This window comes from Paenibacillus sp. FSL F4-0097, assembly GCF_038593125.1.
GTDB classification, from domain to species: Bacteria; Bacillota; Bacilli; order Paenibacillales; family Paenibacillaceae; genus Paenibacillus_AQ; species Paenibacillus_AQ odorifer.
In genome coordinates, this window is the sequence record NZ_CP151965.1 from 2,768,230 (window position 1) to 2,998,915 (window position 230,686).

The 230,686-nt window shown below is 43.7% G+C and carries 217 protein-coding genes, 1 tRNA gene, 3 pseudogenes, 1 riboswitch and 1 other annotated feature (2 of these 223 running past the window's edge); of the genes and pseudogenes, 161 read left to right on the forward strand and 60 right to left on the reverse strand.

Annotated features, from left to right (window positions below):
* The 3 genes in view from MHH86_RS12315 to MHH86_RS12325 are tightly spaced (at most 12 nt apart) and all read left to right on the forward strand, a layout consistent with a single transcriptional unit that may run on beyond the window.
* Nucleotides 1–152: the 3' portion of a hypothetical protein gene (locus MHH86_RS12315; protein WP_036686009.1), read on the forward strand. Its footprint begins 49 nt before the window's first position; only the last 152 of its 201 coding nucleotides appear in the window; its start codon lies off the left edge, out of view; its stop codon occupies nt 150–152.
* On the forward strand, nt 145–453 hold the full coding sequence (locus MHH86_RS12320) for a hypothetical protein (protein ID WP_051491434.1): 309 nt from the start codon (nt 145–147) through the stop codon (nt 451–453). The genes MHH86_RS12315 and MHH86_RS12320 overlap by 8 nt, the downstream gene beginning before the upstream one ends.
* Before the next feature lie 12 nt (nt 454–465).
* Nucleotides 466–792 carry a YolD-like family protein gene (locus MHH86_RS12325; protein WP_036686011.1) on the forward strand — a complete coding sequence of 109 codons (327 nt, stop codon included), beginning with the start codon at nt 466–468 and terminating at the stop codon, nt 790–792.
* A gap of 162 nt (nt 793–954) precedes the next feature.
* Here MHH86_RS12325 and MHH86_RS12330 read toward each other — a convergent pair whose 3' ends face one another.
* The 5 genes from MHH86_RS12330 to MHH86_RS12350 form a co-directional block, all read right to left on the reverse strand.
* Nucleotides 955–1,782 carry a hypothetical protein gene (locus tag MHH86_RS12330; protein ID WP_036686014.1) on the reverse strand — a complete coding sequence of 276 codons (828 nt, stop codon included), beginning with the start codon at nt 1,780–1,782 and terminating at the stop codon, nt 955–957.
* A 373-nt stretch (nt 1,783–2,155) separates the two neighbouring features.
* Complete coding sequence (locus tag MHH86_RS12335) at nt 2,156–2,377, reverse strand: hypothetical protein (RefSeq protein WP_141240305.1); 222 nt, start codon at nt 2,375–2,377, stop codon at nt 2,156–2,158.
* A 329-nt stretch (nt 2,378–2,706) separates the two neighbouring features.
* The gene (locus MHH86_RS12340; protein WP_076147212.1) at nt 2,707–3,237 is read right to left on the reverse strand and encodes a GNAT family protein; all 531 of its coding nucleotides are present in this window, start codon (nt 3,235–3,237) and stop codon (nt 2,707–2,709) included.
* 192 nt (nt 3,238–3,429) lie between these two features.
* Nucleotides 3,430–3,681, reverse strand: a complete 252-nt coding sequence (locus MHH86_RS12345) for a DUF3951 domain-containing protein (RefSeq protein WP_036686019.1) — start codon at nt 3,679–3,681, stop codon at nt 3,430–3,432.
* Between the two features lie 586 nt (nt 3,682–4,267).
* A complete protein-coding gene (locus tag MHH86_RS12350) occupies nt 4,268–5,353 on the reverse strand; it encodes a hypothetical protein (protein WP_081384458.1) in 1,086 nt (361 codons plus the stop codon).
* Nucleotides 5,354–5,837: 484 nt separating this feature from the next.
* Here MHH86_RS12350 and MHH86_RS12355 point away from each other — a divergent pair, with 484 nt between their 5' ends.
* Nucleotides 5,838–6,068, forward strand: coding sequence for a hypothetical protein (locus tag MHH86_RS12355; protein ID WP_143766173.1), 231 nt, complete (start codon nt 5,838–5,840; stop codon nt 6,066–6,068).
* Between the two features lie 356 nt (nt 6,069–6,424).
* On the opposite strand, the pseudogene MHH86_RS12360 reads toward MHH86_RS12355, so the two are convergent.
* Both MHH86_RS12360 and MHH86_RS12365 read right to left on the reverse strand, forming a co-directional pair.
* A pseudogene (locus MHH86_RS12360) lies at nt 6,425–7,225 on the reverse strand (dihydrodipicolinate synthase family protein); the annotation flags it as partial.
* A gap of 470 nt (nt 7,226–7,695) precedes the next feature.
* The gene (locus MHH86_RS12365) at nt 7,696–7,839 is read right to left on the reverse strand and encodes a hypothetical protein (RefSeq protein ID WP_339205124.1); all 144 of its coding nucleotides are present in this window, start codon (nt 7,837–7,839) and stop codon (nt 7,696–7,698) included.
* A 293-nt stretch (nt 7,840–8,132) separates the two neighbouring features.
* Here MHH86_RS12365 and MHH86_RS12370 point away from each other — a divergent pair, with 293 nt between their 5' ends.
* The 3 genes from MHH86_RS12370 (at nt 8,133) to MHH86_RS12380 (ending at nt 9,089) form a co-directional block, all read left to right on the forward strand.
* On the forward strand, nt 8,133–8,309 hold the full coding sequence (locus tag MHH86_RS12370; RefSeq protein ID WP_155288125.1) for a hypothetical protein: 177 nt from the start codon (nt 8,133–8,135) through the stop codon (nt 8,307–8,309).
* A gap of 187 nt (nt 8,310–8,496) precedes the next feature.
* Nucleotides 8,497–8,694, forward strand: a complete 198-nt coding sequence (locus MHH86_RS12375; protein WP_143766174.1) for a hypothetical protein — start codon at nt 8,497–8,499, stop codon at nt 8,692–8,694.
* A gap of 56 nt (nt 8,695–8,750) precedes the next feature.
* The gene (locus tag MHH86_RS12380) at nt 8,751–9,089 is read left to right on the forward strand and encodes an ArpU family phage packaging/lysis transcriptional regulator (RefSeq protein ID WP_051491435.1); all 339 of its coding nucleotides are present in this window, start codon (nt 8,751–8,753) and stop codon (nt 9,087–9,089) included.
* Nucleotides 9,090–9,400: 311 nt separating this feature from the next.
* Here the strand turns inward: MHH86_RS12380 and MHH86_RS12385 are convergent.
* From MHH86_RS12385 to MHH86_RS12395, 3 genes are all read right to left on the reverse strand, one after another.
* A tRNA-Val gene (locus MHH86_RS12385) sits at nt 9,401–9,472 on the reverse strand.
* A gap of 149 nt (nt 9,473–9,621) precedes the next feature.
* Nucleotides 9,622–9,924, reverse strand: a complete 303-nt coding sequence (locus MHH86_RS12390; protein WP_036686108.1) for a hypothetical protein — start codon at nt 9,922–9,924, stop codon at nt 9,622–9,624.
* A gap of 162 nt (nt 9,925–10,086) precedes the next feature.
* Nucleotides 10,087–11,301, reverse strand: coding sequence for a copper amine oxidase N-terminal domain-containing protein (locus MHH86_RS12395; protein ID WP_052096984.1), 1,215 nt, complete (start codon nt 11,299–11,301; stop codon nt 10,087–10,089).
* Nucleotides 11,302–11,468: 167 nt separating this feature from the next.
* On the opposite strand from MHH86_RS12395, the gene MHH86_RS12400 reads away from it, so the two are divergent.
* The 4 genes from MHH86_RS12400 (at nt 11,469) to MHH86_RS12415 (ending at nt 13,732) form a co-directional block, all read left to right on the forward strand.
* Nucleotides 11,469–12,542 (forward strand): site-2 protease family protein, encoded by a 1,074-nt coding sequence (locus tag MHH86_RS12400; RefSeq protein ID WP_036686564.1) that lies wholly within the window; start codon nt 11,469–11,471, stop codon nt 12,540–12,542.
* Nucleotides 12,543–12,642: 100 nt separating this feature from the next.
* The gene (locus MHH86_RS12405; RefSeq protein WP_036686109.1) at nt 12,643–12,855 is read left to right on the forward strand and encodes a hypothetical protein; all 213 of its coding nucleotides are present in this window, start codon (nt 12,643–12,645) and stop codon (nt 12,853–12,855) included.
* A 107-nt stretch (nt 12,856–12,962) separates the two neighbouring features.
* Entirely contained in the window at nt 12,963–13,406 is a 444-nt protein-coding gene (locus MHH86_RS12410; protein ID WP_036686111.1) for a GNAT family N-acetyltransferase, read from the forward strand.
* Between the two features lie 86 nt (nt 13,407–13,492).
* On the forward strand, nt 13,493–13,732 hold the full coding sequence (locus tag MHH86_RS12415) for a DUF3892 domain-containing protein (RefSeq protein ID WP_036686113.1): 240 nt from the start codon (nt 13,493–13,495) through the stop codon (nt 13,730–13,732).
* Nucleotides 13,733–13,797: 65 nt separating this feature from the next.
* Here the strand turns inward: MHH86_RS12415 and MHH86_RS12420 are convergent, their stop codons facing one another.
* Complete coding sequence (locus MHH86_RS12420) at nt 13,798–14,535, reverse strand: MBL fold metallo-hydrolase (protein WP_038570244.1); 738 nt, start codon at nt 14,533–14,535, stop codon at nt 13,798–13,800.
* Between the two features lie 164 nt (nt 14,536–14,699).
* Here MHH86_RS12420 and MHH86_RS12425 point away from each other — a divergent pair, with 164 nt between their 5' ends.
* Together MHH86_RS12425 and MHH86_RS12430 are read left to right on the forward strand one after the other, a co-directional pair.
* The gene (locus tag MHH86_RS12425) at nt 14,700–15,254 is read left to right on the forward strand and encodes a copper amine oxidase (protein ID WP_036686116.1); all 555 of its coding nucleotides are present in this window, start codon (nt 14,700–14,702) and stop codon (nt 15,252–15,254) included.
* A gap of 80 nt (nt 15,255–15,334) precedes the next feature.
* On the forward strand, nt 15,335–15,646 hold the full coding sequence (locus tag MHH86_RS12430; RefSeq protein WP_036686118.1) for a DUF1292 domain-containing protein: 312 nt from the start codon (nt 15,335–15,337) through the stop codon (nt 15,644–15,646).
* 129 nt (nt 15,647–15,775) lie between these two features.
* Here MHH86_RS12430 and MHH86_RS12435 read toward each other — a convergent pair whose 3' ends face one another.
* Entirely contained in the window at nt 15,776–17,251 is a 1,476-nt protein-coding gene (locus MHH86_RS12435; protein ID WP_036686120.1) for an aminotransferase class I/II-fold pyridoxal phosphate-dependent enzyme, read from the reverse strand.
* A 97-nt stretch (nt 17,252–17,348) separates the two neighbouring features.
* Between MHH86_RS12435 and MHH86_RS12440 the strand changes: the two genes are divergently transcribed.
* The 4 genes from MHH86_RS12440 to MHH86_RS12455 all read left to right on the forward strand — a co-directional run bounded on the left by MHH86_RS12440 (nt 17,349) and on the right by MHH86_RS12455 (nt 21,986).
* A complete protein-coding gene (locus MHH86_RS12440) occupies nt 17,349–18,638 on the forward strand; it encodes an MFS transporter (RefSeq protein ID WP_036686122.1) in 1,290 nt (429 codons plus the stop codon).
* A 381-nt stretch (nt 18,639–19,019) separates the two neighbouring features.
* Nucleotides 19,020–19,616, forward strand: a complete 597-nt coding sequence (locus MHH86_RS12445) for a hypothetical protein (RefSeq protein ID WP_036686566.1) — start codon at nt 19,020–19,022, stop codon at nt 19,614–19,616.
* A 261-nt stretch (nt 19,617–19,877) separates the two neighbouring features.
* Complete coding sequence (gndA, locus tag MHH86_RS12450) at nt 19,878–21,293, forward strand: NADP-dependent phosphogluconate dehydrogenase (RefSeq protein ID WP_076317169.1); 1,416 nt, start codon at nt 19,878–19,880, stop codon at nt 21,291–21,293.
* Nucleotides 21,294–21,437: 144 nt separating this feature from the next.
* Complete coding sequence (locus tag MHH86_RS12455) at nt 21,438–21,986, forward strand: shikimate kinase (protein ID WP_244886472.1); 549 nt, start codon at nt 21,438–21,440, stop codon at nt 21,984–21,986.
* Nucleotides 21,987–21,990: 4 nt separating this feature from the next.
* Here MHH86_RS12455 and MHH86_RS12460 read toward each other — a convergent pair whose 3' ends face one another.
* Nucleotides 21,991–22,296 carry a rhodanese-like domain-containing protein gene (locus MHH86_RS12460; RefSeq protein ID WP_038570249.1) on the reverse strand — a complete coding sequence of 102 codons (306 nt, stop codon included), beginning with the start codon at nt 22,294–22,296 and terminating at the stop codon, nt 21,991–21,993.
* Nucleotides 22,297–22,406: 110 nt separating this feature from the next.
* On the opposite strand from MHH86_RS12460, the gene aroA reads away from it, so the two are divergent.
* The 7 genes from aroA (at nt 22,407) to MHH86_RS12495 (ending at nt 32,276) form a co-directional block, all read left to right on the forward strand.
* Entirely contained in the window at nt 22,407–23,699 is a 1,293-nt protein-coding gene (gene aroA / locus MHH86_RS12465; protein WP_036686127.1) for a 3-phosphoshikimate 1-carboxyvinyltransferase, read from the forward strand.
* Nucleotides 23,700–23,774: 75 nt separating this feature from the next.
* Nucleotides 23,775–24,209: a CoA-binding protein gene (locus MHH86_RS12470; RefSeq protein ID WP_036686129.1), complete on the forward strand. Its 435-nt coding sequence runs from the start codon at nt 23,775–23,777 to the stop codon at nt 24,207–24,209.
* Nucleotides 24,210–24,702: 493 nt separating this feature from the next.
* Entirely contained in the window at nt 24,703–25,371 is a 669-nt protein-coding gene (locus MHH86_RS12475) for a hypothetical protein (RefSeq protein ID WP_036686130.1), read from the forward strand.
* A 1,155-nt stretch (nt 25,372–26,526) separates the two neighbouring features.
* The gene (locus tag MHH86_RS12480; RefSeq protein WP_036686132.1) at nt 26,527–28,413 is read left to right on the forward strand and encodes a glucose PTS transporter subunit IIA; all 1,887 of its coding nucleotides are present in this window, start codon (nt 26,527–26,529) and stop codon (nt 28,411–28,413) included.
* Entirely contained in the window at nt 28,410–30,179 is a 1,770-nt protein-coding gene (gene ptsP / locus MHH86_RS12485; RefSeq protein WP_036686134.1) for a phosphoenolpyruvate--protein phosphotransferase, read from the forward strand. Before MHH86_RS12480 ends, ptsP begins: the two co-directional genes overlap by 4 nt.
* A gap of 179 nt (nt 30,180–30,358) precedes the next feature.
* Entirely contained in the window at nt 30,359–30,889 is a 531-nt protein-coding gene (locus MHH86_RS12490) for a sigma-70 family RNA polymerase sigma factor (protein WP_094902125.1), read from the forward strand.
* Nucleotides 30,882–32,276 carry a DUF4179 domain-containing protein gene (locus MHH86_RS12495; RefSeq protein WP_036686135.1) on the forward strand — a complete coding sequence of 465 codons (1,395 nt, stop codon included), beginning with the start codon at nt 30,882–30,884 and terminating at the stop codon, nt 32,274–32,276. The genes MHH86_RS12490 and MHH86_RS12495 overlap by 8 nt, the downstream gene beginning before the upstream one ends.
* Before the next feature lie 91 nt (nt 32,277–32,367).
* Here MHH86_RS12495 and MHH86_RS12500 read toward each other — a convergent pair whose 3' ends face one another.
* Nucleotides 32,368–32,892 carry a type 1 glutamine amidotransferase domain-containing protein gene (locus tag MHH86_RS12500; protein ID WP_036686137.1) on the reverse strand — a complete coding sequence of 175 codons (525 nt, stop codon included), beginning with the start codon at nt 32,890–32,892 and terminating at the stop codon, nt 32,368–32,370.
* A gap of 208 nt (nt 32,893–33,100) precedes the next feature.
* Here MHH86_RS12500 and MHH86_RS12505 point away from each other — a divergent pair, with 208 nt between their 5' ends.
* From MHH86_RS12505 to MHH86_RS12515, 3 genes are all read left to right on the forward strand, one after another.
* Entirely contained in the window at nt 33,101–33,565 is a 465-nt protein-coding gene (locus tag MHH86_RS12505; RefSeq protein WP_036686138.1) for a hypothetical protein, read from the forward strand.
* Nucleotides 33,566–33,817: 252 nt separating this feature from the next.
* Nucleotides 33,818–34,828 (forward strand): catabolite control protein A, encoded by a 1,011-nt coding sequence (ccpA, locus tag MHH86_RS12510; protein ID WP_036686140.1) that lies wholly within the window; start codon nt 33,818–33,820, stop codon nt 34,826–34,828.
* A 92-nt stretch (nt 34,829–34,920) separates the two neighbouring features.
* On the forward strand, nt 34,921–35,616 hold the full coding sequence (locus tag MHH86_RS12515; RefSeq protein WP_036686141.1) for a 5'-methylthioadenosine/adenosylhomocysteine nucleosidase: 696 nt from the start codon (nt 34,921–34,923) through the stop codon (nt 35,614–35,616).
* A gap of 3 nt (nt 35,617–35,619) precedes the next feature.
* Here MHH86_RS12515 and MHH86_RS12520 read toward each other — a convergent pair whose 3' ends face one another.
* Nucleotides 35,620–36,252 carry a GNAT family N-acetyltransferase gene (locus MHH86_RS12520; RefSeq protein ID WP_036686143.1) on the reverse strand — a complete coding sequence of 211 codons (633 nt, stop codon included), beginning with the start codon at nt 36,250–36,252 and terminating at the stop codon, nt 35,620–35,622.
* A 159-nt stretch (nt 36,253–36,411) separates the two neighbouring features.
* On the opposite strand from MHH86_RS12520, the gene acsA reads away from it, so the two are divergent.
* On the forward strand, nt 36,412–38,136 hold the full coding sequence (gene acsA / locus MHH86_RS12525) for an acetate--CoA ligase (protein WP_036686145.1): 1,725 nt from the start codon (nt 36,412–36,414) through the stop codon (nt 38,134–38,136).
* Between the two features lie 82 nt (nt 38,137–38,218).
* Here the strand turns inward: acsA and MHH86_RS12530 are convergent, their stop codons facing one another.
* A complete protein-coding gene (locus MHH86_RS12530) occupies nt 38,219–41,131 on the reverse strand; it encodes a transglycosylase domain-containing protein (protein WP_051491442.1) in 2,913 nt (970 codons plus the stop codon).
* A 244-nt stretch (nt 41,132–41,375) separates the two neighbouring features.
* A complete protein-coding gene (rpsD, locus tag MHH86_RS12535) occupies nt 41,376–41,975 on the reverse strand; it encodes a 30S ribosomal protein S4 (protein ID WP_036686147.1) in 600 nt (199 codons plus the stop codon).
* A 400-nt stretch (nt 41,976–42,375) separates the two neighbouring features.
* On the opposite strand from rpsD, the gene MHH86_RS12540 reads away from it, so the two are divergent.
* The 5 genes from MHH86_RS12540 (at nt 42,376) to MHH86_RS12560 (ending at nt 47,803) form a co-directional block, all read left to right on the forward strand.
* Nucleotides 42,376–44,379 (forward strand): sensor domain-containing diguanylate cyclase, encoded by a 2,004-nt coding sequence (locus MHH86_RS12540; RefSeq protein WP_076317090.1) that lies wholly within the window; start codon nt 42,376–42,378, stop codon nt 44,377–44,379.
* Between the two features lie 534 nt (nt 44,380–44,913).
* On the forward strand, nt 44,914–45,741 hold the full coding sequence (locus MHH86_RS12545) for a hypothetical protein (RefSeq protein WP_036686151.1): 828 nt from the start codon (nt 44,914–44,916) through the stop codon (nt 45,739–45,741).
* 95 nt (nt 45,742–45,836) lie between these two features.
* A complete protein-coding gene (locus MHH86_RS12550; protein WP_036686152.1) occupies nt 45,837–46,952 on the forward strand; it encodes an aminopeptidase in 1,116 nt (371 codons plus the stop codon).
* Between the two features lie 106 nt (nt 46,953–47,058).
* Nucleotides 47,059–47,304: an HPr family phosphocarrier protein gene (locus tag MHH86_RS12555; protein WP_036686154.1), complete on the forward strand. Its 246-nt coding sequence runs from the start codon at nt 47,059–47,061 to the stop codon at nt 47,302–47,304.
* Nucleotides 47,305–47,506: 202 nt separating this feature from the next.
* The gene (locus tag MHH86_RS12560; RefSeq protein WP_036686156.1) at nt 47,507–47,803 is read left to right on the forward strand and encodes a YlaN family protein; all 297 of its coding nucleotides are present in this window, start codon (nt 47,507–47,509) and stop codon (nt 47,801–47,803) included.
* Nucleotides 47,804–47,890: 87 nt separating this feature from the next.
* On the opposite strand, the gene cax is transcribed toward MHH86_RS12560, so the two are convergent.
* On the reverse strand, nt 47,891–48,961 hold the full coding sequence (gene cax / locus MHH86_RS12565) for a calcium/proton exchanger (RefSeq protein ID WP_036686157.1): 1,071 nt from the start codon (nt 48,959–48,961) through the stop codon (nt 47,891–47,893).
* Nucleotides 48,962–49,114: 153 nt separating this feature from the next.
* Here cax and MHH86_RS12570 point away from each other — a divergent pair, with 153 nt between their 5' ends.
* Nucleotides 49,115–49,480, forward strand: a complete 366-nt coding sequence (locus MHH86_RS12570; RefSeq protein WP_019911482.1) for an Asp23/Gls24 family envelope stress response protein — start codon at nt 49,115–49,117, stop codon at nt 49,478–49,480.
* An 88-nt stretch (nt 49,481–49,568) separates the two neighbouring features.
* Here the strand turns inward: MHH86_RS12570 and ftsW are convergent, their stop codons facing one another.
* Nucleotides 49,569–50,810, reverse strand: a complete 1,242-nt coding sequence (gene ftsW, locus MHH86_RS12575; RefSeq protein WP_081383704.1) for a putative lipid II flippase FtsW — start codon at nt 50,808–50,810, stop codon at nt 49,569–49,571.
* Complete coding sequence (locus MHH86_RS12580; RefSeq protein ID WP_036686159.1) at nt 50,807–51,154, reverse strand: YugN family protein; 348 nt, start codon at nt 51,152–51,154, stop codon at nt 50,807–50,809. Before MHH86_RS12580 ends, ftsW begins: the two co-directional genes overlap by 4 nt.
* Nucleotides 51,155–51,393: 239 nt before the next feature.
* Between MHH86_RS12580 and MHH86_RS12585 the strand changes: the two genes are divergently transcribed.
* The 10 genes and pseudogenes from MHH86_RS12585 to MHH86_RS12630 all read left to right on the forward strand — a co-directional run bounded on the left by MHH86_RS12585 (nt 51,394) and on the right by MHH86_RS12630 (nt 60,693).
* Nucleotides 51,394–52,575 carry a M20 family metallopeptidase gene (locus MHH86_RS12585; RefSeq protein WP_076099565.1) on the forward strand — a complete coding sequence of 394 codons (1,182 nt, stop codon included), beginning with the start codon at nt 51,394–51,396 and terminating at the stop codon, nt 52,573–52,575.
* Between the two features lie 63 nt (nt 52,576–52,638).
* The gene (locus tag MHH86_RS12590; protein ID WP_036686162.1) at nt 52,639–53,070 is read left to right on the forward strand and encodes a CBS domain-containing protein; all 432 of its coding nucleotides are present in this window, start codon (nt 52,639–52,641) and stop codon (nt 53,068–53,070) included.
* A 119-nt stretch (nt 53,071–53,189) separates the two neighbouring features.
* Nucleotides 53,190–54,902, forward strand: coding sequence for a DNA repair helicase XPB (locus MHH86_RS12595; protein ID WP_076317089.1), 1,713 nt, complete (start codon nt 53,190–53,192; stop codon nt 54,900–54,902).
* Nucleotides 54,899–56,824 (forward strand): helicase-associated domain-containing protein, encoded by a 1,926-nt coding sequence (locus MHH86_RS12600; RefSeq protein ID WP_076317088.1) that lies wholly within the window; start codon nt 54,899–54,901, stop codon nt 56,822–56,824. The genes MHH86_RS12595 and MHH86_RS12600 overlap by 4 nt, the downstream gene beginning before the upstream one ends.
* 20 nt (nt 56,825–56,844) lie before the next feature.
* The gene (locus tag MHH86_RS12605) at nt 56,845–57,282 is read left to right on the forward strand and encodes a YlbF family regulator (protein WP_036686168.1); all 438 of its coding nucleotides are present in this window, start codon (nt 56,845–56,847) and stop codon (nt 57,280–57,282) included.
* A 40-nt stretch (nt 57,283–57,322) separates the two neighbouring features.
* The gene (locus MHH86_RS12610) at nt 57,323–57,586 is read left to right on the forward strand and encodes a YlbG family protein (protein ID WP_036686170.1); all 264 of its coding nucleotides are present in this window, start codon (nt 57,323–57,325) and stop codon (nt 57,584–57,586) included.
* A gap of 163 nt (nt 57,587–57,749) precedes the next feature.
* On the forward strand, nt 57,750–58,187 hold the full coding sequence (locus tag MHH86_RS12615) for a hypothetical protein (RefSeq protein WP_036686574.1): 438 nt from the start codon (nt 57,750–57,752) through the stop codon (nt 58,185–58,187).
* A 170-nt stretch (nt 58,188–58,357) separates the two neighbouring features.
* Nucleotides 58,358–59,257 (forward strand): selenium metabolism-associated LysR family transcriptional regulator, encoded by a 900-nt coding sequence (locus tag MHH86_RS12620; protein WP_038570298.1) that lies wholly within the window; start codon nt 58,358–58,360, stop codon nt 59,255–59,257.
* A 23-nt stretch (nt 59,258–59,280) separates the two neighbouring features.
* Nucleotides 59,281–59,733: pseudogene (locus tag MHH86_RS12625) on the forward strand (GNAT family N-acetyltransferase); the annotation flags it as partial.
* 72 nt (nt 59,734–59,805) lie between these two features.
* Nucleotides 59,806–60,693 (forward strand): PHP domain-containing protein, encoded by an 888-nt coding sequence (locus MHH86_RS12630; protein WP_076317091.1) that lies wholly within the window; start codon nt 59,806–59,808, stop codon nt 60,691–60,693.
* A gap of 82 nt (nt 60,694–60,775) precedes the next feature.
* Here the strand turns inward: MHH86_RS12630 and MHH86_RS12635 are convergent, their stop codons facing one another.
* Complete coding sequence (locus tag MHH86_RS12635) at nt 60,776–62,659, reverse strand: NFACT RNA binding domain-containing protein (protein ID WP_076099568.1); 1,884 nt, start codon at nt 62,657–62,659, stop codon at nt 60,776–60,778.
* Nucleotides 62,660–62,949: 290 nt separating this feature from the next.
* Here MHH86_RS12635 and MHH86_RS12640 point away from each other — a divergent pair, with 290 nt between their 5' ends.
* From MHH86_RS12640 to MHH86_RS12660, 5 genes are all read left to right on the forward strand, one after another.
* Entirely contained in the window at nt 62,950–65,769 is a 2,820-nt protein-coding gene (locus tag MHH86_RS12640; protein ID WP_036686174.1) for a calcium-translocating P-type ATPase, SERCA-type, read from the forward strand.
* A gap of 137 nt (nt 65,770–65,906) precedes the next feature.
* Entirely contained in the window at nt 65,907–66,743 is an 837-nt protein-coding gene (gene dapF, locus MHH86_RS12645; RefSeq protein WP_036686176.1) for a diaminopimelate epimerase, read from the forward strand.
* 146 nt (nt 66,744–66,889) lie between these two features.
* Nucleotides 66,890–68,551 carry a spore germination protein gene (locus MHH86_RS12650; RefSeq protein ID WP_063829831.1) on the forward strand — a complete coding sequence of 554 codons (1,662 nt, stop codon included), beginning with the start codon at nt 66,890–66,892 and terminating at the stop codon, nt 68,549–68,551.
* The gene (locus tag MHH86_RS12655) at nt 68,469–69,755 is read left to right on the forward strand and encodes a Ger(x)C family spore germination protein (RefSeq protein ID WP_081383702.1); all 1,287 of its coding nucleotides are present in this window, start codon (nt 68,469–68,471) and stop codon (nt 69,753–69,755) included. The genes MHH86_RS12650 and MHH86_RS12655 overlap by 83 nt, the downstream gene beginning before the upstream one ends.
* A gap of 22 nt (nt 69,756–69,777) precedes the next feature.
* The gene (locus tag MHH86_RS12660; protein WP_036686178.1) at nt 69,778–70,878 is read left to right on the forward strand and encodes a GerAB/ArcD/ProY family transporter; all 1,101 of its coding nucleotides are present in this window, start codon (nt 69,778–69,780) and stop codon (nt 70,876–70,878) included.
* Here MHH86_RS12660 and MHH86_RS12665 read toward each other — a convergent pair.
* Nucleotides 70,851–71,108: a hypothetical protein gene (locus MHH86_RS12665; RefSeq protein WP_036686181.1), complete on the reverse strand. Its 258-nt coding sequence runs from the start codon at nt 71,106–71,108 to the stop codon at nt 70,851–70,853. The genes MHH86_RS12660 and MHH86_RS12665 overlap by 28 nt on opposite strands.
* A gap of 184 nt (nt 71,109–71,292) precedes the next feature.
* On the opposite strand from MHH86_RS12665, the gene MHH86_RS12670 reads away from it, so the two are divergent.
* The 16 genes from MHH86_RS12670 (at nt 71,293) to spoVM (ending at nt 88,350) form a co-directional block, all read left to right on the forward strand.
* On the forward strand, nt 71,293–73,161 hold the full coding sequence (locus MHH86_RS12670) for a bifunctional homocysteine S-methyltransferase/methylenetetrahydrofolate reductase (protein ID WP_076317087.1): 1,869 nt from the start codon (nt 71,293–71,295) through the stop codon (nt 73,159–73,161).
* A 38-nt stretch (nt 73,162–73,199) separates the two neighbouring features.
* Nucleotides 73,200–74,093 (forward strand): YicC/YloC family endoribonuclease, encoded by an 894-nt coding sequence (locus MHH86_RS12675; RefSeq protein ID WP_036686185.1) that lies wholly within the window; start codon nt 73,200–73,202, stop codon nt 74,091–74,093.
* A gap of 48 nt (nt 74,094–74,141) precedes the next feature.
* On the forward strand, nt 74,142–74,402 hold the full coding sequence (locus MHH86_RS12680; RefSeq protein WP_006209218.1) for a DUF370 domain-containing protein: 261 nt from the start codon (nt 74,142–74,144) through the stop codon (nt 74,400–74,402).
* Nucleotides 74,403–74,421: 19 nt separating this feature from the next.
* On the forward strand, nt 74,422–74,991 hold the full coding sequence (gene gmk, locus MHH86_RS12685; protein ID WP_036686186.1) for a guanylate kinase: 570 nt from the start codon (nt 74,422–74,424) through the stop codon (nt 74,989–74,991).
* Between the two features lie 52 nt (nt 74,992–75,043).
* Nucleotides 75,044–75,244 (forward strand): DNA-directed RNA polymerase subunit omega, encoded by a 201-nt coding sequence (gene rpoZ, locus MHH86_RS12690; RefSeq protein WP_036686188.1) that lies wholly within the window; start codon nt 75,044–75,046, stop codon nt 75,242–75,244.
* 216 nt (nt 75,245–75,460) lie between these two features.
* The gene (gene coaBC, locus MHH86_RS12695) at nt 75,461–76,696 is read left to right on the forward strand and encodes a bifunctional phosphopantothenoylcysteine decarboxylase/phosphopantothenate--cysteine ligase CoaBC (protein WP_076099572.1); all 1,236 of its coding nucleotides are present in this window, start codon (nt 75,461–75,463) and stop codon (nt 76,694–76,696) included.
* Nucleotides 76,696–79,227 carry a primosomal protein N' gene (gene priA, locus MHH86_RS12700; protein WP_036686191.1) on the forward strand — a complete coding sequence of 844 codons (2,532 nt, stop codon included), beginning with the start codon at nt 76,696–76,698 and terminating at the stop codon, nt 79,225–79,227. Before coaBC ends, priA begins: the two co-directional genes overlap by 1 nt.
* Nucleotides 79,228–79,312: 85 nt before the next feature.
* Entirely contained in the window at nt 79,313–79,792 is a 480-nt protein-coding gene (def, locus tag MHH86_RS12705) for a peptide deformylase (protein ID WP_036686193.1), read from the forward strand.
* A 5-nt stretch (nt 79,793–79,797) separates the two neighbouring features.
* Nucleotides 79,798–80,733: a methionyl-tRNA formyltransferase gene (gene fmt, locus MHH86_RS12710; RefSeq protein WP_036686194.1), complete on the forward strand. Its 936-nt coding sequence runs from the start codon at nt 79,798–79,800 to the stop codon at nt 80,731–80,733.
* Nucleotides 80,734–80,870: 137 nt separating this feature from the next.
* A complete protein-coding gene (gene rsmB / locus MHH86_RS12715) occupies nt 80,871–82,202 on the forward strand; it encodes a 16S rRNA (cytosine(967)-C(5))-methyltransferase RsmB (protein WP_256717057.1) in 1,332 nt (443 codons plus the stop codon).
* A gap of 151 nt (nt 82,203–82,353) precedes the next feature.
* Nucleotides 82,354–83,394: a 23S rRNA (adenine(2503)-C(2))-methyltransferase RlmN gene (gene rlmN, locus MHH86_RS12720; protein WP_036686196.1), complete on the forward strand. Its 1,041-nt coding sequence runs from the start codon at nt 82,354–82,356 to the stop codon at nt 83,392–83,394.
* Nucleotides 83,395–83,400: 6 nt separating this feature from the next.
* Complete coding sequence (locus tag MHH86_RS12725) at nt 83,401–84,174, forward strand: Stp1/IreP family PP2C-type Ser/Thr phosphatase (protein ID WP_036686197.1); 774 nt, start codon at nt 83,401–83,403, stop codon at nt 84,172–84,174.
* Nucleotides 84,174–86,420, forward strand: a complete 2,247-nt coding sequence (gene pknB, locus MHH86_RS12730) for a Stk1 family PASTA domain-containing Ser/Thr kinase (protein ID WP_036686199.1) — start codon at nt 84,174–84,176, stop codon at nt 86,418–86,420. The genes MHH86_RS12725 and pknB overlap by 1 nt, the downstream gene beginning before the upstream one ends.
* 96 nt (nt 86,421–86,516) lie before the next feature.
* Nucleotides 86,517–87,422, forward strand: a complete 906-nt coding sequence (gene rsgA / locus MHH86_RS12735) for a ribosome small subunit-dependent GTPase A (protein WP_036686201.1) — start codon at nt 86,517–86,519, stop codon at nt 87,420–87,422.
* A 4-nt stretch (nt 87,423–87,426) separates the two neighbouring features.
* Nucleotides 87,427–88,092: a ribulose-phosphate 3-epimerase gene (gene rpe / locus MHH86_RS12740; protein WP_036686202.1), complete on the forward strand. Its 666-nt coding sequence runs from the start codon at nt 87,427–87,429 to the stop codon at nt 88,090–88,092.
* Nucleotides 88,093–88,269: 177 nt separating this feature from the next.
* A complete protein-coding gene (gene spoVM, locus MHH86_RS12745) occupies nt 88,270–88,350 on the forward strand; it encodes a stage V sporulation protein SpoVM (protein ID WP_020431362.1) in 81 nt (26 codons plus the stop codon).
* A gap of 101 nt (nt 88,351–88,451) precedes the next feature.
* Here the strand turns inward: spoVM and rpmB are convergent, their stop codons facing one another.
* Nucleotides 88,452–88,640: a 50S ribosomal protein L28 gene (gene rpmB, locus MHH86_RS12750; RefSeq protein ID WP_036686205.1), complete on the reverse strand. Its 189-nt coding sequence runs from the start codon at nt 88,638–88,640 to the stop codon at nt 88,452–88,454.
* Between the two features lie 190 nt (nt 88,641–88,830).
* On the opposite strand from rpmB, the gene MHH86_RS12755 reads away from it, so the two are divergent.
* The 4 genes from MHH86_RS12755 to MHH86_RS12770 all read left to right on the forward strand — a co-directional run bounded on the left by MHH86_RS12755 (nt 88,831) and on the right by MHH86_RS12770 (nt 93,980).
* Complete coding sequence (locus MHH86_RS12755; protein WP_038570325.1) at nt 88,831–90,618, forward strand: DAK2 domain-containing protein; 1,788 nt, start codon at nt 88,831–88,833, stop codon at nt 90,616–90,618.
* 83 nt (nt 90,619–90,701) lie between these two features.
* Entirely contained in the window at nt 90,702–91,565 is an 864-nt protein-coding gene (locus MHH86_RS12760; RefSeq protein WP_036686209.1) for a DegV family protein, read from the forward strand.
* Between the two features lie 9 nt (nt 91,566–91,574).
* Nucleotides 91,575–93,626, forward strand: coding sequence for an ATP-dependent DNA helicase RecG (gene recG, locus MHH86_RS12765; protein WP_036686210.1), 2,052 nt, complete (start codon nt 91,575–91,577; stop codon nt 93,624–93,626).
* A 66-nt stretch (nt 93,627–93,692) separates the two neighbouring features.
* A complete protein-coding gene (locus tag MHH86_RS12770; RefSeq protein ID WP_036686212.1) occupies nt 93,693–93,980 on the forward strand; it encodes a stage VI sporulation protein F in 288 nt (95 codons plus the stop codon).
* 1,165 nt (nt 93,981–95,145) lie between these two features.
* On the opposite strand, the gene MHH86_RS12775 is transcribed toward MHH86_RS12770, so the two are convergent.
* The 3 genes and pseudogenes from MHH86_RS12775 to MHH86_RS12785 all read right to left on the reverse strand — a co-directional run bounded on the left by MHH86_RS12775 (nt 95,146) and on the right by MHH86_RS12785 (nt 97,291).
* Nucleotides 95,146–96,006: a YitT family protein gene (locus MHH86_RS12775; protein WP_051491444.1), complete on the reverse strand. Its 861-nt coding sequence runs from the start codon at nt 96,004–96,006 to the stop codon at nt 95,146–95,148.
* A 123-nt stretch (nt 96,007–96,129) separates the two neighbouring features.
* Nucleotides 96,130–96,734: pseudogene (locus tag MHH86_RS12780) on the reverse strand (cation:proton antiporter); the annotation flags it as partial.
* Nucleotides 96,735–96,928: 194 nt separating this feature from the next.
* Nucleotides 96,929–97,291, reverse strand: a complete 363-nt coding sequence (locus tag MHH86_RS12785; RefSeq protein ID WP_036686214.1) for a hypothetical protein — start codon at nt 97,289–97,291, stop codon at nt 96,929–96,931.
* Between the two features lie 184 nt (nt 97,292–97,475).
* On the opposite strand from MHH86_RS12785, the gene MHH86_RS12790 reads away from it, so the two are divergent.
* Both MHH86_RS12790 and MHH86_RS12795 read left to right on the forward strand, forming a co-directional pair.
* Nucleotides 97,476–97,889, forward strand: coding sequence for a DUF2500 domain-containing protein (locus MHH86_RS12790; RefSeq protein ID WP_235219531.1), 414 nt, complete (start codon nt 97,476–97,478; stop codon nt 97,887–97,889).
* Between the two features lie 125 nt (nt 97,890–98,014).
* Nucleotides 98,015–100,711, forward strand: a complete 2,697-nt coding sequence (locus MHH86_RS12795; protein ID WP_036686585.1) for a calcium-translocating P-type ATPase, SERCA-type — start codon at nt 98,015–98,017, stop codon at nt 100,709–100,711.
* Nucleotides 100,712–100,801: 90 nt separating this feature from the next.
* Here the strand turns inward: MHH86_RS12795 and MHH86_RS12800 are convergent, their stop codons facing one another.
* Nucleotides 100,802–101,737 carry an NlpC/P60 family protein gene (locus MHH86_RS12800; RefSeq protein ID WP_036686216.1) on the reverse strand — a complete coding sequence of 312 codons (936 nt, stop codon included), beginning with the start codon at nt 101,735–101,737 and terminating at the stop codon, nt 100,802–100,804.
* Nucleotides 101,738–102,061: 324 nt separating this feature from the next.
* On the opposite strand from MHH86_RS12800, the gene MHH86_RS12805 reads away from it, so the two are divergent.
* The 12 genes from MHH86_RS12805 to MHH86_RS12860 all read left to right on the forward strand — a co-directional run bounded on the left by MHH86_RS12805 (nt 102,062) and on the right by MHH86_RS12860 (nt 115,867).
* Nucleotides 102,062–103,132 carry an ABC transporter substrate-binding protein gene (locus MHH86_RS12805; protein ID WP_036686217.1) on the forward strand — a complete coding sequence of 357 codons (1,071 nt, stop codon included), beginning with the start codon at nt 102,062–102,064 and terminating at the stop codon, nt 103,130–103,132.
* Nucleotides 103,133–103,193: 61 nt separating this feature from the next.
* Nucleotides 103,194–104,117 carry an ABC transporter permease gene (locus MHH86_RS12810; protein WP_036686219.1) on the forward strand — a complete coding sequence of 308 codons (924 nt, stop codon included), beginning with the start codon at nt 103,194–103,196 and terminating at the stop codon, nt 104,115–104,117.
* On the forward strand, nt 104,110–104,904 hold the full coding sequence (locus MHH86_RS12815; RefSeq protein ID WP_036686220.1) for an ABC transporter ATP-binding protein: 795 nt from the start codon (nt 104,110–104,112) through the stop codon (nt 104,902–104,904). Before MHH86_RS12810 ends, MHH86_RS12815 begins: the two co-directional genes overlap by 8 nt.
* 223 nt (nt 104,905–105,127) lie before the next feature.
* Nucleotides 105,128–106,894 (forward strand): sensor histidine kinase, encoded by a 1,767-nt coding sequence (locus MHH86_RS12820; protein ID WP_036686222.1) that lies wholly within the window; start codon nt 105,128–105,130, stop codon nt 106,892–106,894.
* Nucleotides 106,887–108,455: a response regulator gene (locus MHH86_RS12825; protein ID WP_036686223.1), complete on the forward strand. Its 1,569-nt coding sequence runs from the start codon at nt 106,887–106,889 to the stop codon at nt 108,453–108,455. Before MHH86_RS12820 ends, MHH86_RS12825 begins: the two co-directional genes overlap by 8 nt.
* A gap of 121 nt (nt 108,456–108,576) precedes the next feature.
* The gene (locus MHH86_RS12830; protein ID WP_036686225.1) at nt 108,577–109,914 is read left to right on the forward strand and encodes an extracellular solute-binding protein; all 1,338 of its coding nucleotides are present in this window, start codon (nt 108,577–108,579) and stop codon (nt 109,912–109,914) included.
* Nucleotides 109,915–110,078: 164 nt separating this feature from the next.
* Complete coding sequence (locus MHH86_RS12835; RefSeq protein ID WP_036686586.1) at nt 110,079–110,978, forward strand: sugar ABC transporter permease; 900 nt, start codon at nt 110,079–110,081, stop codon at nt 110,976–110,978.
* A gap of 3 nt (nt 110,979–110,981) precedes the next feature.
* Nucleotides 110,982–111,821, forward strand: coding sequence for a carbohydrate ABC transporter permease (locus MHH86_RS12840; RefSeq protein WP_038570347.1), 840 nt, complete (start codon nt 110,982–110,984; stop codon nt 111,819–111,821).
* A 57-nt stretch (nt 111,822–111,878) separates the two neighbouring features.
* Nucleotides 111,879–112,991, forward strand: a complete 1,113-nt coding sequence (locus tag MHH86_RS12845) for a rhamnogalacturonan acetylesterase (RefSeq protein ID WP_038570350.1) — start codon at nt 111,879–111,881, stop codon at nt 112,989–112,991.
* Between the two features lie 112 nt (nt 112,992–113,103).
* Nucleotides 113,104–113,895: an SDR family NAD(P)-dependent oxidoreductase gene (locus tag MHH86_RS12850; protein WP_036686230.1), complete on the forward strand. Its 792-nt coding sequence runs from the start codon at nt 113,104–113,106 to the stop codon at nt 113,893–113,895.
* 181 nt (nt 113,896–114,076) lie between these two features.
* Nucleotides 114,077–114,793: an MgtC/SapB family protein gene (locus MHH86_RS12855; RefSeq protein WP_036686231.1), complete on the forward strand. Its 717-nt coding sequence runs from the start codon at nt 114,077–114,079 to the stop codon at nt 114,791–114,793.
* 84 nt (nt 114,794–114,877) lie between these two features.
* Nucleotides 114,878–115,867, forward strand: a complete 990-nt coding sequence (locus tag MHH86_RS12860) for an aldose 1-epimerase (RefSeq protein ID WP_036686233.1) — start codon at nt 114,878–114,880, stop codon at nt 115,865–115,867.
* An 80-nt stretch (nt 115,868–115,947) separates the two neighbouring features.
* Here MHH86_RS12860 and thrS read toward each other — a convergent pair whose 3' ends face one another.
* On the reverse strand, nt 115,948–117,861 hold the full coding sequence (thrS, locus tag MHH86_RS12865) for a threonine--tRNA ligase (RefSeq protein WP_076144059.1): 1,914 nt from the start codon (nt 117,859–117,861) through the stop codon (nt 115,948–115,950).
* A gap of 472 nt (nt 117,862–118,333) precedes the next feature.
* Between thrS and MHH86_RS12870 the strand changes: the two genes are divergently transcribed.
* Both MHH86_RS12870 and MHH86_RS12875 read left to right on the forward strand, forming a co-directional pair.
* A complete protein-coding gene (locus tag MHH86_RS12870) occupies nt 118,334–119,002 on the forward strand; it encodes a TraX family protein (RefSeq protein ID WP_076101665.1) in 669 nt (222 codons plus the stop codon).
* A gap of 92 nt (nt 119,003–119,094) precedes the next feature.
* A complete protein-coding gene (locus MHH86_RS12875; RefSeq protein WP_051491446.1) occupies nt 119,095–120,612 on the forward strand; it encodes a copper amine oxidase N-terminal domain-containing protein in 1,518 nt (505 codons plus the stop codon).
* 97 nt (nt 120,613–120,709) lie between these two features.
* Here MHH86_RS12875 and MHH86_RS12880 read toward each other — a convergent pair whose 3' ends face one another.
* On the reverse strand, nt 120,710–122,107 hold the full coding sequence (locus MHH86_RS12880) for a metallophosphoesterase (protein ID WP_076316186.1): 1,398 nt from the start codon (nt 122,105–122,107) through the stop codon (nt 120,710–120,712).
* Nucleotides 122,108–122,379: 272 nt separating this feature from the next.
* Here MHH86_RS12880 and MHH86_RS12885 point away from each other — a divergent pair, with 272 nt between their 5' ends.
* Nucleotides 122,380–122,979 carry a nitroreductase family protein gene (locus MHH86_RS12885; protein ID WP_038570356.1) on the forward strand — a complete coding sequence of 200 codons (600 nt, stop codon included), beginning with the start codon at nt 122,380–122,382 and terminating at the stop codon, nt 122,977–122,979.
* A gap of 71 nt (nt 122,980–123,050) precedes the next feature.
* Entirely contained in the window at nt 123,051–123,245 is a 195-nt protein-coding gene (locus MHH86_RS12890; RefSeq protein WP_036686240.1) for a hypothetical protein, read from the forward strand.
* A gap of 83 nt (nt 123,246–123,328) precedes the next feature.
* Here MHH86_RS12890 and MHH86_RS12895 read toward each other — a convergent pair whose 3' ends face one another.
* Together MHH86_RS12895 and MHH86_RS12900 are read right to left on the reverse strand one after the other, a co-directional pair.
* Complete coding sequence (locus MHH86_RS12895; RefSeq protein WP_038570359.1) at nt 123,329–124,486, reverse strand: peptidylprolyl isomerase; 1,158 nt, start codon at nt 124,484–124,486, stop codon at nt 123,329–123,331.
* Nucleotides 124,487–124,671: 185 nt separating this feature from the next.
* The gene (locus tag MHH86_RS12900) at nt 124,672–125,007 is read right to left on the reverse strand and encodes a hypothetical protein (protein WP_036686243.1); all 336 of its coding nucleotides are present in this window, start codon (nt 125,005–125,007) and stop codon (nt 124,672–124,674) included.
* A gap of 206 nt (nt 125,008–125,213) precedes the next feature.
* On the opposite strand from MHH86_RS12900, the gene MHH86_RS12905 reads away from it, so the two are divergent.
* Entirely contained in the window at nt 125,214–126,320 is a 1,107-nt protein-coding gene (locus MHH86_RS12905) for a lactonase family protein (RefSeq protein ID WP_038570362.1), read from the forward strand.
* A gap of 136 nt (nt 126,321–126,456) precedes the next feature.
* On the opposite strand, the gene hfq is transcribed toward MHH86_RS12905, so the two are convergent.
* Complete coding sequence (gene hfq / locus MHH86_RS12910) at nt 126,457–126,678, reverse strand: RNA chaperone Hfq (protein ID WP_036686247.1); 222 nt, start codon at nt 126,676–126,678, stop codon at nt 126,457–126,459.
* Nucleotides 126,679–126,876: 198 nt separating this feature from the next.
* Here hfq and MHH86_RS12915 point away from each other — a divergent pair, with 198 nt between their 5' ends.
* Entirely contained in the window at nt 126,877–127,431 is a 555-nt protein-coding gene (locus MHH86_RS12915) for a phosphatase PAP2 family protein (protein WP_256717292.1), read from the forward strand.
* Between the two features lie 68 nt (nt 127,432–127,499).
* Here MHH86_RS12915 and MHH86_RS12920 read toward each other — a convergent pair whose 3' ends face one another.
* Nucleotides 127,500–128,003, reverse strand: a complete 504-nt coding sequence (locus MHH86_RS12920) for a hypothetical protein (RefSeq protein WP_076316187.1) — start codon at nt 128,001–128,003, stop codon at nt 127,500–127,502.
* 184 nt (nt 128,004–128,187) lie between these two features.
* Here MHH86_RS12920 and MHH86_RS12925 point away from each other — a divergent pair, with 184 nt between their 5' ends.
* The 3 genes from MHH86_RS12925 (at nt 128,188) to MHH86_RS12935 (ending at nt 133,249) form a co-directional block, all read left to right on the forward strand.
* Nucleotides 128,188–129,231: an aromatic acid exporter family protein gene (locus MHH86_RS12925; RefSeq protein WP_038570371.1), complete on the forward strand. Its 1,044-nt coding sequence runs from the start codon at nt 128,188–128,190 to the stop codon at nt 129,229–129,231.
* Nucleotides 129,232–129,451: 220 nt separating this feature from the next.
* On the forward strand, nt 129,452–131,803 hold the full coding sequence (gene helD, locus MHH86_RS12930) for an RNA polymerase recycling motor HelD (protein WP_038570373.1): 2,352 nt from the start codon (nt 129,452–129,454) through the stop codon (nt 131,801–131,803).
* Nucleotides 131,804–131,935: 132 nt separating this feature from the next.
* Nucleotides 131,936–133,249, forward strand: coding sequence for an MFS transporter (locus MHH86_RS12935; protein WP_080742475.1), 1,314 nt, complete (start codon nt 131,936–131,938; stop codon nt 133,247–133,249).
* 56 nt (nt 133,250–133,305) lie between these two features.
* Here MHH86_RS12935 and fsa read toward each other — a convergent pair whose 3' ends face one another.
* Nucleotides 133,306–133,953, reverse strand: a complete 648-nt coding sequence (fsa, locus tag MHH86_RS12940; RefSeq protein ID WP_036686257.1) for a fructose-6-phosphate aldolase — start codon at nt 133,951–133,953, stop codon at nt 133,306–133,308.
* Nucleotides 133,954–134,184: 231 nt separating this feature from the next.
* On the opposite strand from fsa, the gene MHH86_RS12945 reads away from it, so the two are divergent.
* Nucleotides 134,185–134,640, forward strand: a complete 456-nt coding sequence (locus tag MHH86_RS12945) for a hypothetical protein (RefSeq protein WP_076101672.1) — start codon at nt 134,185–134,187, stop codon at nt 134,638–134,640.
* A gap of 154 nt (nt 134,641–134,794) precedes the next feature.
* On the opposite strand, the gene MHH86_RS12950 is transcribed toward MHH86_RS12945, so the two are convergent.
* On the reverse strand, nt 134,795–134,992 hold the full coding sequence (locus tag MHH86_RS12950; protein WP_036686261.1) for a hypothetical protein: 198 nt from the start codon (nt 134,990–134,992) through the stop codon (nt 134,795–134,797).
* A gap of 81 nt (nt 134,993–135,073) precedes the next feature.
* On the opposite strand from MHH86_RS12950, the gene rpiA reads away from it, so the two are divergent.
* The 5 genes from rpiA to MHH86_RS12975 all read left to right on the forward strand — a co-directional run bounded on the left by rpiA (nt 135,074) and on the right by MHH86_RS12975 (nt 140,457).
* Entirely contained in the window at nt 135,074–135,754 is a 681-nt protein-coding gene (gene rpiA / locus MHH86_RS12955) for a ribose-5-phosphate isomerase RpiA (protein WP_143766088.1), read from the forward strand.
* A gap of 47 nt (nt 135,755–135,801) precedes the next feature.
* Entirely contained in the window at nt 135,802–136,227 is a 426-nt protein-coding gene (locus MHH86_RS12960; protein ID WP_051491448.1) for a VanZ family protein, read from the forward strand.
* Between the two features lie 3 nt (nt 136,228–136,230).
* Nucleotides 136,231–136,671 carry a GNAT family N-acetyltransferase gene (locus MHH86_RS12965; protein WP_038570379.1) on the forward strand — a complete coding sequence of 147 codons (441 nt, stop codon included), beginning with the start codon at nt 136,231–136,233 and terminating at the stop codon, nt 136,669–136,671.
* A 172-nt stretch (nt 136,672–136,843) separates the two neighbouring features.
* Entirely contained in the window at nt 136,844–137,299 is a 456-nt protein-coding gene (locus MHH86_RS12970) for a MarR family transcriptional regulator (RefSeq protein ID WP_036686266.1), read from the forward strand.
* The gene (locus tag MHH86_RS12975; protein ID WP_342479748.1) at nt 137,296–140,457 is read left to right on the forward strand and encodes an MMPL family transporter; all 3,162 of its coding nucleotides are present in this window, start codon (nt 137,296–137,298) and stop codon (nt 140,455–140,457) included. Before MHH86_RS12970 ends, MHH86_RS12975 begins: the two co-directional genes overlap by 4 nt.
* Before the next feature lie 85 nt (nt 140,458–140,542).
* Here MHH86_RS12975 and MHH86_RS12980 read toward each other — a convergent pair whose 3' ends face one another.
* A complete protein-coding gene (locus tag MHH86_RS12980) occupies nt 140,543–141,214 on the reverse strand; it encodes a tetratricopeptide repeat protein (RefSeq protein ID WP_038570388.1) in 672 nt (223 codons plus the stop codon).
* Nucleotides 141,215–141,408: 194 nt separating this feature from the next.
* Here MHH86_RS12980 and MHH86_RS12985 point away from each other — a divergent pair, with 194 nt between their 5' ends.
* From MHH86_RS12985 to MHH86_RS13000, 4 genes are all read left to right on the forward strand, one after another.
* Nucleotides 141,409–142,968, forward strand: coding sequence for a hypothetical protein (locus tag MHH86_RS12985; RefSeq protein WP_076144050.1), 1,560 nt, complete (start codon nt 141,409–141,411; stop codon nt 142,966–142,968).
* An 89-nt stretch (nt 142,969–143,057) separates the two neighbouring features.
* Nucleotides 143,058–143,684 carry a TIGR00730 family Rossman fold protein gene (locus MHH86_RS12990; RefSeq protein ID WP_076179014.1) on the forward strand — a complete coding sequence of 209 codons (627 nt, stop codon included), beginning with the start codon at nt 143,058–143,060 and terminating at the stop codon, nt 143,682–143,684.
* Between the two features lie 107 nt (nt 143,685–143,791).
* Nucleotides 143,792–144,685 carry a polysaccharide deacetylase family protein gene (locus MHH86_RS12995; RefSeq protein WP_076179015.1) on the forward strand — a complete coding sequence of 298 codons (894 nt, stop codon included), beginning with the start codon at nt 143,792–143,794 and terminating at the stop codon, nt 144,683–144,685.
* Nucleotides 144,686–144,829: 144 nt separating this feature from the next.
* Complete coding sequence (locus tag MHH86_RS13000) at nt 144,830–144,991, forward strand: hypothetical protein (RefSeq protein WP_169744764.1); 162 nt, start codon at nt 144,830–144,832, stop codon at nt 144,989–144,991.
* 78 nt (nt 144,992–145,069) lie between these two features.
* Here the strand turns inward: MHH86_RS13000 and MHH86_RS13005 are convergent, their stop codons facing one another.
* On the reverse strand, nt 145,070–145,282 hold the full coding sequence (locus MHH86_RS13005; RefSeq protein WP_036686275.1) for a hypothetical protein: 213 nt from the start codon (nt 145,280–145,282) through the stop codon (nt 145,070–145,072).
* Nucleotides 145,283–145,574: 292 nt separating this feature from the next.
* Here MHH86_RS13005 and MHH86_RS13010 point away from each other — a divergent pair, with 292 nt between their 5' ends.
* From MHH86_RS13010 to MHH86_RS13075, 14 genes are all read left to right on the forward strand, one after another.
* Entirely contained in the window at nt 145,575–146,933 is a 1,359-nt protein-coding gene (locus MHH86_RS13010) for an extracellular solute-binding protein (protein ID WP_036686277.1), read from the forward strand.
* A gap of 103 nt (nt 146,934–147,036) precedes the next feature.
* Entirely contained in the window at nt 147,037–147,990 is a 954-nt protein-coding gene (locus MHH86_RS13015) for a sugar ABC transporter permease (protein WP_036686279.1), read from the forward strand.
* Nucleotides 147,987–148,850, forward strand: coding sequence for a carbohydrate ABC transporter permease (locus tag MHH86_RS13020; protein ID WP_076316189.1), 864 nt, complete (start codon nt 147,987–147,989; stop codon nt 148,848–148,850). Before MHH86_RS13015 ends, MHH86_RS13020 begins: the two co-directional genes overlap by 4 nt.
* Before the next feature lie 83 nt (nt 148,851–148,933).
* Nucleotides 148,934–150,658 (forward strand): sensor histidine kinase, encoded by a 1,725-nt coding sequence (locus tag MHH86_RS13025; RefSeq protein ID WP_036686283.1) that lies wholly within the window; start codon nt 148,934–148,936, stop codon nt 150,656–150,658.
* A gap of 61 nt (nt 150,659–150,719) precedes the next feature.
* Nucleotides 150,720–152,039 (forward strand): extracellular solute-binding protein, encoded by a 1,320-nt coding sequence (locus MHH86_RS13030; RefSeq protein WP_036686593.1) that lies wholly within the window; start codon nt 150,720–150,722, stop codon nt 152,037–152,039.
* Between the two features lie 17 nt (nt 152,040–152,056).
* Entirely contained in the window at nt 152,057–153,655 is a 1,599-nt protein-coding gene (locus MHH86_RS13035) for a response regulator (RefSeq protein ID WP_076316190.1), read from the forward strand.
* 14 nt (nt 153,656–153,669) lie between these two features.
* The gene (locus tag MHH86_RS13040) at nt 153,670–154,866 is read left to right on the forward strand and encodes a hypothetical protein (RefSeq protein WP_076316191.1); all 1,197 of its coding nucleotides are present in this window, start codon (nt 153,670–153,672) and stop codon (nt 154,864–154,866) included.
* A gap of 142 nt (nt 154,867–155,008) precedes the next feature.
* Complete coding sequence (locus MHH86_RS13045; RefSeq protein WP_036686288.1) at nt 155,009–156,073, forward strand: fatty acid desaturase; 1,065 nt, start codon at nt 155,009–155,011, stop codon at nt 156,071–156,073.
* 159 nt (nt 156,074–156,232) lie between these two features.
* A complete protein-coding gene (locus MHH86_RS13050) occupies nt 156,233–157,369 on the forward strand; it encodes a sensor histidine kinase (RefSeq protein WP_036686290.1) in 1,137 nt (378 codons plus the stop codon).
* On the forward strand, nt 157,369–157,971 hold the full coding sequence (locus tag MHH86_RS13055; RefSeq protein WP_036686291.1) for a response regulator transcription factor: 603 nt from the start codon (nt 157,369–157,371) through the stop codon (nt 157,969–157,971). Before MHH86_RS13050 ends, MHH86_RS13055 begins: the two co-directional genes overlap by 1 nt.
* Before the next feature lie 451 nt (nt 157,972–158,422).
* Nucleotides 158,423–159,508: an aspartate-semialdehyde dehydrogenase gene (gene asd / locus MHH86_RS13060; RefSeq protein WP_038570412.1), complete on the forward strand. Its 1,086-nt coding sequence runs from the start codon at nt 158,423–158,425 to the stop codon at nt 159,506–159,508.
* A gap of 121 nt (nt 159,509–159,629) precedes the next feature.
* A complete protein-coding gene (locus tag MHH86_RS13065) occupies nt 159,630–160,028 on the forward strand; it encodes a hypothetical protein (protein ID WP_038570415.1) in 399 nt (132 codons plus the stop codon).
* 116 nt (nt 160,029–160,144) lie between these two features.
* On the forward strand, nt 160,145–160,327 hold the full coding sequence (locus tag MHH86_RS13070; protein WP_038570418.1) for a DUF3934 family protein: 183 nt from the start codon (nt 160,145–160,147) through the stop codon (nt 160,325–160,327).
* 109 nt (nt 160,328–160,436) lie between these two features.
* On the forward strand, nt 160,437–161,129 hold the full coding sequence (locus MHH86_RS13075) for a pseudouridine synthase (RefSeq protein WP_076101683.1): 693 nt from the start codon (nt 160,437–160,439) through the stop codon (nt 161,127–161,129).
* On the opposite strand, the gene thiE is transcribed toward MHH86_RS13075, so the two are convergent.
* The 6 genes from thiE to MHH86_RS13105 are packed head-to-tail and all read right to left on the reverse strand — an operon-like array spanning nt 161,110 to nt 166,019.
* Nucleotides 161,110–161,766 carry a thiamine phosphate synthase gene (gene thiE / locus MHH86_RS13080; RefSeq protein ID WP_038570424.1) on the reverse strand — a complete coding sequence of 219 codons (657 nt, stop codon included), beginning with the start codon at nt 161,764–161,766 and terminating at the stop codon, nt 161,110–161,112. The genes MHH86_RS13075 and thiE overlap by 20 nt on opposite strands.
* The gene (gene thiD, locus MHH86_RS13085) at nt 161,756–162,586 is read right to left on the reverse strand and encodes a bifunctional hydroxymethylpyrimidine kinase/phosphomethylpyrimidine kinase (protein ID WP_170914225.1); all 831 of its coding nucleotides are present in this window, start codon (nt 162,584–162,586) and stop codon (nt 161,756–161,758) included. Before thiD ends, thiE begins: the two co-directional genes overlap by 11 nt.
* A gap of 23 nt (nt 162,587–162,609) precedes the next feature.
* Entirely contained in the window at nt 162,610–163,404 is a 795-nt protein-coding gene (thiM, locus tag MHH86_RS13090) for a hydroxyethylthiazole kinase (protein ID WP_038570426.1), read from the reverse strand.
* Nucleotides 163,405–163,445: 41 nt separating this feature from the next.
* A complete protein-coding gene (locus MHH86_RS13095; protein ID WP_038570429.1) occupies nt 163,446–164,483 on the reverse strand; it encodes an ABC transporter substrate-binding protein in 1,038 nt (345 codons plus the stop codon).
* Nucleotides 164,480–165,256 carry an ABC transporter permease gene (locus tag MHH86_RS13100; RefSeq protein WP_081383570.1) on the reverse strand — a complete coding sequence of 259 codons (777 nt, stop codon included), beginning with the start codon at nt 165,254–165,256 and terminating at the stop codon, nt 164,480–164,482. The genes MHH86_RS13095 and MHH86_RS13100 overlap by 4 nt, the downstream gene beginning before the upstream one ends.
* Nucleotides 165,237–166,019, reverse strand: a complete 783-nt coding sequence (locus MHH86_RS13105; RefSeq protein ID WP_249267717.1) for an ABC transporter ATP-binding protein — start codon at nt 166,017–166,019, stop codon at nt 165,237–165,239. The genes MHH86_RS13100 and MHH86_RS13105 overlap by 20 nt, the downstream gene beginning before the upstream one ends.
* 111 nt (nt 166,020–166,130) lie before the next feature.
* Nucleotides 166,131–166,234: riboswitch (TPP riboswitch) on the reverse strand.
* 222 nt (nt 166,235–166,456) lie between these two features.
* Here MHH86_RS13105 and MHH86_RS13110 point away from each other — a divergent pair.
* Genes MHH86_RS13110 through MHH86_RS13120 form a run of 3 tightly spaced genes read left to right on the forward strand, consistent with a single transcriptional unit; the run spans nt 166,457 to nt 168,781 of the window.
* The gene (locus MHH86_RS13110; protein WP_036686308.1) at nt 166,457–167,293 is read left to right on the forward strand and encodes an amino acid ABC transporter substrate-binding protein; all 837 of its coding nucleotides are present in this window, start codon (nt 166,457–166,459) and stop codon (nt 167,291–167,293) included.
* A gap of 53 nt (nt 167,294–167,346) precedes the next feature.
* Entirely contained in the window at nt 167,347–168,015 is a 669-nt protein-coding gene (locus MHH86_RS13115) for an amino acid ABC transporter permease (RefSeq protein ID WP_036686309.1), read from the forward strand.
* Nucleotides 168,016–168,028: 13 nt separating this feature from the next.
* Nucleotides 168,029–168,781 carry an amino acid ABC transporter ATP-binding protein gene (locus MHH86_RS13120; RefSeq protein ID WP_036686311.1) on the forward strand — a complete coding sequence of 251 codons (753 nt, stop codon included), beginning with the start codon at nt 168,029–168,031 and terminating at the stop codon, nt 168,779–168,781.
* Nucleotides 168,782–168,876: 95 nt separating this feature from the next.
* Here the strand turns inward: MHH86_RS13120 and MHH86_RS13125 are convergent, their stop codons facing one another.
* Nucleotides 168,877–169,533 carry an S-layer homology domain-containing protein gene (locus MHH86_RS13125; RefSeq protein ID WP_038570438.1) on the reverse strand — a complete coding sequence of 219 codons (657 nt, stop codon included), beginning with the start codon at nt 169,531–169,533 and terminating at the stop codon, nt 168,877–168,879.
* A 318-nt stretch (nt 169,534–169,851) separates the two neighbouring features.
* On the opposite strand from MHH86_RS13125, the gene MHH86_RS13130 reads away from it, so the two are divergent.
* Nucleotides 169,852–170,331 carry a transcriptional repressor gene (locus MHH86_RS13130; protein WP_036686314.1) on the forward strand — a complete coding sequence of 160 codons (480 nt, stop codon included), beginning with the start codon at nt 169,852–169,854 and terminating at the stop codon, nt 170,329–170,331.
* 73 nt (nt 170,332–170,404) lie between these two features.
* Here the strand turns inward: MHH86_RS13130 and MHH86_RS13135 are convergent, their stop codons facing one another.
* Entirely contained in the window at nt 170,405–171,085 is a 681-nt protein-coding gene (locus tag MHH86_RS13135) for a TIGR00266 family protein (protein WP_036686316.1), read from the reverse strand.
* A 162-nt stretch (nt 171,086–171,247) separates the two neighbouring features.
* Here MHH86_RS13135 and MHH86_RS13140 point away from each other — a divergent pair, with 162 nt between their 5' ends.
* Both MHH86_RS13140 and MHH86_RS13145 read left to right on the forward strand, forming a co-directional pair.
* A complete protein-coding gene (locus tag MHH86_RS13140; RefSeq protein ID WP_036686317.1) occupies nt 171,248–171,454 on the forward strand; it encodes a hypothetical protein in 207 nt (68 codons plus the stop codon).
* Between the two features lie 61 nt (nt 171,455–171,515).
* Complete coding sequence (locus MHH86_RS13145; RefSeq protein ID WP_076179021.1) at nt 171,516–172,247, forward strand: class I SAM-dependent methyltransferase; 732 nt, start codon at nt 171,516–171,518, stop codon at nt 172,245–172,247.
* 22 nt (nt 172,248–172,269) lie between these two features.
* Here the strand turns inward: MHH86_RS13145 and MHH86_RS13150 are convergent, their stop codons facing one another.
* Nucleotides 172,270–173,088: an AraC family transcriptional regulator gene (locus MHH86_RS13150; protein WP_036686319.1), complete on the reverse strand. Its 819-nt coding sequence runs from the start codon at nt 173,086–173,088 to the stop codon at nt 172,270–172,272.
* A gap of 277 nt (nt 173,089–173,365) precedes the next feature.
* On the opposite strand from MHH86_RS13150, the gene MHH86_RS13155 reads away from it, so the two are divergent.
* The 6 genes from MHH86_RS13155 (at nt 173,366) to MHH86_RS13180 (ending at nt 178,626) form a co-directional block, all read left to right on the forward strand.
* Nucleotides 173,366–174,133 carry a sugar phosphate isomerase/epimerase gene (locus tag MHH86_RS13155; protein ID WP_076179022.1) on the forward strand — a complete coding sequence of 256 codons (768 nt, stop codon included), beginning with the start codon at nt 173,366–173,368 and terminating at the stop codon, nt 174,131–174,133.
* Entirely contained in the window at nt 174,126–175,223 is a 1,098-nt protein-coding gene (locus MHH86_RS13160; RefSeq protein ID WP_036686323.1) for a Gfo/Idh/MocA family oxidoreductase, read from the forward strand. The genes MHH86_RS13155 and MHH86_RS13160 overlap by 8 nt, the downstream gene beginning before the upstream one ends.
* A gap of 22 nt (nt 175,224–175,245) precedes the next feature.
* A complete protein-coding gene (locus MHH86_RS13165; RefSeq protein WP_038570443.1) occupies nt 175,246–176,316 on the forward strand; it encodes a Gfo/Idh/MocA family oxidoreductase in 1,071 nt (356 codons plus the stop codon).
* Between the two features lie 34 nt (nt 176,317–176,350).
* Entirely contained in the window at nt 176,351–177,319 is a 969-nt protein-coding gene (locus tag MHH86_RS13170) for a sugar phosphate isomerase/epimerase (RefSeq protein WP_076101695.1), read from the forward strand.
* Nucleotides 177,307–178,296 carry an aminoglycoside phosphotransferase family protein gene (locus MHH86_RS13175; RefSeq protein ID WP_256715907.1) on the forward strand — a complete coding sequence of 330 codons (990 nt, stop codon included), beginning with the start codon at nt 177,307–177,309 and terminating at the stop codon, nt 178,294–178,296. The genes MHH86_RS13170 and MHH86_RS13175 overlap by 13 nt, the downstream gene beginning before the upstream one ends.
* Nucleotides 178,297–178,368: 72 nt before the next feature.
* Nucleotides 178,369–178,626: a DUF2164 domain-containing protein gene (locus MHH86_RS13180; protein WP_036686326.1), complete on the forward strand. Its 258-nt coding sequence runs from the start codon at nt 178,369–178,371 to the stop codon at nt 178,624–178,626.
* 19 nt (nt 178,627–178,645) lie between these two features.
* On the opposite strand, the gene fabV is transcribed toward MHH86_RS13180, so the two are convergent.
* A complete protein-coding gene (gene fabV / locus MHH86_RS13185) occupies nt 178,646–179,836 on the reverse strand; it encodes an enoyl-ACP reductase FabV (RefSeq protein WP_342479749.1) in 1,191 nt (396 codons plus the stop codon).
* 180 nt (nt 179,837–180,016) lie between these two features.
* Between fabV and MHH86_RS13190 the strand changes: the two genes are divergently transcribed.
* The 4 genes from MHH86_RS13190 (at nt 180,017) to MHH86_RS13205 (ending at nt 184,449) form a co-directional block, all read left to right on the forward strand.
* Nucleotides 180,017–180,979: an aminoglycoside phosphotransferase family protein gene (locus MHH86_RS13190; RefSeq protein ID WP_052096993.1), complete on the forward strand. Its 963-nt coding sequence runs from the start codon at nt 180,017–180,019 to the stop codon at nt 180,977–180,979.
* 67 nt (nt 180,980–181,046) lie between these two features.
* The gene (locus MHH86_RS13195) at nt 181,047–181,586 is read left to right on the forward strand and encodes an HXXEE domain-containing protein (RefSeq protein ID WP_076179024.1); all 540 of its coding nucleotides are present in this window, start codon (nt 181,047–181,049) and stop codon (nt 181,584–181,586) included.
* 139 nt (nt 181,587–181,725) lie between these two features.
* Nucleotides 181,726–182,793: an ABC transporter ATP-binding protein gene (locus MHH86_RS13200; RefSeq protein WP_036686331.1), complete on the forward strand. Its 1,068-nt coding sequence runs from the start codon at nt 181,726–181,728 to the stop codon at nt 182,791–182,793.
* 189 nt (nt 182,794–182,982) lie between these two features.
* On the forward strand, nt 182,983–184,449 hold the full coding sequence (locus tag MHH86_RS13205) for a family 43 glycosylhydrolase (protein ID WP_076179025.1): 1,467 nt from the start codon (nt 182,983–182,985) through the stop codon (nt 184,447–184,449).
* 84 nt (nt 184,450–184,533) lie between these two features.
* On the opposite strand, the gene fabF is transcribed toward MHH86_RS13205, so the two are convergent.
* Entirely contained in the window at nt 184,534–185,772 is a 1,239-nt protein-coding gene (gene fabF / locus MHH86_RS13210) for a beta-ketoacyl-ACP synthase II (protein ID WP_076179026.1), read from the reverse strand.
* Between the two features lie 127 nt (nt 185,773–185,899).
* On the opposite strand from fabF, the gene MHH86_RS13215 reads away from it, so the two are divergent.
* Nucleotides 185,900–186,760, forward strand: coding sequence for a helix-turn-helix transcriptional regulator (locus tag MHH86_RS13215; RefSeq protein ID WP_076141497.1), 861 nt, complete (start codon nt 185,900–185,902; stop codon nt 186,758–186,760).
* Nucleotides 186,761–186,820: 60 nt separating this feature from the next.
* On the opposite strand, the gene MHH86_RS13220 is transcribed toward MHH86_RS13215, so the two are convergent.
* Together MHH86_RS13220 and MHH86_RS13225 are read right to left on the reverse strand one after the other, a co-directional pair.
* The gene (locus tag MHH86_RS13220; RefSeq protein WP_076179027.1) at nt 186,821–187,108 is read right to left on the reverse strand and encodes a hypothetical protein; all 288 of its coding nucleotides are present in this window, start codon (nt 187,106–187,108) and stop codon (nt 186,821–186,823) included.
* Between the two features lie 162 nt (nt 187,109–187,270).
* Complete coding sequence (locus MHH86_RS13225) at nt 187,271–188,416, reverse strand: MFS transporter (RefSeq protein ID WP_076179028.1); 1,146 nt, start codon at nt 188,414–188,416, stop codon at nt 187,271–187,273.
* A 191-nt stretch (nt 188,417–188,607) separates the two neighbouring features.
* Between MHH86_RS13225 and MHH86_RS13230 the strand changes: the two genes are divergently transcribed.
* Complete coding sequence (locus MHH86_RS13230) at nt 188,608–189,372, forward strand: exodeoxyribonuclease III (protein ID WP_038574405.1); 765 nt, start codon at nt 188,608–188,610, stop codon at nt 189,370–189,372.
* A gap of 67 nt (nt 189,373–189,439) precedes the next feature.
* On the opposite strand, the gene MHH86_RS13235 is transcribed toward MHH86_RS13230, so the two are convergent.
* Complete coding sequence (locus tag MHH86_RS13235; protein ID WP_052096995.1) at nt 189,440–190,879, reverse strand: serine hydrolase; 1,440 nt, start codon at nt 190,877–190,879, stop codon at nt 189,440–189,442.
* A gap of 87 nt (nt 190,880–190,966) precedes the next feature.
* Complete coding sequence (locus tag MHH86_RS13240; RefSeq protein ID WP_256717293.1) at nt 190,967–192,064, reverse strand: VanZ family protein; 1,098 nt, start codon at nt 192,062–192,064, stop codon at nt 190,967–190,969.
* 191 nt (nt 192,065–192,255) lie between these two features.
* Here MHH86_RS13240 and MHH86_RS13245 point away from each other — a divergent pair, with 191 nt between their 5' ends.
* From MHH86_RS13245 to MHH86_RS13255, 3 genes are all read left to right on the forward strand, one after another.
* Nucleotides 192,256–192,603, forward strand: a complete 348-nt coding sequence (locus MHH86_RS13245; protein WP_038570468.1) for a hypothetical protein — start codon at nt 192,256–192,258, stop codon at nt 192,601–192,603.
* Nucleotides 192,604–192,706: 103 nt separating this feature from the next.
* The gene (locus tag MHH86_RS13250) at nt 192,707–193,165 is read left to right on the forward strand and encodes a hypothetical protein (RefSeq protein WP_076179030.1); all 459 of its coding nucleotides are present in this window, start codon (nt 192,707–192,709) and stop codon (nt 193,163–193,165) included.
* 104 nt (nt 193,166–193,269) lie between these two features.
* Nucleotides 193,270–194,502: an aminopeptidase gene (locus tag MHH86_RS13255; protein WP_038570474.1), complete on the forward strand. Its 1,233-nt coding sequence runs from the start codon at nt 193,270–193,272 to the stop codon at nt 194,500–194,502.
* A 68-nt stretch (nt 194,503–194,570) separates the two neighbouring features.
* Here MHH86_RS13255 and trpS read toward each other — a convergent pair whose 3' ends face one another.
* A complete protein-coding gene (trpS, locus tag MHH86_RS13260; RefSeq protein ID WP_076179031.1) occupies nt 194,571–195,566 on the reverse strand; it encodes a tryptophan--tRNA ligase in 996 nt (331 codons plus the stop codon).
* Between the two features lie 104 nt (nt 195,567–195,670).
* Nucleotides 195,671–195,953 (reverse strand) — a binding site (T-box leader).
* A 197-nt stretch (nt 195,954–196,150) separates the two neighbouring features.
* Here trpS and MHH86_RS13265 point away from each other — a divergent pair.
* Nucleotides 196,151–196,576 carry a hypothetical protein gene (locus tag MHH86_RS13265; RefSeq protein ID WP_036686349.1) on the forward strand — a complete coding sequence of 142 codons (426 nt, stop codon included), beginning with the start codon at nt 196,151–196,153 and terminating at the stop codon, nt 196,574–196,576.
* 150 nt (nt 196,577–196,726) lie between these two features.
* Here MHH86_RS13265 and MHH86_RS13270 read toward each other — a convergent pair whose 3' ends face one another.
* Entirely contained in the window at nt 196,727–197,110 is a 384-nt protein-coding gene (locus MHH86_RS13270) for a winged helix-turn-helix transcriptional regulator (protein WP_076179032.1), read from the reverse strand.
* 224 nt (nt 197,111–197,334) lie between these two features.
* Between MHH86_RS13270 and MHH86_RS13275 the strand changes: the two genes are divergently transcribed.
* A complete protein-coding gene (locus MHH86_RS13275) occupies nt 197,335–197,871 on the forward strand; it encodes a sigma-70 family RNA polymerase sigma factor (RefSeq protein ID WP_076179033.1) in 537 nt (178 codons plus the stop codon).
* Nucleotides 197,864–198,985: a DUF4179 domain-containing protein gene (locus MHH86_RS13280; RefSeq protein WP_076179034.1), complete on the forward strand. Its 1,122-nt coding sequence runs from the start codon at nt 197,864–197,866 to the stop codon at nt 198,983–198,985. The genes MHH86_RS13275 and MHH86_RS13280 overlap by 8 nt, the downstream gene beginning before the upstream one ends.
* 871 nt (nt 198,986–199,856) lie before the next feature.
* Here MHH86_RS13280 and MHH86_RS13285 read toward each other — a convergent pair.
* Entirely contained in the window at nt 199,857–202,106 is a 2,250-nt protein-coding gene (locus MHH86_RS13285; RefSeq protein ID WP_235219532.1) for a pectate lyase, read from the reverse strand.
* 167 nt (nt 202,107–202,273) lie between these two features.
* Here MHH86_RS13285 and MHH86_RS13290 point away from each other — a divergent pair, with 167 nt between their 5' ends.
* Nucleotides 202,274–203,845 carry an ABC-F family ATP-binding cassette domain-containing protein gene (locus tag MHH86_RS13290; RefSeq protein WP_036686356.1) on the forward strand — a complete coding sequence of 524 codons (1,572 nt, stop codon included), beginning with the start codon at nt 202,274–202,276 and terminating at the stop codon, nt 203,843–203,845.
* Between the two features lie 2 nt (nt 203,846–203,847).
* Here the strand turns inward: MHH86_RS13290 and MHH86_RS13295 are convergent, their stop codons facing one another.
* Nucleotides 203,848–205,653, reverse strand: coding sequence for a sensor histidine kinase (locus MHH86_RS13295; protein ID WP_036686357.1), 1,806 nt, complete (start codon nt 205,651–205,653; stop codon nt 203,848–203,850).
* Nucleotides 205,654–205,658: 5 nt separating this feature from the next.
* Nucleotides 205,659–207,287 (reverse strand): response regulator, encoded by a 1,629-nt coding sequence (locus tag MHH86_RS13300; RefSeq protein WP_036686359.1) that lies wholly within the window; start codon nt 207,285–207,287, stop codon nt 205,659–205,661.
* A gap of 261 nt (nt 207,288–207,548) precedes the next feature.
* On the opposite strand from MHH86_RS13300, the gene MHH86_RS13305 reads away from it, so the two are divergent.
* The 11 genes from MHH86_RS13305 (at nt 207,549) to MHH86_RS13355 (ending at nt 217,951) form a co-directional block, all read left to right on the forward strand.
* Complete coding sequence (locus tag MHH86_RS13305; protein ID WP_036686361.1) at nt 207,549–208,940, forward strand: extracellular solute-binding protein; 1,392 nt, start codon at nt 207,549–207,551, stop codon at nt 208,938–208,940.
* A 129-nt stretch (nt 208,941–209,069) separates the two neighbouring features.
* Nucleotides 209,070–209,918 carry a sugar ABC transporter permease gene (locus MHH86_RS13310; RefSeq protein WP_076179042.1) on the forward strand — a complete coding sequence of 283 codons (849 nt, stop codon included), beginning with the start codon at nt 209,070–209,072 and terminating at the stop codon, nt 209,916–209,918.
* A gap of 12 nt (nt 209,919–209,930) precedes the next feature.
* Nucleotides 209,931–210,818, forward strand: coding sequence for a carbohydrate ABC transporter permease (locus tag MHH86_RS13315; RefSeq protein WP_051491452.1), 888 nt, complete (start codon nt 209,931–209,933; stop codon nt 210,816–210,818).
* Between the two features lie 57 nt (nt 210,819–210,875).
* Nucleotides 210,876–211,793, forward strand: a complete 918-nt coding sequence (locus MHH86_RS13320) for a dihydrodipicolinate synthase family protein (RefSeq protein ID WP_076179035.1) — start codon at nt 210,876–210,878, stop codon at nt 211,791–211,793.
* Nucleotides 211,794–211,801: 8 nt separating this feature from the next.
* On the forward strand, nt 211,802–212,488 hold the full coding sequence (locus MHH86_RS13325; protein ID WP_036686363.1) for an N-acetylmannosamine-6-phosphate 2-epimerase: 687 nt from the start codon (nt 211,802–211,804) through the stop codon (nt 212,486–212,488).
* Nucleotides 212,481–213,488: an ROK family protein gene (locus tag MHH86_RS13330; protein ID WP_051491453.1), complete on the forward strand. Its 1,008-nt coding sequence runs from the start codon at nt 212,481–212,483 to the stop codon at nt 213,486–213,488. Before MHH86_RS13325 ends, MHH86_RS13330 begins: the two co-directional genes overlap by 8 nt.
* A gap of 697 nt (nt 213,489–214,185) precedes the next feature.
* The gene (locus MHH86_RS13335; protein ID WP_036686365.1) at nt 214,186–214,473 is read left to right on the forward strand and encodes a hypothetical protein; all 288 of its coding nucleotides are present in this window, start codon (nt 214,186–214,188) and stop codon (nt 214,471–214,473) included.
* The gene (locus MHH86_RS13340; RefSeq protein ID WP_076179036.1) at nt 214,418–214,876 is read left to right on the forward strand and encodes a PQQ-binding-like beta-propeller repeat protein; all 459 of its coding nucleotides are present in this window, start codon (nt 214,418–214,420) and stop codon (nt 214,874–214,876) included. Before MHH86_RS13335 ends, MHH86_RS13340 begins: the two co-directional genes overlap by 56 nt.
* Before the next feature lie 185 nt (nt 214,877–215,061).
* Nucleotides 215,062–215,469: a hypothetical protein gene (locus MHH86_RS13345; protein WP_036686369.1), complete on the forward strand. Its 408-nt coding sequence runs from the start codon at nt 215,062–215,064 to the stop codon at nt 215,467–215,469.
* 243 nt (nt 215,470–215,712) lie between these two features.
* Complete coding sequence (locus MHH86_RS13350; RefSeq protein WP_076101726.1) at nt 215,713–216,441, forward strand: DUF4163 domain-containing protein; 729 nt, start codon at nt 215,713–215,715, stop codon at nt 216,439–216,441.
* Between the two features lie 103 nt (nt 216,442–216,544).
* On the forward strand, nt 216,545–217,951 hold the full coding sequence (locus MHH86_RS13355; RefSeq protein ID WP_081384309.1) for a GNAT family N-acetyltransferase: 1,407 nt from the start codon (nt 216,545–216,547) through the stop codon (nt 217,949–217,951).
* Nucleotides 217,952–218,006: 55 nt separating this feature from the next.
* Here MHH86_RS13355 and thyX read toward each other — a convergent pair whose 3' ends face one another.
* Nucleotides 218,007–218,723 (reverse strand): FAD-dependent thymidylate synthase, encoded by a 717-nt coding sequence (thyX, locus tag MHH86_RS13360; RefSeq protein WP_036686372.1) that lies wholly within the window; start codon nt 218,721–218,723, stop codon nt 218,007–218,009.
* On the reverse strand, nt 218,720–219,256 hold the full coding sequence (locus MHH86_RS13365) for a GNAT family protein (RefSeq protein WP_076101728.1): 537 nt from the start codon (nt 219,254–219,256) through the stop codon (nt 218,720–218,722). The genes thyX and MHH86_RS13365 overlap by 4 nt, the downstream gene beginning before the upstream one ends.
* A gap of 167 nt (nt 219,257–219,423) precedes the next feature.
* Between MHH86_RS13365 and MHH86_RS13370 the strand changes: the two genes are divergently transcribed.
* Both MHH86_RS13370 and MHH86_RS13375 read left to right on the forward strand, forming a co-directional pair.
* Nucleotides 219,424–220,665: a stalk domain-containing protein gene (locus MHH86_RS13370; RefSeq protein WP_076316193.1), complete on the forward strand. Its 1,242-nt coding sequence runs from the start codon at nt 219,424–219,426 to the stop codon at nt 220,663–220,665.
* A 119-nt stretch (nt 220,666–220,784) separates the two neighbouring features.
* Nucleotides 220,785–220,973 carry a hypothetical protein gene (locus MHH86_RS13375; protein ID WP_036686376.1) on the forward strand — a complete coding sequence of 63 codons (189 nt, stop codon included), beginning with the start codon at nt 220,785–220,787 and terminating at the stop codon, nt 220,971–220,973.
* Between the two features lie 143 nt (nt 220,974–221,116).
* Here MHH86_RS13375 and MHH86_RS13380 read toward each other — a convergent pair whose 3' ends face one another.
* Nucleotides 221,117–222,406, reverse strand: a complete 1,290-nt coding sequence (locus tag MHH86_RS13380; protein WP_076141482.1) for an adenylosuccinate synthase — start codon at nt 222,404–222,406, stop codon at nt 221,117–221,119.
* 115 nt (nt 222,407–222,521) lie between these two features.
* On the opposite strand from MHH86_RS13380, the gene MHH86_RS13385 reads away from it, so the two are divergent.
* The 7 genes from MHH86_RS13385 to MHH86_RS13415 form a co-directional block, all read left to right on the forward strand.
* Complete coding sequence (locus MHH86_RS13385) at nt 222,522–223,400, forward strand: LysR family transcriptional regulator (RefSeq protein WP_036686616.1); 879 nt, start codon at nt 222,522–222,524, stop codon at nt 223,398–223,400.
* A 51-nt stretch (nt 223,401–223,451) separates the two neighbouring features.
* Nucleotides 223,452–224,693 carry a molybdopterin-dependent oxidoreductase gene (locus MHH86_RS13390; RefSeq protein WP_342479750.1) on the forward strand — a complete coding sequence of 414 codons (1,242 nt, stop codon included), beginning with the start codon at nt 223,452–223,454 and terminating at the stop codon, nt 224,691–224,693.
* Nucleotides 224,694–224,844: 151 nt separating this feature from the next.
* Nucleotides 224,845–225,588 (forward strand): hypothetical protein, encoded by a 744-nt coding sequence (locus tag MHH86_RS13395; protein ID WP_076213045.1) that lies wholly within the window; start codon nt 224,845–224,847, stop codon nt 225,586–225,588.
* A gap of 13 nt (nt 225,589–225,601) precedes the next feature.
* Nucleotides 225,602–227,290, forward strand: a complete 1,689-nt coding sequence (locus MHH86_RS13400) for a VWA domain-containing protein (RefSeq protein ID WP_076213050.1) — start codon at nt 225,602–225,604, stop codon at nt 227,288–227,290.
* Between the two features lie 24 nt (nt 227,291–227,314).
* Nucleotides 227,315–228,454, forward strand: a complete 1,140-nt coding sequence (locus MHH86_RS13405; protein WP_036686385.1) for a toxic anion resistance protein — start codon at nt 227,315–227,317, stop codon at nt 228,452–228,454.
* A gap of 155 nt (nt 228,455–228,609) precedes the next feature.
* Nucleotides 228,610–229,332 carry a sensor domain-containing protein gene (locus MHH86_RS13410; RefSeq protein ID WP_076316194.1) on the forward strand — a complete coding sequence of 241 codons (723 nt, stop codon included), beginning with the start codon at nt 228,610–228,612 and terminating at the stop codon, nt 229,330–229,332.
* Between the two features lie 854 nt (nt 229,333–230,186).
* On the forward strand, nt 230,187–230,686 hold the 5' end (the start) of the coding sequence (locus MHH86_RS13415; protein WP_076144026.1) for an alpha/beta hydrolase-fold protein. It continues 892 nt past the right edge of the window; 500 of the gene's 1,392 nt are visible here — the first part of the coding sequence; the start codon lies at nt 230,187–230,189; its stop codon lies beyond the right edge, outside the window.

A 230,686-nucleotide genomic window follows, 5' to 3' on the forward strand; every position in this document is an offset into this window, starting at 1 on the left:
AATCAGGTAAGATATCTCAACGTAAAATTGAAGTGAAAGGGATTCGTGGAGAATATATTCGCGCAACTTGCTTATCAACCGGAGCTCCGCGCGTATTTCTGGAGGCTAATATTCTTGCTTGGCAGCCTGTGCAAATGAAGCGACATGCTTAGTGACACCGCCCGAAAGCTACTAATGATCATGCGCCACTCTGCCGTGCATCATGCTCATATGCCAACTTTACAGGAGTTAGAAATCAAGAGTGGACGGACACCAAGTAAGATCATTAGTGGGCTTAGGGAATTAGTTAACGAAAAATATATAGAATGGACCCCGCACACTCCACCAGAGAGCGCCCGAATTATTGAAGGCTGGGAAAGGATTGACCCTAGGTTTAAAAAGAAAAAGTCAGAGCCACAAGAGCTCCAGTGGGGGATAGATGGTAGCAAAACGAATTACTGGACGGATTATTAGGAGGGCAACTTCATGATGAAAAAATTAGAGAACGTATGGGAGTGTAGCAGAATGATATTGCCCGAACATAAAAACCGGATTATAGATGACAATAATGAGCAGGAACGTCGTGAAAAACCCACTCTAGATCTACAGGAGATAGAGCGCTTTGAAAAATTGTTATATCGTTCGATGGAAGAGCACAGCCCGATTACACTCACTCTGTTTGATCCCATGGAGAATATATTAAAACGAGGTATCGTGATGAAACTGGATAAACAACAGGGAATTAAACTCCGCTGGTCGGAGGATGAGTGGGATTGGTTCAAGATGGAGGATGTTATTGCAATAACTACATAATTCACTTAATAAAAAACAGGTTAGGAGCAATCTCCTAACCCGCGCTGTACTTCTGATATTAATGTTCTGCTCCGTGGAATAAGACCACTGGTGAGGTACTTGGCAGTGCTGGCGCAATGCTGACGATAGTGAGGACCAACAATAAAGATACAGCAAATTTCTTCACAGAGACTCAACCCTTTCTTTGAAATTTATTATTTTCTCTTCAAAATCTTTAATTTGAGTAGTATCAGCACATGAACGTAATGATTCGAAGTATACTACTGCTTGTTTAAAGATTTTATCAGAGTTTGTGACCTCTGCAGAATCTAATAATTTCATGCTATATTTGATAGCTGTATTATAATCTTGAATTTTTGTTTTATATCTGATCATATTAATAAAAAAAGTTTCTTGGTAGGAATTTATTATAATTTCATCAGCAGCGGTATCCTCAAATTTTGAAATTCTATTAGAGAAAAGAGCTAAATGAGATTCAATGTTTAAATCAAAATTAGTAGCTGCCTTTAACAAAGTTATTAGTCCTGGTAGAACTTCTTTAGAGTTGGATAAAAGGAACGAAACATAGCGATCTATGAATTGAATATTTCCAGAAAGCACTTCTACTTCTAAAAGATTTGGTTCTGATATGTACTTATAATAGGCTACCTCATTTAATCCTTCAGCATCTAATCCCTTGAACCAACTCAAATCGCTATAAGCTTTAATGTAAGTTCGAGCTTTATCATAATTTTCAATTTCTTTGTGGGCTAGTCCCAACATAAGCAAGCTGTATCCATAATAATAAATTAAAGGTCGTTGGTGTTTTAGTTCCAGTTCATTATTGTGTGTGTAATTATTATAAATTTGAGTTATTCGGTTGAAAAAGGTATCTGCTAGTTTTAGAAGATTGGGCCAGCTTTCAAAAGAATATATCATTTTAAGAACTTTTACGGCTGGATCAAGATCTAGAAGATTTATATCTAAATCTAAATCGATATTTCCATCCAACAGCCTCACCTGCCTTTATTTTACATAATATACCTGTATTATACAATGTAATCAATAGATGGTCAATTAAGTGCTCCATATAAAAAATAGATGATTAATAGGGACCAATAAAGTAAATCTATCCATTGTTGCGCCATGATGTGTGCCTGGGTAAGCTTTGGCCCGATGGCACTGACACGTACTGCGTATGGCCAAAGTTTATTAAAAGAAAGTGAGGCGATCGGTGGAAATCAACTGTCTAGCGAACATATCGTCAGTTTGGGAGAGCCCGCGACTCATGCGGTCGCGCTCCCGTATTTCCGAGTTATTTTCGTCGAGGTATTGAAGTAACGGAAACGGAACGCTGGGCTGGTGAGGTTTGGTAGTAGTAGAATTACCGCTCTAGATGACCACATAAAAAGTCATATAGATTATGTAATGCTTCAAGAATAGCAGCAGCTACGACATAAACTAAAAGGTTGCTATTGATTAAATCATTTACCGTATTATGTTTTGTGAGTACAAACTGGAAGAATGTGTACATCGCAATTGTTGCATATGCAGCAACCTTGGAAATATTAAATAACTTATCAAAGATCATTAACAGTGCGTCCACCTCCTTAAGGAATAAATATTATCAATAAATACCTAATTTGAATATCTGTAAACAGAAGCTCAGAGCTGCTGGCAGAAGGCGGTTAAGCTCGATCCGGAATCGGCTGAGGCTAGGAGAGACTGTCTAGCCCTCTACGTTTGGAAGATGTGACAACAGTTGCTCTACTTAATACACAGTACGAAGATACAGATCATTAAACGAGTAGGAGTATCCCTCCTCTCCCAAAGGCTATGACGAAGTAGACGCAAACTATTCATTTAGTTGAGCAACGTGAAAATATAGTAAATAAAAAGCCTACACCATAAAAATGTAGGCCCACCCATTAAAAGTTACTCTGTTACTAATTTTGAGAAAATGCTTAAATCAATAAACTTTCCTTTGGACTTTTCGCACTTTCTCATTGTTCCTTCGAATGTATAGTTTAACTTTTGCAAAACTCTTATGGAATTATTGTTTTCGGGTTCGACTTTTGCTTCTATCCTGTTGAAATTTAAAGTGTTGAACGCATAATCCATCAGAGATTGAATGGCCTCAGGAGCATATCCCTTGCCCCAATAATCTTTACTAATATCGTATCCAATCTCTGCTTTAGCGTTTGAAGAATCTATAGAATTATAACCGCAGGAACCAATTATGCGATTTGATTCTAACTCGATTATGGAATAACGAATAGCTTTGCTTTTCAAAGACAGGTTATTAAGAATTTTAATCATTTCTACTGCTTGGCTTTCCTCAGTGAAACTATTGATATTCATAAACTTTGTAACCTCAGGATCAGACCAAATGTTAAACAAACTAGCAGAGTCAGATAATTTCATTTTTCTTAATTTTAGTCTTTTGGTTTGTATTTCTGTAATCAATATATTACCTCCATTATCTATTTATTTTGGGGTTAAGATATCGATATCTGCGCATAGTTCAGTCCCTTCAATATTTAATTCAACACTATTATAACGTAAGAGTTTTTTTATGTCACAGTACGAAGATACAGATCATTAAAGGAGTAGGAGTATCCCTCCAAAGGTTATGACGAAGTAGAAGCCTATTGCGCATCAGGGAAGAGAAGGTCGTCGTTTTGATAACGAAATGATGTTTTTATCCTTATCATCACCATGGTCCGCATTTTCTTCTATCTCTTTTTTCTCATCGTGAAACTCAACAGGAGATTGGGCCGTGATGTAGTCAAATGGAGTGTAATTATTATTTGGTAATTTTCTTGTAAGGATTACCTTTACAATAATGATTCCTAATGAGAGATAGAAAATCGCGCCTACTCCAGCCAACATGAATAGTACTAATCTCATTGTTAACACCGCCTTTGTTTGATTTTATAATCAAATGTTAATATTTACAAGAATCAGGCTGCTGAGTACTATTCATTCGACTGAGATTTGATGCACAGTAGGAAATGCTTGGGCCACTAGATTTTACAAATGGTGGAACCTTCGAACATACGGATGAAGTGTAGCACAATAGTCATACCTACATTACTTTAAAGCATCACAGAAAGGTTGTTTTACAGACACCATACTCATATGGATATCCGATCTCATCTTTAAATGTAACCTCTGCACCATATCGACAGATACTGCTCTTAGAGACAGAACCTTTAATGTTGTATATTTCATCTACTGTGCTTCTTGGTAATAAGATAGGTTTTTAGATATATCTGTTTCTAACGGTAAGACCAATTTTTATGTAGTTACTACATTGAATGATAATGGAAAGTTAAGTTTCAAACGAAGCATCAGCTACCCCTCAGAAGGCAGATCAACCTGAACCAGAACCATCTGGTGTTCGCGCAATACTCACAATTACATTAATAACTGGTCTTGAAAAAGTTAGTGTGGCGGCGGTGCCCCGACTGCTGTATTTCTGTAACGTTTCCGCTTAATTGGCTTTGTCAGAAGCTTCATAGATTAGGCAACGAAGGGTCTGATCGGGATAGCGGAACTCCGCGATATAGCTACTTCCATCTTCCAACAACAGTTTAACATCCACCATTCCGCGTTTGTTGTTAAACTCGGTGTCGGTTAGATAAGCTTTGACAATGGTTCTTGTTTCTCCCTGCTTGTCCGTGATGACCTGCACGGCTTTATGAATCCAACTGGCATCCTTCTGGATGGTGCCGGCTGCGTCGTCGTCGATGGGAGTTCTCTTCAGTGCCAAATTAATGGCTGTCGTATCCTCTACGGCACCGGTTGTTGCATTAATCAACACATCATATTCCCAGAATACCTCGCCTGATCCGAGCAGGGTAAGATTCTTGTAAGGAGCAAAATGAACTGTCCAGGTTGGACGTTTGTTTAGTCCCAGCTCAATCAGCATTCTCGATGTTTTTAGCTTGGACACGTCGGCATCGAACAGCTTGCGCACACTGTCAGAGGCCAGTGCCTCAGCTTCAACCTGGCTGATTTTCTGAGGCTGAAGCTGAGGCACAGTCGGATTTCGTTTGGACACGAAGTAATTCAGCCGGTAGTACCAGTCAATCAGCTGTAACAGTTCCTCATCAGTCATACTCCTCTCCGGGTAGGTGTACGTATTGGTTTCTAAATCTAGATACATATCTGCTTGTCCAGCCTTTAACGGCAGCTGCTGCTTGGGGCGGAGGCCGTCATACACATACTTATCGTCCAACACTTGTCTGCGGTTGATTTCGGATTCGGTTTGTTCCCGACCTGAAATATGGGGATCTTCTGCCTTGTCTATAAAGTCATAGATTTGCTGGATTTGCGCCGCTGTCATCTGTTGATACAGGTCTTGTTGTATGGTGGATACCGGCGCCGGCGCCTCCACCTTTAGCACGGGTATCGTGCTTTCGCTCAAAGCCAGTCGGTTACTGCCCTGAATTGACGAACTGTTCTTGGCGAAAACTACGGAATTCATCAGGCTGGGGACGATCAGAGCACTGGCTGCAAGCACACCAGCTGAAAACAGGATAACAACTAATGTAGCGAACCGCTTTTTCTTGTTCAATCGGATTACCTCCATTGGGATCTAAGATGATGAATCTTTATACATCTTAACACCAAGTTATTATAGAATTAGGAGGATAGTTGTTATGGAGTTGTAAAAAGATCGGATACTTCCCCTTCACCAAGGACAGTCAGGAGTTAATCTCAATTTTGTCCACGTTCTCCTTCAAGAGCCATAGCTACAATGCAAGAAGTGTCTTTACAATAAAAATGTGCCAGAAGCGGGAAGTGTTTACTTAGTGTCGTATTTACATCGATGTGATTAGTCATAACTTTTCACCTAATTGTAAGTATGATTCGTGGGATAATTACATGAACAACAATAAAGTTATTAAGAAGGACTTTAAAGCAGAAAAACGATTGGTTGCGAAGAAATAGATAGTTCGGAGAACAAGGAGTTTTTGTACTGATGAACAATAAAGATTTTCAATACAGAGAGACATACTTTATTGTGGGGAATCCAGCAACTCTATGGATACTCATACTTGGATTGGTTTCGTTTGGAACCAGATCCAATAGGTCATCTTATGGATTATGGTGGGATTGTAGAGGGGGATACACCGGATCTATTAAACTTGCTGGATCCCATTTGGTTTGGGAGTGATTTGAATTTAGAGCATGCATTAAATAACCTACGATATCACACTTCTTTAATTCGTTTGATCGCCCAAGAAGGAAAAGAAAATAAACCACTCTTAGTTCTTATTGTGAAGTAACCTGAAGAGTCGCTCTCCTGACAAAAACCAACATATGTCTCTCCACTGACTAAATGTATTTGTAGTTGTAATTCTGTTTCAATTGCGTGAAAAATCAGTGTGAGATTCATATTAAAGCCCCCTTGCATAAGATGATTATATTCATAAAATACCCACTTCATTGTTAATGAACGCAAAATAGTTGACAATTGACAATGTTGTAATATTTTAAGCGTGATTTTGGCATAAGCATGTCTATAACAAATACCCCGTCAATCACTTAAGGTTGATGGGGTATTTGTTATATTGATGAAAACTAACGATCCTTACCAGTGTTATAGAGCAGCATATATACTTCCCAATGAATTATATTAAGTTTATACAGTAAATTTTAATTCCTTTAGAATGATATTCAGGTGATTCCTAACGGATTTGTTTAATGGTTGTAAAGGCAAGGGAAGACTAGGACTTTTATTAAGCCAATTATTTCAGCAGCTGCTGAAATCACTCGAAGGCTACCGTAGCGATCGGTTCTAGTAATGTTGAAAGGTGTGGTGCTTCTTCTAAATGGCCACTTTGAGTCATTCTTGTGATATCTAGACATAACCTCGGAAATAAACCACCTAGCACTGAGTACCATAAGTCACAACCTGCACTCAAGCCTGGATATGCGGATGGATTCCCGCTTATTCCAAACGTAACATGGAGTGGAATAACAGCTCTGAGTTTTTCTACACGTAACTTGGCTTTATCAGATTCTGATGGTATGCCGGGAATCTTAATGGAACAAACATTAGGTAACCTAGCAATTCTGCTGTGCAGCTCATCACTGAAATGGAAATGTGAAGTGCCGGGATTATCATAAACACAAAGTGGAATGGAGAGTGAACTTGTCACCTGCTCGTATAGAAAAAACACCTCTTCATCTGTTAGTGCCTGATAGGAGATAGGAGCCAAGAGTACTGCACTTGCCCCAGCTTGTTGTGCATCTTCCGCTAATCGAAGTACTTCTGAAGTTCGAATCGCACTTATGCTTGTCATCACGGGAATCCCTTCAGCAGAACTAACAGCAAGCTCAAGGACACGCAAACGCTCCCCTCTACTAAGAGATACGCATAGTTACCAGTTGATTCCAGTACACCAATTGAGTCTACTCCTGCCTTTACCAATTCTTTAATAAAAAAAGGGACCAATTTTAGAGGCTAGGTGTTGTTAGAAATTATGAGTTGCCACGTTTGTCCCGTAGCGATTTAGATTCAGAACAAACATAAAATAACCTGTCAAGCTTATGCCTGAAGGGTCTATTAGTGCTTATACGATAAACTCTGTAAATACTGGGCTTCGAAGCATGCCAGATTTGGTCCAGTTCCTCATTCTTACCTTTGCTTGTAGCCGGGACTCCAGATGTACAAACTCCGTATCCTTACCTTTGTATATCAAGATATCAAAGATGGCGTAATACGCTGGGAGTGTCCCAGTGAGTTGAGTTATTTTATCAGTTCGTCTCGCTTGAAATCGGCTCATAACAGATTCAAAATCGGATACTCACAGTACGAAGATACATGGACAGAGAGGGTTAATAGCCCTCCTCTCACAAAGGTTATGACGTAGTAGATACATATTGCGACATGAAAAAAGATAAAAATGCTTATGCATCCTTATCTTTTTCAAGTAATTCTATTATTCTGTCTAATTTTTTCTCTATGCTACTAGTTTTATCTGAAACCTTGTTTTTGGTTCCATAATCACCTTTTAACAGTAAAACCAAGGGAATTGCCAAAACAAATGCCAACGGTATTAAAAAAAATATTGCAAGATAACACCTCATTAAAAGTTTTTATTTAATTATAACAAATTTCAAAAAAAAAGACTCTCTCCCACAAGGAGGATATAAGAGATAGTTTGGCTGTACTGAACTTATAAAGGGGATGGATAATCTTCATTTCTTACCCATTAAAGATATACCATAGTAATCCATAAGCTATTCCGAAGTAAGCAATCACACCCAGTAAAGAGATGGATAAAAGAATAGTGATAACTTTCTTACCGTTCATAAAATTCACCTCTTATTTAATACATCACGGAATGAGGGAGGAACTGACGTCAACGTGGATTGAAATTATTTTTGCTTTTATCGCTATCCTATCTTTTATTTCAGCAGCTGACAAAGAATCTATTCTTTACAAGCAACGTGGCATGCACATGGCAGCAATATGTGTTGCTTCAATTATCGCACTAGCTGCAGACGTTATTTTTTCATAAAACCCAAATTTGAGAGGAGTAATTATAAATGAAAGTTCTGATAGCAGCACATTTCAATAAGCAAACGAAGGATTCCAAAAAGGAACTTTTATAGTTCCACGTAAAGGGTGATAAATCCTCTGAAAACTCTTATGAATTCTACCGGAAGGCTGGATCTGATGTAGTCTTGGAAATCGCTGAATCTCAAATGAGCATCGAGGAGTTCCGAGGTGATGACGATGAAGAGGATCGTGAGGAGTCAAGAGAAGGCGTACGAGGAAAGGTTAATCCAGACGGTACGATTGAATTGGAAGACAAGGATCAACTCACTCTGGAGGAGGTAGCTGCTGCAGGAGATAAGAATGATCCGGTAATCCTTGAAAATGATGATAATCTGCCGTTTTAAGATGCTACACGCTCCGGCTTCGGTCGGGGGATTCTTTTACAGTGAGGTGATAGCAGGTGCAACAAAGCTTCCTGCCAGAGATAGATAGAGAACGGACGCAAGCTGCGGTTGAAGCGGCTTTTGATAAGTATCGAGAGAATAAATTCCTAACTTTTGAGGAACGCGAAGCAGCCACGACAGCAGCATGGTCAACTACTCCGAGAAGCGACACGGGAACAACTTCGGACCAAACCGCGAATATTGCCATACACAATGTTGATAGTTTAGCAGCACGTAAGGAGTACTGTGAGAGAATTGAAAGGATTGTAAATAGGCTTCCACGAATGGAATCATTTTTGATTAAAGAAAGATATATAATAACCGAATTTGATTACATCACGGATCAGAAGATATAGGCAAAGCTTCCCGATGACACTCCGCCCAAAGCATGTAAAGGAAATAATGAAATTGAGTCAAGCTAAGTTATATGAGTTTTTAGGGGACGCACCATTTCATGTTGCAAAAGCAGGAAGGGAATTATATATCAATAAAGCGGTATTTAGGAATTGGCTAGAGGGTAGAAGTGATGATATTTTCCCGGAGGACCTAGCGAACTGATATGAAAAGCAAATAACGATTCGTATCAAATTCGTATCATGAAGGATTTCAATAGAATGATAAGTGAATAGAAAACAAAAAAAGCCTTGAATATCAAGGCTTTCACGTATAGGACGGATGGGGTTCGAACCCATGACCCCTACCCTGTCAAGATAGTGCTCTCCCGCTGAGCTACCGTCCTGCGACGAAATTTATAATACCATATGAGAGAGTAGGATGGCAATTCTTTTTTATAATCAATATAGATGTAGAGTGGTGTTTTCTCTTATCTCCTCCGACTAAGTAGTTAATAGCTAGAAAGGGGATGACCCATCATCCCCCTGCACCGAGTCAGATAAAAAACGGGAGTAGAAATAGACTGCTTATTCCGAAAAAAGGGATACGGCGTGGATAGAAGCGGCGTCTTGGGTAAAAGCCGGGCTGGAACCCGAATTGTCTATAGTTCGACTGCTCGGCAGGCATTCCGTTCATACGATCGACCATTTCATTGCTGGGAACCGCAAGGGTGATATAGTTCTGGTCCACGTGAGCGATGAAGCCGTCAAAGGATTGACCATCAGTCGTTACTATACCTACATATTTATTCATGCAATTCCAAGCGACCTGTTGATGAAAATTTGTATTTGATTCCATGGATATCCTCCTCGAATGTTTCAATCCTGATAACAGTCTATGGTCCTTAGCCTACAACGTTCACGGCGTTTGCCTATATGTAGGAAGGTTAATTTTCAGGGATAATCCCTGAGGAGGATTCGATTAGTTCTTTAATCAATACACATGCTTGTACTGTACTTTCTAATCAGTATTATTCTTGGAGTTATTGGAATGAGCTTCAATGGAGTAGATAACTTCTTTTTTGCCAGTAAGAGGGGAGTCATTTATAAAATACAGTTTGTCACCGCTCCGCTTTATGAATTTCAAAGTATCTCCTTTAAAAGGAACATCGTTATTTTCCGCGTATTCCTGATCCTTTGCTGTGAGTAGCTCCTTATACAAAAGGGTTCGCTCGCCTGTTTGGCGGTCGATTAAGGTAAGCAATCCATTCTGATTTCCACGAAGCAGTATGATTTCTTTATCAATGCCTTCTACATAGTAAGCATCTTCCTCGCCACCCAGCTTTACAAGATCAAGAGTATCTATTACATTGCCCGTGCCGTCTTGGATGAAACGTAAGGTATTACCATCATGCAAGATTAGGTTGCCATCATAAGGTTTGAAATCCGCATCTCCTCTGAACTGGTAGGCGAATGTGGCCTTGCGTAGTAATGCACCATTTTTGAATATGAGTGTGATTTCGCGTGTATTAATATGAGGCTCTCCATAGGAATCAATAATCTTAATGACTAGCAGCCCCCCCGCCGTTTTCTCGATCTTCATTCCTGCCCAGTCAAAGTTTGTTTGGAGTGAAGTGAGTTTTATCACCGTATCCTTGCCTTGTGAGACATATAAATCACCATTAGCTTTGACCAACGTATAGGTGCGCCCTCCAGAGGATTCTGTGAAAACATTGAAGGTTTTCAGATCATCTGCTAAAAGTGTGTTCGTTGTGGAGTCCAGACGGAGATGGCTGCCTTCGAAAGCCTTAACGATAAAACGCGCCGGCACATATATCCCATCTTCTTTGGATTTAAAAGGTATTCCTCCTAGATCTACCGCTTTCCCGTCAAGGACTCCAGTTTGACTCCCGATTCGAACAGCAAAACTTTTAGTCCAGCCTTTGAACAGAGCACGTTTGCCGGATTTATCCCAGTCCATTTTTAAGCCAGCTTGCTCAGCGATCCCCCGAACATCTACGTAGATTACACCATTTTTGAGCAGCGCAGGTCCGCCAATGTTTCCGCCTGGAACGCCAAATTGGTAGTATACTTGCGAAGTATTAGCAAAGGAAGCTTGGGCGAGCGCAGGCGACTCCGATACAGTTAATGAAGAGCTTGCTGACACGGTGGCAGGGAGTAGAAGTGTTGAGAGCATTAAGACGGATAACCAAGCTTTGGAGTGAAAAGAGAGCATATGAACCAACCCTTTCTTTATCTGGCAGTAAAATTTATCCAAGATAGTTGGTTTGACGCTGAAACGTTTCTAAAAGTTGCATCGTATACATTCGGAAGGACTCTTTGTTGAAATACTAGTAGTTTTTTTAAAATTGAAAGATAAAGGAGCTTGTGATCTTGCCGCAAATGCAAAATGAGCAGAAAAAGAATACTTCTACTCCGCTGAAATGGTTGGGGGGCGGAGCCGCTATGCTCCTGTTAAAAGGAAAGGCGATTTTGTCTCTGCTGAAAATAGGTAAAATTGCCGGGCCGTTAATTTCCATGATGGTTTCGATAGGGGCATATGCTTTAATTTATCCGTGGGGGTTTGCCATAGGTATCGTCCTGCTTTTGCTTGTTCATGAATTGGGACATGTTATAGCCGCTAAGCGCATCGGGCTACCCGTCAGCGCTCCGCTATTTATTCCTTTTTTAGGCGCGTTAATTACTATGAAAAAACATCCGCTGGATGCGAAGACAGAAGCGTATGTAGCTTTTGGCGGACCGATTCTGGGTACTATTGGGTCTACTGCTGTTTTTGGAGCGGCATATTATATGGATAGTCCGCTTCTTTATTCCCTGGCTTATATAGGCTTTTTGCTTAATTTGATTAACCTGCTGCCAATCCATCCGCTAGACGGTGGACGTATCGCTACCGCGGTTACGCGCTGGCTGTGGCTTGTGGGTCTGGTCGGTGGCTTAGCTATAATCGTTTACTTGCGTTCGATTTTGTTCTTTATCATCTGGGCAATGTTTGCTTACGATCTGTATAACAAATTTGTGAAAAGACGTAACAACAACCGGCCGCAGTCTGTGACTAAGGGTTTCTTAATTCCAGTGGAGCCCTTGAGAGAGGCGGGTTACATGATTCCAGGAGCTGAGCATCGCCGGGATTTACCTTTTACCACCTACAGTGATCTAGAGAGACAGCAGTATGTTGTGGTGAGATGGGATCAGCTGAATTATTATGGCAAAGCTACACTGCCACAGCAATGTATTATTGAAAAGGTAAGAATTTCGCAGCTGGAGCAAGTAACGTTAGAGAATGGTCTTCATTTAAAAATGCATTGTGACATCAGCTATACAGTCCATGATAATGATAAGTATTACGATGTACCAGCCAGTACACGTTGGAAATATGGGACAGCTTATTTTGTTTTAGCAGGCTTTCTGGTTGGGATGATGTATTTAGTCCATTTGGTTGGAAACGTCAATCTCTAAGAGGGCAACTGGAATGAATAGCTCCTATTGTTTATAAAGCTCCTGAATCGTCAAAGCTGTAGTGAGTATAACTGCAGCTGCGGTGAAAGGAGCTTTTTTAATGTCTAAAATTGTGAAATGGGAAGTCGGCGTTTGCCTAGTGTTACTACTGGGTGTAGTGGGTTGTTCTACGGCGAAACCCACAAAAGTTATGGAAATCAATGAGATGACCAATCTGGATGGCAAATCTAAAAGTCAGTATCCTCCGTTATCACCTGTGATGAAAGACGTATATAACCGTTCGATCCCTGAAGAAGTATATTCTGTGGATTAGTCTACTGAGAGGTTACGGATTCCATATGTAGGCTTTTCTTTCTAGTCATTATTTTATATAATAGACAACTATCGTTGGCTACATAGAGAGAGGAGTTTGCAACTAACATGGCGGCAGAAATCTTACGGGTAACTACAGAGGAACAGCTTCAGATGGGGCTGGATATCCGCACTAAAGTATTTGTTGAGGAACAAAAGGTACCGGCCGAGGAAGAAATTGACGAATACGATGCCATCAGTCCGAATGCGCACCATATTCTGATTATAGATGAAGGGGTACCTGTAGCAACGGGGAGATTGATCTATTACAAAGCAGGTACTGCTAAAATGCAGCGCATCGCCGTATTGAAAGACTATCGGGTCAAAGGATACGGACGTGTCTTGTTGCTGGCTATGGAAGAGCTTGCTCGGGAGCTTGGACTGGAAGCTTCAATTTTAGATGCTCAGTGTCAGGCAGAGAATTTCTATAAGAAACTCGGCTATGAAGTTATTTCTACGGAGCCATTCTATGATGCAGGTATATTACATGTACGGATGCAAAAAATGCTTTAAAGATTGGCGCACATAATTATTGGACTCTTTACGCAAGCTAGGATGTGCCGAATGATGGCAAATCCAAGTGCAAGGGGCGAGCTAAAGTGCCAAATAACGAACGAGAATCTTTCGTAGCTGTTCAAAAAAATGGGGATGGCGATTTGACAAGCTTCCAGACCTCTACAGGACGTGTGCTGGCGTATGACCAAGCCCTGCAAGAAGTACAGGCCGGAAATATTGCCGGAGTGAACGCTTTTAAAGGTAAGGATGGAGAAACTTATATCCGCGGAGATGCGGATGGAGATCCGACTAACAATCTGGATAATTTGCCGACATTTTCATAGTTCAACACGAAAAGCCGTACATACGTCAACAGACGTTTATGTACGGCTTTTTTTATATGCAAAGATCAGAACTTATAATTCACATGCTGCTCTAAAAATTCCATCTCCCCTGTAAGTCCGACGAAATCTGGTTGTTCATCGCTATAATGCATGAGCTTGATCCGTTCGCGAACATCTTTAGGCAGAGACATCAGCTCTTCCAGCGTAGTGTGAACAACGCCTGTTCCGCCTAATTGGCAGTCATGCAGGATGATCCGGATCCCGCGCTCCCGCACAAGGCTAATCAGTAGATCCGGCTGAAAGGTCATGTCCGCACTATAAAAAATCTCGTTATTTATTAGAAGGGAATAACTATTTTTGCCGGGAATATGCGGTGTTTGTACGATCTCTATTGAAAGAGTAGGAGAGAGGTTGTAGGTAATTTCAGGCTGCAAGGGCTTAACTTCGAAGATATCAGATAAGGAAGATACAGCATCTTCTTGGTACAAGCCTCCCTTTAATGTATTGTTCCACAAGGGCTCTATAAGTGTCTCAGGAAGCAGCAAGGTCATTTTTTTACCGTGCACATGCTTTAAGGTTAGCGCAAGCTCTTCCAGCCCTCCAACGTGATCCGCATGAATATGTGTAATGAGCGTAGCATTTACGTCATTGAAGGATTTTCCAAGTCTATGCATGGCAAGCGGGGCTGTTATCCCGCAATCAATCAGCAGGGTGTAATTTTCATCTAGCAGCAAGCCATTGTTGTTAAAATATTTTTTCGCAAAAGCATTGCCTGTTCCTAGCATTTGTAGGCTTAGACTCATAAGAAAGAACCCTCCTGAAATCGGTTATAGCTAATGTTTCTGCTTCGAATAAGACCATAATATCATTTTTCGCAAGATCAATGAAATATTTACCTAAAATTAGCGCAACTTGCTGAAACAAAGTAAGTATATATTAACAGCATGAATTATCTGGAGGGTCTCAAATGAATAGATGGAAAAAAATCACTTTGTGCGTGTTTGCTTTTTCCTTAATGGGTGGCTCATTATTATTCGCCGATTCCGTTAATCAGAAAATTAGAGTATGGAGCAACGGAAAAGAAATTGTAGACGGCGGTTATCTAATTGATGGAAAAACGTACATTCCTGCTAGAGAAACAGGCGGGGTTGTTACTTGGGACGGTTCTGGGAAAGTTACGATTCTTAAACCTAATGTCCATATTGTACTTTTTAAAGGGGATACGGTTTTTGGCAATGTCAACGTAGGCAAGCTGAAAATTAAGATATTAACACAGGTAGATAGCCTGACTGAAGAGATTTCAGCTGTGAAAGTAGCCATGACAGATCCGTCTGGTAACGTTAAGGATATTCAGTCGCAGGTGCTTGAAGGCTCACAGAAGGATAATTTCTGGTTTCCAACCTCTGAGTTTACTTATGACTTTAAAGAAGCGGGCAAATATCGGGTAGGCTTCTATATTAAGCCATCCAAAAATGCAGATTACGTACTTGTGTCGGAGAAGGTAATTACAGCGTTAAATTAGGTGTTCTAAATTGACCTGAACTAATCTAACGTGGTACGATACCAGATGTAGGATAATACAATTCAAAGTGAGGTATTACAATGAGCGATCACAAACATGAGCATGGTGAAGCATGCGGTTGCGGGCATGATCACGACCATGAGCACGAGGAGTTTGTGCTGACCTTGACGAACGAGCAGGGCGAAGATGTGGAAATGGTGCTTGTAGAAACGTTCGACATAGGCGAGAAATTATATGCTCTGTTGTTAGAGCGCGAGAATCCAGAAGCAGACGGCATTATTCTGCGTATGGAAGAAGAAGACGAAGAAATGGTATTGTATAATATCGAAGATGAAGAAGAATGGAAAGCTGTTGAAGAAGCTTACAACAATCTGCTTGCTCAGCAAGAATAGATTCTAGCGACTAAACTTAAGCTGTTCTATGTGAATGGGACAGTTGATGCTTATATACAGAAACCCGATACTCATTATGGTATCGGGTTTTTGTATAAATGATTGAAGTTTTTTAGGAAAAGATGGATCTTAGGATATAGGATCGGCTTCAACAATCACCTTAACATTAGTGATGCTGCGGTCCTCAGGACCTTTAACCGGCAGACCGATTTCGACGTGGTCGATAATGTAGTCGATATTATCCTGAGTAATGACTTCGCCAGGGAGGAGAATCGGTATCCCCGGTGGATATACATAGATAAACTCTGCAATGATGTACCCGGCAGATTCGCGGAACGGAACTAACTGAGTGTCAGCATAAAAAGCATCTCTTGGAATCAAAGCAAGCTGCGGGATTTCTGGAACCTGAACCTTCAGTTCATAGATTTCACCCTTGCTATAATGGATGGCGGACAACACCCGCAAAGCAGCTAATAATTTATCTACTGATTCTTGAGTATCACCTGGGGTAATAAGGCAAAGAATATTATACATGTCACTCAGTTCAACTTCGATGTTGTATTTCTCACGCAGCCAGTTTTCGGTTTCGTAACCTGTGATCCCTAAATGGCGAACATGAATGTTAAGTTTGGTTGGATCTAGATCGAAAGTTGCTTCAGTTCCAAGTATTTCTTTACCAAAGCTGTACAAGCCTTCGATAGTGTTAATGGTCTCGCGTGCGTAGTTGGACAATTGGATCGTTCTTTCCGCCATTTCATGTCCGTTCAGCGCGAGATTACGTCTAGATGTATCGAGAGACGCCAATAAAATATATGAGGTTGATGTTGTTGTCAGCATGCTCATAATGGTCTGCACCCGTTGTGGGTTAATCAGCCCAGTCTTCGCATTTAGATTCAGTACCGAGCTTTGCGTCATGGAACCACCAAGCTTATGCACACTAGTGGCAGCTATGTCCGCACCGGCCTGCATGGCCGATACCGGCAGATCCTCATGAAAATGAATCAGTACTCCATGTGCCTCGTCCACCAGTACGGGTACCCCGTAACGGTGAGCCAGGTCGACAATCGAACGCAGGTCGGCACATACGCCGAAGTACGTTGGATTGATAACTAGAACTCCTTTAGCGTCTGGATGACGCTTTAACGCTCGTTCCAGCGCACTGGTGGTTATGCCGTGATCTATCCCGAGATTCTCATCCTGTACAGGCGAGACGAACACAGGCTTGGCTCCGGAGAAGATAATGGCCGACATTACGGATTTATGAATGTTACGCGGCACAATTATTTTTTCACCCGGTGAGCAGACAGAGAGGATCATCGTCATGATGGCATTGCTCGTGCCCTGTACGCTAAAATACGTATAGTCGGCGCCGAAAGCCTTCGCAGCCAGCTTTTGAGCCTCCTGGATTACGCCAGTTGGCTGATGTAGATCATCAAGCGGTGCGATGTTGATTAGATCTATGGATAGAGCGTTATCGCCGATAAACTCACGGAATTCGGCATCGGTTCCTAGCCCCTTCTTATGCCCGGGAATATGAAATTGAACTGGATTGCCGGCGGCATGCTTTTTTAGAGCTGTGAAGAGGGGAGTACGGTGTTGATTCATTTAATGCTGTCACAACCTTTCGCGAATAGTTAATTTTTAAGGCAAGCATCAGTATAACAAAACAATCTTCAGAATACTAGGATTTGGATGTGATAGAATGTCCACGAAAGCTGAACAACGGATGAATATTAGTTTAGCATCACCATTTATTGTGGAGATGTGGGTAATTATTTTTTTAGTTGAATTTGTTAAAGGTTCGCTGCTTGTTGCCTTGTTGCCAGTGTATATGGAGAATATACTGGGCCTGTCGGTGACAGTAGTGGGATTCGCTTTTGCCCTACAGTATTTGGGGGACAACGTCTTCCGCAGCCCTTCAGGCTGGGTTATGGAGCGCATAGGGTTCCGCTGGACGATGACAGGTGCATTGTTGCTGATTCTAGTAGCCATTGGCTTGATAATCTATGCCAAAACGGCCGTTGCGTTATCCATCGCCTGTCTCATTCTTGGGATCGGGACATCTCCGCTTTGGCCATGTGTGATGACCGGAATTACCGAACTCGCCGGATCAACCAAAAGCGGCAGCAGTGGTGCGGCCATGGGCGCTGTTGAGATGGCCTCTCTCGCAGGAACAGGAATCGGTCCAATTGTTGTGAATTTTTTAATGGATCAGGGTGGACAGAGTTATCATGTGGCTTTTCTGGTCTTGTTAGGTTGTGCTGCCGCTGTAGTTGTAGTAGCCCTTTTCTTACCTAAACGAATCTCTTCCAGCGGGTCTCATGCTGTCGTGAGGGACATGCATGGACTTGGCGGAGCAATGGATCGTAAAAAGCTTAGTCCGATAGAAAGTATAAAAAGAACGCTGCATCAGGTGAGAACTACCCTGAAAGTCAGCAGATGGCTGTACCCGGCGTTGTTCCTACAAGCCTTCGCCATTGGCTTGATGACGCCTGTAGTTACCTTGTTTGCACGTACAGAGCTGCATGTTAGTCCCAATCAATTCAGTTTGCTCCTCATCGCAGGGGGAGGGATTACAGTTCTTGCACTTATTCCCGCAGGCAAGCTGGTGGACCGCATAGGGACAACGGTGTTTCTGAATATAGGTTTTTTGTTAGCTGCCTTTTCACTGGCCTTTTTCTCTCAGGTTCGCTGGCTGCCACTTGCCTTTATCGCGGTGGCACTGGTCGGTATAAGCTACGCGCTTATCCTCCCGGCATGGAATGCCTTTCTGGCTAAGCAAGTACCTAAGGGAGAACGAGGGACGGTCTGGGGGTTGTTCCTGACACTCCAAGGATCAGGAATGGTAGCGGGGCCAGTTTTGTCAGGAAGATTATGGGATCATGTAGGACATGGTGTCCCATTCCTGGCAAGTGCCATTGTAATGCTGCTGCTCTTCGGGCTGCATCTGCTTATTGTGCATAGAACGAAACAGAAATTTAAGACTAGCTGAGGAAAATAAAGAGCCGCTGATAACCGAAGAATGATCCGGTATATCAGCGGTTTTTTTAGAAAATTAGAAGGATATAAGATATAACGGAAGTAAGTTTCGAAGGTCTTCTGTATGACACTGTGCAGCTGAAGGACTAGAACGTCTATGCTCCAAAAGGACTAAAAGGCATTAAAATTCTCGCTCAGCGTTTGGAGAAAGGCTGTTGCGGGTAAAAATAGTCAATAAACCAAGTTACCGCTACATAAACTGAAGTATAAAATAAGATTAAGACGAACGCAAAAAGGAAGTTAACTCAAGAAGAGGTCCGGCAGCCATGATTACTCTGGAATTGAACTAATGAAGGCTGGCTTTACAGATGTGAAGCTGTTAGGGGGGAGTGCCGTGAACAAAAACGACGAGGTGGAATATTGTAACCTGGAACTGCGGTTCGACAGACAGCATATCCAGGACCTGATCAAGGATTTGATTCAAGAAGGTTATTCCCTATATTGGAGCGAGAATGAACAGGTCTTTGTGATTTCGGTCCGTACGGGTCGTAAGTTAGTGAAATTGCGGTTTCAAAGGATTAAGGACGGCTATAAGCTTGTGGGCGATTATATGATCCGTGATGCTCGCTTGTCAGAGTGGATGGAGAAATTAATTGGGGATATGCGCGGGCATGCTATCGTTAAGCGTTTCCGGGATCGGCAGATTATTATTGAAAATATTCTGTTTGGCGAAGTGATTCGCCTGGTTGAAATTTCTGGTTATCAGCAGCGTGTGTTATATCAGAAGGGACCTATGCTCACAGATGAGGAGCTGACAAGACTCTTTTATTCTATTGAAGGGGAAGAACGGGTTCGCCAGCGGAGAATTGAAGTTGATGAACAGTTGGATCGGTTAAATGATGCATTAAAGGCTGGAGATACGGTTCGCGCGGACAAATGTCGAGCTGAGCTTGCCTTTTTGACCAAGGAATTGTTTATGTTAGAATGGTAAGCAAGTGCCGGGCAAATGTTCTTTCAAGGCACCCTGTTCATCGGGGTGTCTTATATTTGTATTGGAACTTGCAGACAGGGGTTCACTTCTTGCGTTAAAAACGTTAAAATAGTCATTGTGATCATTTCTTGGTCTGAATTTGTCAATGAAATTGATCTCTATTCGCAGGGCAGGCTTTGCTGTCTCTGATAAAGGGTGGTATTCTTATACTGCGAGAAATGGATTTCACAAAAATATAGGGTGCAAAGGGTGGAGGACCAGATGGCAAAACAACAAATCGGCGTTATTGGCTTGGCGGTAATGGGCAAGAATTTGGCTCAAAATATCGAAAGCAAAGGTTTTTCCGTATCCGTATTCAACCGCTCCCCGGAGAAGACACATGATCTTCTTGCTGAAGCGGAAGGTAAAAACCTCGTAGGCACATTTTCTGTTGAAGAATTTGTAGCTTCGCTGGAAACACCGCGCAAAATTCTGATCATGGTTCAAGCTGGTAAAGCTACTGATGCTACCATCGAGCAACTGCTGCCGCATCTTGATCAAGGCGACATCATTATCGACGGAGGGAATGCTTACTTCCCTGATACAGTTCGTCGTAGTAAAGAGCTGGAAGAAAAAGGTTTCCGCTTTATCGGTACTGGAGTTTCCGGTGGTGAAGAAGGTGCTCTTAAAGGTCCTTCGATTATGCCAGGTGGTCAAGAAAGTGCGTATAAACTTGTAGAGCCTATCCTAACGGCAATCTCAGCCAAAGTGGACGGAGAGCCTTGCTGTACATATATCGGACCTGACGGTGCAGGACACTATGTTAAAATGGTGCACAACGGTATCGAATATGGTGATATGCAATTGATCTGTGAAGCTTATCAGTTGTTGAAAGATGTTCTAGGTCTGGATGCAAAAGAACTTCACAATATTTTCAAAGAGTGGAACAGCGGCGAGCTCGACAGCTACCTGATCGAGATCACTACTGATATCTTTGCTCAATATGACGAAGAAACCGGCAAACCTATGGTTGACGTTATCCTTGATTCCGCTGGCCAAAAGGGTACTGGTAAATGGACAAGCCAAAGCTCACTAGATCTTGGTGTACCTCTGTCCATGATTACCGAATCCGTATTCTCCCGCTTCCTGTCTGCTATGAAGGATGAGCGCGTAGAAGCAAGCAAAGTGCTTAACGGACCAGAAGCAATAACATTTGAAGGCGACAAAGCCGAATTCATCGAGAACGTGCGTAAAGCATTGTTCGCGAGCAAAATCGTATCCTACGCGCAAGGTTTCGCTCAACTTCGCGTAGCTTCCGACGAATATGGTTGGGATCTGAAATATGGCGAGCTGGCTAAAATCTGGCGCGGCGGCTGCATTATCCGTTCCCGTTTCCTACAAAACATCACAGATGCTTATGAGAACAATGCAGAGCTTAAGAATCTGCTTCTTGATCCTTTCTTCAAGAATGTTATGGATAATTACCAATCTGCATGGCGTAAAGTCATTGCTTCTGCGGTAACTTTGGGTGTTCCAGTCCCTGGATTCTCCAGCGCATTGGCTTACTATGACAGCTACCGTACAGAACGTTTGCCTGCTAACTTGCTTCAGGCTCAACGTGATTACTTTGGCGCTCACACCTTCAAACGTGTGGACAAAGAAGGCGTCTTCCACCACAACTGGATGGCAGCAGAATAATCTAATTGACTGAATGACAAGCGGCCCGGACGGCTTCACCAGAAATGGGGAGCCTTTCGGGTCTTTTTTTACTGGAAGAAGCGGATTGTCTAATGTTTTGACCCTGTGTTATGATATGACAAATATCGCGGTTGGAGGATAGTCATGGCTGGGGATACAGAAGAACTAAAAACGATGAGTCAGGAAGATAAGAACAAAAACATTATTTTAGTAGGGATGATGGCGACTGGTAAGTCAACTGTTGGTGCTATTTTGGCCGAGGAGCTGGGCTATGAGCTGGTTGATTTGGATCATGTCATTATTGAGACTGAAGGCAGAAGCATTGCAGAAATCTTCGCAGAAGATGGTGAGGAATACTTTCGAAGCGTGGAAACTGCGGTTCTTAAGCAAATGCTAGAGTCTGAGAATAAATTAATATCCACTGGTGGTGGCGCGGTATTGGCGCCGGGGAATACAGCCTTAATGCTGAGTAAAGGGCATGTGGTTGCGCTAACGGCAACTGAGGAAGAGATTATTGCACGTGTTAGCGGGGATCAGAATCGTCCGCTGCTCGCCGGCAATGCAGAAGAACGGGTCAGACGAATCATGGAAGATCGCCAGGATGCATACCTATTCGCGCATTACACGGTCGATACAACGGGACTGACTGCGGCAGAAGTGTCGCAACATATTTTAATGCATTACCGCGGTTGAGCTTTTAAGAGAGTGTCTCATTCCATTCAATCATACCACCGCTAAGGTTCGCAGCGTTATAACCAAACTGCTGTAGATATTCGCAGACACGTTGGCTGCGGGCACCGGAACGGCAAATGAAGATCACTTTGGCGTCGCTTGGAATATCCTCAGTACGGTGTGGAATTTCTCCCATAGGGATATGTTGTGCACCTGGAATCATCCCAGAGGCCACCTCTTCGTCTTCGCGAACATCGATGAGTACAAGGTCTTCACCTGTCTCTATACACTGCCGTAATTCTTGCGGTGTGATTTGTGGTACATTATGCATGGGTTTGGCCTCTTTTCATCAGAAGAATGGTTTAATGATAACACAAGAACAGAATACCCTGTCAAACGAGCATTACATACCCACTACATCTACTAAGGAGAGTTTATATTATGGACGTTATTGTTAGGCCAACGCCATCTCTGCAAGGAGAATTTGGAGCCCTCTCTTCCAAAAACTATACGACACGTTATCTGCTGGTTGCGGCATTGTCTGAAGGAGTAAGTACGATTTATCATCCTGCACATAGTGAGGATAGCGACGCGATCCGTCGCTGCATAGCAGATTTGGGTGCTGTGCTTACAGAGGATGAGGAAAAGATTGTGATTCAAGGCTTCGGACGTCATCCAAAAGACGTTAAAGAACTTAATGTAGGAAATGCCGGAGCGGTGCTGCGTTTTCTTATGGCTGTGGCCGCGTTAAGTCCTGAGGTTACTTTTGTAAATACGTATCCAGACTCATTGGGCAAACGTCCGCATGACGACTTGATTGTGGCGCTGGAACAGCTAGGTGTTCAGGTGGAGCATAATGAAGGGAAATTGCCAATCACGATCCGTGGGGGTAAACCGGTTGGAGGCAGAATTACTGTCTCTGGTGCAGTAAGCTCCCAGTTCTTAAGTGCTCTATTATTCCTGACACCATTGCTTGAAGAAGATAGTGAAATTATTGTCCTCGATGATTTGAAATCGAAGGTTGTCGTGGGCCAGACCTTGGAAGTGTTGGAGCAGGCAGGTATTGTGGTGCACGCTGCGGATGATTACATGTCCTTTAAAGTTCCAGGTCGTCAAGCTTATGCAGCTAAGTCATATACTGTTCAAGGTGACTACCCAGGCTCTGCGGCAATCCTTGCGGCGGCTGCCGTTACAAAGTCGGATGTGAAAATCCACCGTCTTGCAGAACAAAGTAAACAAGGTGAAAGAGCCATTGTTGATGTGCTGCGGATGATGGAAGTTCCTCTTACTCATGAAGAGGGCACAGTACATGTCCAAGGGAACGGTATCCTAAAAGCTGTTGAATTTGATGGAGATGCTGCAACCGATGCGGTATTGGCCATGGTGGCTGCCGCAGTATTTGCAGAAGGCACCTCCCGATTCTATAATGTTGAGAATTTGCGTTATAAGGAATGCGATCGCATTACCGATTACTTAGCAGAATTAACCCGTGCCGGAGCTAAGGTAGAAGAACGCCGCGATGAGATAATTGTTCACGGTATGCCTGAAGGTGTCGAAGGCGGAGTCACCATTAATGCGCATTATGATCACCGCGTAATTATGGCACTATCCGTAGTGGGCTTGCGTGCGCGTAAACCTCTTTTGATTAAGGATGCACATCATGTGGCAAAATCTTATCCGCAATATTTTGATCACTTGCGTGCGCTTGGTGCGAATGTGGAGTGGGTACAATAGGAATGAGGGAGCTAGCGTATCTAGCTTCAGTTAAACAAGGATCATTAAGTGTAACTATGGAAAGGGGCACTACTTATGAGCTTTGAGAATCCAAGTCGGGAGCAGATCGGAGATATCCTTGCTTCCGCAGGTAACATTGCTGTTGTCGGCTTGTCAGACAAAACAGACCGTACCTCTTATATGGTCGCGGGCGCCATGCAAAGCCGGGGATATCGGATCATTCCCGTTAACCCAACGGTGGATGGTGAGATCCTGGGAGAAAAGTGTTATCACACTTTAGCAGAAATTCCGGAGCCAGTGGACATCGTCAATGTATTCCGTCGAAGCGAACACTGCGCAAAGGTCGCGCAGGAGGCTGCTGACATTGGCGCACGTGTGCTGTGGCTCCAGCAGGGTATAGTTAGCGCGGAAGCCGGTGAAATCGCCGCTGAGCACGGTATGATCGCCATTATGGACCGCTGCATCAAGGTCGAAGAAGCGATCACTATGCATGGGCGTAGCCGGCAGTAGGGTTGGTCATATACTGTTGAACTGAACACTGAGTTAAGTGTGTGGTGATTACAGTTATCGTTGACCAACGGACGTAACAAGGAACTGACGAATAACGAACTAGCTGGTGAAGAATGAACTAGCTGATGAAGAACGAGCTAGCTGGTGAAGAATGAACTAATTGGCGAAGAACGAACTAGCTGGTGAAGAATGAACTAGCTGGTGAAGAACGAACTAACTGGCGAAGAATGAACTAGCTGGCGAAGAATGAGCAAACTGGCGAGAACGAGCAAAAGTGGAATAAACTAACTAGGTTTAAATTTATGACGCTGAGGTTATAGCAAACTTAGATGATGGAGATCAGCCAAAGTAAGAGGTATTGTGTAACACAAGGTGCGATTTTTAATGTAACTCGCCTGTTGAGCTAGTTATAATGAGATTAGACGAAGAACGTCCTTTAACCGCTTTTTGCGGTGAAGGGCGTTTTTTTATTTTGTAGGGGAGGCTATAGGTTATGGAGTTTGAAGAAGCGCATGGTTTGTTTATCGACCAACATATGAAATCAAGAACAGGTGAAAAAAGAGGGAGGCTGGTTAGAGGCAATAATTTTGCGGAAAAGCTATTTTTGCAGAATGTATGGTGGCCTATGTTTGAGTCCCTAGACGATTTGCATCCAGAATACGAAGTATATGACTGGAATCGCAAATCACAATTTTTGGACTTTGCTTTTCTTCCGCAGACGGGCAGCAGCTTTGGGATCGAGTGTGATGGATATCAAAGCCATGTGAAAGATATGGACCGCGAAAAATTCAACTATTCAGTAAATCGGGACACTTTTTTGACTGGGATGGGCTGGAGGATGATTCATTTTTCTTTTGATGATATCCAGCAACGTCCCGAGGTCTGCCGGATGCTGTTGCAACTGGTGCTGGCGCCTTACTTGGCTCGTAATTCTGCTAGCGTAGCTATTTTGTCTGAGGAAAAAGAGGTTCTGCGTTTCGCTTGGCGTCTCGGTAGACCGGTTCGTCCAAAGGATGTGGCCACGCATTTCTGCATTAATTTCCGTACGGCGCGTCGATTGCTGCAATCATTAAGTGAGAAGGGGTTGCTGAAGCCGGTTAATCAGGGAGAAAGAATTCGGTATTATGAGGTGAAGGCTCTCAGACCAGATCAATTGTGGTAAGAGGATCTTTAGAGTCTGCGCAAGGGAATAATTGCACTTTATACAGCTAAATCGCCGAAATAGTTATCTAAATGCGAAATAGTTGTACTTTGTACACTTAAAGTACATCAAAGATTAGATTAGGTGGGAAATCATTAAAAATAGTTGTATGAAGTGCAGTTAAAAAAGTGCTCAGAGTAACGTCGATATGAATAGTTGTACAAAGTACACTTAAACTCAGGTGGAATTCCTAACTGTGAGTTTAGGGTGTTGGAGCTAGTTAGTGGGGGAGAAAAGTTCGATGTTATGAATCGAATGCTCTGGGATCAGATCAGTTCAGACCAGACCAGATCAAATCCAATCCAATCCAATCCAATCAATCAAATCAGGTATGCGAGGGATATCTATACGATAGCTGCGCAAGGGAATAAGTGCACTTTGTACAACTAAATCGCCGAAATAGTTATCTAAATGCGAAATAGTTGTACTTTGTACACTTAGAACGCATCAAAGATTAGGTTAAGTGGGAAATCACTAAAAATAGTTGTATGAAGTGCAGTTAAAAAGGTGCTTAGAGTAACGACGATATGGATAGTTGCACAAAGTACACTTAAACTCAGGTGGAATTCCTAACTGTGAGTTTAGGGTGTTGGAGCTAGTTAGTGGGGGAGAAAAGTTCGATGTTATGAAGCGAATGCTCTGGGATCAGATCAGTTCAGACCAGACCAGATCAAATCCAATCCAATCAATCAAATCAGGTATGCGAGGGATATCTATACGATAGCTGCGCAAGGGAATAATTGCACTTTATACAACTAAAACGCTAAAATAGCTATCTAAATGCGAAATAGTTGCACTTTGTACACTTAGAACGCATCAAAGATTAGATGAAGTGGAAAATCACTAAAAATAGTTGTATAAAGTGCAGTTAAAAAGGTGCTCAGAGTAACGCCGATATGAATAGTTGCACAAAGTACACTTAAACTCGATTCTGACTCTGTAGTATTAATAGCTCCACGTAAATACCAGCCGTTCTATGGATACTAATGAATAAATGTTTAGTGGAATGTGAGAATATTTGTTTTAAAAATGTAACGTGAAGATCTCATGAGTTTCTTTTGACAAAAATCCCCGCAGCGCTTACCATTCAATATAGAAAGAAAGGAGAGGGTAGCCTTGAATTGGCTCGGATCATTGCAGCAATTGGGCAGAGCCATAATGCTTCCTACCATGGTACTGCCGGCGGCAGCCATTTTGCTGAGTTTGGGCAGCTTACCTTGGTCTGCATGGGGACTTTCTTCGGTGTCTGAAGTGGCTACTTACGCGGGGCAGGCAATATTTTATTATATGCCTTATTTGTTCGCTGTAGGTGTAGCATGGGGGTTATCCAATCAAGCCGGAACAGCGGGTCTTGCAGCGCTGGCTGGGATGTTCACTTACGACCGAATTGTCACCCAAATGGGAGACGGGCTTGTACAACCTGCAACACTAATCGGAATTTTGCTGGGGATCGTTGCCGGTGTCGCGCAAAACCGGTTTAAAAATATTAAGCTTCCAGAGGCGATCCAGTTTTTTGGAGGGTCGCGTTTTGTTTTGCTGTTCATGGGCTTATTTTCTGCCGGGTTCGCGTGGGTAATGTTAGGAATATCTCCGCTGCTGCAGATTGGGCTGGATAATCTTTTTCAGGGAATATTGCAGACGGGCGGGTTTGGCGTTTTTATCTATGGGGTCCTATATAGGGTTCTGACCGCTTTTGGACTACATCATATTCTTAATAATGTGTTTTGGTTTCAATTTGGGAATTTTACGACTCCTGATGGCAGTGCTGTGGTTCAGGGGGATTTGCCGCGTTTTTTTGCAGGCGATCCTACGGCGGGGATTTTTATGGCGGGGTTGTTTCCGATTATGATGTTTGCGCTGCCTGCCATTGCTTTTGCAATTATTCAGGAAGCGCGCGAGGATTTGAAGCCCAAGATTAAAAAGACTTTTGTGCGTGCGGCGTTGGTTTGTTTTCTGACCGGGGTTTCGGAGCAGATCGAATTTGCATTTTTATTTGCTTCTCCGTATTTGTTCGCGGTACATACTGTAATGTCCGGTCTCGCAATGGTACTGACCTACATGCTGGGAATCCATCACGGGTTCTCCTATTCGGCTGGAGCCATTGATTTCTTCTTGAACATGCATTTGTCACAGAGGGCTTGGCTGCTGATTCCGATTGGTATCGGCTATGGGATTGTATACTATAATTTATTTCGCTGGGCGATTCGCCGTTTTCAGATCCCGACACCGGGGCGTGAAGAAGGTTCAGAGCTTGGGGATTGGGCCGGCAATATCCCTTATCAGGCACCGCTAATCTTAGAGGCGCTTGGGGGCAAGGAGAATATTGTACAAGTGCAGTCCTGTATCACCCGTCTGCGGCTTACGGTTCATAATGACCGATATATAGATACTGGAGCGCTTAAAGGTTTGGGTTCCGCAGGGATTATCAAGCTGGGCGGCGGAAATGTCCAGGTAGTATTTGGCACGTATTCTGAACTGATCCGCGAGGAGATTAACAAGCTTATGCTTCGTGATTTGCCGCAGGTGCTGTTCAGTTCGCCAATGCAGGGCAGAATGATGCCTATCGAGGAAGTGCCTGATCACATTTTTGCAGCTAAGCTAGTGGGCGATGGGGTTGCATTTTTGCCGGAAAAAGGGGAACTTACTTCACCCGTATTCGGGAAAGTTATGCACGTCTATCCTACAATGCATGCCGTGGGTATTTCGACGCCGGAAGGGCTGGAAGTACTCATGCATATAGGGATCGACACTTCACAGCTCAAGGGACCCTTTGAGGCGGTTGTAAAAGAAGGCGACAGCGTGGAGCCAGGTCAATTGCTTGTTAAATTCGACCTCGCTTATTTGCGTGAACATGCGGCCTCATTGGCTACACCGATGGTGATCACGAATCCTGATCGGGTCAAATCATGGAGCTATGCTCCATTTAAAAATGTTAAAAAGGGGCAATCATCAGTAATGTCCGTAGTCTTACACGAAAGTAACGTTGGAGGGATTGAAGGATGATACAAGGCATAGGCGCAGCAGCAGGTGTAGCTATCGGGAAGGCCTTTGTCTTGCCGAACTGGGAATGGAGCTTACCGGATACACAAGTGAACCCAGTGGATCTAGCTAAGGAGTTTGAGCGTTTATACGAAGGTATCCGTACCTCTAAGGACGAGATTGAATTCATCAAAAAAGAGTTCAGAGAAGTGGTAGGTCCGGAGGAATCGAGTATTTTTGATGCTCATCTGGCGATCTTAGATGATCCTGTGTTCATGAGTGAAATCCGCGGGATCATTGAACGCCAGTACAAAGCGGCAGAAGTAGCTGTGAAAGAAGCGATTGATCATTTTGTAGCGATGTTTGATCTGCTAGACGATGAGTACATGAAGGAGCGGGCGGTTGATATCAAGGATGTCGGAAACCGTCTTTTAAAACATCTTTTAGGCGCTCCAGAGGTTACGTTACCATCGGATACACAGCCATATATTCTTGTTGCGAAGGAGTTGTCTCCTTCCCAGCTAGCTCACTTGAATCCAACTTATGTTCTAGGTATTGTCACCATGATGGGCGGTAAAACCTCACATTCCTCCATTATGGCTCGTGCGCTAGGCATTCCGCTTGTAGCGGGCTTGGAGAATAATCTGTCTAATCCTATTCAGACCGGGGACATGCTTGTGATCGACGGCGATACCGGATCTGTACAAATCCATCCAGATGAACTTACGATAAATGAATATGTAGCGATTCGGGATAAACAGCATAAAAAGAAAGAGCAGCTGGAACTGCTCGCCACCGTGGAGGCTGTCACCAAGGATGGTGTGAACCTGCGACTTGCCGGCAATATCAGTTCAGTTAAAGAACTCAACATAGCACTTAAGTATGGTGCTGAAGGTGTAGGCCTGTTCCGTACAGAGTTTCTTTATATGGACCGCAGATCTTTCCCAACTGAGGATGAACAATTTGAAGTGTATAAACAGGTTGTCGAGAAGGTGGGCAATAACACTGTAGTGATTCGTACGCTGGATATTGGCGGGGACAAGCAGTTGGATTATATCCAGCTGCCTGAAGAACAGAATCCTTTCCTTGGTTATCGGGCGATTCGCATCAGCTTGGATCGATTGGATATGTTCAAAACCCAGCTAAGTGCCATTTTGCGGGCAAGTGCATACGGGAATGTAAAGTTAATGTTTCCGATGATTTCTTCCGTAGAGGAAGTGCAGGCGGCAAAAGCTGTTTTAGAAGAAGTGAAAGCTGAGCTGGAGCAACGAGATATCCCTTTTAACCGGAATCTTCCCGTGGGTATTATGATTGAAGTTCCGGCGGCGGTTATGATTGCGGATTTATTGGCTGAGGAAGTTGACTTTTTCAGTATCGGCACTAATGATTTGGTTCAATATGTGTTAGCGGTAGACCGTATGAATGAACAAATTGCTCATATGTATCATCCGTACCATCCAGCGGTTCTGCGAATGATCCGTATGACGGTAGAAGCGGCACGTAATGCCAAGATTGATATCAGTGTATGTGGTGAAATGGCGGCGGATGAGCGTTCTTTGCCTCTTTGGCTGGAGCTGGGAATTAGAGATCTCAGCATGTCGCCGCAGGCGCTGCTGAAGGTTAAACACCGCACACTGAACACATTGGCCAAGGATGCCAAAAGAATTGCCAAAGCGTGTTTCCATCATCGTACAAGCTCAGAGACGGAAGAAATGTTAACTGCGTTTGCGCAAAAAAGTGGCCTTACGCTTGGATCAAGCGGAGAACTACAGGAGAAAGCCTCATCCTAAAGTTACTGTAACTTTTATTCAATTCATATCAAGGTTCGGCATTCTTGCCGAGCCTTTTTCTATATTTATGACATACTTTTAAAAAAACAAAACCGTTTACCCTGCAGCGCAGTCAATACATAGAGAGAGTTACACAGAACCGATTTAGGAATAAAGGCAAGGGGGGAGGCAGGCCGAAAATGGATCACATTATAAATGATGAAATGGAAATGGCCGCTACGGACGAAGAGCTGTTTTATGAGCAAGTGGCTGGACAGAAAAGAAAACTTTATAGCATTGCCTACAGCTATTTGCGAAATGAAGCGGATTCGCTGGAGGTTTTGCAGGAGGCAACCTGCCGCGCATGGATTAAACGAAAGAGCTTAAAAGACGCGGAGCGGTTCGCTCCTTGGTTAACACGTATTTTGATTAATTGCTGTAATGATGAGCTGAAGCGCCGAAAGAGGAATACAGTCGCAGAAGCTGCTCGAAGTGATGAGGGAATCATGGAGATGAAAAGTGACCGCAGACTGGACATGGAACAAGCGCTGGATGGAGTGAAACCCAAATATCGCCAAGTGCTGGTGCTCAAATATTACAAGGATATGACCCTTGCCGAAATTGCAGAGGTGCTGGATAAACCAGAGGGCACAGTGAAGACATGGCTGAATAAAGGATTAAAACAATTGCGTGACAAAATGAAGCGGAAGGGGGAGCTATTTTATGGCTGAGTCTGAAGAAAAGCTGCTTAAGGATTATTTTCAGAAAATCGATGCGGAGGCAGAAGAAATTTTGGATGTAAAACTGGACACTGCGATCCGCAGGGGGATGCAGCAAGGGAACCGTACACGTTTGTCTTTTAGTAAAAGGTACGCTGTTGTTGTATTGGTGGTCTTGGCATTCGCCTTACTTATAATTGTGCCTTGGGCAAATCAGATGATAAATCCCGTACGTGCGCAATTACCTCCAAAAAGCTGGGGCCAGCTTGAAGTGTTTAGACCCGTTATTGCTAATAATCTGACGATTAAATCAGCACTTGATGCGGGAATGATGAAGGAGGTAAGTATCTCTTCTTCTGAGGTGGATGGGATAACATGGACTGTTAACGGAATCATTGCAGATCGAAGAGGCATTGCAGTGCTTTATACAATCCAGAACAATACGGATCAGAAGATGCGTCTTTTTGGCTTGTCTTTGAAAAAGACTCCAGAGGATAAATACCACCTTAGTGGATACAGCGGGTTTAGCACTTCTAATGCACAAGAGGTTGGGTCCCCTGGGACGACTCGTATGTATGAGCAAATCGTCTGGGATAAATATCAGGATGAGATACCAGAGGAGTTGAATATCACATTATCGCTTTTTCCAGATGCTCTTAGTCAAGTTTTTAATAACAAGGATATAAAAGAAATGGGTGTCAAAATTCCACTGGAAGCCGATAACAATTATTTTCAAGGAGAACTTGTTGATTTGAAGGATAGTCTGTCTATCGGTGGACAGAAAATTATAATGGACCAGGTTTATATTGGACCTACGGGTATTTATATGCGGGAAACCTTTGGCAGAGAGAATACAATGAGGATTTTTAGTTTGCTATCACCTAAGCTTGTCCTCGGAAAAGGGGATCATCAAGAGGAACTAATGCGGGCAAGTGGATCGAATATTTACCACAATGACAATATGAGACCTAATGATCCAATCAAACTTGAAGTTGAAGGAATCTCTGCTCTAGATCAATCAGAGGTCGAGCTTGTGATTAACACGGAAACGCAGCAGATTTTAAAGGCACCGGATAACTCTCTCTCGATTTCCAAACGGACCGCGGACGAAGAGCAGGGGATTATAGTATTGGATTTATTGATTCCCAAAAAAGTTGAGGAGTTGCATGAAGCAACCGGTTTTGGGATAGACGATAATTTTGTGGATAGCACTGGAAGCGGACATTGGCTTGTACATGATAATTACTCCGGATATAGAGAGTATAGAGAGGATGCAAAAGGAACTACAATAACTTATTTTCTTAACGTGGGTCAAGAAAAGCTGCCTCAACCTTTGACCTTTAGGTTTACAAATTATCCAAATATGATCATGGAGACGGATTCTATGCGGATCAGGTAATAATTGGAATTTTAAACGCCTCAAATCAAAAGCCCTGCTCCTCAAATTGTGAGAAACAGGGCTTGTTTGATTTTAAACTATATACCTATGTTTATTCCCCAGCAAGTGCATCGCAAAAGGCTTTGCCGTATGGCGGAAGATCTGGCGGGCGGCGAGCGGAAATGATATGTCCATCCGTAACTACAGCCTCATCCTTCCAGATGGCTCCGGCATTCTCCATGTCATCACGGATGCCCGGCGTGGAGGTGACGGTTACACCTTCCAGAATTTTAGCAGAAATTAATACCCAGCCTGCATGGCAGATCTGCCCAATTGGTTTTTTAGCCGCATTAAAATCCTGTACTAGCTTTAGAACGGCACTGTATCTACGGATTTTATCAGGAGCCCAGCCGCCTGGAACCAAAATCCCATCATAATCTGCGGCATTAAGCTCGTCCCAGGAGTATTCTGCTTTAGCAGGTACGCCATATTTACCGACGTACGTCTTATTTTTTTCCAGACCTGCCAAGTGAACCTCGGCACCTTCTTCTCTCACCCGATACACGGGATACCAGAGCTCCAAATCTTCAAATTCATCGTCTACGAGTGCTATGACCTTTTTACCGGCTAGTCTCATTTAGTTAAGCTCCTTTCTATTCCCATGATTCTTTCATTATTCTATCAAATTTAAAATATGAAGTCATCTTTAGGGATGTAAAATATAGACAAATTGCCAATTTAATCATTATATGCAATAAAGGAGGGTTTTAATCGAGTGGAGTCGAATATAGAAGTTGAAAAGTCAAACTTTGTGCTTTATTAATTTTGTGCAAGAGGTGTAGAAGATGTATAAAGATAATTTGATGGAGAAGTTGTGCAGTTGTGGTGGCCTCATGAACTTACATATGCATTCTTTGATTTTTAATACGAAGATGAAGATTACGCATGTTCCTGTCTATACCTGCCCAAAATGCGCTAGTTATGAACCTTTGCAGTTTATTAAAGCAGATCTAGGCAAATTAGTAAAAGAACTCAGTGGAGATGATCCGGGAAAAGATTTTTTGTTTACGGAGAGAAATGAATTGGCCAGTGTATTAAAAGAATCCTTGTCAGAAACTATAATAGGGGGAATATTAGAACTAGAGGCGATAATCCGAGAGAGGATTCAGACCCGAGTCGATATGCTTCTCGATATCTATCGTTTAGCTGAGAAGCTGTCAGACCAGCATTGGATGGAAGAAACTAGTCGAAGATTGTCTCAATTAACCTTCCAAATGACTGAAAATGAAGATTATAAAAAAATTGTGTGAAAATAATGAAAATTTTTCACGGAATGTTGGATTTTTCACTCACTTTTTGTTACGATAGATAGAAGTTACATTATTGATGCTCTTGGACAGGTTAACCAGCACTGGTCACAATTTTAATCCAGGGTGACGTTTTCAGCCTTGAAAGAAATTTTGAAAGGAAAATGAAGCGTTATCATTGCACAAATGTACAAAGTGTCGTATCATATTTTTAATTAGTCGAACGATAAAATTTATCGCAATGGAGAGAGTAATTTGACGGTAACCATTTACGATGTAGCTCGAGAAGCAGGCGTATCTATGGCTACGGTATCACGGGTTGTGAATAATAACCCTAACGTGAAACCGCAGACCCGGAAGAAAGTTTTTGAAGCGATTGAACGTTTGGGATATCGTCCCAATGCCGTGGCAAGAGGTCTTGCCAGTAAGAAAACGACAACCGTTGGGGTTGTCATCCCTGATATTTCAAACTCGATTTTTGCAGAAATTGCACGCGGGATTGAAGATATCGCGAACATGTATCATTACAATATCATATTGTGTAACGCGGATAAGCGTAAAGAGAAAGAAATTCGTGTCATTAATACCCTTTTGGAGAAACAGGTCGATGGTCTGCTCTTCATGGGGGGTACAGTAACTGACGAACATATTCAAGCTTTCCAGACTTCTGCAGTTCCGATTGTTCTATGTGCTACACGGGATGAGAAGGGAACTTATCCTTCCGTTGACATCGATCATGAAACCGCTGCTTTTGATGCTGTGAACACATTGATTCGTCACGGTCATCGTGAGATTGCTATGATCAGTGGCACACTGCAGGATCCTGCAAATGGATATGCACGTTTCCATGGTTACAAGAAAGCACTGGAACAGGCAGGAATCGAGTACCAAGAGGATTTGGTACGCATCGGTAACTACCGCTATGAATCTGGTGTAGAAGCAATGAAGTATTTCCTTGGACTCAAGAAGAAACCAACCGCTATTTTTGCGGCAACGGATGAAATGGCTATTGGCGCCATTCACAGTATTCAAGATGAAGGTCTGAAGGTACCGGATGATTTCTCCATTATTAGTGTGGATAACATTCGTATGGCTTCGATGGTTCGTCCTTTGCTGACAACCGTAGCTCAGCCTATGTACGATTTGGGCGCGGTTGCGATGAGACTTTTGACCAAGCTTATGAAGAAAGAAACCGTTGAGAATCCGCGGGTTATCCTGCCTCATGAAACGATTCTCCGCTTGTCGGTTAATCATCTGAATAAGTAATTTAAGAACTGAACAGTTATTCCGTAAAAAGCTCCTTATGGAGCTTTTTATGTTTTTATTTATTAAACAAATCATCAAAGGAGGCATTTGCTGTGAGTGAAATCATCGGATTAATCGGAGCGATGGATGAAGAAATTAAGCTGCTTCTAGAAGGCATGGAGGACAAGCGGACAAAAGTTAAAGCAGGTATACAATATTACATAGGAAATATATTAGGCAAATCCGTAGTGCTCTGTAAATCTGGGGTGGGTAAAGTAAATGCAGCAGTTACGACTCAGCTTCTAATTGATAATTTTGGCGTATCCCGTGTGCTGTTTACGGGGGTTGCTGGTGCTGTACATCCTGAATTGAATATTGGAGATATTGTTATATCGTCTACATGTGTACAACATGACATGGATGCTACGGGGCTTGGGTTCGCAAGAGGCGAAATTCCTTATCAGGAGACTTCCGTCTTCCAGGCAGACCCTGCGTTAGTACAGCTTGCTGAGAAGGCATGCAATGAGTTAGGTCAAAAGTACTTGATAGGCAAAGTGTTATCTGGTGATCAATTCATTTCTAATGCGGAGATGGTAGCTGAATTAAGAGAGCAAATGGATGGAGCTTGTGTGGAAATGGAAGGGGCGGCGGTTGCCCAAGTCTGTCATATGAACGCCACGCCCTTTGTCATCATTCGCTCGATGTCAGATAAGTCTGATGGATCAGCTGAGGTGAATTTCAGAGAATTTACAGTACAATCTTCACAACGCTCGCATTCCATATTAGAATTTATGCTGCAGCATATTTAATGCTCAATACATGAAACGTTGTCTAAAACGTACTCTGTCAAAGGTCTCCTGGGAGGACATGGGCACCTCTTGTCCAATGCGAACCATTAGGCAGTTAGCGGGATGTGAACAAATTTCTGGATCATCCGTAGCATACCAAACCATATTAACCGTCTTCATCAGCCGTTCCATCATTTGGCGATAGGCCCATACGTCCAGCCCACTGCCTTTTAAATCCCAGTGCCAGTAATACTCTGTTGTAAAAACAATACAATTCTCCAATTGCTCCCGCTCAAAAGCAGTAGAAATCAGCAGCCGGCCTAGTCCGGCCCCTCTATAATCATTACTAACCTCTATCGCTCCAAGCTCAATAAGATCCTCCATCCCACCCTGTGACCATAACTCCATTTCATCTGGATAATGGAAGGTCACATAGCCTACTATAACGTCATTCTCTACTGCGGTAATTACACGGCCCTCTGGCAAGCTGGCGATCTCTACGAGCGCCTCTTGCTGCTCTAATGGCCTGCGGAAAGCATCAAGGTCCTGATGCATATGCAGGGCTTCAAGGTCCTCAGGAGATCGGGGTCCGCTCACAGTTATCGTTCTACCCATATAGGAGAGAGTATGGGAAATAGGGATTTTGCGATGCTCCATGACAGTGCTCCTTTCAGATCAAAAAAATGGTATGTAAACGCTTGCTATGGTATACTAATTCAGACATAAAAAATTCACATTCACTGCATTGACATCATTATTTAAAACATGAGTCTTACCCTTAAAGCTTAAATCAAACGAGTGAGGGAGGCAAGAGTGATGGGTCAAGTCCATAGCGAAATTTTGCCGGGTCGTGTGCAGAGCTCCAATATGTCTGATTATGCGGAGGCAGTAGCCAATTTTGAGTGGGAGGATGTTGAACGTAATTTCTCATGGTATGAAACCGGCAAGGTTAATATGGCCTATGAAGCCGTTGATCGCCATGTTGATGAAGGGCGGGGAGCGGCAACGGCCCTACTCTACAGTGACACTGTACGGGAAGAATCCTATACATTTACCGATCTGCAGGAACGGTCGAATCGGTTCGGAAATGTATTGCGTAAATATGGCATCGGTAAAGGAGATAGGGTATTTATTTTTATGCCTCGCCAACCGGAACTGTATTTCAGTCTGCTAGGTATTCTCAAAATCGGAGCCATAGCAGGACCCTTGTTCGAAGCCTTCATGGAAACAGCAGTTAAGGATCGTTTGGAGGATAGTGGAGCCGTTGCGCTGGTAACTACGCCTGAATTGCTGCATCGGGTCAAGCGAGAAGAGCTTCCGGAGCTTCGTCATATTTTTCTAGTAGGTGGAGCAACAGATATTGAGCAAGGAAACTTAGGATTCGCAGAAGAGATGGCTAACGTTTCAGCTGATCTTAATTTAGAATGGCTTGATTTGGACGATGGCCTTATTATGCATTATACATCTGGTTCTACAGGAAAGCCCAAAGGCGTTTATCATGTGCATAGAGCAATGATTCAACATTATTATACAGGCAGAGTAGTGCTAGATCTACGTCAAGACGATATATACTGGTGTACGGCAGATCCTGGCTGGGTGACAGGAACTTCATATGGGATATTTGCCCCTTGGTTAAACGGGGTAACGAATGTAGTCAGAGGCGGCCGCTTTAGTCCTCAGGATTGGTATAAGACAATCGAACGGAATAAGGTATCTGTATGGTACAGCGCACCTACAGCTTTTCGTATGTTGATGGGTGCAGGGGAGCACTCTTTACAGGGGATTGATTTAAGCAGTTTGCGCCATGTTCTATCGGTTGGTGAACCGTTAAATCCGGAAGTGGTGCGTTGGGGAGATAAATTTTACAATCAGCGTATACATGATACTTGGTGGATGACTGAAACAGGGGCACAATTGATTTGTAATTATCCGGCAATGGATATCAAACCAGGCTCAATGGGCCGTCCGTTACCGGGGATTGAAGCAGCGATTCTGGATGATCGGGGAAATGTTCTTCCACCGTTCTCTATGGGGAATCTTGCGATAAAAACTCCGTGGCCGTCCATGATGAAAACGATCTGGAACAATCAGACGAAGTATGAGGAATATTTCCGGATTCCTGGCTGGTACATTTCTGGCGATTCCGCTTATATGGATGACGAAGGATATTTCTGGTTTCAGGGACGAATTGATGATGTTATCAACTCTTCTGGTGAGCGTATTGGGCCATTTGAAGTGGAGAGCAAATTAGTGGAACATCCGGCAGTGGCAGAAGCGGGTGTAATCGGCAAACCGGATCTTGTGCGGGGTGAGATTATTAAGGCTTTTATCTCGCTTAGAGAAGGTTATACTCCAACTGCTGCTCTGAAAGAGGAGATCGCCGCTTTTGTCAAAGCGGGCCTGTCTGCACATGCTGCGCCGCGAGAAATCGAGTTTAAGGATAAACTACCGAAGACACGATCAGGTAAAATCATGCGGCGTGTACTGAAGGCATGGGAGCTGCATCTTCCGACAGGAGATCTATCCACGATTGAGGATTAGAATGAATTGTAAAAAACACCGTTCCCGGATGAATCCATGGGAACGGTGTTTTGCTGTGTAAAGTTATTTATTAATCTTTGGGCTAACGTGTCCCTGCATTATTACCTGCTGTGGGATTATTACTGCCCCCAGTACTGTTACCTCCACCGGCTGGTGTTTCCGTCGGTAGCGGGAGAATGTTACCTGGATCCTCAATAATGTCTCCTGGTGTCGTCTCAGGCTCTGTAGGCGGCTCTGTGCCAGGTTGTTGATCAGGTGTAGGAGTTGCTTCTGGTGTTGGTGTAATCCCTCCAGCAACGCTGCCAGAAGCCGTCTCATTACCTGCAACATCCACGGCGGTTACATAGAAGGTTGCATTAGCACTTGCCGGTGTACCCGGCGTGAATACCTTGTTCTCATCTGCCATGAGTATAGATTGCTTTTGGAAAGAACCTCCATTTAATGAACGATATAAGCGGTATCCCACAACATCTGCCGAGCTGCTAGCGGAGAAGCTGATGACCGCTTTACCAGTGCTATAAGAGACGTTAACATTTCCAGGAGCAGCAGGGGAAGCCCCGTCGTCCACTCGTGGATCAACTTCTGTTGGGAAATCCGTCTTGGCATCGGCTGGCATATAATACTCCAGTGATTTATGATCCTTCATCTTAGGGAAGGCAGCCAGGAGTTCTTTGACGAGTTCCTGTATCGGCTTCTCACGTTTAACGACGATTTTTTCCTTTAGGAACTCCTCTGGAGTACCTTCCAACGGGATATAATTGACGCCTTTGTAAGTAATATACTTGGCTTTGGAAATCCCGTCGTCGCTCTCTTTTGGCACATATTTTGTATTAAATATATCCGTTGTGAATTTATCAGTCAGAGATGTTGGCAGTTTGCCGCTATATGCTGAAACTGTCTTTTTGATAATTCCTTCAGGCTGTGCAAATTTGTCTGTGACGAATAGTTCCGGCTGCTTATCAATGACAGCATTCAATACTTTTGCCCATAATGTTTGGGCTTGACGTTTTTGTGTATCTCCCGTAAGGGTGTTGATTTGCTCTTTGTAACCGACCCACATTCCCAATGTGACATCAGGAGTGTAGCCCATAAACCATACGTCCCCATAATTCTGGGTAGATCCAGTCTTACCGACAATCGGAATTTCTTTAGAGTGTTTGTATGCTCTTTTTACGGTGCTGGCTGTACCCTCTGTAATTACAGTTCGCAGCATATCTGTCATTAGGTAAGCTGTTTGCTTAGAGAATACTTGCTCAGGATTAACCTTGTGCTGATAGATAATTTTGCCCTCTGAATTGACGATTTTCTCAATCATGTAGGCATCATTAAAGGCTCCCTGGTTGCCGATAGCGGAATAGGCATTGGTTAACTCTTCTACGGATACACCGTATTTGAGACCGCCTATAACCCCAGTCTGCGCGCTGTAATCATCATCTGTGAGGGTGGTGATCCCCAGCTTTTTAGTAAAGGCCCAAGATTTCTCTATTCCGACCTTTTCATTAAACAGCTTAAGCGCAGGCAAGTTGAGCGATTTGTTAAGTGCGTAACGGGCAGTGACCAGACCTTGATAGCGGTTATTGGCATTCTTGGGAATATGGAATCCTTTTCCGCCGTCTTTTAGAATAATTGGCGCGTCATCCACAATCCCGGCAGGCTGAATCAGCCCTGCATCTAAGGCTGGTAAATAAGCTGAAATTGGCTTCATAGTCGATCCGGGCTGACGGATCATTTGGGTAGCATAATTCATCTGCTCAATATTGAAGTCGCGGCCCTCAATCATGCCGAGAATGGCTCCCGTTTTGTTATCAATTAACATGCCAGCCGTCTGTTCCATACCTTTGGTTTTGCTGTCTTTAGTAAAATTATTGCTGTCTTCTGAGACACTATGCATTGCATTGTAAACTTTTTTATCAATAGTTGTGTAGACTCGATAACCGCCGGTCATGAGCTGCTGTCTTGCTTCTTCAAGTAACACGGCATTGTCAGTAGTGCTATTGGCATCCGTTGTGCCATTTTTCTCTTCATTCAATGATAGAAGGATCTCGGATGCTTTACGCTCAGTCTCCATCATCAGGTATGGATATGTAGCATAGGCTTTTTTGGTATGTGGCGCCAGAGAACTCTTGATATCAAATTTAAGGGCTTCATCATATTGAGAGGTAGTGATCTTATTCTCCTCAAGCATACGACGAAGTACAAGATGTTGACGGTCCATAGCTCTGTTGAAAGCTTTTTCGTTGAATTCACCTATGCCATTAAATGCAGAATAAGCAGAAGGGAGCTGCGGAAGACCAGCCAAATACGCTGCTTGAGCGACATTCAATTTGTCCAGATCGTCTAGACCGAATATCCCCTTGGCTGCTGCTTTAATCCCGAAAACATTGTAGCCATTCGAACCATTGCCGAAAGGAACCTTATTTAGATAAGCCGTTAATATTTCTTGCTTGGTCAAGAAGCGTTCCAATCTAAGAGAAAGTAGAATTTCTTTTACTTTACGATCTTCTGTCCGATCCAGATTCAGGAATACACGTCTTGCGAGCTGCTGGGTGAGTGTACTGCCTCCGGTCTGAACGGATTCGTTGAGAAGCTTTTGTTTGACGGCACGCAGGGTGCCTTTGAAATCCACGCCATTATGCTCATTAAAATTATTGTCCTCTATTGCGAGAACTGCATCGATAATAAGCTGGGGGATATCGTTGAATTCAATGAGCCTTCGGTCTTCTTCTGTCCGAAGCTGGCCGATCGGTGCGCCGTCTCGGAAATAAGCGAATCCGGTGATCGCATTTTGACTGACCTGCTGCTGAATCATTTCTTCGGAGCGAACAGGTTCATCCTTCACAATGGAAGCGACATAGCCTGCTACAGCACCACCGGCAAATAGAACGCCTATTATTCCAAGAATAAACATCCACTTAACTACAGAACCGAACCTGCTTAGGGCGGATCTGCGGGGTGAAGGCTTCTTAGCGTTTTTTTTCTTGTTCTCTTGAGCCATCGACGATAATTCCTCCTTTTAACGGAATTATTATAGCATAAATTGGCGTTTTTGAATGCGCTTCTACCTGATTCTCATGGTCTTAAGATTCGACTTTTGTGCAAAAATTATAAATAAAGTAATTTAGGGTATGATTTGCGAAAGCGTAATAGGCAACAAACGGCTTGGAATTTAGAATATAGACATAACAAAAAGCCCCCGGATTAATCCGGAGGCTTCGGTCATACCCGCTAAAAGCGAGATATTAACGGTTGTAGAACTCGACGATTTGTTTCTCATCGATATCCTGGGAAAGCTCGGAACGTTCTGGCAAACGGATATATTTACCTTCGAAAGATCCTTCAGCATATTCCAGGTAAGCTGGAAGGTGGTTACGGTTAGCAAGAGCTTCTTTGATGGAAGCCATGCCTTGGCTCTTCTCGCGAAGACCGATAACGTCGCCCAAGCTTACACGGTAAGAAGCGATGTCGACTTTTTTGCCGTTTACAGTTACGTGTCCGTGGGATACCAACTGACGTGCTCCAGCACGGGAGTTAGCAAATCCAAGACGGTAAACTAGGTTGTCCAAGCGGCTTTCAAGCAAGAACATGAAGTTTTCGCCCGCAAGACCTGGAAGTTTTTGTGCTTTAGCGAAGAGAGTACGGAATTGTTTCTCTCCCAAGCCGTACATGTGACGCAGTTTTTGTTTTTCCAAAAGCTGCATTCCGTAGTTACTTACTTTTCTGCGTTGGTTAGCGCCGTGTTGTCCTGGTGGGAAAGGGCGTTTCAGGTCTTTGCCTGTACCGCTAAGGGAAATGCCCAGACGGCGGCTGAGTTTGAATTTAGGTCCGGTGTAACGTGCCATGTTATAGTAGACTCCTTTATATTTGAAATTTCAGGTTAGGGCTCTATTTGCGCCGCATTTCGTATCCGTGATTAGCATTAATGGCTTCCACACTACCAGGGAAGTTCAGCCGCTGCCCTGGCAGTAACGAAATGCGTGAGGGTGACACAACGTTACGCCCAAGTAAGACTTGTTACAGTCTTGTTCAACAATAAATATTATATGAAAGTAGTATATAAAGTCAAGCGCATATTAAAAGAGTTTTTGTCATTCTTTGTCGTTAGTTCTTTGGTCCTAAAAAAAATCCCGGAAATAAGGAAAATATAATGCAATACACAAAGAAAGAGAGTAAAATATAGTTAATTAGATGTTAATTGGGAAGGTTTTTTTTCTTAAATGAGAAGCAAAGGGGATCTTCGTTATGTCAGAACAGAAAGCATACGCTTCTCAAGACAGTCGTATGCTGATACAGGACAAATTGCACACTAGTAGAGATTCCGAAGATCCCACCGCCTGGCTTAGGGAAACGGAAATAGTGTCCCATGACTTCCCATATTTGGCCAATCTGATTGCAGACAGCTTCGAGGAATGGATCGATGGGCTAGAGGCTCTACCATTCGCTAAATCATGGGATTGGTGTGTGCTGAATTTTGAAGGCAGATATTTTGCTAATATTGCCGATCAGCAAGAACGATGGAGGCACCAATGGGAGCAAGCGGCTGCAGCTAGTTTACTTTCTGGCGCAACCTCATCTGTTCAACTTACGGTGCAGGGTCAGGCTATGAGCTTTTTTACTATACCGCTCATCACTCGCGTTGACAAAGAAATTTTTGCCTTCCTGGGCTGTGCTATGCCGACACAACAATATTTAATGGGTGGACGAGATACTGCTGAGGCTATATCTTTGCAGTACCGGACCATATTCTATCATAAGTTTGAACATATTTTTGTAACTGATCTTGCGAGTGTTCATCAACATGCTGAACGTGAGAGCAATCGCCGCTCCTTGTTATTTCAGATCGTTCAGCGGATGCATGACAATATTGATGTGAACGCTGTGCTTACGGAGGTTATAGATAGCATTTCTGCAATGTACCCTGGTGCCAGGCTTGAGCTGTTTATGTCGCAAGATCACCGCAGCACTCATCCGCAGGTCAAACCTTTACCGTTTCAGATGTCCAGTGATGATGTCTGCGCTAGAGCATTTAAAGACGGCCGTGTTGCTCTGAACACCAACACTGAAGATCAACACATTGTAGAGATTGGTCTTCCGCTAGGCGGGAAGCAAGGGGTTTATGGCGTATTCCACATGGTGATGGATAACTCGATCTTTATGGATGTAGATTTACGGTTTCTCTCGATGGTGGCGGATACCGCAGGTACTGCTTTTGAGAATGCCAAGCTGTATGAACGCTCCAATCAGCTCATTCGTGAGCTGCGTATGAGTAACGAACTTACACAACGGCTGAATCAGAGCTTGCGTTTAGGGGATATTTTTCAATTTGCGTTTGAAGAGCTGCTTGAGATGTTTGGCGCTGACTACTGCTGTATTTTACATATGAACGAAGAAAAGGGCGGGCTAGAGGTTATTGCTTGCAATCATTCCTCCTTGCAAAATGAAATTTTAGAAGTAGGACAAGGTTTAGGCGGGAAGGTCTATACTACTGGGGAATCATTAATCATGTCTAACTACATAGATAATCCTAATACTACTTCTCGTTTAATGAATGCTACCGGGTCGCAGTCGCTGATTGCCACACCTTTAAGTGTAGGTGGTGAAGTGCGTGGTGCCATCATGTTGGCGCATCGCGATGCCCATTATTTTTCTTATGACAATTACAGATTGCTTCAAGCGATGGCGGGGCATATTGGACTAGCTGTAGGGAACGCAAGGCTGCATGCCGAAGTTAGACGTCTAGCGAACAGAGATAGCCTAACTGGACTTTATGCTCGTCATTATCTGGACGAAGAAATAAAGGAACGGCAGTCTACAGATTTTTGCGGTTGCTTAATCGTTGTGGATATCGATCAGTTCAAGATGGTGAATGATACCTATGGTCATCAAAAGGGCGACAAGATCTTAAAAGAGGTCAGTGAAATTGTGAAGTCCTCCATCCGTCAAGGGGATATTGCTGCGAGGTGGGGTGGAGAAGAACTGTCGGTCTATTTACCATTAATGGGAGTAGAACAGGCAGTAAATGTGGCTGAACGTATTCGTAAGCGAGTGATGAATGAAACCGAACCTAATGTAACAGTGTCCTGCGGTATAGCAGAATGGAGCTGGATGGACGAACGTGTAAGCGTCGAATCCCTGTTCTATCAAGCGGATATGGCACTGTATAAAGCTAAGAACAATGGGCGTAACCAGGTGATCGTTGACACTAAAGAGAATGGCAGCGGTGTGAAGGAATTGCCTCATAAGTAAAAGAGATAGCAGAGCAGCGGTTCTCCCGTATTTGGAGAGTCGCTGCTTTTTGTTTTGGCAGATGGCTGGCTGCTTCGACTGTGTATCTATCATCCTGCTGCGATGCATCGGACTCAGATGACGTTATTTGCGTGATTTTAGCTTTTTAAGCATGTTTTCGGACTCCGGAGACGCTATTCCTTAATAAGAGGGGCATATCGGGCGCATTTCGGATCAATAGCTGCAATGGAGTCCGTTGGCATACGAAATATCGCAAAATACTGTAATTAAGGTCAGCTGTGTCCGAAAGCGACAACGGTGCGGCGACTGGCAGCGGTAACTTCGTGAGTCTGAAGGTGGTATGTACTGACATTCGAAAGCAAGCGACGAACGCGCATAAGTTAGAGCAATGTATGGAAAACGATAGCAGCAACGTATTTGCATCTGTATAAGGCGCGCAGGAAGGGAGAACCCTATAGTGGGCTGTAAAGTAAATACTCCAAGAAAGGCCTGATGACCGTGAGAAAGTCATTGTTACTAAAGGGGTTAGTTCTTATGATTTTTACCTTGTCCTGCGTGTTCAACAGCGGTTGCAGCGTTATTAGAGACAAACCAGCCAAGAAAGATCTAAGTTTGGTGTTAGCGGGTATAACGGGCAGCGATGGGGTTACTTTTAAAGGGTCAACCATGCTTACAAAAGGTGGAAAGACCGTTCCGGAATCCATGATATTTTACGAAGGCACAGTACAGGACCATAAGAAGGTCAATCTGTATACACTGCTTCCTGATAAATCCTCATCCACAAAGAAAGCAGCTAATAGCGCTAAAGATTTAAAAAGCGGCATCACTTCTATGAAAGCTTTCCATAGTCAGCTAGAGAAAAAAGAGGGGGAATGGGTAGCGTTGACCACTGAAGGTTCATCTGAGGACGGAAATCCGCTTGCTTTGCTTAATCCGTTAAAACAGCTGGAGGAGCTGCAATCCATGGAGGCTAATGTGACTGAAGATGCGGGTGCAGGCAGAGGGACAAATGTGCTGCGGATCGAGCTGACGCCTGCTGAGGCCAGAAAGCAGCTGACTGCTGAATTAGAAAAAGAGATGCAAGACCTTCGACCTGAAACACCTGATTCGGCTGGAAAAATAACAAAGAACGATCAGGCGGTTACGCAAGCTTTAGTGGAGCTGTGGGAGAAGAAAAATAATGAATTACAGCAAAAGCTGAAACAAGCTAATGTTGAGACTGTCTACCATTTAACCGTTGATACAAAACATAATCTGCCGAGAAAGCTCACCTTAAATCGTAAGGTTACCTACTCGGAAGCGGGGAATAAATCTGATAATGAAACTTATGTATCACAGGTGAATTTTTCAGGCTTTCGTTGATTTTCACATTATCCTACAGGTCTTGCGCTCCATACAGGGCGTGCTACAATAGAAAAGCTTGCTTATTTTTTAGACAGAGGAAGGAAGAATACACAATGAAAGATCCCAGAATTCAAAAGCTGGCGGCTAACCTAGTCGGTTATTCCGTAAATGTCCAGCCAGGCGAGAACGTGCTCGTCGAAATGATTGGCAATGAAAGAGATTTAATTAAAGCAGTTGTAGAGGAAATCGGCAAAGCCGGCGGTCATGCTTTTGTACAATTAACAGATCGTACAGTCCTGCGCAGCATGCTTAAATACGCAACTCGTGAGAGTCTTCAGACATGGGCTGAAATTGACTTGAACCGGATGAAGCAAATGGATTGTTATATCGGGATTCGTGCAGGTGAGAATGTGAATGACCTGTCTGATGTTCCTGAAGAAAATATGAAATTGTATAACTCGTTGTACTCCCATCCAGTGCACAGTGAACAACGTGTGAAGCACACGAAGTGGGTAGTGCTGCGTTATCCGAATGCGAGCATGGCTCAGCTTGCGAATATTAGCACTGAAGCGTTTGAAGACTTTTATTTCGAAGTGTGTAATTTGGATTACGCCAAGATGGACAAGGCTCAGGATGCTTTAGCTGATCTCATGCGCAGAACGGATAAGGTACATATTTTGAGTGCTGGAACAGATCTTAAGTTCTCGATTAAAGGAATCGGTGCAGAGAAATGCTCCGGGCAAAAAAATATTCCGGATGGCGAGGTTTACAGCGCCCCAGTTCGCGATTCTGTAAATGGAACGATCAGCTATAATGCACCGTCAGTATATAATGGAGTGACCTTTGAAAATATCAAATTCAAATTCGAGAACGGAAAAATTGTTGAAGCCACCAGCAATGACTCCGCCCGTTTGAACGAGATTTTGAATTCAGATGACGGCGCACGTCATATTGGCGAATTCGCTATCGGGTTTAACCCTTACATTCTTCACCCGATGAATGATATTCTTTTTGACGAAAAAATCGCAGGCAGCCTGCACTTTACGCCAGGACAAGCATATGATGTTACAGATAACGGTAACCGCTCCTCCATTCACTGGGATCTTGTGTTGATCCAACGTCCCGATTATGGCGGCGGTGAAATTTATTTTGACGATGTATTGATCCGTAAGGATGGAATTTTTGTGTTGCCGGAACTCGAAGGTCTGAATCCTGAAAACTTGAAATAAAATGTAATAACAAGAAAACTCCTTGCACAAGTAAGCGGATTCAATGTATCATAAGAAATGATAACAAAAGACTAAAGTTTTATAATCAAGTTGCGGAGGGATTTCTATGTCCAGTAACAATGCGGCAATTGTCGATATTGCCCAAACGGCAGGCCAGTTCAACTCTTCAATCGTTCTTCAAGCGGACAACAAGTACATTGATGTTAAAAGTATCCTTGGTTTGTTCACTACTTTGGTATCCAGCCAAAGCTATGAGCTTCATGTTCATGGGGCAGATGCTGAAGAAGCTAAGAAGGCAATGACTGAAGTGTTTGCAAAACACGGTTTGAAATTCACAGTTGTTGCTGAGTAATAGTCGTGCTAAAAACGTCCTACCGGTTTTCGGTGGGGCGTTTTTTCTAGAAGTAGATACGAAACTTGATAGGATAACGCAGCAGGTTCTTTTAAATATATGGTTAGTATAAACTGAATTGTTGTATTGATACCGGATTTCGTCTAATATTAAGTAAAATAGTAAAAGCAGCTTAACTTTTGGACATGGGGGGGATAGAGGCATGACTTCATCGGAATTACAGGAACAGTATAATCTTAAAGCAATCAATCTTCTACAAGAAGATGCCGATAAAATTCAGCAACTTATAGAAGTGCAGATGGAGAATCTGGCAACACGCTACTGCCCTCTCTATGAGGAAGTGCTGGATACCCAGATGTACGGTTTCTCCAGAGAAGTGGATTTTGCGGTTAGAGCAGGTTTGGTCCCAGAGATTACTGGTAAGATGGTACTAAGTAAGCTGGAGCGTAACTTAGCAGTACTCTACGAGGCTTTGAACAACAAAGCGAAGGAAGAATAAATATCGGTTTCTTAAGTATTTATAGAAGCGCACATGAGGACGAATCGCTCATGTGCGCTTTTTGTTGTGTACAATGGTTAATAATGATTATACGAGATAGAAGGAGACTCCTAAAATCAGGTAGACCGTTAATAACAAGAGACCCTCATACCAGTTAGTTGAGCCGTCCTGAGTAATTGATTTGGCAATAAAGACGGCTACACCGATGGCGACAATTTCGATGGTCGTAAAAACTATGTCCATTGTATCACCCATGAAATAACTGGCGAAGATTAGGACAGGTGCTACGAACAGGGCGATTTGCAGACTGCTTCCAACCGCAATTTCTACTGCCGCACCGATTTTGTTCTTCATGGCCAGCATAATGGCTGCACTATGCTCTGCGGCATTACCGATGATGGCTACGAGGAACGCACCTACAAACAGCTCGCTGAATCCGAAACGCTCTGTCAAAGTCTCTAACGTTCCTACCAGCCACTCACTCACGAAGGCTACCATTACAGTGGCAAGCACGAGATAAAGGATGGATTTGTTTTTGGACCAAGCAGGGGCATGTTCATGAGCTAATTCTTCTTTACCCTCTTCTGTAACGTCCTCTAGATGTTTCTTATGCGTGATCATGGAGAAGATTAGCCAAGCTATGTACGAAGCGATGAGCAGCCCGGCAACGATTAAACTGAGCACATCGGTATCCTTCTCCGTAATAGAGTGGGTGGTAAAGAACATAGCGGGAACAAATAAGGCAATGACGGCAACGATCATCAGGGAGCCATTCATTCCGGCAAGGGTTACGTTGAAGTTCTGAACTTTGAACTTCATCCCGCCGGCGAAAATACTCAATCCTAGAACAAGCAACAGGTTGCCGATAATAGAACCGGTAAGACTGGCTTTGACCATGTCGAACAATCCTTCCTTAACCAGGAAGAAGGCAATGATTAGCTCAGCAGCATTGCCGAAGGTGGCGTTTAGGAAGCCGCCCAGTCGTTGTCCGGCATAATGAGCTACACTTTCAGTGGCCCGGCCGAGAAAACCAGCCACAAACACCACAGCGATTGCTGATAGAATGAACTGCAGGGTATGATCCCAATCGGCATAATGGCCGATCGCACTAAGGATAAAGGCGATACCCATCAGTGATGGTGAAATCCATTTTTTCAATGTGAAGGCACTCCTATCTATGTATTTAGATTGAATTCATAATCAATATACCCAAATTGTTCCTAGGTGTAAACGAGAAAGCGATAAAGTGATTTGCTTTTTAGCCTGTTTTGGAATTACAATAATTGATAATGAGTGTAGGGGGGATATGGCATGGCAGAACAACTTCAACTGGAAATGGGAAATATACGAATTTCAAATGACGTCGTCTCAAAAATTGCCGGTTTGGCTGCCTTGGAGACTCCGGGAATTGCAGCCATGTCTGGTGGCCTGTCAGAAGGCTGGGCGAAACGTCTAAGCGGTAAGAACGTTCAGAAGGGCGTTACCGTTGAAGTAGGACAACTGGAAGCAGCAGTAGATCTACGAATTATCGTTCTCTATGAAACACCGATCCACGAAGTGTGCCGGATGCTTCAGCAGAACGTACGTGAAGCTGTGGAGAGCATGACTGGACTTCATATTGTTGAGGTAAATGTCAAAGTTGAAGGCGTAGCTTTCAAGAATGATGAAATCTCTTAAAAAACTTGTACACAAAAAAGCAGTCCAAGGTTAATTCCCTGGGCTGCTTTTTTATGTGTAAATTCCCTAACCTCCGGCTTTATAAAGCTTACCGGGAACGAACCTGTCTAACCGTTGTTACAGATTTCGTTACTTCCTCTTTGGCAGGAAGGTTGGTTTCTCTTGAGATGCTTAGCATAATTCCCATGCACAGCATGCTGACAAGGAGTGAAGAGCCCCCGTAGCTGATAAACGGCAAGGTAACGCCGGTAAGAGGGATTGTATTGGTTACACCGCCGATATTGACAAAGGCCTGAATGGCTATGAGGCCCATAATCCCAATTCCGACGAGCGTACCAAAGGGATCCTTACACCTTAAAGCGATTAGAATACCTCGCCAGATAAAATACAGATATAACATCAAAAATATGGAGGTCCCAAGAAAGCCGAACTCTTCACCAATTACGGGGAAGATAAAGTCCGTATAAGGGTATTTTAGATAGTCCAGCTTTTGAATGCTTTTGCCGAAGCCGGAACCACTTACTCCACCTTGGCCAAGAGCGGTTAAGGATTGAATAATGTTATAACCATCACCCTCAGCAACCTGATAAGGATCTAAAAAGGCAACGATACGACCTTTTCTATAATCCTGAGTGTCAGTGGCTTTATCGGATGGAGATAAGGAATCAATCGCTGCTTTGGCGCCTATAACTAGTCCTACACCCAGCACTAGCAGTGCTATAGAGCCCAGAATATGCTTCATGCTGGCACCACCGGCATAAATAACAAGTCCGCTGGTAGCTACGAGAATAAGGCAAGAACCTAAATCCGGCTGCATCATTATAAGTCCGGCAACAATACCCACGATGACCATTACAGGGATATATCCTGTACGGAAATCTCTAAACCGTTCACCTTTTTTGGTGATGAGTGCTGAGATATACAGGATAATCGATATTTTGGCTAATTCGGTGGGTTGAATTCCAAGTGTTCCGATACTAAGCCAGCTCTTGGCACCATTAATTTTTTCAGAGAAGGCTACCACGAGCAGAAGTATAACGGTGATGATAAAAATAGGTACATACCACTTCTTAAACTTACTGTAGTGAATGTTCATAGCTATAAACATAACAATGGTTCCGAGTACGATCCAGATCACTTGGCGTTTAATGAAAAATAGAGGGTCATTACCGAACTTCGAGCTTGCTAAGGTTAAGCTTGAGCTAGCACTGAAGACCATGACTAGACCGAAACCCACAAGTAGTAGTGTTAAGATAAGTAGTTGGAAATCGGGTGTTCCTCTTTTGGGCAGGCTGACATTTTGTTTCGTCGTTCCCTTTCTGTTACTCAAGCCTCTAACAGCTGCTTTAATTCAAGAATCCGCTTAGCAGCAGTGTCCAATACTGGTTTTGGCACCGGAGATTCATATTCCAGGCCATGAGGGAAGGTTGCTTTTCCTAAGTATACGGCTTCAATTGCAAGTACGGCATCAGACTTCTCTAGTTTTCCCTCGACAGCGCGAGTGTTAATGCGTAGGAAGTATTCGCCACCATCCTGTGGGTCTTCAATTTTGCAGTCGTAAGTGGCACGATAGTATTCCCATTGCCAGCGGATGAAGCCAGCTTTTGTGGCACTCTCGTCCAGATAGAGAAGATCACTCTTCAATCCTACGAGGCCCGTGTTCTCAAAAATCATAGCACGCATATCCCCCTTATGAAGTATAATGATGAATTTCTGATCCGATTGCTGATGTTCTACCTCATGATAGTATGTTTCTAAAGGTTGTGCAAGAGTAGGCAGTGCCTAACAATACCCAGTTTTTTGCGTTTCTGCTACAATAAAAGAATTATAGTCGTTCGCGGCTGGAACAAAGTGAACAGGACTGCTATCGCTTGCTATGGATGCGGGTTTATCGAGAAGGGGATGGAGAACTTATGAAGAGCTTAGCGGTTGATTCGCTCATGCCGGAGATCGTGGAATGGAGACGCCATTTGCATCGTCATCCGGAGTTGTCTTTTCATGAAAAGGAAACGTCAGCGTTTATAGCAGATAAGTTAGCCAAATTCGGAATTGAAGTCAGAAAAAGCGGGACAGGGTATGGTGTGCTTGGCATACTACGGGGAAAGCGGCCGGGGAAAACTGTGGTTCTTCGTGCGGACATGGATGCCCTACCTATTAAAGAGGAGAACAAGAAGGATTACGTTTCGCAAAATGAAGGGGTAATGCATGCTTGTGGACATGATGGCCACACTTCTATACTGCTCGGTGTAGCCTCTTACTACAGCAGCCGGCTTGAGGAGCTGGAAGGGGAGCTGCGTTTTCTTTTTCAGCCCGCAGAGGAAGTATGCCCAGGAGGGGCGCAGGGAATGATTGCCGAAGGCATGTTAGAAGGAGCGGATGCGGTGTATGGTCTGCATCTGTGGACTCCATTGCCTATGGGAACTGTAGGGAGTGCTCCGGGACCGTTGATGGCGTCTGCGGACGAGTTTTTTATAGATATCATTGGCAAAGGCGGACACGGCGGCATGCCGAACCGTACCATTGATAGCATCGTGGCGGGAGCGGCGCTGGTGACCCAGCTCCAGAGCATTGTAAGCCGCTCTGTGAACCCGCTGGAGCCTGCTGTACTCAGTGTAGGAACCATTCAAGGGGGATTCGCCCAGAATGTCATTGCCGAGCAATGCCGGATCACAGGGACAGTGCGGGCATTCGACGAGGAGACACGGCATTTGATACGCCAGCGAATCGAAGAAATGACCGTTTCTATTGCCAGCGCTTACGGGGCAGAAGCTAAGATAGATTACGTAATGGGATATCCTCCCCTCGTAAATCACGATGGTGAAGTTCAGCGGTTTTTCGAGGTGGCCCCAGCGGCTTTAGGAGAATCTGTTGAGGTGATTCGGATGGAAAAGCTGATGCCAGCTGAGGATTTTGCCTATTATGTTAAGGAGATTCCGGGCTGCTTTATGTTTGTGGGTGCAGGAAATCCGGATAAAGAGGCTGACTATCCACATCATCATAGCAAATTTGATTTTGACGAAGATGCCATGCTGCACGGAATGAAGCTGCTCATTGCTATGGCGAATTCCTGTATGCGTGAGAACACAATCGTATAATTTCGTTTCATAGAGGAGAACCTATTCCCATAACATGGAGATCATGATTAGGAGGGTTCATTCTTGAAGACAGTGAAAGAGGTTATGACGAAGGAGCCTGCAACGGTTACGCTGCAAGATAATGTGTATGAAGTTGCCGTGAAAATGCGAGATTATGACACTGGATTTATACCTGTTGTTGATAATGAAGAACATAAGACACTGATCGGCGTAATTACTGACCGCGATCTCGTGATTAGAGGTTATGCGGCTAAACATCCTGGTTCAACCTCAGTGGAAACTGTAATGAGTAAAGAGATTCAGACCGTCTCGGAGAATACTTCAGTAGATGAGGCTGCAGAGTTAATGGCTGGCTGGCAAATCCGCAGGCTGGCGGTGACACGTGACCAGAAGCTGGTGGGCGTAGTGTCGATTGGAGATCTGGCTGTGCGCGACATTTTTGCGGATGAAGCTGGTGAAGCACTCCATGATATTTCGCAGCAGCATTTACATTAAATAGTCAGATAGGGAAGCTCATGACCGTTATGCGGGGATGGGCTTTTTCCTGTTATATGAAAATAAACAAAATTACATAGCGCAAGCTTAAATTACAAGAACACTAGGGAGGAAAAACTATGAATGGATCAGGAGCTTGCATCGTGCGCAGGGACCGGACAATTTTACTGGAATGTGCTCATCCGGATTTTGAGGTGGCAAGGAAAAAGCTAGGGACCTTCGCGGAGCTGATAAAAAGTCCTCCTGCTTACCATACCTACCGAATTACCCCGTTATCTCTTTGGAATGCGGCTGCGCTTAATTATACTGCTGAGGAGATTATCACTAACCTGCATCACCTTGCACGCTGGGGTGTTCCCACAGGACTGGAGGAGGAAATCGAAACTCTTTTGTCCAGATATGGAAAGCTGACTCTTCATGGCCAAGAGACTCGGAATGAGGTCGTTATGTTAAGAGCGGATGCTCCTGAGCTTTTGGATGAATTGAGTGATGAACAAGGTCTAAAAGCGTTGGGTCTACTGAGAATAAATCCTCTGGAATGCTCGTGTCCTGCGGAGAATAGAGGGCTTTTGAAACAAGAGCTGATGAGATTGGGTTATCCAGTTCTCGACTACGCCGGATATCATGAAGGGCAAGCGCTTAGCTTGACCTGGAAGGAGAATTTCGATACCTGCAAGGCTGATACGGCAAACGATTCATTTGGCTTACGTGAATACCAGCAGGAGGCCGTTCAGTTGTTTCAAGGGACAGAAGGACAAGGGGGAAGCGGTGTGGTGGTGCTGCCTTGTGGCGCAGGGAAGACAATTGTAGGAGTAGCAGTACTTGAAAGTCTCCAATGTGAAACTCTGATTTTAACTTCAAATACAACGTCCGTAAGGCAATGGATGGATGAATTGCTGGAGCGAACAGATTTGGCCGGGGAAGCAGTGGGTGAATATTCCGGTGAAAAAAGAGAAGTGCGGCCAGTTACCATTGCCACCTATCAAATATTAACCCATCGTTCGTCCAAAGACGGTCCGTTTCTCCATATGAAGCTGTTTAACGAACGCAATTGGGGCTTGATTATATATGATGAGGTTCACCTGCTTCCAGCGCCTGTATTTCGGGCTACAGCAGACATTCAGGCTACACGTCGACTGGGGCTTACAGCCACTTTGGTTAGAGAAGACGGGAAGGAAGGGGATGTGTTCTCTTTAATCGGACCGAAACGCTACGATCTGCCTTGGAAGGAGCTGGAGCAGCAGGGCTGGATCGCTGAAGTGGAATGTGTAGAGATCATTGTGCCCATGAATCCGGAGCTTAAACAAGAATATATGTACGCGGCGGCAAAAGAAAAATTTCGTATGGCTTCATGCAATCCTGCCAAAGCTGAGATTGTAGCCAAGCTTCTAAAGGTCCATGCAGGCTCTTCGGTACTGGTTATTGGACAATATCTCGACCAGTTAAGTGAACTGGCTAACAGGATCGGGGCACCTTTAATTACCGGCAAAACGAAGCAGCGTGAAAGAGACGAGCTATATGCGGCTTTTAACGAGGGAGATATACAGGTACTGGTGGTGTCGAAAGTAGCGAATTTCGCGGTGAATTTACCTGACGCGTCGATTGCTATTGAAGTCTCGGGAGCTTATGGATCACGGCAGGAGGAAGCTCAGCGACTAGGTCGAATCCTCCGTCCAAAAGCGGGAGAGAATAAAGCCTATTTTTATACACTGGTATCTGAAGATAGCCGGGAACAGGATTTCGCTTTGCGCCGCCGGATGTTTTTGACTGAGCAGGGTTATGAATATGTCGTTAAAAAGATGCCGAGTGGAGAGGAGCGAACCATTCATTGAACCAGCTATCAACAGAAGCATTAGAGGTCTTAAAGCGGTTATGTGCAGCTTATGCTGCCCAGCCGTTTGAAGAAGGGAAAGAAGAACGATTGCGCCCTGTGGCGCTTTGTCGTGCTGAGCAAAAGCTTGCAATGAACGAATTGCGCCGCGAGGGGCTGTTAACTGCAAGGCATAAAATTTTGGGCGAAAAGCTGTATCAGATTCCTGTTGATCAGCTGCCGGCAATTGAACAAGAATTTTTCCCGTATCAGCCGCAATTCGTTGCCGGGCATTTAGTGAGTCTTACCATGGAGGCGGGGGCCGGACTGGCGATAGATCTGTTTCGGGCTTTGCTGTTCACCGCTTGGGAAGGATTGCCGCTGACAGCCAAGGGGATTATTCATAAAAAGCACCTAAACCGCTTAGCGGCGCAGCTCTCTTTTGGCAAGGAGCATTTGCAATGGCTCTCCGTGGGTTCTCTTTTAGAGGAACAGAAAACTCTTTCTGTCATTGCGACGGTGGATATCCTGCTGTTTCTTGGACTTATTCGCAGGCAGAGCGCCGGGTACACGCTTGATATGGAGCTATTGGATCGTTGGCTGCAGCTTCCTGAAGCGACGATGAGTGACATTCTCTATGGAATTGTAATTAATCGCTGCGGATGCGTGGGACCTGCCGATCAACATTTTCGTTATATAATCTCAAATGCAGATTTTATCCCCGGGAAATGGATAATGCTGCCCGCGCTATTAGACTGGATGATGGATGCTAATCTCACAGGTACCGTTGCCCGTAATGAGCTTGAACAATCAAGTTTGAACTGGTTACGTTGTTTAACAGGTTTTGGCTGGTGTGAGCTGGGAGAAACCGCTGAGGGTATGTTGTGTTTTTGCTGGACCGCTGCTAAGCCAATGTTATCTGCTGAGAGGGGATCATTCGCTGCTGTTGGGTCTGGAGATACACAGGAACAGTTTATTGTGCAGCCGGATTTCGAGGTGCTGGTTCCACCGGAGGTCCCTTATACTGTTCGATGGACACTGGCTGGCTGCGCTGAGCTCCAGCATAGTGATACGATATGGAGCTTCCGGCTGACGAAAGAGAGGTTGGAACTTGCAGCTGAGCGTGGAATGTCACCGAATGACATCATCTCATGGGTAAGTGAGCATGCACTAGGCGGGCTTCCTTCGGTGGTTCAAATGTCTCTTGAGCAATGGGCAAAAAGCATTGGCCGTACCTCACTCACCCAAGTAATTATTTTGACCTGTCAGACGGAAGCAGATGGAGCTGCTATCGCAGCTCACCCGCGTTTACAGGAGAACCTTGAACGTATCGGTCCTTTACATTTCATAGTGGACCCGCAATGTATGGAACAGATACGAAAAGAGCTGTACTCCGCGGGGTTAGCGCCTTCCAGAATCATTGGAGGACAGGTAGAGGAAACAAACCTAGGGTGGTGTTTGTTTCCTCATGAAACAGGAAACCCCGAAGCAATGTATGTTCTTCCAGAGCTGAATGTAGAACTAGGATTGCTGTCCAAAGGGAATCCTTTTCTTAACCTGCCGGTTATTGCTCCTGAACAGGAGGAAGAGATTCTATTCGGTGGAGAAAATGTACCGCAGATCTGGAGCAAAGAATGGCGGCATTATCATAGCTCGACTGCACAAAAGGTGATGGAGCAAGGGTTAAGATGGGGAGTCAAGGTGCGTTTTGCACTAAAGGATCAGATGTTAGATTTTATCCCTTCACGCATAAGTGGGAATCCATGGAGAGTTTCCGGACAACTGCTCTTTCATGATGGTGAAACGGTTGAAGATATAGAGCTCACTCCGGAAGACTGGAAGGAAATGAAGTTAGTTATTCCCAAAGGACGAAGAAATTCCTCTTCTGCTCAAGCGAGTGATTATGGTATGATAGAAAAGTCTACTGAATCGGTAGATCATTAACGAAGAAAAGAGCTGAGTTCATGAGCGTAGCTGAAATAAATACGGTCGATATGGCTGAAGTACTGACATACGCCTATGAATTAGGCGATATGATTAATCAATCCGCCGAGGTGTCGGATTACTTATACTGGAAAGGGCGGGTTGATACGAACCCCGAAATTCAGGCCATGGTCAAACGACTTCAGACTAAGAAGGAGCTGTTTGAAGAAACACAGCGTTTCGGACATTTCCACCCGAATTATCATTCAGCAAAGGATGAGGTTTCGGCAGTAGAAGCGGAACTGGAGCAGTTCGAAGAAGTTGTTCGTTTCAAGCTGGCAGAGAAGACCCTTGACGACATTCTGCATTCCATGTCGGAAGCGATTGCTTTTTCAGTATCAGATAGCATTAAAGTACCAAGTAATGATCCTTCCCCTAAAGGTGGATGCGGCAGCGGGGGAAAATGCTCCTGCGGATAAGCTTCCCTTAGGATTTAGAGAGAGAAAGGCGGTTTAGCTTATGTTTGCGGAACGGACAGGATACATCATTTGGGTAAGTGACGTTAAAGCGGCACGTAACCTTGAGAAATACGGAACATTACATTATGTTTCTCGGAAAATGCATTATGCAGTTATGTATGTAAATGCAGAACGGGCCGAGGAAGTTATGAAGAATGTCCGCAGACTCTCCTATGTACGAAAGATTGAAAGATCTTATCGTAACGAAATTAAGACAGAGTATACTAGTAATGGACCGGACAAGTCCCGTAATTACAGTATGTGATTCCAGGAGATAAACAGGCGCTTAAACAGCGCCTGTTTTTTTTATGCTTATTTACAAAAAAAGCCATTACTCTCAAGGGGAGAAACTTGTACAACTTTCGGCAATGAGGTAAGATGACAACATTAAGTGCATACTAAGACCCTTATGGTGGAGTGTGATGATGATGCGCAACAAGGGGATGGATTGGCCCAGCACTTATGAGCCCTTCCACATCATGCTGAACGATTACAGGGTCGCCGACATCGTTATAACAAATCATGCGAAGAGCCGTTATATGGACCGCATCAGCAATGGTGCAAGCAATGCCGAAGAGGTCGCTGCATGGATGTGGCAGTGCCTAATGCAGAATCGGATCAAGCCCTTTTCAAGCAGTGATTATAACGCATATTTAATTGACGATGACTCTGTAGTAATCGCTGAGTTTACGGAATTGACAGGTGAGAGAGATCTCTCAGGCCAGCCATTATATTCTATGATCATCGTTTCGTTTCTTGGTAGAATCTCGGTGATGCCACAGCTGAGAGATTTAAAGACCTATTTTTCACTGCTGCGTAATTCTCACCGTACAAAGCTGTCGAAGAAGAAGCGAAGACGCAAATAGTCTATAAAGAAACGGGCAAGAGGCATGCGGCGAGTCTGCATGTCCTTTTTGAAAATATAAGAATTTATATACTGCACAATTATAATATTCTTAGATTTCTACGGGAAACGATTGTCGTCTTTAAAGGACGGCAACGACGTTTCTTCTTGTAATATAAGGAGTTGCGAAGCATGAACTTTCACCAGCTGCATATTTTTTATACGGTCTCCGAGCGGGGAAGCTTCTCGGCGGCGGCGCAGACTTTACATATGACTCAACCAGCTGTGACCATGCAGGTACAGGCGCTGGAGGATTATTTTGGCACCAAATTGTTTAATCGTTCCACCAAAAAAATCGTACTCTCTGAGGCAGGGCACACTCTAATGCCATACGCGCTACGCAGTATTCAGCTGATGCGAGAGACGGATCAAGCCATGTCAGCATTCACACATATGCTGGAAGGGAGATTGCAGCTTGGGGCGAGTCTTACGATAGGAGAATACGTGCTGCCACGGCTGTTAGGCCCTTTCGGAAAGCAATATCCTAATATTTCAATTATGATGAAAGTGATGAACACCTCGCAAATTATGGAGGAAATCCTCAAGCATCAACTGAATTTTGGTTTAATTGAAGCCCCGGTCACACATCCGGACATGGAGATCGAGCCCGTGATGGGGGATGAGCTGAAGTTGATCGTGCCATATGATCATCCACTTGCGGAGCAGCAAGAGGTTACCTTGGAGCAAGTGCTTCAGCATCCTTTTGTATTGCGTGAGCAGGGCTCAGGAACACGGCGTGTGATGGAAGAGCAGCTGTTCTCCAAGGGACTTGATCCGGGAACAATGAAGATCGTGATGGAGCTTGGAAGTACGGGAGCTGTGAAATCAGCGGTGGAAGCAGGTCTTGGCATAACGATCATATCGACCTCTTCGGTTAAGCATGAAGTTGCGCTTGGACTGTTGAAAATTGTGAATATCTCCGATGCCTCTTTTAAAAGACAATTCTACGCCATTCATTTAAAATCAACATTGCTGCCAATTTCTGCAGTAACCTTCCTGACTTATTTGCGTGAGCATTCGAATGAAATCTGATAGTTAAAGCGGGGGATATCACAATGTCAATTGTTCTACGTGGAGAAAAGCTAGTATTGCGCGATATTACAGAGGCTGATTTTCAGAAGCTTTATTATCACTATCATGAAGCTGAAGACCGTGAACACTTGAAATGGGATGGTCCTTATAAATCTTTGGCACATCAAAGATTCGAAAAGTTTACCGAGGACTACATAGGTCATTTGGCGTTAGTTGAGACGGAAACCCCGCGTAACCTGTTGATCATAGAAATAGACGGCAAGGTAAAGGGGAAAGTAGGACGCTACTGGATATCGCAAGAAACCAACTGGATGGAGATTGGTATAGTAATCTTTGATTCTAGTTATTGGTCAGGTGGTTACGGTACGGAAGCGTTTAAGATGTGGATAGATTATTTATTTAATTCTCTTGATACAGTCCGTCTTGGAATAGGCACCTGGTCAGGGAATAAAAGAATGATCGGGTTGGCAGCGAAATGTGGCATGGTGGAGGAAGCTCGCGTCCGTAAAGCACGAATCGTGCGAGGAGAATACTACGATGCCATAAAAATGGGGATTCTGCGGGAAGAGTGGGAGAATGCAGGCAACCTACCTGCGAAGGATGTATGCGACCTCCATACCCATACTCAAGCCTCTGACGGCATGCAGCCACCAGCGGAGAATGTACGACTTGCTAAGGAGAAGGGGCTAAGCGCTGTTGCCATTACGGATCATGATACAGTGGCTGGCGTGAAGGAAGCCTGTGAAGCAGGGGATAAGTACGGAATAACCGTTGTGCCTGGTGTAGAGATCAGTACGCGTGCTGGTGGCAAAGACATTCATGTGCTGGGCTATTATGTTGATCCTGAGAATGAACAATTTCTCTCACGTTTGGAAGGGCTAAGAGATACCCGGGCACTTAGAAATGAAGCGATAATTACCAAGCTGCAAGACCTTGGTATTGCGATTACCTTGGAACAGGTTATAGCGGGGATCGGGCGGGAATTGAAGCCTGATGAAAGCATCGGCCGGCCACATATTGCCGACGAGCTGGTTCGGCTTGGGGCAGCTACCGATATGAGAGATGCCTTCAACAAGTATTTGGCCGAGGGTGCAGCGGCCTATGTGTCACCTCCTAGAATCACACCGGAGGAAGCTTGCGAGTGGATCATTGAGGCAGGAGGGTCTCCAGTATTAGCCCATCCGGGTTTGTACGGGAATGACCTTCTGGTGCGAGATATTCTGGAGCAAGGCGCTTTTAAAGGGATTGAGGTCTATCACTCTGATCATGGACCTGCGGAAGAAGAACGTTACCAAGTTATGGCTGAGGATTATAATCTGTTAATAACCGGAGGTTCTGACTTTCATGGTGCCCGTCAAAGCGTGATTTTTCACGGGGATATCGGCAGTGTTACGGTTTCTACAGAAGTACTGAAGTTTTTAAACAAAAAGGCATGAAATTAGTGCGGAGCGAATTATAAAAAACCTCCAGCTTTAGATGTTCAACATCTGCAGCTGGAGGTTTCTTTATATCTAGTATTTAGCTTCTCAAAGTATTTGGAAGACTCTTAATTCTTTCCTCATTGGGTGTGACGAACAGTGTCTTTTGATGATCATAGATTACAAATCCCGGCTTGGAACCGCTTGGTTTACGTACATAGCGGATCAATGTACAGTCCACAGGCACACTGCTGGACTGTTTGGCTTGGCTGAAATAAGCGGCAAGCTGAGCGGCTTCTTCCAGCGTTGCATCTCCAAATTGCTCACTTCGGATGACCACGTGTGATCCGGGGATGTCCTTGGTATGCAGCCAAGTATCATTCGGAGAAGCCAGTCGATTGGTGACGTATTCGTTCTGCAAATTATTTTTGCCGACATAAATATCGATTCCTTCTGAAGAGGTGAAGACCTGTAATGTGGGTCTGGTGGCCTTTTTCTTCTTTTTGCCCTTTTTGCTCCGGTCTCGCAGATAACCTTGGCTTACAAGCTCGTCGCGGATCTCCTCAATATCGTTGAGGGAAGCGTGGGCAAGTTGCTGCAGCAGACTCTCCATATACAGAATTTCCTCATGCGTCTTCAAAAGCTGTTCATTAATGACAAGCAGGCTGTTTTTATATTTGTTGTATTTTTTGAAATAACGTTGTGCATTGTCCGAAGGATTTAATAACGGATCGAGCGGAACCACCATTTCCGCCTGATTTTCATCATAATAATTGACCAAGGAGGCTTCTTTATCCCCTTTGGATACCGCGTGTAATGAAGCGAAAAGCAACTCACCCCAAATGCGGTAACGATCAGCATCCTGAGCTTCGTCGAGATCCTTCTGCAAATTAGCGAGTTTCTTAACGTTTTTGCTCCGTTCATTGCTGAGGAAGCGGATCAAATCACTCACCCGTTGCTTTACAGTATCGCGCTCGGCTTTATCCCCGTAATAATCCTCCATACATTCACTGATGGAGTTGTAATGTTTCGCACTCTCACCCAGAAGTGTTAAGGGGATCGCAGAAAAAATCATCTTACCTTTTGCGTTTGCACCTGCAACAGGAGAAAATTCGTTATCGCGTACGGATCCCATTACGGAATGGAAGGCAACCCATAATTGTGTCGGAAATGCTGCTTCGGATTCTGTAACGCCTTTATCCAGGGTGTTTCTCAGACGAAGAGCAATTTCACCAGCAATCAGTGGGCTCATTCCGCTGAAAGCATGTACCATCCAGCCCACGGGGTCAGCTGAGGGAGAAGGACCGCCAGAGCCGTCAGGTTTTTGCTCTACTGCTTCTTTTGTGATCAGATTAGCAAGCTCACCCTCAATGATTTCTTCTGGCTCAGCCTCCTCATCATCCTCTATCAGTGCAGCTTCTTCAGCAGCCGAGATTAAATTGAGAAATTGCTCCTGACCAATCTCCAAAGGGTTCAGCTTATGTTGCTGTGGCGGTTCTGTGTATGCGATACCGGGCATCACAATCCGATAGCTGCTGATCGATGGAGTTACATGATGAATGCCGTCTATGATCGTTCCAGAACTGAGATCAGTAAGAATGATGTTACTGTGTCGACCCATGAGTTCTATGATGATCTTTTTGGCAAAGACGTCACCAAGCTCATCTCTAGTCTTGACGTTTATGTGAATAATTCGTTCCATACCTACCTGCGTAATACTTTCAATGGTCCCTCCCTCACAATGCTTCCGCATAAGCATGCAGAACATGGGTGCTTCCGAAGGATTAATGCTGTTTCTTTCGGTAAAATGCACCCGAGGATACGTTGGATTAGCAGAGAGCAGCAGCTTGCCGCCGCCACCTGCGCCGCGCAGGTTAAAAATTAAATCGTGATTGTTCGGTTGATATATTTTTCCTATACGTGCACCTATGAATGATTGCAATTCGTGCACGATAGCTCGGGTAACAATGCCGTCTAATGCCATGATAAAGCTCTCCTGTCGCCGTGAAATGAATTTCTTAAATATAAGAAAGTAAAAGTTTCACACAATACTTATATCTTATATTTCTCGCTCAAACGCTTACCTGTCCTTATAAGGACGCCGAAGACGTCTATGCTCACCTCTCTATGATGCCATACTTTAGGACATTCGCGCAAAAGGGGAATTGGATAGGGGTGATATTATTGGACGACCTTGAATACATTTGTCATGAACAGGTGGAAAAGCTGTGCGCCGCCGGAAGTAAAGAAACGACCGGGAGGGAAAGAAAAGTCATGGAACAAAACAGTTGGCACCGTCTCGGTGCAGAAGAGCTGCAGAAAATGTTCAATGTCCAGCCAAGGACGGGCCTCAGTGATGAGGAAGCCGCGGAGAGACGAAAGGAGAACGGGTACAACGAGCTGTCGGAAGGAAAGACAGTATCTCCGTTTACCCTGCTGTTGAACCAGTTCAAGGATTTCATGGTGCTTGTGCTCATGGGTGCAACGCTTGTATCCGGGTTGCTAGGCGAATACTTGGATGCCATCACGATCATCGCGATTATCCTACTGAATGGAGCGCTTGGATTTGTTCAGGAGTTTCGCGCCGAACGTTCGCTAAGAGCTTTAAAGCAACTCTCCGCACCTTCTGCCAAAGTGCTACGTGGAGGGAATAGCGAGATTATCCCAGCCAAGATGTTGGTGCCAGGTGATATTGTCTTGCTGGAGAGTGGAGATCGGATTCCTGCCGATGTACGTTGGTTGGAATGCAGTGCTCTATATGTGGAAGAATCCGCACTTACTGGGGAATCATTGCCTGTCTCGAAGCATTCGGAAGCGATCCGTGCAGAAGAGATTCCGCTTGGTGATCAGAAGAATTTAGGCTTCATGGGCACTATGGTGACCAGAGGAACAGGGCGAGCTGTTGTAATCCGTACCGGTATGAACACGGAAATGGGTAAGATAGCGGATCTAATCCAAAATACGGATTCTCAGGAAACACCTTTACAGCATCGGCTTGAGCAGCTAGGAAAGATTCTGATCTACGTATCTCTGGGATTGACAATTGTAGTTGTGGTAGCAGGTATTCTGCATGGACAGCCTGCCACCTCCATGTTCTTAGCTGGTGTGAGCTTGGCAGTTGCCGCGATTCCGGAAGGTCTCCCCGCTATTGTAACTATTGCGCTTGCGCTAGGCGTGCAGCGGATGATCAAACGCAAGGCTATCGTTCGTAAATTGCCGTCAGTGGAAACGTTGGGCTGTGCCTCGGTAATCTGTTCAGACAAGACAGGAACATTAACGCAAAATAAAATGACGGTGACCCGATTATGGACGGGTGGACGTGGTCTTGAGGTAACAGGTGAAGGGTATGCTCCAAATGGACAGGTTCTGGAGAAAGGCAAAGCAGTGGATCTAAAACATGATCAAAGCTTACGGCGGATGTTGCAGGTTGGCGCATTATGCAGCAACGCGGAAATTATTGAGACCTTCCAGTCTGAAGTGCGAGGCAAACGAAAAGGGAAGGATAAGGATGCTGTTCTTGAAAAGTCTGCAGACAACACTTCCGTTTGGGAACTGAAGGGCGACCCGACAGAAGGAGCGCTCGTGGCACTGTCAGGAAAGATGGGACTGACCGCTCAGACGCTTGCCGTAACCTACACTCGTGAACAGGAATTTCCGTTTGATTCTGAGCGGAAGCTGATGTCTGTGATCGTAGGCCATCCGGGAGGACGGATGGTATGTACCAAAGGTGCGCCCGATGTATTGCTGAATCGCTGCGCATATATGCTTTGGGAGGGCGGTGTTGTGCCTTGTACGCCAACTTTGCGGCAGAAGGTGCTTGATGCCAATGAGCAAATGGCTTCAGGAGCCCTTCGTGTGCTAGGTATGGCTTACCGGGATATGCGTCCAAATGAACATGTGAATAGTGAAAAGGATGCGGAGAATCAATTAGTCTTTATTGGCTTGGCAGGAATGATCGATCCGCCACGTCGTGAAGTCCGCGATGCCATCAGTGTCACACGCCGGGCAGGGATTAAGACGGTTATGATTACTGGTGATCATGGAACAACTGCCGAGGCAATTGCTCACCAGCTGGGAATTCTGCAGCGTGGTGGAACGGTGCTGACAGGCGCTCAGTTAACCCGGATGGATGATGATGAGCTGGATAAGATATCGGACAATGTGTTTGTATTCGCCCGCGTATCTCCAGAACATAAGCTTCGGATCGTTAAATCTCTACAACGTCACGGTCACGTAGTGGCTATGACCGGAGATGGAGTGAACGACGCTCCAGCCATTAAGGCTGCAGATATCGGGATATCCATGGGGATCACAGGTACAGATGTGACCAAGGAAGCATCGTCACTTGTTCTCGGGGATGATAACTTCTCAACGATTGTTGCTGCCATCGAAGAAGGCAGAAATATCTATGAGAATATTCGTAAATTCATTCGTTATCTGTTGGCATCCAATGTGGGAGAGATTCTGACTATGTTTTTTGCCATGATGCTGGGTCTGCCTTTACCACTCGTTCCGATCCAAATTCTTTGGGTCAATCTAGTGACAGACGGACTGCCAGCGATGGCACTTGGCGTGGATCAGCCCGAGAAGGATTTGATGGAGCATAAACCTCGTGGTGCGAAAGAAAATATTTTTGCCCGCCGCTTAGGCTGGAAAATTATAAGCCGTGGATTCTTGATTGGTTTATGTACGCTAGGAGCATTTTGGCTAACCTTACGTATAGCACCAGAGAATCCTGCACAATTGATTCGGGCACAGTCCGTTGCTTTTGCAACACTAGTTATGGCACAGTTGATCCATGTTTTCGATTGCCGCAGTTCGCGTTCAGTGTTCCACCGCAATCCGTTCCAGAATAAGTATCTAGTGCTTGCCGTGTTGTCATCAGTCTTACTGATGCTGGCCGTAATGTACGTGCCTGTGCTCCAGCCTGTCTTCAAAACAGTGCCGCTCAATTTCCGCGAATGGTGTCTGGTGTTTGTAACAGCGGGGATCCCGACCTTCTTGATGGGTGCCGGCAGTGTTTGGGGTGGCAAACGTAATCGTGGACGCAGCGGCAGTAATCCGATGATAAAAAGTACAAAAATTTCAGCATAAAGTCAATACTAATGCTCCATTCCTAAAGGTATACTTGTTGCAGTTAACCGCTCATATGCTTGCGAAATGCTCAATTACACAGAACTTTAAGCTTAAGCGAATGCTAACATAACATAACCTTTAGGAGTGGACTTTTAATGGAATTCACAAAAATGCACGGCCTCGGTAATGACTTCATCGTTGTTTTCGGCGAGCAAGAGCTGCCAAGTAATGCAGCGGAGCTTGCTGTAACCCTATGCAACCGGTTCTTTGGAATCGGTGCTGACGGACTGGTATATATCCTGCCTTCTGAGCGTGGCGATTTCAAGATGCGTATTATGAATTCTGATGGTTCGGAGGCGGAGCAGTGCGGAAATGCCATTCGCTGTGTCTCTAAATATGTATATGACCACGGACTGGTAAGCTCAGAGCAGATTGTAATAGAAACGATTGGTGCCGGTGAACAAAAGGTTACTTTAAACGTGAAAGACGGTGTTGTGGAGACTGTAACCGTAGATATGGGCGAACCTGTATTGTCCGGTCTGCAAATTCCAGTATCTATTGATGCAGAGCCAGTGCTCGCTCAGCCGATTGAAGCGGAAGGAACCGAATTTAAGTTCACAGCGGTATCCATGGGAAATCCTCATTGCGTGATTTACGTAGAAGATGCAGTGAATTTTGATCTTGCCACATGGGGACCTAAGCTTGAGGTACATCCTTTATTCCCGAGAAAAGTAAACGTTGAATTCGCAACGGTACTGGATCGGGGCAGAGTGGATATGCGTGTCTGGGAACGTGGGGCAGGACCTACGCTTGCCTGTGGCACTGGAGCCTGCGCAACCCTTGTCTCCTCTGTGCTGAATGATCTTACAGACCGGGCAGCTTGGATTAGTCTAAAGGGCGGCGATCTCTATATTGAATGGAATGAAGAGGATAATCATGTGTATATGACTGGACCTGCTGAGGTCGTATTCACGGGCAGTGTAGCAATATAGAAAAATAATAAAAAGGCAGTCCAAGAGCGCATTCTTGGACTGCCTTTTTTGTGTTTCTAACCTGAGGTGACTTTAAGCAGCCGAATAATGGAAGGAGTAACCGAGAATAATACTACAAAGTTTATGAAAAAAAGGAGGGGAGCTTGTTGAACATCAACGGGTTAACTAAAAAAAATAAATCCGGTAAGGGACAGCAAGCTGACCCGGCAGGTCCAGGTTCTGGAGTGAGATTAACCATTTATCTGGAGCAGACGCTAAACAATATCATAACCGAGCTGGGAGATAGTCCGGATCTTAGAATCCGCCAGGTAAAGCTTGGTGAGGAATCCGTTGTTGAGGCTGCTGCGGTACATCTTAATGGTCTAGCTAAGACAGAAACCGTTAATCAATTTGTAATGGGTTCATTGCTCTCCATTACGGATGAGATGCTCAAGGAAAGCAATACTGCAGCAAATAATCTGAATGACCTCATCTTAAACCGTGCCCTGGAAATAGGTGAAGCGCAGCTGCAGGAGGATTGGAACGAGGTGCTGCTCGGAATTCTTTCTGGGAAGACACTGATTCTCATTGAAGGTTATGACAGTGGCATCATGTGTGAGACTGAAGGAGGGGAAGCACGTTCTGTCACTGAACCCTCCACTCAGCTAGTTGTGCGTGGTCCAAAGGATAGCTTTGTTGAATCTTTGGCTACGAATGTCTCATTAATACGCAGAAGAATAAGATCACCCAAACTAAGACTCGAGCATGTGAAGATCGGGTCGGTAACTCAGACCGATGTGGCTTTAATGTACATCAAGGATACTGCGGACGAGAAGCTGGTTGAAGAAGTTAGAAAACGGCTGCAGCAGATTAATGTAGATGCCATCATGGAATCCGGTTATATCGAAGAGCTGATTCAGGATAAGACCTTTACCCCTTTTCCAACCATCAATAACAGCGAGCGGCCAGACGTTGCTGCAACGAATCTGTTAGAAGGGAGGGTAGTGATTGTCGTAGATGGCACCCCCTTTGTATTGATTTTGCCTGCGGTTTTCACTCTTTTTTTTCAGTCAGCTTCGGATTATGCGCAAAGGTTCGATATTGCTATTCTGATGCGAATTATTCGGTATATCAGTTTTATCGTGCTTATTCTAGGGCCTTCCGTGTATATAGCTTTGACGACGTTTCATTATGAGATGATCCCTACGACTTTGCTGATCAACCTTTTATCGCAACGGGAAAATGTGCCTTTCCCCGCTTTTGTCGAAGCTATTCTAATGGAAGGTGCGTTTGAGATCATCCGGGAAGCGGGAGTAAGAATGCCGCGTGCAGTTGGGCAGACCGTATCTGTAGTAGGTGCTCTGATTCTTGGTCAGGCCGTGGTAGAGGCTGGAATTATTACGCCCGTTATGGTGATTGTGGTCGCGTTGACCGGGATTGCGAGCTTTGCCATTCCAGCGTATAACATGGCGATTGCGGGCAGAATTATCCGTTTTGGTTTTTTGATATTGGCCGGTATGTTTGGTTTTTACGGGATTACTTTAGGTTTAATCGTACTGGTTGCACATATGAACAGTCTGCGTTCTTTTGGCGTTCCTTATTTGTCTCCAATAGTGCCTTTGTCATCCAGAGGTCAGAAGGATGCCGTCTTAAGGCTGCCTTTGTGGGCGCTTGGCACAGCAGAACCAGCTCCTGCTACTGCGCAGCAAGGGAACATTTCAGAAGGGAAGGAGATCACAACCGGACATGAACAGAACCTATCTCCAAAAATTCTTGATAAGACTAAAGGGACACAGCCGCATAAGAAAGGAAAGCAAGATTCTGAGTAAATGCAATTTTTTCTTAGCAGGACTTTTACCTTGCGTATTGATCTGTCTTAGTCTCACAGGCTGCTGGGATAGTGTGGAATTAAACAGAAGAGCCATCGTTTCCGGTGTGTCCATAGATAGAGGACCTACAGAAGAAGAGAAATATGTATTATCCTTTCAGGTTATCGTTGCTGACGAAATCTCTGGGAAGAACGCTAGAGGAACTTCACCTGTTTCGGTTTATAAAGGTAGCGGCCGCACTATGTTTGAAGCATTAGCTAATGCCTCGCGTCAGACTGCACGTTTTTTGTCTTTAGGACATATTAGGGTGGTCATCATTTCCGAGAAGTTCGCTCAAGAAGGCATCAAGGATATCATGGATGTGCTGGAAAGGGAAAGCGAAACCCGGCTGACAAGCCTGATTTTTATTTCCAAGGGACAGCCTGCAAGTGAATGTATGACGACTATGACCGTGTTCGGAAGGATTCCAGCCAATGATTTGGTGGAGAAGCTGCAGACAACCTCTAAACAATTCGGATATAACTATCGGATGGAAGTGGATGATATTATCCGGGGGATTCAGGTTCCGGGTGGGGGGCCTGTGATCAATGGCGTGCTAGTGACTGGAGATTTGGACCAGAGGGAGAGCAACGATAATTTAAAGAACTTAAGTCCGAAGACCATAATAAAGGTTACCGGTCTTGCAGCTTTTAAAGAAGACAAGCTTAAAGGATGGCTGCTCGGCGAAGAGGCGATCGGTACCGTTCTACTTAAGAATAAAATATCTCAGATGCCGGTATTGGTCTCGATAGGGGAGAAGGACTATATATCGTTTAATGTGTATTTATCACAGGTACATATCCATGCGGATGCGAAAGATATAGAGCATCCTATCTTCACGGTTAATGTCACTCAGCAGGCTGGATTAAAGGAATCGCCCAATGGCTTGGATCTAACAGATCCAACAGTGTTAAACGATCTTTCGAAGCTTTTGGAAAAGAATATTCAAGAACAGATCCGCGCTGCCATAGCAACTGCCCGTTCATTAAAAAGTGATTATCTAGGTTTCGGTGAAGCAGTAGAAAGAGCTAATCCACGTGGCTGGAAACAAGTAAAAGATCATTGGGAGAGTATATTTGAAACCTGCCAGATTAATATCGAGGCTGATGCTGTGATCAGGCATACGGATATGCGAAGTGATTCCTTTCAATCCAAGAATAAGTAATGACAATAAAGGAGGGACAGCTATGGGAAAGATAAAAATAGGACTACTCCAATTTTTCACGTTGACTTTGTTGTTTGAGCTGGGAACAGCGCTGGTAGTGAATCTTGGGATGGAGTCTGGTAAAGATGCGTGGATTTCCATACTCCTCGGAAATTTGATCGGTTTGATTGTATTTTCGGGGTACACTTATTTGTACAGAAAGTTTCCGGATCTCCCCTTAACGGCTTATACCCGCAAGCTATTGGGAAAATCCTTAGGTACGGTGATTTCCGTTCTCTACATTACCCTATTCCTCAATTTAGCGGGTCGTGATTTACGGGATGGCAGTTCCATGCTGGTTATGGCTACTATGCACCGCACACCTTTGTTTATTATTTCAACGTTGATGATCTTATCTTCTGCGTATGTTTTGCATAAAGGAGTAGAGGTATTATCCCGAACTTCATTGGTATTCGCAACTCTTGTAATGCTGATAGGAATATTTTGCTCGATCATGCTGATGTTATCGGGCTCAATTAATTTGAATCGATTACTTCCTATTTTTGAGAATGGGTTCCAGCCTGTGATTGATTCTGTTATTCGCCAGAACTATATGTTCCCTTTTGGTGAAATGATTTGTTTTACCATGCTGATGCCCTATCTGAACAATGTTAAAAAAGGTCCTTGGGTCATCGCCGCGGGGATATTTGTTTCAGGTTTGCTCTTAAGTCTGACTATGATGCTGAATATTTCCGTGCTTGGCACAGATATAGTGAAACGGTCACCCCTCCCTCTGATGCCCACGATTAGCAAGATTTCAATCTCCGATTTTATTCAACGTGTGGATATTCTAATTGTTATGGTGCTGATTATCGGCGTTTTTTTCAAAATGTCTGTGTTTTTTGCGGCCGCACTTATAGGAATTTCGGAATTGTTCAAGATTCCTTACCGGAGAATGGTCTATCCCTGTGCTCTGATCATTCTGTTCAGCTCGATGTTGAATGCGCGGAGCTTTACTGAACATATTAATGAGGGGGGGAGATTGTTATATACGATTTTCCCCTTCTTTATGGTGTTGATCCCTGTAATTCTTATCATCGTTGCGGCGATAAGAAGTCATCTTTCCCCGCCACGTTCTGGTTGATGTCCTGTTTTCCAGTAATAGATATCGGGGATGAACAAGCAGAGCAGCAAAATACAAGCAGTAGCTTTCTCAGAGGCGGTATAGAATAGATAGTTAAGGATATACCCGACGTTACCCAGCCCATAGCCATACAGCCAATCTAGCAAATAAATATACAGCAAGCAGAGAGTGGCTAGCAGTAAAGTTACAGCGTATTTTCGGATCAGAAACTTTCTTGTTTTTTTCTTCAAAGTATTCTCTCCTTTATGGAAATAACGGCATTAACGTTAGTATGAAGCTTTTTACATATGAACATGCATGGTGATATTTTGGTCTAAATGCTTTTCTTTTGTAAAGCTTATCATCCATACCGATTTATGTTACATTAGTATGAAACTAAAGTTAGAAACTAATGTGGCAGGGGAGGATCTTGTTGTGAAGCCGGATTTACGTTCCGCATGGGGAAATAAAGTATTAGTCGGAGACGGAGCGATGGGGACCTACTTATATCAGAAGGGTTTCCCGGTCGGCATTTCCTATGAAGAATTAAATTTGACCTCTCCGGGGGTAATCGAAGATGTTCATCGCAGCTATATTGAGGCAGGGGCAGTGCTGCTGGAAAGCAACACCTTCTCGGCGAACTATGACAGGCTGTCCAAATATGGTCTAGAATCCAAGGTTGAGGAAATAAATCGAGCCGGGGTTAGAATCGCTCGCCAGGCTGCTGGAGATCATGGGTATGTATTAGGAGCTGTAGGATCTATTCGTGCGGGCAAACGTGCGAATCTCTCTTCCACAGAGCTGAAAAAATATTTTACACAGCAGATTGCTGCATTGCTAGAAGAGGACGTAGATGGCATTATGCTGGAAACCTTTTACGATGTTGAGGAACTGCATTTAGCTCTAAGAACGCTCCGCAAGATCAGCTCGCTTCCTGTAGTTTGCCAATTAGCTGTCGATGAAACGGCACGCACATTAGATGGATTAACTTTGCCAGAAGCCTTTCGTATTCTGGAAGGCGATGGCGCTGATGTTATCGGATTTAACTGTAACACAGGCCCGAACGGAATGAAGCGAGCGCTCAAAGCTGTACAAGGGAATCTGGTTCTGCCAGCCTCTGTGTATCCAAATGCGGGTGTGGCGGATTATGTAGACGGAGAATACCGGTACGGGGCTTCACCAGAATATTTTGGCCAAATGGCACAGACTTTCGCGGAGATGGGCTGCCGGATAATCGGTGGTTGCTGTGGTACAACTCCGCAGCATATCGCAGAAATCTCCTCTGCACTGAAGAATTATGTACCGCAACCGCTTCCTAAACCGTTGCCACCTGCAGTGGAGCGTGTATCGCTGCAAGAGAATTTTGGCGATGAGGATAGAGAGGGTAGAGAGCCGAACCTGGTTGATCTGGTAAAGGAACGACATACGGTTATTGTTGAGCTTGATCCACCTCGTGAATTGGATATTGCAAAGTTTATGCAGGGCGCAGAAGTTTTGAGAAGAGCAGGCGCGGATGCGCTGACACTCGCCGACAACTCCCTGGCTGTCACACGGATGAGCAACATGGCTTTGGGACATTTGGTGCACGCTAAAACTGGACTTCGTCCGCTAGTGCATATTGCTTGCCGGGATCGTAATTTGATTGGTACTCAATCCCATTTGATGGGTTTTGATGCGCTTGGAATTGATCATGTGCTGGCTGTAACAGGTGATCCTGCGAAATTTGGAGATCTTCCCGGCTCAAGCTCGGTTTATGATTTAACCTCTTTTGAGATTATTAGAATGATCAAGCAGCTGAATGACGGGATTTCCTTCTCAGGTAAACCTTTGAAACAGAAAGCGAATTTTGTAATCGGAGCTGCATTTAACCCGAATGTTAAACATTTGGATAAGGCAGTGCAACGTCTGGAGAAGAAAATTGCCTCTGGTGCCGACTATATTATGACCCAGCCTGTCTATGATCAGGAACTTATCGTGAAGATAGCTGAGGCAACAGCACATCTGGAAATCCCCGTATTCATTGGTGTTATGCCACTGGCAAGCGGACGTAATGCAGAGTTTCTACATAATGAGGTTCCCGGTATTCAGCTTACGGACGATGTCCGCAACCGCATGAAGGGACTTGAAGGGGAAGCTGGAAGAGCAGAAGGTGTCGCTATCGCTAAGGAACTGTTAGATGTTGCTACTGCCCATTTTAATGGAATCTATCTGATGACTCCGTTCATGTTCTATGATATGAGCGCACAGCTAATGGAGTATGTGTGGGAGAAATCAGGACGCAAATTGTCCCCCTTGTTTCGCTAGTAATAATCAATTACAATAGTGTAATGGATGTGATTCCGTTGTCATTTAGCATGACCGGATACGGTCAATCGTCCCTGCAATTCGGCGGCTACAAGATTATGTTCGAAGTGAAATCGGTGAATCACCGGTACTGCGAAGTTGTACTGCGGATGCCCCGGGATTGGACGGGTTATGAGGATGTGTTGAGAAGAAAGGTTCAACAGCACATCAAACGGGGAAGAATAGATGTTACCATCAATAGAGAGCACGATGAGTCGACAGTTAGACCGGTTCTGAATCACTCTGCTGTAATGACCTATCTAAAGGCAGCAGAGCAGCTTAAGAACGAATATGGTTTGACTGGTGAGTTGACTTTACGTGATATACTTTCTATACCCGGTATTATGGACAGCAAAGACGAGGCTGCGGGTGCCGTGTCTGCGACATTAGAAGACTACTCCGAAGTATTGGAGGCGGGACTTGAGCAGTGTTTGCAGTCTCTGCTGGAGATGCGCGCCCGTGAAGGCAGTTATCTAGCCGCAGATATTGAACAGCGCCTGAACCATCTTGAGAACATGCATGCTGAAATGGTTGAACTTGCACCTGTCGTAATCATTGAATATCGTGAGAAACTTCGACATCGATTGAATGAACTAAATGATGGGACGTTCGCTTTTGATGAGCATAAATTCGGGATGGAGATCGCTATTTTTGCAGATCGCTGTAATATTGATGAAGAGTTGACCCGGTTGTATAGTCATTTCGAGCAATGCAGAGCCCTCCTGAAGGGGAAAGGACCGGTAGGACGCAAACTGGATTTTCTCATTCAGGAGATGAACCGTGAGACGAATACAATCGGATCGAAATGCAATCATCTAACTCTCGTGGGTCTTGTGCTAGATATGAAAGCAGAACTGGAGAAGATTCGAGAACAAGCTGCGAACATAGAGTAATCGGGAATAGGTAATAGCATAGAACTTTATGGGGGGAACTACCGGAACATGGCAATCAAACTTATTAACATTGGCTTTGGAAATATTGTGTCTGCCAACCGCATTATTTCTATCGTCAGTCCGGAATCTGCACCAATCAAACGTATTATCCAGGAGGCACGTGATCGGCATATGTTGATCGACGCCACCTATGGCCGACGGACTCGTGCCGTAATCATTACAGATAGTGATCATGTCATCCTATCGGCTGTACAGCCGGAGACTGTGGCGCATCGCTTATCCAGTAAAGATGACGACAACGACGAATAACAACTAAATGGAGTGTATTATGTCAAAAGGATTGCTCATCATATTATCCGGACCTTCCGGCGTGGGTAAAGGTACTGTTTGTACTGCACTACGTCCGAAGATGCCCGAACTTGTCTACTCAGTTTCTGCTACTACTCGCAGTCCGCGTGCGGGTGAGGAAGATGGCGTCAACTATTTTTTCAAAAGCAAAGAGGAATTTATGACAATGATCGAAGCCGATCAATTGCTTGAATACGCGGAGTACGTAGGTAATTATTACGGTACTCCCCGTGATTTTGTAGAGAGAACTCTCAATAGCGGCAAAGACATTATTCTCGAAATTGAGGTTCAAGGAGCTCTCAAAGTCAAAGAGAAATTTCCTGAAGGGATTTTTGTGTTCCTTCTTCCTCCATCCATGGACGAGTTGAAGGACCGCATTCGCGGACGGGGTACTGAGCATCCAGATGTGATCGATCACCGCATGACTGTAGCGGAAGATGAGATCAACTTAATGCAGCATTATGATTATGCTGTAGTGAATGATGAGATTGATCTGGCTTGTAAGAGAATAGAAAGCATTATTATCGCCGAACATTGTAAAGTCAGATAATTTATGCTGAAGGTCAAATGGTATTAACAGTAAACTATGAAGAGGTGTCCCAGTGCTATATCCATCCATTGATGAAATGATGACTAAGGTTGACAGTAAGTATTCGCTCGTTGTCGCTGCTGCACGTCGTGCTAGACAATTGCGTGAGGGTGGCAAGACAGATGTGAAGAATCCTAGATCGCATAAATTTGTTGGTGTTGCTCTTGAGGAAATTTACGAAGATCGCATTACTCTAACCCGCGGTGAAGAGTAGTCTCAAGTATAAGTAATAATGACCTATTGTAGAAACGGATGCCGCCTATTTGTTTTGAGGCGCTGCCGTTTCTTCTTGGGTTATGGAGCAATTACGGGTCTTAAATTTATGATGAAAGCCCAGAACCGGGCTCTTTATGACAACCGGAAGGTTGTTATTTTTTTCTCGTCGTAAAGATAGCCATTCGTTGTAAGAGTAGGGAACAGGGGGGAGATCATGTTGAAGAGCTTGAAGGGGAAGACTATTTTACTTGGGATCACAGGAGGAATTGCTGCTTATAAAGCGGCGTCCTTGACCAGTAAGCTTGTCCAAAAAGGAGCCGAGGTTCATGTCATTATGACAGCTTCGGCGAAGCAGTTCATTACAGAATTAACTCTACAGTCACTATCGAAGCAACGAGTATATAGCGATACATTCCAGGAGAGAGATCCATCCTCCATTTCACATATTGATCTGGCAGATGCTGCGGATCTTGTGCTGGTAGCACCCGCAACCGCAAATATAATTGCCAAAATGGCACACGGGATCGCCGATGATATGTTATCTACTACACTGCTTGCTACTACGGCTCCTATTATGGTTGCACCAGCTATGAATGTTCATATGTATCAGCATCCAGCTGTACTTAATAATTTGAATATTCTCGCTAGCCGGGGCATTCAGTTTATTGAGCCTGGTGAAGGACTGCTGGCATGTGGATACGTTGGCAAAGGTCGGCTAGAAGAGCCAGAGGCTATTGTGAGTGTGGTTGAGAATTTTTTTGCACACCAAGCAAGCGTCGCATCCAAACCTCTTGCGGGTAAAAAAATCGTCATCACAGCGGGTGGAACGGTAGAACGGATTGATCCAGTGCGTTATATCTCCAATGATTCATCCGGTAAAATGGGCTTCGCGCTAGCACGTGCTGCACGTGCAATGGGTGCTGAGGTAACGTTGATTGCTGCGCGTACAGATGAGGCTCCTCCACAGGAACCAGAGATTTCAGTCATTCGTGTTCAATCTGCACAGGAAATGTATGAAGCAGTTACCGCACTGTGGGACAGCTGCGACATTATGATCAAGGCGGCTGCTGTATCGGATTACCGTCCGAAGCATAGTGAGCCTTCCAAGATTAAAAAAAGCGGAGAGACGATGACGCTTGAGCTTGTGAAGACAACGGATATTCTGGAAACACTCGGTAAGACCAAAAACAAGCAGTTTTTGGTCGGCTTTGCTGCGGAAACGGGCAATACGGAATTTTATGCTAAGGACAAGCTGGTCCGCAAAAACTGCGATCTCATCGTTGCTAACAATGTAGCGGCTGCAGGAGCCGGATTTGGAGCGGATACGAATATCGTTTCGATATATGATGTGAATGGATTGGTGCTTGAATTGCCACAATTGTCGAAGGATGAGGTTGCTCGTCATTTGCTGACGCTCGTGGCAGAGCGGATTACTGGAGCTTCATTATAATGGATATCGCCAAGGTCATTGTGGATGTGCCTGTACGCAGCACTGACCGGCCATTTGATTATAGTATTCCAGAATCCCTGAAGTTATGGATTGAAGTGGGCAGTCGGGTAGCCGTTCCGTTTGGGCACCGGACAGTCCAAGGTTTTGTAGTATCTCTAGAATCAGGCGAGACCCTAGTGAGTCCTAGCCTGAAGCCTATTCAAGAAGTGTTGGATTTGCTTCCGCCTTTATCTCCTGAATTAGTTGAGCTTGCGGACTGGATGAGTAAAAGATATGCATGTAGACGAATTTCAGCACTGCAAGCGATGTTGCCCACCGCTCTAAAAGGGAAGGCAGAACGGCTGATTTCACTTGGAGATGTGCAGGAAGAGACAGCATTTCCAGAGGATGAATTGTTCCCAATGTTTGCCGACACAGGGGATGAGGAACGACTAATCACAGAATTTATTGGACGTAGTGGCGAAGTTTCCATGAAGCAGCTTACTCGTGCATTTCCTGAGGCTGCTGAGACGGTGAAGTTCATGCTGCGGCGTGGAGTACTTATAGAGAGTCAATCCATTAAGGATAAAATGGGCAAGAAAAAGCTCAAGGCAGTCGATCTGGCGATAGGTGTCACTGCTGCCCGTGAGGCTTTGAACAAATTCCCAAAAAAATCCGCACGCCAGAAGGAAGTTCTGAGCTTTTTAGTTGATATGGAAGCTACACTCCCCATGGCTCTTAAAGAAGTTTTGTCTGCACTCCAAGTAACGGCAAGTACTGTAAAGGCCTTGGAGGAAAAAGGTTTTATCGAGATCAGTGAAATTGAAGTCTATCGCGATCCTTATCAAGGGCGAGATTTTAAACCTACCACACCTCTACCGCTTACTGCGGAACAAGAGGTCGTATATACAAGAATTTCTCGAACCTTAGAGGAGCAGCTTCACGAAGTATTTCTGCTTCATGGAGTTACGGGTAGTGGTAAGACAGAGATCTATTTGCAATGTATTAAACGCTGTTTAGATCAGGGCAGACAGGCTGTTGTTCTTGTGCCAGAGATTGCTTTAACACCACAAATGGTGGAGCGGTTTAAGGGGCGGTTCGGCAGCGGGGTCGCGGTTATGCATAGCCGGCTGTCTGTTGGTGAGCGATACGATGAGTGGCGTAAAATCCGTGAAGGAAAGGCCACAGTCGCTGTAGGCGCAAGATCGGCCGTGTTTGCTCCTTTCTCCAACCTAGGGTTGATTATTATGGATGAAGAACATGAGACCTCTTATAAACAGGAGGAGAATCCGAAATATCATGCCCGTGATGCTGCTATTCGTAGAGCGGAACAGTGTGGGGCAGCTGTGATTCTAGGTTCTGCTACGCCTTCGCTGGAAAGCTATCATGCTGCAAGATCGCAGAGTGATATTCACTTTTCACCGGTACTGCTAGAAATGCCTACCCGTGCGCTTGGAAATGAACTTCCAAAGGTGAACGTAGTAGACATGCGGGAAGAGCTTAAAGAAGGCAACCGTTCGATGTTCAGCCGAAAGCTTCATTCAGCACTGGAAGAGAGGCTGGAACGCGGAGAACAGACGGTGCTGCTGCTTAACCGTAGAGGTTTCTCAACCTTTGTCATGTGTCGTAGCTGTGGTTACGTAGCCGGTTGTCCAGAATGTGATATCTCACTAACGTATCATAGCCGTAGTGACAATTTGCGTTGTCATTATTGCGGACATGCTGAACCAGCACCTAAGCTTTGTCCGGAGTGTGGTAGTGAGCATATCCGGTTTTTCGGAACGGGTACACAGCGGGTGGAGGAAGAGCTTGGTAAGCTATTCCCAGGCATACGAGTGATTCGTATGGATGTGGACACAACAACAGAAAAGGGCTCGCATGAGAAGCTGCTGAACCAATTTAGAGACAAAAAAGCGGATGTTCTCCTGGGCACTCAGATGGTAGCAAAGGGACTGGATTTTCCAGATGTCACTCTTGTTGGTGTAATCACAGCAGATTCAGCTTTGAACCTGCCCGATTTTCGCGCAGCAGAGAAGACATTCCAATTGCTTACACAAGTTGCAGGCAGAGCAGGCCGGCACCAGCTTCCAGGCGAAGTGGTCGTTCAGTCCTATACGCCAGAGCATTATTCTATTATTCATGCCAGCGGACATGACTATCTCTCTTTTGTACGTGAAGAGCTGAAGCATCGCAGAGGTCTCCATTATCCGCCATATTGCAGACTCATCCTGGTCACATTGTCTCATGAACAGCTGCCGCTTCTACTGCGGATGGCAGAGAATTATGCTCTGAATCTTCAGGGAAAGGCCAGACAGCTAAGGTGGTATGGAAGTCTCGATAAGCTAACCAGCGATGTGTTAGATCTGTTGGGTCCTGTGGCATCACCTATCCCTCGATTAAAGGGTAGATATAGATTCCAGTGTATGATAAAATGGCGCGGCGCCATCGATGTGATTGGACTTGTCCGCCAAGTGGCTGAAGAGTTAGAGGATTCTGTGCGGGATACCGGTCTTCAGATCAGCATTGATGTGGATCCGCAGATGTTGATGTAAATCCGTATCATGTTACAATGTAAAAAAAGAGCTTTATCAATTGACTTTAAATATAGAAATGTTCAGAACGGGAAGGTGTTTTGTAATGGCTATACGTTTGATCGTTAAAGAACCAGATGAAGTATTGCACAAAAAAGCTAAAGAAGTAGCTGTAGTTACTCCTAATGTTAAAAAATTGCTGGATGATATGGCACATACGATGTATGACGCTGAAGGAGTAGGGCTGGCGGCACCCCAAGTCGGAATTTTGAAACGTCTAATTGTGGTGGATGCGGATGAAGAGCATGGATTGATCAAAATGATTAACCCTGAAATCATCAGCATGGAAGGTGAACAGCTAGGACCAGAAGGATGTCTTAGTATTCCTGGCTTGAATGGTGATGTTCGCCGTGCGGAGACTGTAACTGTACGTGGCCTTAACCGTGAGGGAAAAGAGATTACGATAACCGGCAGTGGTTTACTTGCCCGGGCTTTTCAGCATGAGATTGACCATTTGAATGGAGTTCTATTTACAGATATCGCTGAAAAAGTATACGAGATGACTGCTAACGAGACTGAGGAGTGAGGAATATGAAGATTGTATTCATGGGAACTCCAGCTTTTGCGGTGCCAAGCTTGCAAATGCTGGTAGATGAAGGCTATGAAGTTGTAGCTGTCATCACCCAACCAGATCGTCCGCAGGGGAGAAAAAAGATCTTGGCTCCTTCACCAGTTAAGGAAGCCGCATTAGCTCTCGGATTACCTGTGCTTCAGCCAGAACGCATGCGTCGTCCTGAGGCAGTCGCCGAGCTGGCAGCATATGAGCCGGATTTGATCGTCACGGCTGCTTATGGTCAAATTTTGCCTAAAGCTGTGTTGGACTTACCGCGGAATGGTTGTGTGAATGTACACGGTTCGTTGCTTCCTAAATATCGGGGAGGTGCTCCGATTCAGCGCAGTATCATCAATGGTGAGAAAGTGACCGGCGTTACTTTGATGTATATGGCTGAGGGGCTGGATACCGGTGACATGATCTCTCGTGTCGAAGTGGCTATTGAGGATGGGGATACCTCTGGAACTCTTTTTGAGAAGCTGAGCCTGGCTGGACGAGATCTGTTAAAGTCTGAAATGCCACGTTTAGTAAGCGGAAAAGTTCAAGCTGTTCAGCAAGACGATAGTGAGGCAACTTATGCCCCTAACCTTAATCGCGAGGATGAACGCTTGGATTGGAACGCTAGCTCACGTGACAACTATAATCGAATTCGTGGATTAGTTCCTTTTTCCGGCGCATTTACGCTCTGGAATGGTGAGACCTTTAAAGCTTGGGCTTCTAAGCTGCCTGAAGCGCAGAAAGCAAGTGATAGTGCTCCAGGAACGGTGCTTTCTGTAACTGAACGAGGTGTCGAAGTGAAGACAGGTGACGGAAGTCTGCTGCTGACAACGGTTCAACCTGCTGGCAAAAAAGCAATGAGTGCGGCCGATTTTAGCCGTGGTGCTGTTATGAAGCCAGGGACGGTGTTAGGTTGAGCGGCGGTGGAAATGGTGTTGGCCGATCAGCAGTAAATCCTAGCGCTGGTAAGAGACAGGGGAATAACTCTAAAGCAGTTGGCAACAACGGCAGAGCTGGCAACAAGGGTAAGGTTACCCCTGCTTCTGCCCGGGAAATCGCGCTTGATATAATGGTTAAAGTTGAGCAGCAAGGTGCATATAGCAATTTGCTGCTCAACAGCAGTCTACAGAAGGCAACGCTTAGCAGAGAAGATGCCGGACTGGTCACAGAACTTGTCTATGGCTCTATTTCGCGGATGAACACCCTGGATTATGTGCTTGAAGGATTTGTTAGTAAAGGGATAGCCAAACTACAGCCATGGGTCCGTAATTTACTGCGGTTTAGTTTATATCAAATTATGTATCTCGATCGTATACCGTCCCATGCAGCTGTAAATGAGGCTGTTAATATAGCGAAGAAAAAAGGCCACCAGGGAATCTCAGGGATGGTTAACGGCGTGCTGCGCAGTGTATTGCGTGCTGGTGATCTGCCAGTTCTGCCTGAGGGGCTAAGTCAAGCGCAGCGGATATCGATATTATATTCACATCCGTTGTGGTTAGTGGAACGTTGGATTACCGAGTACGGTGTCGACACGGCGGAAGCGATTTGTGCATCTAATAATGAGCCGCCTGCGGTCAGCGTACGTGTGAATACAACGATGATCAGTCGTGAAGCTCTGCTGAACCAGATGATTGAACAAGGTCTGCAAGCTTCAGCATCTGAGGTTAGTCCTTATGGCATTGTTGTGAAAGGCGGCGGAAACCTGGCGCTCACCTCCTGGTATCGTGATGGATATCTCTCCGTTCAGGATGAGAGTTCTATGCTAGTAGCTGAAGCGGTAGCTCCGGAGCCTGGCATGAGGGTGCTTGACTGCTGCGCTGCTCCTGGGGGCAAAACAGCACATATGGGCGAGCTCATGAAAGATGAAGGATCGATTTACGCTAATGATCTGCATTTGCATAAAGCGAAATTGATCTCAGATCAAGCAGAACGTTTAGGTCTTGATTGTGTATCTACAGGTAGTGCAGACGCGCTGGAGCTGGAGCAAACGTTAGAGCATCAATCCTTTGATAGAATTCTTCTCGACGCACCTTGCTCTGGACTCGGCGTAATTCGCCGTAAGCCAGACCTCAAATGGCGTAAGCAGCCGGAAGATGTGGCTAGTGTAGCATCATTGCAGCGGGAGTTGCTGCAGTCGGTCTCTAAACTGTTGAAACCGGGTGGCATTCTGGTATATAGTACCTGTACGACTGAACAAGCGGAAAATAGTGAAGTAGTAGCTGACTTTTTGAAGCAGAATCCTGATTTCACCGCAGTGACCTTTGCTTCACCGTTGTGGGACAGGCTGGAGGGTACCGCGCTGGCTGAGGGTGATGGAATTCAACTGCTGCCCCATCATTATGGGAGCGACGGGTTCTATATTTCCAAGCTCCAGAGAGTCTTGTAATATAGCAAATTTTCTGACAATTGTAGTATCCTCCGCCCGCCGGGCTACCGTACGGCGGGCGTTTTCTTTTACCGTCTCTGAAATTTGTGTTAAAATAGGAAGAATGAGAAATAATACGCATATCCTTATGAAAGAACAGGTGTAGATAATAATGAAACCTTTAATATATGATTTTTCTTTAGAAGAGTTACAACAGTGGGCGAAAGACAATGGTGAGCCTGCTTTTCGTGGTGGACAAATTTTTGATTGGCTGTATGTAAAACGTGTGAATGACTTCGAAGCAATGAGCAATTTGTCCAAAGGGCTTCGCCAGAAGCTGAATGAACAATTCTCTATTGCAGCACTAACTGAAATTACTAAAATGGAATCTAAAGATGGAACTGTAAAATTCCTGTTTGGATTGCATGACGATCATGCTATCGAAACAGTTATCATGAAACATAATTATGGCAATAGCGTTTGCGTAACAACCCAAGTAGGATGCCGAATCGGCTGTACTTTCTGTGCTTCCACACTCGGTGGATTAAAACGGGATTTGACAGCGGGAGAAATTGTAGCTCAGGTTGTACGTTCCCAACAAATCCTGGATGCGCGCGGCGAACGTGTCAGCAGCATTGTTATCATGGGTACTGGTGAACCGTTTGAGAACTATGATGCAACAATGAGATTCCTGCGTCTTATGATTCATGAGAAGGGCTTAAATATCGGACAACGGCATATTACTGTTTCCACCAGCGGTATTGTACCGAGCATTTATAAATTTGCAGAAGAAGATACCCAGATTAATCTGGCGATTTCGATTCATGCGCCTAACGACGCCTTGCGTTCAAAGCTAATGCCTGTTAACCGCCGTTTTCCGTTTGATGATGTAATTGAATCATTGCGTTATTATCAAGCTAAGACGGGACGACGTGTCAGCTTTGAGTATGCCTTGATCGGCGGGGTAAATGACCAACCGGAGCATGCTGAGGAATTGGCTGGGGTGCTTAAGAGCATGCTGTGCCACGTCAATTTGATTCCGGTAAACCATGTGCCTGAGCGAAAATATGTACGTACTTCACGCAATGATATCTTTGAGTTTCAACGTATTTTGGCTGATAACGGGGTGAATGTTACTATTCGCCGTGAGCAAGGCCATGATATCGCGGCCGCATGCGGACAGCTGCGTGCCAAACATATGGAGTTGGGGTGAGGATATTTGATCAGAACAGTTCATGCCAGCGATATTGGCCGAGTGCGCGCTGTCAATGAGGATTCGGTCTGGATCGGCGCGACGCGCCACGGTTATACACTCGGTATTATTGCCGATGGGATGGGTGGACATCAGGCTGGTGAAACCGCAAGCAGGCTCGCTTTGGAGACAATGAGGAATAACCTAGACGGGTTAGAGTCTGGCCTTCAAGACGAAGCTCTGCGTGATGCGTTGTCAGCTGCTATTTTGGAAGCTAACAGCACTGTGTTCAGGGAGGCTTCCGGTGACGATAAGTATCATAATATGGGTACTACTGTCGTTGCTGTTCTTTTGAATGGATCAAACGGATATATTGGCCATATCGGAGACAGCAGAGCCTATTTAATAAAAGACAGTGCGGCAGTTCAACTAACCGAGGATCATACGCTAGTCAATGAGCTGTTCAAGAACGGTCAGATCAGTGTGGAGGAATTGGATAATCATCCGCGTCGTAATGTGCTGACGAGGGCACTTGGAACAGATGCTGAGGTTGAAGTTGATATGGCGCCTATAGCTCTGCTACCTGGGGAAATTTTGCTTCTATGCAGCGATGGTTTAAGCAACTTTGTCACAAATGAGCATTTAGGCAAAGTAGCAGGTATACATGAGATATCGTTAGAGGAAAGAGCGGACCGTTTACTTCAGCTGGCACTGCTCGCCGGCGGTGGCGATAATATTAGCGTCGCTTTGTTAGAACATCATGGAGAGGCCGCTGTGCCCGAAACAAAGGAGTGGGATTGATGATCGGTCACGAATTGGGCGGCCGTTACCAAGTCATCGAACGGATCGGCGGAGGTGGAATGGCGCTCGTCTATAGAGCACATGACATTCTTTTAAACCGAAATGTCGCCATCAAAGTATTGCGCAATCAGTTTGTGCATGACGAGGAATTTATTCGCCGTTTTAGGCGTGAGGCGCAATCTGCCGCATCTTTGTCTCATCCGAATGTCGTCAGCATATACGATGTAGGACAAGAAGACGAAATTCATTACATTGTCATGGAGTATATTGAGGGTCAGAATCTTAATGAAATTATAAAAGAACGAGCGCCATTACAGGTTGATGAATCCGTACGGATCGCTTCACAAATCTGTGATGCCCTAGATCATGCGCATCAGAATCAAATTATTCATCGTGATATAAAACCACATAATATCCTGATCGGACGCAACGGCCGGGTGAAAGTAACCGACTTTGGGATTGCCCGCGCAGTTACGTCAACAACCATTACACAGACTGGTTCTGTAGTTGGTTCAGTACATTATTTCTCGCCAGAGCATGCCAAAGGTGTCTCTACAGGAGAAAAGTCTGACTTGTATTCATTAGGTATTGTACTTTATCAAATGCTTACCGGAAGCCTACCCTTCTTGGGAGAGAGTCCGATTAGTGTAGCTTTAAAACATCTGCAAGAAGAGTTTGAAGAGCCAAAACTTCTGAATCCACTCATTCCGCAAAGCGTTGAGAATGTAATTCTGAGATCAATGCGTAAAAATCCGGAAGAGCGGTACGACTCTGCCAAAGAAATGTTGCAGGATTTGGAAACATGCTTATTGCCGGAGCGCCGCAGTGAGGCGAAGATTCTGTTCAACGATGAAGAAGATGAGGATCGTACGCGGGTTATCCCGGCGATAAAACCGATTCAAAGAAGCAATGGTAATCGTAATCATCGTGAGGAACGGATGGTTCGTGATGAAGATGATGAACCGGTGCCTTCAAGCAAAGGTAAAAAACAATGGGCAAAACCCACATTATGGATTGGGCTAACCTTGCTGTTGCTGTTGGCTATGGCCAGTCTCGTATGGTACGTTAAATCACAGCTAGTTGTTCCTGAGGTTTCCGTTCCTTATGTAGTAGGTAAACAGATAGAACAAGCACAAACTGAGCTTGAGGATTTGGGGCTTGAGGTTGCTGATCCTATTCTGTATGACTACAGTCCGAATTTTGAAGAGAATGTGGTCATTAAGCAAAGTAGGGAAAAGGATGCCAAAGTGAAAAAAGGAGCGTCCCTAATACTCACTGTGAATACGGCTAAGCCACTACCCAAGATGCCAGATGTAGTTAACAAGAGCTTTGATGATGCGGTTAAAGCATTGATGGCGCTGGGTGTAGCCCAGGACCGGATTGATAATAAACCTCTCTATGACGAAAATACAGATGAAGGTCTCATTGTAAAATCTGACCCTGCATTAAATACAGAATTCGATCCTGAGACGGTTCAAATCACCCTTTACGTTAGTAAAGGAGAAGAAAGTGTACTGTTGCCAGATCTCATCGGTAAGACGGAGAGTGAGGCAAAGGCGCTGCTGGAAGGTGCCAAGCTTGTTCTTGGAGAAGTTAAACAAGAATCCAGCTTCAGCATTGAAGAAGGTAAAGTAACAAAGACTTGGGCATTTGATAAGGGGACAGGTACTTCTGTTCCACCTGGAACAGCGATTACGATTTACTTAAGTACAGGTTATCCACCTGAAGCCCTGAATTATACCTTTAATGTGCCAGTCGCTCCTGCTCAGGATGGGAAAAAGAGCAAGATTCGTATCGAATTCGTGGATGCGCGCAATAATGGAGAGAAGCAGGATTGGGGAACACGTACCATTGGAAAGAGCCAAGTGTTATCTGTGAATCTAGTATTGGCTCCTAATAAAGATGGTTCAGTTATTGTTACCCGTGACGGTGTACTTTTGGATACTTATGTAATTCCTTATATCGATGCTAAGAACGGAACCGTTCAGGAGCCTGAACCACCAGTTATAGCAACACCACAGCCAACTCCAACACCTTCTGCTGAACCTACGCCTACAATTGAACCTACGATTGAACCGGAGATCTTGCCAGGTTCAGGTTCAGAGAATGACGGAGGGAATAACGGGGCGGTGAATCAGACAGGGTTCGTAAACAATAGTTCTATAAATAGTGAATCGACTAATAATGGCAATAATAAGCACAACAATAAAGGCAAGGATAAATCTAAAGATAAAAACAACAACTAAACAGGGTTTAACCTGAACGGTTGGCGTAGCGAAATGACCCGGGGATATCAGACTTGGGTCATTTTCGCAAAATCAGGAGAGGAAGGCTCACTATGTATGCCTGAAGGTATAATTGTTAAGGCGTTAAGCGGTTATTATTATGTGAAACCGCTCCGCGAAGGATTAATTGCGACTGAAGAGCATTCTGTTCAATGCAGAGGCCGAGGAATTCTCAAGAAAAAAGGGATCGCTCCGCTAGTTGGAGATCGGGTTATTTATATACTTACTGAGCATGGAGAAGGAATGGTGGATGAACTTCTACCTAGAGAATCTGAACTGATTCGTCCACCTGTAGCGAATGTTAAGCTCGCAGTCCTTTTATTCTCCGTTCGAGAGCCCGATATGAACCTGAATCTGTTGGACAAGTTTCTAGTTCATATTGAGCATTCGGGTCTGGAACCCCTAATTGTTCTGACTAAACAGGATTTGGCGGATGATGATGGTGAAGCTACTCGTTATGTTAAAGAACTTTATGAGGATATCGGATATGAAGTGATGGTCACAAGTTCACTTACTGGTGCCGGAAGCGATGAGCTAAGACAACGGCTTACTGGTGGTATTAGTGTTTTTGCGGGTCAATCGGGGGTTGGTAAGTCCACCTTGTTGAATCGTATTGTTCCAGGGCTTAAACTGGAGACTGGAGAGATCAGTTTACGATTGGGACGTGGTCGCCATACGACCCGTCATGTGGAGCTGATGGATATTGGTGGTGGAGGTTTTGTTGCAGATACCCCAGGTTTTAGTCAGCTTGATTTCTTAGAGCTTGGTGTAGAAGAGCTGTCCACTTGTTTTCGTGAATTTGCTCAATATGCATCCGATTGTAAGTTCCGGGGCTGCAGTCATCAGCATGAACCAGGCTGCCGTGTAATAGAGGCTTGGAAAGCAGGGAAAATTGCGGATAGTCGCTATGATCATTACAAACTGTTTTTTAATGAAATGAAAGATAAAAAGCGGAGGTACTAACATCATGATACGAATAGCACCATCTTTATTGTCGGCGGATTTCGCGCGTTTAGGTCCAGAAGTAGCAGAGGCGGAAGCCAGTGGTGGAGATTGGATACATGTGGATGTAATGGACGGTCATTTTGTGCCGAATATCACATTGGGTCCACCTATTGTAAAAGCTGTATCGTTACATACCAAGCTGCCACTTGATGTTCACTTGATGATTGAGTCGCCAGAACGTTATATCCCTGATTTTGCTGCAGCAGGTGCAAGTGTGATCACCGTTCACGCTGAGGCATGCGTACATTTGCATCGTGTGGTTCATCAGATCAAGGAGCTGGGGCTGAAGGCAAGTGTAGCAATTAATCCGGGTACTCCGGCTTCAGCGGTGCGTGAGGTGCTGGAGGATGTGGATATGATTCTGGTGATGACCGTTAATCCAGGCTTTGGTGGTCAAGCATTCATTCCTAACACTTTGCGCAAAATCATTCAAATTCGAGAATGGGCGAATGAAGTGAATCCAGATTTATTGATCGAAGTAGATGGTGGAGTCTCGGAAGAGACAGCACCCTTAGTTGTGGCAGCTGGAGCCGATGTTTTGGTAGCGGGGAATGCAGTTTTTGGCCGGAGTGATCGTGCTGCGGCGATCCGCGGAATTCGAGAAGCAGCCGAATCTGCACTGCGTTAAAAAAATAGGCTATTGAGACTAGAGGTATAGGCCAAGTCCTCGGTGCATAAATATGGTTACATGAGCAGAAATCTCATGTAGCCTTTTTTGTTTTGGCAGGGAGGACTGCAGTTCGTTTCCGTTATTGACAAGAGGAAAGTCTCCTGCGTACGGCATGAATTGATGGGAGGGTAAATCATGAAATTTTACACGTTTAAGCTGCCAAGGTTTTTGGGAGGTTTTGTTAAAGCAATATTGAACACATTTCAGAAGAGTTAAGCCGCTAACAGAAAAGAAAACATGAAAAAAAGCACCTTACAAATGTAAAGGGTGCTTTTTGCTTCATATAAGTTATCGTTCGGTCTTAAAATTGCTAAAGACTAAACGCGTTCAACTTTACCGGCTTTCAAAGCACGGGTGCTGACGTACACGCGTTTTGGTTTACCGTTCACGAGGATACGGACCTTCTGAACGTTAACTCCCCAAGAACGACGGTTGCGGTTATTAGCGTGAGACACGTGGTTGCCGCTGCTCGGTTTCTTGCCTGTTACTGCACATTTGCGGGACATAGATTACACCTCCTTATTCCTAACACCTGCATAAACAATACTTATCTATAATATCACAGCAAATTTTGCTACGTCAACCGATTCAAAAACATTTATTTCTTTTAATACTTATAGTACAATGTAAATTAGTGCATTATGTCCTGTTAATCATAGAATGATTAGGCATGAAGTTAGGAAGGGGAATTCTCAATTGAGTAAGCGTTCTATAAACGGAACAGATTTTACCGCTATGGTATTGGCTGGAGCGGATAAGCTGCAACAGCATGCAGAACACGTCAATTCCCTAAATGTTTTTCCGGTCCCAGATGGAGATACCGGCACAAACATGAATTTGACGATGACCGCAGGTGCGAATGAATTAAAGAAAAATAACACCACTTCTGTGGGACAATGTGCAGGTGTACTCTCCAAGGGCTTATTAATGGGAGCTCGTGGGAATTCCGGCGTCATTTTGTCCCAGTTATTCAGAGGGTTTAGCAGGTATGCGGCTCAACATGATGAGCTTAATACACAGCAGTTCGCTGCTGCGCTGCAAACCGGAGTGGACGCTGCGTATAAAGCAGTTGTAAAGCCCGTAGAGGGAACTATTCTTACTGTAGCTAAAGAGGCTGCAAGACATGCTGTTTATTATGCCCGCCGTACTACTGACGTTGTGGAGCTGATGACAGAGGTATTAGCCAAAGCAAAAGAAGCCTTAGCTTATACGCCTGAGCAATTGCCTGTATTGAAGCAAGTCGGTGTTGTAGATTCTGGCGGCCAAGGTTTGGTCTACATTTATGAAGGGTTTCACCAGCATCTGACGAATGGAAGTACTACCGGTCTGTCTGAATCTGTGCAAGGACAAACCCACACACCAGTTGCACCAGCGCCTAAACCCGTATTAACGAAACCTGAAAGTGAACTGTTTTCTGTACAGTCTTCTGCGCAGTCACAGCTATCTACTGAAGATATAGAATTTCTATATGATATGGAGTTTTTCATTAATCGCCAGTTAGGCGTTAACGTGAGAACCAATTTTGATGAGGAAGCTTTTAGGAAAGCGTTGTCAGTTAATGGCGACTCCATTATTGTTATTTCGGATGATGAGACGATTAAAGTGCATGTGCACTCTAAGGCTCCAGGTGAAGTGATGAACTTGGCTCTTCTTTATGGGGAGATCACGCAGATTCACATTCTTAATATGCGAGAGCAGCATCGTGATCTGCTGACTGCGGGCATGGATATTGCACCAATGCCTGATGTATTCGCTGATATGCCGAATGAGAAGAGCGCAGTGCAAATGTCTCCTGCTGAACCACCGGCCGATGATTTGGCACCTTACGGCTTCATCGCGGTATCTTCTGGCGCAGGTATTGCTGACATTTTCAAAAGCCTTGGAGTGGACGTAGTCCTAGCTGGTGGTCAGACAATGAATCCTAGCACTGAGGATTTCGTGAACGCGATTTCTTCCATATCTGCGAAGCATGTTTATATTTTGCCAAATAACTCGAACATTGTTCTTGCCGCTCAACAAGCTAAAGATCTTCTAGAGGGCGAACGTGAGATTACGGTGATTCCAAGTAAAAGTATTCCGCAGGGAATAGCAGCAGCTTTTGCATTCCAAGAGGAAGATGCAGTGGAGACTAATTCTGAGAATATGCTGGAAGCAATCTCTCATGTGAAGTCCGGACAAGTAACGAACGCTGTGCGTGATACAAGCTTTGATGAGCTGGAGATTAAATCGGGCCAATTTATTGGGATTTCTAATTCCAAAATTGTTGCTGCTGCAGATGATCTTTTGGCTGCAAGTCAGGCGCTGTTATCCAATATGCTGGAGAATGGCGACGAAATCGTTACGATCCTTATTGGTGCAGAAACAGAATCCGAGGCTACTGATTCTTTGAGTGAGTGGCTGGAAGAGACTTATCCGAATGTGGAAGTTGAGATTCATGAGGGTGGCCAACCCCTGTATTATTATCTGTTCTCTGTAGAGCCATAGGTAGGAATTAATGGTTCTTTAACAATGGAGTAGAAATTTGTTATTGCGTAGTTGGCAAAATTATAGCTTGGGGGAGAAAATCCATGAATCGTACCATTATCGTCACCGACAGCACTTCAGATATCCCGCCAGCAATGGCGGAAACGTACGGAATTGAGGTAGTACCGTTGACCTTAATGTTCGGCGAAGAGGCTTTTAGGGACAATCTGGATATGACTCCGGAGCAGTTCTATGAGCGTCTTCCCCGTACCTCACAGCTGCCGACTACTTCTCAACCCTCACCGGTTGAATATATGAATGTGTACCGCAGTATTCTGGAGCGTAACCCGGGCTGTTCTATCCTTTCCTTTCATATTTCTTCTGGACTGAGCGGGACTTATCAATCTGCATTGCTGGCTAAATCGATGCTGGAGGAAGAGGGAGAAGGGATCACTGTTGTGGATTCTCTCTCCGCTTCTTATGGTTTTGGATTTATGGTAGTGGAAGCTGCCAGAATGTCTGCTGAAGGCAAAGGACCTGAAGAGATACTTGAGGCTGTAGAAAGCCTACGTCAATCGCGTAAGCTTTACTTCTTAGTAGATACACTTGAATATTTACAAAAAGGCGGGAGAATTGGAAAAGCCTCCGCTATTCTGGGGACACTTCTGAATATTAAGCCGATATTGTCCATTGATGCAGAAGGTATTATTTATGCGGTGGAGAAAGTTAGAGGCCGTAAGAAGGCTGTCGCCCGTATGATTGAACTGTTCAAGCGGGATCTGCAGGGTGTAAACAAAATCAATGTGGCCGTGGGTCATACGGCTGAACCGGCTTCCGGCGAAGAATTCTTGAATGAGCTTGCGGGACACTTCACCTTGGAAGAAAAAGTGCTGACGAACGTCGGCCCTGTCGTGGGCAGCCATGTCGGTAACGGTACATTAGCTGTGTTCATTTGGCCTGCAAAATGAGGGATAAATATGACACTGGCATTAAATCAAATTGAAGTAAAAAACATAACTGGCGTGAGTGCTCAAAAGCAAAGCGAGCTTCACGCCTTTGGCGTCTTTACAGTAAAGGATTTATTAGAGTATTATCCGTTCCGCTACGAGGATTATCGGCCCCGCTCGCTGAGTGAGACTAAACACGGGGATAAAGTGACCGTTGAGGCAAAAGTAATCGGTATCCCTGTACTGCAGCGTTTTGGCGGCAAGTCACGTCTTAGCTGTAAGATGGTTGCAGAGCCATGGATGTTCACAGCAACCTGGTTTAACCGCCATTATGTAAGAGAGCAACTCACTGTGGGACGGGAAATTGTGCTGACCGGGAAATGGGATCAGAAGCGCAATCAGATTACAGTGACTGATTATGAATTTCCGGATCGTGGTGAAGGGAAGACGGGAACACTGCAGCCAGTCTATTCGGTAGGTGGTAAGATCACTCAGTCCTGGATCAGGAAGGTTATTAATCAGGGACTTCAGCAGTATGGGGATCTGATTCCAGAGATTTTACCGCATTCTATTATGAGGGAATATGACTTCATGCCGCGTAAACGGGCCATTGCCACTATCCATAGGCCTGAGGACACTCGTGAGGGGCAGCAGGGGCGCCGTAGGATGGTATATGAGGAACTATTCCTGTTCCAGTTGAAGATGCAAGCGTTCAGGGTTCTGAACCGCGGGCGGATGGATGGGGTAGTCCACACAGTGGATAACGCGACGGTACGCCAGTTCGTGCGCAGTCTGCCCTTTGAGCTTACAGATGCACAGAAACGTGTAGAGCTGGAGATTTTACATGATCTGCGTTCACCATATTGCATGAATCGTCTGCTGCAAGGAGATGTTGGCTCGGGTAAAACAGTGCTTGCGGCTGTGGCGCTTTTTGCTACGGTAAGATCTGGTTTTCAGGGCGCACTAATGGTGCCCACAGAGATTTTAGCAGAACAGCATATGCGTTCACTTACCAGGATGTTTGAGCCGTTTGGGATTACTGTAGGACTCCTGACGGGCAGTGTGACTGGCCGAAAACGTAAAGAGTTATTGGCCTCGTTGCAAATGGGGATGCTTGATATCGTGGTAGGAACACATGCTTTGATTCAGGAGGATGTATTTTTCCGTGATCTGGGTCTTGTGGTAACTGATGAGCAGCATCGTTTTGGTGTGAATCAGCGTGGTGTATTGCGGCGAAAAGGATATAATCCGGATGTACTGACGATGACTGCGACGCCTATTCCACGTACACTTGCGATCTCTGTTTTTGGCGATATGGATGTATCTACTTTATCTGAAAGGCCGAAAGGCCGAGTTCCTATAACTAGTTATTGGGTAAAACATGATCTCATGGATCGTGTGCTGAATCTGATTAAGCGTGAAATTGATCTGGGTCGTCAGGCTTATTTGATCTGTCCGCTCATTGAAGAGTCAGAGAAGCTGGATGTGCAGAATGCTATTGATTTGCATATTCAGATGAGCCAAGCTTTCCCTAGCTATAAAGTTGGGCTTTTGCATGGGAAAATGACTCCCGCTGAAAAAGATGAAGTGATGCGGGCGTTTTATAACAATGAGCTGCAGCTGCTTGTGTCCACTACGGTGGTGGAGGTTGGTGTAGACGTTCCTAATGCTACATTGATGATCATTATGGATGCGGATCGTTTTGGTCTGTCACAGCTGCATCAGTTACGTGGACGGGTAGGAAGAGGGCAGCATGCCTCTTTTTGTGTGTTGGTAGCTGATCCAAAATCTGAAATCGGACGTGAGCGAATGACTGCCATGACCGATACGGATGACGGATTTGAGATTTCCCGAAGGGATTTGGAGCTGCGTGGACCGGGGGATTTTTTTGGGACAAAGCAGAGTGGATTACCGGAGTTTCGGCTGGCAGATATGACGGCTGACTTTGAAATTCTGGAGCAGGCGCGGGATGATGTCGCAGAGCTGCTTAAGGATGAAGCTTTTTGGACATCACCTGAATATGCATCTCTTCGGCATTATTTACAGAGTGAACAGATCTTCCAAGGAGAATTAATTGACTAACTAGGCACATGTAGCACCGAAGGCTCATATACTGTGAAAGATTGGATATGACGGGAGGTGCTACACTTGGGTTATCAACAATTCGGAATTAGCCCTCAGTTGGTGGATCGCATCAAGCTGAAGATGAAAAACTCGACTGTGAAGGATCGTATCAAAAGTATGATTGAGGGCATCTCGAAACAGGAGCTGCAGGATCCTGCGGTTGTTCGCAGATTGGTACGGAAAGCGTCAGGTGTATTGAACGAGAAACTGACCTCGACACAGGAAGAACAAATTGTAAAGTTTATCATCGCGCAGAAAATCGATCCGAACAACACCTTTCATTTAATCCGCTTGTGGGGAATGTTCCGTTAAGTAGCGGATTAAATGAAAGTAGGGGTTGTCCATGGGTGTTTTTTTCATCGTATGTGACAGTCTGCAAGCAGCGATCCTCCTATTACTGGAGGATCGCTGCTTTGCGTTTTTGGCCGTAGTTACGGCATGCTGCAATATGTCTCTAATCCGGATAAACCGATGCCACCGAATCATAGTCGTCCGTCGTCCGGTAACGCCTAATCATAGTCAACCGCCGTCTGATGTCACTGAATCATAGCTCCGCTTATCCGATACCGCTGAATCACATTCAACCATCTTCGGACGCTACCGAATCATGGTCATCTGTCGTCCGATCCCGGCGAATCACATCCATCCATCGTCGATGCCCCCGAATTACATCGCTCCATCGTCCGATACCACGGAATCATGTTCATCCACTGTCCGATACCGCCGAATCACATTTACCCATCGTCCGATCCCACCGAATCATGTACATCCGCTGAAGCTTTCGGACTCCAATGACGTTATTCGCAAATATATCGCCTTTGGAGCAAGGTTTCGGACCCCAGTGCAGCTATTCATAAGAAATAGGCTCGTAGTTGGCGTTTTTTGTGCCAATAGGGGCTATGCGGTCCGAATGCATTCAGAATTCCGGGAAATTCTGCATATAAGGTCCGCTGTGTCCGATACCACCGAATCATAGTCAACCGCCGTCTGATGCCACCGAATCATAGCTCTCCGCTTATTCGATACCGCTGAATCACTTTCATCCATCGTCCGATGTCACCGAATCACATTCATCCGCCGTCCGATGACGCCGAAATATGATCATCCGCTGAGGTATTCGGACTCCAATGACGTTATTCGCAAATATATCGCCTTTGGAGCAAGGTTTCGGACCCCAGTGCAGCTATTCATAAGAAATAGGCTCGTAGTTGGTGTTTTTTGTGCCAATAGGGGCTATGCGGTCCGATGTCATCCAAAATTCGGGATAATTCCGCATTTAAGGTCCGCTGTGTCCGATAGCTGTCTCATGCGCGTAAACGTCTTCGAATAATGCGAAATTTGAGTTCTCGCAAGAAGTTTGGGGTCTCGAACAAGAAGTTTGAGGCCTCGCTCAGAAAAATTGGTTGCGATCAAAGGCTAAATTCAAAAAGAAGGGAGCGCTCCAGCCATTTTCATGGCTTAAGGGCGCTCCCTTTTTTTATTCGTGTAAGCGTGTTTGTCTATGATCTTTAGTGGCTGATCTGAACACGATTTGGCTCTCTGAATCACACTGTAGAACGATTGCCCGAAGATGATCTTCTTCCATTCTGTTTGTCAGACAAAACAACGTGCTAACCTCTCCATCTTGCCCTGAACCTTCGGCAATCGCAGCTTCTCGGTTTAGAGAGGTTGCGATTGCTTGCTGAATGTCCAAACATCGGCTGCTGGTAATCCAAGCAGTGCGGGAGTGGGATAATCCCCGTAGTGAGATACGAACACCTTCGAAAGCCAGCAGGTAGGCAATAATAGAATACATTGCTTGCTCCCAACCGAACAATGTACCTGCAAAAAGCAGAATTGCACAGTTCAGGATCATAATCACGACTTCCGTTGATTTTGGAGGTCCGCCGCTCAGCAGAGAATACCCCTGGTCACTGGCTTGTTTATTTACACCGCCGAATCTCACAGATATTCCAATACCTACTCCAAGACAGATGCCTCCTGCCATTGCGGCAGGTAAAGGATCGCTAATCACAGCAGGAAAACGATGCAGCGCAAGAGACGCGATGGTTAGGCAGGTTAATCCCAAAACAGTGTAAAGAGCAAAGCGGAGATTTACTTGTTTTCGCGACATAAATATAAAGGGCAGATTGAATAGAAATAGAAACAATCCAAGCTGCATTTCAGTAGTATGAGCGAATAATGCGGATAAGCCTGTAATCCCGCCGACAACAAGGCCATGTGGCATTAAAAATAATTCCAATCCTACAGCAGCAAGCAATGCGCCGGCAATGACGGTAAGAACTCGGAAGGTAGAGCTTCTTTGTAGCTGTTGACGTTGATTTATTTTGTTCTGCATAGTTTTTCCTCCTTCAACAGGGGAAACGACCTTACTCATTTTCAGTGGCTATGGCAGATTTTTTGGATATTCGTGCATCATGTCGTTTCTCAAAGTTGAATACTTTATCCATTATTTATAAATCTATTTAGATTCCTTCGTCAGACAATGTCCAAGGAGAACAAGGATCAGCACGTAAATGGCTGCAAATATCTGCAAATGTCTGCGAAAGGCTGAAAATGGCTGCAAATAGCTGTAAAGGGCCGCAAATGGTTGCAAATGACGGAGAATGTTGCAAAGGCTCCAAGAGGCTGCGAATGGCTACAAATAGTGAAGAATAGCCAGCACTCCGCAATGCTTTACCCAAATTGGCCATAATTATTGAAAATTCATCCCGCGCGGCTATGGGCATCCAATGTTGGATGAAGCATGAAGGCTGTGACCAACGCTACGTCCGGCCAGCAAGCCTGCAATAAAGTTGCCATTTAGCGTAACGATAACTGCTGCAAGGGAGTACCAGAGCGCCTCACTGCCTAAGGTGAGTGGATCTATGTCAGTCCGAAGCTGAAGCAGAAGATGACACTGAAGAAATCACGAAATGGGATCACAAGCTGTTCAATCGGTTTCACATGTTCGGTTTCAGCGAGGACAAGTCCACTAGTAGTGCGCCAATAACTTCTGTCTGCTAGATGAATGGTGTCGGTGAATCCAGCAATCAGGAATAGTGCTGCGAATATTACTAATGTAAAAGCGCACCTGAACGGATATCCAGAACACGGTTGAGCCAAGATACTTGCTTTATTCCGGTGGATGATGAGCAATGCGAGCATGTATACCTACCGGTAAATCCGCATCTCTATAATTCATGATACATAAGATTTTTATCAATTGAAGTTCTAAATTCCCTTCAGCCGACATTCATTTAGGGCAGAGGTGAACTTCGCTAAGGTAGTGATATTAGAAAATGAGACGTGAATTTTAACAGGTACAGCCGTAGTCGAAGCAGGAATTTATAAATCACTGGACGGAACAGTAAAGAAAGTACAGGGAGTATTGCAACGACCGCAAGTGACTTCGTTCCCCACTGTTCAGTTATTTTGATGGCTCCTACCTGAGGGGTTATTTGAGGTGCAATCCTTACGGGAGGTGTAAACTTTCGCTCGTAGCGTTCAATTTCGGATGTCGTTGATTCTTGCTCCGTAGTGAATAATCCTCCAGACCAGGCAGGTGGAAAAGAGAACATCATTCCCAGAATTAGGACTATACGAAGAAACCAATGTAGTGATAAACGCGCTATATATTGCACCGAAATAACACCTCCCAACTGTATGTAGTATAAAAAGCATACCATACCTTTTCCTTTGAATCCAAATTGTTTTGTGAAAAAAATTCATATATAGATGATGAAAACATGAAACCGAACGGGAAAAATGACGTATTTCGCAGCATAGATAACTTTTATTATCTTGTTTCAGTCAGGAGGGATAAATTTGAGCGAATGGCAGGATTTTAACGGTTTTGATGAGCGCAGCTTTTTCGGAAGTTTCATTCATGAGATGCCACTGTTTTTTAAATTATTTGCTTTGCTTTTTCTTGGCTTTTTCGTTTTTATAATTGTTAAATCAGTGAGAATCTGGATGTCCAATAACGCAAGTCCCTTGATAAAAGCAAACTGCACAGCGGTCACCAAACGAACCGAGGTATGGGGTGGATCCGGTGAATCGAGAGCAAATACTAGTTATTATGTTACCTTTGAGTTTGCCGATGGCTCTCGTTTAGAGTTGCAGGTAAGAGATCAGGATTTTGGCCTGATTGTAGAAGGTGACCGAGGTGAACTCCTGTATCAAGGGACTAGGTTTAAAAGCTTCAATCGCGATTTGAAGAAAGAACATCTAAATTTCTAAAAAAGTACATACCATTCAAGAATCACCATGCCTGTTTTGGGTAAAACTCATATGAGAGGTTTTACCAGATCTCAATTCTGGAAGGAGGCTATGGTTTGAATTCAAATAATCCACAATCGCAAGGGCTGGAACCCTTCCATACACTGAGCGAGGAAGAAGTGCTGAATAGGCTGGAAACTCGGAAAGAGGGTTTATCTTCCGATGAAGCGACTAAACTTGTGGAGCGATATGGGAAGAACGTACTTCAAGAAGCGAAGACCAAATCGCTATTAGGAAAGTTTATCGAACAATTTAAAAATGTAATGATCTTTATTTTGCTAGTAGCAGCTGTATTGTCAGGAGTCTTGGGGGAATGGACGGATACGATCATTATTTTGCTTGTAGTCATTTTGAACGCGGTGCTTGGAGTTATTCAGGAAAATAAGGCTGAGCAAGCACTCGATGCGCTAAAAAGTATGTCCTCTCCACACGCCAGAGTAAGACGTTCCGGCCAGGTTACTGAGATAAAAAGTGAAGATCTTGTGCCCGGGGATATCGTATTGCTGGAAGCTGGAAATGTAGTTCCGGCGGATATAAGACTTTTGGAAGCCGCTTCGTTGAAGACGGAGGAAGCCGCGCTTACCGGAGAATCATTGCCCTCTGAAAAGCGGGCCGGTGTGCTTGAGGGTAGCGACATTGTAATCGGCGACCGCACCAATATGGCTTATATGAGCAGCAGTGTAACTTATGGCCGAGCAATTGGTGTAGTTACAGCTACAGGAATGCAGACGGAGGTCGGTAGAATTGCCGGTTATATCTCGGAAGAAGATACAGATGTAACACCGCTGCAAAAAAAGCTGGATGAGCTAGGTAAATATTTTACCTTTATTATTCTTGGCGTCTGCGTGATTATCTTTGCCGTTGGGATCTTCGAAGGAAGAGAGCTGCTGGATATGCTACTTACCTCGATCTCACTCGCGGTAGCGGCTATCCCGGAAGGGCTGCCAGCAATTGTTACGATCATTCTCGCGCTTGGTGTGCAGCGAATGGCGGGACGAAAAGCGATTATTCGCAAGCTTCCCGCCGTGGAGACACTTGGAAGTACAGAGATTATATGCTCCGATAAGACAGGTACTTTAACATTAAATAAAATGACTGTCGAAAAAGTGCATGTCAACGGAAAGACCACTGATTCCAGTGCAGGGCTTGAAGGGATTCCTGGTGGCGAGTTATTGCTTCAAGCTATGACGCTTTGTAATGACTCCAGTATTGACGAAGGAAAGACTCCTAGTGAACCTGAAGCAAAAGCTGGAGCTAAGGACCCACAAACCAAGAGCGGAAAAGCAATCATCGGCGATCCGACGGAGACTGCGTTAGTCGATTATGCGCTTAGTATAGGCACTGACAAAAGGGAGCTGGAAAAGAAATACCCACGTAAAAATGAGCTGCCTTTTGACTCCGATCGCAAGCTGATGACAACGGTTCATGAGGTCGAAGCTGGACGTTATCGTGTGCTGACAAAGGGTGCACCAGATGTACTTTTGTCCAAATGCAGCCATATCTATGTGGATGGAGAAATTGTAACTCTACAAGACGAACATAAGCGGAATATCATGGAAAGTAATAAATTACTTGCGAATGATGCACTTCGAGTCTTGGCATTTGCTTTCCGAGATGAGGAGCAGCTGCCGACCGATCTCTCACCAGATACCACGGAGAAAGAGTTAATATTTATTGGTTTGGTCGGTATGATTGACCCGCCGCGTGAGGAAGTACGGGATGCGGTAGCTATCTGCCGTAAAGCGGGAATTAGACCTGTAATGATTACAGGCGATCATCGTGATACAGCAGCGGCTATTGCCAAAAGATTAGGGATTATTGAAGATGAATCAGGTGTATTAACGGGTAGTGAGCTGGATAAATTCAGCGAAGAGGAATTTGCGGAGAAGGTTACCGATTATTCGGTTTATGCACGCGTCTCTCCTGAACACAAGGTTCGTATCGTTAAGGCTTGGCGACAAAAAGGAAAAATTGTGGCGATGACCGGAGATGGTGTAAATGATGCTCCTGCACTTAAATCATCCGATATCGGCGTGGGCATGGGAATAACCGGAACGGATGTTGCCAAGGGTGTATCAGATATGGTGCTTGCCGACGATAACTTTACGACTATAGTTGTTGCCGTAGAAGAAGGACGGAAGGTTTACAGCAATATCCGCAAGGCTATCCAGTTCCTTCTCTCCGCTAATCTTGGGGAAGTGCTGACATTATTTATTGCCACTATGATTGGCTGGCGTATTCTAGAGCCGATCCATATTCTGTGGATTAATCTCGTTACGGATACCTTACCTGCACTTGCCCTCGGACTTGAGAAAGCCGGCGAGGATGTAATGGCGAAGAAGCCGCGTAAAGCAAGCAGTAGCATCTTTGCGGGCGGCGTGGGGATCGGGATTATATATCAAGGGATTATAGAAGCGGCGCTTACGTTGATCGTGTATCAATGGGCGCATACGCATTACAATGAAGGTATTGCGGTTACAATGGCCTTTGGTACATTAGGATTACTGCAAATCGCTCATGCTTTTAACGTCAGATCCAATAAAAAATCGCTATTCCAGATCGGTTGGTTCAGCAATCGCTATATGTTATGGGCTTCGCTGATCTCTATACTAATGCTTGTGCTTGTGATCATCATCCCGGGCTTAAACGACTGGTTTGGTGTTTCACATTTAAGTGGATTACAGTGGGGAATAGTATGTGCAGCGGCCGTAGCGATTATTGTTATAGTTGAACTTGTAAAGCTGTTTGTCCGGATGAGCGGAAGGGGCAAGAGCTGGGATTAAGAAACTGGATAAAAGTTATAGTCAAAAAGCCTGAACCCCATCAATAGGGATTCAGGCTTTTTGAATGATTTCTTTTAAAGCATGGGAAGCTTATAAAACACGTTGCATATGGAGGATTACATTACTCCAATAACCTGAGTCGAGGTCACTGATCTGAACTCCGGGTTCACCCCAGGTGTGGATAAACTTTCCGTCTCCAATGTAAATACCGACATGACCAGGTATAGCATCACTTTCAAATCGACCGGGAACGGTAAAGAAGATAAGATCTCCTACATCCAGTTCGCTTCGACTTACACGGGTACCTAAATTGTCCTGATCTTTAGCTAAACGAGGTAAGCTGACTCCGAATTTTTTGAATACATGCCTTGTAAAAGAAGAGCAATCAAATTTTTTGGTTTCTTCATAAGATCCAGCGCCAAAGTCGTAGGGAACACCCAAGAAATTTTTGGCAAAAGAGATTAACTCCTGTTTATCCGCTTCAGAAATACTTTGAATGCGTAAAGATTTAGATTCACTCGTGGATTCGACCGTCGATAATTTTTCGATAGTCTTACGTTCGGACGGTGTAGCAATGTTTATCTCACCCGACTGGGGATTCCAGCCTACTTCTGTTTGCAAAAATTTGGACAAGGCTAAAGGGGTGATATAGATTTGCCCTTCTTGCCGTCTAGGGGCTTGTGGCAGTGTGATTTTTTCCCCAAGTGAGAATACCTGTGGAGAGCCAGGGCGCAGCATATACATAACATCGCTATAACCGATTTTAGTGTATCCATCACTAGAACCATCATCCTTCATCCGATATCCGAGCGAAGTAACCGCAGGCTTGAGTGGAATCCAGTACTTTCCCTGAGCGTCAGTAATTGCAGATTGTTCATAATAACTGGAGGCATTTTTACCATCAGGAGTTAGCGCGTTAACCTTAGGTTTTTGCGATTGAGAAGAATAACCGCAGGATGAACTCGTTAAAGCGACAGCAAGCAATACAGTAGCGGTGGTTAGTAGTCTTTTGTGATTATTAGCCATTTAACACGCTCCATCTTCAAACTGTAAATTAAGTTTGTGCAGGGCGATTTTTTTTATGTAAAAGAAACGAAGGCAATCGCTGTAAGAGACAACCAAGCATTACCTCTTTTGATGTCATATATTCTTCAGAATTTGAAATCTATGGAAATATGATAAGTGATTGACGGATAAACAACCTCCATATAATATAGGTTTAATAGATTTCTATCATTAATGTGAGGTACGTGTAAGCTTATGCTTTAATGCTTTTATCGATAAAAGTGATAATGCTGAGTCGCTCACCTTGATGTATGCGTTAATAAACTAATGAAATGGGGTACTTTGATGAAAAAGAGAAACATTTTGGCGGGATTAAGCTTATGCTTCATGCTCGTAGCAGCTGGTTGTGGCAACAATAACACCGCTGAAAACTCAGGAAATGCAGCGAATTCCGGTAATTCCCCTACGAATGCAGGAGCAGCAGATTCAAAAACGTACAAAATTGCGATCTCACAATATGTGGAACACCCCTCACTCGATGCTACACGCGAAGGAATTCTCGCTGCTTTGAAGGATGCGGGAATCGTTGAAGGCGAGAACCTGAAGGTTGACCTTGAAAATGCTCAGGCTGACCAAGCGAATAACTTGTCCATTGCTCAAAAGATTGCCGCTGACTCAAATGATTTGGTATTGGCAATTGCAACGCCTTCCGCTCAATCAATTGTTCAAGCACTCAGCAAAGTAAGTAAGGATACACCGATTTTGTTCGCAGCAGTAACTGACCCACTCGACGCAAAGATTGTCACGGATCTGGAGCATCCAGGTGGAAATGTATCAGGTGTATCGGACACCAATCCCGAAGCGATTAACAGATTAATGCAATTTATAGCTACCCAATTTCCTAACGTGAAAAAGCTGGGCATCGTTATTAATGAAGGTGAACCCAATGCAGTAATTATGGCTGAGATTGCTAAAAAAGAATTGGATAAGCATGGAATCGAGCTAGTGAAGGCTGCCATCACGAATACCTCTGAAGTCAAACAAGCTGCGGAATCACTTGTGGGTCGTGTAGATGCATTCTACATTACTTTGGATAACACAGTCGTAAGTGCAGTGGATACCATTATTCAAACGGCTAATGACAAGAAAATCCCGTTCTTCTCCAGTGACCGTGATACGGTTGAAAAGGGCGCTTTTGCCACCGTTGGTTTTAAATATTTCGATCATGGTTATCAAGTGGGTCAAATGGCCGTGGATATCTTGAAAAATGGTAAAAAGCCAGCTGATATGAAAGTAACCATGCAAGAAAAACTTGATCTCATTCTTAACCTGAAATCTGCAGCAGCACAAGGCATAGAAGTGACTGATGCAATGAAGGCAGAAGTTGCCGATCAAGCTAACAATATTATTCAATAAGCCATTATATAGGGGCGATTTCGTGAGAACGCCCCTTTCCGCTCGAAGGAGGAAGTCATCTATGTTAAATTCGATGCTCGGGGCCGTTGAAATGGGTTTGCTTTACGCATTTATGGCTTTAGGTGTATACATTACCTTTCGTATTCTTGATTTCCCTGATTTGACTGTAGATGGGAGCTTTACCACTGGTGGCGCCATTGCCGCTGTTATGATTACTAACGGTTATGCACCATGGCTTGCTACCTTGGCCGCTATTGCTGGTGGAATGCTGGCAGGAATGTGCACGGGCCTATTACATACGAAAGGCAAGATTAATGGACTGTTATCCGGTATTTTGATGATGATTGCACTTTATTCCATTAATCTGCGGATATTTGGTGGCAAACCCAACTGGTCTTTAATGGGCGACACTACCTTGTTCACTTCCATTGATCCTCTGCTCGTACTGCCGTTTGTAGTTATTTTTGTGAAAATAGTAATGGATTTATTCCTGCGTACGGATCTTGGACTTGCGCTGCGGGCTACCGGAGATAATGCAAGAATGATCCGTAGTCTGGGTGTAAACACGGATAATACCACTATTCTTGGTGTCAGTTTATCCAATGGAATGGTGGCGCTCTCGGGAGCGTTAATTACTCAGTATTCTACTTTTGCGGATTCCTCCATGGGTATTGGGATGATTGTAATCGGGTTAGCTTCGGTGATCATCGGTGAAGCCATATTTGGTGCCAAAAATGTATTTCGGGCCACACTGGCTGTTGTGCTCGGATCCATAGTTTACCGGATCGTAGTTGCACTTGCCTTGCGGGTACCGTGGCTTAAAGCTTCGGATCTTAAGCTGATCACAGCAATTATCGTTATTTTCGCTCTTGTATTCCCGTCGATTCAGCGTTTCCTGAAGCAGAAGAATATGGCGCGGAGGCGTTCCGTTGAATTAGCTGAGCAAGCGCTAAGCAGCAAGAGAGGAGGCACCATCGATGCTTAAACTGGAGAACGTATCTAAGCTGTTCAATCCCGGAACACCAGATGAGAAAATAGCGCTGCTCGGCATTGACTTGGAGCTTCTTCCCGGTGATTTTGTCACCATCATTGGAAGTAATGGAGCTGGTAAATCTACGTTGATGAACATTATTTCCGGTGTCATGAAGCCGGATCTGGGTACAGCCAGCATTGAAGGAAATTCAATCAGCCATTTGGCGGAATTTCAACGGAGTCGCTGGATCGGCCGGGTCTTTCAGGACCCAATGGCGGGTACGGCTCCACATATGACGATTGAAGAAAATTTAGCTATGGCTTATAAAAGAGGCAAAAGCAGAGGGTTAACCTTTGGAGTAAATAAAGCAAAAAGAGCTTTATTTCGCGACGAGCTAAGCCGTCTGGGGATTGGGCTGGAGGATCGCCTGCGGGCAAAAGTAGGGTTGTTGTCAGGTGGAGAGAGACAAGCGCTAAGTCTGCTAATGGCGACCTTTACTCAACCGCAAATTTTACTTTTAGATGAACATACAGCAGCCCTTGACCCTTCTCGTGCGGAGCTGATTACTAAACTGACAGAGTCCATTGTCCGTGAGATGAAGTTAACCACCCTAATGGTTACCCATAACATGGAGCAAGCCATTCGTCTTGGCAATCGTCTGATCATGATGGATAAGGGCCGTATTATTTTGGATATCGACGAGGTTCGTAAAAAAGATCTTACCGTAGAACGGCTGCTCGGAGAATTCGAGACAATCAGCGGACATAAATTGGCAGATGACCGAATGATGCTTGGTTAGTCTGTTGTAGGTGTGAAGGTAGCTCAATATAAGGGCTTGAAGTGAACTCTGATTCTGGATTTCATTTCGAGCCCTTTTTTACATAGGATTTTTTTCGCCGAGCCATTATACTATCCTTAGCTTTCAGTTCACGTAAATTTACCCAAATGGAACATTATGGTTTATAATGGAATTATAGTGATAATAAATGAAAATTATCATATTTAGGGAGCGGAGAAAACAGATGATTTGGAAAAATGTTAGCGCTTACAGAAGTTCGGGCATTTTCAACAAAATGATACTGATTATTTCCTTTTTGCTTCTACTTTCCTTTTTATTCTCGTTGACCGTTTTGCAATATGTGTATCGTATCTATGACAAGCAAATTTATGAAAAGGCCTCTGAGGTATTGGGGATGTCCTCCATTAGCATCGAGAATGCCCTAAGAGAATTGGATCAGCTTTCTTTTACAGTGGTGTCTGATGAGCAAATCCAAGAATGCCTGCGCCAATTGCAGAATGATCCACAGCCTTATGAAAGACAAGTTCTACATAACAAGATCATAAACAGGCTGGTTGCTTTTGCAGGGGCAGAGAAATACGTTTATTCCATGATGCTGATGGATACGAGTGGCGGAGTAATGACTGCGGGCAATCGTGAAGGGGTATCACAGGATCTGCAGGATCAGTTAAAGCCGTTAGCTGCGGAAGCTAGCGGGAGTATAGTGTGGTATCCGCAAGGAAACAGAAATTCACTTTTGGCGGTTCGGCAGATTAAATCTTATACAGGGTCAACGTTTACGCTGGATGATCTGGGAACACTCGTGATCCGTATTCGGATCGATCTAATCATTGCGGATAGTACGAGCGATACCGACCAATTAATAGCTGTTGATGCCACGACGGGACAGGCGATCTATCCTGAAGTACCGATTCTTTTGCCAGAAGAGCTTAAAGAAGAGACAGAACGTCCGGAGCTATATCGCACGGCCAAATATCAAGAAGGTACTTATTTTATAACCAAGACGAAATCATCTTATATAGATTGGATCTACATCAATGCAACTCCATTTAATGAGATGTTCAAACATATTACTTTTGTCAAAAAACTGGTCGTCATCATATTCGCACTAATCTTATTAATTGGTCTCCTTTTAGGCTACAGGCTTGCTCGTAGTATTGTACGTCCGATCTCTAAGCTGACCAAAAAAATGAAGCAAATCGAGAAGGGCGATCTGGACAATCTGGAGGAACAGTCATTAGGTGTGGTTTCACAGACTGCGCAGGACGAGGTTAGTCAGCTAAACCGGACTTTTAAAATGATGATCCGCAGGATCAGAGAGCTTATTGATGAGAACTATGCGAAGCAGCTGATTATTAGAGAGACCGAGCTGAAAGCATTACAGGCACAGATTAATCCGCATTTTTTGTACAATACACTGGAATCGATCAATTGGTTAGCCAAAATGAACAAACAAGCCAAAATCTCAGAAATGGTAGAAGCGCTCGGTTACTTGTTCCGCAGCTCTATTGGTCTCAAGGATCCGCTAATTACACTTGAAAAAGAGATCACTATCGTGCGAAATTATGTCATTATCCAGAAAACACGGTTTGATGAGAGGCTTGATTTCCGGATGGATGTACCTGAAAATCTGCATGATGCATTAATTCCGAAGCTGACCTTGCAGCCTTTAATCGAAAATGCTATTCGCTATGCGCTAGAGCCTAATATTGAGCCGTGCACCATTTCTATAACAGTTAGTGAAGAAGATCAGGGCCTCGATATCAAAGTCAGTGATAATGGACCGGGGATGAGCGCTGAATTTATCAAAGATTTACAGATGGGGAGAGTTAAGACACGTGGAGAAGGCATCGGCTTAGCTAACATCGCGGAGCGTATTCAAATCGTCTTCGGCCCTGAATGGGGCACAGTCATAGAAAGTGAGCCGGGTCAAGGAACAACTATACATGTGCGTATACCTTACTTAAAAGGAGTGCTAGAGAATGTATAAACTGCTGCTGGTGGATGATGAACGCTTGATTCTGGAAGGGATATCGCAGGTTGTGGACTGGGGACGAGCGGGAACAGAGCTTGTAGGCACGGCACGGAACGGGATTGAAGCTTTGGTGAAAATTGAGGAGCTTAACCCTGAAATTGTGATCACGGATATTTCTATGCCTGGTCTAGATGGCCTGGGACTGGTGCAAAAATGCAGTGAACGATTTCCAGACGTGAAATTCGTTATGCTGACTGGTTATAAGGATTTTGATTATGCTTGTATTGCTATGCAGAACGGGGTCAAACATTATCTTTTAAAGCCGTGCAATGAGAATCAGATCCATGAAGCACTGATTGAGCTGGTAGCGGAACTCGATGAGCAGAAGAGCAGAGGCGAATTCGTAAATCGTATGAAACAACGTCTTCAGAAGGTATTGCCCCATGTGAAAGAACAATTTTTGAAGGAATGGATCTCTAATAAAACTTATGGAAGTCAGGATCTAGAGTATTATCAGGAACTATTCGGCATTGAACTTAATGACAAAACGGTGCGCTTGCTCCTGTTCCGACTAGAAGGTTCTTACGAATATGAGCAATTGTTCGCTCTGCAAAATATTGCCCAGGACGTACTTCAGGAAACACTCCTGAGTGCGACGATAGGTGGTCATTTATTAATATTACTGGAAGATGAAGGGAATACGGTGCAGAATAGCTCCCTGCTTAAACGTATCGCTGAAGTAAGAGAGGTATTCTGCAAGTTTTATAAAATGGATGTGACAATCGCGATTAGTGATGCTGACCTTATGATTCATTCCCGGAGATTGTATCGTCAGACCTTGCAGTGCCTGAACCATCGTTTTTATTTGGAGGCGGGCGGTTTGATTACCGGGAGTGATATCCCAAGTGATGAGCTAAGTGGAAGAAATGATATCGAGCTAGATGAAGAGCATATTTGTCTACTTATAAAAGCAGGCGATCAAAATACGGTTGAGCTGGAATTGGAACGATTATTCAACTTGCTCGCTGATGAGCGGTTAGATATTAACGTGACGCGTTCTTATGTTTTACAGTTATATTCCGCTATGATTCGTTTAGCAGTCCCTGATGAAAGAAATAGCTTCACATCGGGCTTGGCGGAGCTTGCCGAAATTAGAACCTTGGGAGGTTTAAAAGCATACGTCAAAGAGGCAGCGGTTCGCTTAACAGCGATGTATGACCGACATTTTAGTTCCCGGCAATCACTTATTGTAGACAAAATGTTCAAAATTATCGCAGAGGATTACAAGAATGCAGAGCTGTCGCTTAGCTCGGTCGCTGCTGAAATGTTATATATGAATCCCGACTATCTCGGCAAAATTTTCAAGAAAATTACCGGGGAGAAATTCTCGAATTATGTAACCAATTACCGGATTGCTAAAGCATCGGAGCATATTTTGAGAAGTGGGGATGTAAGAGTATTTGAGCTGGCTGAAATGTTCGGATTCGGTGGAAATGCACAATATTTCAGTCAGGTATTTAAAAAAGTAACCGGCCAGACCCCTACAGATTTCATGAAACCCCCTCAAGCGAACTGATTATTGAACAAACAAGACGGTTTTTTGTATTCAATAATCACGGAATATTTGAGAAAATTTAACCAATGAAAGCGCTACCTAAAGGGATCAGAGCCTTTACACTATCATAGGAAAAGGGGACATGAAATTGAAAAAGAGATTCGCTTTACTAGCCGTACCATTATTGCTGTCGTCGATGTTAGCTGGTTGTGGTGGAGGTAACAACAATAACAATGCTGCCGCTACGGATTCCGCTACAAATACTCCTTCAGAGACGAAACCTGCGGCTACGACCTCAGCAGAACCAGTAACCTTGCGAATCGCATGGTGGGGTGGAGATACAAGACATTCTTATACACAACAAGTTATCGATATGTATGAAGCCAAATACCCGAATGTAACCATTGAGCCTGAATATGCATCCTTTGATGATTACTGGAAAAAGCTTGCTCCGCAAGCCGCTGCAAATAGGCTTCCTGATATCGTTCAAATGGATATTTCTTATATCAATCAATATGGATCTAACGGACAGCTCGAAGACTTGAAACCTTATTTGAACTCTCAGATTCAAGTCGGCGATGTGAATGAGAACGTGCTGAGTACTGGAGTGATCGGTGAGAAGCAATACGGAATTCCGTTAGGGGTTAACGTACTTGGTTTTCAATATGATCCAGAATTGCTGAAAAAGGCAGGTGTTGATTCTATCCCAGAGAACTGGACTTGGGATCAATACAAGGAAATCGCCGCGAAAGCTAAGTCGGCTGGACTGTATATGGATGGTTCCATGGCAGCAGACGTGTTCTTCAACTATTATCTGCGTACAAAAGGGCTGGCACTCTATAACAATGATGGTTCCGCACTTGGTTATGAGGACGATGCGTTGTTCACTGACTTTTTCGGAATGTTGTCTGGTTTGATTAAAGATGGAGCGGTCCCATCACAAGACAAACTGAGCCAAAATAAAGGGGTTATTGAAGAGTCGGATATTGTTAAAGGGACAGGTATCGGTGTATGGCAATGGTCGAACCAATACGTTGCTTTGCAAATCGCTGTAAATCGTCCTATGGAGCTGGCACAAATGCCTGGTCCAGATATGGATAAAGGGCTTTACATGCAGCCAAGTATGTACTGGTCAATTACTTCTAACTCTAAAGTGAAGGAAGAAGCAGCGAAGTTCGTTGATTTCTGGATTAATGATGTGGAAGCTAACAACCTGATCAAAGGCGAACGCGGAGTACCAATTTCAAGCAAAATCAAAGAATCTGTAGCTACACAATTAACTGATTCCGGTAAGCAAGTATTTAAGTTTGTTGCTGACATGGAGCCTACTACTTCACCTATGAGTCCACCGGTAGGATCCCCAGAGGTTGTAGCACTGCTTACAGACCTCGCTGAACAAATGAACTTCGGAAAAATCGACCCAGCAGCAGCAGCGGCACAGTTCCGAAAAGAGGCGAACTCTATTCTCTCCAGCCGTTAAACGTAGGGTAACAGATAACTATACTGCGTCTCACATGGGAAACGGCATGCCATTTCGCTAGGCGGCATCCCGTTTCCCATATTATTCACATAAAAAGGAGTTGGAGACCCTTGGCCTTAACGAATCCCCTACCTTCGAATCCATTGGCTGTTAAGAAAAATAAGTTGACCGGCCGGCGGTTACGAAGCAACCTTACAGGATATGCCTTCATCAGTCCGTTCGTCATTGGCTTCCTTTGCTTCACACTGATCCCAATGATCATTTCGCTGTATCTCTCTTTTACTAAATACAATTTATTCGCTCCACCTAAGTGGATTGGATTTGATAATTACATCAAAATGTTCTCCAATGACCCGAAATATTTGCATTCACTAAAGGTAACCCTGCTTTACGTATTTATCGGTGTGCCTTTACGTCTAACCTTCGCATTATTTGTGGCTATGATTTTAAATACGAAATCGCGTATGGTAGGAGCTTATCGGACAACTTATTATTTACCTTCTATTATAGGTGGCAGTGTGGCGGTCTCCATCATGTGGCGTAATATTTTTAGTGATACTGGAATTATTAACGGTATGCTTGGCTTTTTCGGGATTGGTCCGGTAAGTTGGTTTGGCAATCCGAACGCTGCGCTTATTATGTTGATAACTTTATCTGTGTGGCAGTTTGGCTCATCCATGTTAATCTTTCTGGCAGGTCTCAAAAATATTCCTGGTGAAATGTATGAGGCAGCTAGTGTAGATGGAGCCGGATTCTTCAGAAAGTTCTTTAAGATTACTATGCCACTCTTAAGTTCTGTAATTCTGTTTAACCTCGTTATGCAGACGATCAGCGCATTTATGACCTTTGTTCCAGCTTATATTATCTCTAAAGGTGAAGGCGGACCTATGGACGGCACTATGTTGTATTCTCTCTATTTATTCCGTCAGGCTTTTATGTTTAATAATATGGGTTATGCTTCGGCTATGGCTTGGGTGATGTTGTTGCTTGTCGGCATCATGACCGGAATCTTGTTCAAGACATCCAAATCGTGGGTCTTCTACGAGTCGGAAGGAGGAAAATAATCCATGGCGAAAATTAAACTGAAATGGCCGCTTTATCACATCCTTATAGGTGGCCTCGCTATCGTTATGCTGTATCCGATTCTGTGGATGATCATGAGTTCTTTTAAAGAGAGCCGGCTTGTGTTTGTTACAGCGCAGCACCTTATACCTGATCCATGGGAATGGGGGAACTATGCTAAAGGCTGGGAAGGTATTGCAGGTTACTCCTTTGGTGTCTTCATCAAGAACTCTTTCGTAATTGTCATTGTCGCAACACTGGGCGCAGTCATTTCATCTTCACTGGTTGCCTTTGGTTTTGCCCGCAATAAATTTGTAGGCCATGGCTTATGGTTCGGAATCATGATGATGACCCTGATGCTTCCTTCCGATGTGGTGCTCGTCCCTCAATACATTATCTATGCCAAATTGGAATGGCTCGACAGTATCAAACCGATCGTTGTTCCACAGTTCTTCGGTGTCCCGTTTTTCATTTTCCTAATGCTGCAGTTTATTCGGACCATTCCTGTTGAACTTGATGAAGCGGCTACCATCGATGGTTGTGGGAAATTTGGACTTTATTTCAGAATTATACTTCCGCTTATCCGTCCTTCTATGGCTACTGCGGCAATCTTTTCCTTCTATTGGCGTTGGGAAGACTTGCTTGGACCGGTATTGTACTTGAACTCACCTTCTAAATATACAGTTTCGATGGGGCTGAAAATGTTCCTGGACAGTGAGTCCGTATCCAACTGGGGTCCAATGTTCGCCATGTCTGTTCTAAGTTTGGCACCAGTCATGATTATCTTCTTTATCTTCCAAAAGCAGATTGTAGAAGGAATCAGCACCAGTGGTTTGAAAGGTTGATTTCAGCAAATGAATATAAATGTTTTGAATCTCTAATTAAGAAAGGTGCGGCTGAATTTGGATAGCTATCGTTTTGATTTTGGGATTAAGGAAGCTGAGCCTGGCTACACCAAAATTCGGCCGGACACATCTTATTCTAAGGAAATAGGGTATGGTTTCACTTCTGATTCCACCGTCTTTGGTCGTTTCAGAGGGGGAACAGATATACTGCGAAGTGATTGCTGCATCCCACAGAAAGCAGTTTTTCTTCTGGATCTCCCGAATGGGATCTACCGTGTTACGCTGCTGTTGGGTGATGCTCTGGCAGAGACCAGCACATTTATCAAAGCTGGAGAAGGCAAGTTCGTATTGGACACTCTAAATGTGCCTGCGGGCCAATATTTACGCGAATCCTTTGCAATTAGAATTAAGGATGGGCAGCTAAAGCTATCGTTCTCGGGTGCGGCACCGCGTATTAACGCCTTGGACATTCAGATGGACAATGAAGCGCTAGTCTTGTTTCTGGCGGGAGATTCCACGGTGACCGATCAAGGGGAAGAAGGTTATCCCTATGCGGGGTGGGGTCAACTGCTGCCACGCTGCTTCAAAGCGGGAATAGTTGTTGATAACCGAGCACTTTCTGGACGCAGTTCCAAGAGTTTTATTGAGGAAGGGCATTTGGAGGGCATTGCCGCAGATATCAGACCCAGAGATTATCTGTTCATCCAGTTTGGACATAATGATTCCAAAACTGATGATTTAAGACATACCGAGCCCTTTACTACATATAAGGAACATTTGCTCCGGTTGATTACAGTCGCCCGAGAAGCGGGGGCCTATCCGGTTCTTGTGAGCTCTGTACATCGGCGAAGATTTGATAGTGAAGAAGCAATTGTAGACACGCATGGAGATTATTTAATCGCCATACGGGAACTCGCAGATACCGAGCAGGTTTCACTGATTGATTTAGCCGAGAAGAGCCGCAAGCTCTTTGAAGCTTATGGCTCAGAGGGCTCAAAAGATTTATTCATGTGGAGCTATCCAGGAGAATTTATTGCGCATCCAGGTGGCGTGCAGGATAATACACATTTTCAGATTTTAGGGGCTCGTCTTCTAGCTGAACTTATAGTGGAAGGGATCCGGGAAGCCGGATTAAACGATCTCATCATTCATCTTCGTCAGGGAGAATAATAATCCTAAAGGAAAAGTAAATATCTGTCGGTTCAACTTCTGTATGCAAGGTTAAGGTTAAGGAAAGAACTTAACTGGAAGACTTGCATGATAAGAAGGAGGATATCACGATATGGCAGATAAAAAGCTTGTAGGTAAGGTTGCAGTTGTAACCGGAGGCGGCTCAGGAATTGGCCGGGCAACCGTGCTTGAGTTCGCACGTAACGGAGCCAAAGTTGTATTATTGGACAGAACTGTGGAGAACGCTGAAAAAGTTAGACAGCAAGTGGAGAAAGAGGGCGGAGAAGCCCTAGTTATCGAATGTGATGTTGCTGAACCACCACAAGTGGAAGCGGCGATAAACAAGGCGGCCGCGAAATGGGGTCGTCTTGATGTTGTTTTTGCCAACGCAGGGATTAATGGGGCGATGACGCCTATTGAAACGATGGATATTGAATCTTGGGATCAGACCATTCATATTAACCTGCGTGGAACCTTCGCGACTGTAAAATATGCGATACCGCATCTAAAAGAAAGCGGAGGCAGCATCCTGATCAACAGCTCCATTAACGGAAATCGTGTGTTTTCCAATGTTGGTTTTTCTGCTTACAGCACGACTAAGGCAGGACAGGTTGCTTTTATGAAAATGGCGGCACTGGAACTGGCTCAATTTCAAATCCGCGTAAATGCGATCTGTCCTGGGGCTATAAAGACCAATATAGATGACAACACTTTTCCATCAGAGGATCTGAAAGAAGTGAAAATCCCAGTAGAATTTCCTGAGGGAGATCAACCGCTGGAAGAAGGTCCGGGGCGACCTGATCAAGTAGCGAAGCTGGCTCTGTTTCTGGCGTCGGAAGATTCAGATCATATTACGGGGACGGAAATTTATTGTGACGGTGCAGAGTCGCTTCTGCATGGTTAATTTTCCAACATAATCTTGACCTCTCATAACGGATTCCATCCTCGTCGCTATGCCGGACCACACGGGTCGAAAGAGCATATGCGCTGAGGATGGTTATACCGTTTTTTGTTGTAAAATAAAGCTAATCATTATCTCCAATTTCCGTTATAATGGAGTATCTCTGGAGAAAGGAGATTGCGATATGGATTTTCAATTGGAATCATTAATGAAGTTACTAGTGGCCATGCTGTTCGGGCTGTTCATCGGGATTGACCGACAGATCAAGCAGAAACCGCTGGGGATACGGACCAGTATGGTCATAAGCATTGCGAGCTGTCTTGTCACAGTGGTGTCTATCCATGCCTTTGACAAGTTCGCAGGGCCAGAGCATCCAAACATGGACCCAATGCGGCTTGCGGCTCAGATTGTCAGCGGGATTGGTTTTTTGGGTGCGGGTGTTATTCTGCGTAGAGGCGGAGATGCCATTTCGGGCCTTACTTCGGCAGCACTCATCTGGACAGCTTCTGGAATTGGTATAGCTGTGGGTGCGGGATTCTATATTGAAGCAGCATATGCGGTTATTCTGCTGATGTTTGCTGTGAATTTAGTTCCTCATTTAATCCGCTCGCTAGGACCAGAAGTACTGAATAAACATGAAGTTTCAGTGAGGATCATTATGGAAGCTAATTTTGTGCTTACAGAAGTGATCCAAAAAATCGAGCGGCCTCAGGTCAGCTCGCAGCGTAGTACTAGAGGTCCATCCCGAGCGATTCGAAGAATGAAAATTAAAGATTTGGAAGATGGCAGACAAATGATCGATATGGTGATCTCAGCCCCGGATCGAGATTACGCAACAGAAATTTATTACGATGTGAAGAAAATTGAACATGTAATGAGCGTAGAAGTGGAGCAATTGTAAAAAGAGCATGTCACCTCATGACTAGATGTGGTAATCTATCAAGTGGAGACAATTATCAGACACTGGAAGGGAGAACAATATATTATGTCAATCACAGCGTATGAAGGACAATATGAAGGAGAAGCAGCTATCTGGTTGAAAGCCGGTCGTTATGAGGCAGCTATTCTGCCAGGCATTGGCGGCAACCTGATCTGTTTTCGTGATACCGAAAACGGATATCGCTTCCTGCATGAGCCTGGAGCTGAAGAAATGGAAGCCTTCAAGGCAAGTCCGGGGATTCACGGAATTCCTGTATTATTTCCTCCAAATCGTTATGAGGATGGTAAATTTCCATGGAATGGTCAAACTTATCAATTCCCCGTAAATGAAGTTGCAACGGGCAACCATTTACACGGATTTTTACATACTGCAGCTTGGGAAGTCGAAGAATTTGGCAGCGGTAAGACTGAAAGCTTCGTAACCGTATTCATCAAGGTGGATGAGAATCATCCTTCTTATCAATATTTGCCACATAAGTATACGATCAAATTGCGTTATACCCTCGGCGAAGGAGGATTATCTCAACAGGTGCTGGTACACAATGATGGAGATGACGTGATGCCTTGCTTGCTGGCATTCCACACTGCCATTAACGCACCATTCGCACCAGGAAGCTCGGCACAAGATTACCGCGTAAAAGCTACTATTGGCGAGCGCTGGGAGCTTAACGACCGCATGCTGCCAACAGGCAAATTCCAGGCGTTGGAGCCAGGAGAAGTTCAGCTTCGTGAAGAAGGTGTGAATCCATATTTTGCATCGATGGACAATCACTACACGGCTGTACCTCAGAACGGACGCAACCGGATGGAGCTTACCGATAGCAAAGCTGGAGTAACCTTGGTGTACGATGTAGGGACTTCGTACAAACAATGGATGATCTGGAATAACGGTGCTACAGAACAGTTCTTCTGCCCTGAGCCACAAATTAACTTGGTGAATGCGCCAATGGTAGACCTTCCTGCTGATGATATTGGCTTGTTCAGCCTGAAACCAGGCGAATATTGGGAAGAAAGCAGTCGCCTGTACGTAAAATAGAGTTCATGTGAATATGAATAGGTTATAAAGAAGGGGCTGTCTCAAACGTAGTTTTTCTACGATTAGACAGCCCCTTAAATTTATCTCTTACTAATAATCTCTTCATTAATCTGTTTAATGATGTCTTGGATACTCTTCGAACCAAGATCACCTTCACCACGTTTTCTTACAGAGACAGTGTCGGAATTTTTTTCGTTCTCCCCCAGTACGAGCATGTAAGGTGCTTTTTCAAGCTGAGCTTCACGAATTTTGTAGCCTAACTTCTCATTTCGAATATCTACTTCGACACGAATGCCAGCCTTCTCCAGTTGATGCTTCACTTGCAGTGCATAGTCAACATAGTTCTCAGAGACTGGCAATAACTTCGCATGAACAGGTGCGAGCCACAGTGGGAAAGCTCCAGCGAAATGCTCAGTAATAATCCCCATAAAACGATCGATCGATCCATACACAGCGCGATGGATTACGACCGGGCGATGTTTAAGATTATCTTCCCCGATGTAAGTAAGATCGAATTTCTCTGGCATTTGCCAATCTAGTTGGATTGTTCCACATTGCCAGCTTCGTTTTAGCGCATCTAAGATATGGAAATCAATCTTAGGTCCATAGAACGCGCCATCCCCTTCATTCACTCGATATTCGATCCCGAGATTGTCTAATACATTTTGTAAAGATTGTTCAGCCTGATCCCATAATTCTTCAGATCCCATATAATCTGCCGGCCGAGTAGATAATTCAATCTTATACTCAAAGCCGAACACTTGATAAATATGGTCAATCAGTGAGATTACCCGTCTTATTTCATCCTCGATTTGCTCTGGCAAAACGAAGAGGTGAGCATCATCCTGGCAGAAAGTGCGGACTCTCATCATCCCGTTAAGTGCTCCAGAATATTCATGGCGATGCACTTGACCGAATTCCGAGATACGGATAGGCAGTTCCCGGTAGGAATGCAGATTGTTTTTGAAAATTAGCATATGCCCAGGGCAGTTCATCGGCTTAAGGGCAAATTTTGTTTCATCTACATTTGTGAAATACATATTGTCCTTGTAGTGATCCCAGTGCCCCGACTGCTCCCAAAGCCGATTGTTCATCATCAGCGGTGTACGAACTTCATCGTAATCTCTCTGTCTTTGTAATTCCCGGGCAAAGTTCTCAAGCTCTGTACGGATTGTCATTCCCTTGGGAAGATAGAAGGGCATGCCTGGCGCTTCTTCAGAGAACATGAACAACTCAAGTTCTTTGCCGAGCTTACGGTGGTCACGTTTTTTAGCTTCTTCAAGAAACAGTAAATGTTCCTCTAACTGCGCTTTTTTAGGAAAGGCAGTTCCATAAATACGTTGCAGCATTTTGTTATTGGAATCTCCACGCCAGTAGGCACCCGCTACATTCAACAGCTTAAAGGCTTTGACCAAGCCAGTTGAGGGAAGATGTGGTCCACGGCAAAGATCGGAGAATTCACCTTGATCATAAATAGTTAATACTGTGTCTGCCGGCAGATCATGAATAAGCTCCAGCTTTAAAGGCTCATTCAACTCTTCAAAAAGTTTAATGGCCTCTGCGCGGCTCACCACACGGCGGACAATCTGGTGATTCTCTTGGATGATTTTCGCCATTTCTTGTTCGATTGCAGCAAGATCATCAGTGGATAGAGGTTTCTCAATATCAATGTCATAATAGAAGCCGTCTTCGATAACAGGACCTATGCCTAGCTGGACAGCTTTATCTCCATATATACGTTTTATGGCCTGCGCCATGATATGTGCAGTACTGTGTCTATAAACCTCAAGACCGTCTTTGCTATCCAACGTAACAATATCGAGCCGGCAATCATGTTCGATCGCTTGGTTTAGATCAACAGATTTTCCATCAATTTTTCCAGCTACAGCATTTTTTTTCAGACTGGTACTTATGGCACCTGCTGCTTCTTTAATCGTTGTTCCTTGCAGTACCTCTCTAATTGTTCCATCTTGCAGTGTTACCTTGATCTTCATGATTTTAGCCTCCGTTTCTCAAATATTGTTAGTTGTGAACGCAAAAAAACGCATCTCTCCCAGAAAGGGACGAGTGCGTTCAGCTCGTGGTTCCACCCTAATTCGACCTGTCACATGGACAGGACCTCATTGGTATCCGATATCGGGGATAAATCGGTGCCGCATACTACCGAAAAACAAAGTTCTACGGATTCAGCGTCACGGCTACAAAGGGGTAACTTCACAACCGGTAACTGGAGAAGCTTGCAGCCTGGACTTCTCTCTCTGGACAGTTCGTGTAGGAAATCATGTCTTTGATCATTGCCATATTCTGTTGCTAGTTAATATTACTCAATAGTATTCGATAAAGTCAAGGGGGGAGGTGCACAGAAAGCGGATGATCGTTTCTCCGCGTTCTTCATTTGCTTATTGGTAAAGGAAATGAGGAAGGGCTTGGCGAATTTATATTTCAATATGCTTAAGGAGGATTGTAATGCAGATTATTGCCATGCTGACGATGCTAATCGACCATATTGGCTATATCTTTTTCCCGGAGAATCTTGCTTGGAGATATGTAGGGAGAATAGCTTTTCCGATTTATTGTTATGGGCTTGTGCAGGGACATATCCATACTTCATCCAGACCTAAATATTTATTACGGTTGCTCTTGATAGCGATTGTTGCTCAGATTCCCTATAATTTAGCGCTAAATTCTGGTGGCTGGAACGTGGTGTTTACGTTATTGCTGTCGGCAATCGTACTGGTTATTTTGGACAAACTGCCTTCACTATGGCTAGGTATACCTGTGGTAATTGCTGCTATAGTGTTAATGGATTATTACCCTATAGATTATAACGCGTACGGTTTGCTCTTAGTATTGATTTTTCGTTATACGAAATCGTACTGGCTTGTTGGAGCCCATTTGGCACTGAATCTATTCTATATGTTTTATAATTATTGGGTTGTACAGATGCTAAGTATTTTACCTACCTTGCTGATTGCTTTTACGCCTTTGATTTGGAATCGCTTGGAGCGGCATCGGGTTCCGCGCTGGGTGTGGTGGTCATTTTATCCTGCACATTTACTGATGTTGGCAATAGTTAAGGCTGTAATTTACAAGGAATGGGCTCAGATCGAATGGCGAAGTTTGTTGAATATTTAAACATTTTACAATAAAAGGAACTTTGATTTACAAAACTTACCTTAGCTGAGATAATGGATTGATTTCACAAAATAATATGAAGGAGACATGCTATGAGTAGAGTTAAAGCAAAAATGAAGTGGTTTTTGCCTTTTGTCGCACTGATGCTAGTTCTTGCCGGCTGTCAGTCGGTAGGGGGGTTCGATGTTAATAAGGCGTTGATTGGGGATGTTGATGTTAAATCATCAGAATCCAGTATGACTTTTTCCATGAATGCTGAGCCCATAGAGGGAATTAGCGCGGAAGATAAGGAAATGGTTGATCTTATTAATTCTTTTTCCTTGAATATTAGTAAAGCTAAGTTACAAGATAATGGGAGTTTATCGGCCCAAGGAACTGTTGGTTATAAACAATTGGATATTCCATTCACCTTGTTTATGGACAAACAAACACTTGCTTTTACAGTTGAAGGAGCAAAACAACCGTTCTACTTCCCTGTACAAGGATACGATGAAATCTTAGGTGAAGTAGGCTTGGATACGGCAAAAGCTGAAGATGTCAGTAAGCTGTTGACGAAATTCGTTGTTAAGAATCTTCCTAATCCTGGCGTAATCAACATTACACCGGTTAGTGATGCTGTGTATGGCGAGCAGTTGAACATGACGAAGCTGCATGCAGAAGTGACGGGTGATGAGCTTCCTGCACTGTTAAAAGGCTTCCTGAAGTCTGTCTCCAAAGACACAGAAGGTTTTACTGAATTGGTAGGTGGTCTTTACGACTATCTGTACCCTGTGATCAAAGCTATGGATGAAGACGGTTCTGGCGATATTTTCAATCTTGGATTCGGAGATATTCCACTGGATGATAAAGAAGCTGTCGTAACTGTATTGCATGATGCTGCCAAATTGGCTGTTGATGCATTGCTGCTAGTATATGACAATCAAGTGGACAGTCTTTACAAATCAACTCCTGAGATTAAGACTGTGTTGAGTAAGGATACGAAGTTATCTGTTGATATTTTCGTTGATAGTGCTCTGCATGTGCGTAAACAGAATGTTGATCTGAAAGTGGCGCTTCCGGGTACCGAGGATTTCCCACTGAAGAGTCTCTCGCTTAAAGCTTCCAGTCAGGTTTGGAACATTGGCGGTGCTGTAACTGCTGATCCAATCAGCACTGAAGGTGCACTTGATATTTCTTCCGGGCTTACACCTGGAGAGACTTTGAGAAACTTTGCCCCAGATTCTGATGTATATCGTATATTGAAGGATGATCTGGGCATTACGAAGAGAACCATTGTTATCGAACCTGATGACGAATATTATTACCCGATTGTAGACAAGAACACTACTTATATCCCACTGCGTTATTTGGCAGAAGATTTAGATGCTACTGTAGAATGGGATACTGTCAATCGTGCAATTAACGTTACTGATGGTGTGTACGGAGATAAACTGGTGTTCAAAATCGGTTCTTCCGAAGCCTTGATTAACGGCACGGCTGTAAAGCTTGCCCAACCTGTATTTGTTGACGAGTATGGCGATGCATATGTATCCTTGCGTCTGCTTGCTGAAGCGCTTCATGCTACTGTGTCGGTAGATGAAGATGGTTGGATTACTATTGTACGGAACTAGTTGCATCTTAACGATCAATTAACACAATAAACCCAGCCTCCATCTGACGCATAAATGCGAGTGGAGGCTGGGTTTTTATATGAAATACATAAACCAGTTATTGCTTCGTTAATACCACCTCTAAAGCTATATTACTAAGCTCTTTATCCTCTGTCATACTTTGGATGTATCCACCTAAGAAACCTTCTTGTAGGCCTTCCCAAAGCTTGTAACCTGGCATCGCTTTAATATCTTCTGAGGAGCTGCCGGCTGTCCCCGCGAAGTATCTTACATTTAGCTTGGCCATTACCTCTGCCATCGATGCCTTTTCAGACTGCGTAAAGGAACTCTCCTTTAGACCATCCATAGCTTTGTTATAAGAGTTTGTAGCAAAAATATCCTCAGCATAGGTCTTAAAGTTTAAAAGATTCTGATCTGTAATGCCATTAGCTTTAGCCCATCCTTCTACATTTAAGGGCATTGCTTCATAATTGACGGTTCTGCTCAGAGGATCGAAGGTCATCGCTCCATATTGATGTGGATAAACAGCCATTGCACTTGTTGCGATATCATATATTGGCATTACTTCCGAAGAAGTTGCCGGGTCTACCCGGATGTCCTGCATATGGATATGGCCTGACAAGACTAAATTAAGTTCATTTTCACGAAGTAACTTTATTGTTTCCTGACTGTTGTTAAGTTTAAAGCCTGAAACAGACATAGAGGTGTGGCTTAGTAGGTTGTGGTGCATAACCGTGAGGACAGAAGCATGCTCCTTGGCAGCTAGTTTAACAGAATTATCTATCCATGATAGGGTAGAGGCGGTCAGGCGTCCGTCCGTTTGGGGGAAACCGTATTTCTGATTGTTATGATATTGGCTGCTGTCAATCATAAGGAGCCATAAATTTGGAGCTGCTTTAACGATGTAACTTAGCGATTCTTTATCACGTGATACAGCCTCTTTGTAGCCGAAATTCTCATACATCTTGGTAAAGTCTTTGTCTGTAATAGAATCCGTAACGAGCTGCTTATCCCCGCTGAAGGATCTGGCCCAAGGATTAAATAAATCATGGTTGCCTGGAATGACATAAACAGAGGTTCCCTGCGCTTCAATTCGCTTTAGTTTTTGGGTTAGCTCCTGATGGCTGCTGCGTTCTCCGTTATTTGTTAAATCTCCACTGAGGATGAGAAAATCAGGCTTCTGCTGCTCAGTATCATAAACCAGGGTTTCAAGGATTTCATCACTGTAAGGCAGCATTTTTCCATCACCGCCAGTTACATATTTCTGAAAAGCTGTACCGCCATCCTGAAGCTTCTTATCTAAGAAGTGAGTATCCGTTGCCACCCAGAAAGTGAGGGGGTGAAGATCAGTCGGATCTAGTTCTGTAAAGGTCAAATTAGACGAATTTGTGTCTTTACAGCTAGTTAGAGCCAAGCTCAGGAAAAGGAGCAGCAACAAAGAGGTAGAGACTGATTTTTTATGTCGAACAAGGGCTTTCTTGCTCAGAAAAATCATGATTATAACCTTCCTTCTATACATTTGCTGCACTATTGTAGCGCATTTTAGCTCGTAGTGTATATCGGAAAAGGAAGAGGGCAGTTTCTAGCCCGCATGAATTGATTAATGATTAATAGATCAGGTGCATAATTAAGCCCATAAATGCGACAATAAGAGTTGGCAACGAATATATCCGACAAAATAAGTTGTGAATAACTGTTGTGTTTTCAGAAAAAAGGTGCTAAGATATACAAAAGTAAGTTACTAAAATTAATGGAGGTAGTTATTTTATGTCTAACAATTTCTTTGAAGCAGTAAAAGGAAGACGTTCCATATATGCCATCAGTAAAGAAACTACGATTTCGGATGCACAAATTGTAGAAATCGTTGAACAAGCGGTGCTACATAGCCCAACTTCATTCAACTCTCAAAGCTCAAGAGCCGTTGTTCTTCTTGGTGAACAACATGATAAGCTATGGGATATCACTACAGAAACATTGCGTAAAATCGTTCCTGCCGAACAATTTGAAGGAACAGCGCAAAAATTAGCGTCTTTCAAAGCAGGTTACGGTTCCGTACTATTCTTCGAAGATCAAACGGTAGTGAAGAGCCTGCAAGAGAACTTCGCTCTATATGCTGAGAACTTCCCAATTTGGGCTAACCAATCCTCTGGTATTCTGCAATTTGTAGTATGGACAGCACTTTCTGAAGCAGGTGTAGGTGCATCCTTGCAGCATTATAATCCACTGATTGATGATGAAGTAAAAGAAGCATGGGGGATCCCGCAAGAATGGAAATTGATTGCTCAATTGCCATTTGGTAAAACCGTTACTCCTGCTGGTGAGAAACAATTCCAACCGGTTGAAGATCGTGTTAAAGTCTTTAAATAAGTGAGATAAGCGTTTGAAACCTCCTTAACCAGGCTAAGTATGTATATAGACTGGTTAAGGAGGTTTTTTGTATGCCATGGAACAAAGAGGATTATCCAGAATCATTAAAGAACTTCACAGCACCTGTTCGCAATAAGGCAATCGATATTGCGAATGCGCTCCTCGAAGATGGTTATGAGGAGGGGCGGGCGATTTCAATTGCCACAGCGCAGGCGAAAGAGTGGGGGGAGAACCACGATAAACAAATCCGTAAAAAAGGCCATTAAGGCTTAATCAAAGGCCTGAGCATAGAAATAAAAAAAGCAGGACAGCGTTTATTAACGCTTGTCCTGCTTTTTGACGGGCACAATTATTTAGTAGATTCATTTCCTGCTGCTGCGCTTGCAGTTGGCTCAGCTGTTGCAGCTGCATCTTCTTTAGCGTCAGTAAGTGTGTTCGTAATTTTTGCTTTTTCAGTTGTTTCTGACAACCAAGTGGAGGACAGAGTGGAAACCTTTTGCGAAACTAGAGTTTTACGAATTTCATCTTTCTTTTCTTCCAGTGTATAGTCTTTAGCATCTTTATGGTCGGTTACTTTAATGATGTGATAACCATAATCGGATTTCACAGCATCACTGGTTTCACCAACTTTTAGCTTAAAGGCTACATCAGAGAATTCAGCTACCATATCGCCACGTTTGAAGAAGTCTAGATCTCCGCCATTATCCTTGGAACCCGTATCAGAGGATTTTTCCTTGGCAAGAGTAGCGAAATCTGCGCCTTCTTTCAATTGTTTCAGAATTGCATCTGCTTCTTCTTTAGTCTCAACGAGAATGTGGGAAGCGCGAACTTGTTCTTCTTCACTGAAAGTAGCTTTATTTGTGTCATAGTATTCTTTGATTTCATCATCCGTTACAGTGACTTGTGGCTCAAGGATTTTACGCAGCTTTACTTGCAGCGGCATTTGCTTTTTCAAGTCGTCTACAGTCATTGAGCTTTGGGACAAAGCAGCATTAAAGGCAGCCTCTCCGCCGAATTGTGCTTTAAGATCTTCAAGTTCAGTGTTGATGTCTTCATCTGTAACAGTTACGTTGGCTTTTTTAGCCTCTTGATCAACAAGCTCAGTAGTAATCATAGATTGCAGCGTGCTTTCTCCGCCTGCTTCGATCAATTTATCATAAAGTTGTTCTTTTGTAATTTTTGTTCCGTTTACTGTTGCAACAGCTTTTTTGCTGTCGTCTTTTTGGACGACCAGAACAATGATTAGTGCTGCAGCTAATACGATAGAGGCAATCATCCAAGCTTTATTGCTTCTAGGAGCAGTCGGAGGTGTAGGAGGCGTAGCGTTGTTCGCACCGACTTTGTTCATTACTGGAATACTGTCTGCTTTTGTTGTATTCACAGGTTCCTCAGCAGCTGCTTGCGCTACTTCAACCTCTTCATTGATAATCTCGGAAGTGTTCAAATCTTCTTCCGTGGTTCCGTTGTTTTCTAAGTTCTCATTTCCATTCAGATCTTTTTTGTCCATTATTAGTAATGACTCCCTTCAATATAGGTGTTGCTTGTCTATTTACAACTTTAACAGAAATCCTAATCCTAAACCTTAAGAAAGTATAAAAAAAGGCAGGATCTTTTTAAGTTTCTATTAATAAAAAGCAAAAAGCCGGAAATGGCATCAGTAACATGCCCTTCCGGCTAATGGGAATAAGATGTCTACTTCAGTCCTTTCAGAAGATGACGAATGCTTTCTTGTTTTCGTCTTGGGACACGTACGTTTTTAGCATACAGGCCCATTTCACCGAAATAAATGCAGTCATCTGCGATAGAGCTGATCTTGTTCAGGTTGACATAACAGCCACCGTACACATGATAATAACTTGAATTGGACAACAATCGATTTAATTGCTCGGCAGTCATTCTCTTTTTTATGTTATAGTTTCTGCCGTGAAAAATGACCAAATCATGATCCCCGACCTTAAAGAACAGAATGTCTGTCTCCACCTCGAAGTCCTCGTACACATTTCTGGCTTCCAGCAGGATGCTACTCATTCATGTTCCCCCTTTATACGGAATAAAAGACTAATGTTAGCGCTTTCATTATATCACAACAGTTAATCGTTGGAAAGACCCATTTTTGAATTGTTTCGTACATTTCTAACTTTATCGTTTGTAATTAACGTTTAAAAATTGTAGATTATATAGATGATCACATCTAATGAGTGTGAAGTAGCAATACTTTGAGGAGGAATATAGAGATGAATGAGCAGAATAAGTTATTGCTGTTTACAGGTTCTTATGCAAGTGCCGCAGAAAGCGGAGTGCAGGTGTTTGAATTCGATGGAGCTGCAGGTGGTACGCTAAAGCTGCTGGATTCGGTGCAGGGCTTAACTAATCCTACCTTTGTTAATGTAGATGCCGCAGAGAAACGTCTATACGCTATAGGAGAAAAACCGAATGGTGAGGGTGGAAAAGAAGGCGAGGTTATTTCCTTTGCTATTGATCTAAAGGACGGGAAATTGAGTGAACTGAAACGCATTCCCTCCATGCCTGCCTCTGGCAACCGTCAAACAACCACCTGCCATATCAATAGAGATTTGAATGATGAATACGTGGTTGTATGTAGTTATCATGGTGGAAGTGTTGGCTTGATCAAATTAAATGAAGATAAAGCTGCAGATCAATTAGTTGATGTGGCCGTACATTCAGGTCATGGCCAACATCCTGAACGGCAGGACCGCCCTCATCCCCATTCCGCTATTTTCAGTCCGGACGGGCAGTATGTGTTTGTATCTGATCTTGGGCTTGATTTAATTCGGGCCTATAGAATCAATAGAGAAACCAACAAACTAGAGGTACATGGTGATACGGCGTTGCATCCAGGAGCGGGACCACGCCACTTCACTTTCCATCCAGACGGAAAGTCTGCTTATGTAATTAACGAGGTGGATTCCACCATTACATCGTTTACATATGACAGTGCCGCAGGCACTCTGCACACTGTAGATACAGTGCCGACACTGCCTGATGATTTTGACGAAGAAAATACATGCGCTGAAATCGCTATTTCCAAGGATGGGAAATATCTGTACGCTTCAAACCGTGGGGCTGATAATATTGCCGTGTATGCGGTGGATAATGCTTCTGCTAAGCTTACACATCTTGAATATGTATCTACTCGTGGAGGACATCCGCGTCACTTCGCATTGACACCAGATGGAGCTTATCTTATAGTAGCGAATCGTGATGCGAATAACCTGGTTGTATTTTCAATAGAAGCGGCTAGTGGCCGACTCGAATTTACTGGAAATACAGCTGAAGTATCCAAACCGGTATGTGTGAAGCCCGTAATTGTTCCTGCATAAAGTTACTCCGCTTGAAGAGTGAATAAGTGATCTTGGGAAATGCTAAAGGGAACACCGGATATAAAGTCCGGTGTTCCCTTTTTTTGAAAATAAAAGCCTGTGATTATCTGGTTGATGAGGTGAATGAGGGAGAAGACTATTTGAGCGAAACGGGCTTAAGAGGTACAATAGTGGATACTGCAGATTTGAATAGCACATTTTGCCTGCCATCACCTTGACCTTGTAAAGTGATTGTGAAAGCATCGTACGAGGTTACGAGCCCTTGCATTTTCACACCATTCGTCGTAAAAATCGTCACAGGCACCTTTGTGGAAATGAACTGGTTCAACAATCGTTCTTGCAATTTTAAACTCTCCACTTTGGCAGCACTCCATCTTCTGTGAATTTTTTTCTCTCAATAATTATAACATGGGTTAGTCCCTCACTGGAAATGAGATCAACAGTCACCAGAATAGACATGGAGGTATTTATGCTTTATTATCAGAACTGGTCTAGAGCTTTTCGCTTTTTTTTAGGTTTTGCTGCGTGTTTCGCCGTTATAGCTGTCCTTGTAAGTATGAATAAGGTATCAACCTTTGATAACTATATTATTGATTGGGTACAATCAGCGGAATCACCGGGGTTGACCTCATTCGCCAAAGGTTTATCTCTAATTGGTTCCTCTAAGATCGCTATTGGCATATCTATCGTTACCATGGCACTGCTCTATTTTTTGCTGAAACACCGGTTTGAATTAATCTTGTTCCTATGGGTTGGATTAGGCTCGCAGCTCTTGAATACAATAATGAAGTTATGTTTTCACAGAGAACGTCCGAATTTACATCGTATTGTCGAAGAGATTGGTTATAGTTTTCCGAGCGGGCACTCAATGGCAGCCTTCTCTTTGTACGGCGTTATTGCCTTTATACTGTGGCGTCATCTGCGGCGGAGGCATGAACGGGTCTTATTAATAATGTTCGCTGTATTCATGACCGTGGGGATTGGCTGGAGTCGTATCTATTTGGGTGTTCATTATCCGAGTGACGTTATTGGGGGATATATGGCTAGTGGCGCTTGGCTGATGTTGTCCATTTGTTTATTTCAAATCTACAAGAGCTCGCGTACGAATTAGGATAGATACAAAAACGGATATCTTTCATAGCGCATGAAGATATCCGTCTTTATGTGGAAGAAGATTGGTTAAGGGGTCGTCACATGTTGTTCAGATGTTTTGCGATCCTGGAATTGTCCCATTTTGCTTATTTTTTGCTTCAGCATCGCAGGAAGTCCTGCTTTAAGCCTTTGGGCTTCGTCTTTTGTCAGACGTCCTTCGGTGATGGCTTGATCCAGCCGTTGGTTTGCCGATTCGCAGAGCTTCTGAATATATTGATCTTCCGTCCAGCCTTTTTTCTCAAGAGCAAGCTGCGGGAGCGTTTTGCCTGCTTTCAGGCTATTGATTAGCTCTGTACGATCCATTTCCAGCAGTTTAGCCGTTTCAAAAATAATGAAATGTCCACCAGCCCTAACCTTTCCGTCTTTTCCTGGATGGTGACCGTGACCTTTCTCTGAAGGGTGGGCACCAGGTGCGGTGGCTGTGGGGGTTACTTTCTCAGCAGAAGCACTTCCAATTGGCGCAAGAGCTGGAGACAGGCTGAGAAAAATAACGGTTGTGAAAGTCATTAATCTTTTGATATGGTTATTCATTCACTCACCTCGTATGTTATGTGATAGGCACTACTCGGATTAGTATTCCCTTAAAGCTGAAAGAAACATGAGTGAGAGCTTAAATGTTCTTAAAATTCATCATCTCCAGGCTGGGGTAATTAGAAGTACGCGGGTTCGCTGATGTTCATATTGTAGCGTGGGCTAATTTTTAGGAGGGATAGGTTTGGCTTTAGGAGCTCGCATATTTAAAACAGGTTTGGCCGTTACGCTAGCCCTGTATTTAGCTGTAATGCTTCAATTTCCTTCTGCCGTGGGTGCAGGGATTGCAGCGATTTTCGCTATGCAGCCCTCTATTTATCGCTCTTGGCGTTATTTTCTTGACCAGCTCACGACTAGTACAATGGGGGCCGTTCTGGCTTTACTCGGAGGGATGCTGTTATCCAATAGCCCAATAGCAGTCGGTTTGGTCTGTATTCTAGTCATTATGATCAGTATGAAAATCAACCGGGCGGATACGATAAGTCTTACGTTAGTTACTGTAATAACAGTGATGGAGGCTTCGGGTGAATGGCAATTCGCACTTAATCGCTTTTTATTAACTTTGACAGGTATTGTTTCTGCATTTCTAATCAATATTATTGTCGTTCCTCCAAAACCTCGTAAGCAATACATTAAGCAAATTGAGAATGTTTTTTCAAGCCTCTCTTTATTGCTGAGAACAGCGGTTTCTCATGAGATGAAGGAAAGTGTATTTCGTGATGAAAAAAATGCCTTACATTCATCCATAAAATCGTTGGCGGATAAGTATGCATTGTTTGAGGAGGAGCAGAAGCAGTTAAAACGGGCCAAGTATAGCCAGACTAGACAAATGGTTGTGTATAAGAACCTGTTAGCTTCTTTGCAAAAAGGTTACGATGTTCTCGAGGCTGTAGATCGGCATTATTTCCAGGCGGATCGGACCGAACATACAGATGCTCTATTTGATAATCATTTGGAACATTTAATCAAATATCATCAGCACATCTTACTTAAGTTTGAAGACAAATTAAAGCCCAATGCCAATGATTCCGAACCCTTGGGAGAAGACAATGATGATTTTCTGAATACCGCGATTTTGGGGTATAATGCAGAGAAAATAGGTCAGCTGCGTTTATATGTTGTGGCAGCGGCGATTTATGATTACGGATATCAATTGGAGCGCTTAGATAAAGTGGCCGATCAGATGAATCGTATAGCAGAGGAGAAAGAATCTGTGCACGAAGCCTAAACATAACCTTGTGAAGAGCAACATATAAGCTTTGTAACAGTAAAAAAATCCGGTTCCTTAGGGACCGGATCATCTATTTAAGAGAATACTTGAAATCTCAACTTGTAATTGCTAAAATGAGAAGATATCGAATAAACATGCATTTAAAAACATAAATATGCAAATTTATCATATCACGATTCAAATGGAATGTCAACCTTCCAAAAGGGGATGAAATGTAGTGGATAACAATGAAAGTCAGTGGAAAGAGGAACAGCAACGGGTTGACGGAGTAACCAAACTTCTGTCAGCCCATATTCGCCATTTATCAGAGGAGCTTGGACTTCATCGCAGTGATGTAGTGGATATGCGGAAAGACTTCTGGGAAGAGGTAACCGTAAACTTCAGTAGCCCGGATGATTTGGGAGAAACCTCAACAAGTCTTCGCCAACAGTCCCAAATCCTAAATGAACGGGAACGTCATCATTTGCAATCAAGCAAAGCGCTGAAAAAATATAAAAAGCTGGTTGTCTCTCCTTACTTTGGCCGAATTGATTTCACCGAGGAACCAACTGGCGGGCTGGAAAAGATTTATCTAGGAATTGGATCATTGATGGAGGATGATGGTACCTTTTTGATTTATGACTGGCGCGCGCCTATTTCCAGTCTGTATTATGACGGAGCTCCTGGTCCCGCTGCTTATGAAACACCTGGAGGATTAGTCTCCGGAACAATGAACCTTAAACGCCAGTTTGTTATTGCTGACGGTGTAATTGAAGTTATGTTTGACACTGGGGTTACGATCGGGGATGAGCTGCTGCAGCAGGTGCTAAGTCATAGCGCTGACGATCGGATGAAAAGTATTGTTGCTACAATTCAGAAAGAGCAAAATGCGATTATCCGCAACGACAAAAGCAGGATGCTAGTTGTGCAAGGAGCAGCGGGAAGCGGGAAAACGTCTGCTGCATTGCAGCGGGTAGCTTATCTTCTATATAAATACCGTGAAGTATTATCAGCAGATCAAATGCTGCTGTTCTCACCGAATCCGCTGTTTAACAGCTATGTATCTACAGTGCTCCCGGAGCTAGGCGAAGAAAATATGCAGCAAACAACGTTTCAAATGTATTTGGAACATCGTCTTGGCCATGAATTCCAGCTCGAAGATGTCTTTAGTCAGACCGAAAGTCTACTAAATGCTCCTGATGGTCCTGAGGTGGCTATACGCAGAGAAGGCATTGCCTATAAATCGTCTGTACCTTTCCTAGATGTGATTCGGCGATATGCTACGTTGCTGGAACAGGAGGGCATGCTTTTTAAACCTTTAATGTTTCAAGGGAAAGCAGTGGTCAGTAAAGAAGAAATGGAACGCCAATTCTACGCGTACGATCCTGCCATAAAGCTTGCGAATCGTGTGGATTTGATGATCCGCTGGCTGCTTAAGAAGATCGCAGATTTTACCCATGAGGAAAGAAATGCACAGTGGGTTGAAGATCAGATCGAGCTGCTGGATTCCAGCGATTATCACCGTGCGTATCAGATGTTGCGCCGGAAGAAGAAAGCTTCGCAGGATAGCTTTGACGATTTTGATACCGAAAAAGAAGTGTTATCTCGTTATGTAGTCAGCCAGCGGCTCAAACCACTGCGTGGTTGGACTAAACGGGGTCGATTTGTGGACGTTAAGGGCTTGTACAGCACGTTATTTACAGATCGCGAACTTATGGAGCGCCTCAATGGTGATTATCCTTTACCAGAGGTGTGGGATGATATCTGTGAGCAGACATTGGAATCTATTGGAGTGAACGAGCTTGCTTATGAAGACGCTACGCCATTCCTTTATCTGAAGGAGTTAAGCCAAGGCTTCCGGACCAACACACTGATCCGCCATGTGATTGTAGATGAAGTACAAGACTACTCTCCATTCCAATTAGAGTTCATGCGCCGTTTATTTCCAAGAGCAAAAATGACCGTATTAGGCGACCTGAACCAGGCCATTTATGCACAAGGTGAGGTACTGGGGGATTTGTCTAGTCTCGTAAGTATATATGGTGAAGAAAACACAGAAGTGATCTCGTTAACCCAAAGCTACCGTTCAACTTATGAGATCGTGGAGTTTACGCGGTCAATGATCCCTGGAGGAGAACGAATCGTACCGTTTAATCGGCGGGGAGAAGAACCCCAGCTAAGTGTGGTATCCAGCGAGAAGGAGCTTCTGAATGCTGTAGAACAGGATATCCGGAAGCTGCATTCTGAGGGATATCATTATGTAGCTGTCATCTGCAAAACAGCGGAGGAAAGCGCAAGGGTTCATGCTGAACTGAATCGTAGCCTGCCGGTAAGACTTGTTACAAAGGAAACGCCGAATTTTCAGAAGGGGACACTGGTTCTGCCTGCTTATTTAGCAAAAGGTGTGGAGTTTGATGCGGTCGTCATCTTTGATGGCTCGGCTGAACAATATGGCAGAGAAAGTGAACGCAAATTGTTTTATACGGCTTGCACTCGGGCTATGCACTTACTGCATATTTTTAGCCTGGGTGAACCTAGTCATTTTATTCCGTCCGCTAATGTGGCATCTTTAAGCGCCGGATCGCTGTAACCATAGATCTCTTCATTTTAAGATCGTCCTTTTCGCAGCAGCGGAGGGACGGTTTTTTTGTTTTCATGAATAAAGAAGAGCGAACAAACCACAATAAAGAATGTTGTACACAATGACAAAGGTGGTCAGTTCATGAAGGAAAGAAAATGGGATCTGCTTGCCTTAGCATCAATCCCACTAATAATGACCCTCGGTAACTCCATGCTGCTGCCTATTCTGCCGCAGATCTCCAAAGAACTAGGCATTAGTGCTTTTCAAGTCAGTATGCTGATTACCGTGTATGGATTGATGGCAATTGTAATGATCCCTATTGCAGGTTATCTGTCAGACCGTTTTGGGCGAAAGAAGGTTATTCTTCCTAGTTTAATCATTGCCGCAATTGGTGGTGCCGTCTGCGTGGTAGCTGCTTGGTTTATGAAGGGGGTTAGCGCTTATTGGGTGATCTTAGCGGGGCGTCTGTTGCAAGGAATTGGTGCAGCGGGTGCTTTTCCAATTGTAATACCCTTTGTAGGCGATTTGTTCAAGGAAGAAGAGGATGTGAGCAAAAGTCTGGGAATCATTGAGACCTCCAATACGTTTGGTAAAGTTCTCAGTCCAATTCTTGGTGCCTATCTTGGGATATGGCTCTGGTTTGCTCCTTTTATTGCAATTCCCATTCTATGTCTAATTTCATTTTTTTTAGTTTTATTTCTCGTCCGAAAGCCCGAAGCGAAGGATGAACCTGAGAAACAGGAAATCCGAGCGTTTTTAGCTGGAATTGTGAGTGTTTTACGTAAAAAAGGGCGTTGGCTGTATGCTATTTTTGCCATAGGCGGCATTTGTATGTTTGTGACCTTTGGTGTTCAATTCTATTTATCAGAAATGCTGGAAACTAAATATAAAATGCACGGGGCGACGAAGGGGTTTGTGCTGGCGATACCGCTTGCCCTCTTATGTCTGTCCTCCTATGGCACAGGAAAGATCATTGGTCAGAATAAAACGCTAATGAAATGGCTGGGCTTTGGAGGAATGGTGTTACTGACTGCGGCCATGATTTGTGCGGGATTCAACAAAGGCATTTATTTTTTAGTAGGATTTATGGGTTTAGGCTGTGTTGGAATCGGGATTGTACTTCCTTGTATGGACGCTTTAATCACGGAGGGGATTGAGAAGGAGAACAGCGGCACGATAACCGCTCTTTATAGTAGTATGAGGTTTATAGGGGTAGCGTTGGGACCGCCGGTGGTATCGCTGCTGTTAAGCAGTGGGCATTGGGTATTGTTCGCGTTGATGGCTACAGTAGGGGCAATTGGTGGATTGCTGACCTTATTTGCGGTAACTCCGAGTAAGGGGGAAAAGGGAGAACCAGGCGTTAAAGATACAGAGAAGATAATTCCTCCGATCTGGCCGAAACGTGTTCGCCAAACCTCTGCAATGTCTCTGGATGGAAAAAAGGGCTATCCCTAAGCTGCGTTGCCGCAGCTTGTGGGATAGCCCTCTTGATAAAAGAATAAAAGATATTCTTAGGCTTGTGGAACGGATTCCCAATCCTTCAAGAAACGTTCAATACCGTTATCTGTCAGCGGGTGCTTCCAGAGGGTTGGCAGAAGTGAGCCTGGGATTGTAGCGATGTGAGCACCAGCAATAGCTGCTTGCTCAACATGTGCAATGTTGCGGATACTTGCTGCAATGATCTCGGATTTCAAGTTGTAGTTAGTCAGGATAGTCTTCAGATCCTTGATCAGCTTCATTCCATCAACACCGATATCATCCAGACGACCTACGAAAGGAGAGATATAAGTTGCGCCTGCTTTAGCAGCCATCAAACCTTGAGCCGCGGAGAATACTAGTGTAACGTTAGTTTTGATGCCTTTTTTAGTAAGCTCATAACAAGCTTCCAAGCCATCTTCAGTCATAGGGAGTTTAATTACAACGTTTGGAGCCCATTCAGCAATTTCGTATGCTTCTTTGAGCATTTCTTCTGCTGTAAGTCCGATTACTTCTGCGCTTACAGGTCCTGGAACGATTGCAACGATTTCTTTGATAACATCCTTGAACAATCTTCCTTCTTTAGCGATCAGCGAAGGGTTAGTCGTTACGCCATCCACTAGTCCCAGGCGAGTAATACGTTTGATTTCTTCAATGTTTCCGGTATCCAAGAAAAACTTCATTTTAAATTTCCTCCCTTGATTTCCATATGGATTGACAAGCAACATTCATATTTACATTATGAGACATGCAAATCAAAGTTTCAACTGTTATTTTGAATATTTCAAAATAACTTTATAGAACCAGTATTACCTGTATGCGCTGAATTTCAGATAATATAAGATTGGCTTAGGCCTCCCTCCATGATAATATATAACCGGAATTGTTATTTTGGAGTGGGGGGTGGGGATGGGATGATGTATGCGATATTGCTTATTTTACTTGTGCTTGTGCTGGCAGCAGCGGGATTCCTTGCCTACCAGAACAGCAAGTTGGTGTCTAATCAGAAGAAACTCGGTACTGCATCAAGTGATCCTTCCCTTATGTATTCTATCTTTGACCAATCTAGTGCAGCTGGTGTTGAAGAACCTGAGGCCATTCCGTTATTTCAATACACTGTATTTGCGCGGTCGAATGGAGCGGTTGTTGTGAACAAGCCTGTAGCTATGATTATTCTGTGCAGAGTTGCTGCGGGTAAAGGTGATTACTTACTGGCCGATGTCGAGCGTAATATGCTTGACAAGATTAGTAGGCCAATGCCTTTGAATGCGTATTCTGAGCATAAAGCCTACTTACACAGGACGGCTAATCACACAGAAAAAGAGATGGTTCTCAATCTAGAGGATGCAGTGAATTTACAATATACATAGAGTAGGGTGAAAGATATTGATTTTTTGCTCTGCGCAAAGCATAATACAAATTTGGATATAAAAAAGAATCAAACAGCCGGAAGCAATCGCGTTTTATGTTAAACACAGCTACCGCGGCACATTGATTGGTAAAATAATGGATGCCAGTCAGCACTTAGGCATGATATCTCCCTACGGGTGCATTAAGCACCCATTCCAGCATCATGATCATATCTTCTACTCTAGTGAGCTGAGTTTGTAGGTTATCTTGCTGTGGACTGTCTTCTGTTAATGAAGCTAATCTTGATTCCAGAGATCTGCGCTGCAGTGTCAATTCGTTGATTTTAGATTGAATTTGGTTTTCGGTTCTCATCCGGAATCCTCCTGAACAATAGGTGATTTCAACATCATCATAGATCATTATAACGGATAACATGGGGGTAATAAAATGAGTATCAATGTTAAACAATTAGCCGCGGAAAAAGCAGTGGAATTTGTAAAAGATGGCATGAAGATCGGCCTTGGCACTGGATCTACTGCCTATTGGGCGATCAACAAGCTTGGTGAGCGCGTCAGTGAAGGTCTAAAGATTACCGCTGTAGCAACCTCCCGTGCTTCCGAAGAACAGGCGCGTGAACTTGGGATTCCAATCGTAGCTTTTGGAGATATTGATAGTCTGGACCTGACCATTGACGGAGCGGACGAGCTGGATAGTAGTCTACAGCTTATTAAAGGCGGCGGCGGCGCGCTGCTTCGGGAGAAGATTGTTGCGAGTAACAGTACTCGTATGATCGTTATCGCCGATGAGAGTAAAGTGGTAAATACACTCGGCAAATTCCCGCTGCCTGTAGAAATTGTTCCTTTTGCATGGGAATGGACTGTGGCTGAACTTGCCAAGCTGGGTTGCAATCCTGAATTGCGTCGTAGTGGAGAAGAGCTGTACAAGACAGATAACGGCAATTACATCGCAAACTGCCGGTTCGAAGCGATTGAGTCCGCACCGAAGCTGGCACTGGCCATCCAAAGTATTCCGGGAGTTGTAGAACACGGCCTATTTATCGAAATTGCAGCTATGGCTATTGTGGGTAAAAAAGATGGAAGCATTGAAATTATAGAAGTTAAACCGGGCAATTGATCGTTCGTAGATCTAGAGAATCTAGCAGTTTACGGAAGCTGAGAGCATTGACACGGATAGGGCTGACTCTGTATAGTGCTACTGTTATCTATTGGATGTTCATCGGTTTTGGGCGTGAGATTCATACAGGTGGCCCGCTTCAGTACAATTTGATCCCATTACGTACGGTGTCACTTTATTTCGACATGAATAACGGGTTATCGCTGATCAGCCGGTTTGTGAATCTGCTTGGAAATGTTGTTGTGTTTATTCCATTTGGTATACTAATTCCACTTGCAAAGACACGGCCAATTTCTTGGATAAGAATCTCTTTATATGCTGTTCCTTGCATCCTGCTTTTGGAGTCTCTGCAAATGCTGCTGCATGTGGGAAGCTTTGATATTGATGATTTATTGTTAAACATGTTAGGGATATGGACAGGTTACGGTATGTTTCGAATCGGGTACAGAAGCAACAGAGAAGGAGGAATGTGAACAATGTTGGTAGATCTTAAATCCCTTATTGGTTCGCCTGAGGTGAACGAGCTGTTGACGTATGCGGTCATTGATGACCCCAACGCTTTGGAGCAGACTTCGTCTGAGTACAACGAACAAGCCGGGCTGAAGTTATATGGCTGGGAAGAAGAAGAACTCCTGCTTGGTCTTGTAGGCTTCGAAGAAACCGAAGACGGTTCTTTGGACATTCGGCATATTGCCGTCTTGCCAGAGAATAGAGGGAAAGGTTATGCACGGGGGATGATTCTGGAGCTGCTCGCTACTCGTCAGCCGCGTTATCTGGTAGCTGAGACTGAGGATGAAATCGCCGCAGATTTTTATCGCAGTCTAGGGTTCATGGTGTACAGCTTAGGAGAGAATGAAGCCGGAATTGAAATGTTAAGATGTGTATACGAAGTTGAAGAGACCGAGGATGAGGACTAAAAAGTCTTTGGAGGTCATAAAATGGCAGGTCGAGAGAAATCTCGGCCTGTTTTTTTGTGCATTTCGCCTTTAAATGCCCGAAAAAAAGCCAATTGACTTTTATAAAAGCAGGCATTATAGTTTGACAATGAAACTGTTCGACAGTTGAACTATATTTTGGAGGTAGGAAGCTTTGGATAACGAAGTGCAACATTGGATCAATCGCTACATGGATGCTTATTTGATTGTGACCAGACAAGTAGCAGCAAGAATTAAAGATAGTATTGCTGCGGAGACAACGAATGATCAGTATCAAATTCTTCGGTTGATTAATGCTCAGGAACAATGTACGTCTACATATCTTGCTGAATCTTTTTGCGTGGGTAAAAGCTCCATTACAGCAATCATCAACAGATTGGTGCATGCGGGTATTATCGAGCGAACTCGTGACGAGAATGATCGCCGCCAGGTGTATTTATCGATGTCTGAGCACGGGAAAAGAGTTTTTGAAGCAGCGGAGACGCAGGTACATGAAGTGATTTCCCCGTATTTGTTTCATTTTGAAGAGAAGGATATTGAAATGTTCGTCATGATGTTCGAGAAGCTGGCGAATTTAATTCAGAATGATGATGGAGGGAAGAATCCATGAAGACGATTCTAAAAGCAAGATGGGCGGTTATCGCAATCTGGCTCGCTGTGGCCGTAGTTTTGGTCATGACGGCCCCTTCGTTCTCTGATCTTGTACGTGAGAAGGGGCAGGTTACTGTACCTGATGGCTATTCCTCTTCTAGAGCGGCAGAGATCTTAAAGGAAGCGGCGAATGACAAGGGCGGAGAGACACTGCATCAGGTAGCTCTTGTATTCAATAATCCTGAGGGAATCGGAGCCGATGAAACAGCCAGTATCCAGCAGGGTGTTGAGAAGTTGGCTGCGAATAAGGAGACGCTGCAGATTGGTTCCATCACCGATCCTTTTTCACAAAGTGAACTTAAGGATACGTTGATTGCCAAGGATGGCAAGACGATAATGGTGGCGTTGTCTATAAAGGGCGGAGGAGAGTCTGTCACCGCACTTCCTGATAAAGTGGATGAATTACTCTCAGATGTTAAGGCGGATCATTATTTAACCAGTGAGGGTCTGATTACTGAGGATATGATTGCTAGCTCGGAAGCCGGGCTTAAGAAATCGGAATATATTACGGTAGTATTTATTTTACTTATCCTGTTCGTGGTGTTCCGTTCGTTCGTGGCACCGTTTGTTCCGCTACTGACCGTAGGACTCAGCTATATTGTTTCTCAGTCTGTTGTGGCTTTTTTAGTAGACCGTTATGATTTTCCATTATCTACGTTTACTCAAATCTTTATGGTTGCGGTCATGTTCGGGATTGGTACGGATTATTGTATCCTGTTGATCAGTCGTTTTAAAGAAGAAATGATGACAGCAGAAGATACCAAAAGTGCTATTATTGCAACCTATCGTAAGGCTGGTGGGACGGTGTTCTATTCCGGACTTGCGGTATTCGTAGGTTTTGTAGCGATTGGATTATCCAAATTCATTCTGTATCGCTCGGCGGTAGCCGTTGCCGTGGGGATTGCGGTTATGCTGCTGGCGCTTGTAACCATTGTTCCATTCTTTATGGCGGTACTTGGCAAAAAGCTCTTCTGGCCTTCACGCGGCAAGCTGGAGCACAGTGAGAGCCGTATTTGGGGAGCAGCAGGTTCTTTTTCCTTAAAAGGACCATGGGCCGCGCTGCTAATTGTTGCAGTAATCGTAGCTCCGTTCCTTGTTACCTATAGCGGAAAGCTGTCCTTCAACAGCTTGGAGGAAATTGGCTCAGAATATGCCTCGGTAAAAGGATTTAACATCATTTCGGATAGTTTCGGGCCGGGTGAATCCATGCCTGGCAAGATCGTAATCAAAAATGATGACCGGATGGATACTTCAGAATATCTTGGACTTGCAGAAAAAATCAGCCGCGAGCTGGAAAAAGTGGACAGCGTAAAATCGGTGCGCAGCATGTCTCGTCCAACGGGAGAGCTGATCAGTGATTTTTTAATCCCGAATCAGGTGGGGACTTTATCTGAAGGTCTGGATCAGACCAGTGAGGGACTGACCAAGATTCAAACGGGATTGTCTGAAGCAAGTAAACAGCTGAGTGAAAATGCACCTAAGCTTACAGAGGCTGCTCAAGGCAGCGCTAAGCTGACGGAAGGCACAGCAGAGCTGAAAGATGGTATCGTCGCGTTAGGTGATGGGCTGGCACGTATTGAGAACGGAATAAAAACCGGCTCAGCAGGTGCAGGAGAGATCAAAGCAGGACTTCAACAGGCAGCTGCTAGTGCTAAGCAGCTTGCGGATGCCAATACGAAGCTGCTGGAGGGCTATAAAAAAATCGGCAGCGGTTTAACTGCGTTGGATCAAGGGCTTGGGCAGCTTCCGCAGCAGCTGCAAGGTGTGGCAGAAGCATTGAAGGGACTGGATGGTTCTTTTACGGGTCTTGAGAGCAGTTATCCGGAAATTCTGCAGGATGTTAATTACCTGACGATTAAAGGCACCGTAACGCAGAGTGGTACTGGGGCAGCGCAGCTGGCGGCGGGTCTCGGACAGATCTCAGAGCAGCTTAAAGGAGCAGCAGCAGGCTTAAACGAGGCGAATGCTGGTTATGCCAAAGCTTCGGCAGGGCAAAGCGCACTCGCACAAGGTTTAGCTAAGCTCGTTGCGGGCATCGGTCAGCTGCAATCTGGGCTGGAGCAGGCCGCAACAGGCCAAGGACAGATCGTAGATAAAATTCCATCCATTACTAGTGGCCTAGATCAATTGCAAGGTGGACAGCAGCAGCTTGCGGATGGTTTTGGTCAATTAACAGGGCAGATAGGAGCCTTAACTACTGGATTAAGCGACAGTGCAAACGGCTTGAAACAAATTACCAGTGGGCTGGTTTCCGCACAAGATTATTTGAATCAGATTCAAGCGGCTAAGGATGATGAGCTGAGTGGATTCTTTGTACCGGCTGAGGCTCTTGAAGCTGAAGGTATAGAGCAGGTATTCGATACCTACTTGTCTGATGACCGTAAGGTGATGACGCTGGATGTGGTATTCACTGAGAATCCATATAGTTCAGAAGCTATCGACAGTGTTGATGATATTCAAGCAGCAGTAGATCGTGCAGTGAAAGGAACGAAGCTGGAAAATGCGGAGTCTGCAATCAGCGGGGTTACAAGCAGTCAGAACGATTTGCGTAATATTTCCAACGAAGACTACACACGTACAGTAATCTTAATGCTGGGTGGGATCTTCATCATCTTGGTGTTGCTGCTTCGTTCAATCGTAATGCCGATTTACCTTATTATTTCTCTTTTGATTACTTATTTTTCGGCATTGGGTGTTACAGAGGCTATATTCGTTCACCTTCTGCACTTTGAAGGGATTACCTGGACAACGCCATTCTTCAGCTTTGTTATGCTGATTGCGCTTGGTGTAGATTATAGTATTTTCTTAATGGCCCGCTTTAACGAATATAAAACATGGGATGTTCGAGAAGCGATCCTGCATGCCATGCGCAATATGGGAACAGTCATTCTTTCAGCGGTAGTTATTTTGGGCGGCACCTTCGCATCGATGTATCCTTCAGGCGTATTGTCGATGATGCAGATTGCAACAGTGGTGCTCGTAGGGTTGGCCTTGTATGCGCTAATCTTCTTGCCATTTTTTGTCCCTGTTATGGTACGGATCTTCGGCCGTGGGAACTGGTGGCCATTTGCGGTCAAACAAAGTGGAGAACCCACTAAACAAGATGTAAACATGTAATCACTCTACACAGCAAAAAACCTCTAGTGTTCGCCTAAATAAATAGGCGGCTAGAGGTTTTTTGGTTGAAATATAAGTGCAAAGGTTATTTCATCTTGGCAAAAAAGCTACGTAACGCCCAGCCGCGTTCTTGCCGTTTTTTATATTTGGGTAGCGAACGGTAGATGGCGGTGGATTCGTCGAAAGCACGTTTAGCATCCTCGGTTCTGCCCAATGCTTTGTACATGGAGCCGGCTAAATAATAGGCTTCACTAGAGGAAGACTGAATCTCTTGAAATTGAGTAACGTAATGCAACGCTTTATCGTGATCTGTATGGCGAAAGGTTTCCGCTAACCGAAGATATGGCTGACCATATTGGGCCTTTCGGTTGATTTCTAGACCACGAAGCATCTGATCTTCGCCTTCTTCAAAAGCGCCCAGCTTAAGATTCACATGACCCAGCTCTACCCAATATTCGGCAGACTGTTCGTAACGGTCTTCGATCTGTAGCAGAATATCTTTGGCTTCCTTATACTTTTTACGTTCTGACAGATTCCGGGCTAAATCAAATTTAGCAGAAACATCATTTGGATTCAAAGATACCGTTGTGCGCAGCTTGGAGATTTGCCGTACTCGTTTGAAGGGCTTTGTAATACTAGGGAAGATCCCCACGTATCGCCGATCTAAGAAATACAAGATAACAAGCAGGATGAATAAAGCCAGAAAAGGGTTGCCCACTAATCTGAAAAGCATCATAATACCTATAAATTTAAGCATGATTTCCCTCCATGATCATTTGGTTCCGGTATTGCGGTTGAATAAGAGCAGATCTAAGGCAGCGTAATTATATCATAATTCAAACCAATCTGAATCCCGGGATTTAAGATAAAGTACAACTTTTGTCAGCTTTATAGCGTCTTAGTGTAATAGAAATAATAATTACAATAATATCATAAGAAGGGAAAATCAAGATGCACTTATTTGCAAGGAAGCTAAGGCTGCTTAGTTTGTTGGTTTGTTCAACTCTGGTGACTGCATTGTCTGTCCCTCAAGTTATAAGTGCAGCTCCATCACCTGCGAAGTTGAGTGGGATTAAGGAGATTGTTGCTTCGCCAGGTTTCTGGGGTGGAAGCTCCTTCGCAGTGAGAACTGATGGAACTGTTTGGTCATGGGGGAGTAATGTTTTTGGTCAATTTGCTAATGGTGCCGCCGGGCCTGAGGGTTGGACGATTACTCCCCATAAAATAGCTGGGCTTGAACACACGAAACAGCTGGCGATCGGCGAAGCGTACTATGTAGCGCTGAACGAAGACGGCACGGTTAAGGCTTGGGGAGATTATCGGGATAAGAGTGTTGCAGAAGCTGGCAATGGGGCAAGTGCTAAACAACACAAGGTTCTGCTTCCTCAAGGGATCTCTGGAATGACAGATGTGGTTAGTATAACGTCAGGATTGCATAGTGCATTAGCTTTGAGAAACGATGGAAGCCTTCTCCAGTGGAATCCTCCAGAAGCTTCAGATGTGGGCTATACAGAGCTGCCTGCTGCCACTAAGGTACAGGGTTTAAGCGAAGTGAAGTGGATCGGAAGCAGTATTTATCATGCCGCCATTCGAACTAACGGTACCCTGTGGATTTGGAGTGCTATCCCGCAAACAGAGAACACGAACGTGATGAAGAAACCGACCCCAGTTAAGGATTTATACCATGTGAAGTCTGTTTCCATGAGCGATCGCAGTATACTGGCTTTAACCGAGAGCGGGAGCGTCTGGGGAACAATTGACAGCAATAATTATAACGAAGTCACGATGAGCAAGATGCCAGGTCTTACGGATATTGTATCTGTCCAGACGAAAAACGGCTTCAACCTTGTTGCCAATAAAAAAGGAGAATACTGGGTATGGAAAGCTGGTACCTCACTACAAGGTCTGCAAAAGATTACAGCCGTAAAATCGATCTCGAAACTTACGCTGGATTTAGGCAACTTTGTAGCTGTTAAAAAAGATGGCACCGTGTGGACTTGGAGTACCCAACCTACAACCGACAACCGTTTGGTTTTTACGCAGCCTAAGTTAATAAAAGGACTAAGTGATCCTGTTTCTTTTGCCAAGGGTGAGAATAGTAAGTATGCAGTCCTGAAGGATGGTACAGCTGTGGCTTGGGGAACGAATATGTTTGGTCAACTCGGAATTAGTGCTGTTGATTCACGTCCTTTTGCTATATCTCCTATTTTAAAGCCTGTTACTGTAATTGTAGATGGTCAAAAAATTGACTCCGTACAGTCCGCTATTTTTAAGGATGGTAGTGTAAAAGTACCGATTAGGGATGTAACAGAAAGTCTGGGATATACCCTCTCTTTGGAGGGGGAACTGACGTTGACGAAAGCTGGAAAGAAAATTTCATTACCGTCAGCAGAATCCATTAAAGTAAGCTATACTTCGCTAGTTCCAGCAGCAGCTTTGGCTAAAGCTCTAGGTCTTTCTGCGGATTGGAATAGTACGCTGTACCAATTAACATTACAGACAAAAAGATGATTTTCATTTAACACTTATATTAATATTCTGAGGTACAATAAGTGAATTAATCTCAATTGCACCATAATAACCAGTCTGGAGTGATAGGAATGGCTTTTACAATATGTGTGTTTGCCGGATCGAATCCAGGTCTTAACTCTGAATATACGGAAATGGCTAGGGAATTAGGTTATCATATAGCGGCACAAGGCTGTAGGTTGGTCTATGGAGGTTCGCGGAATGGCCTTATGGGACAGGTTGCGGACGGGGTACTTGCGAATGGCGGCGAAGCTGTAGGAATTATGCCAGTGGATCTTTTTCAAGATGAAATCAGACACTCCGGATTGACGAATTTGATTGAGGTCTCCAGTATGCATGAACGTAAGGCGGTAATGAGCGGTATGGCGGATGCTTTTATTGCTTTGCCGGGAGGTCTTGGAACCTTTGATGAGCTGTTTGAAATTCTGTGCTGGATGCAGATTGGTATTCATCAGAAGCCTATAGGGCTGCTGAATGTTCGAGGTTATTTTAATCCACTGCAAGCCTTGATTTCACATAGTGTGGCTGAAGGTTTTGCACCAAAAACTGCACTCCAAATGCTGCATACGAACTCAGATCCCGAATATTTGCTTGAACTGATGCGCGGTCGGATTGATCATAGTAATGAAACGAAGGGGAAAGCAAGGTCCCGTCTCAGCGCTAGATTCAAGGTTTCCACTGCTCTAAGGTGCGAATAATTGGTTTAACACACTATTCACAATAAGGACGCAAACACTTCACGGTGTCTACGTCCTTATTTTTTATTTTCTTTTTGTTAAATCATTCAGTAATAGGGGGAAGGTTTATGATTCGAAAATTAGGCTTTGCGGCTGACGACCGTCTGTTAATAATTAATGCCGACGATTTCGGAATAACTAAAGGAACTAATGAAGCTATTGTTAACTTATTTGAAGGAAAAGCTATAACATCTACATCTATTATGATGCCTTGCACAGAATCAAGTGACGCTATGAAGATAATTAATTGGAAAGGAATAAAGAATATTGGAATTCATCTAACGCTAACGAGCGGCGAGAAATATCCGTATCAACCAGTATTCAAAGAAAAAATCTTGAGTAGCTTAATTACTGATGAAGGGTATTTTCATCAAGATGCCACTCTTCTGGAAAGAAACGCTGCTGATGACGAGATTAGAATAGAGTTAGAATCGCAAATCCAAAGTGCAATCGTACAAGACATTGATCCAACTCATCTGGATAGTCATGGGGGGAGTATTATGGGGTTATACACTGGGCGAGATTTTTTAGAAATAATATTTGATTTGTGTGAAAAGTACCGCTTACCCTTTAATTTACCTATTAGGATATTAGAACAACCCTTTTTTAATAATGATCAGTTGAGATTGTTTCAAAAAAGAATTTTTTCAGCAAAAGAAAGGGGGATTTTCTTAATCGATGATATAATTTCTCTTCCTTACTGTTTTTACCCTGCTGCGGAATATAGCAAAATGAAAATGAGATTAACTGAATTGTTAAAGAATTTAAAACCTGGAATAACACAGTTAACTATACATCCATCTAAAATAACAGATCAATTAATAGCAATGACGAAATGTTATACAGAAAGAGAATTGGAATATCGTCTTCTAAATGATATTGAAATTAAGCAATTGATTATCAATGAGGAGATTAAACTTATTTCGTGGAAAGACATACGTGATTTACAAAGATGTATTTAGCATATTGTAAAGAGTGCACTTTTTCATTTTTTAATATGAATCTGATAAAACTGTTTAAATTTTGGCGAAGCTGGGTAAATAAGCCGTAAGTAATTAAGCAGAAATGCAAAATTCAGGAACATCACGGAAGGAGGTTGAAATCCAATGAATGTGATCGTACATAATCTTATGGCTTACAATCATCAGTTTTTTAGACCTCAACCCGTGGTCAATCCCAAGCAAGGGAAAGCAGACAAGAAGAGAATGAGTTTCCAGGAAGTTCTGAATGAGAAAATGAAAGTGTACAGCACCTACAACAAAAATTAAGTATGAAAGCTATAACCTATGTTTGTTAAAGAAAGCCGGAATGCGATGATCTTAGAGATCATTGCATTCCGGCTTTCTTTAGGGTCTGACCTCAAAAAATTCGCAGCTCTTGCGAGAGTAGTAAGTCAGATCACTAACTCTAGATTGAATAACAACATCAAAATCAGTGAAGCGGACAACGGTAGCTCCTGAATTTACTAAATGATCGTCCTGAAATACACGAACAGGTAATTTGCGGTCAACGGCTTCTTGGAAATCGCTGTCGGTTAGCAGCGGGCGATTAATTGGCATGGGGAATAACTCCTTTGATCATGTAATGAAGTAAGAAATAAAAATAGTATACCTGCGGAAGCACAAGAAATCCAATTTAAGATGAAGTACATGTATCCTGTGAGGAACATAATTGGACAAAATTCTATACTCCCTCCTTAGCAGGTATAGGCCTGTACGAAATATTTGTTTGAGCTTTTCCGCGTTTCGTAATTATTTCCACCATAAATCGGAAGTTTACCTCCTCAAAAAAAGAATTTAAACCCTGTACACTAATTCTTGTAAGAGAAACCTTTGAAAGGGGTACAGGGGAATGAATAAAGTAAAACACTTGGCGCTATCGTTAGTCGCTATCATGCTCGTAGGTTCACTGGCAGCATGCGGAGGCAACAACGCCGAGAACAACAACACATCGAACAAAAATACAGGTAACAACGCAGCAAGCACTAGTGAACCCACTAAAGATGAGGGAACAGAACCGGCTGAGAAAATCGAACTTTCTTTCTGGACGCTGGGCAACGTGAACTACGAGGATTTAGCGAAGGAGTACACTAAGGAACATCCAAACATTACGATCAAAGTGCAAAATACCGGTGACCAAACCGCTCACCATAATAATTTGACCACTGCTTTGTCGGCAGGATCGGGTGCACCTGATATTTTCCAACTTGAAATCGGTTTCATGGAACGTTTCATCAACGCTCAGGACAAGTTCTATAACCTGAATGATCTGGGTGCCAAAGATATTCAAGCCAACTATCTGGATTGGAAATGGAAACAAGCATCTTCCGTAGATGGCAGCTTCCAGCTGGGTCTTCCAACAGATATCGGCCCAACGGTCGTATATTACCGCACAGATTTGGCTGAAGAGGCTGGACTGCCAAGTGATTCCGAAGGATTCGGCGCTGCTATTGATACTTGGGATAAGTTCGCAGCTGTTGCCAAAGCTTTCAAAGAAAAAACAGGCAAACCATTTGTAGACCTTACGGATCTTACCTTTAATGCTTTGCGTGACCAATCTGCTGATGAAATCTATTTCAGCAAAGCTGATGGCAGCTTTATTGGAGATACCAATCCGCAAGTCAAAAAAGCTTATGATTTCACGGTTAAAGGTATTCAAGAAGGCTGGATCAGCAATGTTATGCTCTGGTCTCCTGAATGGGGTCAAGGCATGAACGACGGTTCATTTGCAGTAGTTATGGGACCAGCTTGGATGGCAGGAAATGTTAAGAGTAATGCTCCAGACTCCTCTGGGAAATGGAAAATTGCTCAGCTCCCTGAAGGTGCTGGTAACTGGGGTGGCTCGTTCCTGACGCTGCCAAAAGAAGGCAAACACTCGAAAGAAGCTTATGACTTTATCGCATGGATGGATAACAAGGAAAACCAACTGGAATCTTTCAAAACCAAAGGACTTATGCCTTCTATTCCTGCACTGTATGAAGATCCTGCATTCGTAGATTTCAAAGATGATTTCTTCGGTGGACAACAAACCGCTGTAGAATTCGGTAAAGCAGCAAACCGGGTAAAACCTGTATACTACGGTCCGCTTCATGACCAAACCGATACTTTCTTCAAAAACGCCTTGAAAAATGTGTTGGAGAAAAAAGCAGATCCGACCAAAGAATGGAACGAAGCAGTAAAACAAGCGAAAACATTGGCTGAACGCAGCTAAGATTTCAAGCTTATGAAATTTAATTTCTAGAAGGTCCGGATTCATAGAGTGAAACATTCTCTGTGAATTCGGATTTACACGTTAGATTACCTGGAGGTGTGACATGGCACAACCTGTTATTTCAAGTCCGCATGCCGAGAGCAAGCGCCGCTTTTTAACTGAACAAAGAAGGAGCCGCATCACTGCGTACACATTTATTTCGCCCTTTTTTATTCTGTTCTCGATATTTGGACTATATCCGATCTTTTTCACGATCTATCTCTCGTTCTTTAAATGGGATGCCCTGAATCCTATGAAATTTGTAGGGTGGAAAAACTATGATCTGGTCACAAGTGATCCGACTTTCTGGATTTCTTTTAGCAACACTTTAATTATGGGGCTTATGGGTACTGTTCCACAGATATTACTAGCTCTATTGATTGCTGTTTTGCTGAATTCAGCGATGACTCGCTTTAAGAAGACGTTCCGGGTTTTATTTTTTATGCCTAATATTACGTCTATCGTTGCGGTTACGCTCGTGTTCAGTACACTGTTTGGCAACAACGGAATGATCAACTGGATTCTAAACGGCTTGGGATTAGATAGTATGGCCTTCAACTCTGGTTGGTGGGGTGTTAAAATCGCAATTTCTACGATGGTAATGTGGCGCTGGACGGGGTATAATGCCATTATTTTTCTATCAGGCTTGCAAAGCATCCCTACGGATCTATATGAAGCGGCTCGTATTGATGGTGCGAACAGAAGACAACAGCTAACCTTTATAACGTTACCACTATTGAAGCCATTCATTGTATTTGTTACCTTGCTTTCTACTATAGGTGCCTTGCAGCTGTTCACTGAGCCTTATGTATTTTTGGGCCAAGCGGGAACTGGATCTACACGTCAGGAAGGAATCACTATGGTTACTTATTTGTATAGCGAAGCATTCCGCAACGGATTTTTTGGTACGGCAGCAGCTACGGCAGTCTTGCTGTTCCTGGTCACGATTATTTTCTCTGTCCTCAATATGCTGGTCTCAAATCGCATGGGTGGAGATACGGGAGGGGGTAAAGCGTGAGTACGCTGCGTGTATTTAAAAAAGATCCGGATGATATAGGGATCATGGGCAAGTTAGGATTTTATCTGCTGCTGATTGTTGGTGCGCTCGTGTCCATCTTTCCTTTTTATTGGATGTTTGTAGTTGGCACTAATGACAGAGGCGCAGTATTCCATGTGCCACCTTTGCTTACGGTTGGAGACCAGTTTTTTGAGAATTTCCAGCGGGTACTGGACAAAACAGACTTCTTTCAAGCCTTGGGCAACTCTTTATTTGTCTCATCTATGGTTACAATATCAGTCGTGTTTTTCTGTACACTGGCAGGTTATGCCTTTGCCAAATATGAATTTCCGTTTAAAAATTTTCTGTTCTACTTTGTAATTGCTACATTATTTGTGCCACAGCAGCTTGGTGTATTACCTACTTACGTAATTATGGCCAAGCTCCACTGGATAGACTCCTTCAAGGCACTTATTGTTCCGGCGATGGTTAATGCTTTCGGGATCTTCTGGATGCGGCAGTATATCACTACAGCTGTACATACGGAATTGATTGAAGCAGGTCGGATCGATGGCGGCGGACATTTCCGGATCTTCTGGAACATCGCTATCCCGGTCATTACTCCAGCTATGGCAACACTAGGTATCCTGAACTTTATGACCGTTTGGAATGACTTCTTCTGGCCTTTAGTGGTACTGAAGAATCAAGAGCATTTCACAATTCAAATTGCGCTCCAGCAGCTGTTCTCCAATCGCGATGGTCTAGACTACGGAATGATCATGTCAGCAACATTTACGGCAACCTTGCCACTGCTGATTGTATTCCTGTTATTTAGCCGCTGGGTGATTGCTGGACTTACTTCTGGAGCTATTAAGAGCTGATCTTACTTTTTGATCTTTACAGGGAATAGGCGGTTTTGTGAAGAATACTAGAGGACAGAGACAGCAGGGGGAAGGGGAATATCATGAAACTCCGCCGTAAAATCTTGTTCGCTATTATTCTTCTCGTCTTTATTCCGGTTATCCTGATGGGGATCGTCACTTACGTTAATTTTTCTAATGCAATGGAGAAAAAATCAAGCAACTTCTACTGGATTTCACTGCTTGAAACGGATCGAAAGCTTAAATTCGCGCTTAGTGAAATCACCTCGATCACGAATTCAAAAATTACGCAGCCGGTTGTTCAGCAATCACTGAAGCAGAAGAACTTTGTAATCACTTATGATCGAAAGCAGGAGCTTAGCAGTTATCTTATTGATCATCCGATGATTACTTCATTTAGTTTTTATAGTAAAGATCGTTTAATTTATCAATACAATGCATCGATGTCCTTTGAGGACTTGAAGAGACAAAGCTGGTTTGACGCGATGGAAGGCGCCGAAGGGCGGCCCGTGTGGTCAGGACCGGGAGAAAATGGCTCGGAGATCTCCGGCAATCCGGTACTTGTACAAGCAAGAGTAATCAAAGATTCATATTCTCTCGAAGATATCGGATATCTGGTTGTTAATGTAAAACCTGATTTATTGGATCAGATTTTCTGGGAAGCAGCAACCCTCAAGAAGGGAGATATTTTGCTGGTCAACAAGCTAGGAAATATTGTTTTTAATAAATCCGGTGAACATATTGGACAACGCACAGATTTCCCCTTTTTACAAAATGATTATGCTAAAGAACATGACTATTACATCGACAACTATCAGGGGGAAAAATCACTTATAACCTTCCTACCTTCTCATAATGCAGCCTGGTATTTAGTAGCCATTACACCTATGAATCTAATCTCGTCAGAATCTGTATCCATCCGAAATATTGCGATTATTTTAAGTACTGTTTCGCTGTTGTCCGCCATTTTGTTCGACCGCTATTTCGTACGGAGGCTCGTTCATAGTATTAATAGTGCGGTTAACGGGATGAAGCGGGTGAAGCAGGGGATATTTACGCCGATCACTACACCCTATCGGGCTGATGATGAAAGTGATTTGCTGATTGATGGCTTTAATCGGATGAGCACGCAGATCAATGAGCTGCTTGTGCAGGTGGAGACTGAGCAGGGACGTAAGAAGGAAGCAGAAATGCAAGCGCTAATGGCGCAGATTAACCCTCATTTTATTTATAATTCACTTGAATCGATTAATTCGATGGCAGTGCTGCAAGGCAATAAAGATATTAGCAAAATGGTCATCTCACTCGGCAAGCTGCTGCGAATCAGCATCAGTCAGAATCAGGAGCTGATTCCGCTGCATATGGAGTTCGAACATGTCCGTCATTATTTGGATATCCAGAAGTTTCGTTTTGAAGATAAATTCTCGTATATCATAGATCTTTCGGATGGTCTTAAGACGTTCATGACACAAAAGCTGATCGTTCAGCCGATTGTAGAGAATGCGCTGTATCATGCGATTGAGCAGATGGAGGACCCAGGGATCATTGAGATTACGGCCTATGAAATGGGCACGGATATGATCATTATCGTAAAAGATAACGGCCCCGGCTTTGACCTTGCCAAGATGATGAGTCTTTGGGATAACGAGGGAAGTGCTCAGAAGAAATACAGTGATAGCGGCGTGGGGCTTAAAAATGTGCATGAACGCTTGAATATTCGATTCGGCAGTCCATACGGCATACTAGTGTGTTCTTCCCCCGGCTTTGGTTCAACCATCCGAATCCGAATACCAAAAATACTGCCGTAATCGACCGTGCGGAAAGAAGGGGGAGATTGTTATCAAAAAATGGTTATTGAAATGGGGCTGGATGTGGTTATATCTAGTGCTGATTTCGGGTGCTGTTTTATTTATAACTTTAGGAAAGCAAGAACCCATTGAAGATGATTCACCAGAAAAAATCACATTAACTTTCCGTCATTTCTGGATTAAAGAGCATGATCGGCCATTGTTGACTATTTATGAAGATATCGTGGACAAATATCAGTCAGAACATCCAAATGTGAAAGTTAACTTTGAAGGTTTAGATCAGACGTTGCACCGTGATCAAAAGCTGAAGAACGAGATGGTTACTGGCACCCCGCCAGATATGTTTGTTTTGTTCGGTGGAGCGGAAATTGAGCCATATGTGCGCTCTAAGCGCCTGATTGATCTGACTGATTTCGTCAGGGAGAATGCGCTGACCAATCAATTCAAGGATCTGGATCTCTGGACCTTTGACAACCATATTTATGGCTTGCCTATTGAAGGGAATGCTGAACCCTTATATTTTAATAAAACCATATTCGAAAAGCTGGGTTTGAAGCCGCCAGAAACGCTGCAAGAGCTTGATGCTGCCATACTAAAGCTGAAGTCGGCAGGGTATATTCCATTTGCACTTGGCAACGAGGATCGTTGGCCCGCAGGAATTTTTGCACATTATTTAATGGATCGTTATGCCGGCGCCGAGTTGATCGAGAAGCTGATCACTGGTGAAGATCAAGCCAGCTTTCAGAATGAGGCCTATTTAAAGGCTTTTCAGCACTTGGAGCAATGGATTAAAGAAGGTGCCTTCAGCACGAAATCGAATGTGTTATCCACAGAAAATGCGGTGGGACTATTTACGAGCGGCAAGGCTGCGATGTATCTAAACGGAAACTGGGATATCAATTTATTTGCCGGCGCAGCTGCTCCTACGGATTTTCAAAATGAGGTAGGTGTTATTCCGTTTCCCACATTGAAGAAGGGGGAACAACCTTCGATAGCCGGCGGTTATACATTTGGCATCGGCCTTTCCTCCGAACTAAGCGGAGCGAAGCGGGAGGCTGCGCTCGATCTCATGAAAGCTTTTTACACCCAGGAGGTTCAGACACGGATTGTATATGAAGGGTTGAGAATTCCGTCCATGCGCATCGCCTTTGATCCTGAGAAGACAGGACCCGTATTCGCGCAAGTCATGAATATGATGGAAGTTAACCGCAAGAGCTTTGTCCCTTATGATAATGTATTGTCACCAGAAGTGAAAAAAACGTTCCTGAGTGTTATAGAACAGATGATTAACGGAGAAATGTCTGCTGAGCAAGCGTTAAAGCAGGTGCAGGCATCCTCCATTCAATATTGGAATTTGATCCAAAGCTCAAGTGTACAATGATCCTGGAGGTGCAGGGAATGGATGAGTTACAAGAGAAATATAAAGTAATAATCGTGGATGATGAGCCGATTATTCTTCGTAGCTTAAAAGCAGCCATTCCATGGAATGATCTTCAGATGGAGATTGTAGGAGAGGCTCGAAATGGAGAATTAGCTCTTCGTTTAATAGAAGACACTTCGCCACAAATCGTAATTAGTGATATTCGCATGCCCGTAATTGACGGGATTACTTTGATGAAGGAAGTATTGTCTAAAAACCCGAAGCTGGTGTTTATTTTTATAAGCGGGTACGGAGAGTTCGAATATGCAAGAGAAGCATTACGTCAAGGCGCATTTGATTATTTATTGAAGCCGATCGATCATGATGAACTGGTTGAAATGTTAACCCGCGCGAGAACCAAGCTGGATGAACAGAAGCAAAATGATCAGCTGATTCATTCTGTGCAGATGCTGTCACTGCTTGCACGTGAACGTCTGTTTGCAGAAATCACTTTGGGAAATGCAAGGCCGCTTGAGCATCTGAAATGGCTGGAGAACAGTGAACTGGAGAGCGGATATTTCATGGCTGTTGTCCAGTTAGATGATTACTCCACACTGAGCAATCAATGGAGTGTAGAAGAAAAACGGCTATGGCTGTTTGCAATCCGCAATATTGTGGAAGAATGGTCACTGGAACATGGAGTGCTGACGGTTTTCCCGTTTCATAATGGAGAGTGGATACTACTGTTCCCTGGATCTTTAAGCGCCAGCAGAAGAGAACTTGGTGAACATTTGATAGCGGGGATCAAGAGATACTCTAAGCAGTCTTGTTCCGTAGGCATCAGCCGCACCACACAAGGCATTGATCAATTAAGTACGGTTTACCCTCTGGCTGCGAAGGCCTTATATCAACGGTTCTATTCGGGTCTTGCCGGGGTCTTTATTGATGAAGAGATATCGTTCCCTAGCAGTAAAGAGGTGAAATACCCAAAAGAGCTGGAAACCGCGCTGATTGAAAGTATACGTACCTTAAATAGAGACCGGATGTGGTCTTTATTTGATGAGCTTGCTTTATTTATTGAGTCACAAGCTGTTCCTAAGGATATGGCTGAACGTCTTCTTGTTGAAATGATCGTTGTTTTGTACAGAAATTATGAGTATTTGAATATAAATTCAGATTGGTCTTTACATGGATTGCTTAGCAAGATGCACAATCTTGGCACTTTAAATGAAGTGATCTCTGCTCTGAAAGAAGAGTTTGGTGTGCGATTGGAGCAAGGGAACAAGCCTGTGAATCGCGAGGATACGCGTAGCGCCATCGAGAAAGCGAAACGTTATATTGAGAGTAATTACCATAAAGATTTGAGTATTGAGGAAGTAGCGGAGCTGGCTGATCTCAGTATCAGTCATTTCTGTACTTTATATAAACAAATAACGGGCTATACCTTTTTGGAGTATGTTACACACTGCCGGATGGAGAGGGCGAAGTATATTTTGCAGAGCAGCAACGTAAAAGTGTATCAGATAGCTCCTCTCGTCGGTTATCAGGACCCGCGTTATTTTACACAGGTTTTTAAAAAGGCTAGTGGTCAAACACCAACAGAATACCGAGAAGAGCATACTAAGCAGATCCATTAACAAGGAGGTAAGGGATGGAATTTCATTTGGAGATGATTGTTAAGTGTTTAACGAACCATAAGCTGCAGAAATATTGGAAAGGATTCGAGGCTGTTTCTTTTGCATTTTATAATAAGGATAACGTGTATCTGTACAATCATCCCAAATTTAAAACGGTAGGATATCATCCACATTTGCTTCCTTGGAGTAATGAATTCTCAGGAGATACAATCATTTTATATGAGGATCACCCTACAGCCATCGTTAATCTGGAATTACATGAAGAATTCGAAGACTTGTACGCCATTTGTGTACACGAATTATTTCACGGTTATCAATTCCTGATGGGAGATGAACGTTATGCAGATGAATTATTGATGATTACCTACCCTTTATCCCTCGAAAATATGGAATTGCGGATTCAAGAAAGACATCATTTATATCTTAGTGTAATGGCAGCTACTATTGAAGAGCGTAATCACGCAATGTACAGATTTATTGCCATCCGTCAACAAAGAGAACAACTGCTTGGGGAGTACGTGCTAAATGAATATCTTATTGAAACGCTGGAAGGACCCGCTTGGTATGTTGAATTAAATGCCTATGCCGAGAAATCCACACTTCCTAATGAGGAGGTATTGCAGAAGTTCAGTTCGTATTTAATAGATGAACTTGAATCATCGGCAAATATTAGAAGAAGCTGCTATGGTTCTGGACTGTTTATATGTTTGCTGCTGGATGAGCTTCGCACCGATTGGAAAGAAGAGTTTATGAAGTCGGAGTTAAGTTTATATGCGTTTTTTAAGCAATTTGTGGATCAAGTCATCATTCCCTTCGAGGAGATATCCATCAGCAAAGAAACGGAAGATATTATGCAATCGGTCAAAACAATCAGGGAGAAGGAATTCATTGATTTTATCAGCCTTGAAGGGTACCACCTGTATATTGAAGGAGATATAAAATCTACGGGTTTTAATCCTATGGGTATTATTGGTGGAGATGAGAAATGTATTCATAAGAATAATTTACGAATCCAAATCAATGATGCGGAGTATTTTCTGGAAAAGCCAGTGATTAGCTACTATAAAGCTGACCTTCGAAATATTAATAAACTGCACTTAGTATTAGATGAACCTCCAACTTTTAATAAAGATTCGTTAATCCTTAATGGAATTGGTGAGATCAAAGGTCAATATGAAGTGAAGGAAGATGGATGTTGGCTGCAATGCTGACGGAAATTGATTAGAATGAGAGTATGACATTTGTCATACTCTCTACTTGATGTTTATGACTTATAGGATGATACTTCATCGCCTATACTTAGAGTAGATGAAAAGATCCTTAGTCGGACACATCAAGGAGGAAACGATATAGATGACTACAAAACAGACATCACAGCTCTCCAGCCTTAAAAAGAGTGTAGCCCCTTACGAGAAAAATGACCGCAACGCAAGTATAAGACAGCTCATCAATACTTTAGGACCACTTGTGCTGTTATGGGGCGGAGCTTATTTCTCTTTATCCGTTTCCTATTGGCTCACCCTTCTGTTAGCTATTCCTGCAGCAGGGTTTGTAATTCGAACTTTTATTATTTTTCATGATTGCACACATGGATCGTTTTTTAAGAATCGTAAAGCGAATGATATTATCGGAACGATCACAGGTGTACTGACACTGGTTCCTTATCGGCAGTGGAAACATAGTCATTCCATTCACCACGCCAGCTCCAGTAATCTCGATAAAAGAGGGATCGGCGATATTTGGATTATGACGGTCGATGAATACGCAGCAGCTTCCTTCTGGAAACGTCTATATTACCGGATTTACCGCAATCCCATCGTGATGTTTGGTCTTGGACCGATTGCTGTTTTTATGATTCAGTATCGTTTTAATGTTAAAGGTGCTAGACGCAAAGAGCGGATGAATACCTATTTGACGAATATTTCAATTGCAGCCCTTTATGGCTTGCTGATATGGGCTATTGGCTGGCAGGCATTTCTTATGGTGCAGCTGCCTGTAGCATTTGTATCAGGGTTTCTCGGCATATGGTTGTTCTACGTCCAACATCAGTTTGAAGACTCTTATTTCGAGAATGAATCCGAATGGAGTTATGTGATGGCCGCGGTTGAAGGTAGCTCATATTATAAGCTGCCGAAGGTGCTGCAATGGATTACGGGCAACATCGGCTTCCACCATGTGCATCATTTAAGTCCAAAGGTGCCAAACTATAATTTGGAAAAAGCGCATAACGCGACTCCACCGCTACAAAAAGCAACAACGATTACGATTGGTACCAGCTTGAAGGCTCTTCACTTCCGTCTTTGGGATGAGGAAAATAAACGTTTCATCAGCTTCAAAGAGATGAAGTCCATATTAAATAAACCTAAAACAGCAGGCGAGGTCCTGCAAGTTCATAAGCCCAGACTCCAGGGAGAATAATGGTCCACATTGTAATCAAATAGCAGCAAAATGGAAGGTTAGAGCCGGAGAACTCATTCGCGCTCTAATCTTTTTTCTCTTTATCGTTGTGGTTCACCGGATTTTACCGGATTTATGCTAGAATAGGGTGAGTGGCATATGGCAAAAAGGAGAGCGAACATGCAGAAGTGGCATCATATTTTTCATAAAAGTACAGGTCTTAGCCCTTATGTATGGGTCGTATTTTATATTCTACCGTTTTATTTCATCTTTCGGTCCTCCTCTCCCTACCAGGTAGTTTCGGGAATCTTGATGATCGCTGTGTTTTTTGTTTGTTATGTGCTTTCTTTTGTCTCCAAGGGTTGGTTAGTTTATTTTTGGACGAGCGTGCAGATACTTGTCTCTATAACGATGACGTTGTTGTTTGGATATATGTATTTTGCGCTTTTTTTAGCCTTTTTTATTGGGAATATCCAGAATCGAGTAGGGTTTTTCACCCTATACTCCATTCATTTGCTGACTACGATTATTACGATCAATTATGAGCTGCTGTCGCGTAATCCCGTATTTATCAGCCAGCTTCCCTTTGTGCTTGTCAGTATGATTGCAGTGATCCTGCTGCCAATCAGTACCTATAACCGTAATAATCAAGGGAAGCTGCAAGACCAATTGGAGGATGCTAATAAGCGAATCTCTGAATTGGTTAAACTCGAGGAACGCCAGCGGATTTCACGTGATCTACACGATACATTAGGTCAGAAGCTTTCGTTAATTGGTCTGAAAAGTGATTTGGCAGGAAAGCTTATCGACAGTAATCCGACGCAAGCAAAAGCCGAGATCAATGATGTACGTCAGACGGCAAGAAGTGCACTGAAAGAGGTCCGGGAGATGATTACGCGAATGCGTGGCATTCGCCTTGAAGACGAGCTCGTTCATATTCAGCAGTTTCTTGCGGCTGCGGAGATCGATTATGTTTTGCAAGGCAATCCTAAACTTTCTAACACTTCATTGATTACGGAGAATGTGCTCAGCATGTGTATTAAGGAAGCTGTCACAAATGTTGTGAAGCATAGTAATGCACAGTCCTGCTCAATTATCATCGAACCTACGCGTACAGATCTGATCATTAAAGTGAAAGATGATGGAACCGGCATCCCGGGCAATGATCTTTATTTTAAAGGACATGGGCTGCAAGGCATGCGGGAACGTCTTGAATTTGTGAATGGCTGTATGGATATCGTGCAAGATGGGGGAACTACGATCGTGATTAAGGTCCCTAATGCATTTAAGCATCCGGAACAGGAGGTAACCTTATAATGATTAAGATTGTAATCGCTGAGGATCAGCGGATGCTCCTTGGAGCGCTGGCATCTTTGTTGGATTTAGAAGAGGATATGAAGGTAGTGGGCCGGGCAAGCAACGGGGAAGAAGCTGTAGCGATGGTTCAGCAGCATAAGCCGGATATCTGTATTATGGATATTGAAATGCCAGCGATGAGTGGTCTCGACGCTGCGGAAGCGCTGAAGAATAGCGGCTGCAAAACGATGATATTAACCACCTTTGCCCGTGCGGGATATTTCGAACGTGCGCTCAAGGCGGGAGTTCATGCTTATTTGCTGAAAGACAGTCCTAGCGAAGAACTGGCACTTTCGATACGTAATGTGATGGCAGGCCGACGCATGTATGCACCGGAGCTAATGGATGAAGCCTACAGCGGTGAAGTGAATCCTCTGACTCAGCGGGAGAAGGAAGTACTTGGACTCATTGCCGACGGTAAAAATACAAAAGAGATCGCCAGCCAATTGTACATTACCACGGGAACAGTCCGGAATTACATCTCTGTTATACTAGATAAGCTGGATGTAGGTAACCGCATCGAGGCAATCACTCGATTTAAGGAAAAAGGTTGGTTTAAATGAGCGTGGGTAAGAAACGATTAGTTGGCTGAAGCAACTTGTAAACGTGAATAGCTAATCGCTGATTGCTAATCGCCAATCGCTGTTTATACTCACCAATCGCAAATAGATGTATTTCCTACAACTATATGCTATAAAATGCTCTGCAGATGCGATTTAGTTGCATTTCTTACATCTAAAAGTTCGCTTAGAGGGCATTTCCATTATTTTTCGGGGAAATAGTTGTAGAGAATGCAGTTAAAGAGTTGTCTAAGCAGAAAATATACTTATAATTGTACTGAGTGCAGCTATTTCTTTTATTAGCATTAGTGAAATTCAATATAATCCCCTAAAAATAAAATTTTTAATGTTATTTTGATGTTAACACTCGCCAAATGTTCCCGCGCCGTATATCATTAATTATCGGCCTATTATTCACAATAGGACAGTTAATCAAAAGGAAGTGTATTTTCTGATGTCAAGAAAGCTAAGAGCCGGCATAGTTGGCGGCACAGGTATGGTAGGACAACGTTTTATTGCCCTTCTAGAGAATCATCCTTGGTTTGAAGTAACTGCGATTGCTGCCAGTGCTAGATCTGCTGGAAAAACGTATGAAGAATCGGCCAAGGGCAGATGGAAGTTATCTACTCCAATGCCTGAGAACGTAAAGAATATTATGGTCCAAGACGCTTCTAAGGTAGAGGAAGTAGCTGCGGATGTAGATTTGATCTTTTGTGCTGTAGACATGAAAAAAGATGAGATTAAAGCGCTCGAAGAGGCTTATGCTCGCACCGGAACGCCAGTAATCTCCAATAACTCAGCGCATCGCTGGACGCCTGACGTGCCTATGGTCATTCCTGAGATTAATCCGGAGCATCTTGAGGTTATTGCACAGCAAAGAAAACGTCTGGGAACAGAGACAGGGTTCATTGCAGTTAAACCTAACTGCTCCATTCAAAGTTATGTGCCTGCACTTCATGCGCTCAAAGACTTCAATCCATCTAAAGTGGTGGTCACTACCTACCAAGCTATTTCTGGTGCAGGAAAGACTTTTGCGGACTGGCCAGAAATGCTGGATAACGTGATTCCTTACATCGGTGGCGAAGAAGAGAAGAGTGAGCAAGAGCCTTTGCGGATCTGGGGAAGTGTTGAAGAAGAGGGTATCGTAAAGAGTGAAGCGCCAACGATTACTTCGCAGTGTATCCGTGTGCCTGTAGCGGATGGACATATGGCTGCTGTATTTGTTTCTTTTGAGAAGAAACCGTCCAAAGAAGAGATTCTGAATCTCTGGAAGAGCTTTAAAGGACGTCCTCAGGAGCTTGAACTGCCTAGCGCACCTAAACAGTTCATTACCTATTTTGAAGAGGATAATCGTCCACAGACCAAATTGGATCGTGATATTGAGAACGGAATGGGCGTATCGACAGGCAGACTTCGCGAAGATGCCCTCTATGATTACAAATTCGTAGGTCTATCTCATAACACCCTGCGCGGAGCGGCTGGCGGTGCTGTGTTGATCGCTGAGCTTCTGAAAGCAGAAGGTTATATTCAACCGAAATAAGTCCATGCATGAGCTGCACAGCTGATGTGAATAGACACCTCATCAAAGCTTAGTCTTTGGTGGGGTGTTTTTATTTTAATTTTACATTTGGTAAAATAAGTTATGGAAGGAGAGGATACCTTTGAATAAATATTTATTAGCTTTTATTTGGTTACCATTAATCCTGTTTACAAGCGGTTGTACATCGTCAGCTCAAGAGGAACAAGAGTATGGAGTGTCATCTATAAATGCTGAAATTCCAATTCCGAAGAATGCCAAAGAAATCGAAGTGATAACAAATTCAAATAACCCTAATATAAAAATTGGAGCAAAGTACGAGTTGGATAATATAGGGGGAGAACAAGGTCTTTATCGGCCTGACAGCTATTTTAATAAATTAAGCGATGATGGATGGATAGAGCTGGAGGACAAGCGGTTAGGGCATGTGCAATTTTTTGAAAAAAAGGACACCGTCATCGCCATCGAAATACATGAGGATAGCTTTGATATTCATGAAATGAATAAAGATGCTAAATTCTAAACAGTGGCTAGTTAGATGAAGCATTTGTTATTACTTAAACAGAAAGGTTGAGAGTGTGGTAAGATAGGTAAAGTGTATAAACTATACGAATTCTGAATGACTGACGGAGTGATATAATGGGTGCAAAAAGTAAAGGTGGCGGCACAGGCAGAGGTACGGGGAGTAAAGGCTGGACACGCTGGAACAAAACAGCAAAACCAGTTAAACCTGCTAAAGGTGACCCAACGACGGGGCCAGGTGCTAAAGGTGCAAGTGGAAGCAAGGGCAGTAACGTGAAAAAAAGCGGAAGCACCAAATAGCTCCCTTAAACTGGGTTATTCCTGAAGGTTAACATCTGATTTTGATCGTTAAAATCAGGTGTTTTTTTATGACCAGATGTAAGTATATAGAGAGAAAGTAGGATCAGCAGTGAGAATCGATAAATATATAAGCGAAACAGGCTTTTGTTCCAGAAGGGAAACCAAACGATTAATTGCTGCAGGTCGAATCGCTGTGAATGGTATCGTCTGTGATGCGAACATTCTTATAGAGCCAGAGGATATCGTATGGATCGATGGGGAGCCGATAACAAGCAGTAAAGGGGAGCCAGTGTATCTCGCTTTGAATAAGCCGATAGGCATTACCTGTACAGCAGCCCCACATGTAGCTGGGAACATTATTGATTTTGTAGGGTATCCTTCAAGGATCTTTGCGATCGGCAGATTAGATAAAAACTCGGAAGGCCTCATTTTGTTAACCAACGATGGAGAGATCGTAAATAAAATGATGCGGTCCGAGAATGGGCATGAAAAAGAATATGTAGTTAATGTAGACAAACCGGTTACATCAGAATTCTTACAAGCGATGTCTAGCGGCGTGAACATTCTTGGAATCACAACGAAACCTTGTGAGGTCTATCGGATCACAGAATGTCAGTTTAGAATTATCCTAACTCAAGGTCTTAATCTGCAAATACGCAGAATGAGCAAGGAGTTAGGATATAGAGTACTAAAGCTGGAGCGCATAAGAATTATGAATATTACATTAGACGGCTTGGAGCTAGGACAATGGCGGCATTTAAGCAGTGAAGAGCTGAATGAGCTTATGTCCCGCTTAAACTAACTTTGTCAACAAAGCCTCTGGCAGTTGGGGTAATGTCTACAGCTCCGGTAATCGCTGAGATAACAGAGATCCCATCCGCACCGGCTGCTAATACAGGTGCAACATTTTGCAGCGTGATTCCCCCAATGCCAACCAAAGGGATGGTAATGCCTTTATTTCTTAGTTCTTCAATAATCGCAGTGCCTTGAACAGCTTTGGCATCCTCCTTGGATGACGTAGGATAAATGGGACCCACGCCCAGATAGTCGGCTCCATCGGCAATCGCTTGCTGAGCTTCAACGAAAGAGTGAGCGGATACACCAATGATTTTATTCTCTCCAAGTAGCTGGCGGATTGCCAATGCAGGTGTATCCTCCTGTCCTACATGAATTCCGTCCGCATCAAGCGCGATCGCTAAATCAATGTCGTCATTCACGATAAAGGGCACGCCATTGGCATGACAAATCTTTTGAAGTCGTCTCCCAAGATTAAGTCGAGCCTTATCGCTTAAGGAACCGGTACCCTTTTCACGGAATTGAAACATGGTTATGCCCCCAGCAACCGCTTCCTGCAGCACCTTAACTGGAGCTTTACGGCAATTTACGCTGCCCATAATGAAATAGACTTTTAATAGATCTCGCAGATGTTCACTGTTCATTCGTTGCACTGTTTATCCCTCGCAGTCTGTTCTGATAAGCAAAATGATTGGTTGGTCCATGCCCAGCCCCTATGCTCAGCTCGTCCTCGATCGCCGCTTGTATAAATGCTTTGGCAGTTTGAATGGCCTCTGCTACGGATTTGCCTTTGGCTAGCTCGGCGGTGACTGCTGCTGAATAGGTGCAGCCTGTACCATGCGTATGTCTGGTCTGAATCCGGCTACTCTCCAATAAGGTATATTCGTCGCCATCATATAGAAGATCGGTTACGGCTGTGGTCGAGGTATCATGTCCCCCTTTTAGCACTACATATTTGGAGCCCATGCCATGAATGATTTTGGCTGCTTTTTTGCGTTCTTCGATGGTGGAGATCGTCATCTTTGTGATCATTTCGGCTTCGGGAATATTGGGTGTCGTCACCAATGCTAAGGGCAGCAGATGGCTGATTAAGGATTGAACCGCCTCCTGCAGCAGCAGTGTGGACCCTCCTTTAGCGACCATCACAGGATCAATTACAAGATTAGACCAGCCGTAATACTTAATTTTATCTGCCACAATGCGGATGATGTCACTGTTAAATAACATCCCGGTCTTTACGGCATCTGGTTGCAGGTCAAGTCCTATAGAATCAAGCTGCTGAATTATGGCGTCCAGAGTCACTGGATAAACCCCTTGGACACCAAGCGTATTCTGCGCTGTCACAGCTGTGAGGACGGACATGCCGTAGACAGAAAGCTCCTGAAAGGTTTTTAGATCGGCCTGAATGCCAGCACCACCGCCGCTATCGGAGCCGGCAATGGTTAGAGCTTTGGATATAATCATCGAATTCACTCCTTTGAGGGTCATTAACTGAGCTGTTTGATGCTGGATCTTTCTAGGAAGACTTCTGGTGTGACCCATGTCAGTTGATTTAGAAACTCAACCTGAAAGCTTCCCGGCCCTTGACCAGTTGTTAGTTCAGCGGCGATTTCAGCTGCTACTCCATAGAAGGAGAGGGCTTCCACTGCGGCCTCCAACGAGTCACCGCCACTTACCGCGAGAAATGCCCCCACAACAGCGCTGAGCAAGCAGCCAGTTCCTGTAACCTTCGTGAGAATAGGGTGACCGTTGCTAGCAATATAGGTGTTTTTTCCATTCGTGATCACATCGTCTTTTCCAGTTATGATGACCACACAGCTTAACTTCCTCGCAGCAGCTTCAGCCAAAAGGACTACATCGCCTTCACCTTCGCCAGCATCCACCCCTTTAATGGACCAACTCTCTCCAATGACATTAGCGACTTCAGCCACATTCCCCCGCAGTGCGGTGATTTGCATCTCATTCACTAGCTTTTGAGTGACAGCGGTCCGATAAGAAGTTGCGCCTGCACCTACCGGGTCAAGCACTAGGGGAACCCTGTGTTTATTAGCGGATTTACCAGCAAGCAACATAGATTGAATGGCGTAATCATTGAGTGTGCCGATATTTAGAACTACAGCAGACGACATAGCGGCGATGTCGATCACTTCTTCGTGGGCATCCGCCATAAAGGGAGAGGCGCCAAGCGCCAACAGACCGTTGGCTGAGAAATTGGCTACCACAATATTAGTGATGTTGTGGATCAACGGGTTGGATTCCCGTACTTTGGCTAAATAACTCATCATAATTCCTCCTCAAGCTTGTATGAACAACTAACTAAACATTACAGATTGATAAAAGCTTCCTGTGCTTTAATATCCTCTGGTAGAAGATTGTTGGTGGATAACCACTGCTGAACCTTTTCCCAAGATGTCGGGTCTTGATATCCAAAAGATTGATCGCCAGCATTCATCAGCGGCAGCAGAATCTCAAGACTTTTTTTCTCAATCTCCTTGTCGAGCGGTGAAGTTGCATCTTCATGTGCAACCAGTAAATCCAGGGCTTGTTCAGGATTCTGCTCCACAAATTCCTGTCCTTTTGTAATGGCATTTAGAAATTTTTTAAAGTAGGCTTCAGAATTTTGCAATCCTTGTTCGCTGGCCACCAGCACAAGCTCATAATAGTCAGGCACTCCGTAATCCGTTGGATTAAGCGAAGTGACCGGATGTCCCTCTTTTTCAAGGATTAGTTGTTCATGGTTGATGAACCCGCCCATTATTGCGTCTACTTGTCCAGTAGAGATCGCAGGGATGAGGTCAAAACCTACGTCAATCAGCTTGGCGGATGAAGGATCGCCTCCATCACTCTGGATCATTGTCCGAATCATCGCTTCATAGAGCGGAATGGAGGAATAGCCGATTTGTTTTCCCGCGAGCTCTTTTGGACTATGAATACTGCCAGCCTGAGGAACCATCAGATGATTCAGTGGATGCCGCACGATTGCTGCAATCGAACGTACAGGGATTTTCTCGCCGCGTGCCATAAGTACCTGAGGCTGATAACTGAGCGCTAGATCAATTTGATTCGCTGCAACAAGCTTTAGGGAATCATTGCTGTCTGCAGGCATTTTGATCTCGACATCCAAACCTTCCTCTTGGAAAAAACCTTGCTGTTGCGCAGCGTATAGAAAGGAATGAACGGCATTGGGATACCAATCAAGCATAATCGTCAGCTTGTGTGACTGCTTATTTTCGGTATTGGAGGGATCGGTTTGGGAGTTGTTATTTATCTTGTCTGCCTTCCCGCAGCTGCTTAAGAGCAAAAGTGTGCATACTAGAAATACAGAAATAAGTCCTCGTTGTGGGGATTTTAAATGATTCATTGGTTTGATCCTCTTTTCTTTAAAAATAATTGTTCGAGTAAAGCTATCGCCAGAAAAAGCACCACACCAAGCGCGGACAGCAGAAATACAGCCGCGAACATTTCATCGCTCTGCATATTTCCGGCCATTCTGCGGCTGAAGTAACCGAGTCCTTTACTGCCGCCGAGCCATTCCCCGATAGTAGCTCCGATGACGCAGTATACAATGGACAGCTTTAAGCCAGAGAAAAAAGCAGGCAACGCCAGTGGAATTTGGGTTTTGACAAGCAGCTGCCAGCGGTTTGCACCAAATGTTAATAATAAGTCCTTGTAAGTCTGGCCACTTGTACGAAGTCCATCATATGTACTCACTACGACTGGAAAAAAAGCCGTCAAAAACACCACAGCCACTTTGCTCCACAGCGAATATCCGAACCACATAATAAAAATGGGGGATAGCGCAATTAATGGGATCGTCTGGCTAATGATAAGAAAGGGATAGATGGCCTTTTCTATGGGGCGATACAGGAACATTCCAGTGCCCAGCAATACACCACAAATAACAGAAAGGACAAAACCCACCAGTATCTCCTGTAACGTCGCCAATAAATGCTGTCCAAATAATAATTGCCTGTGCTCGATCAATGCGATTCCAATAGAGGAAGGTGCAGGGAGAATAAAGGCTGGAATCATGTGAAGGCGAACAGCTGACTCCCAGATTACAAGAATGAGCAGTACCAGAAGAAGGAAGGGACCATAGTTGTCTAGATGTTTTTTAAAAGGTATAGGTCGCATGTAATCTCCGCTCCAGCTCTGCACGCAGTGCTATAAACCGGGGTTCGTAGTTCATCTTATAATGTCTTGGCCTTGGTAAATCCACAACGATCTCCTGTAATTCGCTGTGCGCACCGCCAGATAATAAATAAATCCGGTCACTGAGCAATAGTGCTTCCTCCAGATCATGAGTGATGAGCATAATCGTCTGATTCAATTCACCCCATAACTCCAACAGCCAACGGTGTATCTCGCGTTTGGTCATGGCATCGAGAGCGCCAAAGGGCTCATCCAGCAGCATAAGACCACTTCCGCCTCCAGCCACTAAGGTGCGCAGAAATGCGACTCGCTGTTTCATTCCACCCGAAAGTTCATGGGGATAAGCCTTCTCTACATCTGCTAAGCCGAAGCGGGTCAACATTTCCCGAATCTGAGTGATCGTTTCTTGTTTATTGAATCTGGGCTTGATCTCCCAAGGCAAAAGGCAGTTGTCGAGCACTGTCCTCCAAGGCAGCAATAAATCCTGCTGAGGCATATAAGCGATCTGGCCTAAACGACTAGCGGTTGACGGGTGCGTAGAGAGTTTTATTTTTCCGTGAGTAGGTTCGAGTAAACCGGCAATCGTTTTGAAAAATGTACTTTTCCCGCATCCGCTAGCACCTACTACGGAGACGAATTCCCCTTGCCTGATATCCATGGATAGATCTGCGAATACAGGGGGTTGCTCAGATTCCGGAAAAGAGTAGGTTAGGCCTTGAATAGATAAAATGGTCGTGATGATCAAACCTCCTAAAATTTTTGTGGAGCGCCTAAACAAATAAAAACCCATCCATTTCCAGAGGAAATGAATGGGTCAAAAAGTTCATTCTGCATAATAACACTTAACATGCTTGATGAAAATTCTGCTCCACTTCCCTCCGCTGGTATGATCCAGATCAGGTTCCAAGGGTCCGGAGCTTGAAGCTCCGTCTCAGTCGGCCGACTCCCCTAGTGAAATAACAGGTCCATATTAATTTGTTAATAAATATACCATATCTTTCTGAGAAGTAAAGAGAGAAAGAAGTGAAGGATTAATCCAAGATTGGGTAAGATATAGGTAGGAATCTAGTTAATATTATAATTCCGATGTATATAATCGGAAAAAAGTATTGACGATCATGTGATGGCAGTGTACTATTCAATTTACCGGAAAAAATCCGGGTAGAGAGAGGGGATTTAATAATGAAAAAATGGAGTTTAACTATTATATTGGCGTTAACCGTGGTCCTTATAGCGGCTTGCGGCAATAATTCGAATACCAATACGGCTGCTGAACCTACAGCTGGAACGAATGGTGGAGCAGCATCTTCAGCGCAAAACAGTTTGGAGGCTGTGAAAGCCAGCGGCAAATTGCGGATAGGTACAGAAGGGACTTATGCGCCTTTTACTTATCATGACACTGCGGGGAAATTGACTGGTTTTGACGTGGAAATTGCTGAAGAAGTAGCAAAACGTTTAGGTGTTAAAGCTGAATTTTTTGAAACTCAGTGGGATGGTATTTTCGCTGGAATGGATGCGAAACGGTTTGATGTAATCTTTAATGAAGTTTCCATTAACGAAGATCGCAAAGTGAAATATGATTTCTCTGAACCCTATATCGTATCCAAAGCAGTATTGATCGTGAGCGAAGACAATGAGGATATTAAGACCTTTGCCGATCTTAAGGGTAAAAAAGCCGGACAATCCCTGACAAGTAACTTATCCGACATCGCTCGTGAGAACGGTGCTGAAATCGTAGCTACGGACGGTTTCAATCAAGCGATGGATCTGCTGACTTCGGGACGTATTGATGCAACTGTGAATGATGGCTTGTCTTATCTGGATCTAAAAAAACAAAAACCAGATGCAAAAATTAAAGTGGTTGATGAGATTCCTGAAGGATCACAAAGTGCCGCAGTATTCCTGAAAGGCAATGATGAGCTGGTGAAAGCGGTCAGTGATGCGATTACAGAGATGAAGAGTGATGGAACGTACTTGAAAATTTCCGAGAAATACTTTGGAGCTGACGTTTCAAAATAATACAAGGCTAGCAAGGCTAATTAAGCCTGGAAGCTAAAAAGGATGTCTGAATAATGGATGACCGCAAAATACAAATTTTCTTAGACACACTGCTACCCCTGCTAAAAGCCGGGGTGGCTTTTACCATTCCGTTGGCGCTACTTTCCTTTGTGCTTGGATTGATTTTGGCGATCCTAACCGCGCTGGCACGTCTTTCACCGTGGGTAATTCCGAAGCTAATCGCCCGTTTTTATGTGTGGGTTATTCGAGGAACCCCATTGTTAGTGCAGCTATTTATTATATTTTATGGTTTGCCGGCTGTTGGTATTGTACTCGACCCCTTCATTGCCGCCACCATTGGATTTACTCTTAGCGTAGGGGCTTATTCATCGGAAATCGTACGCGCTGCTATCCTGTCGATACATAAAGGCCAATGGGAAGCTGCCTTCTCAGTCGGGATGACTCGTGGGCAGGCTCTGCGCCGCGTAATTCTGCCACAAGCTGCGCGCGTTTCTGTACCGCCGTTATCCAATTCCTTTATTAGCTTGGTTAAAGATACTTCGCTTGCAGCGATCATCACCTATACGGAGATGTTTAGAACCGCACAGCAGGTAGCCTCTACCACTTATGAGCCTCTGCTGGTATACTCCGAAGCAGGATTGTTTTATTTAGTGTTCTGTTCTGTGCTGTCGGCGCTGCAAAATTACTTGGAGAAACGACTCGATCGTTACTCTGCGACCTAAAGGAGAGATACTTGTGATTGAAATCATTAATTTGCATAAATCCTTCGGCGCACTCCAAGTGTTAAAGGGTATTGATCTGAAAATGGAGCATGGAAAGGTACTTGTCATTATTGGGCCATCTGGCTCCGGGAAGACTACACTGCTGCGCTGTTTTAATCTGTTGGAAATCCCGGATCAAGGCAGCCTGTCGCTCAGTGATATCACCATCAATTTTACAGATCATAAGAAAATTCCTCAGAATTCCGTATTGGCCCTTCGTCAGAAAACAGGGATGGTCTTTCAATCGTATAATTTATTTCCGCATATGACTGCGCTTGGCAATGTGATGGAGGGACAGGTAACTGTCCTGAAACGATCCAAGGAAGAAGCGCGCAAGCGGGGGCTTCAGCTGCTGGCTAAGGTGGGTTTGGCAGATAAAGCTGATAACTATCCACATCAGCTGTCAGGTGGACAGCAGCAGAGAGTGGCCATCGCCCGGGCTATGGCAGTAGATCCAGAAGTGTTATTGTTTGATGAGCCCACTTCGGCGCTCGATCCTGAGCTGGTAGGGGAAGTGCTTAAGGTTATCAAACAATTAGCGGCAGAAGGTATGACTATGGTGATTGTGACCCACGAGATGAAATTTGCCGCCGATGTAGCGGACCGGATCATTTTGATGGATGGTGGTCATATCTTAGAGCAAGGGACTCCGCAAGAAGTGCTGGAGCATCCGAAGAATCCCCGGGCTCTGCAATTTCTGAACAGACTGAATGGTGAAGAAGAGTAGAAAGACAATATACACGAAAAAGCGGCTCGGGAATCATCCGGAGCTGCTTTTTCATGTGTAGATTATTCAAATGAGAAGAGTATCTGAAATTTGGCTTATACTCCAGTTTTCAGAAATTCCAAAGCGTTGTAGAGCATAATCGCTGCTTCGGCGCGGGTGAGTTCGCTTTTTGGATTAAACTTTCCGTTAGCATCCAGGCTATTGATCTTGTATTTCAGGGAGCGCTGAATACTGCCTTGATACGCAGGAGTCAGAGAAGCTTCATCAGCGATATCTACTGGAACGATATTGATCATCGGCAGATTGCCAACGCCTTCGATCGCTTGCACTAGATAGTTAGTGAATTGCTCTTTGGTCATAATGAGGTTAGGATCAATGTCTTTAGGAAGCTTAACTTCATTGTAATAAGCATTGATAAAGGCTTCAGCGTACCAGGCTTTGTCTTTTACTTTTGTGAACAAGCCGCTGGCAACAGGAGCTTTGTTAAAATCAATGGCCGCGAGGCTAAGCTGGAGACCGCCGGAGATAAACTGAATCCCTTGGGCTGTAGTTACCTTAGAGCCAGGGAGAAATTGAGATTCGCTGACACCTTTAATTAACCCTTGATTTTTTAAAGAAATGATTTTTTCTTTGCCGTTTATGTTATCAATATCCTTAAAGGTGTTCCCAGCTGCAAACATCTGACCACCCAAAGAAAAGGAGAAAATGGCTACGGTTGTGATCGCTGCTAGTGTGCTTTTTTTCATGTTCATGTCTTTTCACCTCGTTGTATGGATAGGCTCCTTAGCCTTTGTCACTCCTTTAACGTTGTAAATTATGGAAAGGTTGCGGTCTAATCTGTATTATTTCACGAAAAAGTAGATTTTAATAGAAATATGGGCCAGATTGGGGTGTAGTACTTTGGATAAGTGGCATGAAATGATATAATGATGTCAGGCTCTTTTCATTCGTGGTTAATTTTGTTATGATTATATCGTAACGATTACTATTTATGTATTGTCCAAACTGCATAAATAGGAGCGTCTCAGAGGGTACGGATGTTAAATCGTTCCGGGAAGGTAGGAGACCAAATGGATCAAATATCAAATATCAGTCAATTGTTTGCGGCGCAAAAATATAAATTAACGCCTCAGCGTGAAGCTATAGTGAACGTTCTGCTCGACAATGAGAAGGATCATCTAAGCGTAGAAGAAGTATATATGCTTGTTAAGAACAGCTATCCACATCTGGGCCTGGCAACGGTATACCGTACACTTGAGCTTTTATGTGAGCTACACATTGTAGAGAAGATGAACTTCGGAGACGGAGTTGCCCGTTACGATTTGCGCGGGAACGATCATTCGCATATGCATCATCATTTGATATGCAGCGTATGCGGTCGGTTGGAGGAAATTAAGGACGACTGGCTTGTGGAGCTGGAGAGAAGAGTGGAACGTGAATATGGCTTTAACGTCACGGATCACCGCCTTGATTTCAAGGGTACTTATGGAACATGTAAACGTACAGGCTGCAAAAAAGCAAAAGCAGAAGCAGATAAAGCAGTCTCGTAAGATCGCTTTCTAACCTAAAGACACAGGCTTTCTCCAAGCCTGTGTCTTTTTTGATTACTGCGTTTTTGGAAGTCTAGCTTCGAGTAGGTACAAAGGATTTGATCCACGTTCCGAAACTGCCAGGGTTACGGCTCTGAACGAGAATTACACCTTCTCCACGGAAGCGGCAGACAAGTGCTTCACCACTGGTTATGCTGTTTAGCCAGCCAGAGGCTGCCTTTTCTACCTTATAGTCCATATAATCTGGCCATGCTACGAGGTGTCCGTTATCGATAATCATTTCTTCACCAGGTCCTAAATTAATCGCATGGATAGCACCGAAGGAAGACAGGAACACCGTTCCTCTGCCACTGATTTCTACAATGAAGAAGCCCTCACCGGAGAAGAGCCCTCTGGTTAAATTCTGCATTTTGGTATTTACTTGAATGCCTTCAGTTCCGGCGAGAAATCCGTCTTTTTGAACTAACAGTTTATACGATCCGTCTAATTCTATCGCCTGAATATCGCCGAGTGAGCCAGGTGACAGCAATACCTCACTTTGACCACGGGTCGCTCTAAGTTCTTGAAAGAAGAATTTCTCACCGCTCAGCATTCGCCCGAGACCGCGCATTAAACCACCATCCACGGTTCCTTTTAATTCTACGTTAGGTGACATCGCGACCATTGCGCCCATTTCAGCCTTTACGCTTTCACCGGGATTTAGTTGGACCTTTAACATAGCAAAAGCACCTTCATACAAAACCTGGTAATTCATCCTTTAAACCTCCGCATCTATTTAGATAAGATAGAATACTAGCTTTGCTCTAAGTGTAACGGAATTCTTGCTTCGCTCATAGTCTGGAATATGTTAAAATGAAGTTGTCTTATAGATGTAAGATCAATAATCATTCACCCATGAATAGGAGAGTGGTGTCACATGGCACGAACCAAGACACAAAAAGCCTTGCGTAAGGCAGAGCGCTCCGGAGCCTGGTGCGCAGCACAAAGTCGTAGATCGAATAGTGATTATGGAGCCATTTCACAGCATGTACGGTTAACACCAAGCAAGCAGGAACAATTGAATAAGAATAGATATAAGGGGCAGATCTTCCAAGATGATGCTCCTTTTTTATTGGCTATTTGATAAGAGGACGTCGCTCAGCGTATAGTAATTGAAGAAATAATATATAGGAGATGTATCCCAGATGAAACAAAATAAATATGACGATTCGAATTTCTTCTCAGCTTACCAACAAATGCCTCGATCTATCGGAGGGCTTGCAGCAGCAGGAGAATGGCATGTATTAAAGGCGCTTCTTCCAGACTTACATAATAAAAGTGTGCTTGATCTAGGCTGCGGCTTCGGTTGGCATTGCCTATATGCCCGTGAGCAGCAGGCGAGTTCAGTTATAGGTGTGGATATCTCTGAAAAAATGCTGCAACAGGCGCGTGATAAAACGAACGATCCTGCTATAACTTATATCCAGCTGCCGATTGAGGACATTGATTTTACGAGCGAGCAATTTGATGTGGTCCTCAGTTCATTGGCTTTCCACTATATTGAATCTTTTGCAGCCATCTGCCGAAAGGTGCATGCGTTTCTTAAGCCTGGCGGAAGTTTTATTTTTTCAGTGGAGCATCCAATCTTTACCTCACGGGAAGAGCAAGACTGGTATTCCGATGAGCAAGGAAAACGTCTGCATTGGCCCGTAGATCATTATCAATCAGAAGGACTTCGTGAAACTAAATTCTTAACAGAAAATGTGATTAAATACCATCGCACGATTTCCACTTACTTCAATGACCTGATTGAAGCTGGCTTTACTATTAAAGCGGTTAAAGAACCAAAGCCTTCTGAAGAAATGAGTAATGATCCATGGATGAAGGATGAGGAGCGTAGACCGATGTTCCTGATCATTTCGGCTGTAAAAGAATAATTTCATTCTCATGTTTCTTCATTTACACCTGTTCTCTGCTGTGCACACGATATTCTCTTGGTGACATACCAAAACGGCTTCGGAAGACGCGGTGAAAATAGGTATAGTTCGCAAAACCACAAGTTTCTGCTACTTGCTCCAGCGGCATGGGACTGAAGGTTATCCGTTCTCTGGCCATTTCCAGTCGGACATCGTTTACATATTTAATAATACTGGTCCCAAAGGCTTCTTTAAATAAATGAACGGCTCGCGAGACGGATATACCCACAAAACCTGCTACATCCTCCAATAGAAAGGGTACGGTTGCGTGCTCCTCAACATATTGCTTCATTCGGTATGCCAAATAACCTTTTGGAGTAATTGCTGGCTGGTCTGTAATTAGCCGGTCGATTTCCATACATAGAATTTGCAGATAGCAGGCAGATATTTCTGGAGAGAAGTCGGAAAGTCGACGGTGCTCCAGAATTAACTGGCGAAACAAGCCAAGAAAATTCTCACTAAGCGGCACACTTAGGCGAGTGGGTCTTTGTGAACGTTGCCACCATTCATCAATCCATGTTCCCCCACAAAAAATATGATAATCTCCGCTTTCAATTCGTGGCTTGCCTACAGGGTACTCTTCTTTATCTATGATCAAATAGTAAGGATCATTTGGAGCGAATAACATAATATCCCCGCTTTCCACAGGTGACATCACACCATCGATCAATGCACGGCTTCTTCCTTCCGTTTGCAGACGTATAAGAAAGTTCTGGTTCCCTTGACTTTGAGACATATGAAAAGGCTTGCGATGAAAAGAAAATCCGGCTGATAATACGTGACAGGTAGCAGAATGAGTCATAGGTCCTCCTAGGTGTATTGAAATGATAAGCAGATTGTTCATGTTTTAATCATATTCTTCATTTTAATATATACGCTTTCATATTACTATGTAGCTAAGCAATAAAGAAAGAAATCGACCATCAACGCTAGAAACAGTCGGTATTAGCTGTGCTTACAAGAATGACAGTTTAAGGAAACTGATGAGAATCAGATTAGTCAATTCTGTTACAGCATTATTGTTCAAGTGATTATCACTACAGAAAGCTAACTTTAAATCCAATTGGAGTGATTCGAAAATGCTGAAGATAGGCCTGCAATTGTATACGCTCAGAGAAGAACTGGAACAGGATTTTGAAGGGACACTGCGTAAAGTGGCAGCCCTTGGTTATAAAGGCGTGGAGTTTTTCCATTACTTCGGCCGTAGCGCAGCAGAAGTCAAACAACTGCTTGATGAACTAGGATTAGTTGCGCTGGGCGCACACCGTCCCTATGACGCGTTGTTAAATGATACAGAGGCAGAGATTGCGTACAACCTAGAGATTGGAAATCATAATCTGATTGTGCCGTATCTGTCAGAAGAACAACGTAACTATGAAGAAGTTGCTGCGAATCTGAAGATCATTGGAGAAAAGTGCAAGGCGCGTGGAGCGGTTCTTTTGTACCATAATCATGACTTTGAGTTAACTGATCGATATGGTAACCGTACAGCGTTTGACGGTTTGTTTGAAGAAGTGCCAGCTGATTTGCTGCAAGTTGAAATGGATACATGCTGGGTACATCACGCAGGTTATGATGCCGTAGAATATATCAACAAATACGCTGGCCGGTTGCCGATCATCCATCTGAAAGATTTGAAGAAACATGAGGATGGTTCACCGGAAACGGTTGTTCTAGGCGAAGGAGAAGTAAACCTTACAGCAATTCTTGATGCGGCTGTACAGGCAAAGGTAGAGTGGGCGGTAGTGGAGCAGGATTATTGCAGCCGTTCACCATTAGAAAGTGTAGAAGATAGTTTGAAATGGGTAAAAGCATACGCTAATCAAGGGGGAAATGTTCATGTCTAAAAAGTTGAGAATTGCTATTGTCGGTTGCGGTGGAATTGCTAATGGAAAACATATGCCAAGTTTGTCACGTCAAGCAGATGCTGAAATGGTAGCCTTCTGTGATATCGTCGAAGAACGTGCACAGGAAGCAGCAAAAACCTATGGTGCTGAAGGCGCGGCTGTATATACAGATTATCAAGAGCTTTTGAAAGCCGGAGGATTCGATATCGTGCATGTATGTACACCGAATGACAGTCACTCCGTGATCACAATCGCAGCATTGGAAGCTGGCAATCATGTAATGTGTGAGAAGCCTATGGCGAAGACTACAGCTCAAGCACAGGAAATGTTAGAGGCTGCTAAACGTACAGGCATGAAATTGTCTGTAGCTTATCAAAACCGTTATCGTGCGGATAGTGAATACCTTAAAGACGTTTGCGAAAACGGTGAGCTTGGTGAAATCTATTATGCAAAAGCGATCGCAGTACGTCGTCGTGCGGTTCCTACATGGGGCGTATTCCTGGATGAAGAAAAGCAAGGTGGGGGTCCACTGATCGATATCGGTACGCATGCGCTTGATCTAACATTATGGATGATGGACAATTATAAACCGCGTAGTGTTATGGGCTCGACTTTTCATAAGTTAGGTAACCGTAAAAACGGCGGAAATGCCTTTGGTCCATGGGACCCTGAACAATTTAAAGTAGAAGATTCAGCATTTGGATTTATTACCATGGAAAATGGTGCTACAATTGTACTGGAATCAAGCTGGGCTCTTAATGTATCGGAATTTGGAGAAGCGAAGACGCTCCTCGCAGGTACAGAGGGTGGCGCAGATATGAAGGACGGGTTACGCTTAAATGGTGACCGTGGTGGCCGTCTATACGAGACTAAAATTGACTTGTCCGCAGGGGGAGTAGCTTTCTTTAACGGAGGACAAGAGAGTGAATCCGATCGTGAAGCTCGCTTGTGGCTTGAGGCAGTTAGGGAAGATAAAGAACCAGTAGTTAAACCTGAACAAGCCCTTGTCGTTACCCAAATTTTGGAGGCTATTTACGAATCTTCCCGTACAGGTCGTGCTGTGTATTTTGACGGAACATCAGATAACTAAACGAGAAGCAGGTGTGAAGTTCATGAGTTCAAACAGACATTCTGTAGTCATTGTTGGTTTTGGAGGAATGGGAAGTTATCACGCAGGATTGATAAAAGAGACCTCTACCTTAATCGTAGTTGGAACGTACGATGTGCTTGAAGCACGTCGTACCAATTCCAACGACGCTGGCTACAAGGCGTACCAAAGTTATGAAGAAGTATTGGCAGATTCTTCGGTCGAAATTATTCTAATTGCCACACCGAACGATGTGCACAAAGAAATTGCGATTCGTGCATTACAAGCTGGCAAACATGTCATTTGTGAGAAGCCAGTTACTCTATCGAAGGTTGAATTTCAAGAAATACTGGCAGCCGCTGATGAAGCTGGACGTGTGTTTATGGTGCATCAGAACAGACGTTGGGATGAAGATTTTTTAACCATCAAAAAAATGTACGATGAGGAGACGATTGGGTCCCTATTCCAGATCGAATCCCGCGTGCACGGAGCGAACGGAATTCCTGGAGACTGGCGTCATGTTAAGGCACAAGGCGGAGGGATGCTGCTGGATTGGGGCGTTCACTTATTGGACCAGCTATTATTCATGATTGACAGCAAAATTACCAGTGTGAGCAGTAGTCTAAGCTTTATTTTAGGAAACGATGTCGATGACGGTTTTGAAGCTATTCTGCAATTTGAGAATGGAATTAAAGCGATTGTAGAGGTTGGGACGACTAACTTTATTACATTGCCAAGATGGTATGTGAAGGGTATCGAAGGCACTGGAATTATTGAAGACTGGTCTTTAACTGGAAGATTGGTGACAAGAAATAACGCAGGCGAAAAAATCGAACCGAAGCCGATTCGTGCAGGTGTAGGACTAACTAAAACTATGGCACCTCCATCGGAGGGGGCAACGATCACTGAGGAATTACCTCAGCCGTCGGAGTTAAGCTCTAGCTTTTATGATAATTTCGCTGCTGTCATTGAGGGAACAGCAGAACCTATCGTTAAGAACGCCGAAGTTATGCGGGTGCAGAATTTGATTGAAGTTATTTTTGAAGCTGCTGAGAGTAATCAAGTGGTGAAGAATTTTGATATCTACGGTAAATAATAAGTAAACTATTTCCAAGAGGAGGTGGCCTACAATGAAACTTGGAGTATTTATGGTCTTGTTTGGAGGTCGTAAGCTGGAGGATGCTCTTGATTATGTAGTATCCAAAGGGCTAAAGGCGGTAGAAATCGGTACGGGAGGCAATCCTGGCAATAGCCACTGCGACCCTAAAATGCTGCTGGAGAATGAAACAGCCTTACAAGAATTCAAACATGCTGTGGAATCTCGCGGACTTACAATCAGTGCTTTGAGCTGCCACGGTAACCCATTGCACCCGCAAAAAGAACTTGCTCAAAAGGATCATGAGGATTTCGTAAACTCGGTCAAATTGGCGCAGAAGCTAGGGGTTCCGGTTGTGAATACCTTCTCTGGATGTCCTGGAGATCATGAGGGTGCTAAATATCCGAATTGGCCTGTAGCTCCATGGCCAAATGATTATCAAGAAATTCTGGACTGGCAATGGGAGAACAAGGTTATTCCTTATTGGAAAGAATGGGGTGCCTTTGCCGCTCAGCATGATGTAAAGGTAGGTCTTGAGCTGCATGGCGGATTCTCTGTACACACACCAGGTACTTTGCTGCGGCTGAGAGAAGCAGCAGGTGAAGTGATCGGTGCGAACCTTGATCCGAGTCACATGTGGTGGCAAGGAATTGATCCTGTGCAAGCGATTCATATTTTGGGACGCCAAGGTGCAATCCATCACTTCCATGCGAAGGATACCGTTATTGATCCTGTGAATGTCAACATGCACGGATTAACTGATATGCAGTCGTATACCAAGATGCTTGACCGTGCTTGGCAGTTCCGTTCTGTCGGTTTTGGACATGATCTTAAGACTTGGGCTGACATTATTAGTGCACTTCGTTTGGTTGGGTATGACTATGTGGTTAGTATCGAGCATGAAGATGGGCTGATGTCTATTGAAGAAGGTTTCTCTAAAGCTGTAAGTAATCTTCAACAAGTATTGATTGAGGAGCCACTGACAGAAATGTGGTGGGTTTAAACGAAATGGAGAGCTTCACGAAAGTTAAATTAAATGATGAACAGCTGGATATTTTGGTGAAAGCGGTTTTCGGTTCAGAAACTGTGATTAACCTAAGTTCAGAGCTTACGGGAGGCTTTTTTAATACAGCCTATGATTTGGAACTCAGCACTGGGAAATCTGTCATTCTAAAGGTTGCCCCTGCTGTAGAGACAGATACGTTAAGTTACGAGAAGAACATTATGCGAACTGAAGTGGAAGCTCTCCGAATGGTTGCAGATAAGGGTGTCGTGCCCGTGCCTGCCGTCTACCATTATGATGAAAGTCTGCTGCTCATTCCTATTCCGTATTTCTTTATGGAGAAGGTGGAGGGCCAGCCCTACAGTGATGTGAAGGAGAGTCTTTCACTTCCGGAGAGAGAGGCTATCGAAACTGAGCTGGGGCGTTACAATTGCATAATCAATGAGATACGCGGAGAACGTTTTGGCATTTTTGGAACGGATTCAGAGGAGCCAAGAGCCTCGTGGAGAGAGACCTTTTCATGCCTGATGGAAAGTGTACTTGCTGATGCCAAGAGGCTGAATGCACAGCTCCCTGCGTCCTATGAAGAGATTATGCAGGAGGTTTCCAAGTATCTCCCTGCATTAGATGCTGTAACCGAGCCACGACTGGTGCATTGGGATTTATGGAATGGGAATGTATTTGTGAAGGATGGAGTCATCGTATCGCTGATTGACTGGGAGAGAGCCCTGTGGGGCGATGTGCTGATGGAGTATTATTTTAGGCATTTTGAGAATTCTGCCAGTTTCTATAAGGGGTACGGAACAACCTACGACAGTCCAAACGAGATTCAGCGGAAGAAGCTTTATGATCTTTATCTTGATCTTATTCTTGCTATTGAATGTTATTCACGCAAATATGCAGACGAAGGTTATGTCCGTTGGACGCACGATAACTTGACTGAGGGTTGGAACCGTTTCAAAGGCAGCAGTGAATGAAGGTTATAGGTGTAAAAAATGACGTGCGAAAGCACGTCATTTTCCTGTATCTAATTAGATTGGAGGATTACCATGCAGCCGTTAAAAATACCGAGAGAACATAAGCTTCAGATTACAGCCAGTATTCAAGAATATTTTGATACAGAGCTGTCCAGTGAAATTGGGCAATTAGCCAGCGAGAACCTTCTCGATTTTATGCTCAAAGAACTTTCGCCTTATATTTACAATCAAGCGTTGGCAGATGCACGTAAAATGATTGAGCAAAAGATGATTTCTCTGGAAGAGGAAATGTATGCTCTCGAACAACCCTTATCCTCAGGCAGAAGATAATCTAAAAACACGATAATTTTTAGCGCAGATTTATAACAGTTACATCTGGATCAGTATCAGCTTCGTAATCTACACCTTCTGTCTCGAATCCAAATAGCTGGAAGAATTCCTGTTTATAGCTATGCAGATCCGTTAGGGCGTAGATATTGTCTGAAGTGAGCTGGTCCCAGATTTCGATAACTTCTTGCTGGACTGCCGGAGACAATTCCCAATCATCTATACGGATACGTTCTTCTTCATCCACAGGAGTTCCTTTTGCTGCATAAAGATGTTCAGCAAACAACCGATAGGTTTGCTCAATACAACCTTCATGAAGACCGTGCTCTTTCATAACTTTGTAAAGGGCGGAAATATAGAGGGGTACGACAGGGATCGCCGAGCTGGACTGTGTGACAAGACCTTTTGTGACCGCTACATAAGCTCTACCGTGAGTAACAGATAACGCTTCGTTAAGTGTTCTCGCCGTAGCTTCGAGATGGTCTTTAGCAAGTCCAATCGTTCCCTGGCGATATACGGCTTGAGTAAGCTCTGATCCGATATACGAATAGGCAATAGTGGTTGCGTGATCTGCTAATACTCCGGCTTGCTGGAGTGCTTCTATCCATAGCTGCCAATCATCACCGCCCATCACCCGTACGGTATCATGAACTTCCTTATCGGTCGCGGGTTCAATGGAGATTAGACTTACCTCACCGGTGTGAAAATTTACAGTTTTGTTGGTAAAGGTGTCGCCAATAGGTTTGAGAACAGAGTTATATACTTCACCTGTCTCCGGATCTGTACGGCGCCCAGAAGCAACACTGTAGATGACCAAATCGACTTGTCCTAATTCGCTGCGGATCAGCTGAATCGTTTTTTCTTTGGTCTCTTTGGAGTATGCATCTCCGGTAACGCTGTAGGATTGCAGGCCTGCAGACTCCGCAAGTTGTTCGAAGGCTGCAGAATTGTACCACCCAGCAGAGGCTGTACGGGTTCCATTGCTGCTGCTCGGCCGATATACGCCTACTGTGCTGGCTCCAGCCCCAAAGGCGGCTGTAATCCGTGAGGCGAGGCCGTAGCCTGTGGATGCGCCAATGACTAGCACCTTCTGTGGTCCTTTGATCTCGGGTTGTGCCTTAATATACTCAATTTGCCGCTCGACTTGACGAGCGCAGCCTTGCGGATGTGCGGTTGTACATATAAAGCCACGTGTTCTAGGTTTTATGATCATAATAATAGTTTCCTCTCTTTCATGAAAAGCAGCTAATGATACGTGTTATTTCTAATTTTAACAATTTTCATTCCAATGGAGAAGGATTGTTTATCTTTCTTGTATCCAATACAATGAATCCTGGGCTTTTAAAAGGTTGGATTTTTGCATTTTTACTTAACTCTGTATGGTGGTGAAGTCTTGGAAAGTCAGACTAAAACAAAATTGACGGTTGAGCAGCAGGACATCCTGGTGGGTGCTGCTTTTGGAAGCCATGTGAAAATCATTCAAAGTACGGAATTGACGGGAGGTTATTTCAACGCAGCTTATGACCTTCTATTGTCAGATGGCAGGGCTACGATTCTTAAGATATCGCCATCTGATGAGACAGACACGCTAAGTTACGAGCACGATATCATGGCTACAGAGGTTGCGGCAATGCAGCTAATGAAGTCTAAAGGAACGGTACCTGTGCCTGAGGTATACGCTTATGATAACAGCAGAAATTTAATATCGAGTGACTTTTTTTTCATGGAGAAAATAATCGGCCAGCCCTATAATGAAATTAAGGAAGAGCTTAGTCCGCAGCAAAGAAGTTGTATTGAGGAAGAATTAGGTCGTTATAGCCGGATTATTAATGAAATTCAAGGGGATCATTTTGGATTATTTAATGTATCCTCGAAGATAAAGGGGACTTCTTGGCGGGAAACCTTTCAAAATTTAATTGGCAACCTCCTTGATGATGCTCGGCGATTAGATGCAAAGATGCCCATTCCTTTAGAAACGATTGAGGCGGAGATCAACAGCCGTATACATGTGATGGATGTGGTGACTGAGCCACGTTTAGTTCACTGGGATCTATGGGATGGGAATGTGTTTGTACGAGAGGGAAGCATTGTTGCTTTAATCGATTGGGAACGGGCGTTATGGGGCGATCACCTTATGGAATATTATTTTCGCTATATTGAGAATTCTGAGTATTTCTGTAGAGGTTATGGGGACAGCTTTGATAGCCCTAATGAATGTGCACGCAAAAAGCTCTACGACTTATATATCGATTTAATTTATTTCATTGAGTGTTATTCGCGTAAATACGATAGCCAAGGCCATTTCCAGTGGGCACATGATAATCTGCTGGAAGGTTGGGACCGTTTCATGGGTTAGGACATTTTCAGCAAGATCACAACATAAGAAGGTAAGGAGGCTGAGTAGGAGAAGGGAGAGGATTCACATGTTTGAGTGGCTAAGTGTACATATAGATATCGTAAGTTTGCTGTGGCTGTTGCCGATCCTATTTATGTTTCATGATTTTGAAGAAATATTAACGATTGAAGCATGGGGTGCAAAGTATAGAACCAGGTTAGAGGCTGCAATTCCTTCGTTTATGCGCAAGACATATCATTCGATGTTACAAATGACTACACGTAATTTTGCAATGGACGTATTATTCGTGTATATTTTGATAGTGACGGTAACTTGTATTGCAGTTTTCTTTTCTAATTATTTATTGTACCTGGCAGTGCTTGCGGTATTTTTCTTACATGTATTTACTCATCTAGGACAGACGATATATTTAAAGGTATATGCACCAGGGGTAGTTACAGCAGTACTAGTAGTTCTTCCCTATTCTCTTTATGCGTATTATCGACTATTGAATGACAACTTGGTATCCCTTGGAGATATCGGATGGTCTCTACTGTTAGTTCTTTTGCTGCTTCCGCCAATATTGTGGTTGTTAGTGAAGAATAGAGCTCGCATTAAACAGAACTAGTACATAAGGCTGCTGCTGGCCATATCTTTTTCAGAAAAATCTTGACTAGAACCCTTAGAACTAGATAAAATAATACTTATTGCTTACAACTTGGTGAGAATCATTATCATAATTGACGAGGAAATGAGAGGGTGACAAGATGGAGCGCCTTTTAGAGGTAAAAGATCTAGCGATATCATTCAAAACACACGGTGGAGAAGTACAAGCGATCCGTGGTGTTAGCTTCCATGTAGATAAAGGTGAAACTCTAGCGATAGTTGGGGAATCCGGTTCCGGTAAAAGTGTAACTTCACAAGCGGTAATGAAGCTAGTTCCAACGCCGCCAGGAGAATATAAACGTGGACAAATTTTATTTGATGGACAAGATTTGATCGGTAAGACTGAAAAGCAAATGCAGAAGATTCGTGGTAAAGAGATCGGTATGATTTTTCAGGATCCGATGACTTCCTTGAACCCGATGATGAAGGTCGGCAGACAAATAACTGAAGTACTGCACAAACATGAGAAAATCTCCAAAGAAGCTGCAAATAAACGTGGGATTGAGCTGCTTACGCTAGTAGGTATTCCTTCACCAGAGCGCCGCTTCAATCAATATCCACATGAGTTCAGTGGCGGTATGCGTCAACGTGTCGTTATCGCAATGGCACTTGCAGCAAACCCAAAGCTTCTGATTGCGGATGAGCCAACTACAGCGCTCGACGTAACCATTCAGGCACAGATTCTTGACCTGATGAAGGAATTACAGAAGAAGATTGATACGGCGATTATTTTTATCACCCATGATCTTGGTGTTGTAGCAAGAATGGCGGATCGTGTAGCGGTAATGTATGCCGGACAAATTGTTGAAATGGGAACTGCAGAAGAGATCTTTTACGATCCAAGACATCCTTACACTTGGGGATTACTTGCATCCATGCCAAGTCTTGAGAGCAAAGGTTCTTTGCTTACCGCGATTCCTGGTACACCTCCAGATTTGATCAAACCGCCTAAGGGTGATGCCTTCGCACTTCGCAGCACCTATGCTATGCAAATCGATATGGAGAAAGAGCCTCCAATGTATAAGGTTTCGGATACCCATATGGTGAAATCTTGGCTAATGCATCCGATGGCTCCTAAGGTGGAACCACCAACAGTTGTTAAGAATAGACAACGTGTGCTTAAGAACGCTTATCCAGAGCCTGTTTTAGTGCAAGAAGGCGCTAAGTAAGCAACTTGTTTTAACTAAATAATAAGAGGAAACGTTAGGCCATTTAGTTGGCTTAGCGTTTTTTTTATTTTCTAAAATGTTCACTATTATTTAAATAAGTATGAATTAATACGAACTTAATTAAATAAAAGGGTTGACTATTTATCGTTTTCATCTCAAAATGAAAAGGCATACATAGGGGGTATAACGATGAAGAAGATAATTATTACTACTTTACTTAGTGTTTCATTATTAGCTGTAACCGCATGTAACAACGACACGGCTAACTCTGGTAACACAAACAGCGGACCTGAACCTGTTCAGCCTGTCTTCAAGAATGTTTCTGTACATGATCCATCCATTATTTTGGCTGATAATAAGTACTATGTGTTTGGCTCGCATTTGGCTTCTGCTAAATCCGACGACCTGATGTCCTGGACTCAATTGTCCTCTGGAGTTGTTGATGGAAACGTACTCATCCCGAATGTCAAAGAGGAATTAAATGAGGCCTTGACCTGGGGAAAGACGGACACTTTATGGGCACCGGATGTCATTCAATTGGCGGATGGAAAATATTATATGTATTACAACGCCTGTAAAGGTGATTCCCCATTATCAGCACTCGGTATAGCCGTGTCAGACCATATTGAAGGACCTTATAAGAACAAAGGGATCTTTCTGAAGTCCGGTATGGTGGGCGCAGGGGATGACGGAGAAACTTATGATGCCACACAAAAGCCGAATGTTGTAGATCCGGATGTGTTCTTTGATAAAGAAGGCAGATTGTGGATGGTGTATGGTTCTTATTCTGGTGGTATTTTTATTATGGAACTGGATACAAGCACAGGATTCCCACTGCCAGACCAAGGTTATGGCAAAAAGCTTCTAGGCGCAAATCATGCGCGGATAGAAGCTCCCTATATGCTGTACAGTCCTGAGACGGATTACTACTATCTGTTCTTATCCTACGGAGGTCTGGCTGCAGATGGCGGATATAACATCCGTGTAGCTCGCTCGAAGACACCTGATGGACCTTTTGAAGATTCTGAGGGCCAGGATATGATCCATTCACAGGGCACAGCTGGCGTATTGTTTGATGATCCTGCTTATGCTCCTTACGGAGTTAAACTCATGGGGAATTTCGAATTCCTGAATAATGACGATGAGCTCCCAGTAAGTGGGGAAGGATATGTATCACCAGGACATAACTCCGCATTTTACGATGAAGAGACTGGCAAGTATTATTTGATCTTCCATACACGGTTCCCGAATCGTGGTGAAAAGCATGAGGTTAGAGTACATCAAATGTTCATGAACGCTGATGGCTGGCCGGTGGTCGCACCACACCGTTATGGCGGCGAGAGCATTGATAAATATACGAAAGAGCAAATCGCAGGCGAATACAAATATGTGAATCATAATAAAGAAATTACGGCAGATATCGTGCAATCGGAGCTAATTCAATTGACGAAGAGTGGTAAAATCAAAGGCGCAGTAAAGGGCAAGTGGAAGCTTATCGACGATCATACTGCAGAGTTAACGATAGGTGGTTCTACTTATAAGGGTGTGTTCCTGAAAGAGTGGAATGAAGCTACAGCCAGTAATGTTATGACGTTCACCGCGGTTTCTAATGAAGGGATCTCTATCTGGGGAAGTCATGTATCACCTTCGGAATAAGATAGTTTAAAAGGATTAACAGCAGAAGGGGTTTCAACTAGTCATGTGTAATGGCTAAGTTGAAACCCCTTTTATAATGTAAGATTAGTCTACGAACTTTCGGATCACAATAACAGCATTATGGCCGCCGAAGCCAAATGAATTGGAGATGCCTATTTCGAGATTAGCTTTTCGTGCATTGTTAGGTACGTAATCCAAATCACAGATGGAATCAGGCATGTCCTGATTGATGGTAGGAGGAATGATCCCTTCTTGGATACTCTTAACTAACGCAATGGCTTCTAAGCCGCCAGCGGCCCCCAAAGCATGTCCAGTCATGGACTTATTAGCGGTTACGGGGATGTGGTACGCATGCTCGCCAAATAATTTTTTAATCGCTAGTGTTTCAGAGTGGTCTCCTACTACTGTACTTGTCGCGTGTGCGCTGATTACATCTACATTGTGAGGCTGGAGATTAGCTTCATTTAGCGCTAACTTCATAGCTTGATAGGCACCAATTCCTTCCGGATGAGTGGCAACCATATGATAAGCATCAGAGCTAGCACCATACCCGATCACTTCGCCGTGAATCTTGGCGTTTCTACGCTGAGCATGGGAGAGTGACTCTAGAATGACTATGCCGCCGCCTTCACCGATTACAAAGCCATCCCGTTCTCCATCGAAAGGACGACTCGCTTTCGTAGGCTCCTCATTTCGTGTAGATAAAGAGGTGGCATTCCCAAAGCTGGCCAGCGAGATGCCAGTAATAGCAGCTTCAGAACCCCCGGCTATAACGATGTCCGCACCGCCATAACGAATTAAACGGAAAGCCTCGCCAATCGCAGTATTGCCAATAGAACAAGCTGTTACTGGAGACATGGTCGGGCCGAGAGCTCCAAATTTAATGCTGATCATTGCCGCAGCCATATTGGAGATCATCATGGGAATTAAGGTAGGGCTAACTCGATCAGGACCACGATCCTTCAGGACCGTACCTTGATCCATCAAGGTCTGAATTCCTCCAACGCCAGATCCTACATAAACGCCAAGTCTCTCCTTGTCAATCTTATCAAGCTGGAGACCAGAATGTTTCCAAGCCTCTTCAGTAGCTGCGAGGGCAAACTGACTGAATCTGTCCATTCGGCGTGCCTCTTTACGGCCAAATCTGCCCTCGGCATCGAAATCACGTACTTCGCCAGCAATCCTCGTCTTAAAACCTGTTGTATCAAATGAAGTGATCGGGGATATACCCGACTCACCAGAAATTAGCCGATCCCAAAATTGCCCGATTGTATTCCCAAGTGGTGAGATTAAGCCCATGCCTGTAATCACTACGCGTTCCATAATGAACCTCCTCAGCTAGTGTATACTAGTATTTTTTCATTTTATTTATCCTATTACAAGTTATCGTTTATCCTAGTATAATTTGTACTATACTAAAGGAACAGGAATCCCAAAGTGGAGGTAGCCTATGGCTAATCAAACAAGATTACAAGCATTATCCGATTTTTTGAAAGCACGTCGTGCGGCCATTTCACCAAGCTCTGTAGGCTTGCCGGAAGGCACACGCAGAAGAACGCCAGGACTCCGCAGGGAAGAGGTTGCACAGCTTGCAGGGGTAAGCAGCACCTGGTATACGTGGCTTGAACAAGGCAGAGATATAAAAGTCTCGTCATCTGTTTTGGACTGTATTGCCACTGCACTTAGGCTGACTAAAGATGAGCGGAAGTATCTTTTTGCACTGGCTTTAGAAACTGGAACCGGCACCACACCCTATCCGCAAGATGAATCTTCTGTAATTAGTCCTTCGCTGCAGAAAATTTTACAGGAACTCAAATATTGTCCTACGATAATTTCTGATAGACGTTGCGGGATCGTCGGTTGGAATGATGCTGCCGCGCATGTTTTTCTTGATTTCTCAAAGCTGCCCATCGAAGAGCGGAATATGATCCGATTGTTATTTGTTCGTAAGGAGTTCAGACGCTTAGCGGTGAATTGGGAACAGTTCGTCAGCGGTTATCTTTCTATCTTCAGAGCGTATTACGGACAGTATGTAGAGGATTATTGGTATGATGAATTTATAGAGGAATTGAAAGAATTGCATCCGGCTTTTAATGAGATGTGGGAGCAAAGTCGGGTTAGTTCGGCCCCGGATGTGTTACTAGAATTCAGACATGCCAAGGCGGGGAAAATGTTATTTCATCTTACCTCTTTGCAGGTTCATGGCAGTGCCGATTTACGATGCAGCATCTATACTCCTGCGGGAGATTCGAATACTGAAACCAAGCTAAAGCAGCTTATGGAGCAGCATACAATAGAAGGATTAAGCTAGATTCACATAGAGAAGCATCCCTAGCTGAACTTTCAGCTAGAGATGCTTAATACTACACTATTAGAAATCTGATGTTGAAATTTCAATAGTTCCGAATGTGGTGCCAGCAGGAGTGCTTAAGAGTGCAGCTACCAAAAGGGCATGAACTGCAAGCGTAAGGCTATTGAACGCTGGAATCGTGTATGTGATAACTGGAGCATTCACACGAGTGATTACTAAATCTACTGAAAAGTTGGAGTTATTGTTCACAGTAACAGCAGCGTTAATACCACCTGCAAGGTTTTCATAATAAGATTTACCAATGACAGGGGCTAAATTGAAATATTGAATCGGTAATACGATGGCCATAGTAACGACCTCCTTTTCGTTTGATAGGATATTCTATGTTGAAAATCTATTAATGCTAGAGCGAATGCCATGGTGAATTAGCACTTTTTGATAGAAAAAACCGGGGATGTCCTATAGCCATTTAGAAAGTGGCTGGGACAACCCCGGTTTATTTTGGTACACTTAATTCGTTTTTTTTCGATAAATCAGATACAGTATCAATCCGAACAGCATGCCGACAAACGACATCGCGGAGATCGTTAAGTAAAGAGCTTTACCCCCAAAGGCATCATATAATGCCCCGCCAGCATAAGAAGCCAGGATACCTGATACACCGAAGAACAACAGTGCAAGTACGGTCTGGCCTGTAGCACGCCATTCCTCGGGTACAATACTGTACAGGTATTGAATAGCAGCCGAGTAGAACACAGGGAAGGTAAGAATTTGTAGAATCTGCAAATAGGCTAATAAGTGTGGATCAGTGATCCAAGCTGAAATAAAGAAACGAAGGAAATAGAAGCCTCCGGAAATCGATATGATGATCAGTTCTTTTCCTTTACGCAACCACCAGAAGCTTAATGCAAAGACAATGATTTCACTTATTGCCGCGAGGAAAAACGATTGGCCTACCAATTGAGGACTGCCACCAAGCTCACGAATATAAACTCCAATAAATGTATCGTTCATTCGTGCGGGTACAGAGCTAATAAATATGAGCACCAGAAACATCAATGTCTTTTTGTTGCCAAAAAAGTGCTTGAGACTATCCAGCGTGACCGGTTTACCTGTGACGGGGGCATCTGGCATGTTCCAGCTTACTATAAAGCTTATAAGGCAAATGGCAACAAACAGAAGAGCTATACCATGAGAGCCGAAAAAGCCGAGCACATAGCCAGTAATCAAAGCCATTACACCATAACCTAGCGCACCATATGTACGGATAGAACCATAGCTAATTCCAGCCGCCTCAGAGACTCGGAAATTCAAGCTTTCTGTCAGCGGATCAATGGGCATCAAGAAGAAATACAGCAGCATAGCAAAAAGAATGAGAACAGCATAACTGCTGGAATCGAACAAAAAGTATCCGGTCACCGCTGAGCATAACAGCAGAGCTAACAGCACTTTGCGGATGGTTTTTGTTTTATCACTAATCATCCCCCATAAAGGTTGAGCAATGATGGTAACAAAACCACCAGTTCCAATAATGAAGCCGATTTGTGATGGGCTTAGACCTTGTTCACTTAGATAGACTGGCAGAAAGGGAATAAACATGGCCAGCAGAGCAAAATACAAAAAGTTAAACCCTCGTAAAAGATTTGGTGCATTCATAAGTTTTTTTACCTCACGTGTTAGAAAATTTGTATAGAGTCAATTTTGCTATTGTATCATGGATAGTAAATGATTAGGATATAAATCTATTCGCGGAATTGCTCAAGATGACCCTAATCCTCTATAAATTTCTGGTCGTTATATGATAAACTGGTTACTATCAAAGCAAAATGCAAGGAGAAACGTTAATGATAAATTTGGTATCATGGAATGTGAATGGCCTTCGGGCCTGTGTGAAAAAAGGGTTTGATGAATATTTTAAGGAAGTAGAAGCAGATATTTTCTGTGTTCAGGAGACAAAGCTGCAAGAAGGGCAGATTGTTCTGGAACAGGGTGAAGAATACAATCAATATTGGAATTATGCAGTGAAAAAAGGGTATTCAGGCACAGCTATATTCACCAAAATCAAGCCGATCTCTGCGAGATACGGAATGGAAGAGGATGAAGAAGCGGAAGGCCGGATTATTACGCTGGAGTTCGAACATTTTTATCTAGTGAATGTGTATACACCAAATGCCAAACGAGATCTGGCTAGATTGGATTACAGAATGGAATGGGAGGACCGCTTCCGCAATTACCTTCTGGAACTGGACAAGCTAAAACCAGTCGTTGTATGCGGCGATATGAACGTAGCCCATCAGGATATTGATATCAAAAATGCTAAAGCTAACCGCGGAAACTCTGGCTTTACCGATGAAGAAAGAGGAAAAATGAGTACGCTGCTGGAGTCCGGCTTCATAGATACCTTTAGATATTTTCATCCAGAGCTTGAAGGCGTTTATTCATGGTGGTCTTATATGCCGAAGGTGAGAGAACGGAATGTAGGCTGGCGGATTGATTATTTCCTAGCTTCTTCTAGACTTGCACCTAATCTGCTGGATGCCCAAATTGATTGCCACATTATGGGGAGCGATCATTGCCCGGTCATCCTCAAGCTTGCTGATTTCACTGACTAGGATCGAATATTTAAAAGGCCGCTAAGTCTCTTTAAAGGACGAAGCGGCCTTTTTTATTCATTAAGAATTATAGTCTGCCAATGATCTCAGGGAATTCAGTCGGTCCCATATTCACATTAAACTTTTGTTTAAGAATTAGCTGCTTCTCTAGTAAGATTATTTCAAGAGTTATGCAAAAAGGCATTTCAATAAACAATAAAGTGAGCTGCAGCTGATCATCAGCAACCCAAGTAAAGCTGGACATGATTCGGTTCAAGGAAGCATCAATGATCTGTGCGAAGCTTTCGAGCCATTCCCCTCGACCAAGACAGATCACAGAATCCTCTCCAGTCTTAAATTGTAAAGTAACTGCAGCTTCGTTGTTATTGAAAGAGATAGAGAAGGTGTCCAAGGCAAATTGGTTGTCATCGAGCTTATAGGTTAAGCTGTTTATTCGTTCTTCTTGTGATGAAGATGGCTGCAGTTGTGGCGGTTGGATAGATAAATACTTTAATTGTTCAACCAAGTGGGCAGAAGCAGCAGGCTCTAATGGCAAGGGTGCTTGCTCCATCGCGGGAAGCAGATGTTCCCACACAGCATTCAACATTCCTTGTATACTGTCTGATGCAGCAGTAGTAATAATTACGGCATCTTGCTCCGGAAGCACGACACAGAGTTGACCGAAGGCGCCATCTGCCCGGTAGGCACCGTGCTGGCATTGCCAGAACTGATACCCATATCCCATTGCCCAGTCATGATCGCCTTCGCCATTGGAAATATGTTTGGAAGTAGCCTCATTAATCCACTTTTCAGGCAGAACCCGTTGATTATTCCAGATTCCTTTTTGTAAGTATAGCTGGCCGAATTTAGCGATATCCTCGGTTGTAATGTTTAAGCCAAATCCCCCTGTGTTAATTCCGCGTGGACAAGACTCCCACGTTGCGCCGTGAATGCCCAGAGGAACGAAGAGGCGTGGTTCTAAATATTCTAGCAGTGTTTGGCCAGTAACCCGTTGAAGGATCGCGGCCAGCATGTAAGTAGCACCGGTATTATATAGGAAATGTGTACCTGGTTGTTTCTCGACCGGGACGGAGAAGAAAGCCTTCACCCAATTCCCGTCTGCACTTTTGCGAAGTGTGTCCATAGTATCCACGACATGTCCGGTACCCATCATCAATAGATGTCTGATTGTCATATTGGTTAGATTGTCTGTGATTGGATCAGGAGCATCTTCAGGGAAAAAGGATAGGACAGAATCATCGAGGGTGACGAGTTTCTCTGTAACAGCAAACCCGATTGCGGTTGAGGTGAAACTTTTGCTAAGTGAAAATAACATATGCGGAAGATCGGACCTGTAAGGGGCCCACCAGCCTTCAGAGACCACATAACCATGTCGAAGTAGCATAAAGCTGTGCAGGCCTAAATTTTGTTCCTCTACTGCACTAATAAAGCTGGATATTGCGGTTGATGAAATGCCCTGTTCTTCTGGAAGACTTCTAGATAACCGCAAGCTGCTTGTAGTTTCCATACGCTCATCTCCTAAATTTTGAGAATGCTCACCTCCTAATTCTATAATAATTTCCAATGTTAAAATACCCTTTAAAAAATAACTAGTTTAGCTTTCTACAGGGCTGTTGCTGGATACATCAGATTGGAGCCGTTTCTCTGGCCAAGAAATAACATGAGAAGTTTGACTTAGTTTCTCATATATTAGCTGAGTTTCTTTTTTGAATATACTAATGACTAAATGAATAAAGAAAGCCAAGTCTATCAATAGAACAAACAGATGAATAAGCATATTCCATACGGAGGAAAGATGCCCTAGAAGGGCGGAATCAAGCAAAAGAGAGTGAATCCCAAGCAGCAACCAATATAGCAGGCCATATCTGAGCATCAGAGCCCAGAAAAAAGCATGATTCCCGCTGCTCTTCACCCGAATCCGCACCATCCATTTCCCTAAGGTCCGTCCGCCCGTGAGAGCCGGAACAAGCATGAAGTAAATACCAGTTACAATCCAGAAGGCAGCTTTTATATCGAATCCGAAGAGTACCCCAAACCCGATGCTCCACACCATACTATCGATTAGAAAAGCTATTCCTCTGCGGGTATAGGAGACTCTTTTGGCAGAGCGGTTAATGTTTGTATCCAGTTGTTCTATACGTGGCAATAGCCCGGAGATCCAAATGGAAATTCGAAATCCAAAGATTCCTCCGATTGTGTTGGTAATGAGATCATCGACATCAAAAAGACGGTAAGGATGATCGAAGAAACCGTAAATCCCTGTAATCTGCGTGATCTCAAAGGACAGGGAAAAGGCAAAGGATAGTAGAATGCACACGACCCAGCGTGTACGAAAATAATAGCCCAGAAACATTCCAAACGGTACGGTCAATGCAACGTTAAAAATGACCTGTAAAAATGCAGGCTCACGCAGTAATGACCAGTAGGTCGAGATTTGATCAGGGATGATCGACGATCCATCCACAATATCCTGAATAAACTGAAGGGGTATGAATTGGACGATACTCCCAGAAGGTGCAGCATTGTGCCGGGAGGATGGAAAAGGAAGCAAGACTAGAAAATAAGCGTTCATCAGATAGAGCAGCAGCAGATATAGGATTAAAGCTCTAAGCTTATGTATATAGCCATGTCTACGGTATTGTACGATAAGAAAAGGAAGTGTGAAGACCAGCGCTGCTATTGGAAACATCATGAACGCATACGAAATTGGAAATAAGTACGAATGAAACATAGGTCACCTGCCGTGGTATTGTTTTTATAAGAAATTTGACTCTACTTGGAAATAAGCTATCCCCGGCTCATTATAAGTTTTTATGATAGGGAACTCAACTAATTTATCCAACGTTTCCGGCATACATATGTCTATGAAGGAGCGTGAAGTGGATGGAGAAAAAGGTTCAGCAGTATTATCGGCTCAAGCAAAAGCAAAAAGATATTGAAAAAGAATTGGCCGAGCTTCGTCAGGATATTTTAAATTATTGTAGTGAGCAGGAAACCACCGAGACTGAAATTGGCAGCTATAAGGTGAAGCTGGTCGTGCAAAACCGCAAAGAATATGATGATGCAAAGTTATATGAAACCTTATCAGACCCCGAAGTGTGGCGTTTGCTGTCCAAATCAGATCCGGCAAAGGTGGCAAGCTTGACCAAGTTGAATGTAATTTCAGAGGATAAAATCATGCATACTTATGCTTTGAAGACCGTAACACTGCTACAGGTGGATAAAAAATAGTGATTCAAGTGAGCGGTTCCTTGTGGGAGCCGCTTTATTTGGCTGATAACTGTCCAGATTAAGGAAATATGTTACAGTATTAGGGTAGAAGGGAGGTTGAATAGTGAAAAAAATAATCATCGGAGGCGTCATGGGCTTAACGATTTTACTTTTTTTCTTCTTTATTTTGCAGCATAATAATCAATCACTTGAGGTGAAACCGGAAGTTCTGTTCCCAACAGCGGAATACAGGGTGACTGATAGTAGTGCTCCAGGATTACCTATGCTTATAACTGCTGAAGGGGCGAATGTTATTAAGATACAGGCTACGTCCGGCAATTTATTGTTATGGAACCCCCCTGACTACAAGGTGCATAACAAAGGTCTTGAGCTGAAAATCAAATCTGGAGATCAAATTTATTGGAGTCCAATGGATGGAAAGAATAAACAAATAGATGAGCCTCAGGATACCAAGATCATAGTGATTGCTTACCATAATGATAAGCAGATCGGAACGTCCATTGTAGAGATTCATAAGAATGCTCTAGGTGTCTATACAGGGGAAATACCTGAAGTGAAGTAACTGAGAATCTAAATCGAATCGCAACTATCCTCGTTTTGCGTTAAAATAAGAAGTGAAGCTGACCGAGTGCTTATAGCAACCCTAGAGATGGAGGAAGAGAATTCATGAAAGATTTTGAAGTAATGCTGGAGAAATACGCGAACCTAGTTGTAAAAGTAGGAGTAAATGTACAGCCTGGACAAGTCCTTATGGTACATGCACCGATAGAAACCGCAGAACTTACTCGCTTGATTGTAGCGAAAGCCTATGAAGCGGGAGCAAAATATGTAATTGTTGACTGGGACGATGAAGCAACTACACGGATCCGTTATGAAAAAGCCCCAGAGGATTCTTTCGATTACTATCCACAGTGGCAGGCTGAGATGATGGAGAAATTCGCGGAAGAAAATGGTGCCATCTTACATATTAAAGTACCTGATCCGGAACTGTTTAATGGCATTGATTCTTCTAAGGTATCTAGAGCAGTCAAAGCAGCAGCTGTTGCTCGCAAGAACTACTCCAAATATACTCGGAACAGCAAAATCAGCTGGTCTCTGGTCAAAGCGCCAACACGTGCTTGGGCGAACAAGGTTTTTGCCGATCTTCCTGAAGAAGAGCGGGTAGAGGCGATGTGGGAAGCTGTATTCCAGATGAATCGTGTGGGCAGCGATGATCCGGTAGCTGCTTGGAGAGAGCATATTGGTCAGTTGAAAGAAAGTCAGGATAGAATGAACGCTAAACGTTATAAAAGCCTGCATTACCGTGCTCCGGGAACGGATCTGCATGTAGAGCTTCCGGAAGGCCATTTATGGCGCGGGGGTGGCGGTGAGAATGATAAAGGTGTTTATTTTGTTGCTAATATGCCAACGGAAGAGATTTATTCCATGCCCCATCGTACTGGAGTGAATGGCACAGTTAGAAGCACGCTCCCTCTTAATTTGAATGGACGTTTAGTTGAAGGACTTTCATTCACTTTTGAAAAGGGGAAAGTCGTAGCTTATGAAGCTGAATCCGGACGTGAGCATTTAACCTCACTGCTGGCAACGGATGAAGGTGCATCTTATCTAGGAGAAGTAGCCTTAGTGCAGCATGATTCTCCAATCTCTCGCTTGAACCGCATTTTTTACAATACAGGGATTGATGAGAATGCCTCCTGCCATTTCGCGCTAGGAAGTGCTTATCCTGTAAATATTGAAGGCGGCACAAAGCTTACGAACGAAGAGCTTGTGGCTAGAGGAGCTAATGTCAGCTTAACTCATGTCGATTTTATGATCGGTTCAGCAGAGCTGGATATTGACGGAGAGCTGGCGGACGGCACGATTGAACCCGTATTCCGTAAGGGAAATTGGGTGTTGTAAGGAGAAGAAAAAAGCCGGATCTCTTCCAATGAGCTTCCGGCTTTTTTGAGTACCTATAAATATCATTTTTAGATTGAAAAATAGTTAAGACTCATAGCCTCACGTACTTCGGCCATTGTTTCCTGAGCAATGCTGCGGGCATGCTGTGTTCCAGAGATTAAGATTTCCTGCACAAGCTTGGGCTTAGTAGCATAATAGGAACGCCGCTCTCGCATCGGTTCTATAAGCTGATCTAGAGCTGTCGAAATCAACTGTTTGCAAGCAGAACAACCCATGGTACCCCGCTCACAGCTTTCACGAATTTCGGTTACCCCCGCTGAGCGAAAAGCACCATGATAAGCAAAAATAGGACAGATATCTGGATGTCCGGGATCATTTTTATGCACACGCGCAGGATCGGTTGTGGCTTTTCTTATCTTGAAGGTGATTTCTTCCTTAGTGGAGTCCAGCTCGATGGCATTGCCAAGGCTTTTACTCATTTTAGCGTTGCCATCCGTACCCACAAGTCTCGGCGTCTCACTGATCAGCGCTTTGGGTTCCACCAGTATCGGGCTGTACAGCTCGTTGAATCTGCGGACGATTTTGCGGGTTAATTCCAGATGGGGGAGCTGGTCTTCTCCTACAGGAATGATCGTTGCTTTACAAAAAGTTATGTCAGCAGTCTGACTAACTGGATAACCTAGAAAACCGTAATACAATTCATCAAAGCTGGAATTTTTTGATTCGGCTTTAATCGTGGGATTATGCCGTAAAGAATTCACAGTAACAAACATAGAGAACAAGATGGTCAGCTCTGCGATTTCAGGGATCATCGATTGAATAAATATAGTTGTTTTCTCCGGATTTATACCCGCAGATAAATAGTCCAGTGTGATCTCATGCAGATGTTGACCCAGTAGCTGCGGACGATCAAAATGGGTCGTTAGGGCTTGAATATCCGCTAAAAACACAAAAGTTTCATATTGCTCCTGAAGGGCTACTCGGGTCTGCAAGCTGCCGGCGTAATGGCCAAGGTGAAGCTTTCCAGTCACTCGATCTCCAGTTAAGACACGTTCGTTCATCATATAAAAATTCCTCCTGTTATTTAGCATTTGGTTACACTCGAGTCGCCACCACCAGCCATCATCCATGGCCATCACCTCCTTTAAATGACAAAAAAACCTCATCCAATAAGGACGAAGTTGTCGTGGTACCACCTTAAATGATCGTGTCACCTTACGATTCTTGGCTTTCGATCTTCTCTTACCTGTACGGAGAGGTTGAATTAATTCTCGATACAGGTCCCTTGATAACGGCGGGAACCCCGGTTTTCCCTACTGCATCCATTAAGATAGTTCGGAAAAACAACTATAAAGGCCATTCGAGCATACGCTGGTCACCGGTTCGCACCTACCACCGGCTCTCTGAAGACCATGTTCGTCTGTCTACTTACCCTTTGTCATCGTTGTTCATGATATGTGAATTATTGTAATTCTGAACAGGGGTGTTGTCAATGAGTGGAAATCGTATGGTGATTGATGAGGTATCTAGGTTTATATGATCTAGCAAAGTATACCTTAAATGTATATAATCATCAGGAATTTAGTCCAATCTATCATTGCGGATTCACAATATACTACTCTATAACCTTGAAATGGAGTGATGATAAATGGCGACAATAATAAGTTATGGGTCACAGGCAAAAATCCCGTTAGATCCGTTTACTACAGCTATAACGGTTGCAGGGATTCCTGGAGCTGGAGCGGGTCTAGCCACAGCGCAAGTAAATATTAGTCCGGCTAATCCGGCTTCTTTCTCCAGTAGAGTCGAGTTAAATGGTAGTTTTAGTCTTACTGCACTTGCTAATAGCCAATTTCTTGTTATCATCCGACGAGCTGGAGTCGATATTTATAGATCCTTTTATCGTTTTACTACTATTACTGATATTCAATTAAGTGCTCAGTGGGTTGATGGTGCTTATATTGGAGTCCACAACTATGAATTGGTAATTCAGAATGATAGCAACTTGCCTATAAATCTATTTGGACCCATATCATTCACAGCAACTGCTATTGGAGGAGAGGGCGTAATTTAAGTTATGTTCCTATGCGCCATTCAAGGGACGGGTGAATCAAAGCTTTGGACAGTTGAATCGATCTGATTCAGCTGTCCTTTTTTCATGAACGTATAATTGAAGTACAACTCTAGCAGCATAAATATCCAACCATACCCTTGATAGAGCGGTTTATTTATTTAAAATGTTATCCTCTAAAACAGCGTATTTATCGCCGAATTGCTTAATGATATGTTGTTCTCCCCAATTACATAATGCAGTCAAAATATCGCTTAAACTATCACCATATTCACTAAGCTCGTATTCTACTTTTGGTGGAACCTGATTATAAACAATTCGGTTGATGATTCCATCTGCCTCAAGCTCGCGTAGCTGCTGGGTTAACATTTTTTGAGTAATGCCGGGCATCAACTGTTTTAACTCGGAGGTGCGTTTTTTGCCATGAGTTAAATGACATAGAATTACGCATTTCCATTTCCCTCCGATGACCTCTAGTGTGGCTTCAACAGAAATATTGTATTTTTTCTTGACAGTTGTTGTAGATGTTGTTGTCATGATAACCTCCAAGGTATGGGTACTTTTTAGCACCTATGGCACTTTTGAGTGCGTACTATTGATTATGTCCAATTTAACCTATCATAACATTTTTCGTTCAATTTTTATAGAATGCTATAATTTAGAGAGCTTTGGGCAAAAAAAGCAAAACGAAATAAAAACCGTTTCTATACCTCCCCCGTCTTAATCTATGAAAGGTTGAAGAGAGGAGGCTAAGGAAGGACATGACGATGACTAATGCAGAAATGAAAAAAGTAACGATTCTTGATACTCGGAGCGAGACAGATTTTTACGATTCGATATTGGTACATAGAGAACAACTGTACAGTATTGCTTATAGTTACTTGCGGAACCGAAACGATGCGCTGGAAGCGATGCAGGAAATGACTTGCCGGGCCTGGATTAAAAGAAAAACTTTAAAGGACCCCAAAGCATTCAAATCATGGATTATTCGCATTCTAATTTATGTCTGTATAGATGAACAAAGACGAAGAAAACGTTCCACGCCGCTGGTAGATGAAAGAATAGGAGAACAGGTCACACACATTGGCCATCATCGGATGGAAATGCTGTGGGCACTCGAGCAGGTTAAGCCCAAGTATCGCCATGTGCTGCTGCTAAAATACTACAACGATATGACCTTGACTGAGATCGCTAATATTATGAATAAACCCGAGGGGACGGTTAAGACTTGGCAGCATAAGGGGCTGAAGCAGTTGCGAACCATCATAAAGAATCGGGGTGAATGGAACCATGAGTAGTCAAGAGGAGCTTGCCATGTTAAGCGATGCCGAACGTATCCCACAAGAACAAAAAATAGAGAATGCAGCCGCTCAAATCTATGCGATCCAAGCAGGTTTGGAATTAGGCAAGAAACGTGGCAGAAGGTTAATGTTCACAAAAAGCGCGATGTCTGTGCTGGCGGCTGCAGTGATGATAGCGGGCCTGCTGTTCTTCAATCCAACCCAGCTGATGCCACAGCAAGGGACTTCGAGTGCTGAAACGTTCGATTGGGGCGTATTGGAGCCTTTTAAAACATTGGCTGCAGCTGATATTGATGCTCTTACTTTAGAGTCTGCAATCCGGAATGATTATTTACAAATCGTTAATAAGAGTGCTGAATCAAATGGATATAAAATTACTCTGAATGCTGTGCTTGCTGATGAAAATAAAATCATGCTGCTGTATACAGGGACAACAAGTGATGGTCAGGAAGTGTACAGTGTAAATAGTGTGAAGCTGACAGATGCTGAAACTGGACGAGACGTAATGGAGGAGAATGGGAATAGGGGCGGAATGGGAGCACACGCAGAGGGAACCATATATACTTGGCTCGGTAAAACTGTATTCTCACTGGACCGAAATAAACCAAGGCCAACAGACGTAGTGGCGGATTTCCAGATTGCCTCTGTAGACCCGGGAATGTTAAGTAAACCGAAAACAGGAACGGTTTTATCCGACATGCGGTATTCTGATCGTTTAAAAGTGAACTTCTCTATTGATCCTAAGTTTTGGGAGCAGAAGACGGAGACATTAGTTGTAGACCATCCCTTTATTATTGACGGACAGGAAGTAAAACTAGCCGAAGTCGAGCTTTCTCCGTTAAGCATAGCGCTCAAATATACGATAAATGAGGAATTGCAAACGGATTGGATCGTCCGAAATGAACTGTTTCAAAAGCTCCCCTATGAATTAACTGCGCAGGTTGGGAAGCACGACATTAAAATTAATCCGAATTCTGGTAGTGGAGCTGATGATGGATTTATAAGTTACTTCAGCAGTAATGTGTTGGATCACCCGAAGTCTCTACGACTGAAGCTTAATGCGGGGGCAGATCGAGAGAAAGAAGAGTATATTGATATTCTGAAAAAATGAGCGGTATACGATATTAGTGAATATGCGTTGGGAGTTGTAATATAGCAAAAAGGCCGCTGGTTGCGGCCTTTTTGTTATTGTTGGGACATTATACTAACTTTGTGAGTTACCATTAACACCAAACGCATCACTTGTTAATGAGAACAAACTCCTAATGCTCCTATCGGGACTATATGTGCTTAATGCTCCTCACGGGCTACAGGCTCTTAATGTTCCTCAGGCTTCTCACGTTTCACAGGCTTCTCACGTTTCACAGGCTCTTCATGTTCTCAGGCTCCACATGTTTCACAGGCTCTTCATGTTTCACAGGCTTCTCACGTTTCACAGGCTCTTCATGTTCTCAGGCTCCTCACTTTTCTCATGTTCCTCATGTTTCTCACGCGCGTAACACTCCTAACGGACTGTATTGCAACTATTTTGGCTTTTTTGACCATTTTGCTGAGTTTTCGGACTGCATAGCTCTTATTGGTCTAAATCCACACCAAAATTAAGCATATTGGGTTGAATAGCTGCATCTGAGTCCGATAGCACTGCGAAATGCCCGGATTTTTCGAAATAAGGGCTCCTGAGTCCGAACCATCTGGCCTCGTAAATACTGCACTGTAAACTGTAAACTCGCCATCTGACCTCGTAAATACTGCACAGTAAACTGTAAAACACCGTCTGAGCGTCTTAGATATTTCGGCGGAACAAAAGTGGCGTTAGTGCGGAACAAAAGTGGTGCTAATGTGGTGTTAATATGGCGCTAATATGGCGCTAATTTGGTGCAAAGGTGGCGCTAATGTGGCAACTAAGTTAGTAACTTTTCTCGTTGTAGTTATGGGAGTATGTGTTCAGTGATTAGTTAGTCGCATTAGTCGCATTAGTCGAATTAGTTACTGTAACTTGTTTTCAACCATTCCTCGTTTGACCAGGACAATTTGCCAGCCCCTGAACCGTCAACAGCGGTAAGTCTAGATTTTAGACTAACTGGGTCATCTGAAGTGTAGCTATAAGGTAGTGTTGTGAATCCGTTCCATGCAAATGCTTTAACGGCAGCGGGTGCAGGGGAGAGAGGGCTGTTCTTAGATGTACTGTCTCCTCTGAATGTTGCTCCATCTAGTGAATAGATCGTATCTAAAGCTGCGATTGCACCCGTATATTTGCTATTACTCGCATCCGCTTGATTGTTGCGAAGTGGATTCACTACATCAATGATTACAGAACTTTCAAGTAATACAGCTCCTCCTTCTGTCGAGATTGCTCCGTTACTTGTAACCCCGAAATGATACCCCTTGCTTGAGATCGCTTTTTCCATAGCGGAGGTTAGACGTTTTTTAGCCAATCTGGTATCTTCGTTGTCCATTACAATGTTATAGGCATGCGCATTACCACTACGAAGGCGGGGCATGCGGTCTTGTATATCTTTATAGTAGTTGTGATGGAGCGTCACAGAAAGAAGCGCATTATCAGCTGCAAATTCTGTTGCGCCTATTAAATGGCCCTTTTTTTGACTAGCGGCAATCGCAATGATGTCGTCTTTACTTAGGCCAACTGAGCTGCTTCTTAAATAAGCGTACATGGGATAAGCAGCCTTGTTGGCTTCCATAGCATTAATTTGCTGAGTAACCCAGCTGTTTGCGTTTCTATCATCCCCTAAGAAGGAAGACCATGAAATGGTGACGCCGTTGCTGCCTTTTTTAACATCGACAACTCCGTCATAAGATTTATTGAAGGTGCAGTGGTCGATCCATACGTTGTTGCTATTCTCAATGGTGATGTAGTCCCAGTCGTTTTTATCGTAATTTCCTTTGGTTGCTTCATCCCATTCCCACAGCTCATCAAATTCAAGGTTGCGGATGATGACGTTAGAGCTTCTTTTAAAAGTAAAAGCGGCATGTTTAAGGGTTGCACCCTTAGCAGAGAAAATGGTCAAACCGTCGAAGTTGTCTATAGACACTTTGCTGACACCAGTCTCTATTAATACGGGATGTGTTAAAGCACTGTTATGAGCGCTAAATGGGGAGATCTTTGCCGCATCAGAAATTTCATTCCATCCCAGATCCAAGTCGTTCATAATTTCAATAACCTTTATTTTGGATCCTTTTCTCAGTGCAGTGGCAAGATCTTCTGCGCTATATACCTTTTTATAGAGTGGACTGGTTTCTTGGATATTTCCACCACCTGTTGTTCCTGTGGCAAACCCAGCCAAATCATATTCACTAACCTGTACCGGTGTAGGCGTTGGTGAAACAGTTGGTATCGGCGTAGCAGTAGGTGTTGGTGTAGCAGTCGGAGTCGGTATTGCAGTCGGTATCGGCGTAGCAGTAGGTGTTGGTGTAGCAGTCGGAGTCGGTATTGCAGTCGGTATCGGTGCAGCAGTAGGTGTTGGTGTAGCAGTAGGTGTCGGTGAAGCAGTTGGTGTCTGTGAAGCAGTCGGAGTCGGTATTGTAGTTGGTGTTGGTATAGCAGTCGGAGTCGGTATAGCAGTTGGTGACGGCGTGACAGTCGGTGTCGGTGTAGTGCCATTGGTGTCAGAAACGGTCACGTTGTCGAACATCGTAATTGTCTTAAAGGTAACGAGCCCTGCTGTACCTTTTTTTAATTTGGAATCGGAAGCTGAGAGCTCCAGCGTATCATTTACATACATGTTGATGGTATTTCCGCTCATTTCGAGTTTTACATTATACCAAACTCCTGTTTGCAGAGTGTAGGGTTTGCTGGTCAAAGTTGTAGTAGATCCAGAAACCTTTTTTCTGATTTCCAGCATGCCATCATTATTATTATACAAAGAAGCTGCATAAAAATTATTTCCATCTATGTATCTGCCTGCAACATAAGTTCTGTTTGAGCCATTAAAATCAACTACTTTTACATCCGCTTCCACAGTGTAATCGCTCCAGGCTGAATCACCTGCAGAAGTACGTCCTTCTTTTGTGGCAGACTGGTAATATACGCTGTTGCCTTCGTCCTCAACAATAGTCCAATTCCCACTAGTGGATGTCCATAGATTATCGCCCTCTTCAAAGCGGTCTTGGAAGAAGGTAGAAGCACTTGCCGGATACACAATAAAAAGAGAAAAGAGCAGGGTTATGCACATAGTAACACTCACATTTTTCTTGATTGATTTTAGCAAACTCATTGTAATCCTCCTTATGTATTTATAAATTTATATTAATATAAATACATATATCGGAAATAAATATAAGTAATAATATGATTATAAAGTCCTTTTTTTAATTAGTGCTATAATAGCTTTTTGGGTATTCAACGATGAATTCTGATCTATACGAACTAGGAGTGATAGACTTGAGCGTAATCCGAATGGAGAACGTAACTAAGAAATATGAGAATACATTAATCTTTCGAGATATTTATTTTCGTGTGAGCAAGGGTGAACGTATTGGCTTAATCGGACGAAATGGAGCAGGGAAATCTACTGTTTTTAAGCTAATAATGGGAAAAGAGGAGCCAACGGCAGGAAAAGTAGAATTAGATCCCAATGTGAAGATCAGCTACTTCTCTCAATTCTCGGAGCTTTCCGGGTCTTTGTCTGTACAACAAGAGTTAGAACTTTGCTTCGAAGAGGTAGCACGCATTGAACAGGAGCTTAACCAAATAGGAGAACAGCTTGGGCAGGTGTCGGATGATGTCCAGATGAATGCACTTTTAGAGCGCCAAGCTGAGCTTTTTGAACAAATGGAGCATTTGGATGGCTGGAATGTATCTGTAGAAATCAATACGGTGCTGACTAAATTAGGATTTGATGAGAGATCGCGGCATCAACCTGTAGAGGAGTTATCCGGAGGCTGGAGGAACCGCGCGGCACTGGCTAAAGTCTTAATTGAAGCGCCCGATGTTGTATTGCTCGATGAGCCTACTAATTTTTTGGATATGGAAGGGATCGTATGGTTGGAGCAGTGGTTGCACCGTTTCAATGGGGCGATGCTTCTGGTTTCTCATGATCGGCAATTTATTGACAGAGTGGGCACGCGGACGATAGAAATCGAGAACTATCATTTTCAGGAATATGAAGGCAATTATACCGATTACGTTCGTAAAAAGAAGATGCGTAAAAAAGTGCTCGATCGGCAATTTGAGTGGGAAGAAGAACTTCTCCTTATGGAGTCCGAGGCCATTGAAAACCGTGGTAGTAAGAAGTCTTCTAAGGACCGTCTATCCCGTAAGCTAACGGATATGAAAAAACGAGTGGAACCTCATCCAGTTAACGTATTAATCACTGATATTTATAGTAATTTACGTTTTCCTGACAAGCTGGGGGAAGTGAAGCGGATTGGACAAAGTTATGATGGCCGCTCCATCTTCCAGAACATTAGCTTCGATATTCAAAAGGAAGACCGGATAGCAATCGTGGGTCCGAACGGCAGCGGAAAGTCGACACTCATCAAAGTATTGACTGGACAAGAAGCACCGGAATCGGGGGAAGTGACTTGGGAACGCGGGGTCAGCTATGCGTACTTTAATCAGATGTGGGATGAGCTGGATCATAAAGATACTGTCAGCCATGCCGTAAATGTTTATGGACTGGGACTGGACGCACCGCGGAAAAAGGTGAATAAATTTCTATCGATGCTGCAATTCTCGGAAATGGATCTGAGCAAAACGATTGGCAGCCTTTCAGGCGGACAGCAGGCCAGAGTGGCTTTAGCGAAATGCCTTCTCTCCGGAGCTGCTGTCATTATTTTAGATGAGCCCACTAACCATTTGGATTTAACTAGTATTCAGGTGATGGAGCAGGCGTTGATTCATTTTCCTGGCGCTGTAGTAACAGTTAGTCATGATCGGTTTTTTATTGATAAAATAGCGACGAAAATGCTCACCTTTGATCCTAAATTAGGCATTACTGAGCAAAATGTCTAGGATTACGCGGGAAGACGGATGATCACTGTCGTTCCTTCCCCTACGTGACTGGAAATTTCAATTCCATATTTTTCGCCAAAATGAAATTGAATACGATCATGAACATTTTTAATGCCAATATGTTCCTCATCTAAGGTATCTGAGGGTTGAGAGAGACGGAAACGAAGCTGTTTAAGTTTCTCTTCCTCGATGCCAATGCCGTTATCTTTAACGATAATCAGCATATCATCCCCCGATATCACCGAGGATACCTCAAGCAGACCTGGTTCACTGCGACTTTCTAGGCCGTGTACGATAGCATTCTCTACGATGGGCTGCAAGGAGAAGTGCATGACCTTAACGATCTCGCATTGCGGATCTAGCTGTTCCATATACTGTAATTTATCCCCAAAACGTAACTGCTGAATTTTCACATATAGCCGGACATGCTCAAGTTCTTCGCGCAAGGTAACGGTGATTTTCCCAGTCTGAATATGAATCCGAAACAATCTGCCCACGATTCCCACCATCTCGCCAATCTCTCTTTGCCCATTGATGATGGCTTTCATTTGAATTGATTCAAGGACATTTGCCAGAAAATGAGGATTGATTTGGCTTTTGAGCGCACCATACTGGGCTACCTTTTGTTGAGCCTTGGCCATCGATGATCGCTCAATATAGTTTTGCAAATCTTTTACCATTTTACGAATTCCATTATATAGAACCCCAAATTCATCTTGGCGGTTACTGTACAAATCCACATCGAAATTACCCATCCCCACCAGCTTCACCTTCCGGCTTAACAGAATAATAGGTTTGGTTACACGTTCCGAGAGGATATACATAAATAAGAGTGCAGTGACAAGCGATAAGAGCGCCAAAGTTAAAATGATTTTGCCAAGAAAAGAAGCCTGCTTAGTCATCTCTTTTTCATCAATATATTGAATGACCTTCCAGTTGGAGTAAGGAGAAGTAACAAAATTAATGTACGAATCCTTGTCATCAAAAGTACCATATAAGCTCCCGGCGTCATTGTTCATAAAAGTGTTAAGCGCCTGTTTGTCGATGGGGATAGGCTCTAAAGGACTCGTCTCCAATGAATCTGAGCTATAAACGTTGCCTCCTTTATCGTCTAAAATAATGAATTTCCGCTTGCTATTCTCGGACAGCTTTAAGATTTCACGTAATGAATCCAGCCGGATATCAATTAACATGACACCTAAGGGCTGCTTGCTTCCTTTTTTATTAATGACTCTGGCGATGGAGATGACGGATTGTTTAGAATTGGTGCGATAGAAGGGGAGATGACTTCCAAATAGGATTACACCACCCTTTTTTTGTTGCGTCTGTAAATACCAATCCTCTTGGGTGTAGTCCTTCACATCATAATCCGCACGATTGAAATTGGCGGAGTAGAATACACGTGACCCCGCGAAAATCTGCACACTGTCGACATTTTTAATCGTCATTTCAATCCCGCTGATGAACTGTTCAATCGTGTTTCCATACTGAATACTTAGATCATTCCCGATATTATCTTTGTTGATAGTCCAATGCTCGAGGGCGGTTTGTAATTGACTATCTACTTGGGCATTAAGGGTCCCTTTTTCAATACTTTGCAGATACTGGTCGATGTTGAAAGAAAGATTATTAAGGATGAGATTAGAGCTGCTTTGATATTCATTTTTGACGGCTTGATTTGAAAAAATATAGATAATCGCGGATATAATCAGCAAAGGAATGGTAATGGTCAGGATCATCAGCACAAAAATCTGCCTATTGACATGCCGCATCCGATAACGCTTTTTTGGCTGGTTTATTTGCATCATTTTGCTTACCACCCCGATTGTTTTCTATAGTCTGATGGGGTCATGTTGGTAAAAATCCGGAACGTTTTAACGAAATGCTTATAGCTTTTGTAACCACACATTGTGCAGACATCGGTCACTAGAATCTCCGGTTTTTTTAAGCATTCCTGCGCGTATTCCATACGGATTTCGGTTACAAATCGCATATAGTTCTTATCGAGTTTTCTTTTGAACAGACGACTTAAATAAGAAGGGTTATAGAAGAATCGATCCGCTACCATTTGTAGAGTAATATCTTGATCAATATTAGCTCTAATGAAGGATTTAATATGTTCAAAGATAATCACATCCTGCTGATGGTTATCCGTCAGACCTTCGGTATAAATGTTTCCCAAATGAACCATCCAATTCACCAGCCACTCGAACATGACCTCAAGGGAGTGGAAATCCTCTACAAAAGTGAGGTTTAAGAGTTTATCGCTGTACACACCATCCATATGAATCTGATTTTTATTAGCGAAGCGGATAATGACACTTATAATTTCTTGTAAATACGCAAGCCATAGATCAGTAGAAGAGCCATCTGTTTTATGCAAAATATCTTGTGCCAATCGTTGCGTTAATTGCAATATCTCTTGTTTATTGGCGTTTTCGATGCAGGAGATTATTCGTTTCTTATCGTTGTCATCTAGTTGAATAAGCGTTGGTTTAGTAGCTGTGGCGCCTGCCTTTATGGATGAGATATGGAATATATTGCGCTCTTTCTGATAGAAGCGCTGATATAACAGCTTTTCAGACTCGTGAAGTAATGAAGTGATTTGAGATAGTTCGTTCGTTACTGTGCCTATAGCAAGATAAAGGGCAAAATGATGTTCTAGTGTAAGCTTGTTCAAATGCTGATCGAGTTCAGTAAGTACTTGTGTCTCAAAAGGGATAGTGCTCGTTGCAGTCTGTGATCCCATGACTATTAGCCCGTATAGTTTGGATTTAGCGGAATATGTAAAAATAGATCGTGGCAGATCTGCCGGGAGATAGGCCTCCGTAGCAAGATGTATAAACTTAGTAGCCTGTTCTCTCATCCACAAGGTGGATTGTAAAGGAGTTTCTCTGATAAGGAAACCTGCCAAAACAAAAGGGAGATACAAATAATGTTTACTTTTGAAACTACATAATTCAGCGATTAAATTAGTGTCCATTGCAGGTTGTTCTTCTTCCAGTAGTAGCTTTATAAGTTGTGAGCCTTCCAGAGTAGAACGTTTTCTTTGTTCTTGTTGTTTAAGTTGCAGCTTGTTCATGCATTCTTGAATCACGGTTAGACTTTCTTCATATTCCAAAGGTTTGAGCAAAAAAGCATGTACACTCCCAAGTTTGATGGCTCGTTGAGCGTATTCGAAATCATTAAATCCCGTCAAAATGATAAACAAAGTATCAGGAAGGAATTGGCGAAGCTCTTCGATCATCTGAAGACCATCCATTTCGGGCATGCGAATATCAGTGATCACTAAATCTGGATGCTCACGCAGTGCGGTAACGAAGCCTTCTTTTCCATTCTCCGCTTCAACAATACTCTGAACACCAAGCTCCTGCCACGAAAAGTAATGTTTTAATCCCGTCCGTATTAACGGTTCATCCTCTACAATCATAAGCTTGTACATGAAATCCCTCCGGAAGACTAGATTTATAGTGGATTATTCAACATCGATACCATCAAATGTAAGTTATAAGCTAAAAATTAAAATAATTATAGGTGAATATGTAATGTATTATAACATTGAAGAGGGACTGAAAGAAGGTATAGGTCAGAATACGACCCTAAATGTAAAAGGAGTGGGATTCTCCTAAATTTATAATTGATTTATGATTAGCGCAAGGAATGATAAAGTATTTTATTCCACAAAAATAATAGGGGGTAGCACATGAGAGCAATGAAAAAAGGGCTAATGAGCATTGTTGGTGTCGCACTTTTAGGTACACAGTTAGTTGCATGCGGAAATACGAATACAGCGAATTCCGCCAATGAACCAAGTAATAATACTGATAAGAGTGAGCCCGCGGCCACTGAGACTGCTGCTAAACCAGCAGAAATAACATGGTGGAATTTTCCGAGCTTTCAAGCTTTAGATGGTGAAGTTGGCAAATATGAGAAGGAAATCATTGCAGCTTTTAATGAGAAGAATCCGGAAATTAAAGTCAACCTTGAGATGATCACCTTTGAAGGCGGCCCTGAAAAACTGAATGTGGCGATTGCTTCGAATACCGCACCTGATGTAATTTATGATGCTCCTGGACGGATTATTGACTGGGGTAAAAAGGACTTATTAGCACCTCTTAATGATATGGTGACCGATGAAGTGAAAAATGATATTTCGGAAGCCTTTTGGAAGCAGTCTAGTGTTGGAGATGAGATCTTTATGTACCCGATCAATACAGCTCCTTTTATGATGGCGGTAAACAAGACCGTTTTTGAGAAGATTGGCGCGCTAGATTTGCTTCCTCTGGATAAGGAAGACCGAACTTGGACTTTTGAAGAATATAAGAAAGCGCTGGAAGCTGTTAAAGAAAAAGCACCTGATGTTATCCCTACCGGATTCTTCGCGAAGAGCCAAGCTGGAGATCAAGGAACTCGCGCATATCTTGCTAACTTAGGTGTATCCAGATTTCTAAATGAAGATAATTCCGCAGTCGCGATCAATACTGATAATGCTGCGAAAGCGTTGGATTGGATCGTTCAAGCTACAAAAGATAAACTTAGCGTTTCTGGTGCGGCTTCCCTTGCGGCTGCTGACGTGAATGACTTATTTTTGCAAGGAAAATTAGCCTTTACACTTAACTATTCTGCAGTACTTAAAGCTCAGAACGTATCTAAAAAAATGGTTGAATTCGAAGATGTTCTGCTTCCTTTCCCTACTTTAGATGGATCGGAACCTAAGCTTGAACCTTACCTCGGCGGTATGGCTGTATTCAATAATGGTGATGATGCCAAGATTGCAGCTTCTAAGAAGCTGATTGATTTTATCGCTAATGACCCTGTATGGGGTAAGAAAAACTTGATTCAAACAGGTGGTCTGTCTGTTCGTAATTCGATTACAGGCCTCTATGATGATGCAGAGTACAAATACGCTGAGTATGCTCGTAAATTCACAACAGATGCACCTACCATTGCCGATGGATATGCTGATATTCGTACTTTCTGGTTCCCTGAATTACAACGTGCTTTAACTGGAGGCGCAACCGGTAAAGAAGCTTTGGACAGCTTTGCTGCAAAAGCAAACGAAGCGATTACAAAAGCAAAGGCTGCAATGAAATAAAAAAAGTGAATGGTGTCCAAAAGAATAGAGTGCGGGAAGCACTCTTTTCTTTTTAAATCATCGAAGAAATGGGGAAGGACTGTGGGGACAACGGTTCGCAAAATAAAAGGTTATGTGATTCGCGACTGGATGATGAGTTATCTCTTTTTAGTGCCGGCATTTGGGTTTTTCCTGCTTTTTGTAGCTTATCCGATGGTGAAAGGGGTCTATATTAGTTTCTTCGATTATTCGTTGAGAGATTTTAGCTTTATTGGCCTCGATAATTATATCTCCTTAATAAAAGATGATAATTTCAGGAAGTCGATGGGAAATACATTATTGCTTGTACTCATCACCGTACCCATCGTTATTATTTTCTCGTTATTTATCTCTATGAATATTTATAAGAAAAAAGAGTTTGCCAGATCATTTTTCCGCGGAGTGTTCTATTTGCCGGCTGTATCCTCGGTTGTAAGCATCACAGTCGTTTGGGGCTGGATCTATCATCCGAACTATGGGATTCTAAATTATTTAACCAGCTTTTTGGGAATGGAGCCTATATCCTGGTTAGGAGATACGAGGACTGCACTGCTTGCAATTATCGTGGTTCTGATAACGACCTCTGTAGGGCAGCCGATCATTTTATATGTGGCATCTATTGGGAACATTCCTACTTCTTACATAGAAGCAGCTGAGATTGATCGAGCGACGCCTTGGCAGATTTTCCGAAAAATATTATGGCCAATGCTAATGCCAACGAACTTATATATTATCGTGATTACCACGATCAACACCTTTCAATGTTTTGCGCTAATTCAGCTGCTCACCTCGGGTGGACCTGTGTATTGCACATCGACTGTAATGTATGGCGTTTACGAACAAGCCTTTATGCTCGGTCATTTTGGATATGCCTCGGCGATGGGTGTCATCCTTGCGATTGTGATCGGGATCATTTCTATCATTCAATTCAAATACTTTGGCAGTGATGTTGAGTATTAAGGAGGGGACATCATGAATTCTACGAATCCGTTAGAACTGAGAGCACCTATTGGCCAATCTAAGAAAGTAAGCAAATGGAAAAAAGAATTGACGATTCCAAAAATATTAGCCACTATCCTGTTGATTCTGGCAACGTTGTTTTTTATCTTCCCTTTTTATTGGGTGGTTTCAGGGGCATTTAAGCTTCAGACTGTAGCAACAACGATCCCCCCGGAATGGTTTCCGGCTAAGCCGACTCTGCAAAACTGGACCGAGTTATTTAAGAATCCCGTTGAGCGCTGGATGTTTAATAGTTTCATCATTGCTTTTTGTGAAATGGCAGCGATTTGTATCGTTTCTTCCTGTGCTGGATATGTGCTTGCCAAAAAGTCTTTTCCTGGCCGAGGGATTATTTTTACGATGTTTGTTGCCGCAATGGCATTGCCTAAGCAAGTTATTCTTGTCCCGCTGTTTACGATGCTTGCAGATTTTGGTTGGGTCAATACGTATAAAGGGCTTATTTTACCGGCGATTGGCTGGCCATTTGGAGTCTTCCTAATGAAGCAGTTCGCGCAGACCATTCCAGGAGAATTGATTGAAGCAGCCAAAATAGATGGCAGCTCTGAGATTCGTTTGTTCGGAACCATCATTTTACCTTTGTTAAAACCTGCAATAGGGGCACTGGCCATCTTTACCTTCATCACTTCTTGGAATGATTATTTCAGTCAGCTGATCATGACCAGATCGACTTCAATGATGACATTGCCACTTGGGGTAGCGACTCTTCGGGGTGAATTCACAACAAACTATGGACTGCTTATGGCAGGTGCTGCGTTAGCCTCTATTCCTATGATTGCAATTTTTCTAATGTTCCAAAAAGCCTTTACCCAAGGGATTACTATGGGGGCTGTAAAAGGCTAATTATTCTTATAACAACGAAAATTAATACAATGAATTAAACGACGGAGGCTATAATTTATGAAATCATATGATCTTCAATCCTTTAAAGGCATTATTATTGCTATGTACTCCAGTTATGATGCTGAGGGGGAAATCGATAAAGAAGCAGCCCGGAAATTAGCTCGTCATTATGCTTCTACAGGAGTTAAAGGTCTTTATGTTGGCGGAAGCTCTGGCGAAGGTATGCTGCAATCTGTAGAAGAACGCAAACAAATGCTCGAGGCAGTTATAGCAGAGGTTGGAAAAGAGCTTACAATCATTGCTCACGTGGGTGCTCCATCTACAAGAGACAGTGTTGAACTTGCTATCCATGCTGAGAAAGTTGGCGCACACGCAGTATCGGCTGTTCCAGCGATTTATTATCGTCTGTCACCGGACAGTGTTGAAAGTCATTGGCAGGCGATTATTGATAGTACGGCGCTTCCATTTATTATCTATCACATCCCGCAAACTACAGGCTTTCAATTATCGAAAAGCTTGCTGATTAAGATGGCAGCTCAGGATAAAGTAATCGGGGTGAAAATTTCGGCGGAGAGCACGTTTGAGCTTCAGCAATTTAAAGCCGCAGGCGGGAAGGATTTTCTAGTCTTAAATGGACCTGATGAGCAGTATTTGGCGGGCCGCAGTATTGGGGCAGATGGCGGGATTGGTGGAACTTATGGGGTGATGCCCGAGTTATTCCTAAAAGTGGAACAATGTTATGTGCAAGGAGAGATGGCTGAGGCGCAGAAATGGCAGTTCATCATCAATGAGCTCATTGTTGAATTGCTATCCTTTCCTTCATTATATGGTGCGTGTAAAGCGATCCTTAGTGTGCGCGGATTTGAAACAGGTCAGCCAAGGATGCCACTTTTACCGATTAAGGATTCCGATCAGGAGCGGGTGGAAGCTCTGAACAATAGAATATTAGACTATATTCTTGAAGCGAAGGGATAGGGTTAATAATGACTCGAATAAGTGATATCTTTCCGGTGAAAGGTCTGATTGTTTCCTGTCAGGCACTTGAGCATGAGCCGCTTCATGGTGGGGATACAATGGCTAAAATGGCAAGAGCAGCGGTTCAATCAGGAGCTATAGGAATCCGGACAAATGGTGTTCCAGATATTGTAGCTATCAAAAAAGAAGTAAATGTACCGGTCATTGGACTTATTAAACGGGAGATTCCCGGATCAGCCATATTTATAACACCAACCTTAGATGAAGTGAAGGCGATTGTTTCTGCAAAAGCAGAGATTATTGCGCTTGATGTAACGAATCGGGAAGAACGCTTAGAGTCAGTAAAGCCATTAATAGAATATGCACATCTGAGAGGTGTGCTTGTTATGGCGGATATTTCTACATTTGAGGAAGGGCTTGCCGCTGAGAAATTAGGTGTGGATTTTATCGGTACCACGCTTTCAGGCTACACCCCATACAGTACACAGCAGGAAGGACCGGACCTTGTCTTAATTCAACAATTAAGCGGATCTGTGAACATTCCTGTTGTTGCGGAAGGACGTATATGGACACCGGAAGACGCAGCAAAAGCTAAGAATGCAGGGGCATCATATGTTGTTGTAGGAAGTGCAATTACTAGGCCACAATTAATCACTTCGAGATATGTTAAGGCCGTGAGCAATGTCGATGACTGACGGAGGTGAGTCCGCGGTGGAAGGATATGATCCTCATATAGAATATGCGATCGGAGTAGATATTGGCGGCACGAAAATTAATGCCGGACTCGTCTCTTCACAAGGGGGCGTTTTACATACTGTAAGCCTAAGCACATTGGCTGGACAGACGAAAACAATGGATCGCATTATACTAGCAATTCAGACATTAATGGATGAAATAACAGCACAACAAGCGGGAATTCAGCTCCAAGGAATTGGCGTAGGATCAGCAGGGCAAATGGATTGGGAGGCGGGGCGTGTCCGCTCCGCTTCGGAGCTTATCCCTGGCTATGCTGGCACAGCTTTGAAGGATTTGCTTCAGACACAGTTTCAACTTCCAGTAATCGTTGATAATGACGTGAATGTATTAGCATTAACAGAGAAATATTTAGGCTCAGGCAAAGAGGTAAAAGACTTTATCTGTCTTGCCCTTGGTACGGGCGTGGGTGGAGCGATAGTCGTAGACGGCCATCTTGTTCATGGTTCTTGGGGTGGGGCTGGAGAGTTAGGCCATATGTCCGTAGATTTCAAAGGTCCTGCATGCGTTTGTGGTGGAAAAGGCTGCTTGGAGCAGTATGCTTCAGGCACAAGCATCGCACGTCGCATGCGCGACAAGCTTTTATTACATAACCAGTCCCCAGAGAACGTAGACTCACGGGAAGTGTTAGCGAGATGGAGGGCGGGTGACTCTCTGGCTACAGAGTTAATGGAAGACACGATTGCTGCGCTCGGATCCGCGCTCGCTTCATTAATCCATATTTTTAACCCTAAAGTCATCGTCATTGGCGGTGGAGTGGCTGAAGCAGGCGAACTTTTATTTGAAGGCATTAGAAGAGAAGTAAAGAGCAGAGTAATGCCATCGATGCTGGAAAATGTTCGTATTGAAGCGGCCTATCATGGTAATTTATGTGGAATGATCGGAGCGGGGCTGCAGGTGTGGGAGTATAGCCCCAATAAAGTAAAGAGAGCAGAGCTATAAGGATCTATGCACAATCTATCTGTATAGAAAGTCACGGGGAGCAATACGTAGAAGCATTTAATTGTAATTCGTACAACTATATTTCTCGAATCCCTCAAGCCGATGGATATAAGTGTATTTTGTACAGCTATTTTCTTGATTTACAGCCTTAGTGGTGGCTTCTCGTGTTTTTAGTTGTATAAAATGCAACTAAAGTCAAAATGATTGCATTTGCCTACGAAATAACTGTATAGAATACATTTATTCCATTCCTCAGATTCCCCTGAGATCCGGTGTAATTGAGCCATTGAAGATTGATTAGTGTTTTGGGATTGATTAATTTTTTAAATAATTAAGTTAGAACCACATGTGAATAATACTCCATGTGGTTTCTTTTATTAGTTATAGCCCACCCCAGTACCCAATGCCGAATGAACCCTTCGTTCAACCATCAACACAACTAACCTATGTTATAGAGAGCAGTTTTTCGCTTTTTACGTTGAATTTATGATGGTGATTCATTAATGTGAGTATATCACACGATATCGCTACGACGAATTCAATGTGTCCAAAGACTCGGGGAAATTCGACCTTAACTGGTCCGGCTCGGATAAACTTGTTTGACCAAACCAGCCTAGCTAAGATTTTAATTAGGCTTAAGAAATACAAGATATCCAATTTGTATCCCTTAACTTATATAACAAAGGATGGGCAAACTATGGTCGATTATAATAACAACGAAGGAATAGGCGGTTTTCAACAAGGTAGCTATCGTCCATTAGCCATTCATCCCATTGATGCGAATTGGACCAGACAATCCCGATTCAGAGCTCCAACATCGCTTTCAGTTTTGAAGCGAGTTGTTGACTCGGGGCGGCCGGATTTTTCATATGGATTAAGCCCGTTTACAGTGGATGAACAAGGGAGAGCCATTTTAGCTGTGGGGCAGGGTGATTTCGAGCTTAATCATCAATACGGCAAACCATATTTACCTGTGTACATATGAAGATGAGTCACAAATTATTGGGAGACTCTATGCTTTTGACGCGGATGGAACCATAAGATGGGTTTACAAGTGCTCGTCCATATTTTGGTGCGATCCGGTTATTTCCCGTGAAGGAATCATATATGTTGGTCAAAATGTGAATTCCAAACTTTATGCTTTTAGTCCTGATGGAGAGTTGTTGTGGGAGAAACGGATGGGTCAAGGAGAAGGGCACCGTCCCCCTGTCATAGATCAGGATGGGGTTATGTATTGGTGTCTTTCTAGCCAGTTATATGCCATTGCTCCGGATGGCGAAGTGAAATGGATATACCAACCGGAGGAAAGTTACGTTGACACCAGCCCTTCCCTGGGCGCAGACGGTAATTTATACGTAAATTTGACCGGCGGGGAATTCATTTGTTAGGTGGTTGAATAATGGGAACTTCATTTGCTAATCTCCACGTGTTTACCAACGATAAGGAAGCCGTGCTGAAGAGCTTGAAACGGCTAAGACCTAAAGGAAGCTACTAAATCGGGCAGTCCCAAGGCTGGACAACAGTACTGGGGGAGAAATTCAACTGGGAAACGATTGGTGAAAGCGCCAGATCTTTGTCTAACTTGATCTCTTCCCTTGTACTTGCTATAGGATACTTTGATGATGAAGTGTTGGAAATATTCATTTATCAGAATGGGGAAATACTGGACAGATATGCTGGAGGTGATGTTCTAGAAGAATATGAAATGGAGCCGGAGACTTTTGACTACGCTGCAGTTGTCGAACGTTTGGGGTTGACCGTTTCGCCCGATTCTTTGGGTGTCATGTTCCAGAATGATGATGTCCGGGAGATTGTAGAGCAACTGGAGACTGTTGTGCCTGCTCCGCTTATTCTGAAATATGACTGGATAGAGGACGATGAGTCGCTTTGTCGGGAATTTGTTCACGTTCGCAGAGACCTTCAAACTATCAAATCCCAAGGGGATTTGCTCCGGCACAATGAATTATATAGTCCTAATTAGAAAAGTATTTTTTTTATAAAATGCTATAGATATGATAGGGAAAGCTAAATGAAAGGGAATTTTTCTTTTATAGTTCATGATGAAAATATAGATTTTGAGGAAATAAGTAAAAGGTTAGATCTATCACCAACTTCAATTATTAAAAAGGGGCAATACATTAGAGATGGTGGGAGAACAAAAGCGCTGTAGCTCAAATCATAATTCAATTTTGATGGAAGGAGCATTAATATTAAGAAAACCACCATGTTATCCATAATTCTTGCTGTAGTAATGTGTGCTGTAACAGCTTGTACTAACAAGGAGCCGACACTTGAAAACCACATAAACGAAACTAAGCTAATCGAAAATCAACACAGCATTTCTTATGAATTATCTCCGGAGTTATATACTTACAATGAACAAATTAATATTAACTATCCGCAAATATCTATTTTTGGAAAACCGAATGAACAAGAGAAGTTAAATGAAATGATCAAGGAACGTGCTTATAGTTATTTGGATAATTACTCTCCGGAGGAAAAAGAGACCTTTAGTTTAGATATGGATTATTCTGTATCTTTAGAAAATGAGGGCTTACTAAGTATTCAGTTTTCAGGATACAGTTATGTTGAAGGTGCTGCTCATCCTGTAGATATTTTTGATACTATAAATATTGATATGAAGAAATTTGAACCCCTACAATTAATTGATATCGTGACCATCGATGCGGAATTTTTGAAGGAGCTGAAGGAAAGTGAACTTCAATCCGATATTATTGAGCAAAAGAATATTCTTACTGAAAGATCAGATGAGGAATGGCTGACTTCACTTCAGCACGCAGATACTAGTGGAGCGGATATAAGATGGTACTTGACGGAGAATACGCTGGGGATAAGTGTGCAGATTTCTCATGCTATCGGAGATCATGCTGAGTTTGAAATCAAGTATGACAAACTGAAGCCTAAGCTGAATACTTTTTTCTTCCAGAAATAATAGAGCCTATTAAATTCCCTTGATTTAATAGAATAATTTACCGATAATGTTAATGGGGAACCCAGAATCAAATCCGTCATGAAGCAGGAGGCACTATCGGACAATGATGACTTTAATGAACATGGTGCGGGGAACGGAGAACGATCTTCCTGCTAAAGAAATGATTAAGTATTGGAATCATGAGCCTGGAACTTTAAAGATGGTAAGGGCCAGTAGCAATTTTATTTATACCTTTCAGTGGAATGGTAAACGCTTTTATTTAAGGTTTACTCATGAAGAGGATAATTCTGCAGACAATATCCAGGCAGAGCTGGATTTTATGATGTATTTATTAGAGCAAGGTTATGAGACCGTCGCTCCTGTGCGTTCTAAGTCTGGCAATTGGATTGAAACGTTGTTAACGAATCACGGGCGATACCACGGGGTAGTTTTTGAACAGGCCCAGGGTGAATATGTTTCACTTGATGAGATGAAGGAACCTCATTTTTATCAATGGGGCCAATCGCTTGCACGTCTGCATAATTTTTCGGAAACCTATGCACCGAGCACGCCTTATCGCAAAAGCTGGGTCGATTCATTGAATTTTATTTATTCCGTATTGAGCAGGCATCCTGAGGAGCATAAGGCGCTTAAGGAATATGAGCGGATTGAAGCTTGGTTATCAGAGCTCCCTTTTGGAGTGGGGCATACTGGGCTCGTACATTATGATTTTGAGATAGATAATATCTTTTATATGCAAGAAGAATCCCGCTACAGTGCCATCGATTTTGATGACTCTATGTATCACTGGTTTGCGATGGATATTACATCGGCGTTAAGAGACCTGACGGAATCGGATGATGATGAAAGTAGAAGAAACACTGATGTTTTTATTAGTGGATATAGATCGGTTAAGCAGCTAGATGATGAGTATATTAAGATGATACCTGAATTTCAAAGATTTGCAGACTTATACAGTTTTGCTAGATTACTTCGGTGTATGGAGAATTCGGATGATTCTATTTTCCCGGATTGGGCGCAACAGCTTAAACTGAAATTAGAAAGAATTTGTGACCGATTTCGAACCGGCTTTCAAGCACATATAGTGCTGAAGGATATCACGGAAAAAAACTGGTACGCTTGTACTCAATTAGAAGTATCGGATGCGCAAAAGTCTATTTTCCCCGTACCGGTGGTCTATTGGTTAGCAGAAGCAGCTTATTGTGGTATGACCCCGCTCGCTTTATATGCAGATGAGGAATTGGTAGGTTTCTCTGTGTATAGCGTAGATCCTGAGGATGGAAGTTATTGGATTATGGCTTTTATGATTGACCAGAAGTACCAAAACAGAGGTTTAGGCAGAACGGGTATGGATACCTTAATTCGTTATATTAAAGCAGAACATCATTGCGACAAAATCGTTATTGGCCATCGGATCGAGAACGAACGTGCTTCGAATTTATATACATCACTCGGGTTCGTTGAAGTCAGTAGGGACGAGGTTGAAGTTATACGAGGGTTGGTAGTGTAGAAAGGGAGAAGCCGCCAAAGGTTTGGCGGCTCTTTTTTTATATAAGGAAATAAAATTAATCTACAGAGCCGGTAGTCAGCAGCTGATCAAAAGAGACAGGGAATAGTGGCTCAATTAGCGATAAAATTGCTTTTGCATACTCCTGAATTTCTTTCTGAGCGTCATGCTCCAGTCTTTGATTTAAAAAATGAGCTACAGATTGAACTGAAGCTGTCCAGTACCAACGAACGAATAATCCATAAGCAGGTAGAAACAGTCTTGCTTGTTCAGCACATATGCCATCTGCTAAAGATGCTTCATACTTAGATAATCCTAACTCGGTGTATTCTTGAAGCTCGCGGGTGTATTTTTCACCAAGCTCCCATGCAATGATGTCGCCACTGCCTTGTTTGGAATTCTCTGGTTTGGATCTCCATTCTCCCGCAGCAGGTTGATAAAAGACGGGTTCTTCTGTAATGTATCTTCTGCTGGATTCGTTCCAGGCTTCCAAGCTATCCCCAGTACCTTCGTAATGAGCAGAACCGACTACGTATTTCCACCACTGTCTCGCAACCATTAATGGGGCATAAACCTCAAATTGAGTGATGGCATGGCGGAAAGGAGAGGTATGTCCTTCACGGGCAAGGAATTTTATTAGTTTAATATCCCGATCACTAAGCTCAAAGGATTGTTTAGCATAAGATACACGCGCAGCGTTAGCAACCGTTAAATCTGAGCCCATATGATCTACTAATCTTACATAACCTTCATTTAAAACTTTGATTGTTGTCAATTTAATGTAGCCTCCTTTTCCAAAGCAGAGTAAATGAGTTCGTCACACCATTGTTGATTGCAAAATCTAGTCTCTCTGAGGATTCCATCCCTAATCATTCCTGCTCTAATCATAACTTTTTCAGATTGAAGATTCTCTGCATTGGCATAGGCAACGACTCTATGGGCATTAAGAGAGCTAAAGGCGTAGCCTATCAGTGTTTTGACGGCTTCTGTCGCATAGCCCATTTTCCAGTATTCCGGCAGTAGGACCCAGCCAATCTCCCACTCTCTGATCTCTTCCCAATTTAACTTTATACTTACGTTACCTATGGGTGTTCTATTTTGCTTAGTACATACTGCTAAATCATAATGCTCACGGGGATCGCTGGTAGTATGAGTCAGAATCGAAAGGAAGTTCTCTCTAATTTGTTTTGCATCTGGTGCGGTATTTTCATATTTGTGAGACAAAGGATTAAGTTCCAGTTCTTCATAAAAAGAAAAATCATCGCTTGTATAATCTCTTAATATCAATCTGTCGGCTATTATCTCCACGGGCTAACACCTCCTAATCCATGATTATAATGGAAGACTCTGTAATTATCACGGAGTAAATTCACTAGAAATACAAAAAAATATTTCTGTAAATTTTTCTCTAGTAAAATTGTGGAATTGTGATACAGTAATTAAGGTTTATATATTTAGAGGGGGATCTAAGGAAAATGAAAGCTATTAAATGGAGCATCACTGCAGCATTAGCAGTATCTATGTTGGGTCCAATACATACAGTGAAGGCGGCAGATTCGCGTAACGTCGATTACGATCAAGGTAGTATTTTACGGAGTGCCAGTTCAGTTTCGTCATCATACAATGAAGGCAATCAGCAGGTTGAAGATTTGATATTTCAGATGGATGCTACGGAAATCACTGTTGGGGATAATGTTCCGGTACAAATCTATGCTAAAGATGCCGATGGCATATCCGAACGCGTCCCGTTAGCTCAAGCAAATGTCGTAATTGAAAAGCCTTATTTGCTGCAAAAGCAAGCCGATGGCACAATGAAAGCCTTAGCGGTAGGAGAAACGAACGTAACGGTCATTTCAGGATCAGATACCAAAACAATAAAAGTTTCGATCAGTGCGGACCATGATATTGATCAAGGTGCCTTTGTTAATGGAACAATGTATTTGCCGGTTCAATCGGTTTTTCAAACGTTGGGAGCAACAGTCCAAGTTAATACAGCAACTAAAACCTTTAGCATTCGTCTAGGTGATTTGCCAATACAGCTTCAACTCGGAAGCGATATTGCAATGGTGAATGGTGCGAAGGTCAAAATGAGTGGTAAAGTGCAAAAGATCGACGGATCTACAGTTTTTCCTGCCACGCTTTTAAAGACTGCACTGTCAGCAGAGTTAATTTGGGATGGAAATTATCAGACGATGGAGATCTACTTCGGCAAAGCAGAGTTGTTCGCCTATACGAAACAAACCGCGCAGATTTTTAAGAAGGAAGAACAAGGAAACCTCGTTAAGTTCATTGGAAAAACATATTGGCTCAATCAATTCGACTCCGATTATAAGTTCCAAAAAGTCACTATTGTAGATATTCTACCTGATTATGAAGGTGAATTCGCCATTTCATTTAAGATTTTATCGACGGGGCAAATTCTTAACTCTTATAAAATGTCGGGAGATGAGTTGATCCGTACATTAGGAAATAAAGAATATTTCTTAACAACGGATCCATTTAAGACCTATAAGTGGTCGGATGCGATTTGGACTAAGATTAAAAAGAGCATAGTTGCTACTGGGATGACCAAGCAGCAAGTGGAGTTTAGTTGGGGTAAGCCAATAAGTAAATCTACACTATCAGGTAGTGGCATTCAAGTGGAGACCTGGCAGTATGGTAATTATAACTATGTTACCTTTACGAACGGTGTTGTCTCCATGATCTATACGAATTAATTCTTCCTTATTTCTGCGTTACTTTAGTCATAGAGCCTGTCTTTGCGACATATCATTTTGGAGAAGCACTTTCAGAATTAAAGTGTTGACTATTGTTGTTCGAAATGAGGGGTTTATTCATGGCAAAGTCAAAACGTGGACATGCACTTTGGAATTTACCATCAAGGGGCAGAGGGACTTGTCCAATCTGTCAGAACACCCGTATTAAGCTGCTTTATCCCAAGAAAAAAACGGATGGAGCAGTCGTTAAGGTCTGTAAACGCTGTGACAAGGCTCCGCAGACAAAAGTAGATGCCGTGTTGATTTAAAAAGAGTACACAAAAAAGAGGCTGTCTCAAAAGTGGATTTTTCTACGTATGAGGCAGCCCTTCTCATGAATAAAACAAAGAAGCGCTTCTCTAATAAGAGAGGCGCTTCTTTTAAATTCTACAGAGATTTAGTACGTATATGATTATTTCGTTATCCGATTAATGACCTGTTCGCGTCTAGGACCCACGGAAATCGTAGTAATACGCGTGCCAATAGAGGTTTCAATAAAATCAATGTAAAGCTTAGCTTGTTCTGGCAGATCTTCGAAGTCGGTGATCTGAGAGATATCGCTGTTCCAGCCAGATAAATGCGTGAATATCGGTTTTGCAGAGTTCAGTTTATGGGTAGCCGGGAACTTGTCGGTAATCTCTCCATTTTCAAGCTCATAAGCCACACAAACCGGAATCTCATCCAAATAACCAAGCACGTCAAGATTAGTCAACACGACTTCAGTGGCACCCTGCATTTGGCAACCATAACGAGTAGCTACAGCATCAAACCAGCCCATACGTCTAGGACGGCCAGTCGTAGCCCCGAATTCCCCGGCATCGCCACCTCTTGTACGAAGTTCATCCGCTACGGGTTCTTCTAATTCCGTAACAAAAGGTCCAGCGCCGACACAACTGGAATAGGCCTTGGTTACAGCGATGACATTCGTGATAGCTGCTGCAGGAAGACCAGCACCGACAGGTGCAAACCCGGCAAGTGTTGAAGAGGAGGTGGAGTAAGGATAAATACCGTGATCAGGATCACGCAGAGCCCCAAGCTGACCTTCAAGTAAAATAGTCTCTCCCTTGGCATAAGCCTCTTGCAGTAAGTCTGTTGTATTGGCTACATAAGGCGCTAGCTGTGCAGCTTCTTCTTGCAGCTGAACCATTAATTCCGAGATTTGGATAGGCGTTTTCTTATATAAATGCTCAAGTAATATATTTTTGGAAGCGAGTAATTGTTCAAGACGTTTCTCAAGTCGAGCAGGATCAAATAAATCCGCTACCTGTATGCCTAGCTTTGCATATTTATCTGCGTAAAATGGTGCGATTCCTCGTTTTGTTGAACCGAATCCTTGAGATCCCAGACGTTCCTCTTCTAGTTCATCAAACAAACGATGGATTGGAAGCACGATTTGCGCCCGTTCGGATACGAATAACCTAGGTTTTGGCACGCCTCTATCCGTTAAAGCTTTCAGTTCTCTTATTAATACTTCTGTATCAAGTGCTGTTCCTGGTCCAATAATGTTTGTAACGGAAGGATAAAATACCCCAGATGGCAGCATATGCAATGAAAATTTTCCATATTGGTTTATGATGGTATGCCCAGCATTACTACCACCTTGAAAACGAACGACAAAGGAAGATTGTGCAGCTAGCACATCCGTCATTTTTCCTTTTCCTTCGTCGCCCCAGTTTGCTCCTACAATTGCAATTACGGTCACGCGTTTTCGCCTCCCAAGCTTGTTTTTGGCTACAGGACTAAGTATAATGCTAGTTAAATCATTAGAAAAATTGATATAAGTTATATCTATTATAAGGTGGAGTAATGACGTGGGGATGGACATTAATTTGGAGTGGTATCGCTCTTTTTATTGGGTAGCAAATACAGGGAGCTTAACTGCTGCGGCAGAACGACTCAATATTACACAACCGGCAGTAAGTCACACGATTAAACAATTAGAAGAGAAAATGGGCGGCCCGTTATTTTTTCGCACTTCTCGCGGGGTCGATCTAACAACAGAAGGAAAAGTACTGCTTAGCTTTATTGAGCAAGCCTTTCATCATGTAGACATGGGCGAAAGAGCGATCGCAGATATGAACAATCTGAACAGCGGCGAGATTCATATCGGAGCAAGTGACACCTTATGCAAATATTATCTGTTGCCTTTTTTGGAGCAATTTCACGAACAATTTCCCAATATCCGCATTCATATTACGAATCGTACGACACCAGAAACACTTACGCTTTTAAAAGAAGGGAAAATTGATTTTGGTATCGTCAGCTTGCCGACATCTGATAAACAGATTGATTTTCGCAAAAGTACTCAGCTTCAAGATTGCCTTGTAGGAGGCAAAGGTTTTCGTCATTTGGCGGACAAGACCATGCCGCTTGCAGACATTCAGCAGTATCCGTTGTTATGCTTAGAAGCGGGTGGGAGCACCAGAAAGTATATGGATCAGTTTTTAGCTTCTAATCATCTGACGATTACACCTGAATTTGAACTGGGAAGTGTGGATTTGCTTGTTCAGTTTGCGAAACGTGGTTTTGGCCTTGCTTTTGTTATTCGTGATTACGTAACCGAAGAATTGAAGAAAGGTGAGCTTGTCGAGATTCCTCTGGACCCACCTTTGCCAGAACGTAACATAGGAATTGCTACCCTGCGTGGAGTTCCTCTTACAGCTGCTTCAAAGTCTTTTCTAACATTATTAGAGTAGAATCAGGATAAAGAGCAATTTGAGCATACCTAGTGAAGAGGAGGAAAGGTAATGAATTCTTTACTGGCTCGGCTGCGCAAGGGATACGGGAAAAAGCTTCGGGCGCTTCATACCTGGAATGGCTGGCTGGTTGTGTTGCTCACGCTCACAGGACTTGTACTTGTAGGTGGCTTCTGGCGTGGCTTCTTAGGGGAAGGCAGAGTATGGATCAAAGGGCTTCATATCGTGGTCGGTGTTGTTTCGATTATTCCGGTTATTTATTATTTGCTGCTGGCAGGGAAACATTGGAAACAATTGAAGGAGCGGCCTTGGCAACGTTTTAATGTAATCGTTGTACTTTCATTGCTGCTAGGCTGGTTCGTTTCAGGAGTGCTACTTTGGCAATTCCGCGTGGTGGGTCCACATGTATCGAACGTTGCTCTGGTCGTCCATGACTTATTGACCTGGATAGGCCTTCCTTATATTATTTATCATTCTTTGACTCGGGTAAAATGGCTTAAAGAACCGAGCCGCCGGGTAGTGAAAAGCGGCATTGAGACAGGTAGCCCTTCGAATCATCGGGAAACCCCGCAGCCGGTTTATACACGTAGAGCTTTCATACGCGGATCGATTGGTGTTGGGCTTGCGGTAACTATAGGCCCATCGTTTATAAAATGGCTCAGCAGTTCAATTGGAAATATCGGGGGCAGCGAAACGATTGAAAAGCTGATCGAAAGTGATCGCAATCAGTTGTTGCCTGCACCCCAGCCACTGGCAGCATCCTCACCCCCTCTCGGAGGAGAGGCGCAAGGACAATTCCGTGTTTACACAGTCACTCCGATTCCGGAGTTTACGAACAACAATTGGTCTTTTACGATAGATGGGCTTGTGGAGCAGAATTTCAAGTGGAACTGGGAACAGTTCGTAAAGCTGAAGCGGACCGTTCAGGTGAGTGATTTTCACTGTGTGACAGGCTGGTCAGTCTATAAGAATACCTGGGAAGGCATCAAGCTAAAAGATCTTTTGAGTCAGGCCGGTGTGAAGCCCACAGCTAAGACTGTGAAATTCTATTCGGGTGATGGTGTATACACGGATACGCTCACATTGGAACAAGCCGACATGGATGATGTGCTGGTCGCGGTAATGCATGATGGAAGGCCGATTCCTAGCGATCTCGGCGGTCCTGTACGGTTAATCGTTCCGAAGATGTTCGCGTACAAGTCTGTGAAGTGGCTGAACCGGATTGAGCTGATCGAAGGCGATCATACGGGATATTGGGAGCAACGCGGGTATTCAAATGATGCGTGGGTATAAAATAGTGATCGTTAACCTTAATGGGCTTATTGCCTGTTAAGGTTTTTTTGTTGATTAATTCCTTATTTTTTTAACATATAGCAAAGGAAGAGACGTAATAACAGAAATTGCTCCATACAATAGAAGTGACTGGATGCAGGAGGTGGTTGTGATGAACGGGGTTAGAGCCATAAAGCTGTTGGGACTTATTCTCGGTGTGGTACTACTGAACATTATCGTGTTGTCACCAGGTTTATTAGGGGTGGAAATCGGAGGAACCAGTGTATTTGAAACCGCTTTGGGTGTGACATTGTTGTTTGTTAGTCTACTTGTTGTTCTTTATGGAAGTTATATTTTATTGTTTAAACCTTCATCTATCCCTGCTGTGAAAACACTGAAATCTTATGAGGATTATATAGCCGCGCTTACTCAATACAAAAATGTCAAAGTACTGAAAAAAGACATTGCGCTTGCTCTAGATCAGATATCCCGGATGGAAAAGAAGAGAAGTACCTTGTTAGATGTTTTAGGTCAGAGATTCGAATCCACTGAACTTAGCTTTAAAAAATTTAATGCAGTCAGTTATGAAGTAGCGAAGCTTTTTTACCTGAACATTCGAGGGATTCTGAATAAACTCAGTGTATTTGATGCCTCAGAGTTCACCCTTTTCTCCAGCCGGCATAGACCCTCGCAGTTCTCAGAAAAATTGGTGCAGAAAAAGACAGCTTTGTACAATGAATATTTGGCCTACGTAACAGGGTATCTTGGGGCAAATGAAGAGATTCTGCTGAAGCTGGATAAGCTGCTGCTGGAAATATCGCTACTCGACAGTACAGATTATACAGATGTTGAAGAGATGCCTTGTATGAAGGAAATCGATGAGTTGATCAAGCAGACGAAATTTTATAAGCAATGAAGGGGAGATGTGTATGGCTAATAAAGGAAAAACAGTAGCAGTTTTAGGGACCATTACGGTGGTAGTTTTTGCTCTCGTGTATTTTGGAATCACCTTAACCTCTAATATAGGAAAAACCGAAACCCAGATTTCTTCCGAAGATGCGGGGAAGCAGCTAGAGAAGCTATACAAGAACATAAACGTGACAACTGCTGAGCAAATCAAAGGCCAGATTGACCTGGATCCTGTTGCGATTGGGGATTCATTACCAGATATCTCAAAGTTTCCTGTATCCGTAGACAATACAACAGATAGCTTTGTAGAGATATTCTCTTCTACTGAAAAATCAGGAACAGGTAATGACGGGTGGCTGAATGAAGTTGCTACAGATTTTAACAACTCTAATATTAAGGTGAACGGGAGTCACGTTTCTGTGAAAATCCGTAATATTGCTTCAGGTACAGCGACAGATTACATAAGATCTGGGAAGTATGTGCCAGATGCCTTTACCCCTTCAAATGAGTTGTGGGGCGAAATGGTAAAAGCAAACGGGATGAACACTCAGCTAATCACTAAACGCCTTGTAGGAAATGTAGCTGGTATTGTTACCAGTAAGGCGAAATATGATGAACTAATAGAGAAATACGGTTCTTTAAACGTTAAGACGGTTACAGACGCCATAGCAAATAATGAATTATCAATGGGTTATACCGATCCTTTTGCCAGTTCTACGGGTTTAAACTTTCTGGTAACAGCGCTTGGGACGTTTGGCGGTGCAGATTTACTTGGAGAGCAAGCGGTGCAGGGCTTTGAGAAATTCCAAGCAAATGTACCCTTTATCGCCTCAACCACTTTACAGATGCGAGAGGCTGCAAAAACCGGTAAGCTTGATGCTTTTGTCTTAGAATACCAGATCTTTGTGAATGCAACAGATTTGAAGGGGGGGTATGTATTCACTCCTTTTGGTGTAAGACATGACAGCCCGCTTTATGCTTTGGGTGATCTTCCTCAGGAAAAACTCGATATTATTAAGAAGTTTGCTGAGTTTGTTGAACTGGATAAATACCAGGAGCTGGGTGAGAAAAAAGGCTTCAATGGTCTTAATGATTACCAATCAGAGCTTAGTACAGTGGATGGCAGTCTCATATCCTCAGCTCAGAAGCTGTGGAAAGAGAAGAAAAATGGCAATAAACCTATCGCCGCAGTATTTGTAGCAGATGTCTCAGGAAGTATGAACGGGGAACCCTTGAACCGTTTAAAGCAATCTTTATTAACAGGCCAGAAGTACTTGGGCAAGGATAACAGCATTGGTTTTGTCTCTTACTCTGATAACGTTACAATCAATCTTCCGATTGGAAAATATGACACGAACCAGCAGTCCATGTTTGTTGGTGCGATTGACAGCCTCCAAGCAAATGGGGGGACGGCTACTTTTGACGGAATCGCGGTAGCCATTCATATGCTTCAAACAGAATTACAGTTAAATCCGGATCTGAAGCCGTTGATCTTTGTATTAAGTGATGGGGAGACCAATGCAGGGCATTCCTTGAATGATATCAGAGGTCTGATTGAAACCTACAAAATCCCGATTTACACGATTGGATACAATGCGAATATCAAGGCGCTTGAGAGTATTTCGAGTATAAATGAAGCGGCCAACATCAATGCAGATACAGAGGATGTAGTCTATAAAATCGGCAACCTGCTCAATGTTCAAATGTAAGCTATATTTTATAGGAGGGGTTCTATGTCGTTTACTATGGAAGTCGTAAGTCAGGAAAAGCTGAAATCAGTAATTGAGGAGCAGGTCAAACCTGAGCCCGAGGAAGTATCACAACTCAAAGCACTGGCAGTAAACAATGTCTCCGCCATTCTGGATCTGAATTTAGAGTCACTGGATAAGCGAAAAGGGGTGCTGCAATCCATTGATAGCTTCGGTATGGAAACGATGAGATCCTCTTCGGACAAAAACTCCCTGTTGCAGATTTCTGTGGGGAATTTATCAAAAACAGGAGATGAAGGCGGCCAAGTAGCAAAAGGTTTGACGGAGCTTAATCTCCAGCTGAAGGATTTGGATCCCAGTGCAGTAGATTTTGCCAAGACGGGTTTTCTAGGTAAGTTCTTTAATCCATTACGTAGTTATTTTGCTAAATATCAAAAGGCGGATGCTGTGATTTCAGATATTATAATTTCTTTAGATAAGGGTAAGACCGTTTTGAAGAACGACAATACTACGCTGGAATTCGAGCAACAGGCCCTTCGGGAACTCACAAAAAAGCTACAAAAAGAGATTCAGCTCGGCATGTTGATGGATCAGGAGATAGAGACGCAACTGGAAGCGGCTAAGCTGCGTGATGAGGATGAGGAGAAAGTTCGGTTCATTACAGAAGAAGTGCTGTTTCCGTTGAGGCAGCGTGTTATGGATTTGCAACAGATGCTTGTAGTGAATCAACAAGGAATTATGGCCATAGAAGTAGTTATTCGAAATAATAAAGAGCTGATCAGAGGGGTGGACAGAGCTAGAAATGTTACCGTGTCTGCCTTGAAAATATCGGTTACGGTAGCTAGTGCGCTGTATAATCAAAGAATTGTTTTGAAAAAGATCGAACTTCTAAATCAAACCACCGATAGCCTGATCAGCGGTACCTCAAAAATGTTGAAAAACCAAGGGGCGGAAATCCATAAACAGTCGTTAGAATCAAGTATTTCAGTGGATACATTAAAGCAAGCTTTTACAGATGTGCTATCCGCTCTCGATTCCATCAGTACTTATAAGCAGGAAGCTCTCCCCAAAATGCGTGAAACTATTAATCAGTTCAGAGAGCTGGCGGATAATGGCGAACAGCAGATTGTACGGCTGGAAAAGGGAAATAACTTGGGATTGTAGCCTAGCAAAATCATAAAACCGATCAATTATGCGCCTTGAAGGAATAAATCCTAGCCTTTAGTCTGGTATGACTCCAGCCCCAAGACTGTTTTGAGCCTTCTCTTTCCCACGTATAATGAGATTAATTGAAAAACGTGAGAGGAAGGACAATAGAAATGAATGATAAGTTATACTCTATGCCGATGGGAGCTCTTGATTCCATGCATATTCCAGCAGAATCCCAACCCCAATCTAAAACGCGCAAACGTGGAGCAAGTCCAAAGACATATCGGAGTATTTTATACTTCTTAATCTCTTTGCCGCTTACGATTGTATATTTCGTGTTTATGGTGACAGGGCTGACGTTATCCATTGCGTTAACCCCAATATTCATCGGAATTCCTTTGTTTTTTGCAGTAGCTAAGGGATTGGATTACATCGTACAATTTGAGCAAGAGCTGGTCAGATCATTGTTAGATATTCCTAGACCTAGTGAAGAGGCCAGATCGGATATGCAGCTAGAGGGAGCGGGCTTCCTGCAACGAATGAAGTTAGGTTTTCATGGAGCGAAGTTTGCCCGTAACGTTATGCTGATTATGGGTCGATTCGTATCCAGCATTATATTCTTTTCAATAACAGTAACTGTAGTAGCGGCTGCACTGGGCCTGATTACACTACCTGTGCTGCACCAGATTTTCTTGCAAACCATGGATTTGAACATTTTAGAGAATAGTGTGTTTGCTTTGTTCCAGATCGACTGGACATTATCTCAACAATATATCTCCTATGTAGTAGCTGGATTTGTTGTTGCCTTGTTAGCAAGTTGGGTGATTCGTATGCTTATGGATGTGCAACGTAGAATGCTGTTCGTATCCTACGAGGAAAGACAACAGTACTAATTGGAAAGAAGAGATTGTCTCAAAACAACAACCCTTTCTGAATCTGAATAAAACACCAGACAGTGATCCTTCAGTTCGTGGAGAATCACTGTCTGGTGTTTTTGGTCTGCGGGGAGGTTTGCTTTTGCAAATGATGAGCTAGTGGAGGTTGTCTGATTGCTTCTTTGATTTTTTCGTCGGGTTGTTGGTGTGGGAAGTAGAAGGAATCTGCGAAATAGCTGTACTTTGTGCAGTTATTTCGAGTGCCAAAAGAATAATCCTGACTTTAACTGCACTTTATACAACTAAAAACTAGAGAATCCACTTATAAGGGAGTAATTTCAGAAAATAGCTGCACGAAATACACTTATATCCAGTGATCGAGCGTTCTGTTTGATTATAGTTGTATGAAATACAATTAAACTCGAACGCTTTTACACATTGCCCCCCCGTCAACTCAACTCTCCATGCATCACTTGTCGCTGGAGTGTAATCGCACAAATTATATAGATTTATATGTTCATTCATAAGCGCGTGTATCAGGTTAGAGATCAGTTAGTCTTCAACAATCATCTCTTTGGGAACTCCAAGCAGGCTTTTCCTATTCCTTTATGCCTTTGAATGATGTTATAAAAATATGCCCTATTCCTGCCTGCTATGGCAATGCTACAAATTGTAGCCCTCACGGAGCGATCCGTAAACCGTTCTTCGGGTTGTTTGGACGTTGTCGGAGTTGGTTTGTATGTCCCAGGATGTACTTGGTTTAGAGCTTACTATAATGCTCCTCCAACATGTGAAAAAATGTTCATTATCCCATATAAATCCTGTATAATGAGAGCTGTGAAAACGTTTGAACAAAAATCAGGAGGGGTTCTATGCATTCAAATGGATTATTTAGATGGAGGTTTTGGGGATTTGCAGTATTAGTTTTGTTAGCGCTTTCGGGATGTTCTAGTAATGGAAATGTAACTGAAAAAAATGCGGCATCATCAACTCCCAATCCAACTAAAAGTAATACTTCAAAAGCTTCGGAGAATCCAACCAATAAGGAGATAGCAAAAGGTACTGTGCACATAGAGAATCTAGGTGAGCGGAGAATATTTGTTTATTTACCTGCAGGGTATGAAGCTGACAGTGAGCGTTATCCTGTTGTGTATATGCACGATGGGCAGAATATTTTTAACACAAATACCAGCTCTTTAGGCAAAGAATGGAGAGTTGAGGAGATCATTGATCAGCTTGTTGCTGATGGAACCATGGAGAAGGTTATCGTGATAGGAGTCGCTTCAAGTGATGGATCAGAACGGGGAATGGAGTATGTTCCATTTCCGGATCAGTCTATTCCTTCGGATGGAGCGAGTGCAGCCGAATTTAC

Excerpts from the sequence above, each read along its gene's own strand:
- MHH86_RS12320 (WP_051491434.1), top strand. The coding sequence starts at position 145 with ATGCTTAGTGACACCGCCCGAAAGCTACTAATGATCATGCGCCACTCT.
- MHH86_RS12325 (WP_036686011.1), top strand. The coding sequence starts at position 466 with ATGATGAAAAAATTAGAGAACGTATGGGAGTGTAGCAGAATGATATTG.
- MHH86_RS12345 (WP_036686019.1), bottom strand. The coding sequence starts at position 3,681 with ATGAGATTAGTACTATTCATGTTGGCTGGAGTAGGCGCGATTTTCTAT.
- MHH86_RS12370 (WP_155288125.1), top strand. The coding sequence starts at position 8,133 with ATGAGGGAGGAACTGACGTCAACGTGGATTGAAATTATTTTTGCTTTT.
- MHH86_RS12375 (WP_143766174.1), top strand. The coding sequence starts at position 8,497 with ATGAGCATCGAGGAGTTCCGAGGTGATGACGATGAAGAGGATCGTGAG.
- MHH86_RS12390 (WP_036686108.1), bottom strand. The coding sequence starts at position 9,924 with ATGGAATCAAATACAAATTTTCATCAACAGGTCGCTTGGAATTGCATG.
- MHH86_RS12395 (WP_052096984.1), bottom strand. The coding sequence starts at position 11,301 with ATGCTCTCTTTTCACTCCAAAGCTTGGTTATCCGTCTTAATGCTCTCA.
- MHH86_RS12400 (WP_036686564.1), top strand. The coding sequence starts at position 11,469 with ATGCAAAATGAGCAGAAAAAGAATACTTCTACTCCGCTGAAATGGTTG.
- MHH86_RS12405 (WP_036686109.1), top strand. The coding sequence starts at position 12,643 with ATGTCTAAAATTGTGAAATGGGAAGTCGGCGTTTGCCTAGTGTTACTA.
- MHH86_RS12410 (WP_036686111.1), top strand. The coding sequence starts at position 12,963 with ATGGCGGCAGAAATCTTACGGGTAACTACAGAGGAACAGCTTCAGATG.
- MHH86_RS12420 (WP_038570244.1), bottom strand. The coding sequence starts at position 14,535 with ATGAGTCTAAGCCTACAAATGCTAGGAACAGGCAATGCTTTTGCGAAA.
- MHH86_RS12425 (WP_036686116.1), top strand. The coding sequence starts at position 14,700 with ATGAATAGATGGAAAAAAATCACTTTGTGCGTGTTTGCTTTTTCCTTA.
- MHH86_RS12430 (WP_036686118.1), top strand. The coding sequence starts at position 15,335 with ATGAGCGATCACAAACATGAGCATGGTGAAGCATGCGGTTGCGGGCAT.
- MHH86_RS12435 (WP_036686120.1), bottom strand. The coding sequence starts at position 17,251 with ATGAATCAACACCGTACTCCCCTCTTCACAGCTCTAAAAAAGCATGCC.
- MHH86_RS12440 (WP_036686122.1), top strand. The coding sequence starts at position 17,349 with ATGTCCACGAAAGCTGAACAACGGATGAATATTAGTTTAGCATCACCA.
- gndA (WP_076317169.1), top strand. The coding sequence starts at position 19,878 with ATGGCAAAACAACAAATCGGCGTTATTGGCTTGGCGGTAATGGGCAAG.
- MHH86_RS12455 (WP_244886472.1), top strand. The coding sequence starts at position 21,438 with ATGGCTGGGGATACAGAAGAACTAAAAACGATGAGTCAGGAAGATAAG.
- MHH86_RS12460 (WP_038570249.1), bottom strand. The coding sequence starts at position 22,296 with ATGCATAATGTACCACAAATCACACCGCAAGAATTACGGCAGTGTATA.
- aroA (WP_036686127.1), top strand. The coding sequence starts at position 22,407 with ATGGACGTTATTGTTAGGCCAACGCCATCTCTGCAAGGAGAATTTGGA.
- MHH86_RS12470 (WP_036686129.1), top strand. The coding sequence starts at position 23,775 with ATGAGCTTTGAGAATCCAAGTCGGGAGCAGATCGGAGATATCCTTGCT.
- MHH86_RS12475 (WP_036686130.1), top strand. The coding sequence starts at position 24,703 with ATGGAGTTTGAAGAAGCGCATGGTTTGTTTATCGACCAACATATGAAA.
- ptsP (WP_036686134.1), top strand. The coding sequence starts at position 28,410 with ATGATACAAGGCATAGGCGCAGCAGCAGGTGTAGCTATCGGGAAGGCC.
- MHH86_RS12490 (WP_094902125.1), top strand. The coding sequence starts at position 30,359 with ATGGATCACATTATAAATGATGAAATGGAAATGGCCGCTACGGACGAA.
- MHH86_RS12495 (WP_036686135.1), top strand. The coding sequence starts at position 30,882 with ATGGCTGAGTCTGAAGAAAAGCTGCTTAAGGATTATTTTCAGAAAATC.
- MHH86_RS12500 (WP_036686137.1), bottom strand. The coding sequence starts at position 32,892 with ATGAGACTAGCCGGTAAAAAGGTCATAGCACTCGTAGACGATGAATTT.
- MHH86_RS12505 (WP_036686138.1), top strand. The coding sequence starts at position 33,101 with ATGTATAAAGATAATTTGATGGAGAAGTTGTGCAGTTGTGGTGGCCTC.
- MHH86_RS12520 (WP_036686143.1), bottom strand. The coding sequence starts at position 36,252 with ATGGAGCATCGCAAAATCCCTATTTCCCATACTCTCTCCTATATGGGT.
- acsA (WP_036686145.1), top strand. The coding sequence starts at position 36,412 with ATGGGTCAAGTCCATAGCGAAATTTTGCCGGGTCGTGTGCAGAGCTCC.
- MHH86_RS12530 (WP_051491442.1), bottom strand. The coding sequence starts at position 41,131 with ATGGCTCAAGAGAACAAGAAAAAAAACGCTAAGAAGCCTTCACCCCGC.
- rpsD (WP_036686147.1), bottom strand. The coding sequence starts at position 41,975 with ATGGCACGTTACACCGGACCTAAATTCAAACTCAGCCGCCGTCTGGGC.
- MHH86_RS12540 (WP_076317090.1), top strand. The coding sequence starts at position 42,376 with ATGTCAGAACAGAAAGCATACGCTTCTCAAGACAGTCGTATGCTGATA.
- MHH86_RS12545 (WP_036686151.1), top strand. The coding sequence starts at position 44,914 with ATGATTTTTACCTTGTCCTGCGTGTTCAACAGCGGTTGCAGCGTTATT.
- MHH86_RS12550 (WP_036686152.1), top strand. The coding sequence starts at position 45,837 with ATGAAAGATCCCAGAATTCAAAAGCTGGCGGCTAACCTAGTCGGTTAT.
- MHH86_RS12555 (WP_036686154.1), top strand. The coding sequence starts at position 47,059 with ATGTCCAGTAACAATGCGGCAATTGTCGATATTGCCCAAACGGCAGGC.
- MHH86_RS12560 (WP_036686156.1), top strand. The coding sequence starts at position 47,507 with ATGACTTCATCGGAATTACAGGAACAGTATAATCTTAAAGCAATCAAT.
- MHH86_RS12570 (WP_019911482.1), top strand. The coding sequence starts at position 49,115 with ATGGCAGAACAACTTCAACTGGAAATGGGAAATATACGAATTTCAAAT.
- MHH86_RS12580 (WP_036686159.1), bottom strand. The coding sequence starts at position 51,154 with ATGATTTTTGAGAACACGGGCCTCGTAGGATTGAAGAGTGATCTTCTC.
- MHH86_RS12585 (WP_076099565.1), top strand. The coding sequence starts at position 51,394 with ATGAAGAGCTTAGCGGTTGATTCGCTCATGCCGGAGATCGTGGAATGG.
- MHH86_RS12595 (WP_076317089.1), top strand. The coding sequence starts at position 53,190 with ATGAATGGATCAGGAGCTTGCATCGTGCGCAGGGACCGGACAATTTTA.
- MHH86_RS12605 (WP_036686168.1), top strand. The coding sequence starts at position 56,845 with ATGAGCGTAGCTGAAATAAATACGGTCGATATGGCTGAAGTACTGACA.
- MHH86_RS12610 (WP_036686170.1), top strand. The coding sequence starts at position 57,323 with ATGTTTGCGGAACGGACAGGATACATCATTTGGGTAAGTGACGTTAAA.
- MHH86_RS12615 (WP_036686574.1), top strand. The coding sequence starts at position 57,750 with ATGCGCAACAAGGGGATGGATTGGCCCAGCACTTATGAGCCCTTCCAC.
- MHH86_RS12620 (WP_038570298.1), top strand. The coding sequence starts at position 58,358 with ATGAACTTTCACCAGCTGCATATTTTTTATACGGTCTCCGAGCGGGGA.
- MHH86_RS12630 (WP_076317091.1), top strand. The coding sequence starts at position 59,806 with ATGGGGATTCTGCGGGAAGAGTGGGAGAATGCAGGCAACCTACCTGCG.
- MHH86_RS12635 (WP_076099568.1), bottom strand. The coding sequence starts at position 62,659 with ATGGCATTAGACGGCATTGTTACCCGAGCTATCGTGCACGAATTGCAA.
- MHH86_RS12640 (WP_036686174.1), top strand. The coding sequence starts at position 62,950 with ATGGAACAAAACAGTTGGCACCGTCTCGGTGCAGAAGAGCTGCAGAAA.
- dapF (WP_036686176.1), top strand. The coding sequence starts at position 65,907 with ATGGAATTCACAAAAATGCACGGCCTCGGTAATGACTTCATCGTTGTT.
- MHH86_RS12655 (WP_081383702.1), top strand. The coding sequence starts at position 68,469 with ATGAACAGAACCTATCTCCAAAAATTCTTGATAAGACTAAAGGGACAC.
- MHH86_RS12660 (WP_036686178.1), top strand. The coding sequence starts at position 69,778 with ATGGGAAAGATAAAAATAGGACTACTCCAATTTTTCACGTTGACTTTG.
- MHH86_RS12680 (WP_006209218.1), top strand. The coding sequence starts at position 74,142 with ATGGCAATCAAACTTATTAACATTGGCTTTGGAAATATTGTGTCTGCC.
- gmk (WP_036686186.1), top strand. The coding sequence starts at position 74,422 with ATGTCAAAAGGATTGCTCATCATATTATCCGGACCTTCCGGCGTGGGT.
- coaBC (WP_076099572.1), top strand. The coding sequence starts at position 75,461 with ATGTTGAAGAGCTTGAAGGGGAAGACTATTTTACTTGGGATCACAGGA.
- priA (WP_036686191.1), top strand. The coding sequence starts at position 76,696 with ATGGATATCGCCAAGGTCATTGTGGATGTGCCTGTACGCAGCACTGAC.
- def (WP_036686193.1), top strand. The coding sequence starts at position 79,313 with ATGGCTATACGTTTGATCGTTAAAGAACCAGATGAAGTATTGCACAAA.
- fmt (WP_036686194.1), top strand. The coding sequence starts at position 79,798 with ATGAAGATTGTATTCATGGGAACTCCAGCTTTTGCGGTGCCAAGCTTG.
- rlmN (WP_036686196.1), top strand. The coding sequence starts at position 82,354 with ATGAAACCTTTAATATATGATTTTTCTTTAGAAGAGTTACAACAGTGG.
- pknB (WP_036686199.1), top strand. The coding sequence starts at position 84,174 with ATGATCGGTCACGAATTGGGCGGCCGTTACCAAGTCATCGAACGGATC.
- rsgA (WP_036686201.1), top strand. The coding sequence starts at position 86,517 with ATGCCTGAAGGTATAATTGTTAAGGCGTTAAGCGGTTATTATTATGTG.
- rpe (WP_036686202.1), top strand. The coding sequence starts at position 87,427 with ATGATACGAATAGCACCATCTTTATTGTCGGCGGATTTCGCGCGTTTA.
- spoVM (WP_020431362.1), top strand. The coding sequence starts at position 88,270 with ATGAAATTTTACACGTTTAAGCTGCCAAGGTTTTTGGGAGGTTTTGTT.
- rpmB (WP_036686205.1), bottom strand. The coding sequence starts at position 88,640 with ATGTCCCGCAAATGTGCAGTAACAGGCAAGAAACCGAGCAGCGGCAAC.
- MHH86_RS12760 (WP_036686209.1), top strand. The coding sequence starts at position 90,702 with ATGAATCGTACCATTATCGTCACCGACAGCACTTCAGATATCCCGCCA.
- recG (WP_036686210.1), top strand. The coding sequence starts at position 91,575 with ATGACACTGGCATTAAATCAAATTGAAGTAAAAAACATAACTGGCGTG.
- MHH86_RS12775 (WP_051491444.1), bottom strand. The coding sequence starts at position 96,006 with ATGCAGAACAAAATAAATCAACGTCAACAGCTACAAAGAAGCTCTACC.
- MHH86_RS12800 (WP_036686216.1), bottom strand. The coding sequence starts at position 101,737 with ATGGCTAATAATCACAAAAGACTACTAACCACCGCTACTGTATTGCTT.
- MHH86_RS12805 (WP_036686217.1), top strand. The coding sequence starts at position 102,062 with ATGAAAAAGAGAAACATTTTGGCGGGATTAAGCTTATGCTTCATGCTC.
- MHH86_RS12810 (WP_036686219.1), top strand. The coding sequence starts at position 103,194 with ATGTTAAATTCGATGCTCGGGGCCGTTGAAATGGGTTTGCTTTACGCA.
- MHH86_RS12815 (WP_036686220.1), top strand. The coding sequence starts at position 104,110 with ATGCTTAAACTGGAGAACGTATCTAAGCTGTTCAATCCCGGAACACCA.
- MHH86_RS12820 (WP_036686222.1), top strand. The coding sequence starts at position 105,128 with ATGATTTGGAAAAATGTTAGCGCTTACAGAAGTTCGGGCATTTTCAAC.
- MHH86_RS12825 (WP_036686223.1), top strand. The coding sequence starts at position 106,887 with ATGTATAAACTGCTGCTGGTGGATGATGAACGCTTGATTCTGGAAGGG.
- MHH86_RS12830 (WP_036686225.1), top strand. The coding sequence starts at position 108,577 with ATGAAATTGAAAAAGAGATTCGCTTTACTAGCCGTACCATTATTGCTG.
- MHH86_RS12840 (WP_038570347.1), top strand. The coding sequence starts at position 110,982 with ATGGCGAAAATTAAACTGAAATGGCCGCTTTATCACATCCTTATAGGT.
- MHH86_RS12850 (WP_036686230.1), top strand. The coding sequence starts at position 113,104 with ATGGCAGATAAAAAGCTTGTAGGTAAGGTTGCAGTTGTAACCGGAGGC.
- MHH86_RS12855 (WP_036686231.1), top strand. The coding sequence starts at position 114,077 with ATGGATTTTCAATTGGAATCATTAATGAAGTTACTAGTGGCCATGCTG.
- MHH86_RS12860 (WP_036686233.1), top strand. The coding sequence starts at position 114,878 with ATGTCAATCACAGCGTATGAAGGACAATATGAAGGAGAAGCAGCTATC.
- thrS (WP_076144059.1), bottom strand. The coding sequence starts at position 117,861 with ATGAAGATCAAGGTAACACTGCAAGATGGAACAATTAGAGAGGTACTG.
- MHH86_RS12870 (WP_076101665.1), top strand. The coding sequence starts at position 118,334 with ATGCAGATTATTGCCATGCTGACGATGCTAATCGACCATATTGGCTAT.
- MHH86_RS12875 (WP_051491446.1), top strand. The coding sequence starts at position 119,095 with ATGAGTAGAGTTAAAGCAAAAATGAAGTGGTTTTTGCCTTTTGTCGCA.
- MHH86_RS12880 (WP_076316186.1), bottom strand. The coding sequence starts at position 122,107 with ATGATTTTTCTGAGCAAGAAAGCCCTTGTTCGACATAAAAAATCAGTC.
- MHH86_RS12885 (WP_038570356.1), top strand. The coding sequence starts at position 122,380 with ATGTCTAACAATTTCTTTGAAGCAGTAAAAGGAAGACGTTCCATATAT.
- MHH86_RS12890 (WP_036686240.1), top strand. The coding sequence starts at position 123,051 with ATGCCATGGAACAAAGAGGATTATCCAGAATCATTAAAGAACTTCACA.
- MHH86_RS12895 (WP_038570359.1), bottom strand. The coding sequence starts at position 124,486 with ATGGACAAAAAAGATCTGAATGGAAATGAGAACTTAGAAAACAACGGA.
- MHH86_RS12900 (WP_036686243.1), bottom strand. The coding sequence starts at position 125,007 with ATGAGTAGCATCCTGCTGGAAGCCAGAAATGTGTACGAGGACTTCGAG.
- MHH86_RS12905 (WP_038570362.1), top strand. The coding sequence starts at position 125,214 with ATGAATGAGCAGAATAAGTTATTGCTGTTTACAGGTTCTTATGCAAGT.
- MHH86_RS12915 (WP_256717292.1), top strand. The coding sequence starts at position 126,877 with ATGAATAAGGTATCAACCTTTGATAACTATATTATTGATTGGGTACAA.
- MHH86_RS12920 (WP_076316187.1), bottom strand. The coding sequence starts at position 128,003 with ATGAATAACCATATCAAAAGATTAATGACTTTCACAACCGTTATTTTT.
- MHH86_RS12935 (WP_080742475.1), top strand. The coding sequence starts at position 131,936 with ATGAAGGAAAGAAAATGGGATCTGCTTGCCTTAGCATCAATCCCACTA.
- fsa (WP_036686257.1), bottom strand. The coding sequence starts at position 133,953 with ATGAAGTTTTTCTTGGATACCGGAAACATTGAAGAAATCAAACGTATT.
- MHH86_RS12945 (WP_076101672.1), top strand. The coding sequence starts at position 134,185 with ATGATGTATGCGATATTGCTTATTTTACTTGTGCTTGTGCTGGCAGCA.
- MHH86_RS12950 (WP_036686261.1), bottom strand. The coding sequence starts at position 134,992 with ATGAGAACCGAAAACCAAATTCAATCTAAAATCAACGAATTGACACTG.
- MHH86_RS12965 (WP_038570379.1), top strand. The coding sequence starts at position 136,231 with ATGTTGGTAGATCTTAAATCCCTTATTGGTTCGCCTGAGGTGAACGAG.
- MHH86_RS12975 (WP_342479748.1), top strand. The coding sequence starts at position 137,296 with ATGAAGACGATTCTAAAAGCAAGATGGGCGGTTATCGCAATCTGGCTC.
- MHH86_RS12980 (WP_038570388.1), bottom strand. The coding sequence starts at position 141,214 with ATGCTTAAATTTATAGGTATTATGATGCTTTTCAGATTAGTGGGCAAC.
- MHH86_RS12985 (WP_076144050.1), top strand. The coding sequence starts at position 141,409 with ATGCACTTATTTGCAAGGAAGCTAAGGCTGCTTAGTTTGTTGGTTTGT.
- MHH86_RS12990 (WP_076179014.1), top strand. The coding sequence starts at position 143,058 with ATGGCTTTTACAATATGTGTGTTTGCCGGATCGAATCCAGGTCTTAAC.
- MHH86_RS12995 (WP_076179015.1), top strand. The coding sequence starts at position 143,792 with ATGATTCGAAAATTAGGCTTTGCGGCTGACGACCGTCTGTTAATAATT.
- MHH86_RS13000 (WP_169744764.1), top strand. The coding sequence starts at position 144,830 with ATGAATGTGATCGTACATAATCTTATGGCTTACAATCATCAGTTTTTT.
- MHH86_RS13005 (WP_036686275.1), bottom strand. The coding sequence starts at position 145,282 with ATGCCAATTAATCGCCCGCTGCTAACCGACAGCGATTTCCAAGAAGCC.
- MHH86_RS13010 (WP_036686277.1), top strand. The coding sequence starts at position 145,575 with ATGAATAAAGTAAAACACTTGGCGCTATCGTTAGTCGCTATCATGCTC.
- MHH86_RS13015 (WP_036686279.1), top strand. The coding sequence starts at position 147,037 with ATGGCACAACCTGTTATTTCAAGTCCGCATGCCGAGAGCAAGCGCCGC.
- MHH86_RS13025 (WP_036686283.1), top strand. The coding sequence starts at position 148,934 with ATGAAACTCCGCCGTAAAATCTTGTTCGCTATTATTCTTCTCGTCTTT.
- MHH86_RS13030 (WP_036686593.1), top strand. The coding sequence starts at position 150,720 with ATGTGGTTATATCTAGTGCTGATTTCGGGTGCTGTTTTATTTATAACT.
- MHH86_RS13035 (WP_076316190.1), top strand. The coding sequence starts at position 152,057 with ATGGATGAGTTACAAGAGAAATATAAAGTAATAATCGTGGATGATGAG.
- MHH86_RS13040 (WP_076316191.1), top strand. The coding sequence starts at position 153,670 with ATGGAATTTCATTTGGAGATGATTGTTAAGTGTTTAACGAACCATAAG.
- MHH86_RS13045 (WP_036686288.1), top strand. The coding sequence starts at position 155,009 with ATGACTACAAAACAGACATCACAGCTCTCCAGCCTTAAAAAGAGTGTA.
- MHH86_RS13050 (WP_036686290.1), top strand. The coding sequence starts at position 156,233 with ATGCAGAAGTGGCATCATATTTTTCATAAAAGTACAGGTCTTAGCCCT.
- MHH86_RS13055 (WP_036686291.1), top strand. The coding sequence starts at position 157,369 with ATGATTAAGATTGTAATCGCTGAGGATCAGCGGATGCTCCTTGGAGCG.
- asd (WP_038570412.1), top strand. The coding sequence starts at position 158,423 with ATGTCAAGAAAGCTAAGAGCCGGCATAGTTGGCGGCACAGGTATGGTA.
- MHH86_RS13070 (WP_038570418.1), top strand. The coding sequence starts at position 160,145 with ATGGGTGCAAAAAGTAAAGGTGGCGGCACAGGCAGAGGTACGGGGAGT.
- thiE (WP_038570424.1), bottom strand. The coding sequence starts at position 161,766 with ATGAACAGTGAACATCTGCGAGATCTATTAAAAGTCTATTTCATTATG.
- thiD (WP_170914225.1), bottom strand. The coding sequence starts at position 162,586 with ATGATTATATCCAAAGCTCTAACCATTGCCGGCTCCGATAGCGGCGGT.
- thiM (WP_038570426.1), bottom strand. The coding sequence starts at position 163,404 with ATGAGTTATTTAGCCAAAGTACGGGAATCCAACCCGTTGATCCACAAC.
- MHH86_RS13095 (WP_038570429.1), bottom strand. The coding sequence starts at position 164,483 with ATGAATCATTTAAAATCCCCACAACGAGGACTTATTTCTGTATTTCTA.
- MHH86_RS13100 (WP_081383570.1), bottom strand. The coding sequence starts at position 165,256 with ATGCGACCTATACCTTTTAAAAAACATCTAGACAACTATGGTCCCTTC.
- MHH86_RS13110 (WP_036686308.1), top strand. The coding sequence starts at position 166,457 with ATGAAAAAATGGAGTTTAACTATTATATTGGCGTTAACCGTGGTCCTT.
- MHH86_RS13115 (WP_036686309.1), top strand. The coding sequence starts at position 167,347 with ATGGATGACCGCAAAATACAAATTTTCTTAGACACACTGCTACCCCTG.
- MHH86_RS13125 (WP_038570438.1), bottom strand. The coding sequence starts at position 169,533 with ATGAACATGAAAAAAAGCACACTAGCAGCGATCACAACCGTAGCCATT.
- MHH86_RS13130 (WP_036686314.1), top strand. The coding sequence starts at position 169,852 with ATGGATCAAATATCAAATATCAGTCAATTGTTTGCGGCGCAAAAATAT.
- MHH86_RS13135 (WP_036686316.1), bottom strand. The coding sequence starts at position 171,085 with ATGAATTACCAGGTTTTGTATGAAGGTGCTTTTGCTATGTTAAAGGTC.
- MHH86_RS13140 (WP_036686317.1), top strand. The coding sequence starts at position 171,248 with ATGGCACGAACCAAGACACAAAAAGCCTTGCGTAAGGCAGAGCGCTCC.
- MHH86_RS13145 (WP_076179021.1), top strand. The coding sequence starts at position 171,516 with ATGAAACAAAATAAATATGACGATTCGAATTTCTTCTCAGCTTACCAA.
- MHH86_RS13150 (WP_036686319.1), bottom strand. The coding sequence starts at position 173,088 with ATGACTCATTCTGCTACCTGTCACGTATTATCAGCCGGATTTTCTTTT.
- MHH86_RS13155 (WP_076179022.1), top strand. The coding sequence starts at position 173,366 with ATGCTGAAGATAGGCCTGCAATTGTATACGCTCAGAGAAGAACTGGAA.
- MHH86_RS13160 (WP_036686323.1), top strand. The coding sequence starts at position 174,126 with ATGTCTAAAAAGTTGAGAATTGCTATTGTCGGTTGCGGTGGAATTGCT.
- MHH86_RS13165 (WP_038570443.1), top strand. The coding sequence starts at position 175,246 with ATGAGTTCAAACAGACATTCTGTAGTCATTGTTGGTTTTGGAGGAATG.
- MHH86_RS13170 (WP_076101695.1), top strand. The coding sequence starts at position 176,351 with ATGAAACTTGGAGTATTTATGGTCTTGTTTGGAGGTCGTAAGCTGGAG.
- MHH86_RS13180 (WP_036686326.1), top strand. The coding sequence starts at position 178,369 with ATGCAGCCGTTAAAAATACCGAGAGAACATAAGCTTCAGATTACAGCC.
- fabV (WP_342479749.1), bottom strand. The coding sequence starts at position 179,836 with ATGATCATAAAACCTAGAACACGTGGCTTTATATGTACAACCGCACAT.
- MHH86_RS13195 (WP_076179024.1), top strand. The coding sequence starts at position 181,047 with ATGTTTGAGTGGCTAAGTGTACATATAGATATCGTAAGTTTGCTGTGG.
- MHH86_RS13200 (WP_036686331.1), top strand. The coding sequence starts at position 181,726 with ATGGAGCGCCTTTTAGAGGTAAAAGATCTAGCGATATCATTCAAAACA.
- MHH86_RS13205 (WP_076179025.1), top strand. The coding sequence starts at position 182,983 with ATGAAGAAGATAATTATTACTACTTTACTTAGTGTTTCATTATTAGCT.
- fabF (WP_076179026.1), bottom strand. The coding sequence starts at position 185,772 with ATGGAACGCGTAGTGATTACAGGCATGGGCTTAATCTCACCACTTGGG.
- MHH86_RS13215 (WP_076141497.1), top strand. The coding sequence starts at position 185,900 with ATGGCTAATCAAACAAGATTACAAGCATTATCCGATTTTTTGAAAGCA.
- MHH86_RS13220 (WP_076179027.1), bottom strand. The coding sequence starts at position 187,108 with ATGGCCATCGTATTACCGATTCAATATTTCAATTTAGCCCCTGTCATT.
- MHH86_RS13225 (WP_076179028.1), bottom strand. The coding sequence starts at position 188,416 with ATGAATGCACCAAATCTTTTACGAGGGTTTAACTTTTTGTATTTTGCT.
- MHH86_RS13235 (WP_052096995.1), bottom strand. The coding sequence starts at position 190,879 with ATGGAAACTACAAGCAGCTTGCGGTTATCTAGAAGTCTTCCAGAAGAA.
- MHH86_RS13240 (WP_256717293.1), bottom strand. The coding sequence starts at position 192,064 with ATGATGTTTCCAATAGCAGCGCTGGTCTTCACACTTCCTTTTCTTATC.
- MHH86_RS13245 (WP_038570468.1), top strand. The coding sequence starts at position 192,256 with ATGGAGAAAAAGGTTCAGCAGTATTATCGGCTCAAGCAAAAGCAAAAA.
- MHH86_RS13255 (WP_038570474.1), top strand. The coding sequence starts at position 193,270 with ATGAAAGATTTTGAAGTAATGCTGGAGAAATACGCGAACCTAGTTGTA.
- trpS (WP_076179031.1), bottom strand. The coding sequence starts at position 195,566 with ATGATGAACGAACGTGTCTTAACTGGAGATCGAGTGACTGGAAAGCTT.
- MHH86_RS13265 (WP_036686349.1), top strand. The coding sequence starts at position 196,151 with ATGGCGACAATAATAAGTTATGGGTCACAGGCAAAAATCCCGTTAGAT.
- MHH86_RS13270 (WP_076179032.1), bottom strand. The coding sequence starts at position 197,110 with ATGACAACAACATCTACAACAACTGTCAAGAAAAAATACAATATTTCT.
- MHH86_RS13275 (WP_076179033.1), top strand. The coding sequence starts at position 197,335 with ATGACGATGACTAATGCAGAAATGAAAAAAGTAACGATTCTTGATACT.
- MHH86_RS13280 (WP_076179034.1), top strand. The coding sequence starts at position 197,864 with ATGAGTAGTCAAGAGGAGCTTGCCATGTTAAGCGATGCCGAACGTATC.
- MHH86_RS13285 (WP_235219532.1), bottom strand. The coding sequence starts at position 202,106 with ATGAGTTTGCTAAAATCAATCAAGAAAAATGTGAGTGTTACTATGTGC.
- MHH86_RS13295 (WP_036686357.1), bottom strand. The coding sequence starts at position 205,653 with ATGATGCAAATAAACCAGCCAAAAAAGCGTTATCGGATGCGGCATGTC.
- MHH86_RS13300 (WP_036686359.1), bottom strand. The coding sequence starts at position 207,287 with ATGTACAAGCTTATGATTGTAGAGGATGAACCGTTAATACGGACGGGA.
- MHH86_RS13305 (WP_036686361.1), top strand. The coding sequence starts at position 207,549 with ATGAGAGCAATGAAAAAAGGGCTAATGAGCATTGTTGGTGTCGCACTT.
- MHH86_RS13310 (WP_076179042.1), top strand. The coding sequence starts at position 209,070 with ATGATGAGTTATCTCTTTTTAGTGCCGGCATTTGGGTTTTTCCTGCTT.
- MHH86_RS13315 (WP_051491452.1), top strand. The coding sequence starts at position 209,931 with ATGAATTCTACGAATCCGTTAGAACTGAGAGCACCTATTGGCCAATCT.
- MHH86_RS13320 (WP_076179035.1), top strand. The coding sequence starts at position 210,876 with ATGAAATCATATGATCTTCAATCCTTTAAAGGCATTATTATTGCTATG.
- MHH86_RS13325 (WP_036686363.1), top strand. The coding sequence starts at position 211,802 with ATGACTCGAATAAGTGATATCTTTCCGGTGAAAGGTCTGATTGTTTCC.
- MHH86_RS13330 (WP_051491453.1), top strand. The coding sequence starts at position 212,481 with ATGACTGACGGAGGTGAGTCCGCGGTGGAAGGATATGATCCTCATATA.
- MHH86_RS13335 (WP_036686365.1), top strand. The coding sequence starts at position 214,186 with ATGGTCGATTATAATAACAACGAAGGAATAGGCGGTTTTCAACAAGGT.
- MHH86_RS13350 (WP_076101726.1), top strand. The coding sequence starts at position 215,713 with ATGTTATCCATAATTCTTGCTGTAGTAATGTGTGCTGTAACAGCTTGT.
- MHH86_RS13355 (WP_081384309.1), top strand. The coding sequence starts at position 216,545 with ATGATGACTTTAATGAACATGGTGCGGGGAACGGAGAACGATCTTCCT.
- MHH86_RS13370 (WP_076316193.1), top strand. The coding sequence starts at position 219,424 with ATGAAAGCTATTAAATGGAGCATCACTGCAGCATTAGCAGTATCTATG.
- MHH86_RS13375 (WP_036686376.1), top strand. The coding sequence starts at position 220,785 with ATGGCAAAGTCAAAACGTGGACATGCACTTTGGAATTTACCATCAAGG.
- MHH86_RS13385 (WP_036686616.1), top strand. The coding sequence starts at position 222,522 with ATGGACATTAATTTGGAGTGGTATCGCTCTTTTTATTGGGTAGCAAAT.
- MHH86_RS13390 (WP_342479750.1), top strand. The coding sequence starts at position 223,452 with ATGAATTCTTTACTGGCTCGGCTGCGCAAGGGATACGGGAAAAAGCTT.
- MHH86_RS13395 (WP_076213045.1), top strand. The coding sequence starts at position 224,845 with ATGAACGGGGTTAGAGCCATAAAGCTGTTGGGACTTATTCTCGGTGTG.
- MHH86_RS13400 (WP_076213050.1), top strand. The coding sequence starts at position 225,602 with ATGGCTAATAAAGGAAAAACAGTAGCAGTTTTAGGGACCATTACGGTG.
- MHH86_RS13405 (WP_036686385.1), top strand. The coding sequence starts at position 227,315 with ATGTCGTTTACTATGGAAGTCGTAAGTCAGGAAAAGCTGAAATCAGTA.
- MHH86_RS13410 (WP_076316194.1), top strand. The coding sequence starts at position 228,610 with ATGAATGATAAGTTATACTCTATGCCGATGGGAGCTCTTGATTCCATG.